The following is a 184,909-nucleotide window of genomic DNA, read 5'->3' as shown; positions in this document are numbered from 1 at the left end:
AGACCGTGTCCTACGTGGTGAGGCGTCGTTGACCTCGGTATGGGGCGGGGTACGTGGAGTTGGATTGTTCCGGACGGGCTGTGGGAGATCGCGAAGCCGCTGATCCCTCCGTCGAGGGTGCGGCCGCAGGGCGGCGGTACGCAAGACACGCCTGATGAGACGCTGTTCGCGGCGATCATCTACGTGCTGGTCAGCGGTTGTGCCTGGCGGGCTCTGCCGCCCTGCTTCGGGATATCGAAGTCGACCGCGCACCGCCGGTTCCTGATCTGGTCCAGAGCCGGCGTCTGGGGCCGCCTGCACGAGACCGTCCTGCATCGTCTCGATGACGCCGGCCTCATCGACGTCACCCGTGTCGTCCTCGACACCGCCCATGTCAGGGCTAAAAAGGGGGCGAACACACAGGTCCGAGCCCCGTGGACCGAGGCAAGCCGGGTTCCAAGATGCACATCCTGTCGGATGCGAACGGACTGCCCTTGGTCGTCGGCGTCTCGGCCGCCAACACCCACGACAGCCAGGGACTGAAGCCCATGGTGCTGGGTCACCAAACGAGACACGACCCCCATCGCGGCCGGTACTTCAAACCCCAGCGCCTGCACGCGGACAAAGCCTACGACCGCCCGGACCTGCGTAAATGGTTACGCGGCAAGCGCATCGGAGTCCGGATCGCCCGCAAAGGCATCGAGTCAAGCGAACGGTTGGGGCGTCGCAGGTGGGTGATCGAGCGGACGATGTCGTGGATGTCTGGCTACCGCAGACTCAGCCCCCGCTATGAGCGCAATCCCCGTAACTACCTGGCCTTTCTCGGACTCGCCGCCGCCCTCTGCTGCTACAAGCGCCTCGTCCGCCTCACCACGTAGGACACGGTCTTAGCCCTGCGGCAACAGCCTTCACCGCGACGCTAGCCACGGGGCCTCTCTTGCTGTTGCAACTGACACCTTGGCACGCTGATTGGTCATCACCGCGTGCTGGTGCAGGTCGGCTGGTGCAGTGAGCGATTGCGGGGAGGTGGAGGGATGTGCGGCCCCAACGTGATGCCGATGCCCCACCATGTTGAATGCGTCGCCATCCTTGAACCGGCGGCAAAGGGCGTCTGACCTGCACTTTAGTCGAGTGTGCATTATGTGCGCTACGGGCGTTACGGGCGATATCTTGACGCAGATCTGACGCACGTGACGCACGTCTGACGCACGTGACGCACGTCTGACGCACGCACGACGCACGATCGACTCCCGTCCTGACGGGTTGTCATGCATGAAAAGCCGCCTTCCCTGCCGGGCACAGAGCCTGGTGGGTAAGGCGGCTTTTCGTCTGCAGGGCGGTGCGGCAGTCGTCCCTAGCCCCCGTTCGCGCTCCGTAGTCGGTCAAGGGGGTCGGCCGCCTTTGGAAATAGACCCGAAGCCGTTCGTGTTGGGGGAGGTCGACGATGGGGGGTGTCGAAGCTGAGGTTGTTCAGCACGAAGGGCGGCGTGACGGAGGTCGTGCCGCGATTGGCCGATGAAGAGGCAGAGGTGCAGGCTCTCGTCGAAGGTGCGATGGAGGTCATGCTCGGGGTGCGGTTCCTGGCCAGCGAGTACAGCACTGGCCCTGTCCACGGCGGGCGCATTGATTCGCTCGGGCTGGACGAGAACGGCTCGCCCGTGATCATCGAGTACAAGAGGGCTACCGACCCTGGTGTCTTGTCGCAGGGCCTGTTCTATATGGCCTGGTTGGTCGACCACCGGCAGGAGTTCCATGCCCTGGTGCGCGAGCGCCTGGGCTCTGCGGCTGGTGCGCAGGTGATGTGGAAGGCGCCCCGGCTGATCTGTGTCGCGGGGGACTACACCCGTTACGACCTTCACGCGGTCCGGGAGCACCGCCGGTCGATCGACCTCGTGCGTTACCGCCTTTACGGGAAGGGCCTCATCGCGCTGGAGACGGTCGCTTCCGTCGCGGCGCAGCCCAAAGCGGCCCTCCGTATTCGCCGCAGGAATGCCGACGGGGCGGTTTCGCGGCCGAATTCGGCGGGGGCGATGGGGGAGCTGGCTGCAGCGGTTGACGAAGTGCTGCTGGGTCTGGGGGCCGACGTTACGAAGGTCGAGCGCAAGCAGTACGACGCGTACCAGCGCCTGCGGAACTTCGCCTGTGTGACGTCGCGGCAGGACAAGCTGCTCGTCTACCTCAAGGCGACCCCGGAGGCCATCGACCTCGTACCCGGCTTCACCAGGGACGTAAGGGGACTTGGGCATCACGGTACGGGCGATCTTGAGGTGCAACTGCGCTCGGAGAGAGACGTGGAGCGGGCGGTGGAGCTGTTCCGGCTGTCCTACGCCGCAGCATAGGCCGTTGTAGTCGGGACGGCGCCGCCCCTGGGGCGTCAAGGCTGGTGGCGTCGGGGCGAGGTGCGGGGTGTCGGCGGGCTCCTTTCGGTGGGCGGGTAGGGCGTGGCGGTGGTGTAGTCCATCTTCGGCAGGATCCCCGGTTTCGGAAACCGGGGATCGTGCGCTATGTATCGCCCAGCCATCCGTTAGGACACCTGCTCGGCCAGAGCCCCTGATCGGGCTCGTTCGCATCTTCCGTACGGACGTTCGGGCGGGCAGGGGGGATCACGTCGCGCGACACAAGCACAAGGCTGCGCCCGATGACTTCGAAGACCCTCTAGCAACACGCTCCGAGGCTGACCGAGACTCGTTGCCCGCGCGCACCACGAAGCGTCTACTGGTCAGACGGGATCGGTGAACGAGATCGGCTTGCCGGTGGCGTGGGCATATGCGATCTCCCTGCTCGTGGACTCGCCGATATACCCGCCGGGGTTGACGACCAGAACCCGGTCAGCCAGGTCGATCTTGCGCAGGTGGAGAGCGTCCAGCGCGGTCTTCTGCTCGTTGGTGATCAACTCGTCTGCTTCGCCTGGCGCGACGACGATGACACCTGCGAAGGTCAGATCACGGTTCGCCGCACGCATCTCGTCCGCGAACCGGGTAGAGCCGCAGATGCAGACAATCTCAGGTCGGTCGGGCACGGCTCAGTCCTTCGGACGAACGGGAAACCGTCAGTGTGCACGTTGACATCACAGACAGGCACACGAGCCAGTAGTTTACGCAGCGAGATGGACACCACGCGGCTGCACCGTCGCAGGCGGGAGGCGCAGCCCGTGCTGGGCATGGCGCTGCTCGACGGCGAAGTCTGAGGTGTACCCGACTCACCAGCCTTCCCCAGCAACACGGCCTAGGGGGTCCGAGTTGCTCGGCCCCCTGAGGGTTCCGGTCGTCTTTGGGATACGCCAGGGCCCGGCCGCCGCGTCTTCCTTGCCGAGATCGGTCAGGTGTGGGTCATGGCAAGAATGTGGGCAGAGGCGTCAATGAGCGCATCGTGCGGTTCTGCAAGGCGCGCTGCCGCGAGGGCAGCGTCGTACATCGGCCTACCCAGAAGATTGGTGTCGGCGTACTTCTCGATGGCCTTGACCGCCACCCAGCCGGGTCCTTCAACGCCGTACAGGGTCGGGTCCGCGAAGCCTGCCTCGGTGACTTCCTCGCGAAGCTCGTCTGAGGTCTGGAAGTAGGCGACGGTGAAACCTCGCTGTCCGGCGTAGCGGCCCTGGTTGAGCGTGTCCCGGACTCCGTCCTGGACGGCGGGCTCGGTGATGCCGGTGGTGGCGATGTAGTCGAGGAGAGGCGAATATCGCGAGATCGCAGCTGCGGCGACGAAACCTCCCGGCCGGACCACGCGGGCGGCTTCGGTCAGCGCGGAGAGGCGATCGCCCTTGTCGTGGAGGTGGTAAAGGGGGCCAAGGAGCAGCACCACGTCGTAGGTGCCGGCTGCGGCCGTGAGGCGGCGGGCGTCGCCCAGCTCGGATGTCACTCCGTCTAGTGCGCCAGCCTGGCTGACGTGCTTGGGCACGGGGTCCACGACGTGCACGGTGTATCCGTCTGAGGCGAGCCAGTGGGCGTGGGTGCCGGGACCGCCGCCTACGTCGAGCACGCGGGCCGGAGCGGGCGGGAGGTGGCGGCGGAGTAACTCGCGGGTGCGTACCAGTTCCAGGGTGCCCGTGGCGGTGGCGTGCAGCCGTGTGGCCTCGTCGGAGCGGGTGTAGAAGTCGATGATCTCCGGGCGGACGGCAGGGTCGGTCGTCATCTTGGAATCCTCGTCCTGAGGGGCTGATGGTGCCGGCAGGATAGGGGTCATGGTGGAGTGATCACTTTGAATTTCGCCAGCTCCGCGAGATGCGCTTGGGGCGCCATTGCCCGGCAGCAGAATGAGGCCGGACGGATGATCGTCCGGCCTGTGCGATTCAACTTGTGGGCGGTGGCGATCGATTCCGGTTGTGGCTACCTCGTGGTGGCGATGTCGTGCCGCATGACCGCCTTGAGGCGGTCTCGGAGTTCGCCGATCTCTGCTTTCAAGCTCCCGAGGGCCGGTTCGTCTCGTGAGTCTGCGGTCTCCACGTAGCGTCGGCTGTCCCGTAAGGCGCGGAAGACAGCGTCTGCGGCATCCGAAACCGGGGCAGGTGCAAGGACGTGGATCCGGTGCCGCACGGCCCCCAGCCCATGTGCGGTGAAGGCCGTCTGCGCGGCGGCTGGGCGTTCGTGCGCCGACGTGGTGCGAAGCACGGTGAGGAGTGCCTGCCCAGTGTTCTCGAGCGCCGAGAGGTACTCCGTGTAGAGGGCAACGCGCTGCTCCCTGGTGCGGGCTCGTTCCTCGCGTTGCCAGCGCCGTTGGTCGTTCATGGCTGATGCGCCGACGCCCAGCAGGACCCCCAGGAGAGCGAACAGTGGCGCTATCCAAGTCATGGTCCTTGGGTACCCCATGCTGAGAGCCGGAACGCATCAGTCGGGCAGTGATCGGGGCTTTCTGACCGTCGAGGGGCAGCATCCGAGGGTGGTTCAGGCGAGGCGGTGGCTGGCAACGAGATTCAGCGGATGCGGCTATGCCGTTGGGGAAGAGGGACCGGGAGCCGGGGAAGGGGAGATGAGCGCCGCGAGGTAGAAGGCGGCGGCGAGGTGGCGCCGGCCGCGATGGAGGTCAGCTGGGCGAGGAGGTCCTGGGGCGCGCCCGGGGAAAGTCGGATTGACCAAGCGGGCCTGTTCGCGTTGTCACCGCCGAAGACGGTCCATCGGTCGCCCACTGCATGCGGTTGGTGCTCGAAGGTGAGACTGCAGTCTGGGGCTCGCCACGTTGTACGGGCAGGGTGGCTCGCCGATGCCCATCCGGCCTCGTGCAGAGGAACGTGCGGCTCGGTTGTCCCCGCCGAGGGCGGGTCGTCGAGGTGGTCGGTGATCGCCCGGATGAAAGGGACGGGGGTGCCGGCGGTGATGGTGCCTCGCCAGAGCCTCTCGCCGACGGGTCCGTCGTACTCGGCGATCGTCCAGGCGATGTCGGTTCGGTGACGGGCCTCGTGGTCGAACTCGGCCCGGACGGTGAGACTCTCGTGTGAGGCGATGGTCGTCTCGTCGCTCCAGGTCCGGTACTTGGACCACTGCGGCTTGGAGTCGAGGAGGTGGTCGAGGAACTCCTCGTGCTCCCCGGGGCCGGCAACTATCGGAGGGGTCGCCAGGGGTGTGTGGGTCATCGGTGCCGTCTTGCCGCAGAGGGCCTGGCGGACGCTCTGTTCGAGTCCGGTTAGCGGGGCGGGGCCCGGCCGCACAGCCACGGTGTACTGGCTGTGGAACTCCGCGAGAGCCTCCGCTTCATCCTGGAACGTCAGGGATACCTGCCGGAGGTGGTCTTCGCCGTGCAGGTGAACATGGCGCCGTACGCCAGTGGCGTACGTTCCCACCGCGACGGTGGTGTGGCCGTCGTTCGCATGGAGGTGGATGGTCAACCGACGGGTTGCGATGTCGTCGTGGATGCGCTGGGCATCGGCGCTGACCTGCCGGATCTCTTCCGGGGTGCACCACGGCATGGGGTAGTCGGTCCAGGTCCACTCGGTGTCGATCTCCTCCTGGAGTTCCGGGGCGATGTCCACGGTGAAGCCGTACCGGGCCAGCTCGTTGGCTGCCCGGTCGGCGTAGTAGGGCTCCTCCCGGTCTATTCGGGCAAGGACCATTGTGTCCGGGCCGGTGCTGCGGAAGCCGCGGTCGTGAAGGTGGGAGCGGGCGGCGTCGCTCGTGGGGCCGGAGGTCGTGGCGAGAACGCCAGGATGGTGGTCGGGGTGCAGGGTGAAGCTGACGTGGGCGTCGGCGGGGGCGTACGGCATGCGGGACCTTCTTTGTGGGGCGGGAAGCGGTAGGAGGCCGGCGAGTGCGAGAGGGCCTCATCGGGCGGGTCGCGCAGGGCGGCGCACTGCTGGGCTGGCCCGTGCGGCCGGTTGCCGGAGCACTGGGGTCTGGACGGTTGCGGGAGCAGCGGCGCGTGCTCCTGAACTTGTGTCTCCGACGGCCTGGTGCCAGCGGGCCCGGACGGAGGACAGTGCGGCGAGGGCCCGGCGGCTGCCGGTGGCCAGCTGGTGGACGGTGGTGGCTTCGTCCGCAGTGAGGGTTTCGATCCGGGCGGCGACATCCTCGGCGTGGCGGAGGAGGGCGCGCTGGAGGATCTTTTGCCCCCAGTGCTCGGGTGCCCCTGCGGGATGGGAGACCACGTCGAGGACATCGGTGGGACCAAACCCGTCGTGAAGAAGGCCGCGCTGCTGCGCCTCCCACAGCACGGTGATCGGGTCCACCGGTGCACCACGGCGGGCCAGGCCGGTGAGACAGGCGAAGAGGGCGGCGTGCATCGGAGTGGTGAGGTCGCTCTCGTGCAGCCACTGCATCCGCGGCAGGTCCTCGGGGTGGGCGGTGGCCGCGGCCAGCAGCATTCGCTCCTCGTCCGCCGCCTCGACCGATGCCTGGACCGCTGTTGTGGGCGCGGCCGGGGTCCGGGGTATCGAGCCGGGGTGGGAGGCGAAGGCGGTTGCCAGCTCGTCGAGGTAGACGGCGAGCTGGTCGGCCCGGGTGAGAACCGTCCGGGCCGGATCGGGCCCCGGGGCGCGGGCGGCCTGGGCGAGGAGACCGGCATGCCGCCGCAGAACGCGGCGGGCGTGCCCGGAACGGACCATCTGCGCGTAAGCAGGGGCGTGGGCGTCGGTGGGGCAGACGCTGATGAGGGTGTGCAGGTAGGAGGCCGTCAGGGCTCGGGCCTGGGGCTGAGCCGCGTCGAGGAGCTGGTTCGGCCACACCGGGCTGGTGCGGTGGACCTCGGGCGCGGGCGGGGACACCGTGCGCATCGCCGCGAACAGTGCGCTGTGCGCGGTGTTGGCGAAGTGCTCAGGCTCGAGCGGCCCGATGGTCTTGAGCCGCTCGGGAACCAGGAGCAGGGCCCCGAGCAGGGCCTGTTCGGCGTAGTGGACCACCGGCGGCGGCGCCGGGTACTGCAGGAGATCCTCGTCGGCTTCGGTACGGGTGGCGTCGGACATCATGCCGCCAGGACGAAGTCGTTGCGGGTGAGCGTGCGTTCGACGTGTGGTGCGATCAAGTGGGCGGCGAACAGCGGGGGAACGGCATTCCCGATCTGGGAGAAGCGCTGGCCTTTGTTGCCTTGCCAGGGGTAGGCGGGCGGGAAGGACTGCAGGATCCCGGCCTCCTCGGCGGTGATCCGGATCGCCGGCGGCGCCGTCTCTGCGGGGCCCGTAGTGGTCCAGACGCATTCGTTGGCGCGGTTGCCGAAGAACAGCGTCGCGGGCGGTTCAGTCACGGGCCGGATGGCCGCGTTCGCCTGGCTGTTGCTGCGCAGGACCCAGTCCCGTCCGCCACCGCACCGCGGCGTCCGCGGAGATTCCTCCGTGCAGCTGCACGGAGGTTCGGCCTTGGGGTTTCGGGGGTGGAGCGGGGGGTTCTTCCACGCGCCGCGGTCGCGGGCGTCGGAGAGGGTCTTGCGGGAGCCGGAGGGGAAGGGCTCCGGTCCGCCACCGGGGCCGCCGCCGGCACACACGGTGGGTACGGGCCCGTCGGTGCGTCCCCAACCGAGGGCTTCGGCCATGGACACCCAGGTCCGGCGGCCGGGCCCGAAGAAGGTCTCCGGCTCGCTGAACTTCGCGTGCGTCGGCTCGGGCGGGGCCGCCGTGCGGGTGCGGGAGGCGATCAGGATCGCCCGCCGCCTGGTTTGGGGTACCCCGTAGTCGGCGGCATTGAGGATGCCGCTCCAGGTGGAGAACCCCCAGGAGCGGAGCACGACGGCGTACTGCTTCCACAAGGGCGCGACGTCGGGGACCTCCTCCATCAGCACCCATTCCGGCTCGCCGGCCTGGTGCAGGGCGTGGAGGTAGCGCATCGGCTCGGCGGCCAGCAGCGACCGCTGGTCCTGGCAGGCGGTGAGCAGCAGTTCGCGGGTGTCCCGGCCCGCGGCCAGGTCTGCCACGGCCTGGTGGACGAGCGGCCGGTCGATCAAGCCGAGGCGTTTGCCAGCCATGCTCCATGCCTGGCAGGGCGGGCTCGCTATCAGCCCGCGGGTCCGGCCTACGAAGGGCCGAACGGGGTAGAGGGCGACGTTGGTACGGATGGTGGTCTGCGCAGCTGCCGCACGGGTCTTGCAGGCCCATTCGTCCCACTCCAAGCCGACGTCGCGTACTCCCAGGACGTGCAGGGCGTGCCCCCAGCCGCCCGGGCCGGCGAAGAGGTCCACGATGAGGTCGCTCATACGGCCAGCCCGAAGTCGTCGCGGACCGGCTCGGGCTGCTCGCCCCGGCAGGCCCACGGCGAGCAGCCGTCCACGACCCCGGCTTCGAGGTCCTCAGCATCGGGTGCGCCGGTCTCCTGCTGGAGGGCAGCCCATTCCGCGGCGGTGACATGGTCGATCGGCGCCTCGGAAAGCGGCACCCGGGAGCGGTGCAGATAAGCCTGTCCGAGCAGCGGGTTTCCGGTGGCGTTCGCGCGGGCGTTTCCCTGACGGATGGCTGCGTCGAATTCGACCACGTCGGCCCACTCGCTGGGGGATGTATCCCTGATGGTCCGCCATTGCGCATTTCCGTGAAAAGGGCATCCGAGGCAGCTCGACTTGGGCGTGTCGGCCAGTCCGAGCCGCTCCAGGTAGCGGACGCAGTCGACCCGTGACCAGCCGATGTCGATCAGCGGGTGTGCGTTGTGCATGTACTGGACGCCGGAGTCCTTCGCCCGGTGGAATTCGTCCGTACTGATGCCGACCCACTGCTCGACGAATACGCCCTTAGGAACCCTGGACGGATAGGGGTAACCGATGATTTCGCGTATCTTTTTCTTGATCGGCTTGATTTTATATTCCCCGGTACATTGCCGCCGGGTCATCCCTTGCTTTCCGTCCTGATTCAAGATGTAGAGAGGCATGGACGCGAATCTGTGATTCGGGTCCAGGGCGTCGTTGCGAATGTTCCCTGACGACACCCGGACGATGGGTATCCCGGCCGGAGCGGCGACTTCCCGTTCGAGGCGGTCGAGGTGCTCGTACACCTTCTTCGGCTCCCAGCCCGTGTCGGCGAAGACCGCGATGTCGATCTTGGGGAGGGTGCCGTCCGCGGACAGGCAGAGCAGGGCTGAGCTTTGGATCCCGGCACCGAGCGAGAGTGCGCGCAGGGCCGGACGGATAGCGGTGTCCGGGGCGGCCGTGGCCGGCTGGTGGGGTGCGGTGGAGGTCGTGGCGTTGATGGCGGGTCCTTGCTGGTGGTGCCGCCCCCGGGGCAAAGGGGCGTCGTTCATGGGCGGGGTGGGCAGGCGGACGGGTTTGGTCAGCGGCTTCGTGTAGGGCCCGTCGTGGTGGGCGCCGCGGGCATCGCGGGAGCGGGGGCCGACGCAGGTGCGGCAGGCGGAAGAGCGAGGAGGGTGGCAACGGCAGACGCTCCGCGGACGGTGAGACGGATGCGGTCTTGGGCCGGGCCGCCGCGGAAGGCAGGCGGAGCGGTGGCGGGCGCGCGCACGATGAGGCCCTTGCCTTCGAGGGAGCGCAGGGTGCCGATCCGGACGCTGCCGTCACGGCTGTGGACGTACTCCCTGCCCTGGCTCCGGGCCTCACGACGTGACCGCGGGCAACTGCGTGGAGGGCGCTGAGTTCGGCGGCCAGGCCGTCGGCTGCCGTTGCCGTGGAGGGCCGGCGCCGGTGTGTCTCCCGGGCGATGCCGGTAGCGGACTCGACGGCCGCTTCCGGAGCAAGCGCGGTCAGCTCCTGCGCTAGCTGAAATTGCTCGGCGGCGGTGTCGGGCAAGCCGGTGAGTTCGGGGTTCGCGAGGGCCGCGGCGGTGACCGTGGCCTGCGCTTCGGCCAGATGGCGGGCTGCTTCGCCGCTGAGGTAGGCGACCTGCTTGATCCGGACGGTGGCATCGATCAAGTCGGTGCTCGCGTAGAGCTGCTGGTCGCGGACGGCCTGGACGGACGTGAGGGCTGCGTGTGCCAGCTGGGTCGCCGAGTCGGAGTGCGCGCCGAGGGCGGCCCCAGAGGCGGCCGTTGGACGGAACAGGTGGAGGGCGTCGTTGTGGCGGGTGACGTCGCCGGCGAGGGCAAGCAGGCGTTCCACGGGAGTGGGCGGTTCGGGCACGTCGAACAGGAGGTCGTCGGTCATGGGAAGGAGGGGCTTTCGGGTGTGGGCGGTGCGACAGGGGCGGGGGAGGCGCTGCGGTCCGGGACGAGGCGCGTGGTTCAGGGCTGGGCCCGGCCCGGTGCTGCGGCAGCCGGGGCTGGGACGGGGAGGGTCGGCAGCGGTGCCGGGGGTGCGCCCGCCGCCTTGAAGGCCGGGGCCAGCTGGTGCAGTTCGCTGGACAGGTGCTGGGCGAGCGCCTGACTGGTGACGAGCCGGGCGGCCACGGCTTCCGGCAGTTGCTGCCAGCGGGCCTGGTGGCGGGCCCGCTCGATGAGCGTGGCGGCGGCCTCCAGCTGGGTGGCGACCTGGTCGAGCACGAGGTTCTGGTCGTCTTCGGACCCGGTGGCCTGGAGTAGCTCGTCCAACGCGCCGGGAAGCGGCGGGCGTTCGAGCGGAAGTCCGTACAGCTGCGCGTGGAGGGAGTTGGCGAGGCCGAGCACGGATCCGCCGGAGGAGCGGTTTCCGAAGCGGGCCTCCGCGCCGCGCAGCAGGCCGAAGCTGACGGTCACGACGTGGGGCGGGGGCGGCGTTGGTGGTGGAGATGCGGGAGTCAGCTGCCGCGGGCCTTTCCCTGGGCGTATCCGTCACTGCCCGGTCCGGTTGGTGAGGGGCTGTTGGGAGGCGGCCGGTGGTGACATGTAGCTGAGCGTGACGAGTCTCGGTGTGGTTTCACCGAGGGTGCCCGTGCCCGTACTCGGGCGTACGGTGAAGGCATGGCCGTCGGATGCGCCGGTGGAGCCTCGACGACCGGGAGGCTGTCGGTAACACGAGCCCGGTGAGCGGGTCGAGGCGAAGCCGAGGAGGACCGCCATGATCGTTGACGACACGAGCATCCAGGAGCTGCGGGGGCGCCTCGGCGGGCGGGTATTCCTGCCCGGCGATGAGGGCTATGACGACGGCCGCAAGGTGTTCAACGCGATGATCGACCGACGGCCTGCCCTGATCGTGCGCTGTAAGGGCGTCGCAGATGTGATCGCCGCGGTCGACTTCGCCCGCGAAGCGAGCTTGCTCGTCTCGGTGCGCGGTGGCGGCCACAACGTCGCGGGGCACGCCGTGTGCGACGGCGGTGCGGTGATCGATCTCTCGGCGATGAAGAGCGTTCGCGTCGATCCGAGAAGCCGGACGGCGCGTGCCGAGGGCGGATCCACCTGGGGCGACTTCGACCATGCGACCCAGGCCTTCGGACTGGCGACGACGGGCGGAATCGTTCCCTCGACCGGCATCGCGGGGCTCACCCTCGGTGGCGGGATCGGTTACCTGAACCGCAAGTACGGGCTCGCGTGCGACAACCTCCTGTCGGCCGACGTGGTGACCGCGGACGGAGAGTTCCTCACGGCCAGCGCGACCGAGAATGAGGATCTGTTCTGGGGGCTGCGCGGCGGGGGTGGCAACCTCGGAGTGGTCACGTCCTTCGAGTACGAGGTCCACGACGTGGGCCCGGTGCTCGGGGGCGAGCTCGTGTATCCGCTGGACCAGGCGGAGGAGGTGTTGCGGTTCTACCGGGGCTGGTCGAGTGAGGCCCCTGACGAGGTGAGGGCGGATGCGACCCTGCTGTCTGGCCCTGAGGGGCCCTGTCTTGCGATCATCGTCTGTTACTGCGGAGTGGTCGCTGAGGGCGAGAAGGTGTTGCAGCCCCTCAGGCAGTTCGGCTCCCCGATGATGGACGCCATCGCGCCGGTCCCGTACGCGACGGTCCAGAACCTCCTGACCGAGGTGTTCCAGCCGGGCCTGCGGCACTACTGGAAGAGCGGATTCGTCCGCGAATTCAGCGACGAAGCGATCGGAGCGATCGTCGACTCCTTCGCCACTGCCGTCCCGCCACCGTTCGCAGCGGTGGCGATCGAGCACCTCGGCGGCGCGATCAGCCGAGTTGGTGAAGGGGATACGGCCTTCAGCCACCGGCAAGCGACGCACAGCCTTCTCGTGCTCCGGGTGTGGCAGGACCCCGCAGAGTCCGCCGAGAACATGGCGTGGGGGCGTGCGTGCTACGACGCTGCGGAGCCCTTCCTGGACAACGGGGTCTACGTCAACTACCTGGGCGATGAGGGAGAGGCCCGGGTCAGAGCCGCCTACGGCGCCAGCTACGAGCGACTCGTGGAGGTCAAGACCAGATATGACCCGACGAACCTCTTCCGAGTCAACCAGAACGTCACGCCGGTCTAGGGGTCCAGGCTGGCCAGCCCACGGGTCTAGAGAGGGGCCTCAACACCATGCTTTTCACGGTCATGACCGCTCCCGAAACCCTGGCCACCCCACCGACCGCCTATCTCTCGCGCGACGACGAACACGCGAAGAGAACCGTCACCGGCCTACTCGGCGACCTGGGCTGGCAGCCCGAATGGATCGAGGACCTCGGCGACATCACCACAGCCCGCGCCACCGAGGCCATGATCCTGGTCGTGCCCCACATCCTGCGCCGACACGGCTTCAAACCCTTCGCAGTCTCCCTCGCCCGCTGACCCACCAAGACCGGGTTCAGACCAAAACCAGGTAGCGGGCTCGTGCGAGGCAGCCGGGTGCTGGCAGGGACAACGCCCGCTGGGCTGCAAGTGACGCCCGAACTCATCGACATTGATCATGCGTACTACACGGGAGGCGACTCTCGAAGTCGTCGACAAACGAGACCCCCATTCCCGTGTACAGAGCCAGGCGATGTAGTGGCAGGAGATCGAGGCCAGTTCGAGCTGGTGGGCAGCGTTGTGAAGGTGCTCCCCCATGCGGGGTCGGGCCTGGTCGCACAGCGCCTTCCACACGGTGCCGCCGGCCGGGTCGGGAATGTCGCCCTGGGCCTTGCCGGGGTGGGCGTTCTCGCCGAGGGCGAAGCCGAGTTCCGCGGCGGCGTCGGTGACGGAGGCGAGGGCCGAGGCCAGCCTATTGAGGGACTGCCGCGACCCGGTGGTGCTGGTGAACGCGGTGCTGGTGCTCATGGCGGTCAGCTCGTCCATCAGCGTTTCGGCGAGGCTGAACGTGGAGCGCAGAAGCGGGCCGAGCTGCAGTTGGGCGCCGAGGCCGGGTTCGAGCTTGGTATCTCGGACACGGGCGTGGTGCTGTTCGAGGGAGCGGGCCGCAGCCCGGAGCGTTTTGGCGTAGTCGAGGGGCGTGGGGCGAGCCAAGGCGGGCCTTCCTGGTGGGGCGAAACGGGGGTGTCAGCGGCGGCTGACAGCGGCAGACGAGGCCGGGGCGGAGGCCGCCGGCGCCGCCGGTCGCAGGATCACGGGCGGTCTTGGCGGGCTGCGGCGTGGCCGGAGACCGGCGGCGAGGAGGGCGTGAACGCCGGCGGACGTCACGCGAAGGCCGTAGCGGCCCGGCTGCTTCGGGAGCGGCGTGAGGGTGAGCAGGTCCCGAGAGGCCAGGGCGTCGATCGTGGCGACCCGTACGGATACGTACGCGGCGAGGGGGGCCACGACTTCCCTCAGGCCCGTGCCCGTTTCGCGAAGGACACCGTCTCCCCGGGCGAGGGAGGCGAGTGCCTTCCGCTGGGCTTCGCTGATCTTGACGGCCTCCTCACCCGGGCCGAGGTCTTGCCGGGCCGCGCGGTCCTGGGCGTGGAGGTAACCCTCGTGCCGTAGCAGGGCGTTGCCGACGCGGTGGACAGTCGACGGGGTCCCGGTCAGGTGGGTGGCAGCCTGTTCCAGGAAGAGGTTCGCGGACGCGGTATCTCCGTGGGCGAGGGCGGAGATCGTGTCCGCCGTGCGTACCGCGGCGAGCGAGGTCTCCTCGGCGAGATGGCGCAGGAGGGCGATGGCCTCCCGGCCGTCGACGGTGGTCGTCGCGTCGCTCAGCGCGGCCTTGGCGAGCAGCTGGCTAGCGACCAGCGAGGTCTGGCGCAGCGCGCCCCCGGCCCGGACCGTCTCCTGCAATCGCTCCGGCTCCGCACCGCGTTGCCGCTGGAGGCCATCGAGCCGGTACGCGTTGGCGAGCAGGCGCTGAGTGAAGGTGAACAGCTCGTCTTCGAGAGGGATTTCATTGGTCAGAGGGTGCCTCCTGGCGGCGGTGGGTGGTGCTGCGCAGGCGCCGTCAGGCGGCCTTCTTGAAATCGGCCTGTGTGGGCGCGGCCTTGGCGATAGCCCGGGCGGTGATGGCGTCGGAGGCGGCCTTGGAAGCGGCGGCCAGCTCTCCGGCGCCCAGTTCGAGGTACCAGGGGCGAAGGTCGAGCATGGCGGCGCGCAGGCCGGTCGCGAAGAGAAGGGCGGTGCCCTTGGGCAGGGCACGGATCCGGTCCGCGGGCAGGATCCGCTCCTGCCGCATGCTGATCGAAGTGGACTTGCCCGACTCCGAGATGGAGGTGGACTTCGTTTCCACGTCGTGGTCGCCGATCAGCCTGCTCAACTTGTCCGCAAAATCCGGATCATCGATACCGGACCCGATGACCTTGATGGTGGCCGCGCTCCACATAGCGTCCATGCCCGCGTCGCCCCAGGTTTTCTGGCCCTGGCGGTAGGACTGCAAGATCGTTATCGGGATGATTCCGCGCGAGCCCAGGTGCGAGTACAAGTCCGGGAGGTCGCTGATCTTGCACACGTTTGCGGCCTCGTCGAGGATCGCGAGCATGGGCGGGTCGAGACGTCCGCCGGTCCGTTCGGCTCGGGCGGTCGCGGCCCGCATCACCGAGTCCGCGCACGCTGCGATGAGCGCAGAGGCTCCGCCGCCGCCATCCTTGGAGAGAAGGAACAACGTGTCGGTGGAGGCCACGAACTCGGCCGGGCGGAACTCCGGTACGTTCTTCTGCGGGGTCACCCAGGCTGCGATGTCGGCGCTGAGCAGAGCGGACGCGTACTGTCTCGCGGTCTCATAGATGCCGTCTCGGGTTTCCGGCGGGCCCTCGACGGTGCCCTTCAACTGGGCAGCGACGGAGGTGAATCCGTGGTCTCGCAAAATATCGAGCGGGCGCCGGTCGGCGGGGAACGCCAACCAGGTCATCACGTCCGTGATCGGGCGGTTGTCGAGGGCCGCGGCCAGGAACAGCTGACTCAAGATGTTGCTGCCGGCCTTGGACCAGAAGTCACCCTGCTGGCTTGCGTCCACGGACGCGGCGAGGAAGTGGCTGGCGAGCCGGTTCGCGCCCTCCAGGGACTTCGTGTCCGCAAGGGGGTTCCACCACATGGTGCGCGGTGCGTGGGCGATTTGCTGGGGGTCCATCGACCACACCCGCCCCACACGGCTGCGGGCGTCGACGCACGTCGTATAAGCGTCACCGGCGGCCTTGTTGCTGGTCAGGAGTACGGCGCCGGGCGCGGCCAGGATGGAGGGGATCGCCAGCGAGGTGGTCTTCCCGGAGCGCGGCGCCATGATCGCCACCGCGACGTCCTCGTACCCCATCCGGATCTCGGTCCGGGTGCCCTGAAGGTTGCCCAGGAGGATTCCGGTGTCCGAGGCCGCAATGCGGTCGGCGTCCTTCAGGCTGGGGCGCAGGCTGCGGGCCTTGGCGGTGATCGCGTTGGCCAGGAGCGGCTCGATGTCCCTGGCCTTGGCGGTGCCCTGGACCCGGCCCTTGTTCTTCCCGCCGAAGGCGCCCTTGTGGCGGCTCCACCACACGCCGCCGACGGCGGCGAGGGCGATCAGGGCGAGTACGGGAAGGATTCGGGCGCCGAGGAGCAGGGACGTTTCTCCCAGGCCGGGCCAGAGCTGGTCGGGGCGTATGAGCGCGTCGGCGGGCCGGTAGACGGCCCAGGGGTGCCCGGTGAACAGGGCGGTGAGGTTCCCGCCGAGCCAGGCGAGATGGGAGAGGGGGATGGCGACGGCGAAGACCCCGAGGAGGACCTTGAAGGCTATGTCGTAGCCGTCGGAGGAGGAGCTGGACTGGGACAAGGGCGCGCGGTTCCGTGAAGGGGGGCAGGGGGCGAAGAGGGGTCAGCGGGTGCGGCGGGGCAGCGACCCGCCGGGCGGCTGTGGCGGCAGCGGCGTGCCGGTGCGGAGGGCGGCGAGGCGGTCGACCCGGTCCCACAGGGCGTACTCGGCCTGATGGGCGGGAACGCGCTCGCGGGCGATGCGGACGCTGTAGCGCAGGAAGGGGACCATCGCCTTCTCGTCACGCAGCAGCGGCTCGGTGGAGACCATGCCGGCGAGGACGGCGGCGGCCAGGTGGGGTGGGGTGTGGTCGGAGAAGTACGCCCGCCAGGCCGGACGGGCGGTCGGCTCGGAGGCCCAGGGGCCGTCGTGGGCCGTGACCTCGATATGCAGCGCGCCGAGCGGGTGCCGGGAGACGATGACGAATCCGTCCGGGGAGGAGACCTGGTGGTCCAGGACGGAGTGCTTCCACCCGGCGTGCTCCAGGACCTGCATCAGATCGACAGAGCTGTGGGCCGTGCCGGTGGTGAGGGCGTCGGTGGCCGCGGCGACGATCTCTGCCGGGGTCCGGGCGCCGAAGCGGATGGTCCACGCCTTCTCGGTGCTGCTCCCGGTGTGGTGCAGGGTCCACCAGTGGTCGTCCGGGTCCGGTGACAGCAGCAGTTCGGCTTGGCGGTCGCGGCGGGTGAGCCGTACGACCGGGCTCAGGGGGATGTGGGCCGGCTGCCAGCGGAAAGCCTTCTGCAGCGGGGCGGTCACCCACCGCGGATCCCCGCCGCCGGCCAGGTAGCGCGGAGCTACCTGGGCCAGCACCGGCGGCTTCTCGGCCCCGCTCACCGCTGTGCGCTGTCCGTGACGGCGAGGGCGATGTGGTTCGCGGTGACCGTACGGCGTGCGACGGCGAGTTCGAGGGTGTCGGCGTGGGTGGCGAACAGGCCGACCCGTGCGGAGTCGAGGTCGCCCTCGGGCGGCAGGAGGACCTCGTCGCCTTCCTCGAACAGCCAGGCCGGGCCGTGCACCCACCCGGCGGTCTCGGCGAAGCCGTTGGCGATGGCCCGCTGGGTCAGGGTTCCGGAGGCGGGAGCGTAGAGGACTTTGATGGCGACGGCCTGCTGCCGGGTGGGGGTGAGGTCGGGCTCCCAGCCGACGGCGAGGTCGGCGGCGATCTGGGGCAGCGACAGGCCGGTGGCCTGCCAGACCGCCCAGCCGATCCAGTCCCCGCCGATCCGGCCGTTGACCTCGATCACGCGCGGCCCGGTGGAGGTAAGCCGCAGCTCCACGTGCTGGATGCCGTTTACGGTCCCGGTGGCCTTTACTGCCGCCGCGGCGATGGGCGCGACGATGGTCAGCAGTGGGTCGCCGGCGGTGAGGGTGTGGCCGGTCTCCTCGAACAGCGGCTCCGCCCCGAGCTCCTTGCGGGTCACCGCCACCGCGGTGGTCACGCCCTGGAACGTGACGCACTCGACGCTGACTTCCTCGCCGGACAGGTACTCCTCGACCAGGACGACGGTGTTGTCTCCGCCGTGGAGCTGGACGCCGCGGGTGGCGAAGGCGTACGCGTCGGCGAGGTCTTCCTGGGTCTCAGCCTTGATGACGCCGATGCTGCCTCCGACCGAGGCGGGCTTGACGACGACCGGATAGCCGATGGTGCTCGCCGCGGTCAGGGCCTCGTCCAGGGATGTGGCGGCCAGGGACTGGGCGGACGGTACGCCGTGGCGGGCGAACGCGGCGCGGCTGGCGGCCTTGTCCCGGCAGGTCCGTACCGACTCCACGCTGGTGGTGGCCAGCCCGAGATGTTCGGCCAGCCGGGCCACCGCTGTCAGGTGGGCCTCGGCCCAGGTCACCACGCCCGCGATCGGCCGGCGTGCGGCGAGCACCTGTCCGGCGGCGAGGAGAGCGGCCTCGTCGTCGAAGTCGCCGACGATCTCGTGGTCGACGACGTGGGGCTGTTCCCAGGCGAGGGGGCCGGTGGTGATGGCGGCGACGTCGTAGGCGTCGGCCACCTGGCGCAGGCAGTAACCGCGGTAGATGTCGTCACCCGGGGCGACGACCAGGACGAGCGGGCGGTGGGACAAGCGAACTCCAAGGCGGAAGGGAAGTGAGGGTTGGTTCAGCGGCGGGTCGTGTGACCGGCGGTGGCTGGCGGCGCAGGCGGCGGCGGGGTGGCGGCGATCCTGGGGCCGGCGGCGCGCACGGTGGCGGTGCGGATCTCCAGGACGGCGCGGCCGTGGACCGACCAGCTGTACAGGGCGTTCCATGCCTCCGCGTTGCGGGCGTCGACTGCCGCGTGCCGAGCTTCGGAGCTCGCATGGGGATGGGCCGTGAGGAGCTTTCGGTACTCCGTCCTTGTGGCTTCGATCCGGTCGAGCGCGTCGCGTAGTTGGCCCAGTTGCCAGGCCCATCGCTGCTGAACGGAGGAGACGGGGATCCGGCCGAGATCGGCTTCGGCGGCGTCGAGCAGGACGCCGGCCTCCTCGCGGAGGGGGCTGAACGCTGTCCACACCGCACGGTCCCGCTCGGCCTTGCGGCCGTCGTAGGCTTCCGGGTCGTATGGCCAGCCGTCGAGGTCGGTGTGCTCGTCGGAGTAGAGGTCCCAGCTGTCGAGCGCCGTATCCGCCGCGCGCAGGAAGGCGGCAAGACGGCTGGCTATCTCCTGGTGGCCGGGGACGGCGGCGCTGCCGGAGGGGACGGGTTGGGGCACGGGCGGGCCTTTTCGAGGGTTCAGGGGCGGGATACGCGGGAGGATGCCGGGCTTGCCGGGGCGGCGGCCGGTGCCGGCAGGCGGGTGGTGAGGCGGGTGCGGCGCTGGGTGCGGGCCCGGGCCCGGGCGGCGTCGATGCGGGAGAAGTGGGCTTCGACCGCCTGCTCCGGGGTGAGCGGGCTGTTCTCCTGCCGGGCGGCGTAGTGGTCGAGGTCGTGCATGCCGCGCAGGACGGGGGCGGTGGAGACGAGCTGCTCGGCCAGGCCGGCCATGAGGTGGTCCGGGACCGGGCCGCTGATCCAGATCTGCCAGATCGGGGGACCGCTGTGCTCGGGCTTGGCCTCGATGCGCCACGCGAGGTGGTCGGGTGAGTCGTTGAAGATGGGGCGCAGTTCGGCCCGGATCGGCAGCCTCGGGTCGGGCGAGAGGGCCTCGCCGGTTCCGTCCTGGCGGAGGTCTACGCTCCAGCCCGCCTTCTGCATGTGCTCCCACGGCCCCGTGTCGCCTCGGCGCGGGCCGTCGAGGAGACGGTCGGTGAATCCGGCGATGATCTCCGCCGGGACCATCCGGCCGAAGGAGGCGTTCCACGTCCAGTCGACGGAGTGGATCCGCCACCAGGAGCCGGAGGCGAACGGATCGATCACCATGTGGTGCCGGCCCTCGTCGGGACCGGTCAGGGCGATCCGGGGGTCGCCGGGGGCCGAGGTGAGGGTCCATCCGGCAGCGAGCAGGGCGTGGGTGATGTGGCGGGGGTCACCGGGCCCCGCGAGGTGGCGGGGCGCCGTCTCGAAAGGGATCTTCGTGTGGTGGTCGTTGGCGTACGAGGCACGCTGGGCGGGGCTTACTGCCACAGGGCTGTCTCAGCGGGGCTCGTACGGACGGGCGCGGTGCGCAGGGGTTCGAGGGTGAGGTCGAGCAGGCGCAGGTCCTGCAGGACGGATGCGGCCTCGATGTATTCGCCGAGGGTCGCCTCGACGGTGTCGGTGCGAGGGACGGTGGTCTCCTGGGCGAGGTAGCGGGCGATGCCGCGCAGGGCTTCGCCGAGGCGGACCGCGGTGCCGGTGTCCGCGTCAACGAGCGCCGCGATCAAGGAGAGCGCCTCGGCCGCGTGCGGGCCGGTCCGCAGGTGGGCGGTGAGACGGTGCAGGGTGTGTGCGGAGGCACGGATGTCCTCGGCGGTCAGCCGGGTGGTGTGTCCGTCAGTCATCGAAAGCTCCAGGGAAATGAGGGTGGTTCAGCAGCGCTGGGGTGCCGGGCCGTGACCGCGAAGACGTCGTGAGGCGTGGTGAACGACGGGCCCAGGGCGCGGGAGAGGAACGGCGAGGAGGGAGCCGGGTGATTCATCGGGTCCTCGCGTAGCCGGACGCCTTGGAGCCGGTGCGGGCGCGGGAGGAGACCCAGTTGCGGCTCCAGGCTGCGGCGCGGGCGGCGGAGATGCGGGCCTGCTGCCAGGCGCCGAGCTGATGGGGCATGACGGACACGGAGGTGACGCGGATGCGGTTGCTGAGCGGGACGTGCCCGAGCGGGCGCATCACCGGCTCCGGGTCGGCCAGGGCCGTGGTCAGGGACTGCACCAGGTGCAGCGGGGTGCTCGCGGTGGCCTGCGCGTTCCACACGGGTCCGTGCTCGTTGCGGGCGCCGACCCACCAGTGGTTCTGGCTGCCGTCACCGCCGGCTTGGACGTACTGCACGACGGCGTGCCGGTCGGGGCTCTGGGCGACGAAGTAGTCGTCCTGCTGCATGCTCCACGACTTCTCGGTGAGCGGCGCCCACACATTCGGGGCGTGCGCCGAGCGCGGCTTGGTCAGCGCATCGGTCAGGCCCGCCACGATCTCCACCGGGGTCTGCGGGGTCAGGGTGACCTGCCAGGCAGGCTGATGTCCGTGCGCGGCCCCGTGGACCTGCCAGCCGCCCGGCGGCTGGTAGGCGACGCGCACCATCTGGTCGGGCGAGTCGAAAGCGAGCATCGTGCCGGAGCTGCGGGCGATGTCCTTCCACCCCGACGCGCGCAGGAACTCGCCTACGTGGCGCAGGTCCCCGCCGCCGGCCAGGTAGCGGGGCTCGACCAGGTAGTGCTGCTGCGCCTGCTGGGCCTGGCCCCAGCCGGTCCACTGCTGTCTCTTGCTCAACGGTGCCTCCCCCGCGCCACCAGGGCGGTGGCCTGCGTGGCCGCCGGAGAGGACGTGGTCAGGGAGCGGCGTGAGGCGATCTCCTCGAACACTTCTTGGTGTTCGTCCAGGTCGAGGGCGAGGTCGTGCAGGGTGTTGGCGGTGCGCCCGAGCGCCAGCCACATCTCCGCGGGAAAGACGCCGCTCTGGGCGTGATGCTCGGTGACGTACGTGCCGGTGCCGACCAGGGCTGTCAGCCTGCCGAGGATGCCGTTCTCGGCGTCCAGGACCTGCTGGAGGATCTGTGCGGCCTGCTGGGGCCCGGCCTGGGACAGGTGTGAGGAGAGCTGGTCGAGCTGGCGGGTGATGCTGTCGGTGAGCGTGGTGGCGGGTGGGGTCATGGGCGGTCCAGGGGGCTGTGCCGTACCCCCGACGGTGGTCAGCGGGTGTGGCGGTGGGTGGGGGCGGCCGGCAGGTTGGCGCGCGGCGGCGGTGCGAGCCGGGGCCGGTCGGGGCCTGCGGCCTTGACGACGGCGGCGCGCAGGTAGCGGCGCAGCAGGAAACGGGCGAGCCGCGGCCGGCTGGCGGCGTTGAGCGGTGGGACGCGCAGCCGGTTGCCGGTGCTACCTGCGGTCGGCTGGGCGTGGGCGGGACGGTGTCGGGGTGTAAAGGTCACCGGGCGCGGGCGGTGGTCCGGGCGCTGGGCGGCGGAGTGGGCAGCGTGGCCTCCGCGGCAGGGCGGGCGGCGGCTCGCAGTACGGTGGCGATGCCGAGGCGTGCGAGGCGGGCGCCGGTCGCCTGGACGGCGTGGGCCTGGGCGCGGGTGTCGTCCCCGGAGAGCACGTACGCGCTTGATGCGGTGTCCCACGCGAACCCTTCGGAGACCAGGGCTTCGGCTGCGGGCCGGGCGGTGGTGGCGGCCGCGAGGGAACCGTCCTCGAGCCAGGTCATCACCACCTGCTGCGGCTGAGCACCGGGGGCCGGGAGGGGCCGCGGGGGGTTCATCGCGTTGTGCCGGACCTGGGCGAGCGCAATGTCGTAGCGGGGCAGCAGGTCGGCGGTGATGGCGCGGGCGGCGCGCTCGGCATCGGCAGGCACGGCGATCCCGTCCGGTTCGCGGACCCCGGCGAACGCCTCCGGGGCGACGCCGGACGGAGCCATGGCGGCCACGAGGAACTCCTCCTCGTGCCGCGGATGGAGGGTGACGTACAGGCGGGTGCCGTCGTCGCGGATGAGGTGGGCGTCTGCGCCCAGGGCGTACTCGGCGAGGGCGGCGGCCACTTCGTTGAGGTCCCAGACCTCTTCGGCATGCAGGAACTGGTCCTCGTGCCGCTGGTGTTGGTGGTGGTGCACGGTCCAGTTCCCGGGGAGTTCCTCGGAGAGGATGGTGGCGAACGACTCCACGTCGCGGCTGTCGTCGTCGGGCAGGGTGCGGGCGGCGGGCATGGGCTCCTCGAACATGGGGCGGGGGTCATCGGGTCCGTCCGGAGGCGGTAGGGGCTGGTGCGGCCGGCGGGGCGGCAGCGGGGAGGGCTGTGCCCGGCCGGGCCGAGGTGGCCGTGGTGCGGTCGGCGAGTTCTGCGCGGGTGTGCAGCAGGTCGGCGGTGATGGGACCGAGCCGGTGCTCGGCCAGGTAGCGCATGCGGGCCGCGACGTGCCGGTCCGCAGGTCCGCCGAGGCCGTCGTAGACGGCGGCCAGGGAGTGGAGGAGCTGGTCCAGGGAGGCGAGGATGCCGTCGTGCGCGGCGGTCACCTCCTCCAGCCGGTCGGACACTTCGGCCGGTCTGGCCGCCTCGCGGATGGCGGCGGCGAGGTTGGCAATGGACCGGCCGTCCGTCACGTAGCGGTCCTGTGTCGTCGGCGTCGCGCATTCGGCGTCGGCCTCGACCCGGTACCCCGCGGCTTGGAGCCGGGCGACGGCGAGCTGGGCCACTGTGGCCTGGTCCGCCGGCAGAACGGTCGGCGACATCCGATGCCAGGTAGCGACGTGAACCTCGCGGAGGAAGAAGGTGCGTTCCAGGATGCCGTGGGCCAGCCCGTCACCGCCGCGGGCGACGATCCGGCCGGTGTCGATCTCCCGGGCGACCGTGACGGGCGGTGCCTTGCGTGGGGTGGCCGGCTCGTTCACCGGGCCGCCACCCGCGATGCGGCAGGCGCCTGTACCGGCCGGGCCGGCGCAAGGGCGGCCGGAGGCGCGGGAGGCTGGAGTCGGGAGGCGATCTCGCCCAGCTGCTCCTGCAGCCCGTACAGGCGGCGGGCCGCCCAGAACAAGTCCCGTGCGGCGGCGTCGGTTTGGTCGCCGGGCAGCGAGGCGGCCTGCCGGCCGACCTCCTCCACGAGCTGTCGCACGGCGGCGATCGGGCCGGACTGCTCGGCAGCGAGCTGCCGCAGGATTCCCGCGAGAGGGCCGGTCGCGGTCGGCACCCGCGGGGCGACTACGTGCTCCAGGCCGGTCATCGGGTCCTGGCGTGCGGAGTCCTGCCGGTGGCTGGAATGCAGGAGGAGGTCGGCCTCGATTTTCCGTGCCTCGGCGACCAGGGTCTGCAGGAGGCGTCGGGGCTGGGCACTCCAGGTGCCGTCGAGGCGGATGAGGTTGGCAATCACGTCCAAGCGGCCGGGCTGGGCCTGGACCGCGATCCACTGGCATGCCTGGTCGTCTCCGGGTGGCGCGATACCGGCGACACGGGCGATCCGGTATCCGATCTCGGACCACTCGGCGTGGCTCAGCTCCCGGTCCAGCGGATGCATGTGCGCGGTGACGTGGAGGATTGCGCGCCGGTCGCCGTCGGGCCCGGAGGCGAGCGGGTGCTCCAGCGACGGGTCGGTGAGATGGTCGGCCCACGTCGCCGAGCTCCAGGTCTCGTCCTCGTCGGTGTAGTGGTCCTGCCGGTTCGAGTGGGCCACCACCGTGCCACCGGGCTCGGTGGTCAGGCCCTCGGCCATGCTGATCTCCCGTCCGAGCGCCTCGGCGAGGGCTTCCTCGGCGGTCACGTCACGGGAGTGGATTGCAATGATCATGGTCTCGCTCGGGGGATTGCATTTCGAGGGGATGTCGGAAGGCCCGCGCTTTCGGGATGGCGGTATTGCCGTGGTCAGCGCCCGGGGCGGGCGTCGGCGACGTGGACGAGCTGGTTGAGTGCGGTCAGGGAGTACCAGCTGCAGTCCACGGCCTCCTCGCCGTCCCCGAGGCGCTTGACCAGGTACTCCCGCAGCGCCTTCTGGTGCACCAGGCACTCCGGGCACCGCTTGGACAGGTGCACCAGGTAGCGGGGGTGGGCCGTGACGTAGGAGCGGTCGCCGCCGTTGGGGTCGAGCAGCCGCCATCCGTCCTCGTCGGTCGGGGTGTGCCACGAGTCGGCCACGACCTTCATCGCGTCGCCCCACAGCTCTCCGCCGGCGGCGCCCTTGAGGATCACGACGTGCTCGCCGGGGCGGAAGTGCTGGTGGGTGATGTCCCGCTCCGGGGTGAGCGGGTCGGGCGGCAGGTACACGGGGCGGGTCTCGGGCACGGAGGGTCCTCCACGAAGGCGCTGGGCGGCGGTGGAAGACAAAGGGTCCGGAGAATCCCCGGTTTCCGAAACCGGGACTTCGCCGCTATATTGCGCGCCGCGCGCCCTTACTGGAACGGGTTCTCCGTGGGCCGGTCGCGGTCGTCGGCGGCCTCCAGCAGCTCGGGCAGATCGGTCCCTTCGGCCTCGCGCTGGTCGACCCACCACCCTGCCCTCGTCAGCAGCCGGACCTGCTCCTCCAGCTGGGCCCAGTCGGCTTCGTCCCAGGTGTCGTCTTCCCTGTTGGATCGGCGTGTTGAAGCGGATCGAGCTGGGGTGGGACCGTGCCTGAATGGCGTACGTACTGGGTGCCGCGTGACAGGCGCGTGACGCAGGCGAGGGTGCCTGCGCTGGCCGGGTGGGAGGATCTCGCAGCGCGTGAGGAGCGGGCGGGGATCCATGTCGGTGATCCAATTCTGCTGTCGCCAGACTGCCGGATCGATGCGGTGCTGAGCCTCTACCTGTGCCGTTCCTCGTTCGCACGGCTCTCGCCGGAGACGAAGCGGAACTACACCGACGACTACTGCCTGTTCTTCGACTTCCTCTGGGGCCGGGGCCGGACGTGGAGTGCCGCGACGGCGGATGACCTGTGGGACTTTGAGGACTGGCGGACACGGTCTCCGCGCAACCCGCGGAAGGTCGGAGGAGCTCGGTGGAACCGCGGGCTGGCCGCGCTGGCCCGGCTCTACGAGTGGGCGGAGCAGGCGGGGCACGTGGCGGTGAGTCCGGTGATGCGGCGGTCGGTGATCGGCCGGTACGGCACGGTGGTGTCGGTACCTGTGGCGCGGGCGAAGAATGCGCGGTCCAGCGAGGTCCGCTGGCTGACGCCGCGAGCGTTTCGCCGGTGGGTGGATGTCGGGTTGCGGGGTCATGACGCGGGCGGCCTTCCCTCGTTGGAGTGGGGTGGCCGGCTGGAGGACCGGAACGCCGCGTTCGCTGATTTGCTGTTCTCCTCCGGCGTGCGGCTGACCGAGGGCGCGTCGCTGCTGACATGCGAGGTGCCCGAGGTGTGGCTGGAGGGTGGGCGGTACTGCGCGGGGCGACTGGCACGGGCGGTGACCAAGTCCAGGAGGGCTCGTACGTTCTATGCCTCCGCCACTGTGGTGGGGGGAGTCGAGGGGTACGTGGAGTCGTCCCGGGCGAGGGCTGTACGCCGGGCACAGGCTGATGGCCGGTACGAGCAGCTGCCGGTGTGGAGGCTGGTGACGCACCAGACGGGCCATCGACGACGTCTGCTGCACTGGCGTGACCAGGACGGGGTGGCGGGGCAGACGTCCTTGTCGGACGCGACGGTGGAGGAGCGGATGACGCTTCTCGTCGAGGGGCCGGGAGGGCCGGAGCCGATGTGGCTGTGGCTGAGCGAGCGGGGTCTGCCCTTCCGTCCGGCGTCGTGGGAGGGCGTTTTTCGGACGGCGACCGAGCGGTGCGCGCGGGTGCTGTCGCAGGTGATGGAGGCTCCGCCGTTCTGTACTCCGCACATGGCCCGGCACAGTTTCGCTCTGTGCATGCTTGTGGTCCTCAACCATGTAATGGACCGGCGGATGGGCCTGAGTCCGCAGGAGCGGCGTGACTTCCGGCTTCTGTACGGGGATCCGTGGCGAATGGTGCAGGACCTGCTCGGCCATGCCCAGTTGGAGACCACCCGTGCCATCTATCTGGCACCGGTTGCCGATCTTCAGCTGCGTTCCCTGCTGGCGGATGTCACCCCGGTCGAGGGGCCGGTGTCCGAGGAGGAGCTGACGGTTCTGTTCACGCGTCTGGCGCGGGAGAGCGTGGGTATCCAGGACCTGGACGAGAAGCTGGTGACCCGGTGAGCCGCCGAGGCCGGCCCGCGCAGTCGCCGGAAGGCGTCCATCACCGGCCGCCGGTCCTCGAAGCGGCGAGCCTGGTGGTGCGGCACGTCGACCGGCAGGGCCGGGTTGCCATATTCGACTTCGCGAGCTTGCCTGTCGCGGTTCCGTTCCAGCGTTCCCTTGCCGCGCTGTTCGTCGCGAAGTGCAGCGCAGGCGGCGGCTGGGACAGCGTGAATACCAGCGACACCGCCTGGTGGATGATCCGTCCCTTCGCGTACTTCCTCGGCGAGCAGCCGGACGCCCCGCAGGACATCGACGGGCTGACGGCGGCGCTTTGGAACACCTGGCGGCTGAGTCTTGAGCCGCGTACCAACGGTTCCCACAAGCATTCGGCGGTGGCCGGGCTGTTGCAGCAGGACTCGCGGCTGCCCCAGCCGGTGCGTGAGGCGATGGCCAGACGGTTCGCCTGGTCGGCCGAAGGGGAGCGGGCCTATTTGCCGGAGGAGTTTCGCACGATTCGCACGGCGGCCCGTCGGACGTTCCGGGCCGCGCTGCTGCGGATCCGCGCGAACACGGCAACTCTGGAGCAGTGGCGTACAGGAGCGGTCTCGCCGGGTGGTGAACGGTGGCTGCTGGGCGAGGCCCTGGATGTGCTGGCCCGCACCGGTGATGTCCCGCAGAAGCCGTTGAAGAGCGGTGGTGGCATGCGGGCTCTGTACCGCTACCGGGCTGCGTTGGGCGGCACCGGCGCCGTGCACACGTGGAAGAGGCTGTTCCTCAGCCGTACGGAGGCCGCCGCGCTCGGCGTGCTCTTCGTGGCCGAGTTCGGCCTGAACGCGGCCACCGTCTCCGGCATGCCCGTTCCCGCGCTGGTGCCGGGGTCCGGCGGGCAAACGGGTCTGATCTACCGGCTCGCTCTGGAGAAGCCGCGCCGCAGCGGCCGGGGCCGGTTCGAGAGCCGCAACATCGCCGACATCGGGGCGGACAGCGCCGGCCGCCTGCTGACCGAGGCGCTCGAAGCCACGACCCCCGCCCGGACGGCCCTGGAGGCGGGCGGGTCCCCGGTGGACCGGCTCATGGTCTGGCACGAGACCACCCCGCACCAGGGGCAGAACTACCCCGGCACGGTCCGTACCGGCCCGTTCGGCTTCGGCGTCGAGGACCGGGCCTCCAAGGACTGGGCCCGCTCGGTGGGACTGTCTGGTTCCCCGATGCGACGCATGCGCCGCACCGTGAACGTGCTCCACCGGCGCGAGAGCGGCCAGAACAGCCAGGACACCCACGACAGGGTGTACGTCATACCTGAGCCGCAGGCCCAGCAGGCGGCCATCCCGGTGATCGCCGAGGGAGCCCTGGACGCCTGGCGTGCTGCACACCGGACCGTGCTCCTTGCACGCCTCACCGAAGTGCCGGAGGACGGCGAGCAGGAGACGGCGACCACCGGGTGCGCCGACTACACGCGCAGTCCCTTCACGCCGGCCGGGCCGAGCTGCGCGGCTTCCTTCCTGCTGTGCACCGCCTGCCCGAACGCACGGGTCACCCCCGCCCACCACGCGCGCCTCGCGTACCTGCATCAGGCTCTGGCCGGTCTGCGCGGAGTGGTGGAGGAGACCGTGTGGGAGTCGGGGTGGGCCGACGCCCATGCCCGGCTGGAAGATCTGCGGGCCCGTCTCGGCCCTGCCGTGTGGGCCGCGGCCCGAACGGGTGCCACCGCCGAGGACCGTGCCGTTATCGACCAGCTTCTGAACGGGGACTACGACCTGTGACCGCCCCTTTCCCCTCACGACCGCATCCGCTTCTTCCCCGCGGGGATACTCCGGCGATCCTTCCCGAGCGAATGGTCGACGGCTACAGCGGTTCGGTCGCCGCCTACGGCGCGGCCGTGTGGCCGCTGGAGCCGCTGATCGCGAACCCGGGCGCAGACCGCCGCAGTGTGCACTGGGCAGGGTTTCCGCCCCGCAGCCGGGAGGAGTTCCGCCTCATCGCCTGGGGCATGATCAACCAGGCACTGCCGGACTGGTTCCTGGTGGGACGCCCCGCCTGGCATACCCGAGTCGGTGCCTCCGTCCTCTATGCCGCCGTCCTGGAATGGCGCAACCTTGCACGGTGGCTTGACGGCCGCGGTGATGGTGGCCTCGCAACGTGTACACCGGCGGTCATGAGCCAGTACGCCCGGTATCTGGCCGCCCGGCCGGGAGCCAGTCGGACCACGATGACCAAGACGCTGAGCGCCCTGACCCGTCTCTGTGCGTTCGACGCGATCAGCCCGGCGCCACTGGGCCTGGGCATTCCGTTCTGGGACCGGGAAGGCATCGACGGCTACCTCCCCGCCCAGACATCGCGCGGGGAGAACACCACCGAGCCGATCGTCCCGGCCACGATGGGCCCGCTGCTCGTCTGGGCGCTGCGGATGGTCGACGACTTCGCCAACGACATCCTCGAAGCCTGGCAGGAGAGCAACCGCCTGACCGCGCGGGCAACAACCAACCCGGCCACGCCGGCCTCCAAGGCTGCGCTGAAGCGCTACCTGGAGGACCTGACCTCCCGTGGCGCCCCGGTGCCCAGCCGTCAGATGTTTGGGAAGACCCTGATCTGCGCCCGGTACGTTGCTGCCGTCACCGGGTGCTCGCCTGTACAGATCAACGCTCTCGCCTCCACGCAGCGGTGGCAGAACCTGGGGGAATACGTCCGGCGACACGCCGGGCCCTGCCCCCTGGCCGTCCCGATCACCGGACGGGTGGAGGGCACGCCCTGGACAACGGTCCTCGATTACACGGAAGCCGGCGCCCTCATGCGGCACCTGGGCACCGCGTGTTTCATCGTCATCGCCTACCTCACTGGTATGCGGCCCGGTGAAGTAATGGCCCTGCGCACCGGCTGCTGCCCCAACCCACCGTCCGGCCGCCACCTCATCCACGGCCGGGTCTTCAAGGGCGCCTCGGATGAGGAAGGCAACCACAACTCCGCCGGCGAACCACGCGATGTCCCCTGGGTGGCGATTCCTCCGGTCGTGGCCGCAGTCCGTGTCCTGGAACGAATGGTGCCCGCCGGTGGGCTCCTCTTCGACTCCGCCGCCCACACCTTCCAGCACGTCCGTACCAGCGACGGCACCTCGCTGGGCTACGAAGGGCTGCGCACCCGAACCGATGACTTTGTCCACTGGGCGTCGGCCACGGCCAGGCGGCTGGGCCGTCCGCACGAGCAGATCCCCGACGATCCGCACGGAGGTATCGCGGTGGCCCGGTTCCGCAGATCCCTGGCCTGGCACATCGCCCGCCGTCCCGGAGGACTGGTCGCCCTTGCCATCCAGTACGGGCACCTGCGCACCAGCATCAGCGCCGGCTATGCCTCACGCAGCCGCGACGGCATCCACGAACTCCTCGACATCGAGACCGCCCGCGCCACCGCCGACACCCTCACCACCCTGAACGAAGACCTGGCCGGCGGAGCGGGCATCTCCGGTCCGGCCGCACGCCGTGCCGTTCAGGCCGCCGCCCACAGCTCTGCCTTCGCCGGATCCATCCGCACCCCCCGCCAAGCCCGCGACATCCTCGACAACCCCGCCCTGGCCGTCTACGACAACCCCCACTCCCTCCTGATGTGCGTGTACCAACGAGACCGGGCCCTCTGCCACCGCACGGTCCCCGCGGACAGCCCCAGCCTGAACCGCTGCCAGCCGACATGCGCGAACATCGCCCGCACGGACGACCACGCCCACCAGCTCCTGCGTCGAGCCGCATCCCTGGACGAGCAAGCGCGCTCACAAGCGGTACCCGGCCCCCTAGCCGAACGGCTCAGCCGACGGGCCGCACGTCTGCGGAGCCTCGCACATGACCATGCCCGCGACCGCATCACCCTTCAGGAGAACACCCCATGAGTCCGGCCCCTGATGAACGGCCGCGGATCCGCGCGGCCATGGACCGCATCCTGAGTGAAACCCCCGAACACTCCAATGGCGCCCTGACCATCGTCGCTCTGGCGGTTGAAGCCGGTGTTCCCCGCAACGCGCTCACCCAGCGGCATCCCGACCTCAGAAACGAGTTCTACGAAAGGATCCGCGCCCGAGGCTCCGCCCCCGACAACGAGAGACGGCTCCGCCGCGAGATCGGGAAGCTGAAGAAACTCCGCGCCTCCGACCGCATCGAGATCCAGCAGCTGAAGGACGATGTCCACGCACTCGTTGCCGCGCTGCACCTCTCCCAGATGGAGAACCACCAGTTGCTCGCCCGCCTGACCGACCAGAGCACCGGGCTCCAGGCCCTGCGCAACATTCGGGAGGCTCCACGCGACCTCCACCGAGGTGGCTCGGTCAAAGGCTGACAAGAATGACCGCCCTGCGCTTCAGCAGTCCCCGGCGCCTGCTGATCTGCACCGCGAGTGGCGGTATCTACGACGATGGTCACGGTCGGGCTGCGCCCTGCAGTGTGCTGCCACGGCGAAGCACGAGCGGGGGGACACGTGCCCCGCCGCGGCATGACGCGTGCTCACTGCCCCGGCGACACGGCCCAAGGGTGATTGCACGTCGTAAGGGACTGGTCCCAGATGGTGCCCGGGCTGCACCAGAAGTCGAACTGCGTGAACGTGCCATCCCCGAAGTCGACACATCGGTGGAACTTCTGGGGCTCATCGGGGTCGCCGTGGAACCCCTCCGACTCGCACTCGAAGCCGACAGGCGCTGTAGCGGCCTGACTCGTCGTTGCCGGTGCGACCACGCCTGCCAGCACCAGCGCAGCGCAGGCGACGGTACGAGAGAACAGCGATGCCACAGCAACCTCCACGATCCGGATTCCTTGATCGACATGGGTAACGGCTCAACGATCGTGCGGACACGGCTGCTGAGGGGACTGCCCGAACCCGGCCCGCAGGCGCTGGGAAATCCGGGGCGTCATGACCAGCCCGGTCGCCCGGCGAAAGCCCCGTCGTGTCCGTTGATCGCGTGGGTCGTTTGGTTGTTCATGAAACGATCTCTACGTCAACTGTTCGTTACGCCTGCGGCCATCGCCGTGGTTTCCGCAGCCGGTTTCATCGCTCCGACGCATACGGCCGCAGCGGCAGACTCGGTACCCAACGTCTGTTCGGCACGGGAGACCTACGGGACGTCAGGCAAGGCATGGGTGAAGGTCGAGCCTTGCCTGAAGACCCAGAGCGGGAACACTGTCGCCCTGGTCGACGTCACGTGCGAGTCCAGGAGCCTGATCCTCTGGTCGACGGACGAATGCCTCTTCGAGAGCAAGTACACCGTGAGCAAGGACGGTGAGGTGTTCCAGGAGGGCACCATGAACTTCCGCTCCCTGCCCAAGTACGACAGAGTCCAGACCTGGATGCGGTACGAATGCCGGGGCCCGGGGACCTACACCCTCACGTTCACCGACATGAAGGTCACCTTCAGCTTCTGGGGGGATCTGGAGGAGCTCCACCCGAAGAACATCACGATCTCCGACACGGGCTGCTGAGTCCCACAACCGGGGATCACAGGGGGCCCAGGAGGTAGTTGCCCGGGGCGCTCGGGTCGGTGCTGAGGTAGAACTCCACGATCGCCTTGCGGTACTCGGCGTGGCTGACGACGCCGTCGCCGTTCAGGTCGATCCGGGCGAACGCCGGCGCGGACACCTCGCGGGGAACGCCCAGGGTGTCGTAGAGGCGCACGTACTCCTCCAGGGACAGCACGCCGTCCCCGTTGGTGTCGAAGGCGTCCATCACCGCGTCGGCGATCCGCATCACGGCGCTCTCGAAGTGCGCGGGGGCGGTCACGCTGTCCTGCATGACGACGCGGAATTCCTCACGGGAGACCAGTCCGTCGCCGTCGGTGTCCGCGTGCTCGACCAGCAGGTCCCACCACTGGCCGAACGCCTCGTGGATGGCCTTCACGTTGGCATCGTCGCCCGGCCGCGCCGTCCGGGAGAACACCGCGGCCGTGGCCTGGAAATCGGCCCCCGACAGCTGCCCGTCGCCGTCCTGGTCGAACCAGGCGAACAGGGAGTCGAACTTCTCACTCATCGCAGCCGCAGCCGGCATCACAGCGCGTCCTCTCGTTTCGTACCGCTCGCACGGCGCGGGCGGCAGTCGCATGACCGTAAAACCGCCTGCTGGGCCTCTGGTGCGGAACGGGCGCGAGATCATCCCAACGGGGTGCCGTCAGCACGGGCGGCCTATTCCGGGCCTGTGGAAGCTGGAGAGTCCGGTACCGAACCCGAGGGTCGGGGCCTTTCGCCGGCATCTGCCTCGCGGGAGGCTCTTCGCCTGCTGTTGCCAGGCGCGGGCCGGCCGGTCGCCTCGGCGATCCCCTGCGGGGACGGCTTGAAATGTGTGCCTGCACCTGGCCATCAGCATCAGTTCGCAGGCGCTCTGCTCACCGAGGCGAGTGAGGCAGGAGTGGCGGCATTCGTGCTGGTCCCAGCCTGTGCCGGGCCCAATACGGGGCGGTGTGGTGGCTAATCGCCCTCTTCGAGTGCACCGGGGTGTGCGGGTCCGGCGGCAGCCGCTTCGCCCAGGCCGGAATCGCCGGCCCGTCGTAGCCGTGCTCGGTGCACCAGTTCGTCGAGGACAGCACCGCGCTCCGGCGGGTGTTGCAGGTGTTCACCGCCGAACTGCCCCCGCAGCGGTTCGAGGGCCTCGCCGAGCTCGTCGTCCGCCACCGCGGCCAATGGCCGGCCTTCGCCGGTCCGCTCGGCGCTCTTCCCGACCGCGATACCGTGGTTGCGCACCGCGTTCGGGCCGGTAAGCGAGTCGGGGAAAGCGTCGGCCGCCGTCCAGACGGTCCGTGCCTTCCCCGGTCGGCAGCGGCGACTTCGACCGCCCCAGGGGACCCGGCTGCGGCAGGGTGAGCGGAGCGGGGCGGGCGGGCCGAACGCGGCGCAGAAGTGACCGTGCGCTCGTGCGGGCCCTGCCCTCCCGGACGTCGGGCCCGCACGAAACGGCAGGGCAGGAATCAGCTCGGCTGGTCGCCGGTGTACCGGTAGACCTCGCTGGCGCCGTTGACGTGCCACACGGTGCCGTCGGCGCCGGCAGCGATGTCGGTGGCGGGACTGGGGCCGGGGATCTTGATCCACGGGTTGGTGCCGCTGGCGTCGTTGTTGGTGTACCGGTAGATGATGCCGGCGGGGTCGATGCCCCACACGTTCGTCCGGGAGCCCACTGCGATGCGCTTCAGGCTGCCGGAGACGTTCCTCCACGGGTTCGCGCCGTCCTGGTCCCCGACGTACCGGAAGATCTGGTTAGCGCCGTTGACGCCCCAGACCGTGCCGTCCGCGCCCGCCCCGATGTCGCTCAACCCGCCGGGGATCTTGATCCAGGGATTGGCGTCGTAGTTCGTGTACCGGTAGATCGCGCCGGCGGAGTCCACCCCCCACACGTTCGTCCTGGAGCCGGCGTCAATGCGGACGAGGCTGCCGGAGACGTTCTTCCACGGGTTGGCGCCGTCCTGGTCCCCGACGTACCGGAAGATCTGGTTGGCGCCGTTGACGCCCCACGTCGTGCCGTCCGCGCCCGCCCCGATATCACTCAGCCCGCCGGGGATGTTGATCCACGGAGAGCCGTCGTAGTTGGTGTACCGCCAGATGGCGTTGGCGGGGTTCAGCCCCCACACCGTCGTCCGGGACCCCGCCGAGATCGCGCTGAGACCGCCCGTGACCTTCACCCAGTCCGCCATGCCCAACTCGCCTTCCGTCGTATCGATGCTTGACTCAACCCTTGGCATGCAGACGATCACAGCAAACTGGCGAATACTTCCATCAATGCTAAAATAAGTCCGGAAATCGCCGTTTTGATCTTGCCCGCCTTGAGGGGTGGGGGGATGCGGGAGCGCGCGGATGGGAGCTTCGGCCGGAACCCCTGTCCCGCCCACGGGGGATCGACACCAGATCCGGCCTGTGCAACCGTGGTGGTGCGACTGCGGTATGACAGGCAGACGAACCCGGCGGACCCCGGCACGGCGGCCAGGGAAGGGGGCGGGTGGATCACGCCCTCGCCGACCACAAGCGATGGAAGGGCCTCGGGCCTGCACCCACTGCCGGAACAACCTGTCCGACACCTACCGCGCCATCGCCGGCCGCACCGCCAAGGTGTGAACCACAGCCTCCGACAGGCAATCCCGCCCTCACCCGCTATCACGCATCAACTCGTAAACCATCGCCCGGGCCACCCTGCAACTGCTCCTCGCCGAAGGAACCACCCTCTACCGCCTCCGCCGGGCCCAGATCCTCGACGAAGCCACCGCCACCGGTGACCCGCTCCACCTCATGGGCCTGTTCGGCATCACCAACGACACCGTCATGCGTTACATCACCACGGCCTTCCCCGAGCGCACCGCCAAAATCCCCCGCTGAGGGGGAGCGCGCTCCGGGGAACAACTGGCGCGAGCACATGCCGCCTGACTGGAAGGCGACCCGCGGCCGAACACGTCCCGGAGCTCCCGGCCTGACCACTGACAGACCGGGGACAGCGCGGTTTCACGCCGGGTCACCGGTTTTCGGCCTTTCCTCCCGGAGTCGCTGAGCACAACGCCGCGCCCTGCGACGCTCTGACCAGGTCGGCACCGCGCCGGCCCGCAAGGAGAGAACATGTCCGAGACCACGCCCCAGTCCGAAATCACCGACCTCGGGGCGCTTCAGGCAACCGAGGGTGGCCCCGCCTCCCCCGACGTGAGCAGCATCCCGGTGACGGAGATCAAGCCCGAGGGCGAAGCCACTCTGGTCCAGGTCGCGCAGGCCGACGTCACGCCGCAGGACGTGGGCACCTTCAGCGTCCGGTACGTAGGCCAGGTGCCCCAGCTCGTCGTCACAGGCGGCAGCGTTGTCCCCTCCGTCGTCACCGTCGTCGACGGCTCGGGCAACGTCCTCGCCGAATACGTCGCCCGCCCAGCCGCGGCACCCAAGCCGGTCAGCAGCCGCCTGCTGCCCCTCGACCAGCACCAGATCATCGGCTGCGTCACCCCCGACTGCTTCCCCGTCAGCCTGAGGGCGTGAACCAATGCGGCCCGCCTGCGGCCTGGCCATAAGCGGGGCGGCAGAGGTGGCCGACCGGCACCGGGGAGTCGGCGCTGCGGCCCAAGCCGGCAGCGGCGAAGCGGCACTGCCCGAAGCTGATCCACCATAGCCGTTCGCCGTACCGGCGCACACCGCCATGCCAACCCGAGCACAAGCCGGGCCGGTGCAGCAGTCCCTCCATCAGGGAGGCGCGTGTGTCGTCTGCGGTCGAGGTGAGGGCGTGGGCCCAGCCAATGACGCTGACCGCTGCCACTCTCGGGTCCTGCACCGGGGTGTGGATTCATGGGCTCCGTGGCAGCGGCGTCTTCCCGACGCCTTCGACACGCTGGACTTGACAGGGAAGCCTTCGGTGACTAGCGCGGTGTACGCGCGGGTCACCAGCTGGTGGCGGGTGCGCTCGGCCCAGCCCAGGATCTTTTCGAGCCCTTCCAGGGGCGGCATGTCGAACTGGGTTGCCCAGTCCGCAGCGGCGGCCTGTTCGTCTGCGCGCTTGGCGGCCAGCCACTCGGCCGTGCTGGCGGCGTCCGCCTGGTGATCGGCCCGCCAGCAGTCGGTGCACTGCCGGGTGGCGAGCCAGCGGGCGTATCCGGCGCGCTGATCCGCCGAACGGCTGGACAAATCAACGGTGTTGCTGTGTCCACAGCTGTGGACGATCTCGAAAGACGTGGGGATGGCCATGAAGGACTCCTTGCAATAGGGGAAAGGGGGATCGGTCGGGGTGTTTCAGAGCCGGCAGTGGGCGCGGGCGCCGGGCAGGTGACGGGGATGTCGGGCGGACAGCGACTCGTGCGAGCCGGGTCAAGTCGGTGCCGTCGCGAAGTGCCTGGGATGGTCACCGGGCCGGACTCGAGCCCGTAGAGGTGCTGGGCGGCCGGGGAGGCAGACCCGGCGGCGCGGTGGTGCGGTTCGGGGAACGGCCTGCGGCGTGCGGATCAAGGGAGCGGACCATCTCGGTCACGCGCCTGCCGTGCTCGAGCCACCGGTCCAGCACTTCGGTCACGGGCCCGTCGTCAGCAGCCGGATCGGCAGTCAGCGCTCGGCTGGCGCGGTCGAGGGCGCCGGCCGATTGCGCGGATGCGGGCCAGGGCCCGGAGGCACGCAGGTGGCGGATCAGGTACGGCGCGTGCGCCCGCAGCGAGAGCACCAGCGGCAGCATCTCGGGGTGCTCCGCAGTGTGGCGAGCAGCGTGGACCCGGGCCAACGTGGTGTCCATCATCTGCAGATGGGCCTGGACCAGGGCCCGGTCGTAGGAAGGCAGCAGGGCCCGGATGACCTTGTCCACGGCCGCCGGGGCTGTGCTGGCGGCGATGCTGGCGGGCTGGGGAACGTCCAGGGCGAGGAAGTCGGTGTGCGGCGCGATTGCGCCGACGAGAACCTGGTGGTCCCACGGGCGTTCCGTCACCACGAGTACGCGGCCGTCTTCATGGGTGAGGAACGCGGCGGCCGGCATCTGCCGGCTGTAGCTGCGCGTGGCCGTCGGCAGCGGACCGTCGGGCGCAGACCATGCCCGGTGCAGACGGTTCCGGGCGTCGGACGCAGGCAGCTGGAGGTTGCCGAGCTCCAGCTCCCATGTCCCGGCCAGGGCCTGCGCGATACGGCTGGCAGTGTCGCCGATGAAGGGCTGACGGCTGACATCCACGGAGATCCCGAATCGGCTGGCGTTCCCGTAAAGGGCTTCGATCGCCGCCTGTGCCGAGACGGGATCCGTCAGGGGCAGGACGTGGATGCCTTCGTGGCTCTCGTCGAAGCGGGCCAGGTCGAGGGCGGCCCGGGCCCAGTCGGAGCCGGGCCCGGCGGGAAGGGCAACGATGCCGTCCTCCGGGCTGAGGTGCAGCGTGATCGTTGCGGCGGCGGAAGTCAGTGGTGTCTCCGTGGGAGGTCAGCGGGAACGGGGCGTTGCCGGCAGCGCGGTGGAGACCGGCGCCCGGACGGGCCCGGCTGCCGGTGCGGGGCGCGGGGTGCTGGCGGCAGGTGTCTCGGCGGCGGTCTGGGCTAGGCCGATGAGCTGCTCGCCTTCGGCGAACCACAAGGCCATGCCGTAGCTGTCGCTCTGCCGGGCCAGCTCCAGGGAGGTCTCGAAGTAGTCGAGGAGCAGCTCCGCGTGGGCCGAAGGCTTTGCGGTCTGGGGCCCGCGCACGTACGCGATGAGGGCGGGGGCCAGGTTGAGGAACCGTGCGAGAGCGTCGGTCAGCACGCGCGGAAACGGCTCCAGGACTTCTCCGGGCTCGTACGCTTCCTGGGCCCAGCGCAGCTCCCAGGCTGCCTCGATGAGCCGCTCCTGGAAGAGGGCGCTGGCAGCGACTGCTTCGGGTCTGTCCTCGCTGATGCGGATCGGGGTGTCGGTCATGGTCACCGTGTCCGTGCGACGGTCGAGGAACGGGTGACGGCGGAGGGCATGGCCGGGGCGGTGACCTGGGGGCTGGCGCCCGCGCGGTGCTGCGGTGACCGGGCGGAGGCCGCTTGGGCAATGCGAGCGCGTCGTTCGGCCAGGCAGTTGGTCTGGGCCGGGCAGGGAGGCGCTGCGGTGACGGCCGGGTCGAGGGAGAGGTCCGCGTGCACGGTGAAGCCATGGCGGCGGAGATCGTGGACGGTCTGCCGGGCCCGGCGCCGCAGGTCCTGGTCGGGACGGGTGAGCCGGTACAGGTCCGGTCGGCCGGGGACGGGCTCGAACTGCTCGTGCTGGAGGTACCAGTCGGCTAGGTGGGGCGTGATGGCCGCGGTAGCACGGGCGACCACCCCGTGCTCGGGGTGCAGCCCGAAGTGGAAGTGAGGTTGCATGGGTGTCCTGGTGGTCGGGAGAGGTCATCGGCTGCGGGGCGCCCGCTCGAGGGCGGATGGCGGGGCTTTGCCGACGGCGGGAATCGCAGGCCGGACCGTGGTCGCAGGGCCGACGGGGCGGGTGGCGCGGGCTTGCCGCAGCAGGGCCGGTGAGTCGGTCCGCCATCGGCGGAGGGTCTCGGCCGTGCCGGGCGGTAGGGCGGCAGGCGAGGACGCTGGCGCCGGCCACGTGGAGGACGCCGCGTCCGGGTGAAGGAGCTGGTGGAGGCGGTCCAGGGAGGCGGAGTCCTCGGCGTCCGCCACAGGGCGCACACGGGAGAGGAGATCAGCGGCGTGGGGGCGCAGGCGGCGCCACTCCACGGAGCTCTCTTCGAGGTACTGCTGCTCGGTGTGTCCGAGGGTGGCCGGGTCGAGGCGGGTGCCGTCGCTGTAGCGGCCGGACTGCTGGATTGCGGTCCACGCCGCATGGAGTTCCTCGAGCCTGCCGTGTGCTGCTTCGATGGCGGCCAGGAGCCGTTCGTGGACGGCCTGCTCGTACGAGGGCAGGAATGTGCCGGTGACCAGGCCGGCGGCATGGGCCGCGTCGGAAGGCAGCACGATCGAGCGGGGGGCGTGCGGGTCGGCGTATTTGTCGTCGAAGGTGGCGCTGGCGAAGGCGCCGAGCAGGTACTCGTGGGCGCTGCCGGGCCGTTCGACCAGGAGGAGTTCGATGCCGGCGCCGTTGGTGAGCTGGGCGGCGTACGGGATGCGGATGTGCTTCACGGAGTCGATGAGTTCGCCCGCGTCCCACAGGAGGGGGACGAGGTCTTCCTGCCACACCGGGTGGGCGTAGACCTCGACCTTCACCGTCCACGTCCCGGGCAGGCCGTCGGCCAGCGCGGTTGCGTAGTCGCCCAGGTAGGGGCGGGGGCCGCCGAAGAGGTGGACGCGGTGTCGGCGCGCGGTTTCTGCGAGGGCACGCAGAACGGGTTCGGCGGTGTCCACGTCGCGCAGGGCGTACGTGCCGTCGGGGCGCCGCTCGAATCCGGGCGTGAGCTGAAGGGCAGTGTTGGCCCACCGGTACTGCTCGCCCAGGGGGATGGCGACCAGGCCGTCGGCCGGGCTGAGGGCGAGGATGATCTGTGCCAGGCCCCTGGAACGGGGCGTCGTGCGGTCGTCCATGCTCACGCCCGGCTGGTGATGGCGTTGCGCAGGCCGTGTCCGAACGCGTGGGCATGGCGGCGGGCGGCCAGCTCCAGCTCCTCGTACTGCTTGCCGCGGGTCATCTGCCCGTCGTGCTTGCGGTACCGGTAGACGGGTAGCGGGAGGAGCACGCCGGGGGCCAGTGCGGTGACGCCGACGGCCGCCATGTAGTCCTCGCCCTGGACGAGGCCGCCCATGCCGCCCGCCGCCCGGACCAGGCGGGTGCGGGCCAAGATGGTCGTCGGCCCGACGGGGATGGTGTCCTGCGGCCGGGGCCAGTACGTCACCACGTCGCCGGCGGCGTGGTAGCCGGGCGGGGCCGGGCATTCCCACACGCGCCGTGAGCCGTCGGGCAGCCAGTCCTCGCTGTATCCGGCGACCCACCCGAGCTCGTCGGTGAAGGTCTCCAGGCGTACGCCCAGGCTCCAGTCGGGGAAGACGTCATCGTCGTCGGCCCAGTTCACGAATTCGGTGCGTACCTCGTTCAGGCCGAGGTTGCGGGCGCAGGCGGCGCCGACCGGGCGGGGCAGGGCGAGGGTACGGATGCGTGAGTCGGCGGTGATCGGTGCAGGTACGAGGGCGGGGTCGGCGCCGTCGAGGACGAGGATGGCCTCCCAGGGCACGGTCTGCCGGGTGAGGCTGGCGTGCATCTCCTGCAGGTAGGGCAGGCGCTCGGGGCGGAGCTGGGTGGCGATGACGACGGTGATCTGCGGGGCGGACAGAGACTTCTCCGGAGTGCGGCCTATGGGCGGGGCGTTCAGCGGGTGATCCGCGATCGGGCGGGTGCTGGTGCAGGGGCGACCGGCTTGGTGATCTTCAGTGGGGTGGCGGGAGCCTGGATGGGTACGGGCCGGTTCGAGTCCCATAGCGAGAGGGTGCCGGAGATCCGGGAGAGGGGGTCGGTGTCCCAGGGCACGATGGGGCCGATGTCGTACCAGGTCAGGGCGATGACCTCGATGCCGTGGTCGTGCAGGACGTAGCCCCATTCCAGGCCCATGGCATCGGCGTTGGCGTCGGTGACCGGGATCGGTTTCGCGGGGGTGCCGTCAACGTTGAAGACGTTGTCGAAGGGTGCGCTTGGGCCGCGGTCGCCGTGGGGGTCGAGGCGCTCCCGGACGTTGTCGGGCGCACCGTCCAGGAGGTCCATGCCGAGCTGCTTCCAGTCGTGGGGTCCATCGATGAGGTGCCGGCGAAGGGCGTCGAGGTCACTGCCGAAGCGGTAGCGGGCGGCGCCGAGCAGGAGGGGGAGCTGATGGTCGGGGTAGCCGTCGTAATGGCAGTAGATGCCCTCGTAGCCGGTACCGGTGGGGCGGGCGATGAAGCTGCGGGTGCTGATTGCGGTTTCCTTCGTGCAGGTGGTCAGCGGGCGCGGGCGGCAGGGGCTGCGGGCAGTGCGGGGACAGGCCGGGCCACGGCCGGTGGGCGGGGCGGGAGCGTGGCTGTGGGCGTGGCGTGACGCAGGTTCACGCCGATCCCGTGCTCGGCGAGCCGGAGGGCGACGGCCTGGATGCGTACGGCGCGGTCGGCCTCGCCGTAGGAGGCGGGGAGGAGGAACGCGGCTTGGTGGGGCACGTACTGGAATCCGTGGACGTACAGCACTTCCCTGGCTTCCTCCAGGACGTCCTTGTACGGCGCCCCGACCACCCCGTCCTCGTACCAGGTCAGGGTGAGGGTTCGGTCGACCTGCGGCGGGGCCTTGCGGTGCGGGGGTTCGGGCCGGTCGACGAGGCTGCGGCGCACCGCGTCGCGGGCGGATTCGTAGCGGGGCAGCAGCCGCCGCGCGATGTGGGCCGCGGCCCGGACGGGATCGTTGGGGACCGCGATCCCGTTGGGTTCCTCGATGCCCACGAAGTGGTGCGGCTCGACGTCGGGGCCCAGCGGAGCGACGACGAACTGGCGTGGCCGCAAAGGCCGGTCGGTGACGTAGAGGTGCTGGCCGTCCGGACCGTGGAGGACGGCCTCGTGACCCAGGACGTACTGGCTGACGATGTACTCGACGTGACCGCGGTCCCAGAGACGGTCGATGGTGGCGCACTGGTCTTCGAAGGTGAGGTGCAGCCGGTAGTTGCTCGTCCACTGCCCGGGGAGACGGGCGGCGAGCGCGGAGGCGAACAGGGACAGGTCGGCGCGTGCTGAAGACATGGGTTCCCGGGTTGGTTGAACGTTTCTGCGGTCAGTGCATGCGGGCGTCTGTGTCGAAAAGCTGCAGCTCGGCGGGGTGCAACTGGTGCTGGACCACGAAGCTCCGGCCAGCCACCTTCCACAGGCCACGGCCACGGCTGAGGTGGGACAGCGCTGCGGTTTCGACGCTGGTCAGTCCGAGGAGTCCGGCGGCGGCGTGCAGCTGGTCGGTCTCCTGGCGGTAGATCACGCGGGTGCTGCAGTCGGCGAGCAACCCCTCGGCCAGTGCGCGGCTTTGGCTGCCGGCGTCGCCCGCGGTCAGCAGGTCGGACAGCCGGTGGATGACCATGGCGTTGGCGATGCCCAGGCCGCGGGAGAGCTTCCACTGGGCCTGCATGCGCATCAGGAGGGCCGGATGCCTCATCAGTCTCCACGCCTCGTCGTAGATCACCCACCGTCGGCCGCCGTATGGGTCGGTGAGTGCGGCTTCCATCCAGGCCGAGGCGCACGTCATGGCCAGGACGAGGGCGGTGTCGTCGCTGCCGCCGAGGCGGGAGAGGTCGATGGACAGCATCGGGCTGTACGGGTTGAAGGCGCTGGTGGAGGGTGCGTCGAACATTCCGGCCAGGTCTCCGAAGACCAGGCGGCGCATGGCGTGGGCGAGGTCGCGGGCGGCCTCCCCGAGCCGTCCGGCCAGGAGACCGCCGGCGAGGTCGAGGCCGGGCCCGTCGGCGAGGGCGTGGGCGATGTCGCCGAGCAGCGGGGGCCGGCCACTGGCCGCTGCCCGGGCTGCGGCGGCGTCGAGCGCGACGTCGAGGACGGTGTGCTCCATGGGGAGCAGGTCCCGGCCCAGGACGGTGCGGGCCAGGGAGCCGAGGAGCAGCAGACGGCGTTTGCGGACCTCGCCTTCCCACTCCGCCTCCGGTACGGACTGTGGCCGGGGTGCCGCGTCCAGCGGGTTGAGCCTGCCGGGCAGCCCCGGCCCCAGTGCAATGGACGTGCCGCCCAGGGCGGAGGCCACCGCGCTCCATTCACCTTTCGGGTCGCACGGGACGTACACCCGGTACCCGAAGGCGACGGACCGCAGGGCCAGGCTCTTGGCCAGGGCGCTCTTGCCCTGCCCGATCACCCCCGCGAGCAACAGGTTCGGGTTGGTGAACCCCTCCACTTTTCCGTACAGGCTGAACGGGTCGAAGGTGAAACTGCCTTCCGCGTGCAGGTCGCGGCCGATATAGATGCCGTCGGCGCCGAGCCCGCCTTCGGCGAGGAAGGGATAAGCGGCGCTGGCCACGGCGGTGGTCATGCGGTGGGCGGGGAGTTTGAGGCGGCTGCCGCGGGCGGACGCGGGGCCGGGGCGCCCGGCGAGCGGGTACACGGCATCGGGGTAGGCGGCCTCGATGGGGTGCTGTTGAGCGTCGGTGCCGGCGGCGCTGCGGGCGCGGGCTTCGGCGCGGGCCGTCTGCTTGCGAAGGGCCCGGCGCTGGGCGCGGTCGATGTTGTGCGGGGTGAACAGGGGGGTCGCGCTGGCGCGGCGGTGGGACAACGGTGCTCGCTCGATTCCGGGGCGGGGGTGTTTCAGGACGCCGGGGCGGCGAGGTCGGCGGCCGTGGTCTTGCGCCGTATGGCGTGGGAGGCGGCCAGGTGGCGCTGGCAGATGGTCAGCACGGGCGGGCCTTCCGGGAGCCGCTCGGGGTGGCAGTCGCTGCCGCCGGGGGCTGCGGCGGGCAGCAGGTGGAACGCCGCGTGGACGGCGTCGGCTGCCTGCCACAGACGGGCGTGGGCGGTGGCCAGGTGCCGCCCGGAGGCGAGGCGTTCGGGCCGGGTGCGTTCAGCGATCTGGTCCAGCAGCCGGTGCAGGGCGGTGAGGTGGGCGTGCAGGCTGTCGAGGTGAGGCCGGTCGGCGGGCCGGGCGCTCTCGCCGGCGGACGTCTGTGCGGTGAGGGTGCGCGTGTGGTGGCGCAGGCCGGCGGTGGCCGCCCGCAGATACGGGTGGGCGTCGCTCGTGGGGAGGGCGTCGCTGCGGTCGTCAGGTGACAAGGGCTTCTCGCGGGGGATGGGCGCCAAGATGGCGGGCGGGCGGGTTAGAGGGTGTTGCGGGCCAGCGGGAGAGCGCCGGCGGTGAAGGCGTCCGTCTGCTGGTAGATCAAGCGCCGCAGGTCGACCTGGGCGCCGGCGGCAGCCGTTTCGATCTGCGCGCAGGCGGCATCCAAGTGGGCGTCGGTGTCGGCGGAGACGGTGAGTAGCCCGGTCAGTGCGACGTCCGCATGGCCGGAGATCAGCTGCTTCTCGCGGGTCTTGACGTCCGCGTACTCGACGTTGTCCGCCTCGGACTCCACCTGGCCGCGGCGGCGGCGCTCAGAGGCGTCCGCGATGATCGCGGCCTTGCGGCGCTGGACGTCGCGCAGGGCGGAGTCGATCCCCTGGGGGGCGTAGATGAGGGAGAAGGTGCGCCGCACACCGGTGCTGAACATGATGTTGTGCAGGAATCCGGCGTGGGTTTCGGTCCGGGGCCAGTTCTCGACCCAGTAAGTGGTGTGCCGGGCGGAGTCGGTGATCACCCGGTCGGTTTCCTCGACCTGGGCGACGGGGCCGGCGGCGGCCGGGTCGGCCTCGGCGCGGCCGGTGGAGGACCACTGCTGGAGGCGGGCGGTGGAGGCGGGGTCGTAGGCGGTGCGCAGCACGGCTGCGATCTCCCGTGGGCCCAGCCATCCGGTGACGGTGAGGCCGGCGGTGCGGGCGGCCTGGGCGACGGACGCGGTGGTTTGCGCCATGACGGTGAAGGCACCGTCGAGCCCGCCGCCGGCCTGACTGACCAGGCGCTTGGCGGCTTTGAGGTCCAGGGCGATGGCGAGGTACGCCTCGTGCGGGGCGGCGGCGGGCCCGGCGGATTCGACGAGCGCGGAGTAGATCTGTCCGGCGACGGGGGCCTGGGGGTTGCCGTGCTCGGCCCAGTGCCGGGCGAGGCTGTCGCCGGAGTCTGGGACGGTGCGCTCCATGACCTGGACGGTGGCGACGTGCCCGGTGCGGGCGATGCCCGCGAGCGCCCGGCCCCATGCGGACACGTTGCTGTTCTGGGTGGCGGGATCGAGCAGGGCGAAGGCGCGGGAGCTGACCTTGGCGACGGCGGTCAGGGTCTGCCGGTGGGGGTCGTGGACGGCGGCGGCGCCGGATGCGGAGGTGGCCACCCGGAGCGACGCGGTCGTTCCGGGCAGGTGGAGCAGCCCTTCGACCTGGGGCCGGGAGACTGGCCGGGCCCGCCACACCGTCTGCCCACTCCGGCGGCGTTGGGCGTACCGGGCGACGAGCGGCGCCCAGTCGATCAGGGACCGGCCCTCCCGCCGGACTCCGACCAGGACGGCGGTGGTGATCCACAGGGGGGCCAGGACGACGGCGCCCATCAGACCGGAGGTCACCACGGTGACCAGGAGGAGCGCGAGGGCAGAGGAGACGAGAACGAGCTGGGGGAGGCTGAGGCCCAGCAGGATGCCGCGCCGGGACCGGTGGGGGAACTTGACGGTGAGGGGGAGAACTTCGGAAGACAAGGTTCGGGTCCGGGTCGGGTCGGGCCGGGGCAGGGCGCGCGGTGAAGAGGGCGGGCCCTGCCCCGGGCGGGGCTGGTGGGGTTACAGGCCGGTCGGCGAGCCGGACTGGGTGCTGTCACCGGCGGAGGGGGCTCCGTGGGCCGGAGGCATCGGATCGGAGGGAGCGCTGCTGCTCCACTCGCCCTGCTGGCCGCCCCCGCCGCCCCAGTTCGGCGGACCGCTGTCCTGACCGGCGCCCTGACCTGTGCTGTTGGGGGTCTGTGGGGTGCCGGACTGCTCCATGAGGTCGCGGAAGCCGCCTCCGGAGCTGTCGCTGCCGGAGTCGCCCTTGTCCATGCTCATTCCGCCGGTGGGATTGGCGGCGATGTCGCCGGGGAAGCCTCCGCCGCCTGCGGCCTGAGTGCCGCCCGCGGCCCCGGCGCCGGCCGCCGCGCCGCCGGTGCCCGCAGTGGCTGCTGCGGAAGCGGCCTTGCGCCCGGCGTTCTCGGCGTGCTGGCGGGCCATCTGGGCGCCTGCGCCACCGGCTCGGTGAATCGACTCGCCGTCCGTGCCTTCGCTCGCCCAGTGAACGAACTTGAACACCATGTACGGGCAGAGCAGCACCAGGAGCATGATCACCATGCCTGCCGCCATGTCGGCGAGGGCGGCGACGCCGTCCTTGGCTTCGGTCTTGCTCATGGCCGCGATGCCGAGCACGAAGATGATCGTCATCAGCAGCTTCGACACCACGAGCGTGGCGGTGGCTTCGATCCAGCCGCGACGCCAGCGGCGGGCGACCTCCCAGCCGCCGCCGGCTCCCGCGAAGACCGCGAGGGTCACCAAGATCAGGATGCCGACCTTGCGGACCATCATCACGCCCCAGAAGAGGAACATCCCGATCGCGCTCGCGCAGGCGGCGACGACGGCGACGAGCCAGCCCATGCCCGCGATGGCTCCGATCTGGGAGATCTTGACGAGGCGCCGCACAGCCGTGGACATGTCTGTCCCCGATGCCTTGAAAAGCCCGTCGGACAGCGCGTCGACGACTTCGAGGGCCACTGTGGTGAAGGCGATGGCGCAGAACGCGAACAGCACGCCGGAGGCTGTGCCGGTGACGGCCTGGGTCAGGGCCTGGCCGTCGCGTTTGATGGCCGCCCGTACGAGTTGGGCGCAGAACGTCGCGACCAGCAGGAGCAGGCCGATGGGCAGGATCGTCTCGTAGTTGTCGCGGAACCAGCCGGCACCGAGGTCGATGTCGGTGGTCCGGTTGATGGCCTTCGCGGCGAGGTCGGCCGCGGCGGCGGCGAGGTCGCCGGCCGACTTGGCCATCCAGTCCCCGATGGCGCCGACGGGGTCGGAGGCGAAGTCGATCACGTCGCCGACCGTGCAGAGTTTGCCGGCGACGGGCAGGTCACAGAAGCCCACGCGGGCGTCCTTTCGGGGAGGGGGGAAGGGCTACGGGGCGACGCGTGGGGCTACGGCGACCAGGCGGCAGTCCTTGCCGGGGCGGCACTGGACGGCGAGGGTGATCTGGCGGTCCTCGGCGCCGCCTCCGCCGCCGTTCCAGGCGAGTTGGGTCTTGCCGCGGACGGTGACGGCGTAGATGTAGGCCTCGGTGATCGCCTGCGGGTTCTCGGCCAGGGCCTGCTTGAACGCAGAGGGGAAGTGCGCCTCGGAGGTGGTGGCGCTGGCGTGCTGGGCGTTGTCCTTGAGCCGGGACCACAGGAGGGGGTCGGGAATCTGGGCCTGGACGGAGTCCCAGTCCGCGTATGCGGTTTCGCTGGTCATCCAGGTGTGCATGCCGGCGAGCTGGTCGTCGCGGCTGGTGGTGCGAGCGTCGAAGGTCCACAGCATCACCGCGCTCGCCCGGGCGAAGGCCAGCGGGTCGGCGATCGGCGGCGGACCAGCGACCTTGGATCCTCCCGGGGGCGGCTTCGGCACGGGGGCCGAGGTGCTCTTCGGCGATGCCGAGGTCCCGGTGTGCGGGGCGGACGCGTCGGTGGTCTGGCCGCGGCCTGTCCACCAGGCGGCGGCGCCGGCCAGCACGAGCAGCGCGGCCAGGACGCCGGCGGCGAGCATGACGCGCCGGGGCGGCTGCCAGCCGAGGCCGAGAGCGTCGAGGGAACGTTTCCTCATCAGTGGACCTGCGAGCCGAGGGCGCTGAAGAACGCGACGATGCCGTTGGCCGCGCCCAGGCCGAGGGCGGCGGCTGCGGATACCACGGCGCCCTTCTTGCCGTTGGCTTCGGCCTGGTGGCCGCCGGAGTGGTGGCCCCAGGCCCACACGCCGAGGCTGACGGCGAGCGCGCCGACCACTGCGACGATGCCGAAGAGGTTGATCGAGTTGACGACGGTGCGCAGGACTTCGAGGCCGGGCAGGCCGCCGCCCTTGGGCGAGACCCCCGGATCGTAGGCAAGCAGGGTGAGGCGTTCGGACAGGGGTGGGGTGAGGTTGGCGGGGGAGATGGGGGTGCGCTCCTTGCATGCGCAGGACACGACGGGCCCTGCCGGGGAACAGGAAGAAAGGGGGGAGGGGGAAGGGGCGCTCTGCGGCGCGAAGGTGGTCCGGTCCGCCCGGTGCCTCAAGGGCCGGCCGGGCGGACCGGTGTCACGGGAGACGGCGCGCGCTGTGGGCGGCGTAATCCGCGAGGGTGCTGAAGCGGACCGGCTTTGTGGTGCGCGGGGCCTCGATGACGTAGCCATGGCCGGCGTAGATGCCGACGTGCTCGGGGACGGCGGGGGTGCCGCGGCTGAACACCAGGTCGCCGGGGCGAAGTTGGTTCAGCGGGACGGCGTTGCCTTCCTTGACCTGGGTGTACGTGGTCCGGGTCAGGGTGATCCCGGCCTTCTTGTACGCCTGCTGGGTCAGCGAGCTGCAGTCGCACCGGCCCATGGGGTCCGGGCCGTGGGGCGCGAGGCAGGAGCCGCCCCACTGGTAGAGGGTGCCGAGCTGGTTCATGGCCCACGTGATGGCCGTCTTGGCGCGGGGATCGGCGTCGGCGGGGATCGAATACCCCTTGGGGACGGCCCCTTCGGGGATCGGTCCGGAGCCGCTGCCGTCGTCGCCCGGGGCGCACGGGTCTGTGGCCGGGAGTCCTGGGGTCTGGCCTTCGGCGGGCGGCCGGGAATCCTTCAGCGTCGGGGCGATGGCCTGCTGCAGCGCGCGGGCGAGAGGCTCCCACTGGGCGTACGCGTCGGGAAAGCCGCTCAGCTGGACGGCCTGCGCGGCCTGCGTGATCGTCATCTGCTGCCAGCCGGGGACCTTCAGCAGGCCCTGGTAGAACTTCGTGCTGGCGTAGACGGGGTCGCGGACCTGGGCGGCAGTGCCCCACCCCTGGCTGGGCCGCTGCTGGAACAAGCCCAGCGAGTCGCGGTCACCGTAGCCGAGGTTGCGCAGGCGGCTTTCCTGAATGGCAGTGGCCAGGGCCACGACCTGGCCGCGCTCGGGTACTTCGAGCGAGATGCCGGTGGCGACGATGGTGCGGGCGTGAGGTATCTGCTCGTCCGGCAGGTCAAGGCCATCGACGTGGACCTTCTGGGCGCCGGATCCACCGAGAACCGAGGCGACTTGGCGCCGTACGGCATCGGTGTCGACCGACTTGGTGAAGCAGGAGGTGCCCTGGCCCGAGGAGTCGCTCGCGGCTGCGGCGAACACAGCGGTGCCGGCCAGCAGGAAGGGGGAGAGGCAGAGCGCGCCGATCGCGGCGGCGATGCCTTTCACTCCCGGGCGGCCTCCGGTCGGCGGGCCGCAGGGATGTTACGTGGGGATGGGGAGGAACGGGTCACGGTGAGGTCCTCGGGGGCGGGCCCCGGCCGCACGGTGTGAAAGGGGAAAGGCCGTGCGGCCGGAGCGGTGGAGGCGGGCGAAGGGGCCCCGGCCCGGGTGCGTGTTGCCTCACGCACCCGGCGGGACGAGGGGAGTTACGGGCGGAACATGGGCGTGCCTCCAGGAAGTTGCAGGGATCGGCCCGCAGCCGCGGGCTGGTGAAGAAGGGGGATGCGGGGGCGTCTTACGGGCGGAACATCAGCGAACTCCTGGAACAGGTGCGGGGCGGGAAGCCGAGAGGGATCTGGGTGTGCCGGTGGGCGTTGCCTCGCGCACCAGGGCAGTGGGGTTACGGGCGGAACATCAGAGGGACCTCCAGGTCCTGCGGAGTTACGGGGATACGGGCGAGGTCAGCAGGGGCGGTACATGGGCGGCCTCCGTGTCAGGGTCTGCGGCGGGCGGGGAGCGACGGGGCGGCGGTGATGGCCGCGTGCGGGGTCACGGACGGAACACAGGGGCCTCCTGCGGGAAAGGGAAAAGGGGGAAGGGGTACGCCATCGGCGGTGTCCGCCGGGCAGTGACACGACAGTAAGCCCGAATCCCCGGTCACCGAAATCGCCGCCGAAATCCGCGAGATTCCAGGCTTCCTGGCCCGTGATGCTTCCCAACCGGGGATTGTGACCTACAGTTTGGGCCTCCCCGCGCACCACCGGCTTGTACTGCCGTGAGCCCCTGCGCGGTCCGGAGCCTTCCACCCGCATCCCTCATCGAATTGGGGTCCCCTTTTGTCGTTTTCCCTCCACCAGGGCGACGCACTGACCGTGCTCGCGACACTGCCCGACGGCTGCGCCGACTCGGTCATCACCGACCCGCCGTACAACTCCGGCGGCCGGACGGCGAAGGAGCGCACGAGCCGCTCCGCCCGCCAGAAGTACGTCTCCGCGGACGCCCAGCACGCCCTGCCGGACTTCACCGGCGAGAACATGGACCAGCGCTCGTACACGCTCTGGCTGACGCAGATCATGACGGAGGCCCACCGGGTGACGAAGCCTGGCGGCACGGGGCTGCTGTTCACCGACTGGCGCCAGCTGCCGGCCACGACGGATGCCTTCCAGGCGGCCGGATGGCTGTGGTTGGGCCTCCTGGCCTGGCACAAGCCGCAGGCCAGGCCGCAGAAGGGCAAGTTCCGCCAGGACACGGAGTACATCGTCTGGGGCGCGAAGGGCAAGATCGACGCCTCCGCGAACCCGGTCTACCTGCCGGGGATGTTCAGCGCCTCGCAGCCCTCGGGCAAGGCACGCCGGCACATCACGCAGAAGCCCGTCGAGGTGATGCGGCAGCTGGTGAAGATCGCCCCGCCTGGCGGCACCGTGCTCGACTTCTGCGCCGGATCGGGCAGCACCGGGGTCGCAGCCCTCCTGGAGGGCCGGAGCTTCATCGGCATCGAGAAGACCAGCCAGTACGCGGCCGTCGCCTCCGACCGGCTCACCGAGACCCTCCAGCAGGTGCATTCCCAGGACGATTTCGACCTGACCTCCTGACCGGACCGCATCAGCGGCCAGATTGCGGCGGGGCGGAATATAGCGGCAGATCCCCGGTTTCCGAAACCGGGGATTCTCCGGACCATCGGAGCCACTGATTCCACGGCCCCGGCTGCAAGGAGAACCCTTTTCGTGTCCGAATCTGCTGAGCCCCGTCATGGCGGGGAAATAGAGCCGATCCGTCTGCCGGAAGGCGACCTCGAATCGATCGAGGCGTCCGTACGCAAGCTCCTGGACCAGTCGGCCGAGCAGGCCCGCCTGATCGACACGCTGGCCTCCGCCCCGCCGGCCGACCCGATGGCCGCGAGCATGCCCTTCGCGGGATTCCCCGGCATGCCCTCGTACGCCGCCCCGGCCCCGCCGCCGGACCCCAAGCCGATCCTGGAGCTGGAGGGCGAGGAGTTCGAGGACGAACTGGCCGCGCTCACCGACTGGGTGGACGACCACCTCATGGACGTCTACGGCGCCGAGGTCACCACCGCCGCACCGTGGTGCGACCAGTGGCAGGAACACCTCGACGTCGTTGCGTGGCTGCACGCGCTGTGGCTGGCCTACCAGCAGCACAAGGACCCCGAGGCTGGCCTCAGCGGCATGGCCGTGTGGCACCGGGACTATCTCACCCACTGCCTGGCCTACGTCCGGGCCCCCGGTGGCCCCCTCAGTGCCTGCCAGACCGACCCGGAGCGTCCGGAGCACCGCCTGCTGCGCGGCCCGGGCCCGTCCGCGAAGTCCGTAGGCCGCGATGCCGAAGCCCAGCAGGACGATGCCGGATCCTCGCCGGTCGGGGCCGCCACGTGACACACCCACCGCAGCCTCCGGCGGCGTTCGGGCTGTCCATCCACCCCGACGCGCTGAACGACCTGTTGGCCGCCCCGGGCGACATGCGGGACCTGGGGCTCGCCCTCATCCAAGACGTGGTCCGCGCCCAGGTGAGGGGCGGCAAGCTGACCGGGGAGCTGTCCGGGTACCGCAAGCTCTACCTCGGCTCCCGCGTCGAGTGGCGCATCGTTTACGCCCACCGCCCGGCCCTGCCCGGGTCTAGCCACCCCACGGACATCCACGTCGTCGCTGTACGCCCCCGTGCCAAGCACGACATCTACGACACCGTCCGGGCCCGCGTTGGTCGGCCCCGCCCTGCGGCCGGGCCCCGCGCGTACGCGGCTCGCTCTCTCTCACCGCAAGTCCGCCCGCGTCCGGCACTCACGCCTGCGCCTCCGGCCCCGGCGTTTCCGGTGCCCGGACTTCCCACTCCCGCCCGCATCACCACGACTTCCCCGAAGGGTCCTTCGCGATGACCAACCTCACCGCCCAGTCCTCCTCCCTGCTCCAGGCTCTGATGGCGACCCTCCTCGAGCCCCGCCCTGCTCCGCACCCGCGCCACCAGGCCCTGCTGGACGCTCGCGAACGTCAGCTGGAAGTGGAGGCGGAACTGAGCGCCTGGGCGAGCCGACCGCAGCCCACCACCGAAGCCGCCCAGGACGAGGAACTCGACGACCTGAGCAATCTGCTCGTCGAGCACGCCAAGGCGGGCCGGCAGGTCTCGCACCTCCTGAGTGCCGACAGCTGCTGCCCGCCGTGCACCGACTCCGAGCAGCCGGCGACCGTCCTTGGCCGCCCCGCCGAGAACGCGGTCTCCGCCTTCGCCGCCCCGTGCATCCTGGCCGCCTGCCTGGACGCCTTCGCCCGCTACGGCAGACCAGACGCACTGTCCTCCGCCGACCTCGTCGCGGAACTGCGCACCCTGCCCGGCATCGCCGAGGGCCGCTGGCCGTACGCCGACCTCACCCAGACCCGCCTGGCCACCCTGCTGCGCCCGTACGAAGTAGCCAGCCGCGACATCACCCACGGCGACGGCCGGCGCCGCAAGTCCTACCGCCGCTCGGCCCTTCTGGCCGCCATCCCGGCCGACTGCGACTGCCGACCGTCGTGACCGCCCGCGAATCCCCGGCAACCGCCCTGGACACCGCCATTGAGGAAGTCGTCGGCGACCTGGCCGTCCTGCACCACGACCACTTCCGCGGGCTGCTCCCGCCCGAGCGAGCCGCCCTCGCTGCCGTACACCAGGAGCTGATGGCAGCGGAGAGCGCGGTCGCCTACCACCGCAACGTGCTGACGCGCCTGTCCTCCGGCAGCTACCCCGTGAACACTCCGCTCCTGGACCGCCTGCGCCGGACTGTGCACGACCTGGCCCAGGCCACGGCCTCCCGCGACCGGCTGCATGAGGGCGTCGCCGCCGCCTTGGAGGCGGTCAAGGCCGCCGCCCCGGCCCCCGCCCCCGCTGACGACGAGCTGACGCCCCGCGACTTCGCCGCGCTCCTCTCGCTCGCCGGCGGCGGCACGATGCGCGAGCACCTCCTCACCCACCGGGTCTCGGTCCGCACTGTCCAGGGCCGTCTCGTCGAACTTCCGGCGTTCCAGCGCCTGGAGGCCCACGGGCTGGTCACCCGGGACACGTCCCGGGCCCTGACCGTCGGCCAGCCGGTCACCTTGACCGACACCGGCCGGACCGCGCTGCTCGGCACCCGCCGCTCACCGGCCATGGCGGCCCCCGTGCCCGCCCGCCCGGCCGGATCCTGGCCGGCCCCAGCCCGACACCACTGACCGCAAGGCGCCCGCGATCGTCTCCTCCCGCCCTTGCAGAAAGCAGCTCGCCCCGCGTGCCTCTTCACGAACCCGACTACGAACTCGACGGCTTCGGGCCCGCTGACGACGGGCACGAGCAGCACCGCCACGATCTCGGCATCTCTTCCTTGAAGGTGCTCGGCGAGTACCGCACGGACACCGACAGCTACTTCGTGCTCCTGGACGAGGGAGCCACCTGGGGTATTCCGGGGAGCCCGCAGCTCCGCGCCGTTCACGTCTCCCGTGACCTGAGCGCCCGCACCTTCGAGGTCGACTCCAAGGAGCTCCCGCTGTACGCGATGGCTCAGTCGTACCTGATAGCCCGTGGCTGTCCCTTCGACGCGCTCAACCCGCCGGAGGGTGTGCACGACCCCGCAGACGATTTCACCCGGGCCCTGGAGGCACGCGTCCGCGGCGACGGTGACCACTTCGCCCTGCTGGCCAGCTACACCGCCGACATGCGCGACCCCGTGGAGACGGTGGTGATGCTGCGCTCCCTTGACCCCCAGGCGGTGCCGGAGTTCCGGATCCTGCTGGAGCGGTTCGACTGGGACTCCAACACTCACACCCTGAGGGAAGGCGGCTTCGAGACGTACCCGGCGGTCGTGGAGTGGTGGGAGGCGTGGTCGGACGAGGAGGCCCCGGCGCTGCCGCCGCCGGCTCCGACCGTACGCCGCAGCCCGGCCCCAACCGCCCCGGCGACACCCGTGCCACCGGTCTCCCGACGGCCTCAAGGACGCTGAACCCGGCCCTCGGCCAGGCCCGTTCCGGCGGTCCGGCGGCGCGCAACATAGCCGCCGATCCCCGGTTTCGGAAACCGGGGATTCTCCGGACCCTTTGCAACACCACCGACCCACTGAGGGCGGTCACTTCCTGTTGTTCTGCCTGGTCTGGAGCCATCCGCTGTGTGCTACACACCCGCGTCCATCACCGCCACCGCCCTGAACGGCGCCCCATCTCGTTCCGCCGCCACCGCGGTACTCCGCCCCGTCGCGCCCCGTGCGGATCGACGGGCCGAGCCGGTGCTCGCCGTTGCCGTCCATGCCCGTGCCGACGGTGACTCCACGGCCGTGGGTGTGCTGCGGCGCGGTGAGCCGTTCACGGCTTCGGTTACCGACGGCGCCTGGCTGCACGTCACCACCGCCTCGGGCATCACCGGCTGGGTCGACGACGGTGACCTCCGTCGCGACGACGGCCTTCGCCCGAACTGACCCGCCCGTACGTTCCCTTCTTCCAGGAGCCCCTTTTCGTGTCCGACATCCCCGACGTCTTCGACGGCGACGTGCTCGGCCTGTTTGCCGCCCGGATCGAGGCCCAGTTCGGCCTCGGCCTGAGCGAGCTAGCCCAGGCCGTCCACGCTGCCCCCCAGGCTCATCCCGGTGCCACCCAGGCGGTCCACTGGTACGGGCTGCTTTCCCAGGCCCAGCAGGCGGTGGAGACGGCCGAGGACGCCCTGGTCTCGGCGCTGGAGACAGCGGTGGGGGATCAGCTGGACGATCCGGTGATGGAGCTGGCCCACCGGGTGAACCACGCTGTTGCCGCCCGTGACGGCCGGGCCATGACGCTCCGGTTCCTCCTGCAGGCCCCTGCCGAGATGGCCCGCATCCAGCAGCGCTTCGGGCCTCGGGTGACGACCACGCTGCCCACCCCCGTTCCGGCACAGCCCGCGCGGGTCCGGGGCGGTGTCCGATGAGCGACGGACGCAGGCCCAGTACCCAGGACGCCCGCCTGGAGGGCGTGTTCGGCGGGCCGCTGGACGATCTCCACGAGCGGGCGGTCCGTCCCGGAGCATCGCCCGCCTTGGTACGGGCCCTGGAGCTGCGGGTCTTCCTCGCTCTGGCAGAGGCGCAGGTCGTACGGGTCCGTGACCGCGTTCACGCGGCGATGGCCCCCGACGCAGAGCTGGACTCCCTGAGTTCCGATGCGCTGCGGTTCGACTCTGAGTGGCTGGAGGCGGCGCTGGCAGCACGCAGCGGCTACCGGACCGCCCTGGACAAGCTGCTCGCCGCGATGCCACCACCAGCGGTCCGCCCGCTCGCCGCCCCGGCTGCCGTGCGGCCGACGGTCACGAGCAGCAATCTCCCGCCGGCCCCCGCAAGGGCCGGAGGCGGAGTGGCAGTTCGGAGAGGCTGAGTGCCCGGTCCGTACGCTGCCTCCCAGGCTGCGGGCGAGCGGATCGAAGCCCTCTACGGCCGCCCGGTTGCCGAACTCGCCGCGGACCCCGTGCCGGGCAGCATGCGGTACGCCCTGCTCAACAGCTTCGACGCCCTGCAGTACGCCGACCGCGCCGTCACCTTCCACGCCGAGCAGCTCCACCGGCTGACTCACCCCGACCGCGCGATCGAATCCGTGGACGTCGGCCACATCGCCGACGCCACCCGCCGCCTGGCCCACGCCGTCACCGTCCGCGACTCCCACGCCCAGGTCCTCGGCGACGTGCTGAACAGCCTGGCCCGCGTCCCCGACATCGCACCCGCGGCATCCGCTGCGCCCCAGGCCCTGGCCGTCTCCCCGGCCCTGCCTCGCGCCGCGACCACCGAGCCCGCCCGCTCGCGCTGACCCCCCTTCCTTCTTCTCCACCATCCCGCCCGTCTGGAGTTCCCGCCTTGGCTGCTGCCCGCCTGCCTTCGACCGACCTGCCCCGCGTTGCCGAGGCGCTGGAGATGATCGCGCCGCGCTGGAGCGTGTGGGTGCTGATGACACTGGCCTCCCAGCCCGGCCCGCTGCGCTACACCAAGCTCAAGGAGCACCTGCCGTGGCTCGGTGACGGCCAGCTCCACCCCCGTCTGCGGGCGCTGTCCGAGGCCGGACTCGTCGAACGCACCGCCCAGACCCGCCTGCACGTCACCTACGGCCTGACCGCCCGCGGCCGGGACCTGATGCCGTCCCTGACCGCCCTGGCCGGCTGGGGCGACGCGCACCTGGAGAAGAACCTCGTCCTCAACCGCGTGACCGGGAAGAGCGAACCGGAGCGGATCCCGGCCGCACAGAACGCCGAGGACACCCTCGCCGTGATCGGCCACCGGCACGCCACCGTGCTGCTGTGGACCCTCAAGGCCCGCGGGACCACGACCATGGCCGCGCTCTCCGCCGAGGCGATGGCCGACCACAGCCCCAGCGCGATCTACTCGCCGATCCGCCGGCTCATCGACGACGGCATCGTCTCCGTCTCCCGTGATGACGTCGCCTCCCTGCAGCTGACCGCCCCGGGCCAGGCCCTCGCCCCGATCTACCGGGCCCTGTCTGCGTGGGCCACCGCCCGCCCGCTGCCGGACGCCGAGAGCCACCTCGTGTGGGGCACGCCTCGCATCCCGGCCGCCGCCCGCTCCGGGCAATGGGCAGCCCACCAGGCCCGAAAGGCCAGCCAGGCCGTTGCCATGAGCCAGCCTCCGGCCCCCGCCCCGGTCACCGCCTGGCGGCCCGGCGAGCTGTTCTCCGCAGCCACCACCGGCCCGAGCCGATGAACCCCCGCCGCTCTCTGCCACCTTCCGGCCGCCCGCCGCCGGTATCCCCTTCGCTCCCGGCGCCCTGGCGCTGAGCCCTGATGGAAAGCCCCGCCCGTTGACCGCTCGCTCGACCGCAACCGCTCCATCGGCCACGTACGGGGCCGTACTGGGCAGCCGGTACGTGGCCCGCCTGCTGGGCGGCACCCTGATCGGGCGCCTACCCAACGGCATGGTCCCCGTCTCGTTGGTCTTCTGGATCAGTGCGGGCGGTGGGTCGCTGGCCTTCGCCGGGCTCCTCGCCGCGATCTACGGGCTGGCCTCGGGGCTCTCGCAGCCGGTCAAGGGCCGCCTGATGGACAAGTACGGGCAGACCCGTGTCTCCGTTCCGGCCGTCCTGCTCAACTCCTCCTGCCTGGTGGCGCTCCCGTGGATCGGGGCGGCCGGACAGCCGGCGGCCGTGACCGCGGTCGTGGGGTTCGCGGGGCTGATCACCCCACCGCTGGAGGCCGGCCTCCGTGCGTTGTGGCCGGCGGTCCTGCCCGATGCCGGGCGCCGCCGCGTCGTGCAGGCCCTGGATACCGGCTCCCAAGGGCTCCTCTACATCGTGGGTCCCTTGCTCGCCTCGTGGCTGGCGACCGCGCACAACCCCGACATTGCCTTGTGGGCCACCGCGGCCCTGGGGCTCGCCGGGTCGGCCATCGTCCTGAGCGCGGGCCCCTCTCGATATTGGCGCCCGGCCGCAGACGGGCCTTCGGGCACCGGACGGCTGATGAGTGCGGGCCTGGTCCTGCTGTTCACCGCACTGGCGGGGACCGGCTTCGCGCTCGGCGCGATGAACGTCTGGGCTGCGGACATGGCCGCCACGCACCAGATGGCCACGCTCTCCGGGGTGCTGCCGGCCGCGTTTTCCACCGGCAGCTTCCTGGGCGGTCTCGTCTATGCCCGCAGGACGTGGCCCGGCACCACGACCACCCAACTGATCACCACCAGCACCCTGTTCCTTCTCGGCTGGCTGCCCCTGCTGGCCGACCCCGACCCCCGAGCGGCCGTTGCCCTCGCCGGGATACCGGGCCTGTTCCTCACCTTGATCATCACCAATGGATTCCACGTGGTGGACGCCCTGGCTCCCGCCTCCCGTACCACCGAGGCGTATGCCTGGCTGATCCTCTCCGTTGGTACGGGACAGGCCGCCGGCACCGCGCTCGCCGGAGCCCTCTCGCACAGCCCGCAGATCCTCGCCGCCCTTCCCGCGGCGGGCGCCGCCACCGCGCTGACCGTGCTGATCGTCGCCCGGCCCAAGCTCGGCCGCGGCCGCCGCCTGGGCCGCCACCGGCGCCCGCGCCGCTCCCGGCAGCACACCCCACTCCCGCACGACCCATACCCGGCGCCTGCTCACGGACCCGGCCACTAACGGCCGTTGCCGCCCGGAACGACGGACACCACCCCGACGATCCGCCCCCGAACGTATCCGTCCCACCCTCCCCGGAAACACGATGCCTCCCAAGCACGCCGCCTTGCGGCCACCCACCGGCCGACACGTCCGCGTCCCCGCATTCGGGCCCGTCCGCGGTGTCTACGTCCCGCGCACCGCCGATGCCGGTGCCTTCGCCATGAGCACGTACGGCATCCCGCTGCTGGTCCTGGCCGTCACCGACTCGGCCACCCTGACCGGCATCGCCTTCATGCTCGAATGGGTGCCCCGCCTCGGCGCGTTCGCCCTCGCCGGCGCCGCTGTGGACCGCTTGGGCAGCACCCGGGTCCTGCGCATCGCCTCGGTCTTGCGCGCGCTCGTCGTTCTGGCCGCCGCCCTCGTGCTCCCCACCGTCGGCGGCACCGCCGCCATCGCCACGGTCATGCTGCTCGCCGCGCTGACCGGCGTGCTCACGGAGTTCTCCTACATCGCGGCCGAGACCGCCGGCGGCGCCGCCAGCCGGGACGCCGGAGGCCACGCCCACCGCGTTCAGGCCGTCCTGCTGGGCATCGACCAGGGCGCCACGCTGGCCGGCCCTGCGCTGGCCGGAGTCCTGCTGCAGTACACCGGTGCCACCGGCATGCTCCTGACCATCGCCGCCTGCTCCCTGCTCGGCGCGGCCCTCGCCCCCCGCCAGCGCCCCGCCTGGCCCCAGGACGCCCCGGTCCCCGTCGCCCACGGACTCCAGATCGGCTGGCGGACCCTGCGCTCGCTGCCCGCGCTGGGCTGGCTGTGCGTCGGACTGGTGCTGTCCAACACCGCGATCGGCCTCGTGCAGGCCGCCGGTCCCGTGCTGGTCATCCAGCAGCTCGGCGGCACCAGCAGCCAGGTCGGCCTCGTCTGGTCGGCCGCCGCCGTCGCCTCCCTGGCCATGGTCGCCCTCGCCCGGTTCGCGATCGACCGGGCCGGTCTGTGGCCGGTCGGCGCCACCGCAGCAGCCCTCGCCTCCCTGGCCTGCCTGGCACTGGCAGCCGCCGACACCTACACCACCTTCCTGGTCCTGGTGGCGCTGCTCATGGCAGGCGAGGCGGGCATGACCGTGGTGCTGCGCACCCTGCGCGCCCACCTCGTCCCCGCCGAAGTGTTCGGCAGCACCCTCAGCTTGATCATCCTGCTGCTGCTCGCGCCGTTCCCCCTCGCCGGAGCCTTGGTCGCGCTCACCCCGCCCGACCTCCTCGGCCACGCCATCACCGCCTGCGCCTTCCTGCAGGCCGCAGGACTCGCCGTGGCCTTCGCGAAACTCCGCACCCATCCGGCCACCCGCCGCCCGCTCCCTGCCTGACCGCCCCAGCCACCAACCCCTCGAAAAGGACCAGCATGCCCGCGACCTCCGACGCCACGCAGCCGCAGCACCGACGCCTCCGCCTGCGCGAAGTCGCCGACCTCAACGACACGGCCTTCTCCGACTACCTGCACCGCTTCGATCACCTGGTTACTGCCGCGATATCCGACGCCGCCGGCTACCTGCGCCCCGCCCAGCACGACCTCCTCCACGCCCCCGGCCGCCTCCACGACCTGCGTGATGCGCTCACCTTCGCCGAGGGCGACCTGCAGGTCGCCCTCGAGCGGATGACCTACCGCCGAGACCCGCGCGTCCCCCGTACCTCCCGCCAGCTGCGGCAGGTACGCACGGCCCTCCACCAGGTCCACCGGGAAACCGCCGCGCTGCGCCGAGCCGAGAACCGTACGCGCGACGCTGCCACGGGCACGGGGGCCACCGATACCGCCACCACCGCCCGCGGCTGGCTCGCCCACGCCTACCCCGCCCGCTTCACCCAGCTCCTCGCCCGGGCCCAGGCCGCTGCGGGCCTGCCGGCACGCCCGCTCGCCAAGGACATCTTCGACACGATCGAGGAGGGCTGGGCCGACGGCCACCTCACCACCCCCGGCACGCCGGGCGTCGAGCAGCTCCTGGTCAGGGGAGCTGTGGCCTTCCGCAGCGCCATCGCCGACGACGCCCGCGACCAGAACGACCGCGACCCCGCGCTGCGCCACCCGCTGCTGCAGCGGCGCTGGAACACGGCACTGGACGAACTCGCCACCCTGACCGTGCCGGTGGCCCGCGCCTCCAGCGCCTCCGCCCTGGGTGCCCTGCCCAGCGACTTCTCCCGCCTGCCCGAACTGGACGCCTTCAAGATGCTCAACGCGCGCAGGTTCTTGGTCGCCATCTGGCAGCGCCGGGCCGAACACACCCGCCTGATCCGCCAGTACGCGGGGACAGTCACCGACCGGCGCCGCGCCGATCCCGACCACGACCTGCGATCCCAGGCCCTGGACACGGCCCTCGACCGCCTCGTCGCCGAGCACCCGGCCGACGCCGCCCGCATCCTGGCCCGGCTCCGCCGGTACGCCACCGCGGACGGCAGGCTCGAGGAGGACGTCTTCACCACGGCCCTGCGCGCCCAGGCCAAGCGCGAGATCCTCGCCGACCTGGCCGCGAACCGCAGGCCGGACGTCGTCTTGCCCTCCGCGATCGCTTCTCGCCCGGTCCTCGCCGCCACCGCTGACCGCTGACCGCCACCCCTTCAGCCAGGAGACGCCCTTGCCCGCACCCGCCCCCCGAACCACCGATACTCCCGTGGACGGGGATGTTCACGTCACGCCCCAATACCTCGCCGGATCACCCGGCTACGGCGATGCCGGCTTCGCGCCTGTCGCGCACTGGCCCCACCACCACCTCGACGAAGGCCCGCACCAGCTCGTCGTGACCAGCCCGGACCACCGCATCCGGATCGGCTGGGCCGGAGACGACTACGACCTGTGGACCATAAGCGCCGCACCGGACGCCATCTCCGGACCCCAGTGGACAACAATCGTCAACCAGAACACCCCGCCCGAGCTCGTCGCGGCCCTGACCGCCACGCTCGCCCAGGACTGGGCCGACGGCCAGGACCGCTTCCTCGCGGCCCCGTCGCCGTACTGGGTCGACAGCGTGGCACCGCTGGTCGCGGCCGGCTGGGAGCGCACGGGCGCCGAGGTCGGCACCGTGGAGCTGGCTGCCCCGGACCGCAACGCGGGGGTCTACATCAACCGCTCGCGCCGCGACCTGGAGGACGGGACGCAGCTGTGGGCCGGCCCTCCCGGCTGGGGCACCCGCGCGGAGATCACCTTCAGTCGCCGTACGCCCTCCCACCTCATCGCCGCCACAGCGGCAGCCTTCACCGATCCGACTCCCGCAGCCCGCTGGCGCGAGAGCCTCCACCCCGAGCTCGCCGCCCGCGCCCAGCTCAAGCCCGTCGTGCCGCCCCGCCCGCCGGTACCGACTCCCCGCGACCTCCGGCCCCGCCTTGGAGTCCGCCCGCCCGTCCCGGTCGGCAGCATTCCGCGCTGGAGCACCGCCACCACCCCCTCCGCCGCCCTGCCCGCGCGCCCCGCCGCACGGCGCTGACCGACCAACGAGGAAGCCCTGTGGCCTTGTTTACCGAGCAGTTGTTCGCCGACCACCTCACGCTGCCGTACGCGGAGGCAGCCGTCGTGGGCGATTCCTACTACGCCGCACCCGTACCGGACCTCCCACTGCGCCTGCGTATCGACTTCGCTCCCACGATCTCCGCCGGGCGCTACGACGGGCTGCGCCTGCAGGTCGTGCACATGGAACAGGGGCGGATCGACACCGCGGTGCTGCGCTTCGCCGACTACGGCGAATTCGAGGTCCGCGACCGCCGCCGTGGCAAGAAGCCCGGCCAGGACGGGTATGGCACCGTCACCGACTGGAACCACAGCGAGCACGCGCCCTGGATCGGTATCAACGTCACCCGGCTGCGCGCCGCGATCGACCAGTACGTACGCCTGTGGATCCCCGGCGCCCCGCCGGTACGCACCGGCCCGCCTCCCCTCACGGCTCCGGTGCCGCAGGCCCGGACCTCCCCGGCCCGGGCACGGTAAGCGGATCCCCCGACCCGGCCGCCGGCCCCCAGGCATTCGCCGGCGCACCAGCGTCCGCACCCTCATTCCCTTCTTCACCGACAGGACCTCTTCCCACATATGAGCCTTCGCCTCACCCGACCCGCTCACCTGGCCGTTGCCGTTGCCGTCGCCGCCCTGGCCGCCGGCACCCTGCTGCCCGCGCAGGCCATGGCCGCCCCGGACGCCTCCGCGGTCCTGGGCCCCGGCTACACCATCCCGGACTCCGAAGGCCACGCGGCCTCCAGCCACATCGGCGCCTACGGCCCGCCCGGCCCGGCCGTCCACAGCGACACCGAGACCTACTGTGCCGACCCCGAACGCAAGGGCCCGGCCGACGCCGGAGGCTACGGCGACCCGCAGCTGGTCCCGTCCTGGACGTCCTCAGTGACCGGGAAGGCCGTCACCAAGGAGAACCTGGCACAGGCGGCCTACGTGATCGGCAAGTACGGGCAGACCCGCGACAACGCCCAGGCCGCCGCGGTCGACGCCGTGGTGTACGAGTACCTGGCCGGCGGCACCTACGCCCTCGACGGCGACCGCGGAAAGCAGCGCCTGGCGTATCCGGTCGTCTCCCCGACCGCCCGCACCCTCGCCCAGGGCTACGTCGCCGAGGCCAAGAAGCTCGCGGGCCCCTACACCCTCCAGATCACGCCGTCCGTGAAGACCACCACTGCCGGGACGAAGGTCACCGTCGCGGTCAAGGTCACCACCACCGCCGGCACGCCGGTCCCCAAGGTGGCCGTCACGCTCGCCGAGTCGGGCTCAGGCACCGCCTCCGGCAAGGTCACCACGAACGACAACGGCACGGGCTCCTGGGAGTTCACCGCCGAGAAGCCCGGGACCGCCAGCGTCACCGCGACGGCCGAGGGGCTGCCGGCCATCGGGCTGCAGGTCCTTACGCCCAAGAACCCGGTCGCCCAGCGGATGCTGCTTGCCGGGGGCACCACCAGCGTCAAGGACTTCGCCGCCATCACCGTCGGCGAGGCCACCGGCGGCGTGACGATCCGCAAGAAGGACCCCGAAGGCACCCGCCTCGTCGGCGCCGCGTTCCAGCTCCTGGACTCCGACGGCAAACAGGTCGCCGCAGGCAAGACGGATGAACAGGGCAGCCTCGTCTTCGACAAGCTCCCCGCCGGCACCTACCGGCTGCGCGAGACCTCCTCCGGCAGCCCCGTCCACGACCTGGTCCCCGAGCAGACCATCACGATCACCGCCGGACGCACCGCCCAGGCCAACCCCCTCGACCTCGTCGACCCGTTCAAGAAGGCCCGCCTGTCGGTGAAGAAGACCGACAAGAAGACCGGCAAGACCCTGTCGGGCGCCGTCATCGCCATCCGCGCCGACGAGACGGACAAGACCGGCAAGCACACCCCCGGCAAGGTGATCACCAGCCTCACCACCGGGACCGACGGCACCGCGACCGTCCCCCTCGATGTCACGCTCAAGGCGGGCACCCGCTACTGGGCCGGCGAGACCAAGGCGCCCGACGGCTACCAACTCGATGCCACACCGGTCGCGTTCACCGCCCGGCCCGGCGCCGACGTCACCGTCACCCTCGCCGACAAGCCCACCGAGACCACACCGCCGAGCCCGAGCACCCCGCCGGCGACACCCCCGGCCACCACCTCGCCGACGACACCGCCCGGATCCCTCGCCCACACCGGGGCCGACGCCACCACCTGGCTGGCCGGCGGCGCCACCGCCCTGCTCGCCGCAGGAGGCGGCCTCTACCTGATCAACCGCCGCCGCCGTACGGGCGACGCCCCCAGCTGACCCCTCGCGCTGCCGGGCCCGCCCTCGGAGCCCGCGCCACACCGTCCCGCACCGCACGATCCCGCCCGGAGCACCCTGATGAAGCACCGCCCCCTCCTGTTCACCGCGCTCGCCCTGACCGCCACAGTCCTGGCCAGCCCGGCCACCACCGCCACCGCAGCACCCTCCCCGTCCGCCGAAGCCCCCAAGGTCCAGGGCGACCCGGCGCCGGCGGACAAGGCCGGACTACGCATCGTCAAGACGGACCCCGAAGGCCAGCCCGCCCCCGGAGCCGCATTCCAGCTGCTCGACTCCGCGGGCAAGACGCTCGCCGAGGGCAAGATCGGCTCCGACGGCAAACTCGCCTTCTCTGACCTCGCCTCCGGCGTCGTACGCCTCAAAGAGACCGCCTCCGGCAGCCCGCTGCTGGGCACAGTCCCCGACCAGAACGTCGTCGTTGCCCCCGGCGAGCCCAAGGTCCTGGCGATCACCGACCCGTACAAGTCCGCCGGCCTCACCCTCAAGGTCACCGACAAGGCCACAGGCAAGGGCCTGGCCGGAGCCATCGTCAACATCGCCCCGAAGGACGCCAAGGACGACAAGGGCGCCTTCACCCTCACCACCGGCCCGGACGGCACCGCCAAGGCCCCGCTCCCCGTCGGCAGGAAGACCGGCAGCGCCTACACCGCCACCGAGACCAAGGCCCCGGACGGCTACCGGCTGGAGACCACCCCGGTCGAGATCACGGCCAAGCCCGGTGCCGAGACCACCGTGGCCTTCACGAACGCGGCCACGACCAAGCCCACCGAAGAACCGACCGGGAAGCCGACGGCCAAGCCCACCGGCGACCCCACCGCCCAGCCCATGCCGACCAGCTCGTCCTCGACCGGCACCGGGGAACCGTCCGACGCCGTATCTCCCCCCAGCAGCACGGAGATAGGAACCGCCACCTCGACCCCCACCGCACCCGACGCCAAGCCCGAAGGCTCCCTCGCACACACCGGCGCCGACAGCACCAATGGATGGCTACTGGCAATCGGCGGCCTCCTCCTCGCCGCCGGAGGCGGCGCCGTCTACGCCGCACGCCGCCGCAAGAACGACGAGAGCGAAACCGGCACCGGCCAGCACCGCCGCACCGACGACAACTGACCTCACCACCACCGGCCCAGGGAACCAGACAGGTTCCCGGGGCCGACTGCGTTCTCGCCCCCGTGGCCGGTGGGTGCTGCCGGCAACGCCGCCGCCGGTTGGGCATCGCCAATCGGGTTACGGCTGCTTGTGCTTCGGGAGCGTTCAGCTGTCTGCGGCCGGGGAGCCAGAGTCAGCAGGGTCCTCCAGCGGCACGAAGAGCAAAGAGAGCGCGGCCTTGATCACCAGGGCAACTTGGTGGCGGGGTGGGGTGTCCACCAGGTCGTGGAGAACGTTATTGCGCAGGTTCAAGCCGTCGGTGGGGCCGCCAACGAGCGTCCGGAAGAATGTCGGCCAGGGCTCGGGGTATCCGGCCTTGTCCATGTCCGTGATGAGGGAACCGAGTTGGCTCACCTGGCCTGGCCGGTCGCCCTGGTGGTGCTGGATGAAGGAGACGTCGGCGGCCTGAATCCGGCGACGTAGCAGGCCCTCGACGCGAGGCAGGGCCAGGGTGATCGCGACGTCGTCCTCATGCTCCCAGAAGGCGCGCAGGGCTCGGGCCAGTCCTCGCATACGGCTGGCGGGAGCGTGCGGCGGGTTGGTGAGCTGGCCGAGAAGCTGGTCCTCGGTAGGGGCGAACCGCTCGTGGAGCTGGTCGAGCTGGGCCTCGATGAGGACACCGTGGATGCCCAGGGAGAATACGAGGGCATCGATCCGGCTGGTTCCTGCGGCGGCGCCCTCCTCCGAGAACGCGGTGACCACCGGGCCGTTCAAGTTCAGGTGTGCCGTCGGCAGGCGAAGCAGCCCGTGCTGCTCGGCGTCGATCGGGTCGGCCAAGACGGGGACTGCGGTGGCGATGGTCCGCAGAGCTTCAGAAAGGTCGGCAGCGGAGTCGACGGCCGCTCGGGCGGCGTCGACCAGCGCCGTTGGGAATTGGAGCGGTGTGATCATTCGGGTCAGGCACAGGTCCTCGGGACGGAGCTTCTGCTGGGTACGACGGATCTCGTCCAAGGCATCGGTCAGTCCGTGGTCGCGTGCGAATGCGGCGGCCTCTTCGAGCCGCATCAGCTTGGGGAGCCCGTCGAGCTGCTCGGCGTGGTCGGTGTAGGCGGCGAGGATCCGCTGGTCGATCTGCTGCTGGTCGGTAGGGTCGGCCTCGATGCGGCGCATCATCTGCAGGGATCCGATGCGGCTATGGGAGTCCGCGCGGAAGCGGTCGACGGCACGCTCCAGCACGGGGCGGATCAGCTGGTGAAGGTTCTTGTCCGCCAAGAGGGGCTCGATCGCAGCGTGGACGATGCCTGGGGAGGGCTCCGGCCAGTCGAGGGCAGTGGCGGCGAGCCCGACCATCTCGGTGGCGATATCCGCCAGCTGCGGCTGCCGCAGCCTGACGGCCAGATCGTGCGCGGCCAGCAGGGCATCGACCGCCTTGCACCGAGCACTGACGGCGCGGTCCCCTGTGTCGGCCAGGAGCACGGGGACGGCCTCGCGGTAGCCAGCGATGGCCGCTGACACGTGGTCGAACGGACGGCTTCCGTGTCGGGCCTCCCACAGCAGGTGGTGCAGGCGGGCGCGCACCATCGGATGGCCAGCCGCGTCCGCGTACACGACCCAGACAGCACGGACTTCGGGAGGAAGCTGGTTCGCCGCGGTCGGCCAAGGCTCAGGCCCCGGGCCCCGGTAGGAGCCCTTCAGTGCACCGTCAGGCTGGTGGAAGAAGAGCATCGCCGCGCACAGCGCATGCAGGTGGTCCAGCTCGGCCTCGGTGCGCCCCTCCTCGCCGACGGCAGCCGCCAGAGCGGTGACCATCTCCTGGTAGGAGGTGAACGGGTTGCTCGCGCTGTCCAACTTCTTCAGGACTGTTGCCTGTACCTGCGTCACATTGCCCGATCCTCCCCTAAATCTCCCTGCGTGTCAGCGGCCCTTACTCCTTCGGCTGGGCAGGGGCATCCTTCAGGGCTCGACGGCCGAGGTGAGCCGTGTCCGAGACCGGACACGTGCACCGCCCTAAGGTCGAGTTCGCCGATGGCAGACAGGAAAGAGCCTGCAAGGGCTGGTGCAACGTTGCAGTGCATGTCAACCTAGACGACCTTCCCCAGGATCTCGAATATCCGCAGGTCAGAGAGGTGATGCTTGTGACGGTGGAGCTGTCGAATGCTGGTTTTCGCACCACGATCGAGAAGTTGCGACTGCATAGCTGGCTTCTGGGGCCCGGCCAGCCGACCGAGGTCATCGACTGTTTCCCCGAGGCGAACGGCGACTTCACCCTCATCGTCGACGACCGGGCCGACACCCATATCTCTTCGGCCGACGGCAGGCTCTACCTCGGCTGGTTTCCCGAAGGCCGGCCCGGAGCCGAGGATGAAGGCTGGGTTCTGGCCGTCACCGGCACTGCGAAGGTTCCCGGCTACCGCGTCGTCTTCGATCCGCAGACCCCGGCACGGCTCGTGGCCGCTACCGTTTCCGAGGTGCTCGCCACCGCTCGCGGACAGCACTGACCATGCGGCCGCCTTGCGGCCGGGGCCGTCGCCTCCCGTCCTCCAGCGGCTCGCCCGTCTTCCCGTAGTCCATCCCCGCAGACCGCGCGGCGCATTCCTATCCCACACAGCGCTTTCAACCCGTGAGGAGAACCGTGGCCCCCCAGCCCGAGCCCGGCGCCGAGATGACCGTCGCCGACCTGATCCGACACCTGTCCGAGGTAGACCCCTCCGCCCGGGTCCGGCTCGCGATCAACCCCTTCTTTCCCATGGCCCACAAGATGGGCGCCGTGACCACGGACACGGACCAGGACGGGCGACCGATCGTCTATCTCGCCGAGGACGCGGAGGCAGTGCAGTACGGGTACCTCCCCAGGCCGGTCGCCGAGGCCCTTACCTGGATGCCGCCGGTCGAGCCGCCTGCACGGGGACGGCGGCTACGCGCCGTTTCCGACGACGATACGAGCCGCGACACCCCCTGACGACAAGGAGAACTTCTGCCCCCGTCCCCTGATTTCCCTTCCCTTCCCGCGTACTGGGTCACCCCGCGCCATCTCGCCGGTGACGACGGCCTCCTTGCCGACCAAGTCGGCTCCCACCTCGCTGCTGCTGGCTGGACCAGCCTCACCCTCGTCCGAGGCCGGCGTGAACCCGGGGAATCCGAAGACGCCCGGCAGGTTCTTCGCAGCACCGTCCTGTACATCGCTCCGGACGCACTGAGCTGGGCGCAGTGGGTGCTGGCCGACGAGCCCATCCTTCTGGGCGATCGGCCGGTGGCATGGACGGTTTCTGCCCGCGCCACCCCCGCCAGCCTTCCCCAGTGGAGTGCGTACTTCTCCGTCGGCACCCCGTCCGAGGCTGTCACCGACTTCCTGCTCGCCCTGGAGGACCGCCCGGATCCCGCCCACGGCTACGCCGGACCGCAGGCGGTGCTCGACGCGCTGGCGGGTGGCGGCTGGGTCCGCGATGTCGACACCCCCACCGCCATGTCCGACCCGCGGCTGGCTGCCAGCATGGCCTTCACGACGTTGCCGGACGAGGGCATCCAGGACGGCGACCCGCTCGTCCTCGATCCTGAGGCAGAAGCGGCGGGATGGCAGGCATGGTGCGAACCGCGGATGGGCGCCGGGCTTCTGTGGGCCGCCATGTTCTCCGCGAGCACGCCGCATGATCTCGTTGCGGCCTTCGCCGGCTCTCTGGCCTCGCCTGCACCGGTGCTGCGCCACACCTTGCCGGAGAGCAGCAAGGGCCAGCTCACTGTGCAACCGACTTTCTGATATGCCGTCGGCCGGACCCTTTTGGGTCTGGCCGTCGGCCTTTTGCGCCTCGGTACGGTCATCGATCGATGTGCGACTCCAGTTTCCCCAGACCTGCTCACCTTGCCCCTCGGGGGCTTGTGACCTGGGCTGATATGCATGAGGCGGGTCCGCCCGAGGTTGGGGACCGCCTCGGTCGGTCAAGGGCGTCCTTCGGGCGTCGCACGCGGAGGATCGACGCGGTGTCGATCGTCTCGTAGTGGGCGCGCTGCGCCTGTCCCGGCTGGCCCGCCTGTGCGGTCCGGACGCGGGCGGGGTGCTGACGGTACTCGCGCGCGCAGGGTCAGGTGGTCGCGCTGGGCGGCCAGATTCCGCCGACGAGCCACGGCCGAGCCGCGGCCTCCAGGTCCCTCGAGAACTGGTCACCGCCAGCGCCGGCCAGGTGCTGCGCCCACTGTCGGGTGGCGCCTGCTGCCCAGTCCGCTACCTGCAGCTGGGGGTGCGTGGTGCTGTCGGCGAACTGGATCTCCAGGGCGGGCATTTGCTGGTTGAACTTCCCGGGGCGCGCCGGGTCCGGGAACATGTGGATGGTGCGCAGCAGCGCTGCGTTGTGGCTGATCACCTTGGAGTCGTCGTGCACGAGCCGGAAGTGTCGGCCCAGAGATGAGCCGAACGCGATGGTCAGGGTGTACAGGGACGGGACCGCTGGGTCGAGGGCGTCCTTGAGTCGGCCTGCGGCGACGTCCGCAGCCGTCTCGTCGGCCACGCCTCGGCAGTGTTCCAGGAGCTCCACCCACTCTACGAAGTCGTCATGCTGCACGGTGGTCTTGAACGAGGCGACGGCCGCGAACAGGTCGTCGGTGGTGGCCTTCTGCCTGATCCAGTGGACGAATGACTGCAGCAGTCGGTCGTAGGCCATGGGGTCGCCGAAGACGGGGCCGCAGGTGTGGAGCATGTCCGCCAGGCCCAGTGACTCCTTGCCCTCGTAGAGGTTGACGCCATCGGCGTGCGCGAGAGGTTCCACCAACAGGTCGACCAGCTTCGTCATGATCATGAACCGCTTGTTCACTACGTAGGTGCGCACGCTGCCCTCGGGGAGCTGGCCGAAGGCGTGGGCCAGCGCTTTCCTGCCGCGTGACGACTTGGCGAGGGAGGTGTACTTCGGCTCGGCCAGGTTCGGTGGGAGCTGGGTTCGCAACTCGTCCACGATGTGCGCCGCGAGCTCGTCAGGAAGCTGAACTCCCGCAAGGGTGAACACCGGCTGAGCGGGGTCGAGGAGGTTCTGGCCGGAGTTCGCCGACTCGTCGACGTAGACGGCAGGCGCGAGGGGGAAGGCAGCAGTCATCCCGTAAGCATGCGGGGGCCAGCTGCAAGACCACCACCGGATTCATACCGCGCGGGCCAGGCCCCAGGTCCCTCAAATACACGGCGTGAGGGGGGCAGCGTTGCGGTCAGGCGGGCCGCTTCGTGACCGCGATCACGCGTGGTTCCATGGCTACCCAGGTCTCGTACGGCAGGGGTTCGGGCGGCGGCCAGGTGAACTGGCCGGAATGCACCGGCCATAGTGGCTGCGAGCGCAGCGTGCGGCCGAGCCGGCCGACCTCGTGGGCGGGCGGCAGCGCGACCGAGACGATCTGGACAGCGAAACAGCCGACGCGCAGCTTGACATGGTAGCCGCGGTGGCGGGTGAAGAAGCGGCGGAGACCAGGTCGCCCCAGATGTGGCTCTCGTCGTCGCCGGGCGGTTCGACGAGGAAGGCGTTGGCCCTCATGCGCCGCATGGACAGCTTCTTGTGCTCGTACAGGTGCTTGTAGTCGGACTTTGGTATGGGGTGCGGCTCGCAGCGGTAGGAGGCGCGCAGCATCATCATCGCGGTCTTCAAGGACCAGGTGGCGAGGGCGGTCTGTTCGGTGGGGCCGAGGGCGATTTGATCGCCGCGGGTCAGCTGCATGAGGAAGGGTTTGGCCGATGCTTCAAGGTTGGACATCCAGCCGTTGTTGCAGGTGCCGCAGACGCACTTGACGGTCGCGGTGGCGAACTTGTCGGGCACCACGATCATCCGGCCGTCCTTATACACGTTGCGCGTGCCGTTCGACTCGGTGAACGCCTTCGGCGCCTCGCGGGCCATCCAGGCAGGCAGGACGTGTTCCCTGCTTCCTGCCTTCTCCCCGCAAAAGACGCATTCCTTCGCCACGCTTGCCCCCCTGTTGGTGTACGCGCCGTTTATGGCCGTGTCCCCCGTCACGAGGGTGGCGGGGGACACGGGGGGCGTCAAACCGGTTCTTGGCGGTCGTCGCCGAGGAGGCGGGTGCAGGCGCCAAGCGCCGTGGTCCGGGCGTGGATGTACTCGCGGTGACGGCTTGCTCGTCGGTGCCTCGGATGCGGAGGGTGACGCTTCCGGAGGCCGGGTTTGCCCGACGCCCCGCCCGGCCTAAGCGCTTTGCGTGTGTCGGGCGGGGAGACAGGCCAAACGGAGGTTCAGCGGGCTGTTGCCTTGGCCAGGGCGGTCTGCGCGTGGACCGTGACTTCCGCCGGGTTGCCGGAGACGACCAGGAGTACGGCCCCGTCGCGAATCACGGTCTGCTGGACGATGGTGCGGCGCCCGCTGGCGGTGACGGTGAGGATCTGCGCCCATTGCTCGTCACCGAGACGTGGCACCGGCATCGTCTGGGTGCGGATCTCCGCCACGGTGGTGGCGGTGACCAGCTGGTACGACGGGCAGGTGCCCATCGCGGTCATGATCCGCCCGACCCTCGCGGACAGGTTCTTGGGCGGTGCGGAGTACAGCTCCTCGGTCAGTTGGGTGCCGCCGGGGCCGGTGAAGACCCGCTTCCCCTGGTTCGGGAACATCGCGTACGGGTTGTCCGCGTCCCTGCCCAGCTGTTCCAGCTGCGGGCAGCCCTCGACGGACGCCTCGGGCGAACCCGTGGTTGCGGCGGGGCGGGCGGTGTAGCCGGGGCCGAGATCGTTGGCGGTGAGCAGCCGGTCCGCCAGCCGCTCCGACGGCAGCACTCCGTGGTCACCGCCGGTAGGTACGGGCGTCTCCGCCTGCGCCCCGGCGAGCGCGCTGTCGGAGGGTGGGGCGGAACAGCCGGTCAGGGCCCAGAGGGCGAGGCAGGTGCTGGTGAGGATGGCGGAATGGCGCAGGCGCATACGGGTTCCCTGGGTCGGATGCGAGTGGGCTGACCGTGGCCGCCTCCTCCGAGCGGCAGGGCAGGAATACAGGGGGTCCAGGGGCGCGGTGCCGGATCAGTGGTCGAGGGAGCGCAGGCCCTCCTCGAGCGTGCCGAACTTGCCGTTGCTCGGTCCGCTGTTGCGGTTGTACCAGGCCACGTCCAGGCGGGGCTCCAGGGTCTCGTGTCCGTCGCGGCAGCGCAGCCAGATCCGGCCCTGGGTGCACAGAATCACCCAGTCCCGGTACGCCTTGCACTGCGGGCAGGCGCGGACCTCACCGTCGACGACCAGGGGGCGCCGCCACGGCATGAACCGGCCGGCCAGCTCGTCGTCGGTGTCCATCCGGAAGTCCGGCGGCAGGAAGTCGTCTACTACCGGAGCGGACGGAGCGGACGCGGGCGCCGGCGGGGCAGGCTTGGGCCATTGCGGCTCCGGGTACGCCAGCCACGGGACACCCGCCGGCCCCATCTTTCCAGGCTCCTGCTTCGCCTTCCTGCGACCGAACACTTGGGCTCCCCTCCCAGAGTTGGCTCCCCGCACACGGCGGCGGGTCATGAAGCGTGCCCCACCGCCCCGATCTGCGACAACTCACGAATCCCTGAAAGCCCGGTTACCTCCGGCGGCGCTGCGGGCCCTTCTCGGCCGGGTTCCCGGCCTTCCGCCCGGCGGGGTCCGACGGGACGGAGCCGCCGTCGGGCATCGGCGCCGCCTGGCCGTCGGCTGGCAGGTCCGCGGCGCGGCGCAGCCGCCACACCAGCACATCCGACACCGACTCGGCGCTCGCCAGCTCCCGGCGGGCAGCCGCATCGGCCAGCAGGGCGGTGGCGTCGTACCCGGCCGCCTCGGCATCAGCCAGGGTCGCCGCCAGCGCCGCCCACCCGGCTTCCGCCAGGACCTGCTCCGCCAACGCCGACGGCAGCGCTTCCCGGACCCGCAGGACCTGACGGCGCAGCACCGGAAGCGCCAGCGACCGGCCCCGCACGGCCAGCACACCCATCGGCTGCGCGGCGGCAGCCCGGTACGCCGTCCGCAGGTGCTCGGCGGCCAGCTGGGCGGCAGCGGCCTGCTGCGCGTGTGCCTTCTTCCCGTGCCAGTGCGCGGCCACGGTCACCAGGAAGAACACGGCGTCGATCACCATCGCGGTCGTCGCCCCGTCCTCCCCCCGCCCGAGCGCAGGACCGCTGTAGACGAGGTCGCGGGCAGCCTGACGAAGGGCCCGGTCGTGACCGCGTTCGGCCCGCACGTGCGAGCGGGAGGCCCGCTCGAACACGAAAGCGGCTTCTCGTAGTTCGCGCCGGGTGTGGGCGGCGGACGTCTTCGCGAGCGCGTCCAGGACCTCACCGGCAGCCGCGATGTACGCCGCGGCCACCCCGTCGTCGGCCCCGTCCATGAACAGCACCGCCTGCCACAGCGCCGTACTCGCCCGGCGCCGCGCCGATGCGGGCCCCGACGGCACCGTCTGCTCGGCGGCCCGGCTGCCCGTCCGGCGGCCGGACCAGCGTTCCCGGATCCGCGGCAGGGACAGGTCCGGGCCCAGCTTCGAGCCCGGGTAGAAGACCGGTTCTCCTTGGGCGTTGACGTCTCCGGGCAGCGCGACCGTGTACCCCAGGAGGTCACCGGACGGTGCGACGCGCGTGCGCACCAGAACCCCGGCGGCGCCCAGGCGGTCGAAGAACTCCTTCTCGCTTTCGGCGCCGGCCACGGCCCGCCGGACGGTCTCGCGCAGTTCCTCGCGGGCGGTGCGCTCACGGCCCTGGCGGGCGGCCTTGTGGCGTTCGGCGCTGGTGGGCCGCTTGGCGGCGGTGCCGTCACCGGGGTTGAGGCGGCGAAGCCCCAGCTCCTGCTCCAGGCGGCGGGCTTCGGCCTGGACGCGGACGGCGTCGAAGTCGAGGTCCGGCCGGTAGCCGTCCTCACGGACCAAGGTGGCCAGGATGTGGATGTGGTCGTCGGCGTGCCGGACGGCGACCCAGCGGCAGCCCGCGCCTTGCTCGGGGTCGTCGATGCCGGCGGCGGCGACCATGCGGCGGGCAACGTCGCCCCACTCCTGGTCGGACAGGATCCGGTCGGTGGGGCCGTTGCGGACGGACAGGTGCCACACGTGCTTCTTCGGGCGCTCGTTTTCGTCGAGCAGGGCCAGGGGCTGGTCGAGGAGCTGCTGCAGCTGCTTGTACGTGGCCTCGGAGTCGCGGCCGGGGTCGGGGGCGGCGTGGTCCCAGGACGCCACCAGGTGCGGGTCGACGTGCTCTTCGGCCTTGCCGGGTCCGTACAGGTAGTACAGCAGGCCGATGGTGCGCGTCCCGCGCTTGTGGATCTTGGGGACCATGACGGTTGGGTGTTCCTAGCGGAGTTCGAGGAGTCGGTCGGTGGCGGCCTGGACCCGGTCGGTGGCCCGGCGAACGGCGGTCAGCACCGCGTCGAGGTGGGCGTCCGCCGGCCGGTCGCCGGAGTTGATGGCCCTGGCCACCTGGTTGAGGTTGTTGCCGACGTGGCCGAGATGCCGTCGGGCGGCGAACATCTCCGAGATCAGCTCACGTTCGCCCGCGATGGCCCCGGCGGCATGGTCGGGGTCGCGGGCGGCGGCGAGGGCGCTGCGGGCAAGGAACGCGGGCAGGCTTGTGCGGGCTGCTGCGGCAGCTGTGGCGAGGTGATGCTTCTCGTCGTCGTTGAGGCGGACGCTGCACACGTAGCTGCGCTTGTCGGTGGCGGACTTCGGCGAGCGCTTGCGGGAGGCGTTCTTCGTGGCGCGGCGTTTGCGTCGCGGTGCGGGCTTCTCCTCCGGCTGCGATCCGCCCTCGGTCGCTGCCTCGTGGACCGGTGCCCCCTGGCTCCGGTCCGCTCCCGCCACGTCTGGGGCGGGTTTGGCCAAGACGCGCTTCCCCGACGGGGAAGAGCGTCTTGACCGATAACTTGCTCCTCCTGGGTACGAGTTGGTGCCGGGCGAACGGTGGTCACGGTCGGCGGATACGGCCTGTTTGACGGGCTGGTCCTGCTCCGCTTCGGGCGGGTTCTCGGCTGAGGTCATGGGCGTTTCGGCTCCTTCCGGGAGGCCAGGTGCGGGAACGGGGCGGCGGCCCGGGTGCTGGTCCGGGCCGCCGTACGGGCTGGGGTGCTGCTCACCCGCACAGGGGGCAGCGCGTGTAATGGCGGGTCAGGGCCTTGGCCATGTTCTGCTTCACAGCCAAGGCGTGCCGCGTGCTCGACTTCGAGGCGGTACTGCCCGAGTGACGGGCGGCGTGGTTGCGCAGGAACGTGATGTCGCGTTCGTATCCGGCCTTCAGGTCGGTGAATCGGTCGCACGTCTTCATCAGCGGGTGGCTCCTTCGGAGGATGTGGAGGCGGTGGCGGCCCGAAGCGCGGTCAGGACGGGACCGATGTGCTCGTTGCCGAGGGGGATTCCGCGGGCGCGCATGATGCCCCGCAGCTGGGTCCTGGTGATCTGCGCGTTCCCCTCGGCCGCCAGGACTGCGGGGACGTCCGGGAGGACCAGCTCGACGACCTCGGCCTCGGACAGGCGACGCGGTCCGGTCCGGCGGTTCGACCGTCCGGCATGCACCTTCGCCCGGACGGTCTGGGGGCGAACCGGGGCGGTCCGAGTTGGACGCGGTCCGGGTTTCGGTCCGGGGCGGGGCGGTCCGGTGGGGGTGTCGGTCGGGTCCGGGTTGGGTCCGGTCCGGGTTTTCGTGCGGTCCTGTGGTCCGGCGGTCCGGCTTGGGTCCGGGTCCGGTCCGGGTTTCGGTCCGGGGCGGGGCGGTCCGGTCGGGGTGTCGGTCGGGTCCGGGTTGGGTCCGGTCCGGGTTTCCGTGCGGTCCTGTGGTCCGGCGGTCCCGCTCGGGTCCGGGTCGGTCCGGGTTTCGGTCCGGCTGTTCCGGATGGGCCTGGCGACGCGCTGCTGGATTTGCCTCATCAGGACTCCGAAGGCCAGCATCGCCCCGGTCGGTGGGACCGCTGCGACCAGGTAGTCCAGGAGCGGAACCGGACCGGTCGTGGTGCCGTTCACGCCGGCCACGTTCAGGGCGATCGAGCCGAGTGACCCGACAGCCGTCAGTCCGACCGCCCACCAGTCCGTCACCCGGTGAAGTCCGGCCCGCAGCATGAGCAGCTCGCCGGCCACGATGAACATGTCCAGCGTGGCGGGCCAGGCCCACTGCCGGATGGGCGAGCGGTCCAGGCCGTGTCGCCCTGCGACTTCGGCGAGGTGGGCGTAGGAGAGCCAGAATCCGGCGCCGGTCAGGACGATGATCACTGTCCCGGCAGCGATCAGGGCGTATCGGTCGGCGGTCTCCTCGGTCAAGGGCTCCCTTTCTCCGGGCTCGCTGGGTGATGTGGTCTGCGTCCGCCGGTGGTGGGGCGGGCGGGAGGTAGCGCCGGGCAGTTCAGGCCGCCTTCTTCAGGGCGTTGATCAGTTCTTGCGTCTGGGCCTGGCGGGGCACCTGGCAGAACGTTTCCTCGGGGGCGGTTTCGCTGCTGACTTCCTCGCCCTGGTCCTGGGTGCCGGCTTCTTCGCTGTCCGCCGCCGGGACCTTCCAGTACCGGTCGCGGTCGGCCACCGCGTGGCGGGCCTCGCGCAGGAGGTCGCGGGCGTGGTCGAGGTCGATGCGGAGGGCGTAAGCCAGGCGTGGGGCGCTCCAGCCGCGGAGGTAGGCGGCGCGGGTGACGACGTCGCGCTCGGACGCGGTGAGGTGGACGTCCCGGCCCATGAGCGCGGCGCGGACCCGGGCGTAGTCGAGTCGCTTGGCGACCTTGGCGTGCCACGGCTTGCGCTCCGCCTCCGTGAGGCCGCCCCACATGCCCCAGCGGATGTCGTTGTCCAGGGCGTGCGTGAAGCAGTCCTGGCGTACGGGGCAGGCGCCGCAGAGCGACTTGGCCTCGGCGATGCCGGCGTGGGCGCGCGGTGCGGAGAAGAACAGGCGGTCGGCCTCGTCGGGGGCCAGATCGTGGCACCTCCCGCGGGCGTGCCACGAGATGTCGGCAATGCCGCGCAGTTCCGGCACGGGCTGGTTGTTGGTGGTGATGTGGCGCATGGGACTGGGTCTCCAGGGCATGCCGGGCGGCGGCGAGCGGGTGCGGCACGCGGCGGCGGATGCCGGCGGACCGGCTCGCGGGCCGGGCGGTGGAAGGTGGTGGGCGCGGCGGGTCAGGCGGCGCGGAAGCGGCGGTCGGGGCCGTCGAGGTGGACCGGTGTGCACATGCCGGACAGGCGGCTCAGCACGCGGTCGCCGACCTTGTCCCGCAGCACCGGCTGGCCGGCAGCCATCCCCGGCATGCGGACCGGCGGCAGGTTCGAGGTGACGATCGTCGGCAGCTGGTTCTGCGCCCGCCAGTTGAGCAGGCGGTAGGTGATCTCCTCGGTCCACTCGCTGCTCTTGGCGGCGCCGAGGTCGTCGAGGAGCAGCAGCGGTATCCGCACGATCCGCCGCAGCAGGTACTCGGGATCGCTGCCGCTGCGGGCCCGCATCTCGCCGTACAGGTCGGCGGCGGTCGTGGCGTGCCAGCGCACCCCGCACCCGGACGCGGTCAGGGCGCGGATCGCGGCGTACGCCTGGTGCGTCTTGCCGGCGCCGGTCGAGCCCCACAGCAGCAAGCTGCGGCCGTGGGTGATCTCCCGCTGCCCGGGCGTCCCCCAGTGCGGGATCAGCGGGCTCGCTGCGTGGCCGACGGCGCTGCCGGCGATGCTGCGGACCCACTCGGCTACGGCGGGGTGCTCGACCTGGGCCTCGCGGTAGTCACGCGGGATTCGCAACTGAGCGGCCTCAAGAGAGGGGATCGCTTCCGGGGTGTCCGCGACGGGGGCGGTAGGGTCGATGCCGCGCTCGGCGAGCTTGCGCCGCATCCAGGCCAACGAAGCGTTGTCCGCAGTGGTCTGAGGGTCGGCGAGGCTGGTGCGGTTCACAGGGCGACTCCGAAGGTGCCAGTCGGCTCAGTGGGGTTGAGGTACGGCGTGTAAGCGGGGGAGGCGCTGGCCCAGAGCCCCGCGCCGGAGGCGGAGGACAGGCTCGAGCTCGACGACAGCGCTGGCCCGGCGTTGAGGAGCTCGTTGACCAGGCTCGGCAGGACGCTGGGGTTCAGCCCCTTGGCGCGTAGCCGCTCCAGCGCCGGCCTCAGGACGTCGGGGCCGTAGCCCTCGTCCAGCAGCGAGCGGATCTCCTTGCCCAGGTGCCCGAGGACCTTCTTCGGCGGACGCCCTCCGGGGCAGCCGCGCAGATACTCGGCCATCAAGACCTTCGCCGACCACTCGCTCGCGTCGGCCGCCTCCAGCGCTGTCTCCGGGGAGGAGCCGAGCGCGGGCGCCTCGCGCCCCCTACGGGAAGATCCAGGATCCAAGATCCTAGATCCAGACCGTGAACCCTCAGTGAATGTGGCGCCCGTCACGTCATCCGCTTGGGCTGCACTGCCCTGACCTGCGGATTCCCTTGCAGGGCTCGCGAGGGGCGGACACAGGGGCGATGTGGCCTCGATCTCACCCTCCTGGGTGAGAGTGGTGCGCGTCACGGTGAGGGTGGATGCGGGCGAATCTGACGGAACGGTTCGCGTGAGTGCTCCGTGAGTGGTCGCGGAGTCGCCTCCACCGACGGCGCCGACGGACGCCTCGCGGGCTTCGGGGGGCGGCTGTCGGAGGCTGGCCGCCGTATGGGTCTGGGTGTGGCACTGGGGGCGGTCGCACTCGCCGCAAGCCTTCGCCGCCTCGTGGGTCGGGCAGCGGGGCAGCCGCGAGTCTGAAGCGCGGTTGATCTTCTGGTGCCGGTCCCAGGTCACGATGTGCAGCCAGGACTTGCCGTCGCAGCCGGTGTACCGGCACACCAGGCCGGCCCCGGCCAGCTGCTCCAAGTCGCGGGCGACGTGCGCGGGGGTGTGCTCCGGGCGCAGCGCCCACAGCCGCCCCGCGATCACGGCCGGATGGTCGCGGAACCGGCCGGAGTCGTCCGCCTGTGTCAGCAGCCCGAAGAACGTGAGCACCGCGGTGACATCGACGGCGGCAAGGTCCTCGGATTCGAAAGCCTCGGGCTTGATGGTGCGAATGCGTGCCATCAGACCTCACCTCCGCGCCAGAGGCTCGAAATGGGCGGGTGAGCGGTGTCCGCTGCACAGTCCGCGGCGGCGGCCCGAGGGTCCGGCCTTTCGCGCAGGGGCGTGCCCACGCAAAACTCTCCCTGAGTGATGCCGCAGCCGGTTGTGCCCCGTTGGAAGGGCCGGCGCGGTGATGACGGGTCTCTCCGGCCGTTGCCTCGGCTGGAGATAGGACTCTTCGCGTCCGGCGCCCGGGAGTTGCCTCTCCCGGGCGCCGATTGCTTTTACGGGCTAGCTGCTCGGTGCGCCCTGCATGCGTTCCTTTCGCCGGTCACCGGGTTGCCTCCCGGTGGGGGACGACGAACATACGCAGACGTCCGCACAAGATCCAGACCTGGCTCTACAGGCCGTGAAAAGATGTACACGCCAAGCATTTTGCTGCCGTACCAGCACGTGTAGATGTGAGCCGCTGTTCGGTGGCGCCACCCATGCGCACTCCGGGCACCGCAATAAAGATCTTCAAAAGAGCCCCCACGTTCATGAACCGGCAGGCTGTCGCTCTGTACCGGCTGGTCAGGTTTGGATTTAAGCCCGCAGGCAAAGGCTTCGTCAACGGCATCTCAAGGGCGAATCCACGCGCGTAGATGGATGTGTGGGATATGTGGAGGTCGCGTGGGGGTCCTGGTAACGTCCTTTATTTTCAAGGGGGTTGGATATCGGCAGCCAGCTTGCTTTGGTGATCGTCTGCGGCATGAATGATCATTCACCGCCTTGCAAGAAAAACCGGCAAGGATTTGCCGCTTTCCTGATCATGGAAAACCGCAGGTGAGAGAATGTCCGGATTCGTCATGGGAGGCGGCCGGGCGTCGGCAGGCATGGTTGCGCGTTTAACCAACTGCCCTGTGGTCGAGGCCACAAATTACTGGTCGGTACTACTTAGGCGTATCGTCTTTGTGGGAGACACCAGGCCGGGGGGCCGGCATTCACGCTGCCCCCCGTTTTTCATGCCCTCAGGCGGGTGCCTCCCGTGTAAAACACGGAGACAAGGAAGAGCCTCATGGTTGCTCAGGGGATAGTCCCCTTCGGCGATGACCACGCCGAGAACAAGGGCGCACACGGCGGAGAAATCGCCGGTCAGTTCATGGGGTTCGGTGGCTGGCTGAAGCGATGGCGCCAAGCGGCGGGGATCACCCAGGCCCCGGTGGCCAGGGCCCTCGGTATGGGGGTGCGGACCTACCGCAACGTGGAGAAGGGGGCCGTTCCGCCCCGGTTCACCAAGCCCCAGTGCGAGGCGCTCGCGGATCTGCTCGGGCTCGACAAGAGCGAGCGCCACGCCCTGCTGCTCTACAACATCGGCACCACGCTCGACGGTGACCCGCAGATCGACGCCAGTCCGGAGCTGCGCCGGGCACTTCGCCTTCTGATCGACAGGCAGATGCCCTCGCCTACGTACCTGACGGACCGTAACTGGAACATCTTGGCGTTCAACGCGGCGATGGCCGAGTGGTGGCCCTGGGTCATGGAGCCGCGCGCCAACCTCATGCGCTGGGCCCTGACGAACCCCGAGGCCCGCACCCAGTACCACGACTGGGACATGCATGCCGCGGCCTACATCCGTTTGTTGAAGTTCGCCCAGGCCACCCACAAGGACAACGTCGAGCTCGTCGACCTGATCGCCGAGGTTCGCCAGAACCCAGACGTCGAGCGGATCTGGCGCAACGAGGCAGATCTGGAGGCCGACAGGGACGGCCATGTCTTCCGGATGATCATCCCCGCCCTAGGCTGGGAGACCGTCGAAGTCGTCTCCCACGTCCTGTACCCGGCGTCGATGCCCCACTGCCGGTTCGTGGTGATCACCTGGGTCGAGGCCGAATCCTCCGATGACGAGACCGACGCCCTGGGAGGCAAGCGCAACGCCTGGGCCCACGCTGAGCCCAGCGCGCTCACTCCGCAGCCCCCTGCCCAGGCCGAAGCCGATGCCGCCCGCCGTCGCGCGGCCCGAGCGCTCACCGCCCGCCTCGTCGTCGACAGCGCCGACGAGGCTGCAGCACTCGCCGGCCCCGGCGGCGTCCCGCTCCCAGCACTCAGCGCGCTGGCCGGGCCGGAGTGCCGACTCACCCTGTCGCCCGAGAACCACTCCGTGGTTTGGGCCATCCAGGAAGTCCCCGGGGAGTGGGGCATCACGCAGCTGGGGGCCGGTGCCGTCGTCGACCGCATCCACTCGCCGATCGTCGACCCCCAGGCCCGAGCGGAGCTGAAGCTACTCCTGCGCGCCTCGCTGCCGGACTCCGACCAGGCGGCCATCAGTCGGCTCCATGGGCAACTGCCCCAGGTTGACCTCCGGGCCGCCCTCCTTCGCGAGATCTTCAACGACCTCCAAGAGGGCGAGCGCCCGCCCCGCTAGCTGGTGTGGCTGGCCCGTTGGCCACGAAAAGCAACTTAATGTCACGACTGGTGCCGTCTCCGTGTGGGGTCCAGGGGTTGGGGCGTGGCCGTTCGGGCGGCAGAGAACGTCCGGACGGCCGATCCCCGCAGTCCCTGGGCCTTTGTTGATGGAGGGTGCGCCAGTCAGTCCTCGGATCGGCCGGGCGCCTCGAAGGTACGGAAGATCCCACAGCTCTCAGGAGTCACTGTGTCCCGACACATCTACGACTGCCCCGTTCGCTGGTCGGACCTCGACGCGAACGGGCACCTCAACAGCTCCCGCTACGGCGTCCTCCTGGAAGAGACCCGCATGCGCATGTTCAGCATGCTGGTCCCCCAGGACCCCGCCGAGCGCCTGGCCCGCAACTTCCTCCTGCGCGAGCAGACCATCCGCTACCAGCACCCACTGGAGACCTGGGAGACCCCGGTCCGGATCGAAGCCTGGGTGACCGACGTCCGGCGCGTCTCCCTCACCTTCCACTTCGAGGTCAAGGACGGCAAGCACGTCTACGCCACCGCGACCTCCGTCGTGGCCGGCTACGACTCCATCCGGGGTGGCATCCGCCGCTTCGAGCAGAACGAGCTCGACGTGTTCAACAGCTACGCCGACACTACCCAGGCTGGCGATAAGTGACCGGCACGGCCACACCTCGAATTGATCTTCTTGGCGTCAGCGGGCGGGAACCGGAACCCAGCCAAACACTACTGGCGCGGCCCCCGAGTCCGGCGACGAAGCAGCGCATGTGCCATGGAGAGGTCCTCCGGAGTGTCGACGGCTAGACCATCGTCTGTTACGGCGAGCATCCGTACGCCGTGGCCGTGGCCGTGTTCGACGAGGCGCAGCATCTCCACGCTTTCGGCTCGCTCCAACGGGCCCTGGGGGAGCTGCCGGAACAAGCTGAGAGCCGTTCTTGTGAAGCCGTAGAGCCCGAGTTGCCGCAGGTACCTCGGACGGTCACCGCGCGGGTAGGGGATCGGTTGGCGGGAGAACATGAGGGCGTTGCCCTCGGCACCGACGACGACCTTGACGACATTGTGGTCCAGTACCGCGCAGGCGTCGTCCAGCTCCGTGTACGCGTTCACGGCGAGCGTTCCAGGGGGCAGGCGTGCGAGGGCCTCGGAGACGGCGTCGATCGCTGTGGGGGAGACGAACGGCTCGTCGCCCTGGACGTTGATGTAGGCGTCGGCGGGCAGGCGTTCCGCGCACTCCGCGACGCGGTCGGTACCAGTGAGGTGGTTCGCGGTGCGCATGCAGTCGATTCCCAGTTCGCGGCACACCTCCTCGATGCGCTTGTCGTCGGTTGCGACCACCGCGCTGTGAAGGCCTCTCGCCTCTACGCAGCGCTGGTGGACGTGCCACAGGAGCGGCTTGTTCCCGAGCTGCGCCAGGGGCTTTCCCGGAAACCGGGTGGATCCCCAGCGGCACGGGATGACAGCTATGTGGCGGCGGCGTGTGGTGCTCAGTGGTGGCGCGGAAGTGCTGGAGGATGGAGGCACGTTGTCACCTGTCGAAGTGGTCGAACCAGACCCTTGCGATGGCCTGGCGGTCGGGCGTCGGCATCTCGTGTAGACCGGGGTGGAAGCGGTCCTGGCTGAGAGCCGCGGTGGCGGCGAGTACCTCGGCCTGAACGAGGTGGATGTAGGCGCCGACTGCCGCGCCGTGCACGAAGTTGACGGCGCCACCATCGGCCAGGACGTAGAAGTAGTGGCCCGTGATCTCGTACCGCGTCAGATGCTCGCCGACCGGGGTTCGCTGGTAGAGCCCATGGAGGCTGCCGAGTTCGAGTTCGTCCTCCGAGGACGTCACCGAGGCGAGGTACGCCCCGTTGCGCAGCGCGGTGAAGTCGCCTTGGCGGAGGGCCAGGTTGCCGGTGGCGCACAGGACGAGTTCCGCGTCCTGGAGTGCCTCGACAGTTGACGTGCTCGTGCGGAAGCCCTGGGAATGCGCCTGCACTCTCCTGACTGGATCGGTGTCGTACACGGTGACGCGGGCGTCCTGCGCGCGTAGCGTCTGAGCGATGGCCCGGCCGACCTTGCCGAACCCGATCACACAGGCGTTCCGGCTGGTCAGAACGTCGCCGCGAGCGCGTACCAGGGCGTCGGTCGAGAAGACGATGGACCGGCCCACGAGGTGGTCCTCGCAGTCCTTCAGCGGGGAGCGGGCCACCGAGACGACGGGGCAGGGCAGGTGGTCGAGTGCTGCGTACCTCTGGTGTCCGTTCTCAGTGTCCTCAACGACGCCGAGGATGCGGCCGGAGAACTTCTCCACCAGGGTGTCAAGGCATGGTGCGAAGTAGCCCCCGATGTCCACCAGGATTACGCTCCTGCCGCCGGCTGTGTTCTCCAGGTACTCCAACGCGCTGGTCGGGTCGGTGAACTGCTCTCGACTCAGGTCATGGACCGTGAAGTCACATCGGACCGTCTTCAGCGTCGGCTGGTCGATGGACCTTGGCTTGGGCAGGACAGCGCCGACCGTGGAGATCGCCGCCATCGCGCGGAGGAACGCCGGCCGCTCGGAGAGCAGGTGCGTGATGATCAGCGTGGTGACGTTCTCGCCGGCGGGGAAGCGTGTCGTGACCTGCCGGAAGAAGGCGTCCAGGCGCGCTTTCTCAGGACTCTCCACTGCGATGCCTCCTGGTCCTGCCCGTCATGCCGCGCGGCCGTATGCGGCGGACTCGGCGGCCAGCGCCTGCATGTGGGCCCGCATGCCGTTGTGAATGTCGACCTGGGGCTGCCAGCCCAGGACCTCATGGGCACGGCCGGGGTTGGCGCGGGTGGTGAGGACGTCGCCGCTGCGCGGGTTCTCCTGGTGAACTTGGATTTCGCGACCGGCAAGGCTGTTCGCGATGTTGATCACGTCGAGCAGGGAGGCGCTCGAACCGCCTCCCACATTGATCACTCCACTGGCCGTCGGGAGGGTGCCTGCGGCGATGGTGGCCGCCACCGCGTCGTCGATGTACGTGAAGTCCCGCCGCTGGTGACCGTCCCCGTACAGGCGCAGCGGTTGGCCGGTCAGGGCGGCCGTGAGGGCGCGGTGCGTGAACATGTCGGGGCGCTGCCGGGGGCCGTACACGGTGAAGTACCGCAGGGCGACGACGCTGGTGGGACAGTGAGCCTGGGTGGAGTGCGCGAGGCAGAGTTGCTCCTCGGCGAGCTTCGTGACCGCGTACGGGGACGCCGGCTGGGGCCGGTCGGTCTCCACGCTCGCACCGCCGTCGGTGGGGCCGTAGACGCTGGAGGAGGAGGCCGCCACGAGCCGGGGAACGCCCATGCGGGTGACGGCGTCCATGACGCGGTGGGTCGCGAGGACGTTGGAGGCGACGTACTCGCCGAACCTCGGTCCCCATGAGGGACGCACCCCGGGGATCCCCGCCAGGTGGAATACCGCGTTCGCGTCGACGAGAAGCGGATCGATCGCGCAACTGAGGAGGTCGGCGGTGACGTGCATGTACCCCGGAAGCCCCCGCAGGACGGAGAGGTTGGCTGCGGCCGTGCGGTCGGTGGCCGGGTCGCGCCGGTCGACGCCGATGACGACGGCGCCGGCCTGGACGAGGGCGTGCGCGAGGTGGGAGCCGATGAAGCCGGCGGCGCCGGTCACCACAGCCCGACGGGGGACAGCGGCGGTCGGGTGGGACAAGTGCTGTGACACGGGGTTCTCCAGGAATCCAGGGACGGGGTGGCTTAGGTAAGACGGGCCAGAACCGTCCGGCCGTGGGTGCTGAGGGAGAGGTCGTTCTGCTCATGTCCGCGGACCAGGGAGGTGACGGCCTCGATCGCTCCGAAGGACTCGAGTAGCCGCTGTTCGGTGTCGTTCAGCGGCTTTCCGTATCCGGTGAAGAACGCCGTCCGCAGGTGGGGTGCCGCCTGCCAGCGGCGGAACTCCAGCCGGGCGAAGTCGCGGATGCGGGCGTCGCGGCGCATGTGCTCGAAGTCGCACAGTCCGAAGGAGTCGCCGAGGAGCCAGTTCCGCGGCTGATAGTCGAGGTGGCACACCGCGCTGTCCATGAGCGTGTTCGCCAGGACATCCGCGTTGTGGCTCAGTCGCTCGCGTTCGAGCGCGGAGATGAGGCCTGCCCGGTCCGCGCGAGCGGTCCAGTCACCCAGCCGCCGGGCGAGGTCCGTGCCGACAGCACCCGAGCGCGGTACAGAAGTGGCGTGGTGCAGATTGCCCAGCACGCGCCCGGCCTCGTAGTGGGCACGCTCCTCATCAGGCGATCCTGGTGGGAGGGCATCCGCCCGTACGCCGGGGACAGCGGTGAAGAGCAGGGTGCACGTCCTGTCCTGGCGGCCCACCACGTGGGGCACGTGGCCGGTCAGCCGGGATCCCCAGGTGAGATAGGCGTGCAGTTCCCGGACGTACCGGTCGCGTTCGCTGTGCTGCTTGGCGAAGAACTCGTTGCCGTCGGCGTCGACCAGACGCAGGACGCGATGCGGGAGCGTCGGCTCGTGCACGATCCGGACTGCCCCGAGCGCGCCCCGGGCCAGGTTCAGGCGCGGGTCGTCGAACTGTGTGATCACGCGGCCGCCCCCCGCGCTAAGGCGGCCAGGTGCTTGGTGTCGTTGTGGCGGTCGAGCATCCACCGCCTCTGTCCGAGCCGGTTGAGGTGGTGCTGCCAGCGGGTGATGGACCCGTGGGAGACCGTGAATCCGGCTGGGGAACCGAGAGGGATTCCCAGGAGCAGGGTGTGCGCGACGATCACTGTCTCGCCGTGCGCGGCAACCAGGACGCGCTCGCCCTCGTGCTGGTCGATGAATTCCTGCAGGAAGCGGCTGGCCCGCTCCAGGTAGCCGTTCCACGTGTCGGATCCAGCAGCCCAGGGCCTGTCCGGGTGGGCATGTGGCCCACCGTCGGCAGCGTCCTTCACCTCGGCCCAGGGCATGCCGTCAGCGGCCCCGTGGGCCGGGCCGTCGAGACGATCGTCGGCGGACACGGGGATGCGAAGGGCCTGGCTGATGATCTCGCCGGTCTGGCGCAGGCGGATGCGCGGGCCGGCGTACAGAGCGTCGAACGGCTTGTCGCGATGCTCGGCGGTGAGGCGGAGCGCGACTTGCTCGACCTGCGCGTATCCGCGGTCGGTCAGCCCGGTGCAGGTGCGCGGGCCTCCGACCAGGCCGTCGAGGTTGCACTGGGCCTCTCCGTGACGGACGAAGACGAGTTCGGTGATGATCACGCGGAACCTCGGAGGTAGGGGCGGGGCCAGCTGTAGCGGTAGCCGTTGCGCCCGACGTAAGGAGCGGTCAGTACGGAGTGCAGGGCGAGGAAGTCGTCGAGTCGCTCCCGGTCCGTGGTGCCGAGCCGGGTGGCGTGGCGTTCGGCGGCCTCGTTGTAGGCGAGGAGGGCGGCGTCGATGGCTGGGGCCGGGAGAGGCCCGTATGTCAGGCTCAGCGTCACGATCAGCTTCGCCAGGTCGTAACCCATCGGGGCGAGCGTGAGGTCGTCGGTGTCTACGGTGTAGATGCCGCCGGCCTCGGTGACGATGAAGTTCCGGGGATTGCTGTCTTTGTAGAAGGCAGTTGGCCCCTCGGCGGTCTTCTCCAGCAGCCCGAGCATCGTCTGGAGGGCTGCCCGGTCCGGCAGGTGGCCCTGCTCGAGTCTTCTCCGCAGGGCCGTCTCGCGGGGACCGATGTAGTCGTCGAATGCGGTGCCGTCGCGGAATCGGTGTGGGGTGTTCAGCGCGGCCGGTCGGAGGTCGCTGGTCCAGGCGGCTCCATGGGCGTCGCCCAGCAGCGCGGCGAGGGACGGCAGGTCCTCGGGCCGGGCCGGGCGCCCGTCGATCCGCTCGTACGTCAGGCTGGTCGGCCCGACCACCGACAAACCCGGCAGGCGCAACGGCCGTACGTGCTCGGCGAGCCACGCGTGGTGGCGGGCTGCCGAGGCCACCGAGCCAGGCGTCTCGTAGTGCTTGGTGAAATAGCGGATCCTCACTGCTGTCCTCCCCGCGCCTGGGCCACGACGAAGGTCACGAGGGACTTGGTGGTGAGAGGCCGGTCCGGCAGAACCTCGTGCAGGGTCGCCGCGAGGGCGCCCGCATTGCCGTACAAGCCGGGGGCCAGGTTGTACTTCGGGTTGGTGGCCAGGTACTCGGCCAGGTGGTCATGGCCGTCGAAGGTGAAGCTGTGCTCCTCGTGCTCCACGACGAGCACATCGAGCGACACAGCAACTACGTCGGCGAGGTTGCCGCTGTGCACCGAGATGTACAGGCTTTCGTGCTGCTCGGCTCGCCGGTCGAGGCCGGCGGCAGCGACCAGCTGGTCCATCTCTCGGTAGCTGTCGAGCCCCTTCGTGACGAGTACGGCCAGACCGCCGGGAGCGAGCGCCCGGTCGATCTCCGCGACAACCGCCTGCGGGCGCGGTGAGTGGTACAGGCAGAAGGCGGCGACGACGATGTCGGACGACCCGGCCGGCACGGGGAGACGGTGGAAATCCCCCTGCATAAAGCTCACTGGGAGGCCGGGTAGCCGCTGGGCGCGCTGGCGGGCGTGCTCGATCAGGGCCGGCGCGGCGTCGAGGCCGACGACGCGCCGGGGCCCGAGTGCCTGGGCGAAGGCCAGGCTGCTCGTGCCGCGACCGCAGCCCAGGTCCAGTACCAGGCCGAGACCGTCCGGTCGCTCGTGGTGGTTGCGCACCAACCCGACGATCGTGTCCGGTACGGGCCTCCCGGAGGTTTTCGCCCGCATCAGGGCATTGGACCGGCCGGCCAGTCGAGAGGCGTGCCCGTACAACTCCGTCTGCCGCCCGGGGTCCAGGAAGGGGTTGGTGCCGCTCATGCCGCGCCCTCCACTCGGGGGCGTGCAATGCTCAGCGGTGCTCGGCGGCGACCTCCCGCAGCCAGCGGCGCGTCTGCCGCCGGTTGGACAGCAGCACCACGTCGGCACGGCCCGAGGCGAACTCCTCGATCTTGGCCATCACGCGCGGGCGCATCTTGCGGCGGTACGTCGCCACGTACTTGATCACACCCCAGTGGATGCGGTTGTGCACGCCGTTGCCCTTGTGCCCGGCCCCGTGCCGGATCTGCCGGGAGAGGATCCCGTACAGCGCGGCCATGGTCGAGACGTCCATCAGGACCACCGTGTCGCAGGCTTCGAGCCGGATCTGCAGGGTCGAGTTGTAGTTCCCGTCGATCACCCACCTCGGCTGCGCGACCAGCTCCCGCTGCAGGGCGGTGAACTTCTCCGTCGGCAGCTCGTTCCACTCGTCGTCGTAGTACGCGGCGTCCAGGTGGGTGACCGGGGCGTCGAGGATCCTGGCCAGCTCGCGTGCCAGGTACGACTTGCCGCTGCCCCCGCAGCCGACGATGGCGACCTTCTTCATGGTGCTCCAGCGTAGAGGTGCGCGGGTGCTCGGTCGCACCCGCCGTTCGAACTGGTTCGGCGATTCCAGACGCCATGGCCTGGGAGGTCAGCTGCGTCATGCCGCTCCCCGTTCCGCCGAGACGGGGCCGGCGGTCATGGCCAGGACGGCTTCCAACACGTCGGCCTGCCGACTCAGGCGGAACAGGTTCAGGCGGTCCAGGCAAGCCGCGACCAGGTCCGCGTGCTGCTGGGTGCCGGCGATTCGCTGGAAGTGGTTCAGCCGCTCGATCACCTCGCTACCGGAACTGACGACCAGCTCCGCGGGCACGAAGCGGTCGGCGTGAAGGATGTCTGCAGGGGCGAGCGGGAGGCAGCCGGCGAGCACGGCCTCGAAGATCCGCTGCGTCATCTGCCCGACGGCGGCGTACCGCTCCGGCAGCATGAGCACCGTCGCCAGGGACCTGCCGTACACGGCGTGGACCGCCTCGAACGGGAGCCTGCCGAGGAAACGGACGTGGGGCCAGCGGCTGTTCTTGGTCCACTTGCCCCCGACCAGGTGGTCGAACCGGGCGGCGGCCGGCGCGAAGAAGCGGTCGAAGTGCTCGTCGCGGTCGTACTGGTTGCCGACGTACCCGAGGACGAGGTCCCGAGGCTTCTGGGCGAGGGCGACCGGATCCGCCGAGGCGAGGAGCTGGTCGTCGACCGGGAAGAGCAGGCGGTGGGCGCCCGGTGTCGGTTCGAGAGCGGCCTCGCACACGCTGGTCTGAGGGGCGCGCCGCAAGACGCTGTCCAGCGGGAGCTGGCGGTCCTTGTCCCAGATCACGGCGGGCGTCTTCTTGCGCACGGTGTACCGGTTGACCAGTTCGGCTTGGCGGTGCAGGTCGCAGGTGTGCCCCTCGGTGCCGCACGGGGTGGTGTTGCGCCCGTTGATCGCCCAGCGCCACTCCAGGAACAGGACATCGATGTCCGGGCTGCCGCCGTGGAATGTGTAGGCGTTCCCCAGGTCATCGCCGGCCTCGAGCAGGTCGCGGTTGGCCTGCAGGAAGACGATCTCGTGGCCGCGGGCGAGGAGAGCGTCGATCAGTGGGCGGCGGTGGCTGCGTCCCCCGTCCGGAGTGTCGGTGATCCCGTTGCCGAGGAAACCCCAGAAGCTGTATCCGATCTTCACTTGGTGATCCACCGGCCTTCCAGCAGCAGGGCATCCAGCCCGGAGTTGACCAGGCAGTCCAGCGCCATCTCCGGTGTCCCGCAGATCGGCTTCCCCTTGACGTTGAGCGAGGTGTTGATCAGCACGGGTACCCCGGTGCGGCGGGCGAAGGCGCTCAGCACGTCGTGCATGAACGGGTTCTGCGACCGGGCGACGGTCTGCAGCCGGGATGTTCCATTGGCGTGCACGATGGCCGGCACGCGTTCGCGCGCCTTGTCGGTCACGCCGGACGCCATCGACATGTACGGGGCCTCCTGACCGAGGGTGAAGAACTCCCCGGCACGTTCGGCCAGGACCATGGGGGCGAAGGGGCGGAACGGCTCCCGGAACTTCACGGTGGCGTTCAACCGCTCGACGACCCTGGGTTCCAGGGGGGAGGCGAGGATCGAACGGTTCCCCAGGGCGCGGGGGCCCGCCTCGACCTGGCCCTGGAAGAGGCCGACGATCATTCCATGGGCGAGCTGGTCGGCGAGGAACTCTGCAGTCTCGACGCCCAGCGTCTTCTGCTGGAGATCGGGCCACGGCGTGAGGTCGAGGGCCTGGTTCTGGAACGACGGTCCGAGGTAGCAGGCCCGGGCGACGCCGGACACGGGCCGCCGGCTGCGGCTGCCGGTGTGTACGGCGATGGCGGCTCCGATCGCGGTGCCGGCGTCGCCCGGGGCGGGCGGGACGAACACCTCGTCGAAGATGCCCTCCTCGATGATCCGGCCGATGCCCACGCAGTTCGTGGCGACTCCACCGCCGACACACAGACGGCGCGATCCGCTGATCATTCCCGCCCGGCGGGCCAGGTGCACCATCACCTGCTCGGTACGCTCCTGGAGGGCTGCGGCCAGATCCCGGTGGACGGTTTGAAGCGGCTCGCTCGGGTGACGCTCGGGGCACGTCTCGGTGATGAAACGTCGGGAGGTCCGCGGGTAGCCCGAGGTCAGTACGCGTGGCGGGAAGTATCCGGGGTCCACCACGAACCCCGTCGGCGTGGTGCGCACAGCCCGGGCGAACAGGTGCCGGAACCGCTCCGGGTCGCCAAGGGCGGCGAGTGCCATCACGGTGCCCTCCTCGTCACCGCGACGCCACCCGAGGTGCTCCGTGACCGCGCCGTACACGTAGCCCAGCGAGGCGGGGTCGTTGATCGCCTGCAGGGTGCGGACGGAGGGGCGGAGCGCGTCGTGCCCGCGGGCGATTGTCGTGGTCTGCCGCTCGCCAAGGCTGTCGACGACGAGCACGGCAGACTCGTTCCACCCAGAAGCGGCGAACGCCGCAAGCTGGTGGGCCCGGTGGTGCAGGACAGGGAGGACGCGGGCGGAGGGGAACCGCCGGCCGAGCGCGCGCGTGCGCAGTTGGGTTCGCAGTGCCACCTTGGCGAAGCCGCGAGCCCTCGGCAGCGCCCGGTCGCGCGTCGCCGGCGACAACGCCAGGCGAAGGGCCGTCGACGACTCGGCGAGGTAGTGGGCGGGCTGGAAGTTGTAGGCCACCGCGTCGATGTCCGCGGAGGTGAGCCCGGCCTCTCCCAGCAGCCAGTCGACAGCGTGGTGGGGATAGTCCTTGGTGTGCTTCTGCTGAGAGAGCCGCTCCTCCTCGACGAAGCCGATCAGCTCCCCGTCCACGAGTAGGGCGGCGGAGGAGTCGTGCGTGAAGGAGCACAGGCCGAGGATGACCGAGGGCGCGCGGTTCGTGGCCGCCATCACCGCGTCCCCGCCGACTCGAGCGTGGTGGAGGTGCGGGCACGGTGGTTCAGCTCGCCGTACCAGGCGGTCAGCGCCTCGCCCAGCGGGCCGTCGGTCTTGTCGGCGACCCGCCACGCCTGGTCACGGGAGCCCTCTTTCCACAGGCGGTAGCTGTGGAGTGTGGCTGCCATCGTGTCCCAGCCCGGGTGGCCGGTCACGTCCCGTGCCACGACCTGGTCGAGGAGGCTGTCGAAGCCCCGCCATGGAGTGGTGAGGTCCGGCATGATCGAGCTCGCGGTGACCGAGCTCAGCTGCTCGGCTTGGTCCAGGTGGTCGTCGTAGATGTGCAGCGATCCCACGTGGTGGTGGAACTCGCCCAGCTCAGCGTCGAGCCAGCCCGCGACCAGCTCGTGCAGCACGGTGTAGAAGAACAGGTCGTACGGCATGCCGATCCACACGTCCTGACCACGCATCGTGGTCGACATGTGCAGGCGGCCGGCACGCAGGTAGAAGCGAAAGCCCAGCGTGCAGGGCACGTCCTTGTGCCCGGCGGCGTCCTGGGCCGGGTCGTAGAGCTGGATCAGCGCCCGGCGGGAGTCGGGGTCCTCCGTCAGGATCTCGACGACGCGGCTCAGCTGATCCACTCTGCCCGACCAGTTCCGCATCCGCGGTCCGTACGCACCCCGCAGGACACCGTCGTCGGCGTACTGTCGCAGACGCGCGTTGTAGTCGAAGATCCACGGGGCGTCCGAGCCGGAGAGGTGCCAAACCGTCTCCGCCACGGCGAACGCGGGGTTGATGACGCGCACCGGCGGCGCGGACAGCAGGCGGGCCCGCGGCTGGGTCAGTCGCATATGGACGTCGAGGACCTCACGGGTCGCCATGCCGCGCGGGCTGACCCTCTCGCCGCTCTTGGCCAGGGCGACAGCGCCGACGAAGAGTTCGGCGACGCTGTCGGCGGTCAGGTGTGTCATCGGGCGGTTGCTCCTTCGCCTTGCGGCAGTTCGGACTCGGTGCCGCGGGCATCGTGGTGGGAGTGCGTGGAATGGCCGTCGTTGCGGCGGGTGATGAGGCGCGCGACCTGGGCGGCGCTGTCGCCGCGCCACCGGCACACCGTGTCCGTCGCGGCCGGGACTTCAGGCGGGCGCGTTGCGTACAAGGCGGCGAGGGCATCGGCGACGTCATTGGAGGTGCTGCACCGCCGTGCGAGGCCGTGTTCGGAGAGTCCGAGCGTGCGCTCGCCGGGTGATCCGATTTCGAGCACCGGAACGCCCACCAGGGCGGCTTCGATACCGCACGTCGAATAGGCGCTCGCCAGGGCATCGGCACCGGCGAGGCAGCCGCGAGCTCCGACCCGGGGATCGGCGACGGCGACGAGCGGCCGGCCGTCCCGTTCGAGTAGAGGGGCGAAGACGTCCACGTTCTGCGCAGGGTGCGGCGCGATGACGAGGCCCCAGCTGCCGCCGGCCTTCCACAGGCCGTCCAGGAGGAGATCCGCCTGCGCTTTGAGCCGGTCAGGTCCGAAGGGTTGGCAGGCCCACACGGCGATACGGCTAGGTCCTGGGCCAAGGGTGGGTGCCAGGAGCGTCTCCAGGTAACGCCGCTGGGCCTGGCTGTCGAGCTCGGCGAGCGCATCGAAGCGGGGCTGGCCCAGGACATGGACCTCGGCATCAGGGCGGCGGGCCCACGCCCTGGCGAGAGGGAGATCCCTTTCACCCATGACGACGATGTCCCGGCTGTGCAGCGCGGGCCATGCGACCGACTCGGCCGTCCAGGCCCCGTGCTGAACGTGCACGGTGTTCGCGCCATGGCGCTCTGCCGCATGGACAGCCAACGCACCAAGTGGGCTGGTGTCGTTGCTGACGAGGACGGTGTGCGGCCGGGTTGCGGCGAGTACGCCGTCCAGCCAAGTCTCCGCCTGGATCACGGAGCGCCACGAGGGCTGGGTGCACCCGCCGCTCGTCTCCAGTAGTACGGACACGAGACGGACCAGACGGGCCAGCTGCACCTCGTGCTCGTCGACCCGGACGACGCGCCCGTCGTCCCGCGCCCGCAGACCGGCCACAGCGCCGGAGAGGTCGAAGAGACCGGTCGGGGGCGAGCACAGGTTCACCCCCGCGACTCCCGAAGCCGGGCACCGCTCCGCCGGGTCGGTCGCCAGGTCCACCACGAGGCTCGGGGACCCCTCTCGGGCCAGTTCCCCCAGCACCGGCAGGAGAGTGTCGGCGTGACGGGAAGACCACGACAGGGCCACCACCTCGCTCCGCGGCAGCTCCGAGGGAGCCGGGCTCGGTGCCGCTACGGCTACTGGGCGGGGAGGGAGGTTACGTAACTGAGGGGAACGGCGGGGGTTGCGGGGGGCCGCGGCTCCGAGCAGGTAGGCGATGCCCGACCAGGTGACGGTGCACGCGCGGTACTCGCGGGAGCTGCTCGACCGCAGCCCGACGAGTCCTTCGTGCGGCGCGGGCCTCAGCGGACCGGGGGCCTTCACGAACGGCTCCCAGGCGCTGAGCGCGGCCAGCTTGCGGACGACCTGCGTGACCAGGCGCCGCGTTGGCACGTGCTGGACGTACGACCACGCCGCGCCACCCGGCGTCCTGGCGAAGTCAGCGCCGTACACTTCGAGGGACTCCATCACCTGGTCCACCCGTGCTCCAACTGATGTCGGTTCGACGGGCAAGGCATCCAGCTCGGACGTGGTGATCCGGTCGGCCTTCATGGTCGCGAGAGCGCCCTCGCCGACCAGTGCCCACAGGGGCTTGCCAGCTGACTCTGCCCGGGCGATGCCGAGGGCCGTGCGCTTGGACGGTGTCATGCCTGGCTCCCTTTGAGGAGCGGCCCGGTGTCCATGAGACGCAGCAGGTCCTCCGGGGATTCGGCCACGACGGGGGCCGGGCGGGCCGGGGCGCCGTAGCCCCAGGCCGCGTGCACGTACGGGACGCCGGCGCGGCGCGCGGCCTCCTGGTCGACCGCCATGTCGCCGATGTACAGCGCATCGGCCGGGTCGGCGCCGAGGTCGATGAGGGCGAGCAGGATCGGGTCCGGCGCGGGTTTGCCCCGGCCCACCCCGTTCGGAGTGCGCACCGTGGCGAACGGAACGCCGAGCTGGGCCAGGAGCGGGGCAGCGCGGTTCAACGGCTTCGAGGTGACGATCCCCAGCCGCCACTCGGCAGAGGCGAAGGCGTGCAGGACTTCCGCGACGCCGTCGAACTGTCGGGCGAGATGGGACGCGGCCGTCGACGCCTGGGAGTACGTCTGGTGAATCGCCTCGGTGTCTGTGAGGCCGAGCTGGTCCATGATGTCGGCGAAGGGCCGGCCCAGGTGACGCTCGTACATCTCGAATGGCACGTTGAGGCCGTGGTCCTTCTGGACCTGGTGCCAGGCGCTCTCCATGACGGGGCGGGTGTCGACGAGCACGCCGTCCAGGTCGAGTAGAAGCACGCGCAGGGGCGTGAGCCGAGATGGCATGAGGTGATCTCCAAGGGGAGGGGCTCAGGGGGTAACGGGGGGTTCCGCGCGCTTGATGAAGGCGATCACCCGCTTTCCGCTGCCGTCCTTCAGAGGGCAGGCCGTCCACACGTCGGCCATCGCCGACACGAGGCACAGACCGCGCCCGCTGATGGCGTAGAGCGAGGGAATGCGCGGCACCGGAGGCTGCGGGGACTTGTCCTCCACCTCGATCCCCACGACGCCTGCCTGCAGAGCGAGCGTCAGCGTGATCTCATCGACGGGCTCGCAGTCCGCACTAGCGGGCAGGACGCAGCTGGGGTCGGGAGTCCGGCCGTGCCGCTCGGCGTTGGTGGTGAGTTCGCTGACGATCAGTACCGCTTGGTCGAGGAGGTCTCCGGCACCCCACGCCGTCAGGGCGTTGCGGGTGAAGGACCGGGCCCTGCCCGGCGCCCTGTCGTTGGCCGCCAGCCTCAGGCTCGTCTGTTGCTCGGGGGCGTCAATTACGCTACCCAGGCTCGTGATTCCGTCCATGCTCGCCCTCTCGCAGCTCGTGCCTGAGTCCGTGGTGGGCTCGATCGGCCGTCTAGTCGGAGCACTTGAAGCGGCGGAGGTTCTGCAGCTGAAGTGCCGCCGCCGACGGGTGTTTCTCGCGCTGTGCGCCGGGCTTGAGGGATGCGGGCCGCCGCCACCCGGAACGGGTCGGAGGCCGTTATCAGGCGTCTGGCTGGTCTTCACCGGTCTCCTCCCGAGCGAGGGCAGTTGGTGGTTTCGTTGACCAAGAGCGAACCGTGAATCACACCGCGGCGGTATCTCCGGACGGCAACCGAGGCCGTCAAACCCGTCAAAGATCGTTTTCGTGAACCGAGGTAGACGATGGCGCGCGAGCGAAACGTGAAGCTGGCCGACGCGATCGCGGAAACCGGCTGGTCGCAGCCGAAGGTGGCGGCTGCCTTCGTGAGGGTCGCGGCTGAGGTCGGCGCGCAGGAATTGCTGGGAACGAGCCGCTCGCACGTCGCCATGTGGGTGGCAGGAACCCAGCCCTCCGGTAGAGCGCCCTCTATCTTGTGCGAGACGTTGTCGCGTCGGCTTCAACGCCCCGTCACCGCAGCCGAAATCGGGCTCTCCTTAACGGACATGGGTGCGGCCGCGGCATCCGAGTGGCACGTCGATACGCTGACTGCGCTGGTAGACCTTGGGAGAAGCGACGTGGACCTCGAACGCCGCCGGCTGCTGGTCGGTGCCGCCTACTCGGTGGGCGGCCTGACCCTGCCTGGACAGCAGTGGTGGGACGAGGCTCCTCAGCGGGCGGAGTCCCGGCAGGCCGCGACGAGCCGCCGGGTTGGGGCCGCAGAGGTCAGCGCCGTACGTGAGATGACGGAGTTCTTCTCTCGGCGAGACCAGCGACACGGCGGCATGGACGGCCGCACGGCTCTCTACCAGTACCTTGTCGATGACGTTGCCAGATACATCGGCGGGGTGTTCACCAGCGACGATACTCGCCGCGCACTTCTCGCCGCTGCCTCAGAGGCGGTGTACGTCGCCGGCTGGATGAGCTTCGATGCTTCCCACCACGAGGCCGGGCGGCGCTACTTCACCCTGGCTCTCAAGCTCGCGGCCGAAGCCGACGACGCTCCGCTCGCCGGCCATATCCTGCGGGCGATGGCTCACCAGGCAACGGACCTCGGCCACCCGCAGACTGCTGTCGACCTCGCCACGGCCTCCGTCGAACGCAAGCGGTATACGTTGGCGACACCCCGCGAGAGGGCACTGCTCGGTGTGGTGCAAGCACGCAGCCTTGCCGCCGATGGGCAGAAACGGGCGGCGATCGCAGCACTCCTGCGGGCCGAGGATGACCTTGCTGCGGCGGGCGCCGGTGACGAGGATCCGAGTCGGGTGTGGTTCTTCCAGCGGGCATCCCTGGCCCACGAGACCGCGCGCACCCTGTGGACGCTCGGCGATCTCGACGGAGCGCTCCGAGAGTTCAACAACAGCGTGCTGACGCGGAAGGCCGACACCTTCAGCCGTACCCATGCGGTCACGTTGGGCTACATGGGCACGCTGCAGGCCCGCAAGGGCAACGTCGAGGCCGCGTGCATGACGTGGGCACAGGCGCTGGACGCGATGGAAGGCGTGCAGTCGGGCCGAGTGCGTGAGGCCGCCGTGAACATGCGAAGGGTGCTGTCCCCCTTCCGTAACCGGGGAATCAGCGCGGCGGCGGAGATCGACGAGCGCGCCAAGGCCGTACTCGAACGAGTAGCCTGACGGCGCCATGGTGGTGAAGGCGGACGTCCAGTGGTCGACCGCCTTGCTGTGCCGCGAGCGGAGAAGGGGGAAGGCGTGTCCGCAAAGTCCATCGAGGTGCCGGTGATCGCCGACGTGGTCGGAGGCCACAAGGGGCGGCTTGACGACTTCAAGGGCGGTGTGGAGTCGATCATTCGCCTGCGCCCGGAGTACCCGGTGGAGACGCTGCAGGGGATCGAGGAGTTCTCCCACCTCCAGGTCACCTGGTTCTTCAACTTCGGCTCTCCCGACGATGTTGCTCTCCACGCCCGCAGTCCGCGCGACAATCCGGCGTGGCCGGCGACGGGCACCTTCGTGCACCACAACCACAGGCGCCCGGCCCGGCTTGCGACGTCGTTCCCGCGGCTGCTCCGCGTAGACGGGCGAGACCTGCACGTCACCGACCTCGACGCCGACGAGGGCACCCTGGTAGTGGACCTGGTGGCCGTGTTCGAGGAGTTCCTGCCGAGGGGCGCCGTCACGCAGCCCGCGTGGCCCGGGGAGATGCTGGAGGACTACTGGAAGGACGCCGCCGAACGCTGACCCGGTGCGCTGATGCCCGGCTCGCTCGGCGGGAGTTGACGCGGGCGCCCTGACGGCCGGAGGTCTCGTGCCGCAGAGCACCATCCAGCCGCCCTTCCAGGGTCTTGCCGTGTAGAAGGTGCGGCTCGACTTCGGTCTCTCGCCGACTCCGCCAGCGTGACTCCATCGTCAGTGCCGCCTGCACAGCGGTCGTTCTGCTCTTTCTCGGACCGCTGCGCAGGCGGCACCCCCGCTGGCTTCCTCGGCGCGAGCGTCGCCTACACCGTCGTCCGCCTGATCGAGCTGGGCCAGCTCCGCCGGCCTGCGGCATTCCGCTCTGCGGACTCCTCCGGGCCCTTGGCTGCGCCCCGGCGCCCTCATGTTCGGCGTCCTGGTCGCCGTGGCCCTCTCCGTCATCGACCTCCTCGCCAGGGTCGCCCGCCCGCACGACGCCTCCTGGGCGTGGATTCCGCCTTGGCCGACATACACGACGTGGACGACGACCCGACCGCCCGTACCATCACCGGCCTCCTCATCTACCACTACGACTTACTGCTGTTCTTCCCCGCCGCCGAGGACTTCCACCGCCGCGCCATGGCCGCCGTCGACGCCCAGACCGAGCCCATTCACTCGTTCGTCCTGAGATGGAGTCCAACGTCGAATTTGGGCCGCTGCCAATCTGATTTTCAGGAGTCATGGATTGGTCGTCGACGGGACCGCGTAGAAGGCAGTCGTGCGTCCGAGACCAGATCGCTCACGGCAGACGGTGACGGGCCCAACAGGACTGGAACATCTCGCAGGTGCATGTCAATCTACAACCTCCCCGATCATCCGGCGTTCCAGGGCGCTCTGCATTACGCCACCGCGTCGTAGTCCAAGGAGGGCAGCTGCTTGAGAATCCTGTTCGTGCGCTCAGAGGTCCGGGTGGCCGGCCTCGTAGTGAGCAGCGGGGGTACCCGATGGCTCGCTTATGCAGCCCGTCCGGGTGGCGCCATCGGTGGCGGCGCGGAATATAGCGGATGATCCCCGGTTTCCGAAACCGGGGATTGTGCGGACCATTGCCTCTGTTCGCAGTTGCTGCACTTGGCGGTGGGGCGAAGCGAACGCAGCTGTCCACCCGCCGTGGGGGTCGGAACGCAATGCGCTTTCCTGCCTTGCGATCGCGGCCACCTGATATGCAGAGATGAGAGGAAGTATGGCTCGCCCGCCTGCCTTGAAACTTGCGGAGGTCCTGGCGGAAATCCGCATGAGTCCGTCGGCGTTCTATCGGATGCGTGCTCGGGGGAACGCGCCCAGCATGATCAAACTGCCAAATGGTGAACTCAGGTGTCGTCGTTCCGATCTGGATGCCTGGTGGGAGGCTTGCGAGAAGGATTCTGACACTTGGCGCTGAGTTACAACGTTCGCTTCTGGGACATACGTGAGCGCCCGGATCGGCGTAAGCCATTCATGGTGCGGTGGACGGTCAGCGGGCTCGAAAAGTCAGAGTCGTTCATGACCTTCGGCCTTGCCGAGAGCCGGCGTTCAAAGCTGATGACGGCAGCCCGCGAAGGCGAGGCATTTGACGAAGAGTCGGGGCTGCCGGCGTCGGAGCTGCGAGCGCTACGGCAGAAGAGGACATGGTACGACCTCGCACATGAGTACCTCGAGCAGCGGTGGGCTCGGACGCCTGGGAACACGCGTCGAACCCTTGCGGACGCGTTTGCCACCGTCACCCCAGCCTTGGTCCGTCCGGGATCCGTCTATCCGGAGCCGCGGGTGCTGCGGAGGGCGCTGTACTCCTACGCGTTCAACAAGAAGGCGTGGGAGCAGGAGCCGCCCGAGGAGTGGAAGAAGGCGCTCGATTGGGTCAAGAGGAATTCCCTGCCCCTTGGTTCCCTGAATGAGGCCGTCGTCATGCGTCGAGCGCTGGACGCACTGTGCCTCAAGCTGGATGGGAAGCCTGCTGCAGCCAAGACCACGCGTCGCAAGCGGTCGGCGTTCAGTGAAGTGCTCAACATGGCTGTGGAGAACGGCTACTTCGTCGACAACCCGCTTGCTGGGATCAGGTGGAGTGCTCCGTCGGTCGAGGATGAGGTCGACCCGGCTTCTGTGCCCAACCCGCTCCAGGTCGCTCGTTTGCTCTCGGCGGTGGGGCAACAGCGGGGCCGTGGCCCTCATCTCGAGGCGTTCTTCGGCTGTATGTACTTCGCGGCCATGCGGCCGGCCGAGGTGATTCACCTTCGTCTCGAGCAGTGCCACTTGCCTGAGACAGGATGGGGTTTGCTCAACCTGACGGGTGGCGTCGTCACGGCGGGCAAGGACTGGACGGACGACGGTGAGGTCTACGAAGTCCACTCGCTCAAGCGCCGTGCCGCGACGGCGACCCGACCTGTACCCATTCCGCCGCAGTTCGTCCGCGTCCTGCGTGCCCACGTCGAGCGCTTCGGTGTTGCCCCGGATGGGCGGCTGTTCCAGAACCAGGCGGGCAACTATGTGGAGGCGGCGGCGTACGGGATCACGTGGTCGAGGGCGCGGGAGTACGTTCTGACCCGCACTGAGCTCGCGGCCGGTCTGGCGAAGCGGCCCTATGACCTCCGGCATGCCGGGATCTCGTTCTGGCTCCACTCGGGTGTCGACCCTGCTGAGTGTGCTCGGCGGGCCGGTCACAGCATCCATGTCCTGTTCAAGTACTACGCCAAGTTCCTCGATGGCGTTCAGGAGCAGGCCAACCGTCTCATCGAGCAGTCCATGGAGGAGTGGGACCGGGTCAGCAAGGGCGTGCCACCCACCCCGTGAGCCAAGTTTGGTCCGTGACTGGTCCGGAACAGCCGGTCTGGAGTGGGAGAGACGTGGGAGGAACTGGGAGGAACAGGAAATACTGATATCCGCGTCGAGCGGGTCGCGCCGACGGCGCCTGACGGGCAAAAGCCCAGGTCAGGCGCCGTTTCTCGTGCCCCTAGAAGAAGCCGAGCTTCTTCGGCGAGTAGGAGACGAGGAGATTCTTCGTCTGCTGGTAGTGCTCCAGCATCATCTTGTGCGTCTCGCGGCCGATTCCCGACTGCTTGTAGCCGCCGAAGGCGGCGTGCGCCGGGTACGCGTGGTAGCAGTTCGTCCAGACGCGGCCCGCCTGGATGGCACGGCCCGCCCGGTACGCCGTGTTGATGTCCCGCGTCCAGACGCCCGCCCCGAGACCGTAGAGCGTGTCGTTGGCGGTCTTGATGGCGTCGTCGAAGTCGTCGAACGACGCCACGGAGACCACCGGTCCGAAGATCTCCTCCTGGAAGACCCGCATGCTGTTGTCGCCCTCGAAGATGGTCGGCTGGACGTAGTACCCGCCCTTCAACTCACCGTCGTACTCCGCGCGTTCCCCGCCGGTGAGCACCTTGGCGCCCTCCTGCCGGCCGATGTCGATGTACGAGAGGATCTTGGAGAGCTGCTCGCCGGACGCCTGCGCGCCGATCATCGTGTCGGTGTCGAGCGGGTGACCGGGCTTGATCAACTCGGTGCGGGCGACGGCGGCCTGGAGGAAGTCGCCGTAGTTGCCGCGCTGGATCAGCCCGCGCGACGGACAGGTGCACACCTCGCCCTGGTTCAACGCGAACATCGTGAAGCCCTCAAGTGCCTTGTCGCGCAGGTCGTCGTCCTTCTCCCACACGTCGTCGAAGAAGATGTTCGGCGACTTGCCGCCGAGTTCCAGCGTGACGGGCTTCAGGTTCTCCGCCGCGTACTGCATGATCAACCGGCCCGTGGACGTCTCACCCGTGAACGCGACCTTCGCCACCCGCGGACTCGACGCGAGCGGTTTGCCCGCCTCCTCGCCGAACCCGTTGACGATGTTCACCACACCCGGCGGCAGCAGATCCGCGACCAGGCTCATCCAGTAGTGCAGCGAGACCGGGGTCTGTTCGGCCGGCTTGATGACCACCGCGTTGCCGGCCGCGAGCGCCGGAGCCAGCTTCCACGCGGCCATCAGGATCGGGAAGTTCCACGGGATGATCTGCGCCACCACGCCCAACGGCTCGTGGAAGTGGTACGCCACGGTGTCGTCGTCGACCTCGCTGAGCGCGCCCTCCTGCGCCCGGACCGCGCCCGCGAAGTAGCGGAAGTGGTCGATGGCCAGCGGGATGTCCGCCGCGAGCGTCTCCCGGACCGGCTTGCCGTTCTCCCAGGTCTCCGCGACGGCCAGCGGCTCCAGATACGCCTCCATCCGGTCGGCGATCTTCAGCAGGATGTCCGAACGCTCGGTCGCCGACGTGCGTCCCCAGCCCGGCGCGGCCGCGTGCGCCGCGTCGAGCGCCCGCTCCACGTCCTCCGCCGTACCGCGCGCCACCTCCGTGAACGGCTGCCCGTTCACCGGCGACGGGTTCTCGAAGTACTGACCCCGGGCGGGCGGTACGTACTCGCCCCCGATGAAGTGGTCGTACCGCGCCTGGTAGGAGACGATCGCGCCCTCGGTTCCGGGCGCCGCGTAACGGGTCATCCTGGTCAGCCTCCCTGAGCAGTGCCGCCCGCCGTTGGACAGCTCTGAGCGGGAGGGTAGGGAGGGAGAGGTTGCGAGGACGTTGCGCGCTACCGCCGATCGACGGGGGAGGGGCCCCACCCCCCCACCCTCCCCTCCCCGCCCTCCCCGCCCACTCACCCCTCACAGCGCAGCCAGTTCCGCCTCCAGCGCGGACAGCCGCGCCCGTACCGTCGGCGTAGGCCGTATCGCCGCCAGTGCCCTCCAGACGTTCAGGTCGTCCTCGCCCCATGGCGTGTGGGCCCAGTCCGCCAGGAGGTCGGGGTCGCCGTGGGCGATCAGTGCGGCGCGCAGGCCGTCGGAGAGGCGGCGGCCGAGGCGTACGACCGCCGGTGCCTGGGAGGCCGGCAGCAGCGGGCCCGCGTACGCCGACAGTGCCGCCGTCACCGCTCCGGCGCGCAGGCGTCGTTCCACGGCGTCGACGTCGGACTCCACCGGGAGCGCCAGCCGGTACGGGCGCGACAGGAGCAGGCCGGGGCCGAGGACCCCGCGCAGGCGGGCCAGTTCGGCGCGCAGAGTCACCGGTGTCACCGACTCGTCCTCGTACAGCGCGCAGAGCAGCTCGTCGCCGGTCAGCCCCTCCGGATGGCGGGCCAGCAACAGCAGGATCTCGCTGTGCCGGCGGCTGAGCCGGAGCTTGCGGCCGTGGGCCAGCAGCAGCGCCTCGTCGCGGCCCAGTACCGTCAACTCCGCCGCCCCCGTGGCCGGTCGGCCCGAGTCGAGCAGGGCGAGCTGGGATTCGGCGGCCCGTGCCACCGCCTGTATGAACCCCAGGCTGTGCGGATGCGCCAGCCCGTCGCCACCCGTGATGTCCACCGCCCCGAGCACCCGCCCGGTCCGTGGGTCGTGCACCGGGGCCGCCGCGCACGTCCACGGCTGCACCCGCCGTATGAAGTGCTCGGCCGCGAACACCTGAACCGGCCGGTCGACGGCGACCGCCGTGCCCGGGGCGTTCGTCCCGACCGCGCTCTCCGCCCAGCGCGCACCCGGTACGAAGTTCATGCGCCCCGCCTGGCGTCGGGTCGCCGGGTGGCCCTCGACCCACAGGAGTCTGCCGTGCGCGTCGCACACTGCGAGGAGATGCTCGCCGTCGGCGGCGAACGTGCCCATCAACTCACGGAACAGCGGCATGACTCGGGCCAGCGGATGTTCGGCACGGTAGGCGCCGAGGTCCCCGTCCGTGAGTTCCACGCTCGCGGTGCCGTCCGGACCCACGCCGGCCCGCGCCGAACGCCGCCAGGAATCGGCCACCACGGCACGCACCGGACGGGGCATGGTGCCCGCGACGGTGAACGTCTCGTGCGCTCTGCGCAGGATCCGTACCCGTTCGGCAGGGTCGGCCCCCGGTTCCAGGGCCACCCAGGGATCGTTCACATCGTCCTCCCTGGAGGAGCTACGGCTGGGGACATCGTCACTCCGGGTGTGCGGGCCGACAACCGTTTGGACGGAGGTCGTCGGAAGACGGAATCGAGGAGACGCGGAGACCCGGTGCGGGTCAGGCCGAGTCGACGAGCTTCAGATAGCGGGCCCAGTCCCAGCTCGGGCCCGGGTCGGTGTGATCGGTGCCGGGTACTTCGTGGTGGCCGATGATGTGCGCGCGGTCCTTGGGGATGCCGTACCGCTCGCACACGGAGGCCGTCAGACGCGCCGACCGCTCGTACAGGGCGTCGGTGAAGTAGGCGGGCCGGTCCACCCAGCCCTCGTGCTCGATGCCGACGCTGCGGGTGTTGTACTCCCAGTTCCCCGCGTGCCAGGCGATGTCGGACTCGCGCACGCACTGCGCCACTTGACCGTCGCCCGAGCGCACGACGTAGTGCGCGGACACTCTCTTCTTCGGGTTCCGGAAGATGTCCAGGGCCTGGGCGAAGGTCGTCTGCGTGACGTGGATGACGACCAGGTCGATCGCATGGTCTCCGGGCCGTTCCGAGACCGTGTAGTTGGCGTCGGCCGCGGGCTGCCACTGGGCCGCCCGGTAGTCGACGGGCTGGGCTGTCGCCCCGGCCCTCGCGTCGGGAAGCAGGGAGTACGGGACGGCGGTGAGGGCAGCGCCCTTCAGGATCCGCCGCCGGTCGAGTAGGGATCGGGTTCGTGTCGGGACGAGGCTGCGGTGCGTGTTCATGCGATCACGTTACGGCGCCTGTCGGCATGGCGGCGGGAGGCCGACGACTTCGGTGGACGACCACCTGATTGTGGACAACTCGCTCACTCGAACGGGTAATTCAGGTCCGAGCGGCTCTCATCCCCGCCCCGCCACCGCCGCCGGATCGTCCAGCACCGCCCGCACTACGGAGTGCGCCGCCCCCAGCAACGGCCCCTCGGGTCCCAGCCGGGACACGGACACCGGACGGGGCGGGCCCGCGGTACGCCGGGCCAACTCGCTCTCCAGCGACGGCAGAAGCCAGGGCGCCAGCCCGGACAGGGCGCCGCCGAGCACGACTTCCTCCGGGTCCAGCAGATTCAGCGCCCCGGTCAGCGCGATCCCGAAGGCCGTTCCCGCCTCGCGCAGGGCACGGCGTACGTTCGGGTCGCCGTCCGTCGCGAGCCCCGCCAGCAGGCCGACGCGGTCCCCGCCGGGCTCCAGACCGGCCGCCCGCAGCACCGCCTCCTCGCCGGCGTACTGCTCCAGGCAGCCGCGGCCGCCGCACACGCAGGGCGGTCCGTCCGGGTGGACCGGTACATGGCCGAGTTCCCCGGCGAAGCCCCGGGTGCCGCGCAGCAGGCTGCCGTCGACGACCAGCGCGGCACCGATGCCGATCTCGGCCGAGACGTGCAGGAAGTCGCGGGGGGTGTCCGGGCGGAGCCAGAGTTCGGCCAGGCCGCCGAAGTTGGCCTCGTTGTCCACCGTGAGGGGGAAGTCGTTGGGCAGCAGCGCACCGAGGTCGGTGTCGTGCCAGTCCAGGTTGGGTGCGCGGACGATGGTCCGCGCGTCGCGGGCGACCAGGCCGGGCACGGCCACGGCGAGCCCCGCCGGCCACAGCCCTTCGCGTTCCGCCTCGGCCACGACCTGGCGCACCATGCCGGTCAGCTCCTCGACCACCGGCTCGGGGGAGCGGCCCCGGTTGGTGCCGTGCCGCTCGATCCGGGCCCGGACCTCGCCGCGCAGGTCGATCACGCAGACCGCGAGATGGTCGACGCCGATCTCGGCACCGAGTCCGGCGGGGCCCCGCCCGCTGACGGCCAGCGCCGAGCCGGGCCGTCCCACCCGGCCGGGGCGCTCCGGGCCCAGTTCCTCCAACAGGCCGGTGCGTATCAGCTCGTCGACGAGGGTGGACACCGCCGCACGGGTCAGGCCGATGCGGGAGGCGACCGCCGCCCGGGACAGCGAACCCTCGGCGCTGACGGCGTGCATCACCCGGGCCAGGTTGCGGCGGCGCATGCCCTGCTGGGTGTCGGGCAGCGCGCGCCCGGGGCCGGTGGCGCGGGCCTCGTGCAGCGGTGCGGTCATGCCTCCGTCGATTCGTCGATTCATCGATCTGCCGGTTCTCAGGGAGTGCGGTTGCAGGCGGTGCCGTTCTCAAGAAGCCAAGAAGCCAAAGCGTCAAGAAGTCAAGGCGTCACGAAGTGCGGCAAGGACGGCGGTCCTCAGTGGCTGTGCGGCGCGCGCTCCAGCAGTGGCGCCGCGTCGGAGAGTACCCCGGAGATCCTCGCCAGCGTCGCCTCGTCCCGCTCCACGGCGTCCAGCACCGGGCCGCGCGTGGTGTTCCAGCGCCGGGCCACGGCGGCCGGGTCCTCGCCGGTGAGCAGGCCGGCGGCCTGCGCGGCGGCGCCCAGCGCGACCAGTTCCCTGGCCTCGGGGATCTGCACGGGCCGCCCGGACAGCCGTCGTACGGTCTGCTGCCAGGCCGTGCCGCGGGCGCCGCCGCCGATCAGCAGCAGGGGGGCCGAGCGGTCGGCGTCCGCGTCGAGGACCAGGTCGAGCGCGCCGAGCAGCGCGTGCACGGCACCGTCGTAGGCGGCCTGGAGGAACTGTCCCGCGGTGGTGTCGTGGCGCAGGCCGTGCAGCAGCCCCGAGGCGTTCGGCAGGTTCGGGGTGCGCTCGCCGTCCAGGTACGGCAGCAGGGTCAGCTCGGCGGTGGGCTCCACGGCCTCGCGGTCCAGGCCCAGCAGCGCCGCGACCCGGTCCACCGCGAGGGTGCAGTTCAGGGTGCAGGCCAGGGGCAGCCAGTCGCCGTGCGCGTCGGCGAAGCCGGCCACAGTGCCGGTCGGGTCCGCCGGACGCGTCCTGGCCACCGCGTACACCGTGCCCGAGGTGCCCAGGCTCAGCACCGGTGTGCCGGGGCGCAGCCCGAGGCCCAGGGCCGCCGCGGCGTTGTCGCCGGTGCCGGGGGCGACCAGGGTGCCCTTCGCGAACGGCAGGTCATGGCTGTCGCGGACGGTGCCCGCGACCTCGCCGGGACGCACCACGCGCGGCAGCAGCGCCGGGTCGAGGCCGACGTGGGCGAGGATCTCCTCGTCGTACGCCTCGGTCGCCGATGCCCACCAGCCGGTGCCGGAGGCGTCGCCCCGGTCGGTGGTGCCCTCGCCGGTGAGGCGTTCGGTCAGGTAGTCGTGGGGGAGCCGTACGGCCTTCGTGGCGCGCAGGGCCTCCGGCTCGTGCTCGGCCAGCCAGGCCCACTTCGTCACCGTGAAGGAGGCGGCCGGCACGGACCCCGTGCGCTCCGCCCAGAACTTCGCGCCGCCCAGCTCCTCGGTGAGCCGGCGCGCCTGAGGGGCCGAGCGCACGTCGTTCCAGAGCAGCGCCGGACGCACCGGCGCGCCGTGCCCGTCCAGCGTCACCAGACCGTGCTGCTGCCCGCCCACCGACACCGCGGCGGCCTCGCGCGCCGCGTCGCCGCACTGGCGCAGCGCCTCGCACAGGGCGTCCCACCACTGGCGCGGGTCGCTCTCCCGGCCGGCCCCGGAGGACACGGTGTGCGGCGCCTGGCCACTGGCGACGACCTCACCGGTGGACGCGTCGACGACCAGCGCCTTCGTGGATTGGGTGGACGAGTCCACGCCGACGACGAGCGGACCCTCGGCTGCTGACATCGGGCTCTCCCTCAAGATCTTTTCGCGTTTTTTCGACGGCTTCGCGGGATCTGTCTTCCCAGAACCGTGCTGGCATACTAATTTGTAAACGGCCATGACGAAATAGTCGGCAAGGCAGTCTTCACAGCAAGGAGCCGTGGCATGAGCTACCAGCCCACCCCCGATGACAGGTTCACCTTCGGCCTGTGGACCGTCGGCTGGCAGGGAAGGGACCCGTTCGGCGACGCCACGCGGCGTGCCCTCGATCCGGTCGAGACCGTGCAGCGCCTGGCCGAGCTCGGCGCCTACGGCGTCACCTTCCACGACGACGACCTCATCCCGTTCGGGTCCTCCGACAGCGAGCGCGAGGAGCACATCAAGCGCTTCCGCCAGGCCCTGGACACCGCCGGCATGACCGTCCCGATGGCCACCACCAACCTCTTCACGCACCCCGTCTTCAAGGACGGCGCGTTCACCGCGAACGACCGCGACGTGCGCCGCTACGCCCTGCGCAAGACGATCCGCAACATCGACCTGGCCGCCGAGCTGGGCGCCGAGACCTACGTCGCCTGGGGCGGCCGCGAGGGCGCGGAGTCCGGCGCCGCCAAGGACGTACGCGTGGCCCTCGACCGCATGAAGGAGGCGTTCGACCTCCTCGGCGAGTACGTCACCTCCCAGGGCTACGACCTGCGCTTCGCCATCGAGCCCAAGCCGAACGAGCCGCGCGGCGACATCCTGCTGCCCACCGTCGGCCACGCCCTCGCCTTCATCGAGCGCCTGGAGCGCCCCGAGCTGTACGGCGTGAACCCCGAGGTCGGCCACGAGCAGATGGCCGGGCTGAACTTCCCGCACGGCATCGCGCAGGCCCTGTGGGCGGGCAAGCTCTTCCACATCGACCTCAACGGCCAGTCCGGTATCAAGTACGACCAGGACCTGCGCTTCGGCGCCGGCGACCTGCGCTCCGCGTTCTGGCTGGTCGACCTGCTGGAGAGCGCCGGCTACGCGGGCCCGAAGCACTTCGACTTCAAGCCGCCGCGCACCGAGGACCTCGACGGCGTCTGGGCGTCCGCCGCGGGCTGCATGCGCAACTACCTGATCCTCAAGGAGCGCGCCGCCGCGTTCCGGGCCGACCCGGAGGTCCAGGAGGCCCTGCGCGCCGCCCGTCTCGACCAGCTCGCCCAGGCCACGGCCGCCGACGGTCTGGAGAGCCTGCTCGCCGACCGCGGCGCGTTCGAGGACTTCGACGTGGAGGCGGCCGCCGCGCGTGGCATGGCCTTCGAGCAGCTCGACCAGCTCGCCATGGACCACCTCCTCGGCGCCCGCGGCTGACCCGCGGCAACGCAATCTCACGCACGCGCGTGTGCGCGCTCCGAGCGGGCACCCACACGCGCGTGCCGCCGTCCACGGGGACGGGCAGCGGCTGGGCGCGGCGGGGTGCGAAGGGGTGCGCCTCCGCTCCGGCTACGCCGGAATCATGCGGTCCATGGCATGACCGCGTATCAACTTCCCTACGGGGGTCGCGGTCCGGGCCGTCGGCCAGGGACGCTGGACGGTATGGCCATGCCACCCGTACCGCCCCAGCCGCCCGGACCGCCGGGTGACACGCCGCCTCCGGGCGGCCACGGAACACCGCCCTACGGCTTCGGGCCTCCGGACCCCGGCTACGGGCCGACCGACCCTGGCTACGGGCCGACCGACCCTGGCTACGGGCCGACCGACCCTGGCTACGGGGCGGCCGATCCGGGCGCCGGGCCACCTGATCCGGGCCACGGCCCGACCGGTCCCGGCCACGGGTCGCCGGAATCGGGCTTCGGGCCGCCGACGCCTCCGGCCGGTACGCCAGGAGGCGGTCCCGGACGGCGCCGGACGCCTCTCTTCACCGTGATCGCGCTGGTCGTCGCCATCGGCGTCGTCGTCGCTGTCGTGTTCGCGCTCTCGTCCGGTGACGACTCACCGGACGACGAGCCGGGCAAGGGGACCGGCGGCACACCCACGCCGTCCCGCAGCCTTCCGATCGAGCTGCCCAGCGGACTCCCCAGCGGGCTCCCCAGCGAGCTGCCCTCAGAGCTTCCGACCGCCGTTCCGACCGCGCTTCCGACCACCCTGCCGACCCAGCTCCCCAGCGACCTGGAGTCCCTGCTCCCGACCCTGGAAGAGCTGCTGCCGTAGCCCCACGCGCGCGTGTGCGCTCCGAGCGGGCTCACACGCGCGTGATCGCCGTACCGACGGGGATGAACGGGGCCGTCTCCCGCCCCCCCCGGCCGTCCCCGTCGGCACGGTCCCGCCGTCAGATGCCGTGCGGCATCCGCACGTACGTCACCGTCGTCTCGATGCCGCTGTCGACCAGCCGGCCCCGGGCGTCGAAGGCGTCGGGCCCGTCCGTCATCCCGAAGTCGTTGTCGTTGATCAGGGCGAGCGTGTCGTGGTCCACGCGCGCCACGCCCTCGATCTTCCCGGGCACCCCGGCGACCTTGCCCAGGTCCACCACGAGCCGCTTGGCCAGCACCGGCACCCCGGCGGCGGACGGGTCGGCCAACTGCTCCAGGGACGGCGACGTCGTCTTGTCGTCCCAGCGGCTGCCCAGGATGTTCGCGGACCGCCCGAGCCGGACCACCTGGAGCCGGGCGGCCTTGTCGGTACGCTCCTCGACCAGCAGCCGGTCGCCGCCCACCGCGACGACGGAGGAGATCTTCAGCTCCGACGGGTCGTCCTCGCCCGGGTCGACCACGTTCACCGGGTCGAAGCGGTACGCGTACTCGGCGGTGACGGCCTTCTTCCGGGGCGAGAAACGCAGCAGCCGCGCGGTGAGCGACGACTCACCGGCGTCCGTGTCCGGCAGCGACAGCGGACTCTGCACGGCCAGCACGAGGTCACCGCCAGGCAGGAGGGCCAGACCCTCGAAGCCGCGGTTGATCTTCCGGTGCAGCAGGACCGAGGGCAGCGCCTCCACCACCGGGTAGTCCGTGCCGGTCAGGTGCAGCCCATCGGGGACATAGCGCGTGAGCACCCTCCCGCGCGCGGACACGTGCACCAGCGAGGGCCCGTACTCGTCGACGAGCCAGAAGGTCCCGTCGGCCGCCCGCACGATGCCCTCGGTGTCCAGCCCGTTCGGGTCGTAGGCGAGCGGCGTCTTCGCGTCGTACGTGTACGGCGCCTCGTCGCGGCCCTCCTGGTTGGACAGCCCCATGACCGGCTTCCCGGACCGGGTGGTGACGGGGATCGCGTCCACCACCCGCACCGTCTTCCCGCTGACGCGGATCCGAACGATCGCCGGATCGAAGCCGGGCACGGGGAACGTGCGGCGCTTGGTGCCGTCCACCTTGATCTGACCGTTCGGCCCGCGGTCCGTGACCGTCCAGAACTCGCCCTTGCGGCCCGTCGGGTAGATGTCGCTGCCGATGCCGCCGAGGTCCACGCCCCGGTCGTCGGCCACCGTGCCGCGCAGCAGCGCGTTGCTGAACGCCCCGAGCGGGATGTCGCCGAGGGTCGCCGTCCGGGTGACGTGCGCCTGCCCGGACGGCGTGCCGGCGGCGGCCGGTCCGGTGGTGACGAGGGCGGCCAGCACGGCGAGCGGGACGCCGGCGGCGAGGGAACGGTGGACGCGGCGCCGGCCGGTGGCGTGCGGGGACATCTGGCCTCCTGAGGGGCAAGTTCACTGACAGCGGCCAGAGTTGGGTTTCCTTTCGAACGCCGCGCCACATCCTCGTGAACGCGGGGCGTCGGCCGCCCGTCGGACCGACGCCCCTGCTCGCCCGCACTCGGCACAAGCGCTTACTGCGTCACTTGCCGCATCACTTGCCGCATCGCGCCCGAGCCGCCCCACCGGCTGGGCTCACTGGATCGACGCCAGTGCCGTGGCCGGGTCCTGGGCCGCCTCACCGGCCGGCAGCCAGCGGCCGCCCTCCTTGCGGTAGGGCCACCAACGCCCGTCGCGCCCCAACCGCACCTGACAGGGTGACCCGACGACCGTCCACCGGTTCCCGCGCGCCCGCAGCTCCGGCCGTTCGTCCCCCTCCCAGGCCGTGTCGACAGCGGCACGCGCGCGTGCGAGCGCCTCGCCCTCCACCGTCCACTCCTCCTCGAACACCGCCAGGGAGGCGGCGCCTCCGTACCGCCACGCGCGCACGGCCGAGGCCAGTTGCTCCCGGCTGCGGCCCGATCCGGCGGCGAGCCGGCCCATCGACGCCGCGTCGACCTCCGGGGCACCGGGAGCGGCCGCCGCGAGCCGCACGGCGTCCTGAGCCGCCGTCAACCCCGCCTCGGGCCTACGCCCTTCCGGGCCGCCGTGCAGCAACTCGGCCAGCAGCAGACGCGCGTCTACGGCGGTCCGCGCGGCCAGGACCTCCAGCGCCGCCGCATCCACCCCGGGCGGCGGCGGTGCGTCGGTGTCCAGCGAGGGCGGCACGCCCGGCTCCTCCGGCAGCCCGGGCAGGGACGGCAGCGGCGGCAGGACGTCCCCGGCCGCGTACGCCTCCCGGGCGTCCGTCCCCTCCGGCAGCGGCGGTTCCGACTCGGCGGCGGGCTCGGTCGTGCCCCGGGCCTGGAGGTCGTCCAGCAGGGCCTGTTCGGTGCGCCCCCGGAGCAGCAGGAGCACGAACGGGTCCTCGTCGAGCAGCCGGGCCACCTGATAGCAGAGCGCCGCGGTGTGACCGCAGTGGTCCCACGCGCCGCAGCCGCACTCGGCCTCCAGGTCTCCCAGCCCCGGCAGCAGGTCGACGCCGGCCGTCTCCGCGTCCTCGACCAGATCGGGCGGCATCTCCCGGTCGAGCAGCGCCGCCACGTGCCCGGACCGTTCCGCCGCCAGCCCCAGGAAACGATCCCACTCGGCGTCCGAGAGCACACCGAGCAGGACATCGGCCCGGTGCGGGGTGCCGTCGCGGTCCTGGACGACCGCCGTGATGCGGCCCGGCCGCACCGACACCGCGCCCACGGCACCCGCGCGCGCGAACCGGCGTCCCGCCCGCACCTGTTCACCGTCCAGCGCGCCGTCCTCCAGCGCCGCCAGCCAGGTCCGCCCCCACCACGTCCCGGCGAATCCACGCCCGCGCGCGGGAGCCGACGCCGCGAACGTGCGCTCCTGCCCGTCGTCCGTACGCCCCCGACGGTCATCGGATCCGTTCATCGCGTCCCCCCTCGCAGCTCGACCAGCTCGGCCAGTTCGGCGTCCGTCAGTTCCGTGAGCGCGGCCTCGCCCGAGCCGAGCACGGCGTCGGCGAGGCCCTGCTTGCGGCGCAGCATGTCGGCGATGCGGTCCTCGATCGTTCCCTCGGCGATCAGCCGGTGCACCTGCACGGGCCGGGTCTGGCCGATGCGGTACGCCCGGTCGGTGGCCTGCGCCTCGACGGCCGGATTCCACCAGCGGTCGAAGTGCACGACATGCTCCGCGCGCGTGAGGTTGAGCCCCGTACCGGCTGCCTTCAGGGACAGCAGGAACACCGGCACCTCCCCGTCCTGGAAACGCGCCACCATCGCCTCGCGTTCCGCCACCGGTGTGCCGCCGTGCAGGAGTTGTGTGGGCACGCCGCGTGCGGCCAGATGGCGTTCCAGCAGCCGCGCCATGTGCACGTACTGCGTGAAGACCAGCACGCTCGCCCCCTCGGAGAGGATCGTGCCGAGCAGTTCGTCCAGCAGCTCCAGCTTCCCGGAGCGTCCGGTGGTCCTCGGCCGCTCCTCCTTGAGGTACTGCGCCGGGTGGTTGCAGATCTGCTTCAGACCGGTCAGGAGCTTCACGATCAGCCCGCGCCGCGCCATGTCGTCCGCCTCGGCGATCGCCGCGAGGGTCTCCCGCACCATCGCCTCGTACAGGCCCGTCTGCTCCGCGGTGAGGTACACCGGACGGTCGGTCTCGGTCTTGGGCGGCAGCTCCGGGGCGATACCCGGATCCGACTTGCGGCGGCGCAGCAGGAACGGCCCGACGAGCCGGCCGAGCCGCTCCGCCGCGGCCGGGTCCGCGCCGCTCTCGACGGCCCGCGCGTACCGCGTGCGGAAGGTGCCCAGCCGGCCGAGCAGTCCCGGGGTCGTCCAGTCCAGGATCGCCCACAGCTCCGACAGGTTGTTCTCCACGGGCGTGCCCGTGAGCGCCACGCGTGCGCGTGCGCCGATGGTGCGCAGCGCCCGCGCGGTCGCCGAGTACGGGTTCTTCACATGCTGGGCCTCGTCCGCCACGACCAGCCCCCACGGCACCCGGCCCAGCCGGTCCGCGTCGAGGCGTAGGGTGCCGTACGTGGTGAGCATGAACTCCCCGGCGCCCAGGTCGTCCAGATCGCGTCGTGGTCCGTGGAAGCGGCGCACCGGCGTTCCGGGGGCGAACCGCTCGATCTCGCGCTGCCAGTTGCCCATCAGCGAGGTAGGGCAGACCACGAGGGTCGGACCGGCGGACGAGGGGTCGGTCTGGCGATGCAGATGCAGGCTGATCAGCGTGACGGTCTTGCCGAGCCCCATGTCGTCGGCGAGACAGCAGCCCAGCCCCAGGGACGTGTTGCGGGCCAGCCAGTCCAGACCGCGCCGCTGATAGTCGCGCAGAGTGGCCCGGAGCGCGGCGGGCTGTTCCAGCGGCTCCCGCGCCTCGGGGGCCGTCAGGCGCTCCCGCAGGGCCGCCAGCCACCCCGTGGACCGCACCTCGACCCGGCGGCCGTCGACCTCGGTCGAGCCCGTCAGGGCGGCGCCCAGCGCCTCGACGGGGGTCACCTTGTGATCCTGCCGCGCCCGGGCACGGCGCAGCTCCTGCGGATCGATCAGGACCCACTGGTCGCGCAGCCGCACCAGAGGGCGGTTCGCCTCGGCGAGCCGGTCCAGCTCCTCCCGTGTGAGCCGCTGGTCGCCCAGCGCGAACGACCACGTGAACGACAGCAACGCGTCCGCCGACAGGAACGACGGTGTGTCCGCCGCCGGCGCCGACGGCAGGGCCGAGCCGGGGCGGTCCCGGTCCGTCCCGTCGTCCGGCGGGCCCACCACCGCGCGGGCGGTCAGGGTGCGGGCCAGTTCCCTCGGCCAGTGCACCTCGACACCCGCTCCGGCCAGCGCCCGGGAACCCTCCCCGAGCAGCTCCGCGACCTCCTCGTCGACGAGCACGACGGCGTCCGGCACGGTGGCCGACAGCAGCGGCGTCAGCGCGGGCCAGGCCCGGGCCGCGCGGCGCAGGGCGAGCAGGGCGTCCATCCGCGCGCGGGGACCGAACGCGCCCCGCGCGACACCCGAGTCCGCCCAGACCTCGGCGGCGTCCGCCACCAGCCCCGGATCGCTCACACTGTGCACCTGCGGCACGGCCCGGAACACGGGGCCGGCGACCGCCTCGGTCTCCAGCCCGGCGGTGTCGATCCCGTCCGTCGAGAGCCCCGACACCTCGATGCGCAGGGAGACCCGCACCCCCGCGTCGTGCCCGGCGGCCACGTCACCCGCCCAGGCGCGCAGCCCGGGAACATGTTGCGGCTCGGCGGCCGCGTAGGCCGGTCCGCCGGTCAGGAGCGGGGCGGCGGGGGAGCGGGGCAGGGTGTCCGCGACCGCGTCCAGGAAGGCGCGCAGCAGTCGCTCCGGGTCGGGCAGCCGCAGGGCCGGTCCGTCGTCCACCGGGACGGCGTGGGCCTCGGGCGGCATCGAGGCGGCCAGCCGGCGTACGGCCTCCAGGTCCTCCGGGCCCAGCGGGCCCATGCGCCAGGCGTCGTGGTCGCCCGCCGACAGGCCGGGCAGCAGCAGACCGCGCGCCACGCACCGCAACGCCAGCAGGGCGGCCGCGCCCCAGAACGCGGTGGACCGGTGCCCGTCCGACGCGACACGCGCGCGTGCGAGCACCGGCAGGGCCTGTCCCACCGGCAGCAGCAGGGCCGGCACCCGCGCGAGCGCCACCCCGGTGCCCGTGGGTACCACGACGGACAGCTCCTCGGCCGAGTCCACGCCTTCCATGTCGCCGTCGGGCAGCCAGAACGCGACACGGCCGGACCGGGCCGGGTCGCCGGGCACGAACACGGCGCGGCAGCGGGCTGGTCCGAAGATCTGGGACGGTACTTCCACGGAAACCCTCTCGACAGCGATGAGCTTACTCCTCAAGTTTGACTACTGGCGGATGATCGAGAGTACAGCACCGCGGACCGAAGTGATCTCAGGGTTGCCGTGGGGGAGACCTCAGGGACGTCTCAGGGTCGCGTCCGGAACCGTGCGCGGCCCGGACCCGTTTTCATGGCAGAGAGCGGCAGTGGCCGTGAAGGAGGCGACGCAGATGTCGAGAAACGCGAAGATCGCCGTGGGAGGAGTCGCGGTCGGACTCCTCCTGCTGATCTGGCTGCCCTGGTGGGCGGCTCTGCTGATCGTGGTGGGAATACCGGCGGCGGCCTATCTGACCCTGGACCCCGCGCAGCGGCGCAGGCTGCGCCGGGTCACCCGGAAGGAGCTGGGCCGCTGACGGAACCGGGAGCGCGGCACGGGCCCTGACGCCCCGTGCCGCACCGCCCCCCGAACCTGCGCGTCCCGTTCGGCCCGCCTCAGAGCGGCCGTACGGCCATCTTGTCGAGCGCTTCCAGAAGACCGGGCAGCTCGGGTCCCCGTCCGACCGGCAGCACCTCGCCGGGCTCGTCGTCCAGCAGGACGAACGCGATGTCGTCGGTCCGCGCCACCAGCGACCAGCCGGGACCGTCGGCCCGCAGCGTGCGCGCGTCACCGGGGGCGAAGGAGGACCGTACGCGGCCCAGCGGGGGCGGGGTGTCCACGTACGCCCGCACCTCGGCGAGGACGCGTCGGATGCCGCTGTGGCCCTTCGGCGTGTCCTTCCCGGACGCGTCCGCCTCCGCGCCGCCATCCGCCTCCGTGGCCCCGTCCGCGTCGGTGCCCGCGTCCCCGTCCCTCGGGGACGCGTCCGACGCGGTGCTCCCGCCCGCGTCCTCGGAGCCCGCGTCGGCCCCGGCGCCCTTCCCCTGCGGGAGGGCGAACTCGGAGTCGTCGATCTGCTCGCGCCACACCGCCCACTGGAGGGCGATCTCGTCCGCGCCCAGCCGCCGCTGGGCCGGGCCCCAGACCGTCGTGTCCGGCGGCGTGAGCGCGGGGATGTCGATGACGTCCGGCCCCGGATCGTGCGGCGCGGGCACGCCGGGCGCCGCGACGGCCACCGCGAGAGGCCAGCCGGGCAGAGCGGCCACGACCGTCCGCTCGTCGGGCGACAAGTCGTACTCCATGCCGCAGTCCCATGACGCGATGGCCACGGCCACCAGGGACACGTCGTCGATGACGACCGTCCAGCGGGCGCCCTCGCCGTCCTGGCCCAGCACCAGGCCGTAGCCGTCGGCCAGCGGTGCGAGACCCAGGGCTGCACAGGCCTCCGGGTAGTCGTCGCCCAGCACACTCGGGAACTTCGCCGGCGTCAGCAGCACCGCCGTGAGCACATAGAGCGCATCGTCCGCGGCGGCGACGGCGTCCTCGTCCGTCCCTGCCATCCCAGCCTCCCCATCGGTTCGTCCAACGGCGCGCACCCTAGTGCGGCCGGAAGCAGCTTGTCACGACTCCCCGACATACTCGGAGCTGCTGTTTTCCGACCTGACGGGGCGAATCGACCCTCGGGTGTGCCGCACCCCTCACGCGGCGGGCAGCCCGAGGAGCGCCCGGGCCACGGTCCGCGGCGACTCGTCGCGCTCCCGCGCGAGGGCGAGGACGGCGCGGCAGGCCAGCTCGTTGACCCCGAAGGAGAGCGCCTCCGGCGACACCCAGCCGGACGCCTCGTCGATCCGGTCCTGATCGTCCTCGATGGAGGCGGAGACGTACGCGGCGGCCGCCTCGAAAATGTTGTGCGGACGTTTGCCGCCGACCTTCACCTCCCCGTCCTCCTCGCGGCCCTGCCGCGAGGGCGCGCGCGTGGCGCCGAGAAGCCCTGCCCAGACCTTGCGGACCGCGTCGAACATCCCGGCCACCTTCCCCCTGGGGTTGTCCCCGTCGAGCTGGACGTGCCGTGCCGTGTCGTGCCCTCTCCTCACCGTAGAGACGCGACCGGGGCCGGAGAAGAGGGCGACGCCGTGAGGGGGTGTGAGCAGCGGGGGCGACTCAGTCGTCCAGCAAGGCCAACGTGTCGTGCAGCCAGTCGAGTTCCGCCCGCGACGTGGCCCGCGCGATGGCCAGTACACCCCGCCGGAACGGGTCGTCCGGTTCCTCGGCACGCAGCGGCCGGTCGCCGTCGTAGAAGAAGCTCGTCGGTTCCTGGAGGAAGGCCAGGCGGCGGCGGAGCACGGCCGCCTGGGCGGCCGGGTCGTCGAGGTGGCGGAGGAAGGCGAGCACCGTGAACCAGCGGTTCTCGTCGGTGATGTCGCGCGCGGCCGGGTCGGCGAGGCGTCGGCGCAGTTCGCTCCGGCCGTCGTCGGTGAGCGTCAGGACGTGCCGGGGTGCGGCCACCGCGCCGGGTTCGGTGGCGCGCATCAGGAAGCCCGCCTTCTCCAGACGCTTGATCGCCGGATACAGGGTGCTCTCGGCGACCGGACGCACATGACCCGTCAGGGCCGTGATGCGTTTGCGCAGCTCATAGCCGTGCAGGGGGGCGTCGTACAGGAAGCCGAGGATGGCTAGCTCCAGCATGCCCGCATCATACTCCGTTGACGTAATACATCGGTCCCGATGTATGGTCGGAGCGTACCGAGAGCAGACGTGGGCGACCCGAGGGGGAGACGATGCGGCAGGCCGTGTTCGACAGCGCAGGGAGCAGTGTCCGCTGGACGGAGACGCCGGGCGCGGAACCCGCGCGCGTGTACGTGCACGGCCTGGGCGCCGCCTCGGCGGTGTACCACGCGCACGTGGCGGCACGTCCCGAACTGGTCGGCCGACGAAGCCTGTTCGTCGACCTCCCCGGGCACGGCATCAGCGACCGGCCCGAGGACTTCGGCTACACGCTGGAGGAGCACGCCGACGCGCTCGCGGCCGCGCTCGACGCGGCCGGGGTGAGTGGCGCCGAGCTGGTGGGGCACAGCATGGGCGGCTCGGTGGCCGTCGTCCTGGCCCACCGACGGCCCGACCTGGTGTCCCGGCTCGTCCTCACCGAGGCCAACCTGGACGCGTTCCCGCCGCCCTCCGCGGGCAGCAGCGGCATCGCCTCTTGGACCGAGGAGGAGTTCCTCGACGGCGGGTACGCGCGCGTGCTGGACCGGGTCGGCCCCGTGTGGGCCGCGACCATGCGGCTGGCCGACCCGCGTGCCCTGCACCGCAGCGCGGTCGGGCTCCGGCGCGGTTCCGCCCCGGTCATGCGCGAGATCCTGACCGGACTGCCGGTCGAACGGGTCTACCTCCAGGGCGACCGCAGCGGCGCACTCGACGGCGCGCACGCCCTGGAGAAGGCGGGAGTGCGGGTGGTGACGGTCCCGGACGCCGGTCACAACATCATGTTCGACAACCCCGCCGCCTTCGCGAAGGCGGTCGCCGGTACGGGGTGAGACCTCAGCTCTCGCGTGCGGCGAGCGCCAGGAAGCGCGTGTCCTCGTCGACGTACGACGTCATGCGCCAGCCGGAACGGGCCAGCAGAGGGCGCAGGTTGGGTTCCGCGCGCAGGTCGTCCGGGGTGAGCCGGCGGCCCTGGCGGGCCGCGAGCGCCGCCCTGCCGATCGGGTGGAACAGCGCCAGCGTGCCGCCGGGGCGCACCACGCGCGCCAACTCCCGCAGATTCTCGGTCGGGTCGGCCAGATGCGAGACGAGCCCGGCACCGAACACGGCGTCGAACGATCCGGAGCGCAGCGGCAGCGCGGCCACGTCGCCGAGCAGCAGCCGCCCGTCGCGGTCCCGTCCGGCCCGTACGGCGGCCTCCAGCATCGCCGGCGTCAGATCCAGGCCGACGACCACCCCCGTCGGCCCCACGGCGGCACGCAGCGGCGTCAGGGCCCGCCCGGTGCCGCAGCCCGCGTCCAGCACCCGGTCCCCGGCCCGCAGCCCGACGTCGGCGACCGCGGCCGCGTAGGCGGGACCGTCGTCGGGGAAGCGGCTGTCCCAGTCCGCCGCGCGCGCGGTGAAGAACTCCTGGACGTGCGTGTGATGGTCGCTCATGGTCCGTATGGTCCCCCACCGACACGGACGGCGTCGCTGCGCACATGTTCGAGCGTCAGCCGATCGGACCGGCGCATTTCGGCATCAGATTCCATCACCTTTCGAAATGCGCCCCCTGTGTGCTTCCGTGCTCCCACTAGCGTCCCCTGGCCATGGGACACCTGGACCACGCCGCGTTCGGCTGGCTGACCCCCGTGCTGTCGTACGCGATGGCCTGCATCGGCGCCGCCCTGGGGCTGCGCTGCACCGTGCGCGCTCTGGGCGCCACCGGGCGCTCCCGCCGCAACTGGCTGATCACCGCGGCCTCGGCGATCGGGACCGGCATCTGGACCATGCACTTCGTGGCCATGCTCGGCTTCGCCGTCAGCGGCACCGACATCCGCTACGACGTTCCGCTGACCGTGCTCAGCCTGCTCGTCGCCATGGTCGTCGTCTGCGCCGGTGTCTTCGCCGTCGGCTACGGCCGCGACCGCACGCGCGCCCTGCTCGTGGGCGGTCTCACCACCGGGCTCGGCGTGGCGAGCATGCACTACCTCGGCATGGCCGCGGTCCGGCTGCACGGCGAGGTGACCTACGACCTCACGCTCGTCGCGCTGTCGGTCCTGATCGCGGTCGTCGCCGCGACCGCGGCCCTGTGGGCGGCGCTCAACATCAGGTCGCCGGCCGCGGTCACCGTCGCGTCCCTCGTCATGGGAGCGGCGGTCAGCAGCATGCACTACACCGGAATGCTCGCGGTGGGCGTACGCGTCACGCCCTCCGGCGCGGCGCTGCCCGGGGCCACGGCGATGCAGTTCATCTTCCCCCTTGCCGTCGGCCTCGGGTCCTACCTCTTCCTGACCTCGGCCTTCGTCGCCCTGTCACCCCCCACCGGGGAGCGCGAGGCGTCCGCCTCGGCGCAGCAGTCACCGGACGGCGCCACCCCCCGTCCGCGGGCCCGGACCGCGTGACCGGCAGGCGCGACGGCCTGCCCCCGGACCCGGATCGCGTGCCCGGAGGGAGCCACGGCCCGCCTGTGGACCCGCACCACGCGACCGGAGCGGACAACTCCACCCCCGAACCCCCGCCGAGCGAGGAAGCCATGGAACCCCTGCCGAGCGAGGAGACCATGCGAACACCCCGGAGGACCCCCGCGGCCGGCGCCGACGCGCCGCCCCCTGTGCGCGGGCGGCGCGCCCACGCCGGACCACCCGCCGACGAGGAGCCGCACCCGTGGACGGACGGCCCCGCCGACCCGGCACCCATGCGCGCGGGACGCCGACGCATCCGCCCGCGCACCGTGCGCGCCAAGATCGTCTGCCTGCTGATGGTGCCGGTCGTCTCCCTGCTGGCCCTGTGGGCGTACGCCACCGTCAGCACCGCCCAGGACATCTCCCGGCTGCGCCAGTCGCAACGCGTGGACGCCGAGGTCCGCACACCGGTCACAGCCGCTGTCACCGCCCTCCAGAGCGAACGGGCGGCCGCCGTACGGTACGCGGCCGACCCCGCCGCCGGGCGGGACGGGGACCTGAAGGCCCTCGCCGAGCGCACCGACGCCGCCGTGGCGGCGCTCCGCCTCGGCGACCACGGCACGGTCGCCGACGGTCAGGAACTGCCCCCAGGAGTCGGGCAACGGCTGCAGGCGTTCGTCGCCGGGGCCGAAGAACTGCGCACCCTGCGGACCGCGGTCCTCGACGGCCGCGCCGGCTGGGAGGAGACCTACGGCCGCTACACCGGGACGATCTCGGCCGCCTTCTCGTTCGGCGGCGCGCTCTCCGGCATCCAGGACGCCGGACTCGGCTCGGACGCGCGCGTCCTGCTCGAATTCGCCCGCGCGGGAGAGGCACTCGCTCAGGAGGACGTCGTCCTGGGCGGCGCGCACTCGGCAGGCCGGCTCGACGCGGAGCGCCTGCGGCTGTTCACCGGCGCCGTCGACACCCGCCGCGCCTTGACGGCGTCGGCCGCCGCGGATCTGCGCGGACCCGAACGCGCCGCCTGGCAACGCCTCTCCGAGAGCAGCGCGTTCGCCACCCTGACCGCCACCGAGGACAAGGTGCTCGCCGCCCGAGGTTCCGGCGCGCGGGCCGTCGCCGCGGCCCCGGCGGCCACCTGGGGACCCGCGCACACGCGTGTGCAGAACGGCATGCGGACCATCGAGGCCGACGCCGGCCGCGAAGTCGCCGACCGCGCCGACCCGTTCACGCGCGGGCTGCTCACCCCGGCCGGTGCCGCCGTCCTGTTCGGCCTCGCCGCCGTCGCCGCCACGCTCGTCATCTCGGTACGCATCGGCCGCGGACTCGTCGTCGAACTGGTCAGCCTGCGCAACGGCGCCCTGGACATCGCCCGCCGCAAACTCCCCGAAGCCATGCGGAGACTGCGCGCCGGCGACGAGATCGACATCCACGCCGAGGCCCCGCCCGGGCCGGCCGCCGAGGACGAGACCGGCCAGGTCGCCGAAGCGCTCACCACCGTGCACCGCGCCGCCCTGCACGCCGCCGTCGAACGCGCCGAACTCGCGAGCGGCATCTCCGGAGTGTTCGTCAACCTCGCCCGGCGCAGCCAGATCCTCGTCCACCGCCAGCTCAGCCTCCTCGACAGCATGGAACGCCGCTCCGACGACCCGAACGAACTGAGCGACCTCTTCCGGCTCGACCACCTCACCACCCGCATGCGACGCCACGCGGAGAGCCTGATCATCCTCTCCGGCGCCGCACCCGGCCGCGCCTGGCGCACACCGGTGTCCCTGACCGACGTGGTCCGCGCCGCCGTCTCCGAGATCGAGGACTACGCGCGCGTGGAGGTGCGCCGGCTCGCCGAGACGGCCGTCGTCGGCACCGCCGTCGCCGACCTCACCCACCTGCTCGCCGAACTGGTCGAGAACGCCGCCCAGTTCTCACCTCCGCACACACGCGTGCGCGTCACCGGCGAACCCGTGGGCAACGGATACGCCGTCGAGGTCGAGGACCGCGGTCTGGGCATGGGCAAGGACACCCTCGCCGAGGCCAACCGGCGCATCGCCCAGTCCGAGGCCCTCGACCTGTTCGACAGCGACCGGCTCGGCCTGTTCGTGGTCAGCCGGCTCGCCGCCCGCCACGGCGTCAAGGTCCACCTGCGGACCTCCCCCTACGGCGGCACCACCGCGGTCGTATTGCTGCCCACGGCTCTGCTGCACAACGCCCAGCCGGAACGTTCCGCCAGGGATCAGGCCGCACCCGACCCAGCCGCCCCCGACTCAGCCGCCCCGAACCCGGCCGTACTGCACCGCGCCGCACCGCACCGGGCCGCACTGGATCCAGCCGTACCGGAACAGGCCGTACCGGAACAGGCCGTACGACCGGCACGGCCCGCACCGGTACAGCCCCCCGAACGCGCCCACACGCGTACGCCCGACCACGACGACCGGCGTCAAGGGCACCAAGGGCCCGCCTCCACCGACCACCGCACGCTCACACCCCCCGCCCGGGCCGCAGCCGAGCCGACGGCCGCCGCCACCCCACCACCTCCCGGAGTCACCACCTTGCGCCTGCACCGCCCCCCGGACGATTCCGCCGGACCGGAGGACCTCCCGCGTCGGGTACGGCAGGCGAGCCTCGCCCCCCAATTACGCCGCCCGCACCCCGGGGAACCGGCCCCGGCGTCCGCACCGCCCGACGACGACCGACGCACCCCCGAACTCGTACGGGACCGCATGGCCGCCTACCGCGACGGCTGGGCACGCGGCGGCGGCAGGCAGCCCGGCCGTGCGGGCACCCCGGATCCCGCCCCGGGCGCAGACAGCAGCGAAGGAGACCTCTCATGATCCAGGACCCGAGCATCAGGCCGCCCCAGCGGTCCGGCGAACTCGACTGGCTGCTGGACGACCTGGTGACCCGGGTGGGCGAGGTACGGCACGCCGTCGTCCTGTCCAACGACGGGCTCGCCGTCGGCGCGTCGACCGGCCTGCGGCGGGCGGACGCCGAACATCTGGCCGCCGTCGCCTCCGGCTTCCACAGCCTCGCCAAGGGCGCCGGCCGGCACTTCGGCGCGGGCTACGTGCGCCAGACGATGGTGGAGATGGACGACGCCTTCCTGTTCGTGGCCGCCGCGGGCGAAGGCTCCTGCCTCGCCCTCCTCACCGCCGTGACCGCCGACATCGGGCTCGTCGCCTACGAGATGGCACGCCTGGTCAAACGGGTCGGCGAGCACCTCCGCACCGCGCCCCGCCTCGCCGGGCGCCCGCCCGCCGCCGGCTGAGGCGAGAGAGCGACCCCCACGGATGACCGAGGACACGACCGCCGCCGCCCGGCAGGACCCGGGCAGCCAGTGGTACGACAGCGAGGCCGGGCCCCTCGTCCGCCCGTACGCGATGACCGGCGGCCGGACCCGGCCCGGCCCCACCGGAGTGCGCTTCGACCTGATCGCGCTGGTCACCCTGGACCCGGGTGCCCCCGGCACCGACGGGGCGGCGCTCGGACCCGAACACCGCACCCTGATCGGCCTGTGCCGGGCGGAGACCCAGTCCGTCGCCGAACTCTCGGCGGGCGCCGACCTCCCGGTGGGCGTGGTCAGAGTGCTCCTCGGGGACCTGCTCGAACTCGGCTGCGTCACCGTCAGCCGCCCCGTGCCCCCGGCCCACCTGCCGGACGAACGCGTCCTGCGCGAGGTCATCGAGGGTCTGCGAGCCCTGTAGACACGTCGTCCCCGCCGGTGGACGCGACGACCGATGCGGACGGGTACGGACGGCCCCGCACCGGCTCGCGCACACTTTCGCACCCCGAACAGGCAACAGCGGAGTCAGATCGGCCAGATAGCGGTCCCACCCCATGGAAAGGGCCCTCGGTTGCCATGATGCTGACGTCGCACGACCGCCACAGACTCTCCTGACCGCCACAGACTCTCCTGAGAGAAGTGATCCATGGTCTCCGAGCACTCCGACGCCACCGGTGACGACACCACACCCCTGGCCCTGAAGATCCTGGTCGCCGGCGGGTTCGGCGTCGGCAAGACCACCCTGGTCGGCGCGGTCAGCGAGATCAAACCGCTGCGCACCGAGGAACTGCTCAGCGAGGCGGGCCGGTCGGTCGACGACACCGGCGGCGTCGACCGGAAGGTCACCACGACCGTCGCCATGGACTTCGGCCGCATCACCATCCGTTCCGGCCTCTCCCTCTACCTGTTCGGCACCCCCGGCCAGGACCGCTTCTGGTTCCTGTGGGACGAACTCGCGCAGGGAGCCCTGGGCGCCGTCGTCCTCGCCGACACCCGGCGCCTGGAGGACTGCTTTCCCGCGGTCGACTACTTCGAGCACCGGCACATCCCGTTCGTGGTCGCCGTCAACTGCTTCCAGGGCGCCCGCTCCTACGGCGCCCAGGACGTCTCACGGGCCCTCGACCTCGACGGCGGCACCCCCGTCGTCCTGTGCGACGCCCGTGACCGCGCCTCGGGAAAGGAGGTGCTCATCCGGCTCGTCGAGTACGCCGGACGCATGCACACCGCCCGGCTGCTCGACTCGGTCGGCTGACGAGCGCCGGGCGCACGCCCCTCCCCGTCCCCCTTCGGACGACGTCCCGCCGGGCGCGCCGCCTCGCCCGACTCCTTGCCCCCGCCACCGAACCTGGGGAAGGGTGGCGGACAGACCCTCCGGCACGGCGGAGGACGCACGGGACACGCCACCAGGGGAACCTCACACGGGGGAGACGGGACATGGGGCAGAAAGAGAGACTGAGCTGGCTGCTGGACGACCTGACCGAGCGGGTCGACCACGTCCGCCACGCGCTGGTCCTTTCCAACGACGGGCTGGTGGCGGGCCAGAGCCGCGGACTGCGCCGGGAGGACGCCGAGCACCTCGCCGCCGTCTCCTCCGGCCTGCACAGCCTGGCCAAGGGATCCGGGCGCCACTTCGGCGCGGGCCAGGTCCGCCAGACGATGATCGAGTTCGACGACGCCCTGCTGTTCGTCACCGCGGCCGGCACCGGAAGCTGCCTCTGCGTCCTGAGCGGCGTGGAGGCCGACATGGGCCAGATCGCCTACGAGATGACGCTCCTCGTCAGCCGGGTCGGCGAACATCTGACCGTGGACGCCCGAGAACCCGACCGCGACCCCTTCCCTGACCTCTGACCTGTGCGTTCTCCTTGCAGATCCGTCCGCGTCGCGAAGTTATCCACAGGCTTGCCATGAGATCCGCGAACCGGGCTACGGTTTTCCCGTCAGTCGCCGTCGCACACAGCGACGGACCGACTGCATCACGTCACCTTGCTCCACTTCACTTCACGGGGGAGACCGACCATGTCCGGCAACACCGTCACGCCACCGCACACATCACCGCACACCGACTCCCGCACACCCACCCGAGCGGCGCGCGAACTGGGACTCAAGCGCCGCGAGTTCGACCTCGCGGTCCACCTGGGGCAGATCAGGACCGTGCCCGACGAAGGGGGAGGGGGCCGTCGCGTACTGGCGGCGGAGATCGACCGGCTGCGCGCCCGGCCCGGCTTCCCCGAGGCACTGAGGGACAGCGTCCGGGCCGTCGGCACCGGCGAGGCCGCCGCGATCCTGGGGGTGCCCGCCACCCGGTTCACCCGCCTCGCCCGCCAAGGGGTGATGGTGCCCGTCACCTTCTATCTGAACCGCTACCGCGCGATCGTCTGGCTCTATCTGGCCGAAGAGCTACGGCAGTTCGCGGCCGACGAGAGCAGCGCCGCGCTGCTCACGGCCCGTACGCCCGAGCCGATGCGGGCCAGGCTGGCCGCCGGGCTGGACCTGCGCCCGCGGAACTGGCGGGGACGCCACCTGGGCTTCCTGCTCCGCCAGGCGGACGATCCCTGGCAACGTGCCGGAGCCTTGGCGAGGTTTCTCGATCCGGTCCAGATCGCGGAGATCGTCAGGGACCCCTACGAACGCTCGCACCTGAATCGTTTCCGGCCCGCGCCGGTCGGCCACAGCGCCCCCGGCACACCGGCCGCGCACCTCGTCGAGAAGCTCACGACGGCCGACGATCCCGACGAGATCGGCTGGCTCAGGTCGGACCTCGCCCGCACCCTCGACGAGGCCCGCGCCCATCACCCCGCGCCACGGCCCGCCATGATGCCCCGGCCGGCGGAGACGGTTCAGCCGCCGGCCACGGACGCCCGCCCGGACCAGCCGGGCCGCACAGACCCGCAGTACCGGACACCCGAGCGGAAGGCACGCGGTCTCCTCGCCCGACTCCTCCGGAGAAGCGCGTGAACCACCGACGTCACAGCGCTCGGAACAACCCCTCCTGCACGACCGACACCAGCAGCCGCCCCTGAAGGTCGTAGATGCGGCCCCGGGCGAGCCCGCGGCCGCCCGTCGCGATCGGCGACTCCTGGTCGTACAGGAACCACTCGTCCGCGCGGAACGGACGGTGGAACCACATCGCGTGGTCCAGCGACGCCATGTCGAAGTTGCGCGGACCCCACAGCGGTTCCACCGGCAGCCGCACGGCGTCCAGAAGCGTCATGTCACTGGCGTAGGTGAGCGCGCAGGTGTGCACGAGCGGATCGTCGCCGAGCGGCCCGACCGCGCGCATCCACACCGCGCTGCGCGGCTCGGCGTCCTTGACCTCCTCGGCGCTCCAGCGCAGCCGGTCCGCGTACCGGATGTCGAAGGGCTGACGGCGCGCCATCCGCTCCAACTGCTCGGGCAGCGCGCCCAGATGCTCCCGGATCTCGTCCGTCACCGACGGCAGGGACTCCGGGTCGGGAACCTCACGCGCCGGCGGCAACTGGTGCTCGAAGGGACCTTCCTCAGGCTTGTGAAAGGAGGCGGTGAGATTGAAGATCGTGCGGCCCTGCTGCACGGCGGTGACCCGGCGCGTCGTGAACGACCGCCCGTCCCGCACCCGTTCGACCTGGTACACGATCGGCACCCCCGGCCGGCCCGGTCGCAGGAAGTACGCGTGCAGCGAGTGCACCGGGCGGTCACCTTCGGTGGTCCGGCCGGCGGCGACCAGCGCCTGGCCCGCCACCTGCCCGCCGAACACCCGCTGGAAGGACTCCTGCGGGCTGCGGCCGCGGAAGATGTTGACCTCGATCTGCTCGAGGTCGAGCAGGTCGACGAGCCTCTCGGCCGGGTTCGTCATCGGTGTGCTTCTCCTGTGCCTCGCGCTGTTGTCACAACTGGCCGACCTGGGTGACCCGGACGATCGCCCGGCCCTCCGCGTCGGAGGCCACGAGGTCGATCTCGGCGCTGATGCCCCAGTCGTGGTCGTCGTTGGGGTCGTCGAAGATCTGACGGACGCGCCACAGACGGTCCTGCGGCTCCTCCTGGATGACGAGCAGCTTGGGACCGCGCGCGTCCGGGCCGGTGCCCAGGTCGTCGTACTCGTCCCAGTACTTGTCCATCGCCTCGCCCCACGCGTCGGCGTCCCAGCCGGACTCGGCGTCCATCTCGCCCAGCTCCTCGACCTGGTCGAGCGCGGCGAGTTCGACGCGGCGGAACAGCGCGTTGCGGACCAGGACGCGGAAGGCGCGCGCGTTGGCGGTGACCGGCTTGACCTCGTCGGCCTTCTCCTGCGCCTGCTCGGCGGTCAGCTCCTCCGGGTTGGCCAACTGCTCCCACTCGTCCAGCAGACTGGAGTCGACCTGGCGCACCATCTCGCCGAGCCACGCGATCAGGTCCTGGAGGTCCTCGGACTTGAGGTCGTCCGGCACCGTGTGGTCGAGGGCCTTGTAGGCGCCGGCCAGGTAGCGCAGCACGATGCCCTCGGTGCGGGCCAGTTCGTAGTAGGACACCAGCTCCGTGAAGGACATCGCCCGCTCGTACATGTCACGGATGACGGACTTCGGCGACAGCGGATGGTCGCCGACCCACGGGTGGCTCTTGCGGTACGTGTTGTACGCGTGGAAGAGCAGCTCCTCCAGGGGCTTCGGGTACGTGATGTCCTGGAGCCGCTCCATGCGCTCCTCGTACTCGACGCCGTCCGCCTTCATCGCGGCGACCGCCTCGCCGCGCGCCTTGTTCTGCTGGGCGGCGAGGATCTGCCGCGGGTCGTCGAGGGTGGACTCCACCACGGAGACCATGTCCAGCGCGTACGACGGCGACTCCGGGTCCAGCAGCTCGAACGCGGCCAGCGCGAAGGTCGACAGCGGCTGGTTCAGCGCGAAGTCCTGCTGGAGGTCCACGGTGAGCCGCACGATACGGCCGGTGGCGTCCGGCTCGTCCAGCTTCTCGACGATCCCGCCGTCCAGCAGCGAGCGGTAGATCGCGATGGCCCGCCGGATGTGCCGCAACTGCTGACGGCGCGGCTCGTGGTTGTCCTCCAGCAGATGACGCATCGCCGCGAAGGCGTTGCCGGGCCGGGCGATCACCGACAGCAGCATCGTGTGCGTCACCCGGAAGCGGGACGTCAGCGGCTCCGGATCCGACTCGATCAGCTTCTCGAAGGTGTTCTCCGTCCAGCCGACGAAGCCCTCCGGCGCCTTCTTGCGGACCACCTTGCGGCGCTTCTTCGGGTCGTCGCCCGCCTTCGCGAGCGCCTTCTCGTTCTCGATGACGTGCTCGGGCGCCTGCGCGACCACCAGGCCCGCCGTGTCGAAGCCGGCCCGCCCGGCCCGGCCCGCGATCTGGTGGAACTCACGGGCGCGCAGGGTGCGCACCCGGCTGCCGTCGTACTTCGTGAGGGCCGTGAACAGCACGGTGCGGATGGGCACGTTGACGCCGACCCCGAGGGTGTCCGTACCGCAGATCACCTTCAGCAGACCGGCCTGGGCGAGTTTCTCCACCAGACGCCGGTACTTGGGCAGCATGCCGGCGTGATGCACGCCGATGCCGTGGCGCACGTACCGCGACAGATTGCGGCCGAACTTGGTGGTGAAGCGGAAGTTGCCGATCAGCTCGGCGATCTGTTCCTTCTCCTCGCGCGAGCACATGTTGATGCTCATCAGCGCCTGCGCCCGCTCCACCGCCTGCGCCTGCGTGAAGTGCACGATGTAGACCGGAGCCTGCCGGGTCTCCAGCAGATCGGTGAGCGTCTCGGTCAGCGGCGTGTAGCGGTACTCGTACGACAGCGGCACCGGCCGGGTCGCCGAGCGGACGACCGCGGTGGGGCGGCCGGTGCGCCGGGTGAGGTCCTTCTCGAAGAAGGACACGTCGCCGAGGGTCGCCGACATGAGGACGAACTGCGCCTGCGGCAGCTCCAGGATGGGGATCTGCCAGGCCCAGCCGCGGTCGCCCTCGGCGTAGAAGTGGAACTCGTCCATGACGACCTGGCCGACGTCGGCGTTCCGGCCGTCGCGCAGCGCGATCGACGCGAGCACCTCGGCGGTGCAGCAGATGACCGGGGCGTCGGAGTTGACGGACGCGTCGCCGGTCAGCATCCCGACGTTCTCGGTGCCGAAGATCTTGCACAGTTCGAAGAACTTCTCCGACACCAGCGCCTTGATCGGGGCCGTGTAGAAGGTGACCTCGTCACGGGCGAGGGCCGCGAAGTGCGCCGCCGCCGCGATCATGCTCTTCCCGGAGCCGGTGGGCGTCGACACGATCACGTTCGCGCCGGAGACCACCTCGATCAGCGCCTCCTCCTGGTGGGGGTAGAGCGTGAGACCGCGCTCCTGCGTCCAGGACTCGAAGGCTTCGTACAGGGCGTCGGGATCTGCGGTAGGCGGCAACTGATCGATGAGGGTCACGCCCCCATCTTGCCTGTCCGCACCCTCGATGGGGGAATCGGCTGCCGGACCGATGATCACGGGAGCTACGCTGTGTCGCCGACGGAGCGTCATCGCACCCGGTCAACTGGACAGCGGCACACGAGGAACAGGGCGGGCAACGGCCATGATGGGACCAGCACACTCACTGTCGGGCGCCGCCGCCTGGCTCGGCGTCGGAGCGGCCGCGGCCGCGGCGGGGCACACGATGCCCTGGCCCGTCCTGCTCGTCGGCGCGCTGATCTGTGCCGGTGCCGCACTCGCCCCCGACCTCGACCACAAGGCCGCGACCATCTCGCGGTCCTTCGGACCCGTCTCGCGATGGCTCTGCGAGGTCGTGGACAAGCTGTCCTACGCCGTCTACAAGGCCACCAAGAAGCAGGGCGACCCGCGCCGTTCCGGCGGCCACCGCACCCTGACGCACACCTGGCTGTGGGCCGTCATGATCGGCGCGGGCGCCTCGGCGCTGGCGATCGCCGGCGGCCGCTGGGCGGTCCTCGCCATCCTCTTCGCGCACATGGTGCTGGCGATCGAGGGTCTGCTGTGGCGGGCGGCGCGGGGTTCGAGCAGCGATGTCCTGGTGTGGCTGCTCGCCGCGACCAGCGCGTGGATCCTGGCCGGCGTCCTGGACAAGCCGGGCAACGGCTCGGACTGGCTGTTCACCCAGCCCGGCCAGGAGTACCTGTGGCTGGGGCTGCCGATCGTGCTGGGCGCCCTGGTGCACGACATCGGGGACGCGCTGACCGTGTCGGGCTGCCCGGTGCTGTGGCCCATCCCGATCGGCCGCAAGCGCTGGTACCCGATCGGCCCGCCGAAGGCGATGCGCTTCCGGGCCGGAAGCTGGGTCGAGCTGAAGGTGCTGATGCCGGTGTTCATGGTGCTCGGCGGCGTGGGCGCCGCGGCCGCCCTCAACTTCATCTGAGGCCCGCCGGGCACGCGCCCGGCGCCCGTGGCGCGAGCGGAGGCTCAGGCGCCGCCGCTCTCGCCGAAACGCCGCTCGAAGGCGGCGATCCGGCCCTCCGTGTCCACCGTGCGGGCCTTGCCGGTGTAGAAGGGGTGACTCTCCGAGGAGATCTCCACGTCCACGACCGGGTAGGTCTCGCCGTCGTCCCAGTCGATGGTCTGCTCACTGGTCGCGGTGGAACGGGTCAGGAAGGCGTAACCGGCGGCACGGTCGCGGAAGACGACCGGGTGGTAGTCGGGCTGCGTGTCCTTCGGCATGGATGCTCCTCGTGCGTCGTCTCGTGCGCCGTCGGCGGAACGGGCACGGCCCGGCCGGGGACGGCCGGGTCAGCCGGACAGGGCGTCCTCGTCGACGATGTGCATCGCGGCCTCCTCGGCGGAGGCGGCGGCGCCGTCGATCCCCACGTCGGTGGCGACCAGCGCGCTCTCCTCGTCCTCGTGGGTGCCCTCGTCGGGCGCCACGAGACGGCCGGAGCGGGCCGCGCCCACCTCGTTGTCGAGGAGTTCCCCGTCGGTGCCGTCGCAGTCGCCGAGGCCGTCCCCGTCCGGTACGGCGAGATCGGGCACTTCCTCCGAGAGCCGCTGGTCCAGCGTCTCGCCCTCCCGGCGCTCGGCGGCCGTCACCCCGGTGTGCTCCACGGCCCAGGGCCGCTCCGGAGGGGACCAGCCGCGATCGAGAGGGTCCTCGACACCGTCGTTCACGAGGGTGTCCTCCGCGTCGAGCAGCCCGGCGTCGTCCTGGACGTCGGAGGAGTCGGGCTGGTAGACGTCGTCCCCCCATCCGTCGGCGCTGTTCACGGGTACCTCCAGGGGGTGACGGGCCCGTTCTCACCGTGGCCGGCGGTGCGGCACCGCCGTACGGGGCACAGGTCGGGCGGGGTGCGCGTCGGCCGGGTTCCGGCCGGCTCCCGCTCGGGTGCCGTTATCCAGCGTTCCATCACGCTTCGGCACCGCGCAACGCCAGACGCCACGCCCGCGCCCCGGGTACCCCGGCCGACCGCCCCGGAGCACCCATCCCCGCGACCTCGGACGGCCGGGCCCGGACCGGGTCTTCCCGCTACCGCTCCATGCCCGTCGGCCGGGCCCGGGGCGGGTCTGCCCGTTTCTCCGCCACCCTCATCGGCCGCGCCCGGATCGGCTCCTCCCGTTCCCCCGTCACCCGTGCCAGGACCGCCAGAGGGCCGCGTACGCGCCGTCCGCCTCCACCAGCTCCGTGTGGCTGCCCAGCTCGCTGATGCGGCCGTTCTCGACGACGGCGATGACGTCGGCGTCGTGCGCGGTGTGCAGACGGTGGGCGATGGCGACGACGGTCCGGCCGTCCAGGACACGGGCGAGCGACCGTTCCAGGTGCCGGGCGGCACGCGGGTCGAGCAGCGAGGTCGCCTCGTCCAGGACCAGCGTGTGCGGATCGGCGAGGACCAGCCGGGCCAGGGCGATCTGCTGGGCCTGCGCCGGGGTGAGCGTGGCCCCTCCGGAGCCGACCTCGGTGTCCAGGCCGTCGTCCAGGGCGCGCGCCCATCCGTCCGCGTCGACCGCGCCGAGCGCCGCCCACAGCTCGGCGTCCTCGGCGCCGGTCCGGGCCAGCCGGAGGTTGTCGCGGAGGGTGCCGACGAAGACGTGGTGCTCCTGGTTGACGAGCGCCACATGGGAGCGGACCCGTTCGGCGGTCATCCGGGACAGTTCGGCGCCGCCGAGAGTGACCCGGCCGTCGCGGGGCGCGTAGATGCCGGCAAGGAGTCGGCCCAGCGTGGACTTGCCCGCACCCGAGGGGCCGACCAGCGCCAGCCGGGTGCCGGGGGCGACCTCCAGCGACACCTTGCGCAGCACGTCGACACCCTCGCGGTACCCGAAGTGGACCCCGTCGGCGTGCACGTCCCGGCCGTCCGGCGCCAGCCCGGAGTCGCCGCCGTCCGGCTCGATGTCGCGGACCCCGACGAGCCGGGCCAGCGACACCTGCGCCACCTGGAGTTCGTCGTACCAGCGCAGGATCAGGTTGACCGGGTCGACGAGCATCTGCGCCAGCAGGGCACCGGTGGTGAGCTGGCCGACGTCGATCCAGCCGTGCAGGACGAACACTCCGCCGAGGACCAGGACCGACCCCAGCACGGTGACATGCACCAGGTTGATGACCGGGAAGAGGATCGACCGCAGCCACAGGGTGTAGCGCTCCCACGCCGTCCACTGCCGGATCCGCAGCTCGGACAGGGCGATTCGGCGGTCGCCGAGGCGGTGGGCCTCGACGGTGTGCCCGGCGTCCACGGTCTCGGCGAGCGCGGCGGCCACGGCGGCGTAACCGGCGGCCTCGGAGCGGTAGCCGGCCGGCGCCCGCTTGAAGTACCAGCGGCAGCCGACCACCAGCAGCGGGACGGCGAGGAGGACGGCCGGGGCCAGCGGCGGTGCCATGACGACGAGTCCGCCGAGCAGCAGCCCCGCCCACATCACGCCGATGGTGAGCTGCGGCACGGCCTCGCGCATCGCGTTGGCCAGCCGGTCGATGTCCGTGGTGATGCGGGACAGCAGATCACCCGTGCCGGCCCGCTCCAGGACGCCCGGCGGCAGCCGCACCGAGCGGACGAGGAAGTCCTCGCGCAGATCGGCCAGCATCCGCTCGCCGAGCATCGCGCCGCGCAGCCGCACCTGGCGCACGAAGGCCGCCTGCACGACGAGGGCGAGCACGAACAGCGTGGTGGTGAACCCCAGATGGAGTTCGCGCGCTCCGTCCGACAGCCGTTCCACGAGGTCGCCCAAGAGCCAGGGGCCCACCATGGACGCCACCGTGGCGACCGTGTTGACGACCAGCAGGACGAGGAAGGCACGCCGGTGCCTGCGGAGCAGCTCGGCCACGTAGCCGCGCACGGTCGCGGGGGCGCCCACCGGCAGGGTGCTCGCCGTCGTCGGTGCCGCCGGGTCGTAGGCGGGCGGTGCCACGCCGATCATGCCGTCTCCTCGATCTCTTCCAGCGCGTTCAGGTTCTTCTCGTCCAGCGCGTCGAGCCGGCGCAGTCCCGTGCCGTCCAGCGCCGCCGGTCCACCGTCGAGCGCCTTCTCCTCGTCGGTCTCCCGGGTCACGACGGCCCGGTACCGGGGCTCGGTGTGCAGCAGTTCGCGGTGCGCGCCGACCGCGGCGACCTCGCCCTCGTGCACCAGGACCACCCGGTCCGCCCGGTCCAGGAGCAGGGGTGACGAGGTGAACACGAGCGTGGTGCGCCCGGCCCGCAGCTCCCGTACGCCGTCGGCGATCCGTGCCTCGGTGTGCGAGTCGACGGCCGAGGTGGGTTCGTCCAGGACGAGCACCTCGGGGTCGGTGAGCAGCGACCGGGCCAGGGCGAGCCGTTGCCGCTGGCCGCCGGAGAGCGAGCGGCCGCGCTCGGTGATCAGCGCGTCCAGCGGGTCGTCGGCGTCCAGCGAACCCTGGACGAGCGCGTCCAGCACGTCCCCGCACTGGGCGGCGGCCAGCGCGGCCGAGGGCTCCACGGCACCCGAGGCGGGCACGTCGAGCAGCTCGCGCAGGGAACCGGACAGCAGCACCGGATCCTTGTCCTGGACGAGGACGGCGGTGCGCGCGGAGTCGAGCGGCAGCTCGTCCAGCGGCACCCCGCCGAGCAGCACGGACGGGCCGTCGTCCTGCGCGGGGTGCCCGCCCAGCCGTTCCGCCAGCCGGCCCGCCGCGTCCGGGTCGCCGCACACCACGGCCGTCAGCCGGCCGGTGGGGGCGAGCAGTCCGGTGGCCGGGTCGTACAGGTCTCCGGCGGGCAGGCCGGCCGTGCGGGATCCGCCGGCGTCCGTGGCCCGCTCCAGGGACAGCACGCGCGCGGCGCGCCGGGCCGACGGCCGGGAGAAGGAGTAGGCCATCGCGATCTCCTCGAAGTGCCGAAGAGGGTAGGTGAGGACCATGACGGAGCTGTAGACGGTGACCAGTTCACCGACGGAGATGCGGCCCTCGCGGGCCAGCCGGACGCCGTGCCAGACGACCGCGATCAGGAGCAGGCCGGGCAGCAGGACCTGGATGGCGCTGATCAGGGACCACATGCGGGCACTGCGCACGGCGGCGTGCCGCACCTCCTGGGATGCCTCGCGGTAGCGGTCGAGGAACAGGTCCTCGCCGCCGATGCCGCGCAGCACCCGCAGGCCGGCGACGGTGTCGGAGGCGAGTTCGGTGGCCCGTCCGGCCTTCTCGCGCTGGAAGTCGGCGCGGCGGGTCGCGGGCGGCAGCAGCGGCAGCACCGCGAGCGCGAGGACGGGCAGTCCCACGGCCACCACGACGCCGAGTGCCGGCTGGTAGACGACGAGTCCGACCACGACCAGCACGACGGTGAGGGCCGCGGCGGTGAACCGGGAGACGGCCTCCACGAACCAGCCGATCTTCTCGACGTCCCCGGTGGACACGGCGACGACCTCGCCGGCCGCGACCCGCCGGGTCAGCGCCGAGCCCAGCAGGGACGCCTTGCGGGCGAGGAGCTGCTGCACCCGGGCGGCGGCGGTGATCCAGTTGGTGACGGCGGCGCGGTGCAGGAAGGTGTCCCCGATCGCGGTGGCGGTACCGCACAGCACCATCAGCCCGCCGGTGACGGCCAGTCGGCTGCCGGACCGGTCCACGACGGCCTCGATGGCGAACCCGACGCAGAAGGGCAGGGCGGAGACGGCGACGAAGTGCAGCATGCCCCAGGCCAGCGCCTTGAGCTGGCCGCCGAGCTGGTTGCGGCCGAGCCACCACAGAAAGCGGGCTCCCGAGCGTACGTCCGGCACACCCGGGTCGGGGTACGGAAGGTCTTGGATCTGCATGACGTCCCAGTGGCTCGTGTCAGGAGGGTGAGAGGAGGGCGAGAGATGGGTGAGATGGCGCGGCAACAAACCGTGAAAGGTTCGCGTCGTAGCGTCGTCGAAATCAACCGGTTTTCCGTGACGCCGACCGGATCCGGCGGTCGTCCGACGCGGCACGGCCGCCCGCAACCTGCCGTGAAAGCACGGAAAGTGGTGCGAGCATGGGCGGATGCGACCTGGTGGTGTACGGCGCGGGACAGCCGGATGGGCGGCGGCCTGCGCATTTCTTCTCACTGCTCTCCCCGCGCTCTCCGCCTGCGGCGCGGACCGGACGGGCACACGTGCCGGGAGCGGCGGCGCCGCGCGGGCCACGGCCGCGTCGGCCCGGATCCCGGACGTCGGCGACCGCTGGCAGAGCCGGATCCCCGCCGACTCCCGCCAGGTCGTGGCCGTGTACGGCGACGACGAGGACTCCGCGAAGGCGACCGTCGTCCTCTACACCAAACGGGGCCGCCTCTGGGAGCGGGTGCGCGACTGGCGGGGGCACAACGGCAAGAACGGCTGGACGCCCGACCATCACGTGGGGGACGAGCGCAGTCCCGTCGGGGTGTTCACGCTGAGCGACGCGGGCGGTGTCCTCGCCGACCCCGGCACCCGTCTGCCGTACACCCGCTCGGACGACTTCGCGGCGCCGCGCTGGTGGGAGCGGTCGCACTGGCACGACTTCGACTACGTCATCGCGATCGACTACAACCGCGTCCCGGGCAATCCGCCCGACGACCCGGAGCGGCCCGCCGGCGAGGAGAAAGGTGGCGGGATCTGGCTCCATCTGGACCACGGCAGCGGCACGTCGGCGTGCGTCAGCATGCCCCGCCCGGCGATGGAGTACCTCCTGCGCACCCTCGACCCGGCCCGGCACCCGGTGGTCCTGATGGGGGACCGGGCGGCACTGAAGGCGTAGCTCTCGCCGGCCCCGCACCTTCTACCGCCTCAGCGCCCCCGCACTTTCTACCGCCTCAGCACCCGGCACCTTCTGCCGTCTCAGCACCCCCGCACCGCACCCCCGTCGATCAGCGTGTCCAGCAGCCCGCCGAGCACCTCGCGCTGTTCGCCCGTCAGGGGGGCGAGGATCTCTGCCGCCGCCGACCGGCGGGCCGCGTGCAGCTCGCGCAGGGCCTCGTGTCCGGACGGGGTCAGTTCGATCCGGATCACCCGCCGGTTGGTCGGATCCGGCACCCGGCGCACCCGCCCGCCCGCCTCCAGCGCGTCGACCAGGGTCGTCACGGCGCGCGGGACCACCTCCAGCCGTTCGGCGAGATCGGCCATCCGCGGCGGCGCGTCGTAGTGGGCCAGCGTGCGCAGCAGCCGGGACTGGGCCGGAGTGATGCCCAGGCCGCGCTGCTGGAGGTGGTGCTTCTGGATCCGGTGCACCCGGCGGGTGAAGCGCAGCAACTGCTCCGTGAGCGGGCCGTCGGGATCGGGCGTGGTCATGCGGGAACAATATCAGGACCACGTTCATTGTGAGCATAGGTAACAATGAGCTATGCTCCGCAAGTCTTCGTTCTCACATCACCGTAGGAGCCCATGAAGCCCGACAAACCCGATCCCCAGGTGCGCCGCATCCTGCGGCTGTTCCGTCCCTACCGTGGCCGGCTCGCGGTCGTCGGCCTGCTGGTCGGCGCCTCCTCGCTGGTCTCGGTCGCCACGCCCTTCCTGCTGAGGGAGATCCTCGACGTCGCGATCCCCGAGGGCCGCACCGGCCTGCTGAGCCTCCTCGCCCTCGGCATGATCCTCAGCGCCGTCCTCAGCAGCGTCTTCGGCGTGCTCCAGACCCTGATCTCCACGACCGTCGGCCAGCGCGTCATGCACGATCTGCGCACCGCCGTCTACGGCCGGCTCCAGCGCATGTCGCTGGCCTTCTTCACCCGCACCCGCACCGGCGAGGTGCAGTCCCGCATCGCCAACGACATCGGCGGCATGCAGGCCACCGTCACCTCCACGGCGACCTCCCTGGTCTCCAACTTCACCAGCGTGGTCGCCACCGTCGTCGCGATGATCGCCCTCGACTGGCGGCTGACCGTCGTCTCCCTTGTCCTGCTCCCGGTGTTCGTCTGGATCAGCCGCCGGGTCGGCGACGAGCGCAGGAAGATCACCACCGAGCGGCAGAAGCAGATGGCCGCGATGGCCGCCACGGTCACCGAGTCGCTGTCGGTCAGCGGCATCCTGCTCGGCCGCACCATGGGCCGCGCCGACTCCCTCACGCGCACGTTCGCCGACGAGTCCGAGCGGCTCGTCGACCTCGAGGTGCGCTCGAACATGGCCGGACGCTGGCGCATGTCCGTGATCACGATCGTGATGGCCGCGATGCCGGCGTTCATCTACTGGACCGCGGGTCTCGCGCTCCAGCTCGGCGGCCCCGCCGTCTCGCTCGGCACGATCGTCGCCTTCGTCTCCCTCCAGCAGGGCCTGTTCCGGCCCGCCGTGAGCCTGATGGCGACCGGTGTGCAGATCCAGACCTCCCTGGCGCTCTTCCAGCGCATCTTCGAGTACCTCGACCTGCCCGTGGACATCACCGAACGGCCCGACCCGGTCCACCTCGACCAGGTGAAGGGCGAGGTCCGCTTCGAGAACACCACGTTCGCCTACGACGACCAGGGCGCCCCCGTCCTCGACGGCATCGACGTGACCGTCCCCGCCGGCGGCAGTCTCGCGGTCGTCGGCTCCACCGGCGCGGGCAAGTCCACGCTGGGCCACCTCGTGCCGCGGCTGTACGACGTCACCGGCGGCCGGGTCACCCTGGACGGCGTCGACGTGCGCGACCTCGACTTCGACACCCTCGCCCGCGCGGTCGGCGTGGTCTCGCAGGAGACGTACCTCTTCCACGCGACCGTCGCCGACAACCTGCGCTTCGCCAAGCCGGACGCCACCGACGAGGAACTGCACGCGGCGGCCCGCGCGGCGCAGATCCACGACCACATCGCGGCCCTGCCCGACGGCTACGACACGGTCGTCGGCGAACGCGGCCACCGCTTCTCCGGTGGGGAGAAGCAGCGCCTGGCGATCGCCCGCACCATCCTGCGCGACCCGCCGGTGCTGATCCTCGACGAGGCGACCAGCGCCCTGGACACCCGCACCGAGCACGCCGTGCAGGACGCCATCGACGCGCTCTCGGCCGACCGCACCACGCTCACCATCGCCCACCGGCTGTCCACGGTCCGCGACGCCGACCAGATCGTGGTCCTCGACGCCGGACGGGTCGCCGAACGGGGGACGCACGAGGAACTGCTGACGCGGGACGGGCGGTACGCGGCGCTGCTGCGTCGGGACGCCCGACGTGAGCCGACCATGGAGCCGACAAGATGAAAATACGCCCGGTGATGCCGGAATTGTGGCGATATGAGGGTTAGCGTGCCCGCATGCAGATGAACACTCCGCCACGGAGCACGATTCGACTGACGCGCCGGGGCCGGGTCGCCCTCATCGCGACCGGAGCCGTCGTGGCAGGCACCGCCGTGGCGGTGCCGCTGCTGAGCACGGACCGTCAGGAGGAGCCGCCGAAGCCGACCACGCTCGTCATCCCGGAGGGCTGGCGGGCGAGCCGCGTCTACGAGGCCGTCGACAAGGCGCTCGCCCTGCCCGACGGCACCACCCGCAAGGCACTGCCGCAGGCCGGCCTGAAGCTGCCGAACGACGCGGACGGCAACCCGGAGGGCTACCTCTTCCCGGCCACGTACCCGCTGGAGAAGGCGACTCCCCAGTCCCTGCTGACGGCCATGGTCGACACCGCCGACAAGAAGTTCAACGGCGCGCCGATCGCCGCCGGTGCCCAGCGCAACTCCATGAACGTCTACCAGGCCGTCACCATCGCCAGCCTCGTCCAGGCCGAGGCCGCCACCAAGGCGGACATGGGCAAGGTGGCCCGGGTGATCTTCAACCGGCTGGAGCGCGGGATGCCCCTCCAGATGGACTCCACCATCAACTACGCGCTCAACCGCTCGACCCTGAAGACGACCCAGGCGGACACCCGGATCGAGAGCCCCTACAACTCCTACCAGCGCATGGGACTGCCGCCGACGCCGATCGGCAACCCCGGTGACGAGGCCCTGCGCGCCGCGATCAGCCCCACGCCGGGCGACTGGCTGTACTTCGTCACGGTCAAGCCCGGTGACACCCGCTTCACGGCGAGCTACTCGGAACACCAGGCGAACGTCGCCGAGTTCAACAGGAACCAGCAGAGCCAGAAGCAGCAGAGCCCGGCCGCCCCGAAGACACCGTAGAACCCACAGAACCCACAGAACCCATCGAACCCGTAGGCCGCGGCCGGAAGCCGTCAGGCGGCGGCGGGCTCGCCGGCCTCCCGGGTCAGCAGGCGCCGGATGTCCCGTACCGCCGCCCGGCCGGCCCGGTTCGCGCCGATGGTGCTGGCCGACGGCCCGTAGCCGACGAGATGGATCCGCGGGTCGGCCGCCACGCGCGTCCCGTCCATCCGGATCCCGCCGCCCGGCTCGCGCAGCCGCAGCGGTGCCAGATGGTCGAGGGCGGGCCGGAAGCCGGTCGCCCAGAGGATGACGTCGGCGGCGACCCGCCGCCCGTCGTCCCACTCCACCCCCTCCGGGGTGATCCGGTCGAACATCGGCAGCCGGTCGAGGACCCCGTCCGCCAGACCCTGCCGGACCGCGTCGTTCAGGGGCAGGCCCGTCACGGACACCACGCTCCTCGGCGGCAGCCCCTGCCGTACCCGGTCCTCGACGAGCGCGACGGCCGCGCGGCCCGCGTCCTCGTCGAAGGGCCCCTCCCGGAAGACGGGCGGCCGGCGCGTCACCCAGGTGGTGGCGGCCGCGTACGGCGCGATCTCCAGCAGATGCTGGGTACCGGAGGCGCCGCCGCCCACGACGATCACCCGCAGCCCCGCGAACGCCTCGGGCCCCGGATAGCCCGCGGTGTGCAACTGCCGTCCGCGGAAGGTCTCCTGGCCCGGATAGCGCGGCCAGAACGGCCGGTCCCAGGTGCCGGTGGCATTGATCAGCGCCCGCGTGGACCAGGTGCCGCCGGAGGTCTCGACCAGCAGCCGTCCGCCCGTGCCCTCCCGGACCGCCGTCACCTCCACGGGCCGCCGCACCCGCAGACCGAAGGTCCGCTCGTAGGCGTCGAAGTACTCGGTGATGACCTCGGACGACGGCCGGGCCGGGTCCGCGCCCGTCAGCTCCATCCCGGGCAGCGCGTGCATGCCGTGCACCTTGCCGTACGTCAGCGAGGGCCACCGGAACCGCCAGGCGCCGCCCGGGCCCGGGGCGTGGTCCAGCACCACGAAGTCGCGCTCGGGCTCGAAACCGGTGCGCCGCAGATGGTAGGCGGCGGCCAGTCCCGCCTGACCGGCGCCGATGACGACCACCTCGACCTCACGCACATCGTTCACGTTTCACCTAACGCCGCCGTCCGCGCGGATCTTCCCCCGGCCGGTCGCGGGAGGCGTTCCACAAGCCCCGCGCACAGGACGGCGAACCGCGGGTCGGCGGGGTCGCGCGGCCGGCCGAGCCCGATCCGCCGCTCGTGGACGACGGCCCCGGCGTCCATCACCAGCACGCGGTCGGCGAGCAGGATGGCCTCCTCGACGTCGTCCGTGACGAGCAGGACCGCGCGGTCGCGCGGCTGCCACCACTCGCTCAGCAGACGCCGGGCCCTGGCGCGGGCGGGCGCGTCCAGTGCGCCGAACGGGTCGTCGAGCAGCAGCAGATCGGGTTCGCCCGTGAGCGCCCGGACCAGGGCGGCGGGCCGGGCCCCGGTGCCGGGAAACAGCGTGCGCCACGCCCGTTCCCACGCCGTCGGCCGAGTCGCCCCGGAGGCGAGGGCCCTGCGGCGCGGCACCAGCACGGTGCCCTCGACGTCGCGGTCGAGCCCCGCGAGGATCCCCAACAGCGCGGACCTGCCGTCACCCCCGATCAGGGCGACGAACTCGCCCGGCCGGACGTCGAGACGGAGACCGTCGACAACGACCCGGCCGTCGAGGACGCGCCGCAGCCCCTCGACGCGCACGGCCCACGGCAGCCGCACCTGACCGTCGTTCGCCATGGCAGCGGCAGCCTTTCGGGGGAACCGACGACGACCTCGGCGAGCACGCCGAGAAAGCCCGGGAAGCCGGGCGCGGGAAGGGGCGGAGAGCGAAAGGGCGTCAGCGGCGACACGCGGCCGAGGCCACCCGCAGCAGGTCGATGTGACCGCGCGTGGTGAGCAGCGCCGAACGCAACATGCCGAGGAACGTAGCCAGGCGCTGGGGCAGGGTCAATGGCCGTCTCGCGCAGCGGACATGCGACGGATACGCGGCGGACATGCCTTATCGCCGGACACGTCGTATCCCCGGCGGATGGGTCACGATGGGCTCATGGAAGCCGCGTTCACCACCCGAGTCCTGCACATCGCGTCCGGCACCCGGGAGCGGGTCGTCGACCTGACCCGGGACTGCGAGGCGTTCCTCGACGAGGCGGCGGCCGGCCGCGACGGCCTGCTGAACGTCTTCGTCCCGCACGCCACCGCCGGCATCGCGATCATCGAGACCGGCGCGGGCAGCGACGACGACCTGCTCACCGCCCTGCACACCCTGCTCCCCGCCGACGACCGCTGGCAGCACCGGCACGGCAGCCCCGGTCACGGCCGCGACCACGTCCTCCCGGCCTTCGTGCCGCCGCACGCCACCCTGCCGGTGATCGGCGGACGGCTGGAACTGGGCACCTGGCAGTCGGTGTGCCTGGTGGACACCAACAAGGACAACCCGGAGCGCCAGGTCCGCCTGTCGTTTCTCGGCTAGGCGGCTGATGGGGGAGGAGTGAACCCCGTTGGGCTCGGCGCGCAAGGGACATGCGAGGCTGGTCGCGCTGTTGCGAAAGCCGTGTGCGGCACAAACGGGGGAACGTCGTGGGAGATTGGGTGTCGAGGCACCTCACGTTGCTGTGGAGCCTGGCCCTTGTGGGCCTCGTGCTGGTCATCGTCGGGTTCTCGGTCCGCGCGCCGGTGACGGACTGGTGGCTGGCACGCGAGGCATGCGGGGGTGCCCTGCCCGGTGACGATCTGAAGACGGTACGAACGGACGTACGACTCGGCTCGGAACGGGAGTCCTTCGACAAGGATCTCGGTGAGTACCACTGCGTGCTGAAGAGCGATGCGGACAAGGTGGTGGTCGCCGTCGACGCCTATCCGCCAGGACCGGCTCGCGACGAGGAGTTGCGGTTCGCAGGGACCTCCTATCCGCCGCACGCCGTCCTGCCGGGCGGTCTGCCCGGATTCGAGGACGAGTACAGCCGGGTCTTCCTCATGCCCGAGTGCCCGACCGGCATCCGGGAGCCGCGCGGCGACGACCGCCGTCTGCTCGTGACCACCTGGACCTACTTCGCCAAGAGCCGCGAGGAGAAGGCCGCCATGCTGCGGCTCGCCGTGCGGATGACGAACGTGGTGACCGAGAAGCTGGGGTGTGGTGGCGAGCCGCTGCCCGAACCGAGAGACGGAGCGGTCCCGGACACCGGCCGGTTCGTGCCCCGCGCGGACGCGAAGGGCACGGCCTGCGACGCCCTCGCCACCACCCGTGTTCCGGCGGAAGGCCGCGACGGGGAGGTGCGCATGGCCCTCGCGGACGGCGGCATCGTCGGACGCTGCACGCTGTACGCGCCGAAGGACGATGACGGCAGTGACCGGCGGGGCCGGCCGCTCGTCGAGCTCACCGGTTGGCGCGGTGACTGGGGCACGGACGTACGCGAGTGGGGCTCCGGCCCCGACGCCCTGCCCATGGGCGCCGGTACCTGGAAGCCCGCACTGACCGAGGACAGGGCATGGGCCGTCGCCCGGTGCGACGGCGGGAACGCCGGCTTCGCCGCGTACTGGGGCTACGACGACCGCCCTCGTGAGGAGAAGGAGAGGGACGAGAGGCAGCGCCCGCTGACCGAGGCGGAGAAGCAAGCGCGGCGCGTCCTGCTGCGCGAGTACGTGACGGAGTTCGCGAAGGACCAGGTCCGGCGCGGGCACTGCACCGGGTTGCAACTGCCTGAGATTCCGTGAGACCCGTTCCCGCGCTCCCCGCTGGCGCGCGTCCTCACAGGGCCCGGCGGATGAGCTGAGCGGTCACCGGCGGATGGGCTGAGCGGTCAACAGCCGGATACCGAGGAACAGCCCCGAGGCCAGCTACCCTCGGGACTGTCCTCACGGAGGAGACGCGGATGACCGAGTTCGACGCGCTCTTCGACGCCGTGCGTGCCTGGGGCCGCTGGACCCCCGCCGACCGGGGTGCCTGGAACCGGGTGGGCGCGGAGCAGGTGCGGCGGGCCGTGGCCGGGGTGCGGTCCGGGGAGGTCGTTCCGCTGGCGCTGCCCTGGGACACCCGGCCCGGACCCGACAATCCCCGGCCCGCGCTGCACCACATGACCGACCTCGGAGACGTGGAGAGCCCGGAGCCCTCCGCGTACAAGGACTTCGTCGCCGCCGACTACCACGGCCGGAGCGTCACCCATCTCGACGCGCTGTCCCACATCGCCTACCGGGGCCGTCTCTACGACGGCCGGGCGGCGGACGAGTCCGTCGACGCCGGGGGCGCCCGCTTCGGCGCGGTCGCGGCGCTCGGCGCCCTCGTCACCACCGGTGTGCTGCTCGACCTGCCCGCCGTCCACGGGGTCCCGTGGCTGGAGCCCGGACAGGCGGTGCGGGCGCGGGACGTCCTCGCCGCCGAGAAGGCCCTCGGGGTCACGATCGGCGAGGGCGACGCCGTACTGCTGCGCACCGGGCACGTCCGCCGCCGCGCGGAACGCGGCGCCTGGGACTCCGCCGCGCTCAGCGCGGGCTTCCATGTGGACGCGGTGCCGCTGCTCGCCGAGCGGGGGGTCGCGCTGATCGGCAGCGACGGCGACAGTGACGTACGGCCGTCGCCGGTGGCGGGTGTGCACTCGCCGGTGCACGCGCTGGCGGTCGCCGCGCTGGGGGTGCCGCTGCTGGACAACCTCGATCTGGAGGCCCTCGCCGGGGCGACGGCCGAGGCGGGCCGCCACACGTTCATGATCGTCGTGGCGCCGCTGAACATCCCGGGCGGCACGGGCTCGCCCGTCACCCCGGTCGCCGTGCTGTGATCGGCCTGTGGTCGGCCGGCCTGCCCACGTCCGCGCGGGGCGGACACACCGTGACTAGTGTCCGGTATGTCCGTATCCTCGGCTGTATTCGTATCTCCAGCGATGTCGCGTTCTTCATGGCTGGTGGAATGTCGCGGGCGTGAGTGAGGCGAAGCATGGTCCGGTCCGGCGGGGAACCGATGCCGACGGGGCCCGCCCACCTCCGTGAGCGGTTCCTCCAGGGGGAGCCGGTCGCGCGGGGCGGGGTGCGCGGCTCGATCCTCGACTCCTGGCGGCGCTGCCGCAGCCTCGGGCTCTCCCCGGACCAGGCCGATCCGCCCTTCCATGACGACTTCGATCCGGACGGGCGGATCGTCCGCGCCGCCGCACCGGTGCTGGACCGCCTGCAGGCCCGCTACTCCGGGACCGAGATCAACATCAGCGTCGCCGACGCCACCGGCACGGTCCTGCTGCGCCGCTTCGGCGAGGCGTCGCTGGCCGCCCGGCTGCCCGCCTTCCAGCGCGTCCCCGGCTTCATGTTCGCCGAGCGCTTCGCCGGCACCAACGGCATCGGACTCGCGCTGGCGGACCGCCGGTTCATCCGCGTCCACGGCGCCGAACACTTCGCGGAACGCTCCCAGCAGAACGCCTGCGTCGCGCTGCCCGTCCGGGACCCGCTCAGCGGGCGGATCGAAGGCGTCCTGTGCTTCGGCTATCCGCGCGCCGCCGACAGTCCGGCGCTGGGCATCGTCCTGCGCAGGGCGGTGCGGGCCGTGGAGCGGCGGCTGCTGGGCGAGAGTTCGGCCCGCGAGCGCGCGCTGCTGCGGGCGTACCTGGCCACGGGCGTCGACACCGCCGACGGCCCGCGGCGCGGTGTCGCCCTGGACGAACCGGCGCTCGGGCTCCACCCCCGGGACCGGGCGCTGCTCCTGGAACGCGCCGCCGAGCTGCTCTCCCGCGGACAGCGGGCCGCCGTCGCCGTGACCCTCTCCGACGGCCGACGGGTCACCCTGGTGAGCCGCCCGACGGCGAGCGCCTCGGGGGTGGCCGGTCTCGCCATCGAGGTCGTCGTCCCCGGACCGGCCGCCCCCGGCGGGCCCGGAGGGCTTGGAGGGCCCGAGGTCGCCGTCCCGCACCAGAGCGACGCCCTGCCCGAGTTCGCGACCGCCCCCACCGTCCTCGCCGCCGTGTCCCGGCTCGCACGGCTCACCGCCGCCGCGCCACCCCGCCCGGCGCCCACCACACCGACGGCGACAGACGGTGGTGTGACGATCGACGGCCGCCGCACCGGCCCTCCGCCCTCCACCCGTACCGAGCGCACCGGGCGGACTGGGCGGACCGGGCCCCCACCCCCCACCCCACCCCCCTCCACGCGAGGCCTGCTCCTCGTCGGCGAGCCCCACGTCGGCGCCTACGCCGTGGCCGCCCGTCGCCGGCTGGAGCTGCTGTCCGAGGTCGGCGCCCGGATCGGCACCACCCTGGACGTGCGCCGCACCGTCGGGGAACTCGCCGAGACGTCCGTCCCGAGGTTCGCCGACTACGTCACCGTCGACCTGCCCGAGCCCGTGCTCCGCGGCGAGGAGTCCGCCGATCCGCTCGCCGACCTGGTGCGCACCGTGGTGCACGGCATCCGCGACGACCTCCCCTTCACACCCGTCGGGCAGCGGATCGTGTTCGGCCCGACGGCACCCCAGGTGCGCTGTCTGACCACCGGCCGCGCCGAGCTGGAACCGGACCTGAAGGTCGCCGCGGGCTGGCTCGCCCAGGACCCCGAGCACACCGAACGGCTGCTGGCCCACGTCCACTCCCTCATCGCCGTACCGCTGCTCGCGCGCGGTGTCGTCCTGGGGGTCGTCAGCTTCTACCGCGCGCAGGATCCCGCCCCCTTCGGGGACGACGACCGGTCGCTGGCACAGGAGCTGGTGAGCCGGGCCGCCCTGTCCACCGACAACGCCCGCCGCTACACGCGCGAGCGCGGGATGGTCCTCGCGCTCCAGCGCCGGCTGCTGCCGCACGGGCTGCCCGACCAGGACGCCGTGGAGGTCGCCCACCGCTATCTGCCCGCCGAGTCCGACGTCGGCGGGGACTGGTACGACGTCATCCCGCTGTCCGGGGCCCGGATCGGACTCCTGGTCGGGGACGTCGTCGGCCACGGCATGCTCTCCGCCGCCACCATGGGGCGGCTGCGCACCGCCGCCCGCAGCTTCGCGGAACTCGACTTCCCGCCCGACGAGGTCCTCGGCCACCTCGACAACCTGGTGGGCCGCCTCGACCGCGACGATCCCGACGGCGAGGGCGTCGGGATCATCGGCGCGACCTGCCTGTACGTGATCTACGACCCGACCGAGCAGCGCTGTGTGATGGCACGCGCCGGGCATCCGCCGCCCGCGCTGGTCCGTCCCGACGGCACCGTCTCCTACCCCGAACTGCCCGCCGGGCCGCCGCTGGGCCTCGGCGGGCTGCCGTTCGACGCGGTCGAGATCGACGTGCCGCCGGACAGCGGGCTGGTGCTCTTCACCGACGGGCTCATCGAGGACCGCAACCGCGACGTCGACCTCGTCCTCGACCAGTTGCGCGGTGCCCTCGCCGGCCATCCGGAGCGCTCCCCGGAGGAGACCTGCGAGGCGATCCTCGACAGCGTCGCCCCCGCCCACCCCTGCGACGACATCGCCCTGCTCGTCGCCCGCACCCACGCCCTGGACCCCGCCCGGATCGCCGCCTGGGACCTGCCTCCCGACCCGGCCCTCGTGGGCGAGATCCGCGCCCGCGCGACACGCCAACTGGCCGACTGGGGGCTCGAGGAGACCGCGTTCGCCGTGGAGCTGATCCTGAGCGAGCTGGTCACCAACGCGATCCGGCACGGCTCCGGTCCCGTCCGGGTCCGGCTGCTGCACCACCGCTCACTGATCTGCGAGGTCTCCGACAGCAGCAACACGGCCCCGCATCTGCGCCAGGCCGGCTCCAACGACGAGGGCGGACGCGGCCTGTTCCTCGTCGCACAGCTCGCGCGGAGCTGGGGGACCCGCCATCTGCCCGAGGGCAAGGTCATCTGGGCCGAATGCGGCCTCGACGCCGCCTGACACGCCGCCGGACACGCGGGCTGCGCGGAATGTCGTACGCAAGGGCACGTAATGTCACAAACAATGTCAAACGACACGAAGATCCCGCCCCGCCCACGGCGCACCCCATGCTGAGCGTCCGCGGGCTCGGCAAGCGGTTCGGCGGGACCGTCGCCCTGGACGGCGTCGACCTCGACGTCCACGCGGGCGGCGTCCTCGCCCTCCTCGGGCCCAACGGCGCAGGGAAGTCCACCCTCATCAAGGTGCTCGCCGGTGTCCACCGCGCCGACACCGGCGAGGTCACGGTCGACGGCCACCCGCTCGGCAGCCGTGCCGCGACCCGCGCCATGGCGTTCATCCACCAGGACCTCGGCCTCGTGGAGTGGATGACGGTCGCCGAGAACATCGCCCTGGGCGCCGGGTATCCGCGCCGCGCCGGGCTGATCTCCTGGCGGCGGACCCGCGAGCGCTGCGCCGACGCCCTGCGGACCGTCGCGGCCGGTCTGGACCCGGACACCCCGATCGCCCGGCTCGCCCCGGCCGAACGCGCGCAGGTCGCCATCGCCCGGGCCCTCGCGACCGACGCGAAGCTCCTCGTCCTGGACGAGCCGACCGCCCGGCTCCCCGCCGCCGACTGCGCCCGCCTCTTCGACGTCCTGCACACCCTGCGCGACCGCGGCCACGCCCTCCTCTACGTCAGCCACCGCCTGGACGAGGTGTACCGGGTCGCCGACTCCTTCGCCGTACTGCGCGACGGCCGGCTCGTCAGCCACGGCCCGCTGGCCGGCCACAGCCCCGCCCGCCTGGTGCACGACATCGTCGGAGAGGAGCAGCCCGCGACGGTCCCCCCGAGCACCGCGGGCCGCACCGGACCGGTCGTCCTCGCGCTCGACGCCGCCCACGCCCCCGGCGTGGGGCCGGTGAGCCTGGAGCTGCGGGCGGGGGAGGCACTGGGGCTGGTCGGCCTGACCGGCGCCGGACACGCCGAACTGGGCCGCGCCCTGGCCGGGGCCCGGCCGCCGCTCGACGGCGGGGTCCTCCTCGACGGCCGCCCCTACCGCCCCCGCACGGTCGCCGAGGCCGTGGCGCGCGGTGCCGGCCTGGTCCCCGCCGACCGGCTGCGCGAGGGCTGCCTCGCCCGGCTGACCGTACGGGAGAACCTCCTCGCCGTGCCCCGGACCGCCGACGGGTCCGCGCCGCACTGGATCCGGCCCCGCCGGGAACGCGCCGAGGCAGCCCGGCTGATCGCACGGTTCGCGGTGCGGCCGGACGACGGCGAGGCCGTCCTCGCCACCCTGTCCGGCGGGAACCAGCAGAAGGTCATGATCGGACGCCGGCTGCGGGTGGGCCCACGGCTGCTGATCCTGGAGGAACCGACCGCCGGCGTCGACATCGGCGCCAAGGCCGCCCTCCACCGGCTGCTGGACGAGGCGCTCGCCCAGGGCCTCGCCGTCCTGCTGGTCTCCACCGACGCCGAGGAGGTCGCGAGCGTCTGCCGCCGCGCCCTGGTCCTGGTGCGCGGATCGGTCACCGCCGAGCTGACCGGACCGGCCCTCACCGCCGCCGCGCTCACCCGGGCCGCCTCCGCCCTCCCCGGGCCGACGACCGGGACCGGGCCGGCGACCGGGACCGGGCCCGCGACCGGGACCCGCCCATGACGACCACCCCGCGCCCGCGCCGCCCCGGCGTGCACTGGATCGGCGCCTACGGACTGCTCGCCCTCACCGTCCTGCTCGTCGTGGTCTTCTCGCTCGCCCTGCCCCGCACCTTCCCCACCCTCGACACCGTCGACTCGATCCTGTCCAACCAGTCCATCCCGGCCGTCCTCGCGCTCGCCGCGACCGTCCCCGTCGTCACCGGCGCCTTCGACCTCTCCATCGGCTACGGCCTCGGCCTGGCCCATGTGATGGTGCTCCAGCTCATCGTCGAGGAGGGCTGGCCCTGGCCGCTGGCCTGCCTCACCGTGATCGCGGGCGGCGCGCTGGTGGGCGTCCTCAACGGGATCGTCGTCGTCTTCGGCCGCATCGACTCCTTCATCGCCACCCTCGGCACCGGCAGCATGATGTACGCGGTCAGCGGGTGGGTCACCGACGGCGGCCGGATCGTCCCCGGCCCCGGGGGCCTGCCGCCCGCGTTCACCGACCTCTACGACTCCACCTTCCTCGGCCTCCCGGTCCCCGCCTTCTACGTGCTCGGCCTCGCCGCCGCGCTCTGGGTGGTCCTGGAGCGGCTCCCGCTCGGCCGGTACCTGTACGTCGTCGGCTCCAACCCGCGCGCCGCCGAACTCGTCGGCATCCGCGTCCGCGCCTGCACGGTGTACGCGTTCACCGCCTCCGGGCTGATCGTGGGCTGCGCCGGTGTACTGCTCGCCGCCCAGCAGCAGATCGGCAACCCCAGCGTCGGCCTCGACTATCTGCTGCCCGCCTTCGTCGGCGCCCTCCTCGGCGCCACGGCGATCAGACCGGGCCGGCCGAACGCCCTCGGCACGGTCGTGGCGGTCGCCGTCCTGGCCGTCGGCCTCACCGGCATCGGCCAACTGGGCGGCGAGTTCTGGACGGTCCCGCTGTTCTACGGCGGCACCCTGCTCCTCGCCGTCGGCCTGGCCGGGTACGAGGCGCGTCGCCGACTGCGCAGCGGGAGGGAACCGGCGAGGGCAGAGACCGCCGACGCGCCACCGTCCCCGCCCTGACACCGCTGTCCGTGGCACATTCGCCCACCGTCGCTCAAGGGAGGTCCCCGTGTCCGGCCGCCACCGCTCAGGCGCCCCCGCCCGCACCGCGCGGCTCGCCTCCTGCGCCCTGCTGGCCTGTGCCGCCCTGCTGGCCGGCTGCGAACGCGGCTCCTCCCGGGATCCCGACGAGACGGTCCCGGGCGCGGCCGGTTGTCCCGCCGTACAGGCCCGGGCGGCCGCCGCCGTCACCACGGCCGAGGCCACCGACGCGCCCTGGGACGGACCGACCACCGGCCCGCGAGCCGTGCCCGGCAGGACGCTCGTCTACGTCGCCCAGACCATGACCAACCCCGGCGTCGCGGGCGCCGCCGACGGTGTGCGGCAGGCCGCGCGGGTCATCGGATGGACCGTCCGGGTCATCGACGGCGGCGGTACGCCCGCCGGGATCCAGGCCGCGATGAGCGAGGCCGTGGCCCTCAGACCGTCGGGCATCGTCATCGGCGGGTTCGACCCCGACGCCACGTCACGGCAGGTCGCCCGGGCCGGTGAACTGGGCATCCCCCTCGTCGGCTGGCACGCGGTCGCCGCCCCCGGCCCCAGCAGCAGGCCCCCGCTCTTCACCAACGTCACCACGCGCGTGGAGGACGTGGCCCGGATCAGCGCGCAGTGGGTCATCGCGGAGTCCGGCGGCCGGGCCGGGGCCGTGATCATCACCGACGCCTCGATCCCGTTCGCCCGGAACAAGTCCGAGCTGATCCGCGCCGCGCTCGCCACCTGCCCCGGGGTGCGGATCCTCGCCTACGAGAACATCCCGATCCCGGACGCGAGCAGCCGCACCCCGCGCGAGATCTCCGCCCTCCTCGCCCGGTTCGGCGACGCCTGGACGCACTCCGTGGCCATCAACGACCTGTACTTCGCCGACGCCGCGCCCGCCTTCCGCGCGGCCGGCGAGGAGGGCACAGGGCCGCCGTACAACATCGGGGCCGGGGACGGCGATCCGTCCGCCTTCCAGCGCATCGACAGCGAGCAGTACCAGCAGGCGACCGTGCCCGAACCGCTGTCCCAGCAGGGGTGGCAGATCGTCGACGAGTTCAACCGGGCCTTCGCCGGCCGCCCCGCCACCGGGTACGCGGCCCCGGTGCACATCGCCACCGCCGCCAACAGCGAGGGCGCCACCACCTGGGACCCGCCGGGCTACCGCGAGGCGTACCGCGCGATCTGGGGCCGATGACGGGCCGGCGGCCGCCCCGCCACCGGGTACGCGGCCCCGTCCCGTCACTCGGTGTCGAGCTGGTGGTCGGCCCACACGTAGCTCGCGGGCAGCAGTTCGGCGACCGGCACCGCCCGCATGCCGTCGCCCTCGCCCACGATGACCTCGACGCCGGGGAAGTAGTCGAGAAGCACCTGCCGGCACCGGCCGCACGGAGGAACGACCCCTCGGTCGCGGTCGCCCACGGCGACGATCGTGGTCAGCTCGTAGACCCCCTGCGCGGCCGCCGCGCCGATGAGGACCAGCTCGGCGCAGGGGCCGCCGGTGAAGTGGTAGGCGTTCACCGCGGTGACGATCCGGCCGTCCGGGGCGCGGCCCGCGGCCGCCATGGTGTGGTTGTCGCCCCGGCAGCGTGTGCGGGCGACGTGCGCCGCGGCCTCGACGAGTTCGTGGTCGACGGGGTGGTTCTGCATGGTCATCTTCCCTGCCTACCGGTCAGCCCAGGGCGCGGTCCAGATTGAACGCCGCGCTGATCAGGGAGAGATGGGTGAACGCCTGGGGGAAATTGCCCTGTTGTTCGCCGGTGTGGCTGATCTCCTCGGCGTACAGGCCGAGATGGTTGGCGTACGTCAGCATCTTCTCGAAGGCCAGCCGGGCTTCGTCCAGCCGGCCGGCGTGCACCAGGGCCTCCACGTACCAGAAGGAGCAGATGGAGAACGTGCCCTCGTCGCCGCGCAGCCCGTCGGGGCTGGCGCGCGGGTCGTAGCGGTAGACCAGGGAGTCCGACACCAGTTCGCGGGTGAGCGCGTCCAGCGTGGACAGCCACTTGGGGTCGGTCGGGGCGATGAACTTGGCCAGCGGCATCATCAGCACCGCCGCGTCCAGCACGTCCCCGTCCTCGTGCTGCACGAACGCCCCGCGCTCCGCAGACCAGCCCCGGCTGTGGATCCGCCGGTAGATCCGGTCGCGGGCCGCCTGCCAGCGCGGCAGATCGGCGGGCAGACCGCGCCGGTTCGCCATCCGGACCGCCCGCTCGATCGCCACCCAGCACATCAGCCGCGAGTACAGGAAGTTGCGGCGGCCGCCCCGGGTCTCCCACACGCCCTCGTCGGGCTGGTCCCAGTGCTCGCACACCCAGTCGACCAGCGCGCACACGTCGTCCCACTGAGCGCTGGACACCGGCTTGGCCCACTTGTCGTACAGATAGATCGAGTCGATCAGCGCGCCGTAGATGTCCAGTTGGAGCTGATCGGCCGCCGCGTTGCCGACCCGGACCGGCGCCGAGCCCCGGTGCCCCTCCAGATGGGTGAGTTCGCTCTCCGACAGGTCCGTGCGGCCGTCGATGCCGTACATGATCTGCAACGGTCCCGACGGTTTGCCGTCACCCGGCGCGATGTGCCGGGTCACGAACTCCATGAACGCCTCGGCCTCACCGGAGAAGCCCAGCCGCAGCAGCGCGTAGACGCAGAACGCCGCGTCCCGCACCCACACATAGCGGTAGTCCCAGTTCCGCTCCCCGCCCAGCTCCTCGGGCAGACTCGTGGTCGGCGCGGCGACGATCGCCCCGGTCGGCGCGTACGTCAGCAGCTTGAGGGTGAGGGCCGAGCGGTGCACCATCTCCCGCCAGCGCCCGCGGTACCGGGAGGCCGACAGCCAGCGCCGCCAGTACGACACCGTGGCCGCGAACTGCTCCTCCGCCTCGGTGCGCGCGCACCGGCGGGGCGTCACCTCGCCGCCGACCCGGTCCAGGGCGAACACCGCCGACTCGCCCTCGGCGAGCTTGAACTCCGCGCGCACGTCGGCCCCGTCGGCCTCCAGGGGGACCGTCGCGGTCAGCGCCAGGGTCAGCCCGGCGGAGGCGAAGACCGCCACGTCGTCCTCGACGCGCAGGGTGTGCGGCTGCGCGCCGTAGTCGAACCGCGGGGCCACCCGGGCCTCGAAGGGGACCGTGCCGCGCACGCACAGCACCCGCCGGATCAGCCGGTGCCGGTCCGCGTCGCCGGGACCGCCGTCCAGCGGCATGAAGTCCTGCACCTCGCCCACGCCGTCCTCGGTGAAGAACCGGGTGATCAGGACGTTGGTGTCGGGGAAGTAGAACTGCTTGGTCCGGCCCGGGACCGCCGCCGCCAGCGCGAAGGAACCGCCGCGCTCGGCGTCCAGGATCGCGCCGAAGACGCTCGGCGAGTCGAACGCGGGGCAGCAGTACCAGTCGATCGTGCCGTCCGTCCCCACCAGGGCCACACTGCGCAGATCGCCGATCAGCCCGTGCTCGGCGACCGGGAGATAGCGGCCGTCCCGGGGCGCACCGGATGTGCGGTGGTGGTACGACGCGTCCGTCATCGAGACCTCCCTGGCCGGCCCCGGTCTCCCGCACCGGCGAGACCTCCAGCCTAGAACTGAGCGCGGACGGCGGCCCAGGGAACGCGATGCACGCCCCCCCCGAGACCTAGCCGATCTCCACCACCCGCGCCCAGGCCGGCGGCGTCTCCGGTTCGTAGTCCGGATCGTCCTCGTGCCGGTACGACGACGAGTCCCGGGGGAACAGGCCGACCACCGTCCGGCACGGCGGCGGCGTGCTCGGCCACGGGGTCTGCCCGTCGGTCAGTGCCACCACGACGTCCGGCCGGGGCCGGGAGCGCAGCGCCGTCGTGAAACCGGACCGCAGATCCGTGCCGCCGCCTCCCACCAGCGCGATGCCCTCGCCCCGGCACAGCGGATGCACCGTCCGGGCCGCCGCGTCGCACGACACCACGCTCACCAGGTCCCGCCGCCCGCCCACGGCCCGGGAGATCGCCGCGATCTCCAGGAGCGCGCCGCCCAGCTCGGCGTCGCTCACCGACCCGGAGGTGTCGACGACCACGCAGACCCGCGGCGGCCTGCGCCGCAGGCTCGGCAGCACCGCACCGGGCACCGACGTCGAGCGCCGCGACGGACGGCCGTACGTGTAGTCCTCGCCCGCACCGGGCCCGGAGGCCGCCGAGCGCACCGCCGCGCCCAGCAGCTCCCGCCACGGCTGCGGCGGATGGAACGCCTCCTCCGCCCACCGCTGCCACCCCTGCGGTGTGCTGCCCGGCCGCGCCTTGATGCCCTGCGCCACCCGGAACCGCACCGCGTCCCGCTCCTGCGCGCTCAGCCCGTGCGCCCCGTCCGGTCCGAGGTCCCACTCCCGCTCGCGCCCGTCGGCGCCGCTGCCGCAGTCCAGCCACGCCAGGTCCTGCGTGTGCGGACCGAGCCGGAACTCGCGCAGGTAGTCCTCCATCAGCTTGCCCGGGGCCAGTTTCAGCAGGCCCGGCACGACCGCGCCCCGCGGCCGCAGCAGCCCGTCGCCGAACACGTCGTCGTTGATCTCGCAGTCCGCCGCGATGTTCATCCGCAGCCGCTCGGCCGCCCCGGTCAGACCGCGTTCGCGCGCGACCCGCTCGCTGCGCCCGTGGTGGTCGCGCAGCAGATGGGACACCTCGTGCACCCACACCCCCGCGAGTTCCTCCACGGGCGTGCGGTCCACGAAGCCGGGGGAGACGTAGCACCGCCAGTGCCGGTCGACGGCCATCGTCGGCACCTGCCGGGACGCCACGGTGTGCAGGGCGAACAGCGCCGTCGCCAGATAGGGGCGGGCCCGCGCGGCGTGCAGGCGCGCGGCGAAGAGCTTGTCCAGATCCAGTGCGGGCCGCTCCTCGGTCATCGGCCCGCCTTCGCGCGGCTCGCCGTGCGCGCCGCCGCGTGGTCCGCGTGCCGGGACAGCGTCACCACACCGGCGAGCCGTTCGATCGACTCGGGGACGTCCCAGTCCTCCCGCCGCAGCGAGGCGAGGGTGGTCGCGGGGACGACGACCAGGTCCGGGGCGCCCGTCTCCAGCGCCCGCACGAGCACGGCCCACGCCGCGTCCCAGCGCGCCCGGTCCGGACGGCCCCGCACCGCCGCCACCACACCGTCCAGGACGGCCTGGCGCAGATCCCCGCGCTCGGGCAGCTCCGCCCCCGCCGGGTCGGCGAGCACCGACTCGGGGTCCGGCAGGTCCATCCGGTCCACGCTCGCCAGCAGCTCCAGCCCCGGGCCGTCCCCGACCGTGCCCCGCACCAGCATCGACAGCACCTCGCGGGACGAACCGGCCGCCGACGCGAACGCGATCAGGGAGAGCGTCATGTCCCAGCTCCGGGGCGACGGCCAGGGCCCGCCCCGGCGGGTCTCGGCACTGGGCAGCCGGTGCACGAGCGTGGGCCGGGCGGCGAGCAGCCCGCACACCGCGCGCCGCGCGAAGTCCACGGCCTCCGGCAGCCGGTCCGGGTCCAGCCGGGGCAGGGTGGCACGCGGCCAGACGCCGCCGAGGCCGCGGACGACGACCTCGTGGTCGTGGGCCCAGTGCAGATGGACGAACCGGTTCGCCAGGGGCGGGCTCAGCTCCCAGCCGTCGGCCGCCGAGGACCGCGGATTGGCGGCGGCCACGATCCGTACGCCGGGCGGCAGCCGCAGCGAGCCGATCCGCCGCTCCAGCACCAGGCGGAGCAGCGCGGCCTGCACGGCGGGCGGCGCGGTGGACAGCTCGTCCAGGAACAGCAGCCCCCGCCCGGCCCGCACCAGCCGTACCGCCCAGTCCGGCGGGGCCATCGGAACGCCCTGTTCGGCGGGGTCGTCGCCGACGACCGGCAGACCGGAGAAGTCGGACGGCTCGTGCACGCTGGCGATCACCGTGGTCAGCGGCAGCTCCAGCTCCGTGGCGAGCTGGGTGAGGGCGGCGGTCTTGCCGATGCCCGGCTCGCCCCACAGGAGCACCGGGAGGTCGGCGGCGACCGCCAGGGTCAGCGCCTCCAACTGGACGTCGGGGCGCGGTTCGGTGGTCGAGTCGCGCAACAGGGCCAACAGGTCGGCGGCGACGTCGAGTTGGGAAGTGGGGGACGGGGCGTACAGGGTCATGTGGGATCACCTTCGGGGTGCGTGTCCGGATCCCGACGGGGCAGGCGGAGACGCCCGCACGGCGAAGGGACACCGGAGGAGGAGAGGGAAAAGGAGGAACGGTCAGGAGAAGGTGGCGTGCCGAGGGCGCGAGCGCCTCGCCCGGCCCCGGCCGCTCGTTCTGATGAGGGGCAGGGCGGGTTTCTGCTCGGTCAGACCCGCCCGGAACAGGCCGTACGCGATCCGTCCCCGCGCGGCCGCCTCGAGCGCCTCGCGCAGCGGACCGCCGCGCAGGACGGCGTCGGGGCCCAGCAGACCCTCGACGACGGCCAGCGCACCGGCGACATCGCCGTGCCGGAGGCGTTCGCGGACGTCGGGCAGACAGTCGGGCCGGCGGTGTGCCTCGTCGATGAACCGGAGGCAGGGCAGCGGCGTGCCGGTCAGCGCGGCCAGCAGCTCCTCGCGCCGGATCTCGGCCGGATCGTGGTCGAGGGCGGCCAGCATTCCGTCGACCAGGCCGATCCGATGCCGGGCGCCCCGGCACTCGACGATCCGCGGCTGCCCCGGCCGGCCCGGAGGCGGTGCGGGACCGGCGCCGGGCGAGGGCGGCCTGTGGCCGGGCGCCAGCGCGGCGGCGACCAGCGGATGCAGCCGGTCGGCGTCGATCAGCCCGGCGCGCAGCAGCTCCAGATCGGGTGGCACCCAGGTCGAGGCGTCGGGCAGCAACGGCAGCCCGGACGCGGCGGCGTCGGCGGGCACCGGCCCGATGACCGGGCGGGCCTCCACGTCCAGAGCCAGACGGTGCCGTCCGCCGAGCCGTACGACGACGGTACGAGGGTGAGGGCGGCCGGGTGTCTCGCCCGCCCTGTCCGCCCGCAGCAGGAGCCGTGCCTCGGCCGCCCACCGGTCCACCGGGTACCGCGGTGCCGACGCGGGAGCCTCCGTGTCGGGCGGCCGGTCCGCGCCCGAGCGCAGCCGCAGCTCGTCGGTCCTGCGGGCGTCCCACAGATGGCGGTGCAGGTCGAGGCGGAAGCGCCGGCTGGGCAGCGGATGTGGATGGCGGCCGCCGGTACCCCCAAAGCCGGTACCCCCAAAGCCGGTACCCCCAAAGCCGGTGCTCTCAGAGCCAGTGCCCTCAAAGCCGGGTTTCTGGGAGCCCGGCCCGGGCCCCTCCCACAGCGCCAGGCTGACGCGCTGTGCGGCGTCCGCCCCGCCCGGCGGCGTGCGCACCACGAGCCGCAGGGGCGGTCCGTCGTCGCCGTCCGGTGGGTCGTAGCGGGCGAGGGGGATGGTCAGGCCCGGGCGCAGGAGCCCGTCGGGCGCGATCCTCGGCAGGTGCCAGCGCAGCAGGTCGGGAGCGAGATGGCGGAGATCGGAGCGGATCCGCTCCGCCCGCTCCCGGCCGTGCCGGCGCGCCACGGAACGCAACGGGAGATCGACGTCCACGGCGGCCGCCGCGCAGGCGCCCGCCCAGTCACCGGTCAGACGCCGGGCCGTCGCGGTCTCGATCATGGAGGCCGGCACGGCGAACTCGCGCACGCGCAGCCACAGAAGAAGTCGGGAATCGTCGGTCGCGGGCCGGGTGAGCGGCCGGGTGAGCGGCTGATGGGACATCAGCACTCACCTTGCGCGGACGAGTCCCCCAATCCGTCAACGGGGTGAATGGTCATCGCGGTGATCGTAACGACGGGCCCGCCGGACCGCCACGCCTTTTCCGGCTGCGGCGGCCGACGGGCCCGTCGGACATCGGGTCGCCGCTCAGCCCATGCTCTTCGCCCCGTCCAGCGACTCCCGGATGATGTCGGCGTGACCGGCGTGCTGGGCGGTCTCGGCGACGATGTGCAGCAGCACCCGGCGGGCCGACCAGCGCGCGCCCGGCTCGAACCACGGTGCCGTCGGCAGCGGCTGGTCGGCGTCCAGGCTGGGCAGCGAGGCGATCAGCTCGTCCGTACGGGCGGCCACCTCGTCGTACTCCTTGAGCACCCCGGCGAGGGTCTCGCCGGGCAGCATCCGGAACTCGTCGAGCCGCGCGGCGAAGTCGGCCTCGGTCATCGAGTCGAAGTCACCCATGGCCGACGGGCCCTCGACGATGAACTCCGCCCACCCGCGCTCCGTCCCGGCCACATGCTTGATCAGACCGCCGAGACACAGCTCGCTGGCCGTGGTCCGCTGCCCGGCCTGCTCGTCGGTGAGGTCGCGGGTGGTGAAGCGCAGGAAGTGCCGCTGCTTGGCCAGCGCCGCCAGCAGGTCCGCGCGCTCGCCGGTGACGGTCTGGCCGAGGGGGGTGGAGTCGCTCATGGTCCTCTTCTTCCGTGAGTGCCGTTCCGAGGTCGAGACCCACAGTAGGAGCGAAAGAGGTCAGATCCTGACCTATACGGAACGCGGGAGCGCACCGATTCCGGACGGGTCGCGCGGTCGTCATCGGCGGCGCCCCCGGCGGGTCGCGGCGGTGGTCAGTTCCTCGTACGCGGGCGCGTCGCCGGACCGGACCCGCTCCCAGGCGCGGGCGAACAACTCGGGCACCGGCACGAGCGGAACGGCGCGCGCGTGGCCGTCGACCGGGTAGAGGCCCTGCTTCCAGATCTCCACCGGCAGCATGGGCGCCTTCAGGTCCAGCCAACCGCACGGCAGGAACAGGGTGCGCCCGGCGCGCGGCCGCTTCGCCTCCACCACCAGGGCGGACGCCGCGAGTTCGGCACGGGCCTTCTTCGCGCGGGCGGGCCGCCAACCGGTCCAGCGGACGCAGTTGCGGTCTGTCGGATCGGGCAGGGCCAGCAACTGGAGGTAGAGCGCCGCCGCGTCCTCGCTCAGCCCGTGCTCCCCGGCGACCTCGGCGACCAGCTCGGGCACGGACAACGCCGGGTCCTGCGCGTACCCGGCGGGGGCCTCGGGCCCGGTACCGGCCGCGAGCGCGCGGGGCAGCTCGTCGGCCAGGAGGGTCCGCAGGGCTCGCATCCCCTGGCCCCGGGCCGGTCCGACGAGCCCCTCCAGGAGGGCGAACACCGGGTCGTCCGGGCCGTCGAGCGCGCCCGGCCGGATCAGGACGGTCTCCTGGCTGCCGTACCAGGGCCGCAGCGCCAACGCCTCGCCGACGTGGGTCGTCCCGTCCGCGTCCGCGCCGCCGGTGGCGGGCAGCCCGTACGCGGTGCGTAGCTCGGCGGCGGTCGACGACCCCTTCGCCGTGAACGCCACGTCCGGATCGATCAGCAGCCCCGGGTCCGCGACGCGGCGGCGCAGCGCGGCCAGCCCCTCCGGCAGCAGGGCCCGCAGCGGATGGCCGTACGGCAGGGAGTAGGCGAGCTGGGTCAGGGCCGCGACGGCGCGGGGCAGGTCGTAGCGGCCGGGCAGCGCCTTCGGGTCCTCCGCGACCAGATGGCCGTCGCGGTCCCGCTGGACGGTGGTGCGGCTGATCCACGGGGTGCGCCCCGGGTTGAGGACCTCCTCGACGGAACCGGTGGGCAGCCCGCCGAGGGACAGGTCGGCGACGAGGTCCTCGGGCAGCCGGACGATCCCGCCGAGCCGCTCGGCCCACACCCGGCCGGCCGCGTCGACGTCGGGACCGGCCGTCCACAGCAGCTCCGGATCGTCCGGCAGCAGGGCGCCGACCAGCGCCGCCGAGTCCCCGGCCGGCAAGGAGGCCAGCAGACCGTCACCGAACTCCTTCTGACGCGGCTTCAGCCCGGTGGCCGCGCTCACCTCGGCGGTGAGCTGGGCCGGGCGTCCGGCGAGCAGCAGGGCCGCCTGGACCGGGCCGAGCCCGTCGCCGGACGCGGCGATGAGCGCCTCCCGCGCCTCCGGCCGCCAGGGCACCGCGCCCTTGTCCCGCACCAGCCGGACGAGGGCCGTCAGCGCCTCGGCGGGGTACGCCGCCGGATGCGCCGCCTCCCGCTCCAGCGCGAAGTGGGCGACCGCCCCGAAAGCACCGGACGGATCGTGGTCCAGGGCGAGCCAGTGCACCCGCAGATGGCGCGAGTCGAGGTTCTGGCAGCCGAGCACGACGACCGTACGGCCCGCCCGGCGCAGCACCTGCCCCACCCGCTCCGGCTTCCCGCGACTGTCGTACGGCTCGCTCAGCACGACCTCGCGCAGCGCGCCCCCGGGCGCCGCCAGGGGCCCCGCCGCGATCGACTCGCACAGCAGGAGCAGCGCCTCGCGGTGCGCGTCGGTCACGGTCGGGGACGCGGCGCGGTAGGCCAGCGGCCGCAGCACGTCCAGCAGCGACGGCCACACCGAGGCGATGCCCGGGATCCTGAACTCCTCGCTGCGCCAGCCCTCCTCGACGCCGGTGTCCCGGCACCGCTGCTCCAGCGGCCTGCCGTCGGCCGGGTGCCCGGACAGCACGTGGTTGACGGCCCGGATCTGTTGGAGCGCGCTCCAGCGCTCCTGGCCGCCGTACCAGCCGTAGCGGTGGTCGGCGAGCCCGCCGGTGGCCTCGCGCAGTGTCAGGTCGTCGCCGTGTTCGGGCTTGTACGTGGCGAACACGCCGTCGGTGTGGGGGCGTTCGGTCCGGGGGGTCGCGACCGGCGGCGGCGCGACGAAGTCCGCCGTCGACTGGACGAGCCGCAGCACCGCGCGCAGCAGCGAGGCGACCCCGGCGCCGAGCCGCCGGTCGCTCAGCTCGGGCAGTTCCCGGGCCACCAGGTCCCGGAGCACCTCTTCGGCGGTCGGTACGGCCGGCTCGGCGCCCGCGCCGGTGGTGGTGCCGGTACCCGGTGCGGCCGTGCCCGCCGTGGCCTTCCGGGCCGCCACGATCCGCGCCTGCCGCTCCTCCAGGGCCTCGGCGGCGGCGCGCACCAGGGCGGCCGCCCGCTCGTCGGTCAGCGTGCGCAGCGCGGCCGACGACCGCTCGTCGCGCGGCCGCAGCGCGTGCCAGAACGCGACCGGCGGCACGAACGGCGTACCCGCCGCGAACTCGCCGCCGCGCTCCATCGGCGTCACCGCGCCCAGCTCCCCGGCGGCCGACGTGTCGTCCGCCGCGTACAGGACGAGCTGCCGGTGCGTGGCGGCCATCACGGGCTCGGCGCCGCCGGGCAGCCGCAGCGCGCCCAGCGCGACGACCGCGGCGCGGCCCCGGCCCGTCGGCAGGGTGACCGTCCGGCCGTCCGGTGTCCCGGCGAACGTGTGCGTGTCGTCGCCGCTCACCCAGCGGCCGAGGATCGTGCCGTCCGTGCCGAACGGGCTGTTCTCCAGGCCGGGCTGGAGCGGCAGCACCTCGCAGTGCGCCGGGTGCAGCGGCGCGTCCGCGCGGTCGCCGTCCCGCAGGAACGCGGGCAGCGAGGCCCGCCCTTGGGCGCCGGTCGCCGGGTCGTACTCCGTCCACATCTGCTGCCGGCCCTGCCTGCCCTGGCGCCAGTAGGTGGTGCCGTCGCCCAGCACGGGCCTGCGGGCGGGCAGGGCGGTGTCGCCCGCGTACAGGGTGCGTCCGCCGGTGGCGCGGCCGCCGCCGGGCAGCGGGATCGAGGGGGAGCCCGCGTCGGCGCGGCCGTACCAGTAGTGCGGGAGCTGCTCGCCGCCCAGCGGGAACACCTCGGCGGGGCGGCCGGACCAGTAGCCGAACTGCTGGTTTCCCTGACGCCACATCACCAGCAGCTGGCCGTCCGTGTACCGGAACGCCGGGCGCTGCCGGTGGTCCGGGGTCACGGGCAGTCGCAGGTCGTGGTCGAGCAGGATCTCCGTCGGACCGACCACGAACACCTTGTGCCCGCGGGAGACGATCAGCGCGGGCCATGCCTCGGTGACGTGCGGCGCGCTGCCCTCGTCGCGGTCGGGCTTGGTCTCGGCCTTGATCCGGCGCATCGCCTCCTCCAGCGCCGGCCAGCCCAGCTCGTCCGGGATGCCCGCCCGCAGGGTGCGCCCGAGCAGCGGGGCCGCGTCATGGGCGGCGACCCGGGCGACGGCGGCCGGGGCGACGCGCGGGGCGACCGAACGGAACGGGCGCAGCCGCTCCAGCGCGGCCCGCGCGGCGGGCAGTCCGACGGCGGCGGACAGTTCCCCGGCCGCCTCCTCCAGCCACGCGCGCAGGACGTCACCGAGGGCGGGGTGGGCGGCCAGGCCCTCCAGGGTGTCCCGGTGCGGCCGCTGCCCGCCCTGGGTGCCGATCTCGGCGTGCAGCAGGGGCCGGGCCCACGGGGACGCCGCCGAGGCCGTCAGATCGCGGCGGCCCGGCCGGGAGTCGCGCAGCCAGCGGTCCAGGCCCAGGAACACCACCTGGTTCTCGCGCGGCGGGACGAGCGGGACGCCCTCGGCCACGCACAGGTCGAGCAGGTCGAGGTCGGCGCCCGCGTGCCAGCGGCCCGTGAAGAGATCGACCGGCCGGCCCAGCGCGCGCAGCCGGGGCGCCATCCGCGCCACCAGCGCGAGCGTCGCCGGGGAACGGCCGCACAGATTGCCGTTGTGCTTGCGGTGCAGCGCCCACCGGCTCAGCCAGTCCGCGGCGTCCACCCCGTCGGCCGCCGCCCCCGCCTCGCCGGTGAGCAGCAGGTCGGCGCCGCACTCCGTGAGCAGCGCGAGCCAGAACTCGTCGTCCTCGACGGTCCGGCCCAGTCCGGACGGCATGATCTCCAGCAGCCGGCGGCGCACCTCGGGCCGCCGCTCGGCGAGGACGACCAGGGTTGTCCGGTAGGTGTTCCAGAAGGACGCCGGGGCCCGCACCGCGGCCGGCGAGGCGAGCAGGTCGGCGACCAGCGCGCACTCCTCGGTGACCCGGTCGAGCCCGGTCGCCCTGATCAGCCCGCGCGCGTCCTGCGGCAGCGAGGCGTACGGCGGCATCCCGGCCGCGCAGCGCTCCACCGTGAGCTGCCGGAACTGCGCCCAGGCCGCGGCCGGGTCGAGCCGGACCGTCAGCGCCTTGACGTGCTCCCGGAGCGCCTTGACCGTCAGCGCCCCGGCGAACGCGAACTCCAGGAACACCGCCCGCTGCCGCTCCTCGTCCACCGTCAGCGCGTGCACCCGCTCGGCCTCGCGGGCCTTGCCGAAGAACGCGGCGGCGTACGTGGTGTTCTCGTGCTGGAGGAAGACACGGGCGGCCTGCTCGTAGAAGGTGGGCAGGAAGTGCGGGACCGCCCGGCCGAGCCGGGTGCCCAGCTCCTCGAAGCCCTCCTTGGCGATCCCGGGCCGGGACTTGGCCTGCCGCGCCAGCCGCTCGATGTCGCGGACCAGCGCCAGCGCGTGATGGCCGTTCGCCGGGTCGTTGACCAGCGCCCACGCGGGGAAACCGAGCGCCTCCTTGCGCACCTGGCCCACCTCGGGGGTCTCCGGGGTGCGGGCCAGGCCGAGGAAGTCCAGCGCCAGGTCCTCCGCCTCGCCGAGGGTGCCCGGCACCAGCCGGACGACGGCCCGCTCGCCCAGCGCCGGATGCGTGTACGTGCGGACGGTGAGCGTGTCGGCGTCCTCGCGGCCGGTGCCGCCGAGGGGCAGGATCGCGCCCGCGTCGAGAAGCACGGCGGCCGTGGTGTCGTCGTAGGCGGTGCGGCGGTCGGCCGTGGTGTCGTCGTACGTGGTCATGCCGCCCGCTCCTCGTCCTCGATGTCGCGTCCCGCGTACAGCGCGGCCGCCATGCGCATGCCCTCCGACCAGGCCACCGGCCCGACCTGACCGAGCTTCAGCACCCGTCCCGCGTCGTCCGTGAACACCAGCGGGCCGGTCTCGGACTCCTCGTAGCCCTCGTAGTCGCCGACCCAGACACGGGCCTCGACGGTGCGGTCGTCCTCCAGGACGGAGCAGACGGCGTTGCCGCCGCGCACGCGGTAGCCGAGCTGGGACGCCCGGCCGTGCAGGAACCGCTGTTCCTTGAACCTGCCGCCCGCGTACTCCTCGACGGAGTCGGCCCCGGCGTCGAGCGCGGCGGGCCGGTGCCACACCTCACGGAAGAGCTGCTGCGCGCGCTGCGTCACCTCGAGTTCGGCGGCGAATTCGCGCAGTTCCTCCAGGTCGTCGAGGAGGACCGGGTGCGGCAGCCGGACGAGGTCCGGGGTGATGCGCACGCTGTCGCCGTCGAGGTCGACCAGGCCGAGACCGCGCTCGGGGTCGGCGTCCCGCAGGAATCCGGCCACTTCGCCGTCGGCCCCCGTGACGACGAGATCGCGCAGGGCGGCCTGCCAGGCCGGGTCGGCCCACACGCCCACGACGACGGCGAACGGCACCGGCAGCGAGCGCACCATCCACCGCTCCACATCGGCCAGGCACTGCCGTTCGTGCCGCTCCAGCCACTCGGTGAGCTGCCGCAGCCCCACCACCGCGGCATGGTCGGCGATCTTGGACGGCACGGACTTCAGCCGCCGCCCGGCCGCGTTACGGCACACCACCTTGCCGTCGTCGAGGGCGACTTCGTAGTCGCCGGCCGACACCCACCCCATGTGTGCCTCCCGCACCCGCACTGATCAAGTGACCGGAACTGTAGATCAGGCCACTGACAACGGACGGACGGGACGGACGGGACGGCGGGCCCGGCTAGGCCGGCGTCCCCGCGTCCGGCGCGAAGGGGCTGCCGTGCCCGGGGACGATCAGGGCGGGGGAGAGGGCCAGGATCCTGGCGCGGGAGGCGTGCAGCGCGGCGGGGTCCGTGGCGTACGGGTCCTCCACCGGGCCCGCCGCGTCCCACCACAGGTGGGTGAACACGACCAGGCCCTCGGCGGTGTCGACCAGTGTGCTGATGTCCTCCGGCGTGTGCCCGGGCGTGGCCGCCAGCCGGATCGACGGCGACAGCCGGAAGCCGTCGGCGGGCCGGTCGGTCCACAGGTCGTCCTGGTAGACCGCCCAGTGGTCGTGGAACCTGGCGGCCGGGAACAGCGCGGCGTTGAGCGTGTGGTCGGGGTGGTGGTGGCTGAACACCACGTCGGTCACCCGGTCCGGTGCCACCCCCTCGGCGGCCAGCGGGTCGAGGATCAGCGACCGGTCCGCGACCATGCCGGGATCCACGACGACGACCGTGTCGCCGTCGCGTACGAGACTCACCGTGCTCGCGGTGCGCGGGCCGACGTACCCCGCGGTCAGGGTGCGGAAGATCGCTGCCATCCGGGCACCCTAACGGCAGCGCGCGGCCGTGCCCAGAGGAAGCGGGCCTCCCCGGCGCACGGCCGCCGTGGCGTCACTGCCGCGCGGCGAGGTCAGCCCTCGACCCAGCCGTGGTTCTTGGCGAACTGCGCCAGCCCGCCGCGCACCTGGACGATCTGCTCGCCCGTGAGCGAGGGCGCCGCCGACAGCAGCGCCTCCGTGACGTCCCGGGTGAACTCCTCCGTGCTGAGCACATCGCACAGCACGTCGTCGTCGGCGGCCAGCGGCTTGCCGTCCGCCCCGCGCGCGAGCCGCACACCGGACGCCTTCGGGCCCCGCTCGCCGTCCTCGATCTCGAACTCCACCACGATGCCCCGCCGCACCTGCGACTCGGGCATCAGCATGTCGTTGACGTGCAGGAAGACATCCTCCCCGCCGTCGTCGGGCGCGATGAACCCGTAACCACGCTGACTGTCGAAGCGCACCACACGACCGGCAACCATCCCAACCCCCAGCAACCTCGAAACACCCACGTCGGTGAACCTGTGCCGATCGTAGTCAAACCGGCCGCGCGAGGGCGACTCCTCCGCCTTCCCCCCTGACCGCTCCCGAGTGTCACCCCTCCCGGTACAGCCCGGTGAGCAGTTCCAGCACGTCCTGGACGGCCGGGTGCGGGTCGTCGCGCCACCACAGCAGACGGACGGCGACGGGCTCGGCGTCCCGCACCGGCCGGTAGACGACCCCGGGCCGCGGGTACTGGTGGGCCGTCGACTCGGCGGTCACCCCGACACCGCGGCCCGTGGCGATGACGGTGAGCCAGTCGTCGACGTCGTGCGTCTCCTCGGTGGCGGGCCGCGCGTCCGGCGGCCACAGGTCGAGGGTGGTCGTCCCGGTCCTGCGGTCGATCAGCAGGGTGCGCCCGCCGAGGTCGGCGAGCCGCACCGAGCGGCGCCGGGCCAGCGGATCGTCGGAGGCGAGCGCGCACAGCCGCCGTTCCAGGCCCACGATCGCCGAGCCGAACCGCCGGTCGGCCGGCGCCCGGCGCACCACCGCCATGTCGCAGGCGCCCTCGGCGAGTCCGGCGCTCGCGGAGTTCACCCGCACGAGCTGAAGCTCCGTCTCCGGGCGTTCGGCCGCCCACCGGCGCTGGAAGGCGAGCGTGTGCCGGTCGAGCGCCGACCACGCGTATCCGATCCGCAACCGGGTGTGCCCCGAGGCGGCCTCCCGCACCAGCGTGTCCACCTCGCCGAGCACCCGGCGCGCGTGCGCCACGACCCGCAGCCCCGTCGCGGTCGGCGTCACCACCCGCGAGGTCCGCCGCAACAGCCGTACACCCAGAGCCTGTTCGAGCGCGGCCAGGGTGCGGGAGACGGCCGCCTGGGAGACGCCGAGCACGGCGGCGGCGTCGGTGAAACCGCCCTCGTCGACGATCGCCACCAGACAGCGGAGCTGGCGCAGTTCCACGGCCGTGCTCGCCGTACCCGGAGCATCCATGCGTCCAGCGTATAGATGGCGCCGTGCATGCATTTTGCGCAAGGCCGCGCGGGGTGGAGCATCCCGGTCGTGACCTCCGCTGCCGCCGTTCCCGCGCCCACCGTCCCTTCGTCGGAGCGTCGGCGCGCCGTCGGGATCGCCACCATGGCCGGCAGCGGGCTGTCCAACCAGACGGGCGCCGCGATCGGTTCCCTCGCCTTCCCGGTCCTCGGCCCCACGGGGGTCGTCGCGGTCCGCCAGTACGTGGCCGCGGTCGTCCTGTGCGCCGTCGCCCGCCCCCGCCCCTGGTCCTTCACCCGCCGCCAGTGGGGCCCGGTCCTGCTGCTCGCCCTGGTGTTCGGGACCATGAACCTGTCCCTCTACACCGCCGTCGACCGGATCGGCCTCGGGCTGGCCGTCACCCTGGAGTTCCTCGGCCCGCTGGCCATCGCGCTGGCCGCCGCGCGCCGCGGTATCGACGCCTGCTGCGCGGTGATCGCCGGGGCGGGCGCCGTCACGCTGATGCGCCCTCAGCCCTCCACCGACTACCTGGGCATGGGCCTCGGGCTGCTGGCGGCCGGGTGCTGGGCGTCGTACATCCTGCTCAACCGGACCGTCGGCCGCCGGCTGCCCGGAGTGCAGGGTCCGGCGGCGGCCGCGGCGGTCTCGGCGCTGGCGTTCCTGCCGGTCGGGCTGGCCGTGGTGGTGCGGGAACCGCCCACCGCGGCGGCCGTCGGCTACGCCGTCGCCGCCGGGGTGCTGTCCTCCGCGGTGCCCTACCTCGCCGACCTGGTCACTCTGCGCAGCGTGCCCCCGGCCGCCTTCGGGCTGTTCATGAGCGTCAACCCGGTGCTGGCGGCGCTGGTCGGCCGGGTCGGCCTCGGCCAGCGGCTCGGACTCGTCGACTGGGCGGCGATCGGGGCCGTCGTCTGCGCGAACGCCCTCAGCGTCGCGGTGCCGCGGCGCGCCGCGCGGTGAGCAGGGCCTCCGGAGCGGGACTCAGTCCTCGGCGGCCGCGCGCTCCGCGTCGCGCTTCTTGATGCGGGCGGTCTCCTTGCGGACCTCGGCCTGCGTCGCCCGCTCCTTCGTGAGCCACTCCGGCGCGGCGTCCTTGAGCGCGTCGATCTGCTCGGTGGTCAGCGCCTCCGTCACCCCGCCCCGGGCCAGGCCCGCGATGGACACGCCCAGCTTGGCCGCGACCACCGGACGGGGGTGCGGGCCGGTCTCGCGCAGGGCCCGCAGCCACTCGGGCGGGTTCACCTGGAGCTCGTTCAGCTCGGCGCGCGAGACCACGCCCTCCTGGAACTCGGCGGGCGTGGCGGGGAGGTACACACCCAGCTTCTTCGCCGCGGTGGCGGGCTTCATCGTCTGGGCGGTGGCGTGCGACTTCATACGGTCCAGGGTATCGGCCGTCGGCGGGACCTCCGACCACAGCCGGTAGCCTGGCGGGATGACCGACTCGGCGGATTCCCCCTCGTTCCGGCTCGCGTACGTCCCCGGAGTGACGCCCGCCAAGTGGGTGCGGATCTGGGAGGAACGCCTGCCCGGCATCCCGCTCACCCTGCTCCAGGTCACCCCGGCCGAGGCCGCCGACGCCCTGCGCGACGGCTCGGCCGACGCGGCCTTCGTCCGCCTCCCGGTCGACCGTACGGTGTTCAGCGCGATCCCCCTCTACACGGAGACGACGGTCGTCGTGGTCCCCAAGGACCATGTGATCACCGCGGCCGAGGAGATCACCCTGGACGACCTCGCCGACGAGGTGGTTCTGCACCCCCTCGACGACGTCATCGGCTGGGCGGAGCCGCCCGGCGAACCCGCCTTCGAGCGCCCGGCGACCACGGCGGACGCCGTCGAACTCGTCGCGGCGAACATCGGCGTCCTGGTCGTCCCGCAGTCGCTGGCCCGTCTCCACCACCGTCGTGACCTCACCTATCGCACGGTCGTGGACGCCCCGCAGTCGAGCATCGCGCTGTCCTGGCCGGAGGAGGCGACCACCGACCGGGTCGAGGACTTCATCGGCATCGTCCGCGGCCGCACGGTCAACAGCACCCGCGGCCGGCAGACCCCGGCGGAGCAGCGGGAGGGGGACGGCGGGGGTCGCGGGCGCACGGCGGGCGCCAAGGGCGGCGCTGCGAAGAGCGGCGCGGCCGGGAGGAGCGGTGGCGCCAAGGCCGGGGGCACCAGGTCCGGGGGTACGCGGGCCGGTGGCGCCAAGACCGGTGGCACCAGGTCCGGCGGCGGCCCCAAGGGCGGTGGCGCCCGGCGCGGTACGGGCGGCGGCAAGCCCCGGCGCCGCTCGTAGCGAGCGGCCCCTGCTACCGGCCGGCGGCGGTCCGCCCGATCGACTCCACCAGCGGCAGCAGCCGGTGCGGCACCCGCTCCCGCAGGGCCACCTCCGTCCGGGTGCGGACCACGCCCGGCAGGCTGATCAGCTTCTGGATCACGTCCTCCAGATGGGCGTTGTCGCGCGCCACGACCCGGGTGAGGAGATCGCCCCCGCCGGTGATCGAGAACGCCTCCACGATCTCCGGTACGGCGGCCAGCGCGTCACCCACGTCGTCGAGATGGCCCTGGGTGACCTCGATGTGCACGAACGCGAGCACCGGGTGGCCGAGCGCGGCGGGGGAGAGGGCGGGAGCCGTACCGGTGATGACTCCGTTGCGCTCCAGCCGGTCGAGCCGGGCCTGGAGGGTGCCGCGCGCGACCCCGAGGACCCGGGCGTACTCCCGCACGCTGGTGCGCGGCTGCTCCAGCAGCAGTCGCAGGATGCGGGTGTCGAGTTCGTCGACGGCCATGCGCCCGCCCTCCTCGTGTCCGTGTGTGATCGGTGTCGTGGTGATCGTCAACGACTCTAAGGCGGCGCATCCGACGCGGGGGTCCGTCGGCTGGTCCGTTGGCCCGCGGACGGCCATCGCACGACCGTTTCGCCTGGGCCATTGGTCCAGCGATCGCGAGGGCATTTGAACCATCATCCGTCCAGGTGTTGAGATAGACGCGTCAATGGCGCTGCGGACCCCGCGGCGCCTTTCTCATGCCGTGGTGCGGAAGGGCGGGGCAACTTGCTGAAGAGGGCGTTCATCGCGCCGGACCCGGGGCGCGTGCGACTGCGCTTCGCGTCCCGGGCGGTGCTCGGCATCGGCCTCGCCGTCGTGCTGTGCGGCCTGGCCGGGCACTCGCTGGCCGCCACCATCACCGGTGGCCTGGCCGCGCTGCTCGCCCTGTTCACCGTGACCGACCCGACCGTGCGCGGCCAGGCCGTGACCACGGCGTTCCTGCCGGTCGTCGGACTGCCCGTGCTCGCGCTCGCGGCCGTGCTGCACGAGCTGCCCGTCGCCCGTGACCTGGCGTTCCTCGCCGTCGTGGGCGCCGGGGTGTACGCCCGGCGGTGGGGGCCGCGCGGTCACTCCCTCGGGGTGTTCGCGTTCATGACCTACTTCGCGGCGCAGTTCCTGCACACGGTCCCGGGCCAGCTCCCGGAGCTGTACGCGGCCGTGCTGCTGTCGCTGGCCGCGTCGTCGGCGGTGCGGTTCGGGCTGTGGTGCTACGAGCGGACGCTGCCCGCGCCGGTGGCCGTCGCCGTACCCACGGGCGGGACCGGGCTGGCGCGGATCACCACCCGGCAGGCGGTCCAGGCGACCGTGGGTGCGGCGTTCGCCCTGGCCGCCGGGCAGGCGCTGTCCGACCAGCGCTGGTACTGGGCCGTGGGCGCCACCTGGTGGGTCTTCGTGAACACGACCTCGCGCGGCGAGACGCTCGTACGGGGCTTCCGCAGGTTCCTCGGAACGGTCATCGGGATCGTCCTGGGCCTGCTCGTGGCCGTGCCCCTGCACGGGGAACCGGTGGCGACCGCCGTGATCGTCGCGGTCAGCGTCTTCGGCATCTTCTACACCGCGGCCGTCTCCTACACCTGGATGATGCTGGCCGTCACGGTCATGGCCAGCATGCTCTACGGCCTCCTCGGCCTGCTCGACCCCGCCCTGCTCGCCCTGCGGGCGACCGAGACGGCCGTGGGGGCGCTGGGCGCCGTGCTCGCCGTCCTGCTGGTGCTGCCGGTGACCACGCACGCCGTGACCGACGCCTGGGTGGAACGCGCCCTGCGCTGCGTCCACGCCTGCACCGCCGAGGCGGCCGCCCGGCTCGCGGGCTCCCCCACGGCGGACCCGGCCGCGCGCGTGGCCGAGCTGGAGCAGATCCTCGCCCGGGTACGGCTGTCCCTGGCGCCGCTGGTGCATCCGCTGGCCCCGATGAAGGCCCGCAAGGCGCGCGCCCGGCACGTCCTCGCCCTGCTCGACGACTGCGCGCGCGAGGTGCGCGGCCTCGCCTCCGTCGCCGCCGACCCCGTGGCCTCGCACGACGCCCGTCTCGCCGCCGCCTGCTGGCGCGTGGAGGCGGCCGTCGAGGCGCTCACCGCCCCGCCGTCGGGCGTACGGCGCGCCGACCCGCAGTCGTCCGACAGCACGGAGACCGAGCCGGTGCTCCTCCACCTGCACGCCCTGGAACAGGCCCTCCTCCAACTGGCCGTCCCGCTGAGCAGCTCGGGCCGCGTCCCGGCGCGCGTCTGAGTCACCCACGCGGGCACTCCGCCGACCGCGTCACCCGGCACGCCCGGTGACGCGGTCGCGCCACCGCGTCCGCGGGCCCTTCCGGCGCGTCGAAACCCCGCGCGAGCAGGTCCGCCGCATGACCCGATCTGGTCTAGACCGCGGCTGATCGACTGCTACCGTCAGCCCCGGACAGGACGGACCGAGAGGGGACAGTGGTGGCAGACCTCGGCGGACGGGGACGGCGGGCGTTCATCGGTTCCTTCACGGCGGCCGGCGGCCCCGGCATCGTGACCGCCGCCGTGGACCGGGACAGCGGCGCGCTCACCGTCCTGAGCAGCCTCAACGGCCTGCCCGACCCCTCCTACCTGGCCCTCTCGACGGTCGGCGACACCCTGTACGCGGTCAGCGAGACCACCGAGGGCGCCGTGGCCGCGTACCGCGTCGACGGCGACGTCCCCGAACCCGCCGGCACGCCCGTCCCGGTCGACGGCAGCGGTCCCACGCACCTCAGCGTCTTCGACGGGCACGTCCTGACCGCGAACTACGGCTCGGGCAGCGTCAGCGCCGTACCCGTGCGCCCCGACGGCACCCTCGCCCGCGCCGCGTCCGGGGTGCTGCGCCACACCGGCTCCGGTCCGCACCCCCGCTTCCAGCAGCGGCCGCACGCCCACCAGGTGCAGCCCGACCCGAGCGGACGCTGGGCGGTGAGCGTGGACCTCGGCACCGACTCGGTGCGGGTGTGCGCGCTGCGCGACGGCGGCCTCACCGTGCACCGCGAGCACGCGCTGCGCCCCGGCTCCGGGCCGCGCCACCTCGCCTTCCACCCCGGCGGCGGGTACGCGTACGTCGTCAACGAACTCACCCCGACCGTCACCGTCTGCCGCTGGGACGCCCCGGAGGGCTCCCTGAAGCCGCTGGCGGAGACCGCCGTCCTGCCGGGCGCGCCCGAGGGGGACGCCTATCCGTCGGGCATCGCCGTGGCGCCCGACGGCCGGTTCGTGTGGACCGCGACGCGCGGCGAGGACGTGCTGTCGGTGTTCGCCGTGGAGGCCGGGGGAGAGGCGCTGCGGCTGGTCGGCACGGTGCCGTGCGAGGGCGACTGGCCCCGCGACATCACCCTCGACGCCCAGGGCGCCTTCCTGTACGTCGCCAACGAGCGCTCCGGTGACGTCACCTGGTTCTCCCTCGACCCGGCCACCGGCCTCCCGCGCCTCGCGGGCAGCGTCGCCGTCCCGGCCGCCTCCTGCGTGGTCCTCGGCTGACGAGGCGCCCGGCCCGCGCGAAGGACCCGGCACAGCGAAGGGCCCGCCCCTCGGGGCGGGCCCTTTCGCGTCGTGCGGGGGCTGTTCGGTGGTGGCAGGTGTCAGCGCGCCGGGGCGCCCTGGGGCTGCGGCGGGGCGATACCGAGGGCGGACGTGTACTTGGCCAGCGCCAGCTTGCCGATCGCCGGGTAGGGGCCGAGGGCCTCCGCCGCGGCACAGCCGGCCTCCTCGGCCGCCGCCGCGATCAGCGACGCGTCGATCTCCGGGCCGATCAGGTACGGCGCCAGCGCGAGCTGCTGCGAGCCGGAGGAGCGGAGCTGCTCGGCGACGGAGGCGATGGAACCCTCCTCGTCGAGGGCCGCCGCCATCACCGGCACGGCCAGGCGCGCGGCGAGCAGCATGCCGGTGATCCCGGCCGCCTGCACGGCCTCCTCGCCGCCCACGGTGGCCAGCACGATGCCGTCCGCGGCCGTCGCCACGGTGAACAGCCGGGCGCGGTCCGCGCGGGCCAGACCGGCCTCGGAGAGCCGCACGTGCAGACCCTCGGCGAGCAGCGGGTGCGGGCCCAGCACATCGGCCAGGTCGGCCGCGACCTTGCTCTCCATGACGGCCTGGCGCACCTGCCGCAGCAGCGAACCGTCGGGGCCGGCCAGCAGCGGCACGACGACGGCGACCGGGCCGTCGGGCTCCTTGGCGTCCAGACCGGCGGCGCGGGCCTGCTCGTAGCGGGCGGTGCGCTCCTCGGCGGTGTACGACAGGACGTTCTGGAGCGTGGGGAAATCGGCGTCGTCCCCGTCCAGGTAACCGATGCGCGCGTCGAGACCGGGCAGCTCGGAGCGAGCGATGCTCACGATCTCCTCGGCGAGGCCGCGGGTGGCGGCACTCGGCGTGCCGGGCACCGCGAGGACGAGCGCGGGCGCGCCCTCGGGAGCTGCCAGCGGCTCGGGTCGGCGGTGCCGCCCGGGCTGGCGGGGACGCGGCATTCGTACGGGCAGGCCGGACGAGGGCCCAGTGGGGGAGCTCATGGCGCCGCATGTTACTTGTTTCCTGGGCTCCCCTGTTCGGGGAGGGTGCAGGTGAGCGGGATCCGTCCGGTTTTGTCTGATGAGTTACGTGCGGATCAGAAGTGATCAGCGTGTTTTCCGGGTGACTTGCCCTCGAAGGGAGCAATCCCCCTTTCGGGTGGGCGTGTACGGCTACGCGTCGCGCCCCGAATCCGCCTGCACGCCTCTCACCACGGAGAACAGCGTTCCGTCCACCGGCAGACCGACCGGCCCCGCGGCCAGTCCGACGGCCATCCGCACCGCGCCGTGCAGCGGATCGCCCTCGGCGGGCACCCGGCGCGCCCGCGGCAGCAGCCGGGCGAACTCCTCCGCCACCGGGACGAGCAGCGGGTCGCCCAGTCCCGTCAGGCCCCCGGTGAGGGCGACGACGGCCTCCCCGTCCGCCGGGCAGACGGCCGCCGCCGACTCGGCCAGATGCCGGGCCGCCGCGCGCAGCACCCCCACCGCCACCGGGTCCCCCTCGGCCGCGCACTGCGCGACCCGGGGCGCGAAGGAGGCGAGGACCGCCGGACGGTCCGGACGCGGGTAGACGTGCCCCGGCAGACCCTGCGGCGGGCCGAACTGCCGCTCGGCGGACGCCAGCAGCCGCGCCGACCCGCCGGCCCGGCCGTCGTACGCGCGCAGCGCCGCCTCCAGACCCGCCCGTCCGATCCAGGCGCCGCCACCGCAGTCGCCCAGCAGATGACCCCAGCCGTCGGCCCGGTGCCAGGCCGTCAGATCCGTGCCGATCGCGACGAGTCCGGTGCCCGCGGCGACCACGGCACCCGGCCGCACCCCGAGGGCGCCCACGTACGCGGTGACGGCATCGGCGGCCAGCGCGGTCGTCCGGACCCCGAACTCCCGCGCCAGGGCGCCCGGCAGCACGGCGCGCAGTCCGTCGCCCAGGGTGGCGAGCCCCGCCGCGCCCACGACGGCCGTGGCGGGCCGCTCGACGCCGGTCTCTGCCGCGAGGGCGCGCACCAGGGGCACGAGGCGGCTCATCAGGTCGTCGGGATCGATCCCCCGCTCGCCGGTCCGCACCGGAACCCCGGACGCCCGCACGGCCGGCGCGCCCCCGCCGACGGCACCGACCGCCACGCGCAGCCCGGAGCCGCCGGAGTCGACGGCGAGGAAGCCGTGGGCGGGCCTCGTGGTGTCGGTGAAGTCCTTCGGATCGGTCATGGGGGCGGCTCCGTTCCTTCGCCGTGCAGCGGTTTTCGGCCGTTTCGGTTCGCTTCTGGTTCGTTCCCTTTCGATCTTCCTCGGCGGCCCGCGTCCGGTGTCAGTGCCTGCCACTAGAGTGACGTCTCGTGGCACCTCGACCTTTGAACGAACTCGTCGAAGCAGGCTGGGCCAAGGCCCTCGAACCCGTGACCGAACGCGTCGCGAGCATGGGGGACTTCCTCCGGGCCGAGATAGCGGCCGGCCGGACGTACCTCCCCTCGGGGGCGAACGTCCTGCGGGCTTTTCAGCAACCCTTCGACGACGTCCGCGTCCTGATCGTCGGACAGGACCCCTACCCCACCCCCGGCATGGCCATCGGACTGAGCTTCGCGGTCTCGCCCGAGGTGCGGAATCTGCCCGGCAGCCTCATCAACATCTACCGGGAACTCACCACCGACCTGGGCGTGCCCCAGCCGTCCAACGGCGATCTGACGCCCTGGACGCAGCAGGGCGTGCTGCTGCTCAACAGATCGCTCACCGTGGCCCCGCGCAAGCCGAACTCGCACCGCGGGAAGGGCTGGGAAGAGGTCACCGAACAGGCCATCCGCGCCCTCGCCGCGCGCGGGAAGCCGCTGGTGTCCATCCTGTGGGGCCGGGACGCGCGCAATCTGCGCCCGCTCCTCGGCGACCTCCCGGCGATCGAGTCCGCGCACCCGTCGCCGATGTCGGCGGACCGGGGCTTCTTCGGCTCCCGCCCCTTCAGCCGGGCCAACGACCTCCTGGTCCGCCAGGGCGCGCAGCCGGTGGACTGGCGCCTGCCGTAGACCACATCCGGCGCGCGGTGCCGCGGGGTGGGCGCTACAGGCGCTCACCGGTCAGCGCCGCCAGCCGGTGTGCGAGGGCGGCGGTGACCTCCGCGTGCCGGTCCACGAGGTAGAAGTGCCGGCCGGGGAGGACGACCGCGTCGAAGGCGCCGGTGGTGTGGTCGCGCCAGGCGTCGGTGTCCCGCGGCGACACCTTGGGGTCGTCCGTGCCGTTCAGCGTGGTCACCGGGCAGCTCAACGGCGGTCCCGGCTCGAAGCGGTAGCCGGCCACCGCCTCGTAGTCCGCGCGGATCACCGGCAGCGCGAGACGCACCAGCTCCTCGTACTCGAAGAGCTGCGGGTCGGTGCCGCCCAGCTCCTTCACCTGCTCGATGAGCGCCCGGTCGTCCAGCAGATGGGCGGACTCCGGCCGGTGCCGGGACGGCGCGTTGCGCCCGGAGACGAACAGGGCCAGCGGCGGACGGCCCTTCGCCTCCAGCCGCCGGGCCACCTCGAAGCCGAGCATCGCGCCCAGGCTGTGCCCGAACAGCGCGAACCCGCGGTCGGTCCAGGGCAGCAGCTCGGTGACCACCCGGTCGGCCAGCTCCGTCATGTCCTTGATCAGCGGCTCGTTCCGCCGGTCCAGGCGGCCCGGGTACTGCACCGCGAGGGTGTCGACAGCGGGGCTCAGCGACCTGGCCAGCCCGGAGTAGAAGGCCGCCGAGCCGCCCGCGTGCGGCAGACACACCAGCCGGACCGGCGCGTCGGGCGCGGGCGCGTACCGCCGTATCCAGGGCGAGTCGGCGGGACTGTCGAACGCGGTCATGTCACTCCTCGGTCGGCCGGACCGCCCGTCACGGCACAGGTCCTGACACCGTACTGGGTGACCGACGCGCCCCGCGGGCCGGCTCAGTCGATCACCGCCGCCCGTACGCACAGCACGTCCGGCAGATGGGAGAGGAGCTGCCGCCAGGTGTCGCCGTCGTCGGCCGAGGCGAACACCTCGCCGTTGCGGTTGCCGAAGTACACGCCCGCCGGGTCCCCGTCGTCCGTCGTCAGCGCGTCGCGCAGCACCGTGCCGTAGTGGTCCTCCTGCGGCAGGCCCGCCGTGAGCGGCTCCCAGCTCCCGCCCGCGTCCGAGGTGCGGAACACCCGGCAGCGGTGGCCGGCGGGCACGCGGTCCGCGTCCGCGTTGATCGGGAAGACGTACGCCGTGTCGGCCCGGCTCGGGTGCGCGGCGATCGCGAAGCCGAAGGTGGACGGCAGGCCCTCGCCGATGTCGGTCCAGTGCGCGCCCGCGTCGTCGCTGCGGTACACGCCCCAGTGGTTCTGGAGATACAGACGGTCCGGGTTCACCGCGTCCCGGGCGACCTTGTGCACGCACTGGCCGAACTCCGGGTTCGGATCGGGCAGGAACACCGCGGAGACACCGGAGTTGGACGGCTCCCAGCTCGCCCCGGCGTCGGCCGTGCGGAACACCCCGGCCGTCGACACCGCCACGGTCACCGCGCGCGGGTCGCGCGTGTCGGTGAGGACGGTGTGCAGGCCCTCACCGCCGCCGCCCGGCACCCACCGCGAGCGCGTCGGATGCTCCCACAGCGGGCGGACCAGTTCGAAGGACTCGCCGCGGTCCTCGGAGCGGTACAGCGCTGCCGGTTCCGTGCCCGCGTACACCACGTCGGGCTCGGCGGCCGCCGGGTGCAACTGCCAGACCCGCTCCAGCGAGGCCCCGGTGTCCTGCGGGAACTTGACGGCCGGTGCGGCCGGTTCGGTCCAGGTGCGGCCGAGGTCGTCGGAGTGGAACACCGACGGGCCCCAGTGCGCGCTGTCACCGCCCGCCAGCAGCCGCGGGCGCTCGCCTCTGGTGTCGATGGCGATCGAGTAGATCGCCTGCGCGTTGAAACAGGGGGAGTCGTCGAACTCCCAGGTGCCACCGCGCCGACGCCCGACGAACAGGCCCTTTCGGGTGCCCACGGCGAGCAGTACCTCGGTCATGCCGATCACCTCCGCGACGTCCTTGTCCCAGACACCGGCCAGTCTGCACCCCACCACTGACAGTCACCTCCGGGAACGTCATCGCCGCAGGTCGCGACGGCGACGGCGGCCGACGTGAGCAGCCGGACCGCCCGCGCCGTAAGGGAGGACGGTCCTGGGGGTTCGCATGTCCATGAGGAGGAAGCGCTCGATGGCGTTCCGCGGTCGGAAGGTGTGGTGGTGGCGGTGGCGGCGCAACCCGCTCAAGCGCCGCGCCGACACGGTGGAGGCGTGGGTCGTGCTCGGCGCGTGGACGCTGACCCTCCTCGTCGGGGCGCTGGCGGGATGGGCGGCCACCGGGGCCGTCGAACGGAGCCTGGCCCGGGAACGCGTCGAGTGGCGCCCGCTGGTGGGCCGGCTGACCGGACAGGCGCCCGGCAAGCCCACGGCCGGCTCCACCAGGGGCGACCACGTGTGGGCCGAGGTCGCCTGGACCGGCCCGGACGGCTCCGCCCACACCGGCCAGGTCCGCGTCGCCTCCGGCAGCCCCGCGGGCACCGCGGTCACCCTCTGGACGGACGGCCGCGGCCGCCTGGTCACCGAACCGGTCACCCCGTCCCAGGCCCGCCTGCGCGCCGTCCTGGTCGGCTGCCTCGCCGGCACCGGCGCGGCCGGCTTCCCCTTCGCGGCCGGCCACTACCTCCGCGGCCGCCTCGAACGCCGCCGCATCGGACAGTGGGACACGGACTGGGCCGAGTTCGAGGCGGTGTGGGGGCGGCGGATGGGGTGAGGCCGGGGCGCCCACCCCTCGGACGCTCAAGCTCTCAGAGGCCCAGGCTCCGCTCCAGAATCCCGTCCACGTCCGCCCCGCCCGGCAGCGTCCCGAAGGCGTGTCCCCAGTCGCCGGAGAGCCGGGTCGCGCAGAAGGCGTCGGCCACGGCCGGCGGGGCGTGGCGGACCAGGAGGGACGCCTGGAGGGTGAGGGCCATCTGTTCCACCAGGCGGCGCGCGCCGGCCGGTGTCGCCTCGCCGAGCAGGGTCCGCAGGCGGGTCACCGCCGAGTCGAGGCGGGCGTCCGCCCCCTCGGCGAGGGCGAGTTCGGCGAAGAGGGCGTCCGCGGTGGCCGGATCGCGGGTCAGGGCGCGCAGCACGTCGAGCGCGTTGACGTTGCCCGAGCCCTCCCAGATCGACAGCAGCGGTGCCTCGCGGTAGTGCCGGGGCATGCCCGAGTCCTCGACGTACCCGTTGCCGCCCAGGCACTCCAGGGCCTCCGCGGTGAAGGCGGGACCCCGCTTGGTCACCCAGTACTTGCCGACGGCGGTCGCGATCCGCCGGAACGCCTGCTCGCCCGCGTCCCCCCGCACCGCGCGGTCCGCGGCCCCGGCCAGCCGCAGCGTGAGCGTGGTCGCCGCCTCCGACTCCAGCGCCAGGTCGGCCAGGACGTTGCGCATCAGCGGCTGGTCCATCAGCAGCGCCCCGAACGCGCCCCGGTGCCGGACATGGTGCCCCGCCTCGACGAGCGTCTTGCGCATCAGCGTCGCCGATGACATCACGCAGTCCAGACGCGTGCAGTTGACCATCTCGATGATGGTCTTCACGCCCTGCCCCTCGGGCCCCACCAGCCAGGCCACCGTGCCGTCGAACTCCGGCTCGGAGGACGCGTTGGAACGGTTGCCGAGCTTGTCCTTCAGCCGCTGGACACGGAACGTGTTGCGGGTGCCGTCCGGCAGCACCCGCGGCACGAGGAAGCAGGACAGCCCGCCGGGCGCCTGCGCCAGCACCAGGAACACGTCGCACATCGGCGCCGAGGTGAACCACTTGTGCCCGCGCAGGGTGTACACGCCGGGCTCGGCCGTCGGCGTGGCCGCCGTGGTGTTCGTCCGGACGTCGGAGCCGCCCTGCTTCTCCGTCATCCCCATCCCGGCGAGCAGCCCGCGCTTCGACGTCGGCTCCCGCAGCCCCGGGTCGTACTCCCGGCTGGTCAGCAGCGGCTCGTAGACCTTGGCCAGATCGGGCTCGCGGCGCAGCGCGGGGACGGCCGCGTACGTCATCGACGTGGGGCAGCCGTGCCCGGCCTCGCTGTGGCCCCACACCAGCCCGCCCGCCGTCCGGGCCACGTGCGCGCCGGGCCGGTCGTCGGCCCAGGGCGCCCCGGCCAGCCCCTCGGCGACGGCGACCCGCATCAGCTCGTGCCAGCTCGGGTGGAAGTCGACCTCGTCGATCCGGTGGCCGTAGCGGTCGTGGGTGCGCAGCACCGGCTCGTGCCGGTTCGCCAGCTCGCCCCACTCCTGCGCCTCGGCACCGCCGGCCAGCAGCCCGATCCGGCGGACGTCTGCCTCCGCCCACCCGGCCCCCTCCCGCCGCAGCCCTTCCAGCAGCGCGGTGTCGGCGGAGGCGTCGTAGGGAGCGAGGGGCGGCGCCTGATTGGTCACGTCGTGCGTCGCGGACGACGAGGGCTGCGCGAAGGACCGCGCGGGGGACTGCACCGAGGTCGAGGTCATACCCCTCATGTTGCACTTTTCCTGCGGCTGTAGCAATAGTGCAACATCATGGGGGGCGTACAGGGCGACGTACAGTTCGTGCCCATGCGCATGAACGTCTCGGCGGAACCCGGCGCGGTCGACCTTCGGCCGCTGTCCGCGCGGTCCGTGGTGCTCAGCCTGCTGCTCGGCACGCACCCGCCCGAGCTGCCGGCGAAGGACCTGGTGCGCGGGGTGGAGCCCTTCGGCATCGGCGGCTCGACGGTCCGCGCGGCGCTCAGCCGGATGGTCGCGGCCGGTGATCTGCGGCGCGCGGACGGCGTCTACCGGCTCAGCGACCGGCTGCTGGAACGCCAGCGCCGCCAGGACGACGCCGTGAGCCCCGACACGCGCGCGTGGGACGGCGACTGGGAGATGGCCGTGATCACCGCGACCGGCCGCGGCCCCGCGGAACGCGCCGACCTGCGCGCCCGGTTGACGGCCCTGCGGCTCGCCGAACTCCGTGAGGGCGTCTGGCTGCGCCCCGCCAACCTGGGCCGCCCCTGGCCCGCCGGCCTCGACGAGGTGCTCCGGCACTTCACCGCGCAGCCCGCCGGACCTCCCGTCGCGCTGGCGGCGGACCTGTGGCCGCTGGACGCCTGGGCGGACACCGCCAGGGCACTGCTGACCCACGCCGAACGCGCCCGTCACCCCGCCGACCGCTTCACGGCCGTCGCCGCGGTCGTACGGCATCTGCTCGCCGACCCCGTGCTGCCCGCCGCGCTGCTGCCCGCCGACTGGCCGGGCCCCGCCCTGCGCGCCGCGTACGAGGAGTACCGGCGCACCCTCACCGCCGCGACCCTCGGCGGCGGCTAGCGCACACGGCAACGGCGGCCGTGCGAAGCGCCGTTGACGGGCGCTCCGCACGGCCGCTTTCACCGTGGGGGGAGAGAACCGAGGGCCGGGGGCCTACTTGTAGGTGATGTCCGAGGACGTGTACTTGCAGTAAGTCCCGTCCGCGCCCGAGCCGTTGGTGGACGGCTCCTTACCCGTGTTGTTCCCGATGTACTTCTGGCACGGCACGATCTTCTTGCTGCTGTCGCCGACGATGGTGATCTTCTTCAGGGTCGTGCTGTCGCCGTAGTTGGTGTTGATGCCGACCAACTTGCTGCCCGAGTAGGTCGCCTCGACGGTGTCGAGGTTGATCGTCCGCTTGTACTGCGTCGAGCAGTTGCCGCAGGAGCGGACGAAGGTGCCGAAGCTCTGCACCGCGAAGTTGGAGACGTTGAGCGTGCCGGCGCCGTTGAACTGGAACACCTTGTCGCTGGCCGACCGCGCCCCGCCGCCGGAGACGGTGTAGACGTTGGACGACGAGGAGCCGCGGAAGGTGGCGGCGTCCTCGCCGACGTCCTCCCACCAGACGTTCTGGAGCGTACAACTGCCCTTGCAGTGGATGCCGTCGGCGGCGGGCGCGCCGAGGATGACGTTCTTGACGACGGCACCGGCCGCCAGTTCCAGGATCGGCCCCTGGTCCTCGTCCTGGCTGCCGCTGCCCAGGTCGCCGGTGCCGTAGAGGCGGATCATCCCGTAGTCCTTGGTGCCGGAGACCGAGATGGTCGAGGAGACGGCCTGGCTGCCGCTCGCGCTGGGCCAGGTGGCCGCGCTCGCCGGAGTCAGGCCACCGCTGGCCATGAGCATGCCAACGGTGATACCGGCCGCGGCCAGCGAGCCGGTCAGTGCGCGCCTTCGGGCGCGTGGTCGTGTCGCAGAAGTCATGTCCCGTTCCTTCTGTGGTGGGGGTGAGAGGGCGGGGTGTGCGCGTACCTGAACGATGTACGGCACTCTGAACAGCCTGCTGATGCAGTGCGGCCTTTGGGGGATCTCGTCGAGCGGCTCGGTCACACTGTTGAACGGAACGTAGAGGGTAAGCGCTTTCTAGTCAACGCCTCCCGCAGAAAGCGGCTCCTCGGCCGAACGACCCTTCCGGGGAAGGTGGTTGAAGACGAGGTTCAGCACGATCGCGGTCACGCAGCCCGCGCTGATCCCGCTGTTCATCACCGTCTGGAACCAGTCCGGGAACCGCGCGTACACCGTCGGCACCCCCACCGGCAGGACGCCCATCGCGACCGAGACGGCCACCACCGTCAGATTGTGGTTGCCCTTGAAGTCGACCTCGGCCAGCGTGCGCAGCCCGCTCGCCGCGACCGTCCCGAACATCACCAGCCCCGCACCGCCGAGCACCGGCGCCGGGACCGCCGCCACCACCGCGCCCAGCTTCGGCAGCAGCCCGAGCACCACGAGCATGCCGCCGGCCGCCGCGACCACCCAGCGGCTGCGCACCCGGGTCATGCCGACCAGGCCCACGTTCTGCGCGTACGCCGTGTAGGGGAAGGTGTTGAACACCCCGCCCAGGACGGTGGAGAGACCGTCGGCGCGCAGGCCGTCCGCGAGCGAGCGCCGCTCCACCTTGCGGTCGGTCATCTCGCCCACCGCGATCAGGTCACCGGTCGTCTCGGTCATCGTCACCAGCGCCACCACCAGCATCGAGACGACGGCCGAGACCTCGAACGTGGGCGCGCCGAAGTGGAACGGCGTGCTGACCCCGAGCCAGTCGGCGTCACCGACCCCGCCGAAGTCCGTGAACCCGAACGGCACCGCGACCGCGAGCCCCACCGCGATACCGGCCAGCACCGCGATCCGGCTCAGGAACTCCGGCGCGAACCGCTGCACACCGAGCACCACCGCCAGCACGAACGCGGCGAGCGCCAGGTTCTTCGGCGCCCCGAAGTCCGCCGAACCCACTCCGCCGGCCGCCCAGTTGCCCGCGACCGGCAGCAGCGAGAGACCGATGATCAGGATCACCGTGCCGGTGACCAGCGGCGGGAAGAAGCGCAGCAGCCGGCCGAACACGGGGGCCAGGAGCACGATCGCGAGGCCCGCCACGATCACCGAGCCGTAGATCGCGGGGAGTCCGCCGCCCGTCGTCCCGATCAGCACCATCGGGGACACGGCGGCGAACGTACAGCCCTGCATGATCGGCAGCCGTACCCCGAACCGCCAGAAGCCGACGCACTGGATCAGCGTCGCTATGCCGCACACCAGCAGGTCGGCGGTGATCAGATACGCCAGGTCGGCCGCCGACAGCTTCATCGCGCCGCCGACGATCAGCGGCACGGCCACCGCGCCCGCGTACATCGCGAGCACATGCTGAAGCCCGAACGCGGCCAACTGCCGTACGGGAGGCACCTCGTCGACGGGATGAACGGCAGCAGTGGATGTGGATGAGATGGCGGCGGACGTGGGCGGGTTCGTGGTCATGGGCACTCCAGCGCGGGGGCGGAATCCGGACAGCACGAGACCGTACGACTGTTGAACAGATTGTTGATTTCGCCGGTGTTGCCGATGTGTGTATCGTTCAGCGACCCGCGGCCGCCCACAGGGCCGCCCAGTCCGGCAGCTTCACCACGCCCCGCCCCAGAGAGGCTCCGAGCGCCGCCTCGGCCCGCTCGATCGCCAGCCAGCCGTCCCACCCGACCGGCTCCACCCCGGCCTCCCGCAGCAGCGGGAGCGCGTCGCCGGGCACCGCCCGGGAGGCGAGGGCGGGAGCGTCGGCGAGGAGCGAGGCCACCGTCTCCTTCGCGCACGGCCGGTTGGTGCCGATGACCCCGGTCGGGCCGCGCTTGATCCAGCCCGCCACGTACTCGCCGGGCGCCACCGCGCCCTCGCGCAGCACCCTGCCGTCCCGCTGCGGCACCGTGCCCCGCTCCGCGTCGAACGGCAGTCCGTCCAGCGGCACTCCGAGGTAGCCCACGGACCGCAGCACCAACTGCGCCTCGATCACCTCGAATCGGCCGGTCCCGGTCACCCCGCCGTGTCCGTCCGGCGCGGTCCGCTCGAACCGCACGGCGCCCACCCGGCCGCCGTCCGCGAGGAGTTCGACCGGCCGCAGGAAGAACCGCAGCCTGATCCGCCGCCGTGCGCCCCGGTCGGGAAGGGCCGTCCAGGCGCGCAGGACCTCGACGTTACGGCGCTGCGCGGGCGGCAGCCCGGACGGGTCGCGGTACGCCGGATCCAGCGCGAGTTCCGCCTCGTCCACGATCACGTCGGTGTCCGGCAGCGCGCCCAGCTCCCGCAGTTCCTTGGTGGTGAAGCGGGCCTGGGAGGGGCCGCGCCGGCCCACCATGCTGATCTCCGTGATCTCGCTCGCGGCCAGCGCGGTCAGCGCCCCCTCGGGCATGTCCGTCGGGCTCAGCTCGGCCACGCCGCGGGCCAGGATCCGGGTGACGTCCACCGCGACGTTCCCCACGCCGATCACCACGGCCGACCGGGCGCCCCGCACGAAACCGTCGGTGACCGTGTCCGGATGGGCGCTGTACCAGGACACGAACTCCGTCGCCGACCAACTGCCCGGCAGCTCCTCGCCGGGGATGCCGAGCCGCCGGTCGGCGGAGGCGCCCACGCAGTACACGACCGCGTGGTACAGCTCGCGCAGCCGGTCGACGCCCACCCCGCCCGCCCCGACCGGGACGCCGCCCAGGAAGCGCACGCGCTCGTGCTCCAGCACGGTCCGCAGGTTCCGCTGGAGCGACTTGATCTTCTCGTGGTCCGGGGCGACGCCGTACCGGACCAGGCCGTACGGGCACGGCAGCCGGTCCAGGACATCGACGCGCACCTCGGGATCCTGCTGGACCAGGCACTGGGCGGTGTAGACCCCGCTGGGGCCGGATCCGACCACGGCGACACGCAGCACGGAGGTGCTCCTTCCCGTGGGGGACGGAGGTGATCGCTGGTGTCTTCAGCATCGCACCGTTGCCGCTCCGCTGACAGGGTGCTGTGCCCGCGGGACCCGTGCGTGTCCGTTCGTATGGAAAGTGATCATGCGGTTACGTTGCGTGTGTGCTAGAAGCATCGTTTCTTAATCTTTCCGATCGGTCCGCCGAGGACGGCACGGTGTCCGTCCGGCCCGCCTGGGAGGTGCGGGAGGGTGCCGGTGCCACGTCCTGGTTCCATGTGCGGCTGGAGTTCCCGGACGGCGCGCG

Annotated in this window: 176 protein-coding genes and 1 pseudogene (1 of these 177 running past the window's edge); 67 read left to right on the top strand and 110 right to left on the bottom strand. The window is 71.8% G+C overall.

Annotated elements, in window-relative coordinates; translation table 11 throughout:
• Positions 1-39: 39 nt before the first annotated feature.
• Together AFM16_RS38425 and AFM16_RS05220 are read left to right on the top strand one after the other, a co-directional pair.
• A protein-coding gene (locus AFM16_RS38425) for an IS5 family transposase (protein ID WP_107418992.1) occupies positions 40-857 on the top strand; the annotation gives its coding sequence in 2 pieces (ribosomal slippage) (positions 40-382 and positions 382-857; 819 coding nt in all).
• A 573-nt stretch (positions 858-1,430) separates the two neighbouring features.
• Entirely contained in the window at positions 1,431-2,318 is an 888-nt protein-coding gene (locus AFM16_RS05220) for a DUF5655 domain-containing protein (RefSeq protein WP_078632627.1), read from the top strand.
• A 380-nt stretch (positions 2,319-2,698) separates the two neighbouring features.
• On the opposite strand, the gene AFM16_RS05215 is transcribed toward AFM16_RS05220, so the two are convergent.
• The 8 genes from AFM16_RS05215 to AFM16_RS05175 form a co-directional block, all read right to left on the bottom strand.
• Complete coding sequence (locus AFM16_RS05215; protein WP_078632626.1) at positions 2,699-2,998, bottom strand: hypothetical protein; 300 nt, start codon at positions 2,996-2,998, stop codon at positions 2,699-2,701.
• 299 nt (positions 2,999-3,297) lie between these two features.
• Positions 3,298-4,110: a class I SAM-dependent methyltransferase gene (locus AFM16_RS05210; protein WP_078632625.1), complete on the bottom strand. Its 813-nt coding sequence runs from the start codon at positions 4,108-4,110 to the stop codon at positions 3,298-3,300.
• 194 nt (positions 4,111-4,304) lie between these two features.
• Positions 4,305-4,766 (bottom strand): hypothetical protein, encoded by a 462-nt coding sequence (locus AFM16_RS05205; protein WP_078632624.1) that lies wholly within the window; start codon positions 4,764-4,766, stop codon positions 4,305-4,307.
• Between the two features lie 122 nt (positions 4,767-4,888).
• Positions 4,889-6,172, bottom strand: a complete 1,284-nt coding sequence (locus AFM16_RS05200; protein WP_078632623.1) for a DUF317 domain-containing protein — start codon at positions 6,170-6,172, stop codon at positions 4,889-4,891.
• Between the two features lie 57 nt (positions 6,173-6,229).
• Positions 6,230-7,369, bottom strand: a complete 1,140-nt coding sequence (locus tag AFM16_RS05195; RefSeq protein WP_245177645.1) for a DnaB-like helicase N-terminal domain-containing protein — start codon at positions 7,367-7,369, stop codon at positions 6,230-6,232.
• A complete protein-coding gene (locus AFM16_RS05190) occupies positions 7,366-8,586 on the bottom strand; it encodes a DNA cytosine methyltransferase (RefSeq protein WP_078632622.1) in 1,221 nt (406 codons plus the stop codon). Before AFM16_RS05190 ends, AFM16_RS05195 begins: the two co-directional genes overlap by 4 nt.
• Positions 8,583-9,452: a hypothetical protein gene (locus tag AFM16_RS05185; RefSeq protein ID WP_078636842.1), complete on the bottom strand. Its 870-nt coding sequence runs from the start codon at positions 9,450-9,452 to the stop codon at positions 8,583-8,585. Before AFM16_RS05185 ends, AFM16_RS05190 begins: the two co-directional genes overlap by 4 nt.
• A 1,098-nt stretch (positions 9,453-10,550) precedes the next feature.
• On the bottom strand, positions 10,551-11,000 hold the full coding sequence (locus AFM16_RS05175; RefSeq protein ID WP_078632620.1) for a hypothetical protein: 450 nt from the start codon (positions 10,998-11,000) through the stop codon (positions 10,551-10,553).
• Between the two features lie 301 nt (positions 11,001-11,301).
• On the opposite strand from AFM16_RS05175, the gene AFM16_RS05170 reads away from it, so the two are divergent.
• Positions 11,302-12,654 carry an FAD-binding oxidoreductase gene (locus tag AFM16_RS05170; protein WP_078632619.1) on the top strand — a complete coding sequence of 451 codons (1,353 nt, stop codon included), beginning with the start codon at positions 11,302-11,304 and terminating at the stop codon, positions 12,652-12,654.
• Positions 12,655-12,689: 35 nt separating this feature from the next.
• A pseudogene (locus AFM16_RS39860) lies at positions 12,690-12,950 on the top strand (NAD(P)-binding domain-containing protein); the annotation flags it as partial.
• A 687-nt stretch (positions 12,951-13,637) separates the two neighbouring features.
• Here AFM16_RS39860 and AFM16_RS05155 read toward each other — a convergent pair.
• The 14 genes from AFM16_RS05155 to AFM16_RS05095 form a co-directional block, all read right to left on the bottom strand.
• On the bottom strand, positions 13,638-14,351 hold the full coding sequence (locus tag AFM16_RS05155) for a hypothetical protein (protein ID WP_078632617.1): 714 nt from the start codon (positions 14,349-14,351) through the stop codon (positions 13,638-13,640).
• Between the two features lie 157 nt (positions 14,352-14,508).
• Positions 14,509-16,299 (bottom strand): type IV secretory system conjugative DNA transfer family protein, encoded by a 1,791-nt coding sequence (locus AFM16_RS05150; RefSeq protein ID WP_078632616.1) that lies wholly within the window; start codon positions 16,297-16,299, stop codon positions 14,509-14,511.
• A 42-nt stretch (positions 16,300-16,341) separates the two neighbouring features.
• Positions 16,342-17,115, bottom strand: coding sequence for an SPDY domain-containing protein (locus AFM16_RS05145; protein WP_078632615.1), 774 nt, complete (start codon positions 17,113-17,115; stop codon positions 16,342-16,344).
• Complete coding sequence (locus AFM16_RS05140) at positions 17,112-18,353, bottom strand: ATP-grasp domain-containing protein (protein ID WP_107419032.1); 1,242 nt, start codon at positions 18,351-18,353, stop codon at positions 17,112-17,114. Before AFM16_RS05140 ends, AFM16_RS05145 begins: the two co-directional genes overlap by 4 nt.
• Positions 18,354-18,388: 35 nt before the next feature.
• Positions 18,389-18,979, bottom strand: coding sequence for a hypothetical protein (locus AFM16_RS38420; protein WP_107419031.1), 591 nt, complete (start codon positions 18,977-18,979; stop codon positions 18,389-18,391).
• Between the two features lie 20 nt (positions 18,980-18,999).
• Positions 19,000-19,830 (bottom strand): SPDY domain-containing protein, encoded by an 831-nt coding sequence (locus AFM16_RS05135; RefSeq protein ID WP_078632613.1) that lies wholly within the window; start codon positions 19,828-19,830, stop codon positions 19,000-19,002.
• The gene (locus AFM16_RS05130; protein ID WP_078632612.1) at positions 19,821-20,186 is read right to left on the bottom strand and encodes a hypothetical protein; all 366 of its coding nucleotides are present in this window, start codon (positions 20,184-20,186) and stop codon (positions 19,821-19,823) included. The genes AFM16_RS05135 and AFM16_RS05130 overlap by 10 nt, the downstream gene beginning before the upstream one ends.
• Before the next feature lie 133 nt (positions 20,187-20,319).
• Complete coding sequence (locus AFM16_RS05125) at positions 20,320-21,108, bottom strand: SPDY domain-containing protein (RefSeq protein ID WP_078632611.1); 789 nt, start codon at positions 21,106-21,108, stop codon at positions 20,320-20,322.
• Positions 21,105-21,488: a hypothetical protein gene (locus tag AFM16_RS05120; RefSeq protein WP_078632610.1), complete on the bottom strand. Its 384-nt coding sequence runs from the start codon at positions 21,486-21,488 to the stop codon at positions 21,105-21,107. The genes AFM16_RS05125 and AFM16_RS05120 overlap by 4 nt, the downstream gene beginning before the upstream one ends.
• Positions 21,489-21,526: 38 nt before the next feature.
• Positions 21,527-21,763: a hypothetical protein gene (locus AFM16_RS05115; protein ID WP_078632609.1), complete on the bottom strand. Its 237-nt coding sequence runs from the start codon at positions 21,761-21,763 to the stop codon at positions 21,527-21,529.
• Positions 21,760-22,548: a hypothetical protein gene (locus AFM16_RS05110; protein WP_078632608.1), complete on the bottom strand. Its 789-nt coding sequence runs from the start codon at positions 22,546-22,548 to the stop codon at positions 21,760-21,762. The genes AFM16_RS05115 and AFM16_RS05110 overlap by 4 nt, the downstream gene beginning before the upstream one ends.
• A 10-nt stretch (positions 22,549-22,558) precedes the next feature.
• Complete coding sequence (locus AFM16_RS05105; protein WP_078632607.1) at positions 22,559-23,215, bottom strand: hypothetical protein; 657 nt, start codon at positions 23,213-23,215, stop codon at positions 22,559-22,561.
• The gene (locus AFM16_RS05100) at positions 23,212-24,078 is read right to left on the bottom strand and encodes a relaxase/mobilization nuclease (protein ID WP_245177644.1); all 867 of its coding nucleotides are present in this window, start codon (positions 24,076-24,078) and stop codon (positions 23,212-23,214) included. Before AFM16_RS05100 ends, AFM16_RS05105 begins: the two co-directional genes overlap by 4 nt.
• Before the next feature lie 101 nt (positions 24,079-24,179).
• Positions 24,180-24,596 carry a hypothetical protein gene (locus AFM16_RS05095; RefSeq protein WP_078632605.1) on the bottom strand — a complete coding sequence of 139 codons (417 nt, stop codon included), beginning with the start codon at positions 24,594-24,596 and terminating at the stop codon, positions 24,180-24,182.
• A 380-nt stretch (positions 24,597-24,976) separates the two neighbouring features.
• On the opposite strand from AFM16_RS05095, the gene AFM16_RS05090 reads away from it, so the two are divergent.
• From AFM16_RS05090 to AFM16_RS05075, 4 genes are all read left to right on the top strand, one after another.
• Positions 24,977-26,449 carry a site-specific integrase gene (locus AFM16_RS05090; RefSeq protein ID WP_245177643.1) on the top strand — a complete coding sequence of 491 codons (1,473 nt, stop codon included), beginning with the start codon at positions 24,977-24,979 and terminating at the stop codon, positions 26,447-26,449.
• A complete protein-coding gene (locus AFM16_RS05085) occupies positions 26,446-28,194 on the top strand; it encodes a hypothetical protein (protein ID WP_078632604.1) in 1,749 nt (582 codons plus the stop codon). Before AFM16_RS05090 ends, AFM16_RS05085 begins: the two co-directional genes overlap by 4 nt.
• A 71-nt stretch (positions 28,195-28,265) precedes the next feature.
• On the top strand, positions 28,266-30,305 hold the full coding sequence (locus AFM16_RS05080; RefSeq protein ID WP_209313216.1) for an integrase: 2,040 nt from the start codon (positions 28,266-28,268) through the stop codon (positions 30,303-30,305).
• A gap of 38 nt (positions 30,306-30,343) precedes the next feature.
• A complete protein-coding gene (locus tag AFM16_RS05075) occupies positions 30,344-30,748 on the top strand; it encodes a hypothetical protein (RefSeq protein WP_245177642.1) in 405 nt (134 codons plus the stop codon).
• Positions 30,749-30,912: 164 nt separating this feature from the next.
• Here AFM16_RS05075 and AFM16_RS40610 read toward each other — a convergent pair whose 3' ends face one another.
• Complete coding sequence (locus AFM16_RS40610) at positions 30,913-31,140, bottom strand: chitin binding peritrophin-A domain-containing protein (protein WP_370628131.1); 228 nt, start codon at positions 31,138-31,140, stop codon at positions 30,913-30,915.
• Positions 31,141-31,542: 402 nt separating this feature from the next.
• On the opposite strand from AFM16_RS40610, the gene AFM16_RS05065 reads away from it, so the two are divergent.
• Complete coding sequence (locus AFM16_RS05065; protein WP_078632601.1) at positions 31,543-31,881, top strand: hypothetical protein; 339 nt, start codon at positions 31,543-31,545, stop codon at positions 31,879-31,881.
• Between the two features lie 16 nt (positions 31,882-31,897).
• Here AFM16_RS05065 and AFM16_RS05060 read toward each other — a convergent pair whose 3' ends face one another.
• The 3 genes from AFM16_RS05060 to AFM16_RS05050 all read right to left on the bottom strand — a co-directional run bounded on the left by AFM16_RS05060 (position 31,898) and on the right by AFM16_RS05050 (position 34,076).
• Positions 31,898-32,443, bottom strand: coding sequence for an EF-hand domain-containing protein (locus AFM16_RS05060; protein WP_078632600.1), 546 nt, complete (start codon positions 32,441-32,443; stop codon positions 31,898-31,900).
• Between the two features lie 416 nt (positions 32,444-32,859).
• A complete protein-coding gene (locus AFM16_RS39855) occupies positions 32,860-33,132 on the bottom strand; it encodes a hypothetical protein (RefSeq protein ID WP_107419029.1) in 273 nt (90 codons plus the stop codon).
• A 224-nt stretch (positions 33,133-33,356) separates the two neighbouring features.
• The gene (locus AFM16_RS05050) at positions 33,357-34,076 is read right to left on the bottom strand and encodes a tectonin domain-containing protein (protein ID WP_078632599.1); all 720 of its coding nucleotides are present in this window, start codon (positions 34,074-34,076) and stop codon (positions 33,357-33,359) included.
• Between the two features lie 910 nt (positions 34,077-34,986).
• Between AFM16_RS05050 and AFM16_RS05040 the strand changes: the two genes are divergently transcribed.
• Positions 34,987-35,391, top strand: coding sequence for a hypothetical protein (locus AFM16_RS05040; protein ID WP_078632597.1), 405 nt, complete (start codon positions 34,987-34,989; stop codon positions 35,389-35,391).
• A gap of 201 nt (positions 35,392-35,592) precedes the next feature.
• Here the strand turns inward: AFM16_RS05040 and AFM16_RS05035 are convergent, their stop codons facing one another.
• From AFM16_RS05035 to AFM16_RS04965, 15 genes are all read right to left on the bottom strand, one after another.
• Positions 35,593-36,090 carry a hypothetical protein gene (locus tag AFM16_RS05035; protein ID WP_078632596.1) on the bottom strand — a complete coding sequence of 166 codons (498 nt, stop codon included), beginning with the start codon at positions 36,088-36,090 and terminating at the stop codon, positions 35,593-35,595.
• Positions 36,091-36,244: 154 nt separating this feature from the next.
• Complete coding sequence (locus tag AFM16_RS39280; protein ID WP_078632595.1) at positions 36,245-37,051, bottom strand: hypothetical protein; 807 nt, start codon at positions 37,049-37,051, stop codon at positions 36,245-36,247.
• A gap of 240 nt (positions 37,052-37,291) precedes the next feature.
• Entirely contained in the window at positions 37,292-37,759 is a 468-nt protein-coding gene (locus AFM16_RS05025; protein WP_078632594.1) for a hypothetical protein, read from the bottom strand.
• 2 nt (positions 37,760-37,761) lie between these two features.
• Positions 37,762-38,190, bottom strand: a complete 429-nt coding sequence (locus AFM16_RS05020; protein ID WP_078632593.1) for a hypothetical protein — start codon at positions 38,188-38,190, stop codon at positions 37,762-37,764.
• 24 nt (positions 38,191-38,214) lie between these two features.
• Entirely contained in the window at positions 38,215-39,357 is a 1,143-nt protein-coding gene (locus tag AFM16_RS05015; protein ID WP_143648325.1) for a hypothetical protein, read from the bottom strand.
• Positions 39,354-40,079 (bottom strand): glycosyltransferase, encoded by a 726-nt coding sequence (locus tag AFM16_RS05010; RefSeq protein WP_280921904.1) that lies wholly within the window; start codon positions 40,077-40,079, stop codon positions 39,354-39,356. The genes AFM16_RS05015 and AFM16_RS05010 overlap by 4 nt, the downstream gene beginning before the upstream one ends.
• A 50-nt stretch (positions 40,080-40,129) precedes the next feature.
• Positions 40,130-40,519 carry a hypothetical protein gene (locus AFM16_RS05005; RefSeq protein WP_078632590.1) on the bottom strand — a complete coding sequence of 130 codons (390 nt, stop codon included), beginning with the start codon at positions 40,517-40,519 and terminating at the stop codon, positions 40,130-40,132.
• 212 nt (positions 40,520-40,731) lie between these two features.
• On the bottom strand, positions 40,732-41,514 hold the full coding sequence (locus AFM16_RS05000; protein ID WP_078632589.1) for a hypothetical protein: 783 nt from the start codon (positions 41,512-41,514) through the stop codon (positions 40,732-40,734).
• A 31-nt stretch (positions 41,515-41,545) separates the two neighbouring features.
• Entirely contained in the window at positions 41,546-43,036 is a 1,491-nt protein-coding gene (locus AFM16_RS04995) for a putative type IV secretion/conjugal transfer ATPase (protein ID WP_078632588.1), read from the bottom strand.
• 32 nt (positions 43,037-43,068) lie between these two features.
• The gene (locus AFM16_RS04990; protein ID WP_078632587.1) at positions 43,069-43,530 is read right to left on the bottom strand and encodes a DUF6238 family protein; all 462 of its coding nucleotides are present in this window, start codon (positions 43,528-43,530) and stop codon (positions 43,069-43,071) included.
• A 44-nt stretch (positions 43,531-43,574) separates the two neighbouring features.
• Positions 43,575-45,035: an SCO6880 family protein gene (locus tag AFM16_RS04985; protein ID WP_078632586.1), complete on the bottom strand. Its 1,461-nt coding sequence runs from the start codon at positions 45,033-45,035 to the stop codon at positions 43,575-43,577.
• Positions 45,036-45,116: 81 nt separating this feature from the next.
• Positions 45,117-46,439 carry an SCO6881 family protein gene (locus AFM16_RS04980; protein WP_078632585.1) on the bottom strand — a complete coding sequence of 441 codons (1,323 nt, stop codon included), beginning with the start codon at positions 46,437-46,439 and terminating at the stop codon, positions 45,117-45,119.
• A 30-nt stretch (positions 46,440-46,469) separates the two neighbouring features.
• Positions 46,470-47,150, bottom strand: a complete 681-nt coding sequence (locus AFM16_RS04975) for a hypothetical protein (protein WP_078632584.1) — start codon at positions 47,148-47,150, stop codon at positions 46,470-46,472.
• Positions 47,150-47,452: a hypothetical protein gene (locus AFM16_RS04970; protein WP_370628130.1), complete on the bottom strand. Its 303-nt coding sequence runs from the start codon at positions 47,450-47,452 to the stop codon at positions 47,150-47,152. The genes AFM16_RS04975 and AFM16_RS04970 overlap by 1 nt, the downstream gene beginning before the upstream one ends.
• Before the next feature lie 169 nt (positions 47,453-47,621).
• Positions 47,622-48,734 carry a C40 family peptidase gene (locus AFM16_RS04965; protein ID WP_078632583.1) on the bottom strand — a complete coding sequence of 371 codons (1,113 nt, stop codon included), beginning with the start codon at positions 48,732-48,734 and terminating at the stop codon, positions 47,622-47,624.
• A gap of 830 nt (positions 48,735-49,564) precedes the next feature.
• Here AFM16_RS04965 and AFM16_RS04960 point away from each other — a divergent pair.
• The 17 genes from AFM16_RS04960 (at position 49,565) to AFM16_RS04875 (ending at position 64,666) form a co-directional block, all read left to right on the top strand.
• The gene (locus tag AFM16_RS04960; protein ID WP_078632582.1) at positions 49,565-50,320 is read left to right on the top strand and encodes a DNA-methyltransferase; all 756 of its coding nucleotides are present in this window, start codon (positions 49,565-49,567) and stop codon (positions 50,318-50,320) included.
• A gap of 132 nt (positions 50,321-50,452) precedes the next feature.
• Complete coding sequence (locus AFM16_RS04955; protein WP_245177640.1) at positions 50,453-51,118, top strand: DUF4913 domain-containing protein; 666 nt, start codon at positions 50,453-50,455, stop codon at positions 51,116-51,118.
• A gap of 493 nt (positions 51,119-51,611) precedes the next feature.
• Positions 51,612-52,250 (top strand): DUF3631 domain-containing protein, encoded by a 639-nt coding sequence (locus AFM16_RS04945; RefSeq protein ID WP_078632580.1) that lies wholly within the window; start codon positions 51,612-51,614, stop codon positions 52,248-52,250.
• On the top strand, positions 52,247-52,921 hold the full coding sequence (locus tag AFM16_RS04940; protein ID WP_078632579.1) for a hypothetical protein: 675 nt from the start codon (positions 52,247-52,249) through the stop codon (positions 52,919-52,921). The genes AFM16_RS04945 and AFM16_RS04940 overlap by 4 nt, the downstream gene beginning before the upstream one ends.
• 56 nt (positions 52,922-52,977) lie before the next feature.
• Entirely contained in the window at positions 52,978-53,685 is a 708-nt protein-coding gene (locus tag AFM16_RS04935; RefSeq protein ID WP_245177639.1) for a hypothetical protein, read from the top strand.
• A gap of 162 nt (positions 53,686-53,847) precedes the next feature.
• Entirely contained in the window at positions 53,848-54,153 is a 306-nt protein-coding gene (locus AFM16_RS04930) for an SH3 domain-containing protein (protein ID WP_078632577.1), read from the top strand.
• A 38-nt stretch (positions 54,154-54,191) separates the two neighbouring features.
• Positions 54,192-54,635: a hypothetical protein gene (locus AFM16_RS04925; RefSeq protein ID WP_078632576.1), complete on the top strand. Its 444-nt coding sequence runs from the start codon at positions 54,192-54,194 to the stop codon at positions 54,633-54,635.
• Complete coding sequence (locus AFM16_RS04920) at positions 54,632-55,075, top strand: hypothetical protein (RefSeq protein ID WP_078632575.1); 444 nt, start codon at positions 54,632-54,634, stop codon at positions 55,073-55,075. Before AFM16_RS04925 ends, AFM16_RS04920 begins: the two co-directional genes overlap by 4 nt.
• A complete protein-coding gene (locus AFM16_RS04915; protein ID WP_078632574.1) occupies positions 55,076-55,501 on the top strand; it encodes a hypothetical protein in 426 nt (141 codons plus the stop codon). It abuts the gene before it with no gap.
• 47 nt (positions 55,502-55,548) lie between these two features.
• Positions 55,549-56,406 carry a winged helix-turn-helix transcriptional regulator gene (locus tag AFM16_RS04910; protein WP_143648323.1) on the top strand — a complete coding sequence of 286 codons (858 nt, stop codon included), beginning with the start codon at positions 55,549-55,551 and terminating at the stop codon, positions 56,404-56,406.
• A gap of 97 nt (positions 56,407-56,503) precedes the next feature.
• On the top strand, positions 56,504-57,799 hold the full coding sequence (locus AFM16_RS04905) for an MFS transporter (RefSeq protein WP_245177638.1): 1,296 nt from the start codon (positions 56,504-56,506) through the stop codon (positions 57,797-57,799).
• An 82-nt stretch (positions 57,800-57,881) separates the two neighbouring features.
• Positions 57,882-59,141 (top strand): MFS transporter, encoded by a 1,260-nt coding sequence (locus AFM16_RS04900; protein ID WP_078632572.1) that lies wholly within the window; start codon positions 57,882-57,884, stop codon positions 59,139-59,141.
• 35 nt (positions 59,142-59,176) lie between these two features.
• The gene (locus AFM16_RS04895; RefSeq protein WP_078632571.1) at positions 59,177-60,373 is read left to right on the top strand and encodes a hypothetical protein; all 1,197 of its coding nucleotides are present in this window, start codon (positions 59,177-59,179) and stop codon (positions 60,371-60,373) included.
• A 64-nt stretch (positions 60,374-60,437) separates the two neighbouring features.
• Positions 60,438-61,247: an SPDY domain-containing protein gene (locus tag AFM16_RS04890; RefSeq protein ID WP_107419026.1), complete on the top strand. Its 810-nt coding sequence runs from the start codon at positions 60,438-60,440 to the stop codon at positions 61,245-61,247.
• A 20-nt stretch (positions 61,248-61,267) separates the two neighbouring features.
• Positions 61,268-61,744 carry a hypothetical protein gene (locus AFM16_RS04885; RefSeq protein ID WP_143648321.1) on the top strand — a complete coding sequence of 159 codons (477 nt, stop codon included), beginning with the start codon at positions 61,268-61,270 and terminating at the stop codon, positions 61,742-61,744.
• A 99-nt stretch (positions 61,745-61,843) separates the two neighbouring features.
• Entirely contained in the window at positions 61,844-63,538 is a 1,695-nt protein-coding gene (locus AFM16_RS04880; protein WP_078632568.1) for an MSCRAMM family protein, read from the top strand.
• A 78-nt stretch (positions 63,539-63,616) separates the two neighbouring features.
• Entirely contained in the window at positions 63,617-64,666 is a 1,050-nt protein-coding gene (locus tag AFM16_RS04875; protein ID WP_078632567.1) for an MSCRAMM family protein, read from the top strand.
• Positions 64,667-64,810: 144 nt separating this feature from the next.
• Here the strand turns inward: AFM16_RS04875 and AFM16_RS04870 are convergent, their stop codons facing one another.
• Complete coding sequence (locus tag AFM16_RS04870; RefSeq protein ID WP_078632566.1) at positions 64,811-66,526, bottom strand: DUF4209 domain-containing protein; 1,716 nt, start codon at positions 66,524-66,526, stop codon at positions 64,811-64,813.
• Positions 66,527-66,774: 248 nt separating this feature from the next.
• On the opposite strand from AFM16_RS04870, the gene AFM16_RS04865 reads away from it, so the two are divergent.
• The 3 genes from AFM16_RS04865 to AFM16_RS04855 all read left to right on the top strand — a co-directional run bounded on the left by AFM16_RS04865 (position 66,775) and on the right by AFM16_RS04855 (position 68,399).
• A complete protein-coding gene (locus tag AFM16_RS04865; protein WP_370628129.1) occupies positions 66,775-67,143 on the top strand; it encodes an SPDY domain-containing protein in 369 nt (122 codons plus the stop codon).
• 164 nt (positions 67,144-67,307) lie between these two features.
• Positions 67,308-67,604: a hypothetical protein gene (locus AFM16_RS04860; protein ID WP_078636835.1), complete on the top strand. Its 297-nt coding sequence runs from the start codon at positions 67,308-67,310 to the stop codon at positions 67,602-67,604.
• A 15-nt stretch (positions 67,605-67,619) separates the two neighbouring features.
• On the top strand, positions 67,620-68,399 hold the full coding sequence (locus tag AFM16_RS04855; protein ID WP_078632565.1) for an SPDY domain-containing protein: 780 nt from the start codon (positions 67,620-67,622) through the stop codon (positions 68,397-68,399).
• 322 nt (positions 68,400-68,721) lie between these two features.
• Here the strand turns inward: AFM16_RS04855 and AFM16_RS04850 are convergent, their stop codons facing one another.
• The 11 genes from AFM16_RS04850 to AFM16_RS39845 all read right to left on the bottom strand — a co-directional run bounded on the left by AFM16_RS04850 (position 68,722) and on the right by AFM16_RS39845 (position 78,578).
• Positions 68,722-69,723 (bottom strand): DUF3800 domain-containing protein, encoded by a 1,002-nt coding sequence (locus AFM16_RS04850; RefSeq protein ID WP_078632564.1) that lies wholly within the window; start codon positions 69,721-69,723, stop codon positions 68,722-68,724.
• A 150-nt stretch (positions 69,724-69,873) separates the two neighbouring features.
• Entirely contained in the window at positions 69,874-70,572 is a 699-nt protein-coding gene (locus AFM16_RS04845; RefSeq protein ID WP_143648318.1) for a hypothetical protein, read from the bottom strand.
• A gap of 284 nt (positions 70,573-70,856) precedes the next feature.
• Positions 70,857-71,531, bottom strand: a complete 675-nt coding sequence (locus tag AFM16_RS04840) for a hypothetical protein (protein WP_078632562.1) — start codon at positions 71,529-71,531, stop codon at positions 70,857-70,859.
• 96 nt (positions 71,532-71,627) lie between these two features.
• Positions 71,628-71,894, bottom strand: a complete 267-nt coding sequence (locus tag AFM16_RS04835; RefSeq protein WP_245177637.1) for a hypothetical protein — start codon at positions 71,892-71,894, stop codon at positions 71,628-71,630.
• 268 nt (positions 71,895-72,162) lie between these two features.
• On the bottom strand, positions 72,163-73,875 hold the full coding sequence (locus tag AFM16_RS04830; protein WP_078632561.1) for a relaxase/mobilization nuclease domain-containing protein: 1,713 nt from the start codon (positions 73,873-73,875) through the stop codon (positions 72,163-72,165).
• Positions 73,876-73,890: 15 nt separating this feature from the next.
• Positions 73,891-74,418: a plasmid mobilization protein gene (locus AFM16_RS04825; RefSeq protein WP_245177635.1), complete on the bottom strand. Its 528-nt coding sequence runs from the start codon at positions 74,416-74,418 to the stop codon at positions 73,891-73,893.
• Between the two features lie 247 nt (positions 74,419-74,665).
• The gene (locus AFM16_RS04820) at positions 74,666-74,857 is read right to left on the bottom strand and encodes a hypothetical protein (RefSeq protein ID WP_078632559.1); all 192 of its coding nucleotides are present in this window, start codon (positions 74,855-74,857) and stop codon (positions 74,666-74,668) included.
• Complete coding sequence (locus AFM16_RS38990; protein ID WP_143648315.1) at positions 74,857-75,843, bottom strand: DUF2637 domain-containing protein; 987 nt, start codon at positions 75,841-75,843, stop codon at positions 74,857-74,859. Before AFM16_RS38990 ends, AFM16_RS04820 begins: the two co-directional genes overlap by 1 nt.
• Before the next feature lie 82 nt (positions 75,844-75,925).
• Positions 75,926-76,573, bottom strand: a complete 648-nt coding sequence (locus AFM16_RS04810; RefSeq protein ID WP_107419025.1) for a WhiB family transcriptional regulator — start codon at positions 76,571-76,573, stop codon at positions 75,926-75,928.
• A 113-nt stretch (positions 76,574-76,686) separates the two neighbouring features.
• Entirely contained in the window at positions 76,687-77,382 is a 696-nt protein-coding gene (locus tag AFM16_RS04805) for an ATP-binding protein (RefSeq protein ID WP_078636833.1), read from the bottom strand.
• Between the two features lie 56 nt (positions 77,383-77,438).
• Entirely contained in the window at positions 77,439-78,578 is a 1,140-nt protein-coding gene (locus tag AFM16_RS39845; RefSeq protein WP_245177634.1) for a hypothetical protein, read from the bottom strand.
• 1,036 nt (positions 78,579-79,614) lie between these two features.
• Here AFM16_RS39845 and AFM16_RS04795 point away from each other — a divergent pair.
• Positions 79,615-80,961, top strand: coding sequence for a helix-turn-helix transcriptional regulator (locus AFM16_RS04795; protein ID WP_078632558.1), 1,347 nt, complete (start codon positions 79,615-79,617; stop codon positions 80,959-80,961).
• A 228-nt stretch (positions 80,962-81,189) separates the two neighbouring features.
• Positions 81,190-81,615: an acyl-CoA thioesterase gene (locus tag AFM16_RS04790; RefSeq protein ID WP_167797152.1), complete on the top strand. Its 426-nt coding sequence runs from the start codon at positions 81,190-81,192 to the stop codon at positions 81,613-81,615.
• 68 nt (positions 81,616-81,683) lie between these two features.
• Here AFM16_RS04790 and AFM16_RS04785 read toward each other — a convergent pair whose 3' ends face one another.
• The 14 genes from AFM16_RS04785 to AFM16_RS04720 form a co-directional block, all read right to left on the bottom strand.
• Complete coding sequence (locus tag AFM16_RS04785) at positions 81,684-82,478, bottom strand: 3-deoxy-manno-octulosonate cytidylyltransferase (RefSeq protein ID WP_078632556.1); 795 nt, start codon at positions 82,476-82,478, stop codon at positions 81,684-81,686.
• A gap of 4 nt (positions 82,479-82,482) precedes the next feature.
• The gene (locus tag AFM16_RS04780) at positions 82,483-83,604 is read right to left on the bottom strand and encodes an adenosylhomocysteinase (protein ID WP_078632555.1); all 1,122 of its coding nucleotides are present in this window, start codon (positions 83,602-83,604) and stop codon (positions 82,483-82,485) included.
• Positions 83,605-83,628: 24 nt separating this feature from the next.
• On the bottom strand, positions 83,629-84,630 hold the full coding sequence (locus AFM16_RS04775) for an NAD-dependent epimerase/dehydratase family protein (RefSeq protein ID WP_245177633.1): 1,002 nt from the start codon (positions 84,628-84,630) through the stop codon (positions 83,629-83,631).
• A gap of 32 nt (positions 84,631-84,662) precedes the next feature.
• Complete coding sequence (locus tag AFM16_RS04770; protein WP_053626860.1) at positions 84,663-85,499, bottom strand: phosphotransferase; 837 nt, start codon at positions 85,497-85,499, stop codon at positions 84,663-84,665.
• Positions 85,496-86,152 (bottom strand): histidine phosphatase family protein, encoded by a 657-nt coding sequence (locus tag AFM16_RS04765; RefSeq protein WP_053626861.1) that lies wholly within the window; start codon positions 86,150-86,152, stop codon positions 85,496-85,498. The genes AFM16_RS04770 and AFM16_RS04765 overlap by 4 nt, the downstream gene beginning before the upstream one ends.
• A complete protein-coding gene (locus AFM16_RS04760) occupies positions 86,149-86,907 on the bottom strand; it encodes a phosphotransferase (RefSeq protein ID WP_053626862.1) in 759 nt (252 codons plus the stop codon). The genes AFM16_RS04765 and AFM16_RS04760 overlap by 4 nt, the downstream gene beginning before the upstream one ends.
• A complete protein-coding gene (locus AFM16_RS04755; RefSeq protein ID WP_053626863.1) occupies positions 86,904-87,749 on the bottom strand; it encodes a class I SAM-dependent methyltransferase in 846 nt (281 codons plus the stop codon). Before AFM16_RS04755 ends, AFM16_RS04760 begins: the two co-directional genes overlap by 4 nt.
• 31 nt (positions 87,750-87,780) lie before the next feature.
• Positions 87,781-88,293, bottom strand: coding sequence for a P-loop NTPase family protein (locus AFM16_RS04750; RefSeq protein ID WP_053626864.1), 513 nt, complete (start codon positions 88,291-88,293; stop codon positions 87,781-87,783).
• Positions 88,294-88,389: 96 nt separating this feature from the next.
• Positions 88,390-89,454, bottom strand: a complete 1,065-nt coding sequence (locus tag AFM16_RS04745; RefSeq protein WP_053626865.1) for a glycosyltransferase family protein — start codon at positions 89,452-89,454, stop codon at positions 88,390-88,392.
• Positions 89,439-91,166, bottom strand: a complete 1,728-nt coding sequence (locus tag AFM16_RS04740) for a carbamoyltransferase family protein (RefSeq protein ID WP_053626866.1) — start codon at positions 91,164-91,166, stop codon at positions 89,439-89,441. The genes AFM16_RS04745 and AFM16_RS04740 overlap by 16 nt, the downstream gene beginning before the upstream one ends.
• Positions 91,166-92,122: a thymidylate synthase gene (locus AFM16_RS04735; RefSeq protein ID WP_053626867.1), complete on the bottom strand. Its 957-nt coding sequence runs from the start codon at positions 92,120-92,122 to the stop codon at positions 91,166-91,168. Before AFM16_RS04735 ends, AFM16_RS04740 begins: the two co-directional genes overlap by 1 nt.
• The gene (locus AFM16_RS04730; protein ID WP_053626868.1) at positions 92,119-93,963 is read right to left on the bottom strand and encodes a CDP-glycerol glycerophosphotransferase family protein; all 1,845 of its coding nucleotides are present in this window, start codon (positions 93,961-93,963) and stop codon (positions 92,119-92,121) included. The genes AFM16_RS04735 and AFM16_RS04730 overlap by 4 nt, the downstream gene beginning before the upstream one ends.
• On the bottom strand, positions 93,960-94,616 hold the full coding sequence (locus AFM16_RS04725; protein ID WP_053626869.1) for an HAD family hydrolase: 657 nt from the start codon (positions 94,614-94,616) through the stop codon (positions 93,960-93,962). The genes AFM16_RS04730 and AFM16_RS04725 overlap by 4 nt, the downstream gene beginning before the upstream one ends.
• A 24-nt stretch (positions 94,617-94,640) precedes the next feature.
• Positions 94,641-95,129: an ATP-binding protein gene (locus tag AFM16_RS04720; protein WP_053626870.1), complete on the bottom strand. Its 489-nt coding sequence runs from the start codon at positions 95,127-95,129 to the stop codon at positions 94,641-94,643.
• A 342-nt stretch (positions 95,130-95,471) separates the two neighbouring features.
• On the opposite strand from AFM16_RS04720, the gene AFM16_RS04715 reads away from it, so the two are divergent.
• From AFM16_RS04715 to AFM16_RS04695, 5 genes are all read left to right on the top strand, one after another.
• Entirely contained in the window at positions 95,472-96,860 is a 1,389-nt protein-coding gene (locus tag AFM16_RS04715) for an NsdA family TPR-like regulatory protein (RefSeq protein ID WP_078632553.1), read from the top strand.
• Between the two features lie 75 nt (positions 96,861-96,935).
• Entirely contained in the window at positions 96,936-97,421 is a 486-nt protein-coding gene (locus tag AFM16_RS04710; protein WP_053626872.1) for a TrmO family methyltransferase domain-containing protein, read from the top strand.
• Positions 97,422-97,892: 471 nt separating this feature from the next.
• Positions 97,893-98,273 carry an STAS domain-containing protein gene (locus AFM16_RS04705; RefSeq protein ID WP_143648313.1) on the top strand — a complete coding sequence of 127 codons (381 nt, stop codon included), beginning with the start codon at positions 97,893-97,895 and terminating at the stop codon, positions 98,271-98,273.
• A gap of 322 nt (positions 98,274-98,595) precedes the next feature.
• Positions 98,596-98,793 carry a helix-turn-helix transcriptional regulator gene (locus tag AFM16_RS04700; protein WP_078632552.1) on the top strand — a complete coding sequence of 66 codons (198 nt, stop codon included), beginning with the start codon at positions 98,596-98,598 and terminating at the stop codon, positions 98,791-98,793.
• Complete coding sequence (locus tag AFM16_RS04695; protein ID WP_053626874.1) at positions 98,784-100,178, top strand: tyrosine-type recombinase/integrase; 1,395 nt, start codon at positions 98,784-98,786, stop codon at positions 100,176-100,178. The genes AFM16_RS04700 and AFM16_RS04695 overlap by 10 nt, the downstream gene beginning before the upstream one ends.
• Before the next feature lie 160 nt (positions 100,179-100,338).
• On the opposite strand, the gene exaC is transcribed toward AFM16_RS04695, so the two are convergent.
• The 5 genes from exaC to xylB form a co-directional block, all read right to left on the bottom strand.
• Positions 100,339-101,862 (bottom strand): acetaldehyde dehydrogenase ExaC, encoded by a 1,524-nt coding sequence (gene exaC, locus AFM16_RS04690; protein WP_030786690.1) that lies wholly within the window; start codon positions 101,860-101,862, stop codon positions 100,339-100,341.
• Positions 101,863-102,024: 162 nt separating this feature from the next.
• Positions 102,025-103,275, bottom strand: coding sequence for a GAF domain-containing protein (locus AFM16_RS04685; RefSeq protein ID WP_078632551.1), 1,251 nt, complete (start codon positions 103,273-103,275; stop codon positions 102,025-102,027).
• A gap of 121 nt (positions 103,276-103,396) precedes the next feature.
• A complete protein-coding gene (locus AFM16_RS04680; protein ID WP_078632550.1) occupies positions 103,397-104,020 on the bottom strand; it encodes an N-acetylmuramoyl-L-alanine amidase in 624 nt (207 codons plus the stop codon).
• A gap of 117 nt (positions 104,021-104,137) precedes the next feature.
• Complete coding sequence (locus AFM16_RS04675) at positions 104,138-105,346, bottom strand: ROK family transcriptional regulator (RefSeq protein ID WP_030786700.1); 1,209 nt, start codon at positions 105,344-105,346, stop codon at positions 104,138-104,140.
• A gap of 137 nt (positions 105,347-105,483) precedes the next feature.
• The gene (gene xylB, locus AFM16_RS04670) at positions 105,484-106,929 is read right to left on the bottom strand and encodes a xylulokinase (RefSeq protein WP_078632549.1); all 1,446 of its coding nucleotides are present in this window, start codon (positions 106,927-106,929) and stop codon (positions 105,484-105,486) included.
• Between the two features lie 141 nt (positions 106,930-107,070).
• On the opposite strand from xylB, the gene xylA reads away from it, so the two are divergent.
• Positions 107,071-108,237 carry a xylose isomerase gene (xylA, locus tag AFM16_RS04665; protein ID WP_078632548.1) on the top strand — a complete coding sequence of 389 codons (1,167 nt, stop codon included), beginning with the start codon at positions 107,071-107,073 and terminating at the stop codon, positions 108,235-108,237.
• 552 nt (positions 108,238-108,789) lie between these two features.
• Positions 108,790-109,077 (top strand): hypothetical protein, encoded by a 288-nt coding sequence (locus AFM16_RS39840; RefSeq protein ID WP_245177632.1) that lies wholly within the window; start codon positions 108,790-108,792, stop codon positions 109,075-109,077.
• Between the two features lie 118 nt (positions 109,078-109,195).
• Here the strand turns inward: AFM16_RS39840 and AFM16_RS04655 are convergent, their stop codons facing one another.
• The 3 genes from AFM16_RS04655 to AFM16_RS04645 all read right to left on the bottom strand — a co-directional run bounded on the left by AFM16_RS04655 (position 109,196) and on the right by AFM16_RS04645 (position 114,915).
• Positions 109,196-110,539 carry an esterase-like activity of phytase family protein gene (locus tag AFM16_RS04655; RefSeq protein WP_078632546.1) on the bottom strand — a complete coding sequence of 448 codons (1,344 nt, stop codon included), beginning with the start codon at positions 110,537-110,539 and terminating at the stop codon, positions 109,196-109,198.
• A gap of 201 nt (positions 110,540-110,740) precedes the next feature.
• Positions 110,741-112,030: an SWF or SNF family helicase gene (locus AFM16_RS04650; protein ID WP_078632545.1), complete on the bottom strand. Its 1,290-nt coding sequence runs from the start codon at positions 112,028-112,030 to the stop codon at positions 110,741-110,743.
• Complete coding sequence (locus tag AFM16_RS04645; RefSeq protein ID WP_370628012.1) at positions 112,027-114,915, bottom strand: SCO1167/SCO6262 family helicase; 2,889 nt, start codon at positions 114,913-114,915, stop codon at positions 112,027-112,029. The genes AFM16_RS04650 and AFM16_RS04645 overlap by 4 nt, the downstream gene beginning before the upstream one ends.
• A 205-nt stretch (positions 114,916-115,120) precedes the next feature.
• On the opposite strand from AFM16_RS04645, the gene AFM16_RS04640 reads away from it, so the two are divergent.
• Positions 115,121-115,303, top strand: coding sequence for a tail-anchor membrane protein (locus AFM16_RS04640; protein WP_030786723.1), 183 nt, complete (start codon positions 115,121-115,123; stop codon positions 115,301-115,303).
• A 79-nt stretch (positions 115,304-115,382) separates the two neighbouring features.
• Here AFM16_RS04640 and AFM16_RS04635 read toward each other — a convergent pair whose 3' ends face one another.
• The 3 genes from AFM16_RS04635 to AFM16_RS04625 all read right to left on the bottom strand — a co-directional run bounded on the left by AFM16_RS04635 (position 115,383) and on the right by AFM16_RS04625 (position 117,453).
• The gene (locus tag AFM16_RS04635) at positions 115,383-116,327 is read right to left on the bottom strand and encodes a hypothetical protein (protein WP_078632544.1); all 945 of its coding nucleotides are present in this window, start codon (positions 116,325-116,327) and stop codon (positions 115,383-115,385) included.
• A 138-nt stretch (positions 116,328-116,465) separates the two neighbouring features.
• Positions 116,466-116,789, bottom strand: coding sequence for a hypothetical protein (locus AFM16_RS04630; RefSeq protein ID WP_078632543.1), 324 nt, complete (start codon positions 116,787-116,789; stop codon positions 116,466-116,468).
• 139 nt (positions 116,790-116,928) lie between these two features.
• The gene (locus AFM16_RS04625; protein WP_030786734.1) at positions 116,929-117,453 is read right to left on the bottom strand and encodes a PadR family transcriptional regulator; all 525 of its coding nucleotides are present in this window, start codon (positions 117,451-117,453) and stop codon (positions 116,929-116,931) included.
• A gap of 92 nt (positions 117,454-117,545) precedes the next feature.
• Between AFM16_RS04625 and AFM16_RS04620 the strand changes: the two genes are divergently transcribed.
• Positions 117,546-118,301 (top strand): alpha/beta fold hydrolase, encoded by a 756-nt coding sequence (locus AFM16_RS04620; protein ID WP_078632542.1) that lies wholly within the window; start codon positions 117,546-117,548, stop codon positions 118,299-118,301.
• A gap of 4 nt (positions 118,302-118,305) precedes the next feature.
• Here the strand turns inward: AFM16_RS04620 and AFM16_RS04615 are convergent, their stop codons facing one another.
• Positions 118,306-118,905 (bottom strand): class I SAM-dependent methyltransferase, encoded by a 600-nt coding sequence (locus AFM16_RS04615; RefSeq protein WP_078632541.1) that lies wholly within the window; start codon positions 118,903-118,905, stop codon positions 118,306-118,308.
• Positions 118,906-119,057: 152 nt separating this feature from the next.
• Here AFM16_RS04615 and AFM16_RS04610 point away from each other — a divergent pair, with 152 nt between their 5' ends.
• The 7 genes from AFM16_RS04610 (at position 119,058) to AFM16_RS04580 (ending at position 126,084) form a co-directional block, all read left to right on the top strand.
• Positions 119,058-119,852: an MHYT domain-containing protein gene (locus tag AFM16_RS04610; protein WP_078632540.1), complete on the top strand. Its 795-nt coding sequence runs from the start codon at positions 119,058-119,060 to the stop codon at positions 119,850-119,852.
• Positions 119,853-120,010: 158 nt separating this feature from the next.
• Positions 120,011-122,680 (top strand): sensor histidine kinase, encoded by a 2,670-nt coding sequence (locus AFM16_RS04605; RefSeq protein ID WP_078636831.1) that lies wholly within the window; start codon positions 120,011-120,013, stop codon positions 122,678-122,680.
• Entirely contained in the window at positions 122,677-123,114 is a 438-nt protein-coding gene (locus tag AFM16_RS04600) for a roadblock/LC7 domain-containing protein (protein WP_078632539.1), read from the top strand. The genes AFM16_RS04605 and AFM16_RS04600 overlap by 4 nt, the downstream gene beginning before the upstream one ends.
• A 22-nt stretch (positions 123,115-123,136) precedes the next feature.
• On the top strand, positions 123,137-123,550 hold the full coding sequence (locus AFM16_RS04595) for a DUF742 domain-containing protein (protein WP_030786748.1): 414 nt from the start codon (positions 123,137-123,139) through the stop codon (positions 123,548-123,550).
• A 225-nt stretch (positions 123,551-123,775) separates the two neighbouring features.
• Positions 123,776-124,381 carry a GTP-binding protein gene (locus AFM16_RS04590; protein WP_030786750.1) on the top strand — a complete coding sequence of 202 codons (606 nt, stop codon included), beginning with the start codon at positions 123,776-123,778 and terminating at the stop codon, positions 124,379-124,381.
• Between the two features lie 182 nt (positions 124,382-124,563).
• Positions 124,564-124,977, top strand: a complete 414-nt coding sequence (locus AFM16_RS04585) for a roadblock/LC7 domain-containing protein (RefSeq protein WP_030786752.1) — start codon at positions 124,564-124,566, stop codon at positions 124,975-124,977.
• Positions 124,978-125,145: 168 nt separating this feature from the next.
• Positions 125,146-126,084, top strand: a complete 939-nt coding sequence (locus AFM16_RS04580; protein ID WP_078632538.1) for a DUF6397 family protein — start codon at positions 125,146-125,148, stop codon at positions 126,082-126,084.
• A 10-nt stretch (positions 126,085-126,094) separates the two neighbouring features.
• Here the strand turns inward: AFM16_RS04580 and AFM16_RS04575 are convergent, their stop codons facing one another.
• Both AFM16_RS04575 and AFM16_RS04570 read right to left on the bottom strand, forming a co-directional pair.
• Positions 126,095-126,961 carry an acyl-CoA thioesterase gene (locus tag AFM16_RS04575; protein ID WP_030786758.1) on the bottom strand — a complete coding sequence of 289 codons (867 nt, stop codon included), beginning with the start codon at positions 126,959-126,961 and terminating at the stop codon, positions 126,095-126,097.
• Between the two features lie 31 nt (positions 126,962-126,992).
• The gene (locus AFM16_RS04570; RefSeq protein WP_078632537.1) at positions 126,993-129,506 is read right to left on the bottom strand and encodes a DEAD/DEAH box helicase; all 2,514 of its coding nucleotides are present in this window, start codon (positions 129,504-129,506) and stop codon (positions 126,993-126,995) included.
• Between the two features lie 145 nt (positions 129,507-129,651).
• Between AFM16_RS04570 and AFM16_RS04565 the strand changes: the two genes are divergently transcribed.
• Positions 129,652-130,446, top strand: coding sequence for a metal-dependent hydrolase (locus AFM16_RS04565; RefSeq protein ID WP_030786771.1), 795 nt, complete (start codon positions 129,652-129,654; stop codon positions 130,444-130,446).
• Positions 130,447-130,490: 44 nt separating this feature from the next.
• Here AFM16_RS04565 and AFM16_RS04560 read toward each other — a convergent pair whose 3' ends face one another.
• From AFM16_RS04560 to AFM16_RS04545, 4 genes are all read right to left on the bottom strand, one after another.
• A complete protein-coding gene (locus tag AFM16_RS04560; RefSeq protein WP_030786774.1) occupies positions 130,491-130,745 on the bottom strand; it encodes a type B 50S ribosomal protein L31 in 255 nt (84 codons plus the stop codon).
• 69 nt (positions 130,746-130,814) lie between these two features.
• Positions 130,815-131,285: a DUF5709 domain-containing protein gene (locus tag AFM16_RS04555; protein WP_030786776.1), complete on the bottom strand. Its 471-nt coding sequence runs from the start codon at positions 131,283-131,285 to the stop codon at positions 130,815-130,817.
• A 357-nt stretch (positions 131,286-131,642) separates the two neighbouring features.
• Positions 131,643-133,424 carry an ABC transporter ATP-binding protein gene (locus tag AFM16_RS04550; protein WP_078632536.1) on the bottom strand — a complete coding sequence of 594 codons (1,782 nt, stop codon included), beginning with the start codon at positions 133,422-133,424 and terminating at the stop codon, positions 131,643-131,645.
• A complete protein-coding gene (locus AFM16_RS04545; protein ID WP_078632535.1) occupies positions 133,421-135,268 on the bottom strand; it encodes an ABC transporter transmembrane domain-containing protein in 1,848 nt (615 codons plus the stop codon). The genes AFM16_RS04550 and AFM16_RS04545 overlap by 4 nt, the downstream gene beginning before the upstream one ends.
• A 208-nt stretch (positions 135,269-135,476) precedes the next feature.
• Here AFM16_RS04545 and AFM16_RS04540 point away from each other — a divergent pair, with 208 nt between their 5' ends.
• Positions 135,477-136,208: a L,D-transpeptidase family protein gene (locus AFM16_RS04540; protein WP_078632534.1), complete on the top strand. Its 732-nt coding sequence runs from the start codon at positions 135,477-135,479 to the stop codon at positions 136,206-136,208.
• An 80-nt stretch (positions 136,209-136,288) separates the two neighbouring features.
• On the opposite strand, the gene AFM16_RS04535 is transcribed toward AFM16_RS04540, so the two are convergent.
• Positions 136,289-136,738 (bottom strand): MarR family winged helix-turn-helix transcriptional regulator, encoded by a 450-nt coding sequence (locus AFM16_RS04535; protein ID WP_078632533.1) that lies wholly within the window; start codon positions 136,736-136,738, stop codon positions 136,289-136,291.
• Between the two features lie 93 nt (positions 136,739-136,831).
• Here AFM16_RS04535 and AFM16_RS04530 point away from each other — a divergent pair, with 93 nt between their 5' ends.
• Together AFM16_RS04530 and mltG are read left to right on the top strand one after the other, a co-directional pair.
• A complete protein-coding gene (locus AFM16_RS04530; protein ID WP_078632532.1) occupies positions 136,832-138,610 on the top strand; it encodes an ABC transporter ATP-binding protein in 1,779 nt (592 codons plus the stop codon).
• Between the two features lie 53 nt (positions 138,611-138,663).
• Positions 138,664-139,524 (top strand): endolytic transglycosylase MltG, encoded by an 861-nt coding sequence (gene mltG / locus AFM16_RS04525; protein WP_078632531.1) that lies wholly within the window; start codon positions 138,664-138,666, stop codon positions 139,522-139,524.
• A gap of 53 nt (positions 139,525-139,577) precedes the next feature.
• On the opposite strand, the gene AFM16_RS04520 is transcribed toward mltG, so the two are convergent.
• The 3 genes from AFM16_RS04520 to AFM16_RS40605 form a co-directional block, all read right to left on the bottom strand.
• Positions 139,578-140,663, bottom strand: coding sequence for an NAD(P)-binding domain-containing protein (locus AFM16_RS04520; protein ID WP_078632530.1), 1,086 nt, complete (start codon positions 140,661-140,663; stop codon positions 139,578-139,580).
• On the bottom strand, positions 140,660-141,316 hold the full coding sequence (locus tag AFM16_RS04515; RefSeq protein WP_078632529.1) for a hypothetical protein: 657 nt from the start codon (positions 141,314-141,316) through the stop codon (positions 140,660-140,662). The genes AFM16_RS04520 and AFM16_RS04515 overlap by 4 nt, the downstream gene beginning before the upstream one ends.
• Positions 141,317-141,416: 100 nt before the next feature.
• Positions 141,417-141,494, bottom strand: coding sequence for a putative leader peptide (locus tag AFM16_RS40605; protein ID WP_354752945.1), 78 nt, complete (start codon positions 141,492-141,494; stop codon positions 141,417-141,419).
• A gap of 132 nt (positions 141,495-141,626) precedes the next feature.
• Between AFM16_RS40605 and AFM16_RS04510 the strand changes: the two genes are divergently transcribed.
• The 7 genes from AFM16_RS04510 (at position 141,627) to AFM16_RS04480 (ending at position 151,288) form a co-directional block, all read left to right on the top strand.
• Positions 141,627-142,049 (top strand): secondary thiamine-phosphate synthase enzyme YjbQ, encoded by a 423-nt coding sequence (locus AFM16_RS04510; RefSeq protein WP_030786803.1) that lies wholly within the window; start codon positions 141,627-141,629, stop codon positions 142,047-142,049.
• Between the two features lie 119 nt (positions 142,050-142,168).
• On the top strand, positions 142,169-143,290 hold the full coding sequence (locus AFM16_RS04505; RefSeq protein ID WP_143648311.1) for a hypothetical protein: 1,122 nt from the start codon (positions 142,169-142,171) through the stop codon (positions 143,288-143,290).
• A 158-nt stretch (positions 143,291-143,448) separates the two neighbouring features.
• Positions 143,449-144,348: a cyclase family protein gene (locus AFM16_RS04500; RefSeq protein ID WP_078632527.1), complete on the top strand. Its 900-nt coding sequence runs from the start codon at positions 143,449-143,451 to the stop codon at positions 144,346-144,348.
• A gap of 155 nt (positions 144,349-144,503) precedes the next feature.
• On the top strand, positions 144,504-147,407 hold the full coding sequence (locus AFM16_RS04495; protein WP_078632526.1) for a SpoIIE family protein phosphatase: 2,904 nt from the start codon (positions 144,504-144,506) through the stop codon (positions 147,405-147,407).
• Between the two features lie 107 nt (positions 147,408-147,514).
• On the top strand, positions 147,515-149,044 hold the full coding sequence (locus AFM16_RS04490) for a sugar ABC transporter ATP-binding protein (RefSeq protein WP_245177631.1): 1,530 nt from the start codon (positions 147,515-147,517) through the stop codon (positions 149,042-149,044).
• Entirely contained in the window at positions 149,041-150,075 is a 1,035-nt protein-coding gene (locus tag AFM16_RS04485) for an ABC transporter permease (protein WP_078632523.1), read from the top strand. The genes AFM16_RS04490 and AFM16_RS04485 overlap by 4 nt, the downstream gene beginning before the upstream one ends.
• A gap of 49 nt (positions 150,076-150,124) precedes the next feature.
• Positions 150,125-151,288, top strand: coding sequence for a substrate-binding domain-containing protein (locus AFM16_RS04480; protein WP_078632521.1), 1,164 nt, complete (start codon positions 150,125-150,127; stop codon positions 151,286-151,288).
• A 44-nt stretch (positions 151,289-151,332) separates the two neighbouring features.
• Here the strand turns inward: AFM16_RS04480 and AFM16_RS04475 are convergent, their stop codons facing one another.
• The 11 genes from AFM16_RS04475 to AFM16_RS04425 all read right to left on the bottom strand — a co-directional run bounded on the left by AFM16_RS04475 (position 151,333) and on the right by AFM16_RS04425 (position 166,642).
• A complete protein-coding gene (locus AFM16_RS04475; RefSeq protein ID WP_078632518.1) occupies positions 151,333-151,746 on the bottom strand; it encodes a cytidine deaminase family protein in 414 nt (137 codons plus the stop codon).
• A 16-nt stretch (positions 151,747-151,762) separates the two neighbouring features.
• A complete protein-coding gene (locus tag AFM16_RS04470) occupies positions 151,763-153,607 on the bottom strand; it encodes a glycoside hydrolase family 15 protein (protein ID WP_030786827.1) in 1,845 nt (614 codons plus the stop codon).
• 106 nt (positions 153,608-153,713) lie between these two features.
• Positions 153,714-154,949, bottom strand: coding sequence for a vWA domain-containing protein (locus AFM16_RS04465; RefSeq protein WP_107419023.1), 1,236 nt, complete (start codon positions 154,947-154,949; stop codon positions 153,714-153,716).
• Complete coding sequence (locus AFM16_RS04460; RefSeq protein WP_078632516.1) at positions 154,946-156,178, bottom strand: AAA family ATPase; 1,233 nt, start codon at positions 156,176-156,178, stop codon at positions 154,946-154,948. The genes AFM16_RS04465 and AFM16_RS04460 overlap by 4 nt, the downstream gene beginning before the upstream one ends.
• A gap of 102 nt (positions 156,179-156,280) precedes the next feature.
• Positions 156,281-157,771 carry a hypothetical protein gene (locus AFM16_RS04455; protein WP_078632514.1) on the bottom strand — a complete coding sequence of 497 codons (1,491 nt, stop codon included), beginning with the start codon at positions 157,769-157,771 and terminating at the stop codon, positions 156,281-156,283.
• Positions 157,772-157,915: 144 nt separating this feature from the next.
• On the bottom strand, positions 157,916-158,455 hold the full coding sequence (locus AFM16_RS04450) for a DinB family protein (protein WP_030786839.1): 540 nt from the start codon (positions 158,453-158,455) through the stop codon (positions 157,916-157,918).
• Between the two features lie 120 nt (positions 158,456-158,575).
• Positions 158,576-163,660 carry a hypothetical protein gene (locus AFM16_RS04445; protein WP_078632512.1) on the bottom strand — a complete coding sequence of 1,695 codons (5,085 nt, stop codon included), beginning with the start codon at positions 163,658-163,660 and terminating at the stop codon, positions 158,576-158,578.
• Positions 163,657-164,511 carry a DUF4132 domain-containing protein gene (locus AFM16_RS04440; RefSeq protein WP_030786846.1) on the bottom strand — a complete coding sequence of 285 codons (855 nt, stop codon included), beginning with the start codon at positions 164,509-164,511 and terminating at the stop codon, positions 163,657-163,659. Before AFM16_RS04440 ends, AFM16_RS04445 begins: the two co-directional genes overlap by 4 nt.
• 94 nt (positions 164,512-164,605) lie before the next feature.
• On the bottom strand, positions 164,606-165,169 hold the full coding sequence (locus AFM16_RS04435; protein ID WP_030786849.1) for an MBL fold metallo-hydrolase: 564 nt from the start codon (positions 165,167-165,169) through the stop codon (positions 164,606-164,608).
• A gap of 92 nt (positions 165,170-165,261) precedes the next feature.
• Positions 165,262-165,651 carry a cold-shock protein gene (locus AFM16_RS04430; protein WP_030786851.1) on the bottom strand — a complete coding sequence of 130 codons (390 nt, stop codon included), beginning with the start codon at positions 165,649-165,651 and terminating at the stop codon, positions 165,262-165,264.
• Between the two features lie 112 nt (positions 165,652-165,763).
• A complete protein-coding gene (locus AFM16_RS04425) occupies positions 165,764-166,642 on the bottom strand; it encodes a LysR family transcriptional regulator (protein WP_078632510.1) in 879 nt (292 codons plus the stop codon).
• A gap of 144 nt (positions 166,643-166,786) precedes the next feature.
• Here AFM16_RS04425 and AFM16_RS04420 point away from each other — a divergent pair, with 144 nt between their 5' ends.
• Positions 166,787-167,599 (top strand): EamA family transporter, encoded by an 813-nt coding sequence (locus AFM16_RS04420; RefSeq protein ID WP_107419022.1) that lies wholly within the window; start codon positions 166,787-166,789, stop codon positions 167,597-167,599.
• Positions 167,600-167,620: 21 nt separating this feature from the next.
• Here the strand turns inward: AFM16_RS04420 and AFM16_RS04415 are convergent, their stop codons facing one another.
• Positions 167,621-168,013 carry a DUF5997 family protein gene (locus AFM16_RS04415; protein ID WP_078632506.1) on the bottom strand — a complete coding sequence of 131 codons (393 nt, stop codon included), beginning with the start codon at positions 168,011-168,013 and terminating at the stop codon, positions 167,621-167,623.
• 58 nt (positions 168,014-168,071) lie between these two features.
• Here AFM16_RS04415 and AFM16_RS04410 point away from each other — a divergent pair, with 58 nt between their 5' ends.
• On the top strand, positions 168,072-168,923 hold the full coding sequence (locus AFM16_RS04410) for a LysR family substrate-binding domain-containing protein (protein WP_078632504.1): 852 nt from the start codon (positions 168,072-168,074) through the stop codon (positions 168,921-168,923).
• Positions 168,924-168,936: 13 nt separating this feature from the next.
• On the opposite strand, the gene AFM16_RS04405 is transcribed toward AFM16_RS04410, so the two are convergent.
• Positions 168,937-169,416 carry an Lrp/AsnC family transcriptional regulator gene (locus tag AFM16_RS04405; protein ID WP_078632503.1) on the bottom strand — a complete coding sequence of 160 codons (480 nt, stop codon included), beginning with the start codon at positions 169,414-169,416 and terminating at the stop codon, positions 168,937-168,939.
• Between the two features lie 264 nt (positions 169,417-169,680).
• Between AFM16_RS04405 and AFM16_RS04400 the strand changes: the two genes are divergently transcribed.
• Together AFM16_RS04400 and AFM16_RS04395 are read left to right on the top strand one after the other, a co-directional pair.
• Positions 169,681-171,183, top strand: coding sequence for an FUSC family protein (locus AFM16_RS04400; RefSeq protein WP_078632501.1), 1,503 nt, complete (start codon positions 169,681-169,683; stop codon positions 171,181-171,183).
• Positions 171,184-171,380: 197 nt separating this feature from the next.
• On the top strand, positions 171,381-172,427 hold the full coding sequence (locus AFM16_RS04395; protein WP_078636829.1) for a lactonase family protein: 1,047 nt from the start codon (positions 171,381-171,383) through the stop codon (positions 172,425-172,427).
• A gap of 101 nt (positions 172,428-172,528) precedes the next feature.
• Here AFM16_RS04395 and AFM16_RS04390 read toward each other — a convergent pair whose 3' ends face one another.
• A complete protein-coding gene (locus AFM16_RS04390; RefSeq protein ID WP_107419021.1) occupies positions 172,529-173,452 on the bottom strand; it encodes a sirohydrochlorin chelatase in 924 nt (307 codons plus the stop codon).
• Positions 173,453-173,623: 171 nt separating this feature from the next.
• On the bottom strand, positions 173,624-174,652 hold the full coding sequence (locus AFM16_RS04385; RefSeq protein WP_078632496.1) for an N-acetylglucosamine kinase: 1,029 nt from the start codon (positions 174,650-174,652) through the stop codon (positions 173,624-173,626).
• Between the two features lie 128 nt (positions 174,653-174,780).
• On the opposite strand from AFM16_RS04385, the gene AFM16_RS04380 reads away from it, so the two are divergent.
• Positions 174,781-175,458, top strand: coding sequence for a uracil-DNA glycosylase (locus AFM16_RS04380; protein ID WP_030786879.1), 678 nt, complete (start codon positions 174,781-174,783; stop codon positions 175,456-175,458).
• 34 nt (positions 175,459-175,492) lie between these two features.
• Here AFM16_RS04380 and AFM16_RS04375 read toward each other — a convergent pair whose 3' ends face one another.
• Both AFM16_RS04375 and AFM16_RS04370 read right to left on the bottom strand, forming a co-directional pair.
• Positions 175,493-176,263, bottom strand: a complete 771-nt coding sequence (locus AFM16_RS04375) for a thioesterase II family protein (protein WP_078632494.1) — start codon at positions 176,261-176,263, stop codon at positions 175,493-175,495.
• A gap of 83 nt (positions 176,264-176,346) precedes the next feature.
• Positions 176,347-177,489, bottom strand: coding sequence for a WD40/YVTN/BNR-like repeat-containing protein (locus AFM16_RS04370; RefSeq protein WP_107419020.1), 1,143 nt, complete (start codon positions 177,487-177,489; stop codon positions 176,347-176,349).
• A gap of 133 nt (positions 177,490-177,622) precedes the next feature.
• Between AFM16_RS04370 and AFM16_RS04365 the strand changes: the two genes are divergently transcribed.
• A complete protein-coding gene (locus AFM16_RS04365) occupies positions 177,623-178,201 on the top strand; it encodes an Rv1733c family protein (protein WP_078632492.1) in 579 nt (192 codons plus the stop codon).
• A gap of 34 nt (positions 178,202-178,235) precedes the next feature.
• On the opposite strand, the gene AFM16_RS04360 is transcribed toward AFM16_RS04365, so the two are convergent.
• Positions 178,236-179,912, bottom strand: coding sequence for an acyl-CoA dehydrogenase family protein (locus AFM16_RS04360; RefSeq protein WP_107419019.1), 1,677 nt, complete (start codon positions 179,910-179,912; stop codon positions 178,236-178,238).
• A gap of 84 nt (positions 179,913-179,996) precedes the next feature.
• Here AFM16_RS04360 and AFM16_RS04355 point away from each other — a divergent pair, with 84 nt between their 5' ends.
• Positions 179,997-180,746: a PaaX family transcriptional regulator C-terminal domain-containing protein gene (locus AFM16_RS04355; protein WP_078636827.1), complete on the top strand. Its 750-nt coding sequence runs from the start codon at positions 179,997-179,999 to the stop codon at positions 180,744-180,746.
• Between the two features lie 93 nt (positions 180,747-180,839).
• Here AFM16_RS04355 and AFM16_RS04350 read toward each other — a convergent pair whose 3' ends face one another.
• The 3 genes from AFM16_RS04350 to AFM16_RS04340 all read right to left on the bottom strand — a co-directional run bounded on the left by AFM16_RS04350 (position 180,840) and on the right by AFM16_RS04340 (position 184,620).
• On the bottom strand, positions 180,840-181,646 hold the full coding sequence (locus AFM16_RS04350; RefSeq protein WP_078632488.1) for a pectate lyase: 807 nt from the start codon (positions 181,644-181,646) through the stop codon (positions 180,840-180,842).
• 159 nt (positions 181,647-181,805) lie between these two features.
• Complete coding sequence (locus AFM16_RS04345) at positions 181,806-183,188, bottom strand: nucleobase:cation symporter-2 family protein (RefSeq protein ID WP_078632486.1); 1,383 nt, start codon at positions 183,186-183,188, stop codon at positions 181,806-181,808.
• 97 nt (positions 183,189-183,285) lie between these two features.
• Entirely contained in the window at positions 183,286-184,620 is a 1,335-nt protein-coding gene (locus AFM16_RS04340; protein WP_078632484.1) for an FAD-dependent oxidoreductase, read from the bottom strand.
• A 146-nt stretch (positions 184,621-184,766) separates the two neighbouring features.
• On the opposite strand from AFM16_RS04340, the gene AFM16_RS04335 reads away from it, so the two are divergent.
• A protein-coding gene (locus AFM16_RS04335) for a DUF6214 family protein (RefSeq protein WP_306293466.1) crosses the window boundary here: on the top strand, positions 184,767-184,909 show its 5' end (the start). Its footprint extends 661 nt past the window's final position; the window shows 143 of its 804 coding nt (coding positions 1-143); its start codon is at positions 184,767-184,769; the stop codon falls past the right edge of the window.

Origin of the sequence: Streptomyces antibioticus, assembly GCF_002019855.1 — a bacterium.
GTDB lineage: Bacteria > Actinomycetota > Actinomycetes > Streptomycetales > Streptomycetaceae > Streptomyces > Streptomyces antibioticus_B.
This window is presented reverse-complemented; position numbering and strand designations above follow the sequence as displayed.

What these genes read in the sequence shown, in the direction of transcription:
- AFM16_RS04610 (WP_078632540.1), top strand. Translation starts at nt 119,058, where the DNA reads ATGGGACACCTGGACCACGCCGCGTTCGGCTGGCTGACCCCCGTGCTG.
- AFM16_RS04875 (WP_078632567.1), top strand. Translation starts at nt 63,617, where the DNA reads ATGAAGCACCGCCCCCTCCTGTTCACCGCGCTCGCCCTGACCGCCACA.
- AFM16_RS04355 (WP_078636827.1), top strand. Translation starts at nt 179,997, where the DNA reads ATGCGCATGAACGTCTCGGCGGAACCCGGCGCGGTCGACCTTCGGCCG.
- AFM16_RS04385 (WP_078632496.1), bottom strand. Translation starts at nt 174,652, where the DNA reads ATGACCGATCCGAAGGACTTCACCGACACCACGAGGCCCGCCCACGGC.
- AFM16_RS05130 (WP_078632612.1), bottom strand. Translation starts at nt 20,186, where the DNA reads ATGACTGACGGACACACCACCCGGCTGACCGCCGAGGACATCCGTGCC.
- AFM16_RS04600 (WP_078632539.1), top strand. Translation starts at nt 122,677, where the DNA reads ATGATCCAGGACCCGAGCATCAGGCCGCCCCAGCGGTCCGGCGAACTC.
- AFM16_RS04975 (WP_078632584.1), bottom strand. Translation starts at nt 47,150, where the DNA reads ATGAGGAAACGTTCCCTCGACGCTCTCGGCCTCGGCTGGCAGCCGCCC.
- AFM16_RS04360 (WP_107419019.1), bottom strand. Translation starts at nt 179,912, where the DNA reads ATGACCTCGACCTCGGTGCAGTCCCCCGCGCGGTCCTTCGCGCAGCCC.
- AFM16_RS04445 (WP_078632512.1), bottom strand. Translation starts at nt 163,660, where the DNA reads ATGACCACGTACGACGACACCACGGCCGACCGCCGCACCGCCTACGAC.
- AFM16_RS04540 (WP_078632534.1), top strand. Translation starts at nt 135,477, where the DNA reads ATGCGACCTGGTGGTGTACGGCGCGGGACAGCCGGATGGGCGGCGGCC.
- AFM16_RS40605 (WP_354752945.1), bottom strand. Translation starts at nt 141,494, where the DNA reads ATGTTGCGTTCGGCGCTGCTCACCACGCGCGGTCACATCGACCTGCTG.
- AFM16_RS04415 (WP_078632506.1), bottom strand. Translation starts at nt 168,013, where the DNA reads ATGAAGTCGCACGCCACCGCCCAGACGATGAAGCCCGCCACCGCGGCG.
- AFM16_RS04455 (WP_078632514.1), bottom strand. Translation starts at nt 157,771, where the DNA reads ATGTCCCATCAGCCGCTCACCCGGCCGCTCACCCGGCCCGCGACCGAC.
- AFM16_RS04835 (WP_245177637.1), bottom strand. Translation starts at nt 71,894, where the DNA reads ATGGACACCGACGACGAGCTGGCCGGCCGGTTCATGCCGTGGCGGCGC.
- AFM16_RS04700 (WP_078632552.1), top strand. Translation starts at nt 98,596, where the DNA reads ATGGCTCGCCCGCCTGCCTTGAAACTTGCGGAGGTCCTGGCGGAAATC.
- AFM16_RS04865 (WP_370628129.1), top strand. Translation starts at nt 66,775, where the DNA reads ATGCTTGTGACGGTGGAGCTGTCGAATGCTGGTTTTCGCACCACGATC.
- AFM16_RS04575 (WP_030786758.1), bottom strand. Translation starts at nt 126,961, where the DNA reads ATGACGAACCCGGCCGAGAGGCTCGTCGACCTGCTCGACCTCGAGCAG.
- AFM16_RS04850 (WP_078632564.1), bottom strand. Translation starts at nt 69,723, where the DNA reads ATGACTGCTGCCTTCCCCCTCGCGCCTGCCGTCTACGTCGACGAGTCG.
- AFM16_RS04390 (WP_107419021.1), bottom strand. Translation starts at nt 173,452, where the DNA reads ATGAGCTCCCCCACTGGGCCCTCGTCCGGCCTGCCCGTACGAATGCCG.
- AFM16_RS04430 (WP_030786851.1), bottom strand. Translation starts at nt 165,651, where the DNA reads ATGGTTGCCGGTCGTGTGGTGCGCTTCGACAGTCAGCGTGGTTACGGG.
- AFM16_RS04820 (WP_078632559.1), bottom strand. Translation starts at nt 74,857, where the DNA reads ATGAAGACGTGCGACCGATTCACCGACCTGAAGGCCGGATACGAACGC.
- AFM16_RS05170 (WP_078632619.1), top strand. Translation starts at nt 11,302, where the DNA reads ATGATCGTTGACGACACGAGCATCCAGGAGCTGCGGGGGCGCCTCGGC.
- AFM16_RS04635 (WP_078632544.1), bottom strand. Translation starts at nt 116,327, where the DNA reads ATGGCAGGGACGGACGAGGACGCCGTCGCCGCCGCGGACGATGCGCTC.
- AFM16_RS04605 (WP_078636831.1), top strand. Translation starts at nt 120,011, where the DNA reads ATGCGAACACCCCGGAGGACCCCCGCGGCCGGCGCCGACGCGCCGCCC.
- AFM16_RS39845 (WP_245177634.1), bottom strand. Translation starts at nt 78,578, where the DNA reads ATGGCACGCATTCGCACCATCAAGCCCGAGGCTTTCGAATCCGAGGAC.
- AFM16_RS05210 (WP_078632625.1), bottom strand. Translation starts at nt 4,110, where the DNA reads ATGACGACCGACCCTGCCGTCCGCCCGGAGATCATCGACTTCTACACC.
- AFM16_RS04535 (WP_078632533.1), bottom strand. Translation starts at nt 136,738, where the DNA reads ATGACCACGCCCGATCCCGACGGCCCGCTCACGGAGCAGTTGCTGCGC.
- AFM16_RS04365 (WP_078632492.1), top strand. Translation starts at nt 177,623, where the DNA reads ATGGCGTTCCGCGGTCGGAAGGTGTGGTGGTGGCGGTGGCGGCGCAAC.
- AFM16_RS04470 (WP_030786827.1), bottom strand. Translation starts at nt 153,607, where the DNA reads ATGACGGACGCGTCGTACCACCACCGCACATCCGGTGCGCCCCGGGAC.
- AFM16_RS04550 (WP_078632536.1), bottom strand. Translation starts at nt 133,424, where the DNA reads ATGATCGGCGTGGCACCGCCCGCCTACGACCCGGCGGCACCGACGACG.
- AFM16_RS04795 (WP_078632558.1), top strand. Translation starts at nt 79,615, where the DNA reads ATGGTTGCTCAGGGGATAGTCCCCTTCGGCGATGACCACGCCGAGAAC.
- AFM16_RS04625 (WP_030786734.1), bottom strand. Translation starts at nt 117,453, where the DNA reads ATGCTGGAGCTAGCCATCCTCGGCTTCCTGTACGACGCCCCCCTGCAC.
- AFM16_RS04615 (WP_078632541.1), bottom strand. Translation starts at nt 118,905, where the DNA reads ATGAGCGACCATCACACGCACGTCCAGGAGTTCTTCACCGCGCGCGCG.
- AFM16_RS04730 (WP_053626868.1), bottom strand. Translation starts at nt 93,963, where the DNA reads ATGACACCGTCCAAGCGCACGGCCCTCGGCATCGCCCGGGCAGAGTCA.
- AFM16_RS04425 (WP_078632510.1), bottom strand. Translation starts at nt 166,642, where the DNA reads ATGGATGCTCCGGGTACGGCGAGCACGGCCGTGGAACTGCGCCAGCTC.
- AFM16_RS05025 (WP_078632594.1), bottom strand. Translation starts at nt 37,759, where the DNA reads ATGACCGACACCCCGATCCGCATCAGCGAGGACAGACCCGAAGCAGTC.
- AFM16_RS04475 (WP_078632518.1), bottom strand. Translation starts at nt 151,746, where the DNA reads ATGACCATGCAGAACCACCCCGTCGACCACGAACTCGTCGAGGCCGCG.
- AFM16_RS04590 (WP_030786750.1), top strand. Translation starts at nt 123,776, where the DNA reads ATGGTCTCCGAGCACTCCGACGCCACCGGTGACGACACCACACCCCTG.
- AFM16_RS04755 (WP_053626863.1), bottom strand. Translation starts at nt 87,749, where the DNA reads ATGAGCGGCACCAACCCCTTCCTGGACCCCGGGCGGCAGACGGAGTTG.
- AFM16_RS04740 (WP_053626866.1), bottom strand. Translation starts at nt 91,166, where the DNA reads ATGGCGGCCACGAACCGCGCGCCCTCGGTCATCCTCGGCCTGTGCTCC.
- AFM16_RS04350 (WP_078632488.1), bottom strand. Translation starts at nt 181,646, where the DNA reads ATGACTTCTGCGACACGACCACGCGCCCGAAGGCGCGCACTGACCGGC.
- xylA (WP_078632548.1), top strand. Translation starts at nt 107,071, where the DNA reads ATGAGCTACCAGCCCACCCCCGATGACAGGTTCACCTTCGGCCTGTGG.
- AFM16_RS05200 (WP_078632623.1), bottom strand. Translation starts at nt 6,172, where the DNA reads ATGCCGTACGCCCCCGCCGACGCCCACGTCAGCTTCACCCTGCACCCC.
- AFM16_RS04485 (WP_078632523.1), top strand. Translation starts at nt 149,041, where the DNA reads ATGACGACCACCCCGCGCCCGCGCCGCCCCGGCGTGCACTGGATCGGC.
- AFM16_RS04750 (WP_053626864.1), bottom strand. Translation starts at nt 88,293, where the DNA reads ATGAAGAAGGTCGCCATCGTCGGCTGCGGGGGCAGCGGCAAGTCGTAC.
- AFM16_RS04900 (WP_078632572.1), top strand. Translation starts at nt 57,882, where the DNA reads ATGCCTCCCAAGCACGCCGCCTTGCGGCCACCCACCGGCCGACACGTC.
- AFM16_RS04500 (WP_078632527.1), top strand. Translation starts at nt 143,449, where the DNA reads ATGACCGAGTTCGACGCGCTCTTCGACGCCGTGCGTGCCTGGGGCCGC.
- AFM16_RS04565 (WP_030786771.1), top strand. Translation starts at nt 129,652, where the DNA reads ATGATGGGACCAGCACACTCACTGTCGGGCGCCGCCGCCTGGCTCGGC.
- AFM16_RS04560 (WP_030786774.1), bottom strand. Translation starts at nt 130,745, where the DNA reads ATGCCGAAGGACACGCAGCCCGACTACCACCCGGTCGTCTTCCGCGAC.
- AFM16_RS05020 (WP_078632593.1), bottom strand. Translation starts at nt 38,190, where the DNA reads ATGCAACCTCACTTCCACTTCGGGCTGCACCCCGAGCACGGGGTGGTC.
- AFM16_RS04435 (WP_030786849.1), bottom strand. Translation starts at nt 165,169, where the DNA reads ATGGCAGCGATCTTCCGCACCCTGACCGCGGGGTACGTCGGCCCGCGC.
- AFM16_RS04620 (WP_078632542.1), top strand. Translation starts at nt 117,546, where the DNA reads ATGCGGCAGGCCGTGTTCGACAGCGCAGGGAGCAGTGTCCGCTGGACG.
- AFM16_RS04405 (WP_078632503.1), bottom strand. Translation starts at nt 169,416, where the DNA reads ATGGCCGTCGACGAACTCGACACCCGCATCCTGCGACTGCTGCTGGAG.
- AFM16_RS04725 (WP_053626869.1), bottom strand. Translation starts at nt 94,616, where the DNA reads ATGCCATCTCGGCTCACGCCCCTGCGCGTGCTTCTACTCGACCTGGAC.
- AFM16_RS04440 (WP_030786846.1), bottom strand. Translation starts at nt 164,511, where the DNA reads ATGGGGTGGGTGTCGGCCGGCGACTACGAAGTCGCCCTCGACGACGGC.
- AFM16_RS04530 (WP_078632532.1), top strand. Translation starts at nt 136,832, where the DNA reads ATGAAGCCCGACAAACCCGATCCCCAGGTGCGCCGCATCCTGCGGCTG.
- AFM16_RS04805 (WP_078636833.1), bottom strand. Translation starts at nt 77,382, where the DNA reads ATGCGGCGCAAGCTCGCCGAGCGCGGCATCGACCCTACCGCCCCCGTC.
- AFM16_RS04720 (WP_053626870.1), bottom strand. Translation starts at nt 95,129, where the DNA reads ATGGACGGAATCACGAGCCTGGGTAGCGTAATTGACGCCCCCGAGCAA.
- AFM16_RS04680 (WP_078632550.1), bottom strand. Translation starts at nt 104,020, where the DNA reads ATGAACACGCACCGCAGCCTCGTCCCGACACGAACCCGATCCCTACTC.
- AFM16_RS04460 (WP_078632516.1), bottom strand. Translation starts at nt 156,178, where the DNA reads ATGACCCTGTACGCCCCGTCCCCCACTTCCCAACTCGACGTCGCCGCC.
- exaC (WP_030786690.1), bottom strand. Translation starts at nt 101,862, where the DNA reads ATGACCCGTTACGCGGCGCCCGGAACCGAGGGCGCGATCGTCTCCTAC.
- AFM16_RS04655 (WP_078632546.1), bottom strand. Translation starts at nt 110,539, where the DNA reads ATGTCCCCGCACGCCACCGGCCGGCGCCGCGTCCACCGTTCCCTCGCC.
- AFM16_RS04410 (WP_078632504.1), top strand. Translation starts at nt 168,072, where the DNA reads ATGACCGACTCGGCGGATTCCCCCTCGTTCCGGCTCGCGTACGTCCCC.
- AFM16_RS05075 (WP_245177642.1), top strand. Translation starts at nt 30,344, where the DNA reads ATGGACCGCATCCTGAGTGAAACCCCCGAACACTCCAATGGCGCCCTG.
- AFM16_RS05050 (WP_078632599.1), bottom strand. Translation starts at nt 34,076, where the DNA reads ATGGCGGACTGGGTGAAGGTCACGGGCGGTCTCAGCGCGATCTCGGCG.
- AFM16_RS04810 (WP_107419025.1), bottom strand. Translation starts at nt 76,573, where the DNA reads ATGCGCCACATCACCACCAACAACCAGCCCGTGCCGGAACTGCGCGGC.
- AFM16_RS05005 (WP_078632590.1), bottom strand. Translation starts at nt 40,519, where the DNA reads ATGGACCTCCTGGACGGTGCGCCCGACAACGTCCGGGAGCGCCTCGAC.
- AFM16_RS04840 (WP_078632562.1), bottom strand. Translation starts at nt 71,531, where the DNA reads ATGCGCCTGCGCCATTCCGCCATCCTCACCAGCACCTGCCTCGCCCTC.
- AFM16_RS05110 (WP_078632608.1), bottom strand. Translation starts at nt 22,548, where the DNA reads ATGTTCGAGGAGCCCATGCCCGCCGCCCGCACCCTGCCCGACGACGAC.
- AFM16_RS04585 (WP_030786752.1), top strand. Translation starts at nt 124,564, where the DNA reads ATGGGGCAGAAAGAGAGACTGAGCTGGCTGCTGGACGACCTGACCGAG.
- AFM16_RS04860 (WP_078636835.1), top strand. Translation starts at nt 67,308, where the DNA reads ATGACCGTCGCCGACCTGATCCGACACCTGTCCGAGGTAGACCCCTCC.
- AFM16_RS04490 (WP_245177631.1), top strand. Translation starts at nt 147,515, where the DNA reads ATGCTGAGCGTCCGCGGGCTCGGCAAGCGGTTCGGCGGGACCGTCGCC.
- AFM16_RS04880 (WP_078632568.1), top strand. Translation starts at nt 61,844, where the DNA reads ATGAGCCTTCGCCTCACCCGACCCGCTCACCTGGCCGTTGCCGTTGCC.
- AFM16_RS04495 (WP_078632526.1), top strand. Translation starts at nt 144,504, where the DNA reads ATGGTCCGGTCCGGCGGGGAACCGATGCCGACGGGGCCCGCCCACCTC.
- AFM16_RS05035 (WP_078632596.1), bottom strand. Translation starts at nt 36,090, where the DNA reads ATGGCCATCCCCACGTCTTTCGAGATCGTCCACAGCTGTGGACACAGC.
- AFM16_RS04420 (WP_107419022.1), top strand. Translation starts at nt 166,787, where the DNA reads ATGGCCGGCAGCGGGCTGTCCAACCAGACGGGCGCCGCGATCGGTTCC.
- AFM16_RS04675 (WP_030786700.1), bottom strand. Translation starts at nt 105,346, where the DNA reads ATGACCGCACCGCTGCACGAGGCCCGCGCCACCGGCCCCGGGCGCGCG.
- AFM16_RS04630 (WP_078632543.1), bottom strand. Translation starts at nt 116,789, where the DNA reads ATGTTCGACGCGGTCCGCAAGGTCTGGGCAGGGCTTCTCGGCGCCACG.
- AFM16_RS04830 (WP_078632561.1), bottom strand. Translation starts at nt 73,875, where the DNA reads ATGGTCCCCAAGATCCACAAGCGCGGGACGCGCACCATCGGCCTGCTG.
- AFM16_RS04580 (WP_078632538.1), top strand. Translation starts at nt 125,146, where the DNA reads ATGTCCGGCAACACCGTCACGCCACCGCACACATCACCGCACACCGAC.
- AFM16_RS04945 (WP_078632580.1), top strand. Translation starts at nt 51,612, where the DNA reads ATGACCAACCTCACCGCCCAGTCCTCCTCCCTGCTCCAGGCTCTGATG.
- AFM16_RS04735 (WP_053626867.1), bottom strand. Translation starts at nt 92,122, where the DNA reads ATGACACACCTGACCGCCGACAGCGTCGCCGAACTCTTCGTCGGCGCT.
- AFM16_RS05080 (WP_209313216.1), top strand. Translation starts at nt 28,266, where the DNA reads ATGGTCGACGGCTACAGCGGTTCGGTCGCCGCCTACGGCGCGGCCGTG.
- AFM16_RS04895 (WP_078632571.1), top strand. Translation starts at nt 59,177, where the DNA reads ATGCCCGCGACCTCCGACGCCACGCAGCCGCAGCACCGACGCCTCCGC.
- AFM16_RS04920 (WP_078632575.1), top strand. Translation starts at nt 54,632, where the DNA reads ATGAGCGACGGACGCAGGCCCAGTACCCAGGACGCCCGCCTGGAGGGC.
- AFM16_RS04375 (WP_078632494.1), bottom strand. Translation starts at nt 176,263, where the DNA reads ATGACCGCGTTCGACAGTCCCGCCGACTCGCCCTGGATACGGCGGTAC.
- AFM16_RS04595 (WP_030786748.1), top strand. Translation starts at nt 123,137, where the DNA reads ATGACCGAGGACACGACCGCCGCCGCCCGGCAGGACCCGGGCAGCCAG.
- AFM16_RS05040 (WP_078632597.1), top strand. Translation starts at nt 34,987, where the DNA reads ATGTCCGAGACCACGCCCCAGTCCGAAATCACCGACCTCGGGGCGCTT.
- AFM16_RS05120 (WP_078632610.1), bottom strand. Translation starts at nt 21,488, where the DNA reads ATGACCCCACCCGCCACCACGCTCACCGACAGCATCACCCGCCAGCTC.
- AFM16_RS04345 (WP_078632486.1), bottom strand. Translation starts at nt 183,188, where the DNA reads ATGACCACGAACCCGCCCACGTCCGCCGCCATCTCATCCACATCCACT.
- AFM16_RS05000 (WP_078632589.1), bottom strand. Translation starts at nt 41,514, where the DNA reads ATGTCTTCAGCACGCGCCGACCTGTCCCTGTTCGCCTCCGCGCTCGCC.
- AFM16_RS04515 (WP_078632529.1), bottom strand. Translation starts at nt 141,316, where the DNA reads ATGGCGAACGACGGTCAGGTGCGGCTGCCGTGGGCCGTGCGCGTCGAG.
- AFM16_RS05190 (WP_078632622.1), bottom strand. Translation starts at nt 8,586, where the DNA reads ATGAGCGACCTCATCGTGGACCTCTTCGCCGGCCCGGGCGGCTGGGGG.
- AFM16_RS05195 (WP_245177645.1), bottom strand. Translation starts at nt 7,369, where the DNA reads ATGATGTCCGACGCCACCCGTACCGAAGCCGACGAGGATCTCCTGCAG.
- AFM16_RS05205 (WP_078632624.1), bottom strand. Translation starts at nt 4,766, where the DNA reads ATGACTTGGATAGCGCCACTGTTCGCTCTCCTGGGGGTCCTGCTGGGC.
- xylB (WP_078632549.1), bottom strand. Translation starts at nt 106,929, where the DNA reads ATGTCAGCAGCCGAGGGTCCGCTCGTCGTCGGCGTGGACTCGTCCACC.
- mltG (WP_078632531.1), top strand. Translation starts at nt 138,664, where the DNA reads ATGCAGATGAACACTCCGCCACGGAGCACGATTCGACTGACGCGCCGG.
- AFM16_RS04465 (WP_107419023.1), bottom strand. Translation starts at nt 154,949, where the DNA reads ATGACCGAGGAGCGGCCCGCACTGGATCTGGACAAGCTCTTCGCCGCG.
- AFM16_RS04650 (WP_078632545.1), bottom strand. Translation starts at nt 112,030, where the DNA reads ATGAACGGATCCGATGACCGTCGGGGGCGTACGGACGACGGGCAGGAG.
- AFM16_RS04545 (WP_078632535.1), bottom strand. Translation starts at nt 135,268, where the DNA reads ATGCAGATCCAAGACCTTCCGTACCCCGACCCGGGTGTGCCGGACGTA.
- AFM16_RS04510 (WP_030786803.1), top strand. Translation starts at nt 141,627, where the DNA reads ATGGAAGCCGCGTTCACCACCCGAGTCCTGCACATCGCGTCCGGCACC.
- AFM16_RS04450 (WP_030786839.1), bottom strand. Translation starts at nt 158,455, where the DNA reads ATGAGCGACTCCACCCCCCTCGGCCAGACCGTCACCGGCGAGCGCGCG.
- AFM16_RS04640 (WP_030786723.1), top strand. Translation starts at nt 115,121, where the DNA reads ATGTCGAGAAACGCGAAGATCGCCGTGGGAGGAGTCGCGGTCGGACTC.
- AFM16_RS04715 (WP_078632553.1), top strand. Translation starts at nt 95,472, where the DNA reads ATGGCGCGCGAGCGAAACGTGAAGCTGGCCGACGCGATCGCGGAAACC.
- AFM16_RS05060 (WP_078632600.1), bottom strand. Translation starts at nt 32,443, where the DNA reads ATGCCGGCTGCGGCTGCGATGAGTGAGAAGTTCGACTCCCTGTTCGCC.